General features: G+C 69.7%; 206 protein-coding genes, 4 tRNA genes, 1 other RNA gene, 1 pseudogene and 1 riboswitch (2 of these 213 only partly in view). Of the genes and pseudogenes, 113 read left to right on the top strand and 99 right to left on the bottom strand.

Annotated elements, in window-relative coordinates:
• From ON759_RS02450 to ON759_RS02425, 6 genes are all read left to right on the top strand, one after another.
• On the top strand, positions 1-477 hold the 3' portion of the coding sequence (locus ON759_RS02450; protein WP_271678750.1) for a DUF1249 domain-containing protein. The gene continues 12 nt to the left of window position 1, outside the view; the window shows 477 of its 489 coding nt (coding positions 13-489); its start codon lies off the left edge, out of view; its stop codon occupies positions 475-477.
• A 44-nt stretch (positions 478-521) separates the two neighbouring features.
• Positions 522-597 (top strand) — tRNA-Ala (locus ON759_RS02445).
• 21 nt (positions 598-618) lie between these two features.
• Positions 619-694: transfer RNA gene (locus ON759_RS02440), tRNA-Glu, on the top strand.
• A 231-nt stretch (positions 695-925) separates the two neighbouring features.
• On the top strand, positions 926-1,342 hold the full coding sequence (locus ON759_RS02435; RefSeq protein WP_271678749.1) for a hypothetical protein: 417 nt from the start codon (positions 926-928) through the stop codon (positions 1,340-1,342).
• Positions 1,343-1,463: 121 nt separating this feature from the next.
• Positions 1,464-1,539: riboswitch (Fluoride riboswitch) on the top strand.
• 69 nt (positions 1,540-1,608) lie between these two features.
• On the top strand, positions 1,609-1,986 hold the full coding sequence (gene crcB, locus ON759_RS02430; protein WP_271679018.1) for a fluoride efflux transporter CrcB: 378 nt from the start codon (positions 1,609-1,611) through the stop codon (positions 1,984-1,986).
• Between the two features lie 11 nt (positions 1,987-1,997).
• Positions 1,998-2,318 carry a DUF190 domain-containing protein gene (locus tag ON759_RS02425; protein ID WP_271678748.1) on the top strand — a complete coding sequence of 107 codons (321 nt, stop codon included), beginning with the start codon at positions 1,998-2,000 and terminating at the stop codon, positions 2,316-2,318.
• 9 nt (positions 2,319-2,327) lie between these two features.
• On the opposite strand, the gene ON759_RS02420 is transcribed toward ON759_RS02425, so the two are convergent.
• The 5 genes from ON759_RS02420 to ON759_RS02400 form a co-directional block, all read right to left on the bottom strand.
• Complete coding sequence (locus tag ON759_RS02420) at positions 2,328-3,623, bottom strand: replication-associated recombination protein A (RefSeq protein ID WP_271679017.1); 1,296 nt, start codon at positions 3,621-3,623, stop codon at positions 2,328-2,330.
• Positions 3,624-3,698: 75 nt separating this feature from the next.
• The gene (locus ON759_RS02415; protein WP_271678747.1) at positions 3,699-4,391 is read right to left on the bottom strand and encodes a hypothetical protein; all 693 of its coding nucleotides are present in this window, start codon (positions 4,389-4,391) and stop codon (positions 3,699-3,701) included.
• 100 nt (positions 4,392-4,491) lie between these two features.
• Positions 4,492-5,109, bottom strand: a complete 618-nt coding sequence (gene lolA, locus ON759_RS02410; RefSeq protein WP_271678746.1) for an outer membrane lipoprotein periplasmic chaperone LolA — start codon at positions 5,107-5,109, stop codon at positions 4,492-4,494.
• Between the two features lie 85 nt (positions 5,110-5,194).
• Entirely contained in the window at positions 5,195-7,570 is a 2,376-nt protein-coding gene (locus tag ON759_RS02405; protein WP_271678745.1) for a DNA translocase FtsK 4TM domain-containing protein, read from the bottom strand.
• Positions 7,571-7,616: 46 nt separating this feature from the next.
• Positions 7,617-8,687 carry an alanine dehydrogenase gene (locus tag ON759_RS02400; RefSeq protein ID WP_271678744.1) on the bottom strand — a complete coding sequence of 357 codons (1,071 nt, stop codon included), beginning with the start codon at positions 8,685-8,687 and terminating at the stop codon, positions 7,617-7,619.
• A 143-nt stretch (positions 8,688-8,830) separates the two neighbouring features.
• On the opposite strand from ON759_RS02400, the gene trxB reads away from it, so the two are divergent.
• The 4 genes from trxB (at position 8,831) to infA (ending at position 11,978) form a co-directional block, all read left to right on the top strand.
• Positions 8,831-9,784 carry a thioredoxin-disulfide reductase gene (gene trxB, locus ON759_RS02395; RefSeq protein ID WP_271678743.1) on the top strand — a complete coding sequence of 318 codons (954 nt, stop codon included), beginning with the start codon at positions 8,831-8,833 and terminating at the stop codon, positions 9,782-9,784.
• Positions 9,784-10,929 carry a GNAT family N-acetyltransferase gene (locus ON759_RS02390; RefSeq protein ID WP_425608426.1) on the top strand — a complete coding sequence of 382 codons (1,146 nt, stop codon included), beginning with the start codon at positions 9,784-9,786 and terminating at the stop codon, positions 10,927-10,929. Before trxB ends, ON759_RS02390 begins: the two co-directional genes overlap by 1 nt.
• Positions 10,926-11,672, top strand: coding sequence for a leucyl/phenylalanyl-tRNA--protein transferase (gene aat / locus ON759_RS02385; RefSeq protein ID WP_271678742.1), 747 nt, complete (start codon positions 10,926-10,928; stop codon positions 11,670-11,672). Before ON759_RS02390 ends, aat begins: the two co-directional genes overlap by 4 nt.
• Before the next feature lie 87 nt (positions 11,673-11,759).
• The gene (gene infA, locus ON759_RS02380) at positions 11,760-11,978 is read left to right on the top strand and encodes a translation initiation factor IF-1 (RefSeq protein WP_100311533.1); all 219 of its coding nucleotides are present in this window, start codon (positions 11,760-11,762) and stop codon (positions 11,976-11,978) included.
• A gap of 188 nt (positions 11,979-12,166) precedes the next feature.
• Here infA and clpA read toward each other — a convergent pair whose 3' ends face one another.
• Together clpA and clpS are read right to left on the bottom strand one after the other, a co-directional pair.
• A complete protein-coding gene (clpA, locus tag ON759_RS02375; RefSeq protein WP_271678741.1) occupies positions 12,167-14,446 on the bottom strand; it encodes an ATP-dependent Clp protease ATP-binding subunit ClpA in 2,280 nt (759 codons plus the stop codon).
• 72 nt (positions 14,447-14,518) lie between these two features.
• Positions 14,519-14,848 (bottom strand): ATP-dependent Clp protease adapter ClpS, encoded by a 330-nt coding sequence (gene clpS / locus ON759_RS02370; protein WP_271678740.1) that lies wholly within the window; start codon positions 14,846-14,848, stop codon positions 14,519-14,521.
• A gap of 90 nt (positions 14,849-14,938) precedes the next feature.
• Here clpS and ON759_RS02365 point away from each other — a divergent pair, with 90 nt between their 5' ends.
• The 4 genes from ON759_RS02365 to ON759_RS02350 are packed head-to-tail and all read left to right on the top strand — an operon-like array spanning position 14,939 to position 17,669.
• Positions 14,939-15,421 (top strand): hypothetical protein, encoded by a 483-nt coding sequence (locus ON759_RS02365; protein ID WP_271678739.1) that lies wholly within the window; start codon positions 14,939-14,941, stop codon positions 15,419-15,421.
• Between the two features lie 39 nt (positions 15,422-15,460).
• On the top strand, positions 15,461-15,940 hold the full coding sequence (locus ON759_RS02360; protein WP_271678738.1) for an NUDIX hydrolase: 480 nt from the start codon (positions 15,461-15,463) through the stop codon (positions 15,938-15,940).
• Complete coding sequence (gene mnmA / locus ON759_RS02355; RefSeq protein WP_271678737.1) at positions 15,937-17,064, top strand: tRNA 2-thiouridine(34) synthase MnmA; 1,128 nt, start codon at positions 15,937-15,939, stop codon at positions 17,062-17,064. The genes ON759_RS02360 and mnmA overlap by 4 nt, the downstream gene beginning before the upstream one ends.
• Positions 17,061-17,669 (top strand): lysogenization protein HflD, encoded by a 609-nt coding sequence (locus ON759_RS02350; protein WP_271678736.1) that lies wholly within the window; start codon positions 17,061-17,063, stop codon positions 17,667-17,669. Before mnmA ends, ON759_RS02350 begins: the two co-directional genes overlap by 4 nt.
• Before the next feature lie 69 nt (positions 17,670-17,738).
• Here ON759_RS02350 and ON759_RS02345 read toward each other — a convergent pair whose 3' ends face one another.
• The 3 genes from ON759_RS02345 to ON759_RS02335 are packed head-to-tail and all read right to left on the bottom strand — an operon-like array spanning position 17,739 to position 20,959.
• Positions 17,739-20,330, bottom strand: a complete 2,592-nt coding sequence (locus ON759_RS02345; protein ID WP_271678735.1) for a bifunctional aconitate hydratase 2/2-methylisocitrate dehydratase — start codon at positions 20,328-20,330, stop codon at positions 17,739-17,741.
• 31 nt (positions 20,331-20,361) lie between these two features.
• Complete coding sequence (locus ON759_RS02340) at positions 20,362-20,760, bottom strand: type II toxin-antitoxin system VapC family toxin (RefSeq protein WP_271678734.1); 399 nt, start codon at positions 20,758-20,760, stop codon at positions 20,362-20,364.
• Positions 20,761-20,764: 4 nt separating this feature from the next.
• Positions 20,765-20,959, bottom strand: coding sequence for an AbrB/MazE/SpoVT family DNA-binding domain-containing protein (locus ON759_RS02335; protein ID WP_271678733.1), 195 nt, complete (start codon positions 20,957-20,959; stop codon positions 20,765-20,767).
• On the opposite strand from ON759_RS02335, the gene acnA reads away from it, so the two are divergent.
• Positions 20,958-23,858: an aconitate hydratase AcnA gene (gene acnA, locus ON759_RS02330; RefSeq protein WP_425608425.1), complete on the top strand. Its 2,901-nt coding sequence runs from the start codon at positions 20,958-20,960 to the stop codon at positions 23,856-23,858. The two genes, ON759_RS02335 and acnA, sit on opposite strands and share 2 nt — an antisense overlap.
• A gap of 15 nt (positions 23,859-23,873) precedes the next feature.
• Here the strand turns inward: acnA and ON759_RS02325 are convergent, their stop codons facing one another.
• The 10 genes from ON759_RS02325 to ON759_RS02280 form a co-directional block, all read right to left on the bottom strand.
• Complete coding sequence (locus ON759_RS02325) at positions 23,874-24,365, bottom strand: LuxR family transcriptional regulator (RefSeq protein ID WP_271678731.1); 492 nt, start codon at positions 24,363-24,365, stop codon at positions 23,874-23,876.
• Positions 24,366-24,553: 188 nt separating this feature from the next.
• The gene (locus ON759_RS02320; RefSeq protein ID WP_271678730.1) at positions 24,554-25,057 is read right to left on the bottom strand and encodes a hypothetical protein; all 504 of its coding nucleotides are present in this window, start codon (positions 25,055-25,057) and stop codon (positions 24,554-24,556) included.
• Between the two features lie 416 nt (positions 25,058-25,473).
• Entirely contained in the window at positions 25,474-25,638 is a 165-nt protein-coding gene (locus ON759_RS02315; protein WP_271678729.1) for a hypothetical protein, read from the bottom strand.
• Between the two features lie 38 nt (positions 25,639-25,676).
• Positions 25,677-25,955 carry a hypothetical protein gene (locus ON759_RS02310; protein ID WP_271678728.1) on the bottom strand — a complete coding sequence of 93 codons (279 nt, stop codon included), beginning with the start codon at positions 25,953-25,955 and terminating at the stop codon, positions 25,677-25,679.
• A gap of 34 nt (positions 25,956-25,989) precedes the next feature.
• Complete coding sequence (locus tag ON759_RS02305; RefSeq protein ID WP_271678727.1) at positions 25,990-26,862, bottom strand: restriction endonuclease; 873 nt, start codon at positions 26,860-26,862, stop codon at positions 25,990-25,992.
• Between the two features lie 31 nt (positions 26,863-26,893).
• Entirely contained in the window at positions 26,894-28,558 is a 1,665-nt protein-coding gene (locus ON759_RS02300) for a GmrSD restriction endonuclease domain-containing protein (protein WP_271678726.1), read from the bottom strand.
• Between the two features lie 94 nt (positions 28,559-28,652).
• Positions 28,653-29,660 carry a 5'-nucleotidase gene (locus tag ON759_RS02295; RefSeq protein WP_271678725.1) on the bottom strand — a complete coding sequence of 336 codons (1,008 nt, stop codon included), beginning with the start codon at positions 29,658-29,660 and terminating at the stop codon, positions 28,653-28,655.
• 48 nt (positions 29,661-29,708) lie between these two features.
• Positions 29,709-33,245: a class I SAM-dependent DNA methyltransferase gene (locus ON759_RS02290; protein ID WP_271678724.1), complete on the bottom strand. Its 3,537-nt coding sequence runs from the start codon at positions 33,243-33,245 to the stop codon at positions 29,709-29,711.
• A gap of 88 nt (positions 33,246-33,333) precedes the next feature.
• The gene (locus tag ON759_RS02285; RefSeq protein ID WP_271678723.1) at positions 33,334-33,534 is read right to left on the bottom strand and encodes a hypothetical protein; all 201 of its coding nucleotides are present in this window, start codon (positions 33,532-33,534) and stop codon (positions 33,334-33,336) included.
• A 693-nt stretch (positions 33,535-34,227) separates the two neighbouring features.
• Positions 34,228-34,683, bottom strand: a complete 456-nt coding sequence (locus ON759_RS02280) for a YybH family protein (RefSeq protein WP_271678722.1) — start codon at positions 34,681-34,683, stop codon at positions 34,228-34,230.
• Between the two features lie 120 nt (positions 34,684-34,803).
• Between ON759_RS02280 and ON759_RS02275 the strand changes: the two genes are divergently transcribed.
• Together ON759_RS02275 and ON759_RS02270 are read left to right on the top strand one after the other, a co-directional pair.
• Positions 34,804-36,483, top strand: coding sequence for an AMP-binding protein (locus ON759_RS02275; RefSeq protein WP_271678721.1), 1,680 nt, complete (start codon positions 34,804-34,806; stop codon positions 36,481-36,483).
• Between the two features lie 167 nt (positions 36,484-36,650).
• Positions 36,651-37,541 (top strand): crotonase/enoyl-CoA hydratase family protein, encoded by an 891-nt coding sequence (locus ON759_RS02270; RefSeq protein ID WP_271678720.1) that lies wholly within the window; start codon positions 36,651-36,653, stop codon positions 37,539-37,541.
• A gap of 7 nt (positions 37,542-37,548) precedes the next feature.
• On the opposite strand, the gene ON759_RS02265 is transcribed toward ON759_RS02270, so the two are convergent.
• The 15 genes from ON759_RS02265 to hrcA all read right to left on the bottom strand — a co-directional run bounded on the left by ON759_RS02265 (position 37,549) and on the right by hrcA (position 59,345).
• Positions 37,549-39,732: an ATP-binding protein gene (locus tag ON759_RS02265; protein ID WP_271678719.1), complete on the bottom strand. Its 2,184-nt coding sequence runs from the start codon at positions 39,730-39,732 to the stop codon at positions 37,549-37,551.
• 4 nt (positions 39,733-39,736) lie between these two features.
• Positions 39,737-40,795 carry a response regulator gene (locus ON759_RS02260; protein ID WP_271678718.1) on the bottom strand — a complete coding sequence of 353 codons (1,059 nt, stop codon included), beginning with the start codon at positions 40,793-40,795 and terminating at the stop codon, positions 39,737-39,739.
• 163 nt (positions 40,796-40,958) lie between these two features.
• Complete coding sequence (gene lysS, locus ON759_RS02255) at positions 40,959-42,473, bottom strand: lysine--tRNA ligase (protein ID WP_271678717.1); 1,515 nt, start codon at positions 42,471-42,473, stop codon at positions 40,959-40,961.
• Between the two features lie 94 nt (positions 42,474-42,567).
• Positions 42,568-43,696, bottom strand: a protein-coding gene (prfB, locus tag ON759_RS02250) for a peptide chain release factor 2 (RefSeq protein WP_271678716.1) whose coding sequence is annotated in 2 segments (ribosomal slippage) — positions 42,568-43,620 and positions 43,622-43,696 — 1,128 coding nt in all. Because the reading frame shifts where the segments join, the coding sequence is not laid out codon by codon here.
• A gap of 32 nt (positions 43,697-43,728) precedes the next feature.
• A complete protein-coding gene (gene recJ / locus ON759_RS02245; protein ID WP_425608424.1) occupies positions 43,729-45,474 on the bottom strand; it encodes a single-stranded-DNA-specific exonuclease RecJ in 1,746 nt (581 codons plus the stop codon).
• A complete protein-coding gene (locus ON759_RS02240; RefSeq protein ID WP_271678715.1) occupies positions 45,471-46,421 on the bottom strand; it encodes a phosphoglycerate mutase in 951 nt (316 codons plus the stop codon). The genes recJ and ON759_RS02240 overlap by 4 nt, the downstream gene beginning before the upstream one ends.
• A 3-nt stretch (positions 46,422-46,424) precedes the next feature.
• Positions 46,425-46,904, bottom strand: coding sequence for a transcription elongation factor GreA (greA, locus tag ON759_RS02235; RefSeq protein WP_271678714.1), 480 nt, complete (start codon positions 46,902-46,904; stop codon positions 46,425-46,427).
• The gene (gene carB / locus ON759_RS02230; RefSeq protein WP_271678713.1) at positions 46,901-50,140 is read right to left on the bottom strand and encodes a carbamoyl-phosphate synthase large subunit; all 3,240 of its coding nucleotides are present in this window, start codon (positions 50,138-50,140) and stop codon (positions 46,901-46,903) included. Before carB ends, greA begins: the two co-directional genes overlap by 4 nt.
• Before the next feature lies 1 nt (position 50,141).
• Complete coding sequence (gene carA, locus ON759_RS02225; protein WP_271678712.1) at positions 50,142-51,278, bottom strand: glutamine-hydrolyzing carbamoyl-phosphate synthase small subunit; 1,137 nt, start codon at positions 51,276-51,278, stop codon at positions 50,142-50,144.
• 171 nt (positions 51,279-51,449) lie between these two features.
• Positions 51,450-52,160, bottom strand: coding sequence for a 4-hydroxy-tetrahydrodipicolinate reductase (gene dapB / locus ON759_RS02220; RefSeq protein WP_271678711.1), 711 nt, complete (start codon positions 52,158-52,160; stop codon positions 51,450-51,452).
• A gap of 51 nt (positions 52,161-52,211) precedes the next feature.
• Positions 52,212-54,377, bottom strand: a complete 2,166-nt coding sequence (locus tag ON759_RS02215; protein ID WP_271678710.1) for a DUF1631 family protein — start codon at positions 54,375-54,377, stop codon at positions 52,212-52,214.
• Positions 54,378-54,496: 119 nt separating this feature from the next.
• A complete protein-coding gene (gene dnaJ / locus ON759_RS02210; protein WP_271678709.1) occupies positions 54,497-55,630 on the bottom strand; it encodes a molecular chaperone DnaJ in 1,134 nt (377 codons plus the stop codon).
• Positions 55,631-55,706: 76 nt separating this feature from the next.
• Positions 55,707-57,635, bottom strand: a complete 1,929-nt coding sequence (gene dnaK / locus ON759_RS02205; RefSeq protein WP_271678708.1) for a molecular chaperone DnaK — start codon at positions 57,633-57,635, stop codon at positions 55,707-55,709.
• 113 nt (positions 57,636-57,748) lie between these two features.
• Complete coding sequence (grpE, locus tag ON759_RS02200; RefSeq protein ID WP_271678707.1) at positions 57,749-58,249, bottom strand: nucleotide exchange factor GrpE; 501 nt, start codon at positions 58,247-58,249, stop codon at positions 57,749-57,751.
• Positions 58,250-58,301: 52 nt separating this feature from the next.
• Entirely contained in the window at positions 58,302-59,345 is a 1,044-nt protein-coding gene (hrcA, locus tag ON759_RS02195) for a heat-inducible transcriptional repressor HrcA (RefSeq protein ID WP_271678706.1), read from the bottom strand.
• A gap of 79 nt (positions 59,346-59,424) precedes the next feature.
• Between hrcA and recN the strand changes: the two genes are divergently transcribed.
• The gene (gene recN / locus ON759_RS02190; protein ID WP_271678705.1) at positions 59,425-61,101 is read left to right on the top strand and encodes a DNA repair protein RecN; all 1,677 of its coding nucleotides are present in this window, start codon (positions 59,425-59,427) and stop codon (positions 61,099-61,101) included.
• Here recN and fur read toward each other — a convergent pair.
• A complete protein-coding gene (gene fur / locus ON759_RS02185) occupies positions 61,098-61,499 on the bottom strand; it encodes a ferric iron uptake transcriptional regulator (protein ID WP_271678704.1) in 402 nt (133 codons plus the stop codon). The genes recN and fur overlap by 4 nt on opposite strands.
• Before the next feature lie 138 nt (positions 61,500-61,637).
• On the opposite strand from fur, the gene ON759_RS02180 reads away from it, so the two are divergent.
• Positions 61,638-62,030: an outer membrane protein assembly factor BamE gene (locus tag ON759_RS02180; RefSeq protein ID WP_271678703.1), complete on the top strand. Its 393-nt coding sequence runs from the start codon at positions 61,638-61,640 to the stop codon at positions 62,028-62,030.
• On the opposite strand, the gene ON759_RS02175 is transcribed toward ON759_RS02180, so the two are convergent.
• Together ON759_RS02175 and ON759_RS02170 are read right to left on the bottom strand one after the other, a co-directional pair.
• Positions 62,027-62,293 carry an RnfH family protein gene (locus ON759_RS02175; protein ID WP_271678702.1) on the bottom strand — a complete coding sequence of 89 codons (267 nt, stop codon included), beginning with the start codon at positions 62,291-62,293 and terminating at the stop codon, positions 62,027-62,029. The genes ON759_RS02180 and ON759_RS02175 overlap by 4 nt on opposite strands.
• Positions 62,293-62,721, bottom strand: a complete 429-nt coding sequence (locus tag ON759_RS02170) for a type II toxin-antitoxin system RatA family toxin (RefSeq protein ID WP_271678701.1) — start codon at positions 62,719-62,721, stop codon at positions 62,293-62,295. Before ON759_RS02170 ends, ON759_RS02175 begins: the two co-directional genes overlap by 1 nt.
• Positions 62,722-62,777: 56 nt before the next feature.
• Here ON759_RS02170 and smpB point away from each other — a divergent pair, with 56 nt between their 5' ends.
• Entirely contained in the window at positions 62,778-63,275 is a 498-nt protein-coding gene (gene smpB / locus ON759_RS02165; protein WP_271678700.1) for an SsrA-binding protein SmpB, read from the top strand.
• 20 nt (positions 63,276-63,295) lie between these two features.
• Here smpB and ON759_RS02160 read toward each other — a convergent pair whose 3' ends face one another.
• The gene (locus ON759_RS02160; protein ID WP_271678699.1) at positions 63,296-65,500 is read right to left on the bottom strand and encodes a CHASE domain-containing protein; all 2,205 of its coding nucleotides are present in this window, start codon (positions 65,498-65,500) and stop codon (positions 63,296-63,298) included.
• Positions 65,501-65,596: 96 nt separating this feature from the next.
• Here ON759_RS02160 and ssrA point away from each other — a divergent pair.
• Positions 65,597-65,949: a transfer-messenger RNA gene (gene ssrA / locus ON759_RS02155) on the top strand.
• Between the two features lie 57 nt (positions 65,950-66,006).
• Here ssrA and ON759_RS02150 read toward each other — a convergent pair.
• From ON759_RS02150 to ON759_RS02115, 8 genes are all read right to left on the bottom strand, one after another.
• Positions 66,007-66,684, bottom strand: coding sequence for a YiaD family glycine zipper/OmpA-like lipoprotein (locus tag ON759_RS02150; RefSeq protein ID WP_271678698.1), 678 nt, complete (start codon positions 66,682-66,684; stop codon positions 66,007-66,009).
• A gap of 92 nt (positions 66,685-66,776) precedes the next feature.
• A complete protein-coding gene (locus ON759_RS02145; RefSeq protein WP_271678697.1) occupies positions 66,777-68,282 on the bottom strand; it encodes a WS/DGAT/MGAT family O-acyltransferase in 1,506 nt (501 codons plus the stop codon).
• 66 nt (positions 68,283-68,348) lie between these two features.
• A complete protein-coding gene (alr, locus tag ON759_RS02140; RefSeq protein ID WP_271678696.1) occupies positions 68,349-69,476 on the bottom strand; it encodes an alanine racemase in 1,128 nt (375 codons plus the stop codon).
• Between the two features lie 41 nt (positions 69,477-69,517).
• On the bottom strand, positions 69,518-70,915 hold the full coding sequence (locus ON759_RS02135; protein ID WP_271678695.1) for a replicative DNA helicase: 1,398 nt from the start codon (positions 70,913-70,915) through the stop codon (positions 69,518-69,520).
• 212 nt (positions 70,916-71,127) lie between these two features.
• On the bottom strand, positions 71,128-71,583 hold the full coding sequence (gene rplI, locus ON759_RS02130; RefSeq protein WP_271678694.1) for a 50S ribosomal protein L9: 456 nt from the start codon (positions 71,581-71,583) through the stop codon (positions 71,128-71,130).
• Positions 71,584-71,789: 206 nt separating this feature from the next.
• Positions 71,790-72,020, bottom strand: coding sequence for a 30S ribosomal protein S18 (rpsR, locus tag ON759_RS02125; protein WP_259303581.1), 231 nt, complete (start codon positions 72,018-72,020; stop codon positions 71,790-71,792).
• 12 nt (positions 72,021-72,032) lie between these two features.
• The gene (rpsF, locus tag ON759_RS02120; RefSeq protein WP_271678693.1) at positions 72,033-72,455 is read right to left on the bottom strand and encodes a 30S ribosomal protein S6; all 423 of its coding nucleotides are present in this window, start codon (positions 72,453-72,455) and stop codon (positions 72,033-72,035) included.
• A gap of 152 nt (positions 72,456-72,607) precedes the next feature.
• The gene (locus ON759_RS02115; RefSeq protein WP_271678692.1) at positions 72,608-72,949 is read right to left on the bottom strand and encodes a HesB/IscA family protein; all 342 of its coding nucleotides are present in this window, start codon (positions 72,947-72,949) and stop codon (positions 72,608-72,610) included.
• A gap of 81 nt (positions 72,950-73,030) precedes the next feature.
• Here ON759_RS02115 and asnS point away from each other — a divergent pair, with 81 nt between their 5' ends.
• From asnS to ON759_RS02025, 18 genes are all read left to right on the top strand, one after another.
• Positions 73,031-74,431: an asparagine--tRNA ligase gene (gene asnS / locus ON759_RS02110; RefSeq protein WP_271678691.1), complete on the top strand. Its 1,401-nt coding sequence runs from the start codon at positions 73,031-73,033 to the stop codon at positions 74,429-74,431.
• Positions 74,432-74,447: 16 nt separating this feature from the next.
• Positions 74,448-74,750, top strand: a complete 303-nt coding sequence (locus ON759_RS02105; RefSeq protein WP_271679014.1) for a hypothetical protein — start codon at positions 74,448-74,450, stop codon at positions 74,748-74,750.
• Entirely contained in the window at positions 74,747-75,055 is a 309-nt protein-coding gene (locus tag ON759_RS02100) for a hypothetical protein (RefSeq protein WP_271678690.1), read from the top strand. The genes ON759_RS02105 and ON759_RS02100 overlap by 4 nt, the downstream gene beginning before the upstream one ends.
• A 6-nt stretch (positions 75,056-75,061) precedes the next feature.
• On the top strand, positions 75,062-75,682 hold the full coding sequence (locus ON759_RS02095; protein ID WP_271678689.1) for an FMN-binding negative transcriptional regulator: 621 nt from the start codon (positions 75,062-75,064) through the stop codon (positions 75,680-75,682).
• A gap of 9 nt (positions 75,683-75,691) precedes the next feature.
• Positions 75,692-76,477: an SDR family oxidoreductase gene (locus ON759_RS02090; RefSeq protein WP_271678688.1), complete on the top strand. Its 786-nt coding sequence runs from the start codon at positions 75,692-75,694 to the stop codon at positions 76,475-76,477.
• A gap of 104 nt (positions 76,478-76,581) precedes the next feature.
• Positions 76,582-78,009 (top strand): aldehyde dehydrogenase, encoded by a 1,428-nt coding sequence (locus ON759_RS02085; RefSeq protein WP_271678687.1) that lies wholly within the window; start codon positions 76,582-76,584, stop codon positions 78,007-78,009.
• The gene (locus ON759_RS02080; protein ID WP_271678686.1) at positions 78,006-79,289 is read left to right on the top strand and encodes a hypothetical protein; all 1,284 of its coding nucleotides are present in this window, start codon (positions 78,006-78,008) and stop codon (positions 79,287-79,289) included. The genes ON759_RS02085 and ON759_RS02080 overlap by 4 nt, the downstream gene beginning before the upstream one ends.
• Positions 79,286-79,948 (top strand): carbonate dehydratase, encoded by a 663-nt coding sequence (can, locus tag ON759_RS02075; protein WP_271678685.1) that lies wholly within the window; start codon positions 79,286-79,288, stop codon positions 79,946-79,948. Before ON759_RS02080 ends, can begins: the two co-directional genes overlap by 4 nt.
• On the top strand, positions 79,948-80,373 hold the full coding sequence (locus ON759_RS02070; RefSeq protein WP_271678684.1) for a RidA family protein: 426 nt from the start codon (positions 79,948-79,950) through the stop codon (positions 80,371-80,373). Before can ends, ON759_RS02070 begins: the two co-directional genes overlap by 1 nt.
• Positions 80,374-80,376: 3 nt before the next feature.
• Entirely contained in the window at positions 80,377-80,925 is a 549-nt protein-coding gene (locus ON759_RS02065) for a 3-hydroxyanthranilate 3,4-dioxygenase (protein WP_271678683.1), read from the top strand.
• 2 nt (positions 80,926-80,927) lie between these two features.
• Positions 80,928-81,602, top strand: coding sequence for a nucleotidyltransferase domain-containing protein (locus ON759_RS02060; protein WP_271678682.1), 675 nt, complete (start codon positions 80,928-80,930; stop codon positions 81,600-81,602).
• Entirely contained in the window at positions 81,586-82,008 is a 423-nt protein-coding gene (locus ON759_RS02055; RefSeq protein ID WP_271678681.1) for a hypothetical protein, read from the top strand. The genes ON759_RS02060 and ON759_RS02055 overlap by 17 nt, the downstream gene beginning before the upstream one ends.
• Before the next feature lie 15 nt (positions 82,009-82,023).
• Positions 82,024-85,299, top strand: a complete 3,276-nt coding sequence (locus ON759_RS02050; protein WP_271678680.1) for a type ISP restriction/modification enzyme — start codon at positions 82,024-82,026, stop codon at positions 85,297-85,299.
• A gap of 18 nt (positions 85,300-85,317) precedes the next feature.
• Complete coding sequence (locus ON759_RS02045) at positions 85,318-86,328, top strand: amidohydrolase family protein (RefSeq protein WP_271678679.1); 1,011 nt, start codon at positions 85,318-85,320, stop codon at positions 86,326-86,328.
• On the top strand, positions 86,325-87,614 hold the full coding sequence (gene kynU / locus ON759_RS02040) for a kynureninase (protein ID WP_271678678.1): 1,290 nt from the start codon (positions 86,325-86,327) through the stop codon (positions 87,612-87,614). The genes ON759_RS02045 and kynU overlap by 4 nt, the downstream gene beginning before the upstream one ends.
• Positions 87,604-88,959, top strand: a complete 1,356-nt coding sequence (locus tag ON759_RS02035) for an FAD-dependent oxidoreductase (protein ID WP_271678677.1) — start codon at positions 87,604-87,606, stop codon at positions 88,957-88,959. Before kynU ends, ON759_RS02035 begins: the two co-directional genes overlap by 11 nt.
• A gap of 145 nt (positions 88,960-89,104) precedes the next feature.
• Positions 89,105-90,550, top strand: coding sequence for an exodeoxyribonuclease I (sbcB, locus tag ON759_RS02030; RefSeq protein WP_271678676.1), 1,446 nt, complete (start codon positions 89,105-89,107; stop codon positions 90,548-90,550).
• A 65-nt stretch (positions 90,551-90,615) separates the two neighbouring features.
• Positions 90,616-91,155, top strand: coding sequence for a DUF2939 domain-containing protein (locus ON759_RS02025; RefSeq protein ID WP_271678675.1), 540 nt, complete (start codon positions 90,616-90,618; stop codon positions 91,153-91,155).
• A 1-nt stretch (position 91,156) separates the two neighbouring features.
• Here the strand turns inward: ON759_RS02025 and ON759_RS02020 are convergent, their stop codons facing one another.
• From ON759_RS02020 to ON759_RS02005, 4 genes are all read right to left on the bottom strand, one after another.
• Positions 91,157-92,059, bottom strand: coding sequence for a 5'-nucleotidase (locus ON759_RS02020; protein WP_271678674.1), 903 nt, complete (start codon positions 92,057-92,059; stop codon positions 91,157-91,159).
• A gap of 43 nt (positions 92,060-92,102) precedes the next feature.
• The gene (locus tag ON759_RS02015) at positions 92,103-92,873 is read right to left on the bottom strand and encodes an NAD kinase (protein WP_271678673.1); all 771 of its coding nucleotides are present in this window, start codon (positions 92,871-92,873) and stop codon (positions 92,103-92,105) included.
• A 79-nt stretch (positions 92,874-92,952) separates the two neighbouring features.
• On the bottom strand, positions 92,953-97,887 hold the full coding sequence (locus ON759_RS02010) for an NAD-glutamate dehydrogenase (protein WP_271678672.1): 4,935 nt from the start codon (positions 97,885-97,887) through the stop codon (positions 92,953-92,955).
• 103 nt (positions 97,888-97,990) lie between these two features.
• Positions 97,991-99,172 carry an acyl-CoA dehydrogenase family protein gene (locus ON759_RS02005; RefSeq protein WP_284698475.1) on the bottom strand — a complete coding sequence of 394 codons (1,182 nt, stop codon included), beginning with the start codon at positions 99,170-99,172 and terminating at the stop codon, positions 97,991-97,993.
• Positions 99,173-99,276: 104 nt separating this feature from the next.
• Here ON759_RS02005 and ON759_RS02000 point away from each other — a divergent pair, with 104 nt between their 5' ends.
• Genes ON759_RS02000 through ON759_RS01985 form a run of 4 tightly spaced genes read left to right on the top strand, consistent with a single transcriptional unit; the run spans position 99,277 to position 105,138 of the window.
• The gene (locus tag ON759_RS02000; RefSeq protein ID WP_271679013.1) at positions 99,277-100,206 is read left to right on the top strand and encodes an ArsR/SmtB family transcription factor; all 930 of its coding nucleotides are present in this window, start codon (positions 99,277-99,279) and stop codon (positions 100,204-100,206) included.
• An 11-nt stretch (positions 100,207-100,217) separates the two neighbouring features.
• Complete coding sequence (locus tag ON759_RS01995) at positions 100,218-101,318, top strand: homocysteine S-methyltransferase family protein (protein WP_271678670.1); 1,101 nt, start codon at positions 100,218-100,220, stop codon at positions 101,316-101,318.
• Positions 101,315-104,002: a methionine synthase gene (gene metH, locus ON759_RS01990; protein ID WP_271678669.1), complete on the top strand. Its 2,688-nt coding sequence runs from the start codon at positions 101,315-101,317 to the stop codon at positions 104,000-104,002. The genes ON759_RS01995 and metH overlap by 4 nt, the downstream gene beginning before the upstream one ends.
• Positions 103,999-105,138 (top strand): prephenate dehydrogenase, encoded by a 1,140-nt coding sequence (locus ON759_RS01985; protein ID WP_271678668.1) that lies wholly within the window; start codon positions 103,999-104,001, stop codon positions 105,136-105,138. The genes metH and ON759_RS01985 overlap by 4 nt, the downstream gene beginning before the upstream one ends.
• Positions 105,139-105,141: 3 nt before the next feature.
• Here the strand turns inward: ON759_RS01985 and ON759_RS01980 are convergent, their stop codons facing one another.
• The 5 genes from ON759_RS01980 to ON759_RS01960 all read right to left on the bottom strand — a co-directional run bounded on the left by ON759_RS01980 (position 105,142) and on the right by ON759_RS01960 (position 109,198).
• Positions 105,142-105,753, bottom strand: a complete 612-nt coding sequence (locus ON759_RS01980; RefSeq protein ID WP_271678667.1) for a DUF2058 domain-containing protein — start codon at positions 105,751-105,753, stop codon at positions 105,142-105,144.
• A 6-nt stretch (positions 105,754-105,759) separates the two neighbouring features.
• The gene (locus ON759_RS01975) at positions 105,760-105,987 is read right to left on the bottom strand and encodes a SlyX family protein (RefSeq protein ID WP_271678666.1); all 228 of its coding nucleotides are present in this window, start codon (positions 105,985-105,987) and stop codon (positions 105,760-105,762) included.
• Positions 105,988-105,991: 4 nt separating this feature from the next.
• Positions 105,992-107,338 (bottom strand): UDP-glucose dehydrogenase family protein, encoded by a 1,347-nt coding sequence (locus ON759_RS01970; protein WP_271678665.1) that lies wholly within the window; start codon positions 107,336-107,338, stop codon positions 105,992-105,994.
• A gap of 72 nt (positions 107,339-107,410) precedes the next feature.
• A complete protein-coding gene (locus ON759_RS01965) occupies positions 107,411-108,196 on the bottom strand; it encodes an FKBP-type peptidyl-prolyl cis-trans isomerase (protein ID WP_271678664.1) in 786 nt (261 codons plus the stop codon).
• 84 nt (positions 108,197-108,280) lie between these two features.
• Positions 108,281-109,198, bottom strand: coding sequence for an FKBP-type peptidyl-prolyl cis-trans isomerase (locus ON759_RS01960; RefSeq protein ID WP_271678663.1), 918 nt, complete (start codon positions 109,196-109,198; stop codon positions 108,281-108,283).
• Between the two features lie 208 nt (positions 109,199-109,406).
• On the opposite strand from ON759_RS01960, the gene ON759_RS01955 reads away from it, so the two are divergent.
• The 6 genes from ON759_RS01955 to ON759_RS01930 all read left to right on the top strand — a co-directional run bounded on the left by ON759_RS01955 (position 109,407) and on the right by ON759_RS01930 (position 113,472).
• Positions 109,407-109,670 (top strand): hypothetical protein, encoded by a 264-nt coding sequence (locus ON759_RS01955; protein WP_271678662.1) that lies wholly within the window; start codon positions 109,407-109,409, stop codon positions 109,668-109,670.
• A gap of 3 nt (positions 109,671-109,673) precedes the next feature.
• Positions 109,674-110,045, top strand: coding sequence for a GntR family transcriptional regulator (locus ON759_RS01950; protein WP_271678661.1), 372 nt, complete (start codon positions 109,674-109,676; stop codon positions 110,043-110,045).
• Positions 110,042-110,923, top strand: a complete 882-nt coding sequence (locus tag ON759_RS01945; RefSeq protein ID WP_271678660.1) for an ABC transporter ATP-binding protein — start codon at positions 110,042-110,044, stop codon at positions 110,921-110,923. The genes ON759_RS01950 and ON759_RS01945 overlap by 4 nt, the downstream gene beginning before the upstream one ends.
• A complete protein-coding gene (locus ON759_RS01940; RefSeq protein WP_271678659.1) occupies positions 110,920-111,993 on the top strand; it encodes a hypothetical protein in 1,074 nt (357 codons plus the stop codon). Before ON759_RS01945 ends, ON759_RS01940 begins: the two co-directional genes overlap by 4 nt.
• Positions 111,994-112,097: 104 nt before the next feature.
• Positions 112,098-112,751 carry a hypothetical protein gene (locus ON759_RS01935; protein ID WP_271678658.1) on the top strand — a complete coding sequence of 218 codons (654 nt, stop codon included), beginning with the start codon at positions 112,098-112,100 and terminating at the stop codon, positions 112,749-112,751.
• A 25-nt stretch (positions 112,752-112,776) separates the two neighbouring features.
• Entirely contained in the window at positions 112,777-113,472 is a 696-nt protein-coding gene (locus ON759_RS01930; protein ID WP_271678657.1) for a DUF2884 family protein, read from the top strand.
• A 28-nt stretch (positions 113,473-113,500) separates the two neighbouring features.
• Here the strand turns inward: ON759_RS01930 and ON759_RS01925 are convergent, their stop codons facing one another.
• Positions 113,501-114,925: a class II fumarate hydratase gene (locus ON759_RS01925; RefSeq protein ID WP_271678656.1), complete on the bottom strand. Its 1,425-nt coding sequence runs from the start codon at positions 114,923-114,925 to the stop codon at positions 113,501-113,503.
• A gap of 80 nt (positions 114,926-115,005) precedes the next feature.
• Here ON759_RS01925 and purB point away from each other — a divergent pair, with 80 nt between their 5' ends.
• From purB to pilH, 11 genes are all read left to right on the top strand, one after another.
• On the top strand, positions 115,006-116,364 hold the full coding sequence (gene purB / locus ON759_RS01920) for an adenylosuccinate lyase (RefSeq protein WP_271678655.1): 1,359 nt from the start codon (positions 115,006-115,008) through the stop codon (positions 116,362-116,364).
• Between the two features lie 2 nt (positions 116,365-116,366).
• Entirely contained in the window at positions 116,367-117,287 is a 921-nt protein-coding gene (gene bla / locus ON759_RS01915; RefSeq protein ID WP_271678654.1) for a subclass B3 metallo-beta-lactamase, read from the top strand.
• On the top strand, positions 117,284-118,492 hold the full coding sequence (locus ON759_RS01910; protein WP_271678653.1) for a cupin domain-containing protein: 1,209 nt from the start codon (positions 117,284-117,286) through the stop codon (positions 118,490-118,492). The genes bla and ON759_RS01910 overlap by 4 nt, the downstream gene beginning before the upstream one ends.
• Entirely contained in the window at positions 118,489-119,406 is a 918-nt protein-coding gene (locus tag ON759_RS01905; RefSeq protein ID WP_271678652.1) for a GNAT family N-acetyltransferase, read from the top strand. Before ON759_RS01910 ends, ON759_RS01905 begins: the two co-directional genes overlap by 4 nt.
• 145 nt (positions 119,407-119,551) lie before the next feature.
• Positions 119,552-122,383: a 2-oxoglutarate dehydrogenase E1 component gene (locus ON759_RS01900; protein WP_271678651.1), complete on the top strand. Its 2,832-nt coding sequence runs from the start codon at positions 119,552-119,554 to the stop codon at positions 122,381-122,383.
• A gap of 38 nt (positions 122,384-122,421) precedes the next feature.
• A complete protein-coding gene (gene sucB, locus ON759_RS01895) occupies positions 122,422-123,633 on the top strand; it encodes a dihydrolipoyllysine-residue succinyltransferase (protein WP_271678650.1) in 1,212 nt (403 codons plus the stop codon).
• Between the two features lie 55 nt (positions 123,634-123,688).
• The gene (lpdA, locus tag ON759_RS01890) at positions 123,689-125,119 is read left to right on the top strand and encodes a dihydrolipoyl dehydrogenase (protein ID WP_271678649.1); all 1,431 of its coding nucleotides are present in this window, start codon (positions 123,689-123,691) and stop codon (positions 125,117-125,119) included.
• Between the two features lie 93 nt (positions 125,120-125,212).
• Entirely contained in the window at positions 125,213-126,301 is a 1,089-nt protein-coding gene (locus tag ON759_RS01885) for a calcium:cation antiporter (protein ID WP_271678648.1), read from the top strand.
• Positions 126,298-126,909 (top strand): LOG family protein, encoded by a 612-nt coding sequence (locus ON759_RS01880; protein ID WP_271678647.1) that lies wholly within the window; start codon positions 126,298-126,300, stop codon positions 126,907-126,909. Before ON759_RS01885 ends, ON759_RS01880 begins: the two co-directional genes overlap by 4 nt.
• Positions 126,906-127,910: a YhdH/YhfP family quinone oxidoreductase gene (locus ON759_RS01875; protein ID WP_271678646.1), complete on the top strand. Its 1,005-nt coding sequence runs from the start codon at positions 126,906-126,908 to the stop codon at positions 127,908-127,910. Before ON759_RS01880 ends, ON759_RS01875 begins: the two co-directional genes overlap by 4 nt.
• 71 nt (positions 127,911-127,981) lie before the next feature.
• Complete coding sequence (gene pilH, locus ON759_RS01870; protein WP_271678645.1) at positions 127,982-128,359, top strand: twitching motility response regulator PilH; 378 nt, start codon at positions 127,982-127,984, stop codon at positions 128,357-128,359.
• 42 nt (positions 128,360-128,401) lie between these two features.
• Here the strand turns inward: pilH and ON759_RS01865 are convergent, their stop codons facing one another.
• On the bottom strand, positions 128,402-129,304 hold the full coding sequence (locus tag ON759_RS01865; protein WP_271678644.1) for a DnaJ C-terminal domain-containing protein: 903 nt from the start codon (positions 129,302-129,304) through the stop codon (positions 128,402-128,404).
• Between the two features lie 136 nt (positions 129,305-129,440).
• Here ON759_RS01865 and ON759_RS01860 point away from each other — a divergent pair, with 136 nt between their 5' ends.
• A complete protein-coding gene (locus ON759_RS01860; RefSeq protein ID WP_271678643.1) occupies positions 129,441-129,926 on the top strand; it encodes a peroxiredoxin in 486 nt (161 codons plus the stop codon).
• A 66-nt stretch (positions 129,927-129,992) separates the two neighbouring features.
• Here the strand turns inward: ON759_RS01860 and gyrA are convergent, their stop codons facing one another.
• The 9 genes from gyrA to ON759_RS01815 all read right to left on the bottom strand — a co-directional run bounded on the left by gyrA (position 129,993) and on the right by ON759_RS01815 (position 143,312).
• Positions 129,993-132,599, bottom strand: a complete 2,607-nt coding sequence (gene gyrA / locus ON759_RS01855) for a DNA gyrase subunit A (RefSeq protein ID WP_271678642.1) — start codon at positions 132,597-132,599, stop codon at positions 129,993-129,995.
• 281 nt (positions 132,600-132,880) lie between these two features.
• Positions 132,881-133,948, bottom strand: a complete 1,068-nt coding sequence (gene mtnA / locus ON759_RS01850) for an S-methyl-5-thioribose-1-phosphate isomerase (RefSeq protein WP_271678641.1) — start codon at positions 133,946-133,948, stop codon at positions 132,881-132,883.
• Positions 133,949-134,029: 81 nt separating this feature from the next.
• Positions 134,030-134,812: a DUF3011 domain-containing protein gene (locus ON759_RS01845; RefSeq protein WP_271678640.1), complete on the bottom strand. Its 783-nt coding sequence runs from the start codon at positions 134,810-134,812 to the stop codon at positions 134,030-134,032.
• Positions 134,813-134,933: 121 nt separating this feature from the next.
• Positions 134,934-135,899 carry an EF-P lysine aminoacylase EpmA gene (epmA, locus tag ON759_RS01840; protein ID WP_271678639.1) on the bottom strand — a complete coding sequence of 322 codons (966 nt, stop codon included), beginning with the start codon at positions 135,897-135,899 and terminating at the stop codon, positions 134,934-134,936.
• A gap of 53 nt (positions 135,900-135,952) precedes the next feature.
• Positions 135,953-138,301 carry an NAD-dependent DNA ligase LigA gene (gene ligA / locus ON759_RS01835; protein ID WP_271679012.1) on the bottom strand — a complete coding sequence of 783 codons (2,349 nt, stop codon included), beginning with the start codon at positions 138,299-138,301 and terminating at the stop codon, positions 135,953-135,955.
• Positions 138,302-138,344: 43 nt separating this feature from the next.
• Positions 138,345-139,058, bottom strand: coding sequence for a cell division protein ZipA (zipA, locus tag ON759_RS01830; protein WP_271678638.1), 714 nt, complete (start codon positions 139,056-139,058; stop codon positions 138,345-138,347).
• 16 nt (positions 139,059-139,074) lie between these two features.
• Positions 139,075-142,578, bottom strand: coding sequence for a chromosome segregation protein SMC (gene smc, locus ON759_RS01825; RefSeq protein WP_271678637.1), 3,504 nt, complete (start codon positions 142,576-142,578; stop codon positions 139,075-139,077).
• A gap of 129 nt (positions 142,579-142,707) precedes the next feature.
• A complete protein-coding gene (locus ON759_RS01820; RefSeq protein WP_425608423.1) occupies positions 142,708-143,016 on the bottom strand; it encodes a BolA family protein in 309 nt (102 codons plus the stop codon).
• Positions 143,013-143,312 (bottom strand): YciI family protein, encoded by a 300-nt coding sequence (locus ON759_RS01815; RefSeq protein WP_271678636.1) that lies wholly within the window; start codon positions 143,310-143,312, stop codon positions 143,013-143,015. The genes ON759_RS01820 and ON759_RS01815 overlap by 4 nt, the downstream gene beginning before the upstream one ends.
• A gap of 289 nt (positions 143,313-143,601) precedes the next feature.
• Between ON759_RS01815 and ON759_RS01810 the strand changes: the two genes are divergently transcribed.
• From ON759_RS01810 to ON759_RS01780, 7 genes are all read left to right on the top strand, one after another.
• Positions 143,602-144,522, top strand: a complete 921-nt coding sequence (locus ON759_RS01810; protein ID WP_271678635.1) for a segregation and condensation protein A — start codon at positions 143,602-143,604, stop codon at positions 144,520-144,522.
• 5 nt (positions 144,523-144,527) lie between these two features.
• Positions 144,528-145,274 carry an SMC-Scp complex subunit ScpB gene (gene scpB / locus ON759_RS01805; protein ID WP_271678634.1) on the top strand — a complete coding sequence of 249 codons (747 nt, stop codon included), beginning with the start codon at positions 144,528-144,530 and terminating at the stop codon, positions 145,272-145,274.
• A complete protein-coding gene (locus tag ON759_RS01800) occupies positions 145,264-146,874 on the top strand; it encodes a pseudouridine synthase (RefSeq protein ID WP_271678633.1) in 1,611 nt (536 codons plus the stop codon). The genes scpB and ON759_RS01800 overlap by 11 nt, the downstream gene beginning before the upstream one ends.
• A 5-nt stretch (positions 146,875-146,879) precedes the next feature.
• Complete coding sequence (locus tag ON759_RS01795; RefSeq protein WP_271678632.1) at positions 146,880-147,275, top strand: hypothetical protein; 396 nt, start codon at positions 146,880-146,882, stop codon at positions 147,273-147,275.
• A 140-nt stretch (positions 147,276-147,415) separates the two neighbouring features.
• A complete protein-coding gene (locus tag ON759_RS01790; protein WP_271678631.1) occupies positions 147,416-148,288 on the top strand; it encodes a pirin family protein in 873 nt (290 codons plus the stop codon).
• Positions 148,289-148,336: 48 nt separating this feature from the next.
• A complete protein-coding gene (locus ON759_RS01785) occupies positions 148,337-148,897 on the top strand; it encodes an NADPH-dependent FMN reductase (RefSeq protein ID WP_271678630.1) in 561 nt (186 codons plus the stop codon).
• 77 nt (positions 148,898-148,974) lie between these two features.
• Positions 148,975-150,993 carry a diguanylate cyclase domain-containing protein gene (locus ON759_RS01780; protein ID WP_271678629.1) on the top strand — a complete coding sequence of 673 codons (2,019 nt, stop codon included), beginning with the start codon at positions 148,975-148,977 and terminating at the stop codon, positions 150,991-150,993.
• Between the two features lie 9 nt (positions 150,994-151,002).
• Here the strand turns inward: ON759_RS01780 and ON759_RS01775 are convergent, their stop codons facing one another.
• Both ON759_RS01775 and ON759_RS01770 read right to left on the bottom strand, forming a co-directional pair.
• Positions 151,003-151,803 carry an amidohydrolase gene (locus tag ON759_RS01775; RefSeq protein WP_271679010.1) on the bottom strand — a complete coding sequence of 267 codons (801 nt, stop codon included), beginning with the start codon at positions 151,801-151,803 and terminating at the stop codon, positions 151,003-151,005.
• 8 nt (positions 151,804-151,811) lie between these two features.
• Positions 151,812-152,960 carry a pyridoxal phosphate-dependent aminotransferase gene (locus tag ON759_RS01770; protein ID WP_271678628.1) on the bottom strand — a complete coding sequence of 383 codons (1,149 nt, stop codon included), beginning with the start codon at positions 152,958-152,960 and terminating at the stop codon, positions 151,812-151,814.
• A gap of 89 nt (positions 152,961-153,049) precedes the next feature.
• Between ON759_RS01770 and ccmA the strand changes: the two genes are divergently transcribed.
• The 12 genes from ccmA (at position 153,050) to ON759_RS01715 (ending at position 161,874) form a co-directional block, all read left to right on the top strand.
• Positions 153,050-153,694, top strand: coding sequence for a heme ABC exporter ATP-binding protein CcmA (gene ccmA, locus ON759_RS01765; RefSeq protein ID WP_271678627.1), 645 nt, complete (start codon positions 153,050-153,052; stop codon positions 153,692-153,694).
• Positions 153,694-154,362, top strand: coding sequence for a heme exporter protein CcmB (ccmB, locus tag ON759_RS01760; protein WP_271678626.1), 669 nt, complete (start codon positions 153,694-153,696; stop codon positions 154,360-154,362). Before ccmA ends, ccmB begins: the two co-directional genes overlap by 1 nt.
• A 205-nt stretch (positions 154,363-154,567) precedes the next feature.
• Positions 154,568-155,317: a heme ABC transporter permease gene (locus tag ON759_RS01755; RefSeq protein WP_271678625.1), complete on the top strand. Its 750-nt coding sequence runs from the start codon at positions 154,568-154,570 to the stop codon at positions 155,315-155,317.
• Positions 155,314-155,478 carry a heme exporter protein CcmD gene (ccmD, locus tag ON759_RS13970; protein ID WP_374382118.1) on the top strand — a complete coding sequence of 55 codons (165 nt, stop codon included), beginning with the start codon at positions 155,314-155,316 and terminating at the stop codon, positions 155,476-155,478. Before ON759_RS01755 ends, ccmD begins: the two co-directional genes overlap by 4 nt.
• Complete coding sequence (gene ccmE, locus ON759_RS01750; RefSeq protein WP_271678624.1) at positions 155,475-155,936, top strand: cytochrome c maturation protein CcmE; 462 nt, start codon at positions 155,475-155,477, stop codon at positions 155,934-155,936. The genes ccmD and ccmE overlap by 4 nt, the downstream gene beginning before the upstream one ends.
• A 14-nt stretch (positions 155,937-155,950) precedes the next feature.
• Positions 155,951-157,891, top strand: coding sequence for a heme lyase CcmF/NrfE family subunit (locus ON759_RS01745; protein WP_271679009.1), 1,941 nt, complete (start codon positions 155,951-155,953; stop codon positions 157,889-157,891).
• On the top strand, positions 157,888-158,433 hold the full coding sequence (locus tag ON759_RS01740; protein WP_425608422.1) for a DsbE family thiol:disulfide interchange protein: 546 nt from the start codon (positions 157,888-157,890) through the stop codon (positions 158,431-158,433). Before ON759_RS01745 ends, ON759_RS01740 begins: the two co-directional genes overlap by 4 nt.
• Positions 158,434-158,465: 32 nt before the next feature.
• Positions 158,466-158,891: a cytochrome c-type biogenesis protein gene (locus ON759_RS01735; RefSeq protein WP_374382232.1), complete on the top strand. Its 426-nt coding sequence runs from the start codon at positions 158,466-158,468 to the stop codon at positions 158,889-158,891.
• Entirely contained in the window at positions 158,885-159,898 is a 1,014-nt protein-coding gene (locus ON759_RS01730; RefSeq protein WP_271678623.1) for a tetratricopeptide repeat protein, read from the top strand. Before ON759_RS01735 ends, ON759_RS01730 begins: the two co-directional genes overlap by 7 nt.
• A 76-nt stretch (positions 159,899-159,974) precedes the next feature.
• The gene (gene metX, locus ON759_RS01725; RefSeq protein WP_271678622.1) at positions 159,975-161,126 is read left to right on the top strand and encodes a homoserine O-acetyltransferase MetX; all 1,152 of its coding nucleotides are present in this window, start codon (positions 159,975-159,977) and stop codon (positions 161,124-161,126) included.
• A 27-nt stretch (positions 161,127-161,153) separates the two neighbouring features.
• Complete coding sequence (locus tag ON759_RS01720; RefSeq protein ID WP_271678621.1) at positions 161,154-161,759, top strand: cysteine dioxygenase family protein; 606 nt, start codon at positions 161,154-161,156, stop codon at positions 161,757-161,759.
• Positions 161,760-161,787: 28 nt separating this feature from the next.
• Positions 161,788-161,874, top strand: a tRNA-Leu gene (locus ON759_RS01715).
• Positions 161,875-161,915: 41 nt separating this feature from the next.
• On the opposite strand, the gene ON759_RS01710 is transcribed toward ON759_RS01715, so the two are convergent.
• A complete protein-coding gene (locus tag ON759_RS01710) occupies positions 161,916-163,652 on the bottom strand; it encodes a hypothetical protein (protein WP_271678620.1) in 1,737 nt (578 codons plus the stop codon).
• Positions 163,653-163,667: 15 nt separating this feature from the next.
• Entirely contained in the window at positions 163,668-164,261 is a 594-nt protein-coding gene (locus ON759_RS01705; RefSeq protein WP_271678619.1) for an NfuA family Fe-S biogenesis protein, read from the bottom strand.
• Between the two features lie 83 nt (positions 164,262-164,344).
• Here ON759_RS01705 and ON759_RS01700 point away from each other — a divergent pair, with 83 nt between their 5' ends.
• Positions 164,345-164,686 (top strand): 4a-hydroxytetrahydrobiopterin dehydratase, encoded by a 342-nt coding sequence (locus ON759_RS01700; protein ID WP_271678618.1) that lies wholly within the window; start codon positions 164,345-164,347, stop codon positions 164,684-164,686.
• 6 nt (positions 164,687-164,692) lie between these two features.
• On the opposite strand, the gene ON759_RS01695 is transcribed toward ON759_RS01700, so the two are convergent.
• Positions 164,693-165,664 (bottom strand): RluA family pseudouridine synthase, encoded by a 972-nt coding sequence (locus ON759_RS01695; protein ID WP_271678617.1) that lies wholly within the window; start codon positions 165,662-165,664, stop codon positions 164,693-164,695.
• A 444-nt stretch (positions 165,665-166,108) separates the two neighbouring features.
• Here ON759_RS01695 and ON759_RS01690 point away from each other — a divergent pair, with 444 nt between their 5' ends.
• A complete protein-coding gene (locus tag ON759_RS01690) occupies positions 166,109-169,090 on the top strand; it encodes a ribonuclease E/G (protein ID WP_271679006.1) in 2,982 nt (993 codons plus the stop codon).
• A gap of 21 nt (positions 169,091-169,111) precedes the next feature.
• Here ON759_RS01690 and ON759_RS01685 read toward each other — a convergent pair whose 3' ends face one another.
• The 3 genes and pseudogenes from ON759_RS01685 to ON759_RS01675 all read right to left on the bottom strand — a co-directional run.
• Complete coding sequence (locus ON759_RS01685) at positions 169,112-169,765, bottom strand: response regulator (protein WP_271678616.1); 654 nt, start codon at positions 169,763-169,765, stop codon at positions 169,112-169,114.
• Between the two features lie 99 nt (positions 169,766-169,864).
• A tRNA-Ser gene (locus ON759_RS01680) sits at positions 169,865-169,954 on the bottom strand.
• A 179-nt stretch (positions 169,955-170,133) separates the two neighbouring features.
• Positions 170,134-171,051: pseudogene (locus ON759_RS01675) on the bottom strand (LysR family transcriptional regulator); the annotation flags it as partial.
• A gap of 112 nt (positions 171,052-171,163) precedes the next feature.
• On the opposite strand from ON759_RS01675, the gene ON759_RS01670 reads away from it, so the two are divergent.
• The gene (locus ON759_RS01670) at positions 171,164-171,748 is read left to right on the top strand and encodes an FMN-dependent NADH-azoreductase (RefSeq protein WP_271678615.1); all 585 of its coding nucleotides are present in this window, start codon (positions 171,164-171,166) and stop codon (positions 171,746-171,748) included.
• Between the two features lie 10 nt (positions 171,749-171,758).
• On the opposite strand, the gene serS is transcribed toward ON759_RS01670, so the two are convergent.
• Complete coding sequence (gene serS, locus ON759_RS01665; RefSeq protein ID WP_271678614.1) at positions 171,759-173,039, bottom strand: serine--tRNA ligase; 1,281 nt, start codon at positions 173,037-173,039, stop codon at positions 171,759-171,761.
• Between the two features lie 90 nt (positions 173,040-173,129).
• On the opposite strand from serS, the gene ON759_RS01660 reads away from it, so the two are divergent.
• The 13 genes from ON759_RS01660 (at position 173,130) to ON759_RS01600 (ending at position 184,091) form a co-directional block, all read left to right on the top strand.
• The gene (locus ON759_RS01660; RefSeq protein ID WP_271678613.1) at positions 173,130-173,759 is read left to right on the top strand and encodes an energy transducer TonB; all 630 of its coding nucleotides are present in this window, start codon (positions 173,130-173,132) and stop codon (positions 173,757-173,759) included.
• 124 nt (positions 173,760-173,883) lie between these two features.
• Entirely contained in the window at positions 173,884-174,450 is a 567-nt protein-coding gene (locus ON759_RS01655; protein WP_271678612.1) for a sigma-70 family RNA polymerase sigma factor, read from the top strand.
• Positions 174,447-175,115, top strand: a complete 669-nt coding sequence (locus ON759_RS01650) for a ChrR family anti-sigma-E factor (RefSeq protein WP_271678611.1) — start codon at positions 174,447-174,449, stop codon at positions 175,113-175,115. Before ON759_RS01655 ends, ON759_RS01650 begins: the two co-directional genes overlap by 4 nt.
• A gap of 90 nt (positions 175,116-175,205) precedes the next feature.
• Positions 175,206-175,973: a hypothetical protein gene (locus ON759_RS01645; RefSeq protein ID WP_271678610.1), complete on the top strand. Its 768-nt coding sequence runs from the start codon at positions 175,206-175,208 to the stop codon at positions 175,971-175,973.
• Positions 175,974-176,049: 76 nt separating this feature from the next.
• Complete coding sequence (locus ON759_RS01640) at positions 176,050-176,994, top strand: acyl-CoA desaturase (RefSeq protein WP_271678609.1); 945 nt, start codon at positions 176,050-176,052, stop codon at positions 176,992-176,994.
• A 1-nt stretch (position 176,995) separates the two neighbouring features.
• A complete protein-coding gene (locus ON759_RS01635) occupies positions 176,996-178,285 on the top strand; it encodes an NAD(P)/FAD-dependent oxidoreductase (RefSeq protein ID WP_271678608.1) in 1,290 nt (429 codons plus the stop codon).
• On the top strand, positions 178,282-179,055 hold the full coding sequence (locus tag ON759_RS01630; protein WP_271678607.1) for a DUF1365 domain-containing protein: 774 nt from the start codon (positions 178,282-178,284) through the stop codon (positions 179,053-179,055). The genes ON759_RS01635 and ON759_RS01630 overlap by 4 nt, the downstream gene beginning before the upstream one ends.
• Positions 179,052-180,317, top strand: coding sequence for an SAM-dependent methyltransferase (locus tag ON759_RS01625; RefSeq protein WP_271678606.1), 1,266 nt, complete (start codon positions 179,052-179,054; stop codon positions 180,315-180,317). The genes ON759_RS01630 and ON759_RS01625 overlap by 4 nt, the downstream gene beginning before the upstream one ends.
• A gap of 1 nt (position 180,318) precedes the next feature.
• Positions 180,319-180,858, top strand: coding sequence for a DUF2878 domain-containing protein (locus ON759_RS01620; RefSeq protein WP_271678605.1), 540 nt, complete (start codon positions 180,319-180,321; stop codon positions 180,856-180,858).
• On the top strand, positions 180,855-181,637 hold the full coding sequence (locus ON759_RS01615) for a DUF1295 domain-containing protein (RefSeq protein WP_271678604.1): 783 nt from the start codon (positions 180,855-180,857) through the stop codon (positions 181,635-181,637). Before ON759_RS01620 ends, ON759_RS01615 begins: the two co-directional genes overlap by 4 nt.
• A 17-nt stretch (positions 181,638-181,654) precedes the next feature.
• Positions 181,655-182,716 carry an SAM-dependent methyltransferase gene (locus ON759_RS01610; RefSeq protein WP_271679005.1) on the top strand — a complete coding sequence of 354 codons (1,062 nt, stop codon included), beginning with the start codon at positions 181,655-181,657 and terminating at the stop codon, positions 182,714-182,716.
• The gene (locus ON759_RS01605; RefSeq protein ID WP_271678603.1) at positions 182,716-183,267 is read left to right on the top strand and encodes a lipocalin family protein; all 552 of its coding nucleotides are present in this window, start codon (positions 182,716-182,718) and stop codon (positions 183,265-183,267) included. Before ON759_RS01610 ends, ON759_RS01605 begins: the two co-directional genes overlap by 1 nt.
• Complete coding sequence (locus ON759_RS01600) at positions 183,264-184,091, top strand: alpha/beta hydrolase (protein ID WP_271678602.1); 828 nt, start codon at positions 183,264-183,266, stop codon at positions 184,089-184,091. Before ON759_RS01605 ends, ON759_RS01600 begins: the two co-directional genes overlap by 4 nt.
• Position 184,092: 1 nt before the next feature.
• On the opposite strand, the gene aroA is transcribed toward ON759_RS01600, so the two are convergent.
• Genes aroA through serC form a run of 4 tightly spaced genes read right to left on the bottom strand, consistent with a single transcriptional unit; the run spans position 184,093 to position 188,735 of the window.
• A complete protein-coding gene (gene aroA, locus ON759_RS01595; protein WP_271678601.1) occupies positions 184,093-185,394 on the bottom strand; it encodes a 3-phosphoshikimate 1-carboxyvinyltransferase in 1,302 nt (433 codons plus the stop codon).
• A complete protein-coding gene (hisC, locus tag ON759_RS01590) occupies positions 185,391-186,509 on the bottom strand; it encodes a histidinol-phosphate transaminase (protein ID WP_271678600.1) in 1,119 nt (372 codons plus the stop codon). The genes aroA and hisC overlap by 4 nt, the downstream gene beginning before the upstream one ends.
• Entirely contained in the window at positions 186,509-187,657 is a 1,149-nt protein-coding gene (gene pheA / locus ON759_RS01585) for a prephenate dehydratase (RefSeq protein ID WP_271678599.1), read from the bottom strand. Before pheA ends, hisC begins: the two co-directional genes overlap by 1 nt.
• A complete protein-coding gene (serC, locus tag ON759_RS01580; protein ID WP_271678598.1) occupies positions 187,650-188,735 on the bottom strand; it encodes a 3-phosphoserine/phosphohydroxythreonine transaminase in 1,086 nt (361 codons plus the stop codon). The genes pheA and serC overlap by 8 nt, the downstream gene beginning before the upstream one ends.
• A 171-nt stretch (positions 188,736-188,906) precedes the next feature.
• On the opposite strand from serC, the gene msrP reads away from it, so the two are divergent.
• Positions 188,907-189,872 (top strand): protein-methionine-sulfoxide reductase catalytic subunit MsrP, encoded by a 966-nt coding sequence (gene msrP, locus ON759_RS01575; protein WP_271678597.1) that lies wholly within the window; start codon positions 188,907-188,909, stop codon positions 189,870-189,872.
• Positions 189,873-189,894: 22 nt separating this feature from the next.
• A complete protein-coding gene (gene msrQ, locus ON759_RS01570; protein WP_271678596.1) occupies positions 189,895-190,521 on the top strand; it encodes a protein-methionine-sulfoxide reductase heme-binding subunit MsrQ in 627 nt (208 codons plus the stop codon).
• Here the strand turns inward: msrQ and ON759_RS01565 are convergent.
• Entirely contained in the window at positions 190,493-190,765 is a 273-nt protein-coding gene (locus tag ON759_RS01565) for a polyhydroxyalkanoic acid system family protein (protein ID WP_271678595.1), read from the bottom strand. The genes msrQ and ON759_RS01565 overlap by 29 nt on opposite strands.
• A gap of 95 nt (positions 190,766-190,860) precedes the next feature.
• On the opposite strand from ON759_RS01565, the gene ON759_RS01560 reads away from it, so the two are divergent.
• Entirely contained in the window at positions 190,861-191,655 is a 795-nt protein-coding gene (locus ON759_RS01560) for an FHA domain-containing protein (protein ID WP_271678594.1), read from the top strand.
• On the opposite strand, the gene ON759_RS01555 is transcribed toward ON759_RS01560, so the two are convergent.
• A complete protein-coding gene (locus ON759_RS01555; RefSeq protein ID WP_271678593.1) occupies positions 191,652-192,392 on the bottom strand; it encodes a DUF8198 family protein in 741 nt (246 codons plus the stop codon). The two genes, ON759_RS01560 and ON759_RS01555, sit on opposite strands and share 4 nt — an antisense overlap.
• Before the next feature lie 86 nt (positions 192,393-192,478).
• On the opposite strand from ON759_RS01555, the gene ON759_RS01550 reads away from it, so the two are divergent.
• The 3 genes from ON759_RS01550 (at position 192,479) to ON759_RS01540 (ending at position 195,523) form a co-directional block, all read left to right on the top strand.
• Positions 192,479-193,735: a patatin-like phospholipase family protein gene (locus tag ON759_RS01550; protein WP_271678592.1), complete on the top strand. Its 1,257-nt coding sequence runs from the start codon at positions 192,479-192,481 to the stop codon at positions 193,733-193,735.
• 64 nt (positions 193,736-193,799) lie between these two features.
• A complete protein-coding gene (locus tag ON759_RS01545; protein ID WP_271678591.1) occupies positions 193,800-194,372 on the top strand; it encodes a phasin family protein in 573 nt (190 codons plus the stop codon).
• 155 nt (positions 194,373-194,527) lie between these two features.
• A complete protein-coding gene (locus tag ON759_RS01540; RefSeq protein ID WP_271678590.1) occupies positions 194,528-195,523 on the top strand; it encodes a restriction endonuclease in 996 nt (331 codons plus the stop codon).
• Between the two features lie 19 nt (positions 195,524-195,542).
• Here the strand turns inward: ON759_RS01540 and ON759_RS01535 are convergent, their stop codons facing one another.
• Entirely contained in the window at positions 195,543-197,540 is a 1,998-nt protein-coding gene (locus tag ON759_RS01535) for an SDR family oxidoreductase (RefSeq protein WP_271678589.1), read from the bottom strand.
• A 142-nt stretch (positions 197,541-197,682) separates the two neighbouring features.
• Between ON759_RS01535 and ON759_RS01530 the strand changes: the two genes are divergently transcribed.
• Both ON759_RS01530 and ON759_RS01525 read left to right on the top strand, forming a co-directional pair.
• Complete coding sequence (locus ON759_RS01530) at positions 197,683-197,940, top strand: acyl-CoA-binding protein (protein WP_271678588.1); 258 nt, start codon at positions 197,683-197,685, stop codon at positions 197,938-197,940.
• Between the two features lie 10 nt (positions 197,941-197,950).
• Positions 197,951-198,577 carry a TetR/AcrR family transcriptional regulator gene (locus ON759_RS01525; protein WP_271678587.1) on the top strand — a complete coding sequence of 209 codons (627 nt, stop codon included), beginning with the start codon at positions 197,951-197,953 and terminating at the stop codon, positions 198,575-198,577.
• Positions 198,578-198,827: 250 nt separating this feature from the next.
• Here ON759_RS01525 and ON759_RS01520 read toward each other — a convergent pair whose 3' ends face one another.
• Entirely contained in the window at positions 198,828-199,247 is a 420-nt protein-coding gene (locus ON759_RS01520; protein WP_271678586.1) for a hypothetical protein, read from the bottom strand.
• Between the two features lie 132 nt (positions 199,248-199,379).
• Between ON759_RS01520 and ON759_RS01515 the strand changes: the two genes are divergently transcribed.
• The 8 genes from ON759_RS01515 to ON759_RS01480 all read left to right on the top strand — a co-directional run bounded on the left by ON759_RS01515 (position 199,380) and on the right by ON759_RS01480 (position 208,146).
• Positions 199,380-200,231, top strand: a complete 852-nt coding sequence (locus ON759_RS01515; RefSeq protein WP_271678585.1) for a tetratricopeptide repeat protein — start codon at positions 199,380-199,382, stop codon at positions 200,229-200,231.
• Positions 200,232-200,393: 162 nt separating this feature from the next.
• Positions 200,394-202,712: a hypothetical protein gene (locus ON759_RS01510; RefSeq protein WP_271678584.1), complete on the top strand. Its 2,319-nt coding sequence runs from the start codon at positions 200,394-200,396 to the stop codon at positions 202,710-202,712.
• A gap of 177 nt (positions 202,713-202,889) precedes the next feature.
• A complete protein-coding gene (locus ON759_RS01505) occupies positions 202,890-205,247 on the top strand; it encodes a hypothetical protein (RefSeq protein WP_271678583.1) in 2,358 nt (785 codons plus the stop codon).
• A gap of 35 nt (positions 205,248-205,282) precedes the next feature.
• Positions 205,283-205,450, top strand: a complete 168-nt coding sequence (locus ON759_RS01500) for a hypothetical protein (RefSeq protein ID WP_271678582.1) — start codon at positions 205,283-205,285, stop codon at positions 205,448-205,450.
• Complete coding sequence (locus tag ON759_RS01495; RefSeq protein ID WP_271678581.1) at positions 205,423-205,926, top strand: S24/S26 family peptidase; 504 nt, start codon at positions 205,423-205,425, stop codon at positions 205,924-205,926. Before ON759_RS01500 ends, ON759_RS01495 begins: the two co-directional genes overlap by 28 nt.
• The gene (locus tag ON759_RS01490) at positions 205,923-206,756 is read left to right on the top strand and encodes a hypothetical protein (protein ID WP_271678580.1); all 834 of its coding nucleotides are present in this window, start codon (positions 205,923-205,925) and stop codon (positions 206,754-206,756) included. The genes ON759_RS01495 and ON759_RS01490 overlap by 4 nt, the downstream gene beginning before the upstream one ends.
• A complete protein-coding gene (locus ON759_RS01485) occupies positions 206,753-207,061 on the top strand; it encodes a PqqD family protein (protein ID WP_271678579.1) in 309 nt (102 codons plus the stop codon). Before ON759_RS01490 ends, ON759_RS01485 begins: the two co-directional genes overlap by 4 nt.
• The gene (locus tag ON759_RS01480) at positions 207,058-208,146 is read left to right on the top strand and encodes a radical SAM/SPASM domain-containing protein (protein WP_271678578.1); all 1,089 of its coding nucleotides are present in this window, start codon (positions 207,058-207,060) and stop codon (positions 208,144-208,146) included. Before ON759_RS01485 ends, ON759_RS01480 begins: the two co-directional genes overlap by 4 nt.
• A 6-nt stretch (positions 208,147-208,152) precedes the next feature.
• On the opposite strand, the gene ON759_RS01475 is transcribed toward ON759_RS01480, so the two are convergent.
• The 3 genes from ON759_RS01475 to ON759_RS01465 form a co-directional block, all read right to left on the bottom strand.
• Complete coding sequence (locus tag ON759_RS01475) at positions 208,153-209,187, bottom strand: MraY family glycosyltransferase (RefSeq protein ID WP_271678577.1); 1,035 nt, start codon at positions 209,185-209,187, stop codon at positions 208,153-208,155.
• A 105-nt stretch (positions 209,188-209,292) separates the two neighbouring features.
• Positions 209,293-210,963, bottom strand: a complete 1,671-nt coding sequence (locus tag ON759_RS01470) for an ABC transporter ATP-binding protein (protein WP_271678576.1) — start codon at positions 210,961-210,963, stop codon at positions 209,293-209,295.
• Between the two features lie 42 nt (positions 210,964-211,005).
• Positions 211,006-212,412: a mannose-1-phosphate guanylyltransferase/mannose-6-phosphate isomerase gene (locus ON759_RS01465; RefSeq protein ID WP_271678575.1), complete on the bottom strand. Its 1,407-nt coding sequence runs from the start codon at positions 212,410-212,412 to the stop codon at positions 211,006-211,008.
• A 105-nt stretch (positions 212,413-212,517) separates the two neighbouring features.
• Between ON759_RS01465 and ON759_RS01460 the strand changes: the two genes are divergently transcribed.
• Positions 212,518-213,648, top strand: a complete 1,131-nt coding sequence (locus ON759_RS01460; protein WP_271678574.1) for a nucleotidyltransferase family protein — start codon at positions 212,518-212,520, stop codon at positions 213,646-213,648.
• Here ON759_RS01460 and ON759_RS01455 read toward each other — a convergent pair.
• The 12 genes in view from ON759_RS01455 to ON759_RS01400 are tightly spaced (at most 46 nt apart) and all read right to left on the bottom strand, a layout consistent with a single transcriptional unit that may run on beyond the window.
• Positions 213,636-214,646 (bottom strand): NAD-dependent epimerase, encoded by a 1,011-nt coding sequence (locus ON759_RS01455; RefSeq protein WP_271678573.1) that lies wholly within the window; start codon positions 214,644-214,646, stop codon positions 213,636-213,638. The genes ON759_RS01460 and ON759_RS01455 overlap by 13 nt on opposite strands.
• A gap of 13 nt (positions 214,647-214,659) precedes the next feature.
• Positions 214,660-215,436: an acyltransferase gene (locus ON759_RS01450; protein ID WP_271678572.1), complete on the bottom strand. Its 777-nt coding sequence runs from the start codon at positions 215,434-215,436 to the stop codon at positions 214,660-214,662.
• 10 nt (positions 215,437-215,446) lie between these two features.
• Positions 215,447-216,112, bottom strand: coding sequence for a sugar transferase (locus ON759_RS01445; protein WP_271678571.1), 666 nt, complete (start codon positions 216,110-216,112; stop codon positions 215,447-215,449).
• A gap of 3 nt (positions 216,113-216,115) precedes the next feature.
• Entirely contained in the window at positions 216,116-217,303 is a 1,188-nt protein-coding gene (locus tag ON759_RS01440; protein ID WP_271678570.1) for a UDP-N-acetylglucosamine 4,6-dehydratase, read from the bottom strand.
• Positions 217,300-218,475, bottom strand: a complete 1,176-nt coding sequence (locus ON759_RS01435) for a LegC family aminotransferase (RefSeq protein ID WP_271678569.1) — start codon at positions 218,473-218,475, stop codon at positions 217,300-217,302. The genes ON759_RS01440 and ON759_RS01435 overlap by 4 nt, the downstream gene beginning before the upstream one ends.
• Positions 218,465-219,610, bottom strand: coding sequence for a glycosyltransferase (locus ON759_RS01430; protein WP_139714757.1), 1,146 nt, complete (start codon positions 219,608-219,610; stop codon positions 218,465-218,467). Before ON759_RS01430 ends, ON759_RS01435 begins: the two co-directional genes overlap by 11 nt.
• Entirely contained in the window at positions 219,607-220,782 is a 1,176-nt protein-coding gene (locus ON759_RS01425) for a glycosyltransferase (RefSeq protein ID WP_271678568.1), read from the bottom strand. Before ON759_RS01425 ends, ON759_RS01430 begins: the two co-directional genes overlap by 4 nt.
• 29 nt (positions 220,783-220,811) lie before the next feature.
• Positions 220,812-222,764, bottom strand: coding sequence for an asparagine synthase (glutamine-hydrolyzing) (gene asnB, locus ON759_RS01420; protein ID WP_271678567.1), 1,953 nt, complete (start codon positions 222,762-222,764; stop codon positions 220,812-220,814).
• Positions 222,765-222,810: 46 nt separating this feature from the next.
• A complete protein-coding gene (gene wecB / locus ON759_RS01415) occupies positions 222,811-223,962 on the bottom strand; it encodes a non-hydrolyzing UDP-N-acetylglucosamine 2-epimerase (protein WP_271678566.1) in 1,152 nt (383 codons plus the stop codon).
• Entirely contained in the window at positions 223,959-225,065 is a 1,107-nt protein-coding gene (gene wbjC, locus ON759_RS01410) for a UDP-2-acetamido-2,6-beta-L-arabino-hexul-4-ose reductase (protein WP_271678565.1), read from the bottom strand. Before wbjC ends, wecB begins: the two co-directional genes overlap by 4 nt.
• A 1-nt stretch (position 225,066) precedes the next feature.
• Positions 225,067-226,116, bottom strand: a complete 1,050-nt coding sequence (locus tag ON759_RS01405; RefSeq protein ID WP_271678564.1) for a polysaccharide biosynthesis protein — start codon at positions 226,114-226,116, stop codon at positions 225,067-225,069.
• Positions 226,116-226,644, bottom strand: partial view of a glycosyltransferase gene (locus tag ON759_RS01400; RefSeq protein WP_271678563.1) — the 3' portion only. 488 nt of this gene lie beyond the right edge of the window; 529 of the gene's 1,017 nt are visible here — the last part of the coding sequence; the start codon falls outside the window, past its right edge — the gene reads right to left on this strand; its stop codon occupies positions 226,116-226,118. The genes ON759_RS01405 and ON759_RS01400 overlap by 1 nt, the downstream gene beginning before the upstream one ends.

The following is a 226,644-nucleotide window of genomic DNA, read 5'->3' as shown; positions in this document are numbered from 1 at the left end:
CTCTCGCGACGTGCACCGCTCCCACGCCTGAGCCGCTTCGGCTGGCTGATGGGCCTGTACGCGGAGAACCATGCGCGCCTGCAACGGCTGTTCGAGCCTGCCGACCTCGGCTGCGGCCGCTACCTGTCTGCCATCGGCGACGGACTCGACGTCCATCTCGAAGTCGTCGAGCAACATGCGTACACCTCCGAGTTGCGCATGAGCTATGGGCTGGTCGACCCGCAGACCGGCCTCGCCGATCCTTCCGCCAGCCTGCGCCTGTATCGCGATGCGCGGCAGGTCGAGGCGACGCACTGCTATGCGGGACGTCGCTGGCAGGACGTGATCGGCATGTTCCCGCCACCGGAGCGCATCCTCGACCACCGCCTGCGGATGAACACCTTCCTCGGCAAGTGGCTGCAGTACCTGGCGGAGCAGGGGCACGGCGTCGCGACGCTCCATGCATGCGATGCGGACGCGATCGCAAGAAACGCTTGACGCTTCCGCGAATCACCCGCAAAATGCGCGCCTTTCCAGCCCGTGGGGCCATAGCTCAGCTGGGAGAGCGCCTGCATGGCATGCAGGAGGTCGCCGGTTCGATCCCGGCTGGCTCCACCACGTTTCGCTGGTTTCGGTTTTGTCCCCATCGTCTAGAGGCCTAGGACATTACCCTTTCACGGTAGCGACCGGGGTTCGAATCCCCGTGGGGACGCCACCTCAAGACCGAAGCACGAGAAGCCGCCGCAAGGCGGCTTTTTCGTATGGTGGCCATGCGTTGCGCGCCGGCGGGATGCACGCCGTCAGCGTTCCGCGCTGGAAGCAGGCGCTGCCGGGAATTTCCGACATCCGCTTGCGCCTTCGCCCGACAACGCACGCAATACTTCGCCTAGGGAGTGGGCCGCGCGGATGCGACAGGCTGGTTGCAACCACAGTCCAGGTTGCGCCGATGTCGATCGTCCGACTCCTTGCCATTGCATGCCTCGCTGCCGTCGCGCTGTGCCCGCCGGCGGCGGTTGGTGCGGAACTGCATCGCTGCGTCTCACCGACGAAGGTGGTGGGGTATCACGCGACGGCATGTCCGCATGGACATCGCGAACTCGGTATCGTCCATTACGCGCCCGTGCCAGACAGCATCGCGCGTCCGGCCTTGAGCGAACCAACACCGGTACGCACGCCTAGGGCGACGCGAATCGCGCGGTCGAACGCCACGGGTCGCGGATCGCGAACCCAAACAAGAAATGATCTGTGCCGCATCGCCAAGCAGCAACGCAGGGCCGCGGAGAATCGCATCGGACTGAAACGGACCTATGCGGATCTCGGCAAGCTCGATGCGCCCGTGCGGGCCGCATGCAACGGGTATTAGCCAAGCGGCGGGCGAGCTGGCGAAGATCGGCCCGTGAACATCGGGATCGTTAATGTTCGCATAATGTCTATTATGTTCTGAATGCGGGACCACTTGACCGTGTCCGCGGCCTGGGCATTAATCCGGCTGCGGAGATGGCATTCCTCCGGCCGGTTCGCCGGCGAACCGCCTCCCTGGCTGATGATGCCTGCCGACCCACTCCGGGTGTGCAGGCGTGCTTGGCGTTTGGCGCGCACATCCTCGAACGGAGCGACCGCGTGCCCTGGATGTCCCTGATCGCGATCTTCATTGGCGCCGGCTTCGGCGCAATCTCCCGCTGGGGCTTGGGCTTGGCGCTCAATCCGATGTTCCCGACGCTGCCGCTGGGCACGCTGGCGGCGAACGTGGTCGGCGGCTTCCTCATGGGCGTCGCGCTGGGCCTGTTCGAGCAGTTCCAGGCAATCCCGCCCGCGATGCGCCTGTTGATCGCCACCGGCTTCCTCGGCGGGCTGACCACGTTCTCCACGTTCTCGGCAGAAAGCGTGACTTTGCTGCTGCGCCAGCAGTACGGCTGGGCCGCCGCGCTGGTGGCCGTGCACACCATCGGCTCGATCGTGGCCACGTTCGCCGGCTACGGCGTGTTCCGGATGCTGGCCAAACCCTGAGGATCGACGCGATGGAAGGCACCCACCTGCGCCTGTACACCTACGAGAACCGCAAGGTCCACGGTCGGTTGGTCCACGAATGGCTGCTGGAACAGGCGCGCGGACTCGGCATCGCCGGCGGCTCGGCGTATCGCGCGATCGCGGGCTACGGCCGCGCGGGCGAGTTGCACGAGATGCATTTCTACGAATTGGCCGGCGAACAGCCGGTGCTGGTCGAGTTCTTCGCGCCGTCGGCGGCGATCGACCGCTTGCTGGCGGCCGCCACCGATGCGGGGCTGGCGCTGTTCTGGGTCAGGAACCAGGCCGACTTCGGACAGCTTCCCCGAGCCTGACGCCGCGGGTCAGGTGCCCTCGCCGCGCGCCTGCGCACGCGCTTCGCGCAGGGCGTCCAGCTTTTCCTTCAGCCGTGCTTCCATGCCGCGCGTGGTGGGTTCGTAGTAGACCTGCTCGCCCATTGCGTCGGGGAAGCCGGTCTGGCCAAGCGCGACGCCGCCTTCGACGTCGTGGTCGTACTGGTACGCCTTGCCGTACCCGAGCGACTTCATCAGCCCGGTCGGGGCATTGCGGATGTGCAGCGGCACCGGCTGCGTGCCGTACGCCTCGACATCGGCGCGCGCACGTTTCCACGCAACGTAACCGGCGTTGGACTTGGCAGTGCTGGCCAGGTACAGCGTGAGCTGGGCCAGCGCGAGGTCGCCCTCCGGCGACCCTAGCCGGTCGTGGGCCTGCCAGGCCTCGATCGCCATCTGGAGGGCGCGCGGATCAGCCAGGCCGATGTCCTCCACCGCCATCCGGGTCAGGCGCCGCGCAAGGTAGGCCGGGTCCGCGCCGCCATCCAGCATCCGCGCCAGCCAGTACAGCGCGGCATCCGGATTGGAACTGCGCACGCTCTTGTGCAGCGCCGAGATCTGGTCGTAGAACGCATCGCCGCCCTTGTCGAAGCGCCGGGTGCGGTCGGCCAGTACCTGCTGCAGGGTGTGCTCGCCGACCACCCCGCCCTCGCCTGCCGCCAGGTCGGCGGCGATCTCGAGCAGGGTCAGCGCGCGTCGCACGTCGCCGTCGGCGGCAATGGCGATCTGCCGGAGCAAGACGGGCGCGATCGCGATCCCGCGATCGCCGAGCCCGCGTTCGCGGTCGTCGAGCGCGCGTCGCAAGGCCTGCTCGATGTCCTCCGGCGAGACCGCTTCCAGCACGTGGACGCGGCACCGCGAAAGCAGCGCCGAGTTCAGCTCGAACGACGGGTTTTCGGTGGTGGCGCCGACGAACAGGATCGTCCCGCGTTCGATGTGCGGGAGGAAGGCATCCTGCTGCGTCTTGTTGAAGCGGTGCACCTCGTCGACGAACAGCACGGTGCGGCGGCCGCCCTCGAAGCGCGCCTGCGCCTGGGCCAATACGTCGCGCACCTGCGGCAGCCCGGATAGCACCGCCGAGATCGCGACGAATTCGGCCTCGGCGTAGTGCGCCAGTAACAGCGCGAGCGTGGTCTTGCCGCAACCAGGCGGACCCCACAACACCATCGAATGCAGGCGGCCGGACTCGATCGCGCGACGCAGCGCGGACCCCGGCGCCAACAGCCTGCCCTGCCCGACCATGTCGTCGAGGCCGCGCGGCCGCATGCGCTCGGCGAGCGGACGCATGGCGAGTGCGTCGGCGGGATCGGTCAACAGGTCGCCGCGGGCGGGCGTGGATCGGGAGGCGGCCACCCGCCGATTCTAGCGCGCGGCCACGGCCTCGCCGGTACCGGCCACTACGTCGAAGTCGTAGCTCGGCGCCAGCCAGCGGCCGGCCTCGCGGTCGTACAACGCACGGACGCTGACCGGTACGCGGTCGTGGCCGTCGAAGATCGCGACCGCGTCCGCTGCGACGATGTCGCGACGTCCATCGCTGCCGATCACCTGCGCCTTGCCGAGGCTGACGTCCACCGCGTTCGACTGGAACTCGGCATCCAGCGCGGCATCCAGCGCGCTGACGAGCCCCGGAAGCGGGAGCGCGTCCGCGCGCTTGGCGTACGCGGTGCGCGCGCCGATGACGATGTTCGGACTTTCGACCACCATGCCGGTGGTGTCGTAGAGCGCATCGAAGCGGATCGGCATCCACGCTTGCGCGCCCGCGAAACGGATGCGGGCGTCGCCGTGCAGCGCCAGGTCCCGCAGGCTCACGCGGTCGGCCTTTACTTCGCCGAGACGCAGCTCGACCCGCTCGCCCTCGAAACGGGATTGCAGCGCGCCGATCAGCGCGGCGGCGGTCGCGGCGTCGATGGCGTCGCGCGCGCGCGCGTCGAGCGTCGGGGCCGATGACACCTTCGCATCGGCCCGGCCCTCGACGAACAGGCCCGGCGCATTGCCCGCCGCCACGGTGCCGGCGGCGACGGTGCCGATCAGGGTGGCGAGGAGGATGCGGTGCATGGGTGTGTCCGGTGTCTGGATGCCGCCAGAGTCCGCCATTGCGCGTCGAACGCGCGTGAGCGGCGGGCCAGCAGGCTGAACGCCCGCCGACCCGCGATCATCACCCGCCGATCACATCCACACCCTTGGCCGGCACGAAGACGAAGGTGTTCTTGGCGAAGACGGGATTGCGCTTCCACGGGCCGAAGCCGATGACTGTGCGCTGGCCCAGCGCATCGACGTATTCCATCCGCGACAAGCCACCCTTGGCGAAGCCCAGACGCGCGGTCTTGAACGCCGCCTCGCCGGTGCGCGGGGTCAGCTTCATCCACTCCACGCCATCCCGGGTGCCGTCCTCCTGCACCACGAAATCGCGATCGAGCCTGGCGGGATCGAGCAGGATCGCCAGCGGGCTGCTCGCCTCCTCCGCGCCCTGCGGGCGCTTGCTTGCCTGCTGCAGGTCGGGGTCGTAGACCCACACGGTCTTGCCGTCGGCCACGATCACTTGCGGGTACGGCTTGGCGTATTCCCAGCGGAACAGGCGGGGTGCGGACACCGCCACGCGGCCGGTCGAGCGCTCCTTCTGCTTGCCGCGCGGATCGAACACCTGCTGGGTGAATTGCCCGTCCAGGCCCTTGAGGCCCTTGGTGAAGGCCTGCAACTGGTCTCGAGCGCCCGCTTGTGCGACCTGGGCGGCCAGCAACAAGGCGACGGCGAGCAGGCTGGATCGAATGCGCATGGGAAGTCTCCGTTCAGCGATGCGCGCAGTCTCCGCCAACCAGGCTGAATGCGCGTACACGGGAGCCTGCGTCGTTGGCGTGCGCTCAGGCGCGCGGCGGTGGCGGGGCGATGACCGTGCGGTCGCCGTTGTGTTCGGGTGTGCTGACGATGCCGGCGGCTTCCATCGCTTCGATCAGGCGGGCCGCGCGGTTGTAGCCGATCTTCAGCCGGCGCTGCACGCCGGAAATCGAGGCGCGCCGGGTCTCGGTGACGATCTGCACGGCCTGGTCGTACAGCGGGTCGGCTTCCGGATCATCGCTGTTGCCGGCTTCGGGCAGGCCGGTGGCGCCGACGCTGCTGCCGTCGTACATCGTCTGCGCCTCTTCCAGCACGCCTTCGATGTAATCCGGGCCGCCGGTCTGCTTGAGGTGCTCGACGACGCGGTGCACCTCGTCGTCGGACACGAAGGCGCCGTGGATGCGTTCCGGCATCGCGGTGCCCGGCGGCAGGTAGAGCATGTCGCCGTGGCCCAGCAGGGTCTCCGCGCCGCTCTGGTCGAGGATGGTGCGGGAATCGATCTTGCTGCTGACCTGGAACGCGATGCGGGTCGGGATGTTGGCCTTGATGAGGCCGGTGATGACGTCGACCGACGGCCGCTGGGTGGCCAGGATCAGGTGGATGCCGGCCGCGCGCGCCTTCTGCGCCAGCCGCGCGATCAGCTCCTCCACCTTCTTGCCGACGATCATCATCATGTCGGCGAATTCGTCGATGAAGATGACGATGAACGGTAGCGTCTCCAGCGGGCGCGGGGCCTCGCCGAGCTCCGGGTTGGGCTTGAACAGCGGGTCCATCAACGGCTGCCCGGCGTCGATGGCGTCCTTCACCTTCTTGTTGAAGCCGGCCAGGTTGCGCACGCCGACCGCGCTCATCAGCTTGTAACGGCGCTCCATCTCGGCCACGCACCAGCGCAGGCCGTTGGCGGCCTCCTTCATGTCGGTGACCACCGGCGCCAGCAGGTGCGGGATGCCCTGGTAGACGCTGAGCTCCAGCATCTTGGGATCGATCATCAGCATCCGCAGGTCCTTCGCGGAGGCCTTGTACAGCAGGCTCAGGACCATCGCGTTGACCGCCACCGACTTGCCCGAGCCGGTGGTGCCGGCGACCAGCAGGTGCGGCATGCGCGCAAGGTCGGCCACCGTCGGCCGGCCGGCGATGTCCTTGCCCAAGGCCAGGGTCAGGTGGCTGGCCGACTTGTCGTATTCCTTGGAGCGCAGCAATTCGCTCAGGTAGATCATCTCGCGGTGGGTGTTCGGCGTTTCCAGGCCGATCACCGACTTGCCGGGGATGACGTCGACCACGCGCACCGACTTGACCGACAACCCGCGCGCGATGTCCTTGTCGAGCGAGCTGATCTGGCTGACCTTCACGCCGGGCGCCGGCTGCACCTCGAAGCGGGTGATCACCGGGCCCGGGTAGGCGCCGACCACCTCGGCATCGATGCGGAAGTCCTTGAGCTTGAACTCGATCTGCCGAGACAGGGTTTCCAGCGTCTGTTCGTCGTAGCCCTTCGGCTGCGGCTTGGGATCGTCGAGCAGGGCCAGCGGCGGGATGCCGGAGCCGTCGCCGGCGTTGAACAGCGGGATCTGCTGTTCGCGCTTGGCGCGTTCGCTCTTCTCCACCACCGGTGCCGGCGGCGGCTCGATCTTGACCTTCTCGCGGCGCAGGCGGATCTCGGAATCGACCTTGCGCGCTTCCTCGCGTTCCTCGCGCAGCGCGCGCGCCTCGCTCCATTCGCTGGCCTGCTTCGCGCCCTGGCGGGCACCGCGGCCCAACAGGCCCGGCAGCGCCAGCACGAAACCGCCGATGCGGTCCATCACCGCCAGCCAGGACAGGCCGGTGGCGAGGGTGACCGAAATCAGGAACAGGCTGACCAGGAACAGGTTGGCGCCCAGCGTGCCGAACAGCGACTCCAGCGAGTTGCCGACCAAGCGGCCCAGTACCCCGCCGCTACCGGCCCACAGGTCGTTGGAACCGGCGACCCGCAGCTTCAGCAGGCCGCAACTGGCCACCAGGAAGCCGACCATGCCGACCAGCCGCAACGCCGGGCCGAGGTCGGCCTGGCCATCGCCATCGGTGTCCATGCCGAACAGCGCGATCCAGGCAATCGCGCCCAGCACCAGCGGCAGCAGGAACGCGACATAGCCGGTCAGGCCCAGCAGCACGTCGGCGATCCACGCGCCGACGCGGCCGCCGGCGTTGTGGATCGGCGCGGTGATGGTGCCGGAATGCGACCAGCCGGGATCGGCCGGGGCATAGGTGACCAGCGCGGCCAGCAGGAACAGCAGCAGCGGCGCGATCGCGATCAGGGCGAGGTCGCGCCACAGCTTCTGCCGGCGGGGATTGGCCGCGGGCTTGCCGGCGGCCGCTTTCGCGACCGCCTTGCGGCTGCCCCGGGCTGTGTCGGTTGCCGACTTCGCCACCTTGCGATCGAACCTCAGGAACGTCCCCTAGGTCCTTGAATATACGTCAAACTTGCATGCCCTGCAGCGCCGGATGCACGATCTTGCCGGCCTCCACGTTGATGCCCTTCACCAGCGCCGCGTTCTGGCGCCAGTCGTTGCCCGAGGCCAGCTTGTTGACCCACGGCAGGATCGCCGCGCAGATCGCCTGCGACGAGGTCTGCGGCACCGCGCCCGGCATGTTGGTGACGCAGAAGTGGGTGATGCCCTCCTCCACGTAGGTCGGCTCCTTCCAGGTGGTCGGGCGCGAGGTCTCGAAGCAGCCGCCCTGGTCGATGGCGATGTCGACGACCACCGAGCCGTCCTCCATGTCGCGCAGCATCTCGCGGGTCATCACGTGCGGGGCCTTGGCGCCGGTGATCAGCACCGCGCCGATGACCAGGTCGGCCTCGGCGACCTTGCGCGCGACCATGTCGTGGTACGGGTACAGCGCAGTGACGTTGTTGCCGAGGCGGCGGGCCTCGTCCATGCGGTCCTGGCGCATCTCGAACACGGTGACGTTGGCACCGCCCGCGGCGGCCAGCGCGGCGGAGGCGCTGCCGGCTTGGCCGGCGCCGAACACCACCACGTTGCCGCGCTCGGTCGAGGCCATGCCGCCCAGCAGCTTGCCCTTGCCGGCCATGGGCTGGTGCAGCAGGTGGGTGCCGACCTGCACGCCGATCTTGCCGGCGATCACCGACATCGGGGCCAGCAGCGGCAGGTCGCCGTTCGGCAGCTCCACGGTCTCGAAGGCGACGCCGGTCAGCCCGATGTCGAGCAACTGGCGGGTCAGCATCGGCTCCGCGGCCAGGTGCAGGTAGCAGAACAGCAGGTGGTCGCGGCGCAGGTGCTGCAGGTCGCCGGCGATCGGCTCCTTCACCTTCACGATCAGCTCGCCCTTCTCGTACAGCGCGGCGGCGTCCGGCGCGATCTTCACCCCGAGCTTGGTGTACTGCTCGTCCTTGAAGCCCGACTTCACGCCGGCATCCTGCTCGATCCACACCTCGTGGCCGCGCTTGACGAGGTCGCCGGCCGCGGCCGGCACCAGGGCCACGCGGCCTTCGAGGGTCTTGGTTTCCTTGGGTACACCGATGCGCATCGCGTCGCTCCTGGGCGAAATCCTGGGGATGGGCGACAGCGTTCCGGCGGCCGCGCCTTGTATCGGGACCGCCCCGCCGCCAAGCTATGCGACGGATGCGGATCCGGAATCCGCGGAATTATAGAGCTTCGACTCCAGACACGATGAACCCGACCAAGCACGCAAGCCTCCTGATCCTGGGCTCCGGCCCCGCCGGCTGGACCGCGGCGGTCTACGCCGCCCGCGCCAACCTCAAGCCCGTCGTCGTCACCGGCCTGCAGATGGGCGGCCAGCTGATGACCACCACCGAGGTGGACAACTGGCCGGGCGATGCCCATGGCCTGATGGGCCCGGACCTGATGGCGCGCATGCAGGCCCACGCCGAGCGCTTCGATACCGAGGTCGTGTTCGACCACATCCATACCGCGGAGCTCGGCCAGCGCCCGTTCCGCCTGAGGGGCGATTCGGGCGACTACACCTGCGATGCGCTGGTCATCGCCACCGGCGCGACCGCCAAGTACCTCGGCATCCCGTCCGAAGAGGCCTACAAGGGCCGCGGCGTGTCCGCCTGCGCCACCTGCGACGGCTTCTTCTACAAAGACCAGGACGTGGCGGTGATCGGCGGCGGCAATACCGCGGTCGAGGAAGCCCTGTACCTGTCGAACATCGCCCGCAAGGTCTACCTGGTGCATCGCCGCGACACCCTGCGCGCGGAGAAGATCATGCAGGACAAGCTGTTCGCGAAGATCGAGGCCGGCAAGATCGAGGCGGTCTGGCACCACACGGTCGACGAGGTGTTGGGCAACGACGCCGGCGTCACCGGCATGCGCCTGAAGTCGGTGCTCGACGGCAGCACCCGCGAGATCCCGGTGCACGGGTTCTTCGTCGCCATCGGCCACAGCCCGAACACGCAGCTGTTCGACGGCCAGCTGGAGATGAAGAACGGCTACCTGAAGATCCAGACCGGGCTGGACGGCAACGCCACCCAGACCAGCATCCCCGGCGTGTTCGCGGCGGGCGACGTCGCCGACCAGGTGTATCGCCAGGCGATCACCTCGGCCGGGTTCGGCTGCATGGCCGCGCTGGATGCGGAGAAGTTCCTGGACGCGGGCCACTGATGCCCGCGGCGCGCATCCACCGCGCGCTGTCCGAACTCCCCGCCGCCGACTGGGATGCGCTGCACGACGGGCGCAATCCGTTCATCACGCACGCGTTCCTGTCCGGGCTGGAATCCACCGGCTGCCTGCGCGCCGACTGGGGCTGGACGCCCTGCCACTTGGGGTTGTGGGAGGGCGAGGCGCTGATCGCCGCCGCGCCCGGCTACCTCAAGGCCAACTCGCACGGTGAGTTCGTGTTCGACCATGCCTGGGCGCACGCCTATGCCCGCCACGGCCTGGACTACTACCCGAAGTGGCTGTGCGCGGTGCCCTACTCCCCGGTCACCGGGCCGCGCCTGCTGGCGCGCGATGCCGATGCGCGCCGCCTTCTGCCGGCGGCGATCGCCGGATTCGCCGGGCATGGCGGGCTGTCGTCGGCGCACGTGAACTTCCACGACGAGGTCGACGACGCGGCGTTCGATGCCGACGCCGAGGGCGCGGGATGGCTGCTGCGCGAGGACCTGCAGTACCACTGGCGCAACGAGGCGGGCTGGCGCGACTTCGACGACTTCCTCGCGGCCATGGACCACAAGCATCGCAAGAATATCCGCCAGGAGCGGCGCAAGGTCCGCGAAGCCGGCATCGTCCTGCGCGTCGTGCATGGCGACGAGGCGAGCGCCGACGACCTCACGGCGATGCACGGGTTCTATCTGGCCACCTTCGCCGACTACGGCAATTCGCCGGCGCTGACGCTGGCCTTCCTCCAGCACCTCGCCCGCGCCATGCCGCGGCAGCTCGTGCTGATCCTGGCCGAACGCGATGGCGCGCCGATCGCCGGCGCGCTGTGCCTGCGCGGGGGCGACACGCTGTACGGGCGTTACTGGGGCGCCAGCGAGCGGCATCCTGGCCTGCATTTCGAGGCCTGCTACTACCAAGGCATCGACTACTGCCTGCGCGAGGGCCTGCGGCAGTTCGAGCCCGGGGCGCAGGGCGAGCACAAGATCGCGCGCGGCTTCCTGCCGGTGCGCGTGCGCAGCCGCCACTGGATCGCCGACCCGCGCTTCGCGGACGCCCTGCGCGGCTGGTGCGCCGAAGAGCGCGCCGCGGTCGCGTCGCAGCAGCAGGCATTGCGCCGGCACGCGCCATTCCGCACGGAGGCCGCTTGAACGTGCCGATCCCGGAACTCGGCGCGGATCCGGCGTCGCCGTTCCCGGCGCCCGCCAGCGCCCTGCGCGAGCCCGACGGGCTGCTGGCGTATGGCGGCGACCTCAGCCCGACCCGTTTCCTGAACGCCTATCGCCGCGGCATCTTCCCGTGGTTCACCGAAGGCGACCCGATCCTGTGGTGGAGCCCGTCGCGCCGCGCGGTGTTCCGCACCGATGGCGTGCACCTGGCCTCGCGCCTGCGACGGCAATTGCGCAACAGTGGGTGGACGGTGCGTGCCGACACCGCGTTCGCGGAGGTGGTCGCCGGTTGCGCCGCGCCGCGGGCGGGCCAGTCGCGCGGCACGTGGATCACCGCCGGGATGCAGGCGGCCTACCTCGCGCTCCACCGCCTCGGCCACGCGCACAGCATCGAAGTGTTCGACGGTGGGCGGCTGGTGGGCGGTCTGTTCGGCCTGTCGTTCGGCCACATGGTCTGCGGCGACAGCATGTATTCCGCGGAATCCGGCGCCTCCAGCCTGGCCCTGGCCGCGTTGGCGCTGCGCATGCAGGCGTGGGGGTGGCCGCTGCTGGATGCGCAGGTGCCGAATGCGCACACGCGCCGTCTGGGCGTGGACACCTGGCCGCGCCAGGCCTACCTCGAGGCGCTCGCCAGCCTGCGGGATCGTCCTGCCGAGCCGGGTTCGTGGCGCGATCGGTTCGGCGAGGTCACGGCGGCGGACGCCTGCGCCCCACGCCCCGCTTAACGGGATTTTTGCAAGGCCCCGCCGTGCGTGCGACAATGCGCGGCTTCCGGGCCCTTTGCCCGGCCTCTCGCAACAACGCAGGACCACATGGCGAAAGACGACGTCATCGAATTCGAAGGCACGATCTCCGAGACCCTCCCGAACACCATGTTCCGGGTCAAGCTGGAGAACGGCCACGAGATCATCGCGCACATCTCCGGACGCATGCGCAAGAACTACATCCGCATCCTCACCGGGGACCGGGTCAAGGTCGAAATGACCCCGTACGACCTGAGCAAGGGGCGCATCACCTACCGCCATCGCTGACTGCGATCGCGCGGTGCAAGAAAAAGGCGGCCATGGGCCGCCTTTTTCGTTTCCGTGAATGGGTGGCGGATCGCCGACGGACTGGGCCATTCCGCCGCTGTCCCCCGGCGTCGGGCGCCTGCCCGACGCCTCCTCCTTGATGCCGCGCCATGGCCCAGTCCCCCGTCGATCCGGCGGGAAGCGTCTGGCTACTCCACCACCGCCGGCAGCAGCTTCTCCGGCTCGCGCTGCACGTCGAGGACCAGCTCGCCGTCGCGGGCATCCAGCGACACCCGCCCGCCGTCCACCAGCTTGCCGAACAGCAGCTCGTCCGCAAGCGGGCGCTTCACCTTGTCCTGGATCAGCCGCGCCATCGGACGCGCGCCCATCAGCGGGTCGAAACCGTGCTGGCCCAGCCATTCGCGCGCCGACGGGGTGGCCGACAGCGCCACCTGCTTCTCGTGCAGCTGCACTTCCAGCTCGATCAGGAACTTGTCCACCACGCGCAGGATGTGGTCGAAGCCCAGCGGCTGGAACTGCACGATCGCATCCAGGCGGTTGCGGAACTCCGGGGTGAAGCCGCGGCGGATCACTTCCATCGCGTCGGTGCTGTGGTCCTGCCGGGTGAAGCCGATGCTGCGCCGCGCGGCCTGCGCGGCACCCGCGTTGGTGGTCATGACCAGCACCACGTTGCGGAAATTGGCCTCGCGCCCGTTGGTATCGGTCAGCACCCCGCGGTCCATCACCTGCAGCAGGATGTTGAAGATGTCCGGATGCGCCTTCTCGATTTCGTCGAGCAGCAGCACGCAGTGCGGCGTCTTCACGATCTTTTCGGTGAGCAGGCCGCCCTGGTCGAAGCCGACGTAGCCCGGGGGGGCGCCGATCAGGCGACTCACCGAATGCGGCTCCATGTACTCGGACATGTCGAAGCGGACCAGTTCGATACCCAACTGCATCGCCAGCTGCTTGGTCACCTCGGTCTTGCCCACGCCGGTGGGGCCGGCGAACAAGAAATTGCCGATGGGCTTGTCCGGGTTGCCCAGGCCGCTGCGCGCCAGCTTGATCGCCGAGGTCAGGCTGCCGATCGCCTCGTCCTGGCCGAAGATCACCATCTTCAGGTTGCGCTCGAGGTGCTGCAGCACGTCCTTGTCGGAGGCGCTGACCTGCTTGGCCGGGATCCGCGCCATCTTGGCGACGATGGTCTCGATCTCCTCCACGTCGATCAGGTGCTTGCGGGTTTCCGGCGGCAGCAGGCGCTGGCGCGCGCCGGCCTCGTCGATCACGTCGATCGCCTTGTCGGGCAGCAGGCGGTCGCCGATGTGCTTGACCGACAGGTCCACGGCCGCCTTGATCGCCTCGTCGGCATAGCTGACGCCGTGGTGGGATTCGTACTTCGGCTTGAGGCCCTGCAGGATCTCGATCGCCTCGCCCACGGTCGGCTCGACGATGTCGATCTTCTGGAAGCGCCGGGCCAGCGCGCGATCCTTCTCGAAGATCCCGCGGTATTCCTGGAAGGTGGTCGAACCGATGCAGCGCAGCTCGCCGCTGGCCAGCATCGGCTTGATCAGGTTGGAGGCGTCCATGGTCCCGCCGCTGGCGGAACCGGCACCGATGATCGTGTGGATCTCGTCGATGAACAGGATCGCGTGCGGCAGCTTCTTCAGCGCCGCCAGCACGCCCTTCAGGCGCTTCTCGAAATCGCCGCGGTACTTGGTGCCCGCCACCAGCGCGCCAAGGTCGAGCGAGTAGATCACCGCCTCGGTCAAGACCTCGGGCACGTCGCCCTCGACGATGCGCTTGGCCAGGCCTTCGGCGAGCGCGGTCTTGCCCACGCCGGCCTCACCGACGTAGAGCGGGTTGTTCTTGCGCCGGCGGCACAGGACCTGGATGGTGCGCTCGACTTCCTCCGCGCGCCCGACCAGCGGGTCGATCTTGCCGGCCGCGGCCAACTCGTTGAGGTTGCTGGCGAACTCGGCCAGCGGGTCGGATTTCGACTCGCCTTCGCCGCCCTCGGCCTTGCCTTCGCCTTCCTGCGGCTGCGAGGACGGCTCGTCCTCGGCGCGGGCGATGCCGTGCGAGATGTAGTTGACGACGTCGAGCCGGTGCACGTCCTGCTGGTTGAGGAAGTACACCGCGTGGGAATCCTTCTCGCCGAAGATGGCGACCAGCACGTTGGCGCCGGTCACTTCCTTCTTGCCGGAGGACTGCACGTGGTAGACCGCGCGCTGCAACACCCGCTGGAAGCCCAGCGTCGGCTGGGTGTCGCGGCCATCGTCTTCGGCGAGCTTGTTGACCGAGACCTCGATGGCCTCCTCCAGCTCCTGGCGCAGGCGCGGGAAATCGGCGCCGACCGCCTTGAGCACGGACTCGGCCGAGGGATTGTCGAGCAGCGCGAGCATCAGGTGCTCGACGGTCATGAACTCGTGGCGCGCCTCGCGGGCGCGCTTGTAGCACTGGCCGATGCTGTGCTCGAGGTCCTTGCTGAACATGGGGGCTGTCCTCCGGAACGCTGACCCTCTATGTAGGGTGCCTACGGCCCCGGGGCAAGTGCCGGATGCGGATCAGGCGCGTTCCATCGTGCACAGCAGCGGGTGCTGGTTCATCCGCGCGTATTCGTTCACCTGCGCGACCTTGGATTCGGCGATCTCGCGGGTGAACACCCCGCAGACGCCGCGGCCGCGGGTGTGGACGTGGAGCATGACCTGCGTGGCCCGCTCCAGGTCCAGTGGGAAGAAACGCATCAGGACGTCGACCACGAAGTCCATCGGGGTGTAGTCGTCGTTCAGCAGGAGCACCGAATACAGCGGCGGCCGTGCGGTGTCCGGGCGCGCCGGAGCCACGACGACGCCGTGCTCGTGGTCGTGCTGGGGCTTGTCGGTCGGGGTCGGCATGGCGCGGATTATAGGGAGCCGGGCGTGGATGCGGCATGGACGCGCCCCTGCGTTGGCGCGAGAATCCGGGCTTCGCCCCGGGGATTCGCCATGCACGCGCCGCCGACACCTTTCGCCGCTCTCATCGCCCTCGCCCTGCTCGTGGGTCCGGCCTCGGCGCTGGCCTCCGATGCCTCGGTCAAGGCCCGCCTGGATGCCCGCGGCATCAAGCACACCGTGGACGACGACGGCGACTACAAGGTCACCTACAGCTACGAGAAGGAAGGCCGCACCCAGCTGGTGTTCGTGTCCGGCGGCACCGAGACCGTGGGCGGCTTCAGTATCCGCGAGGTGTTCTCGCCGGCGGCGCGGCTGGAGAAGGACGGCGTGAACGGCGCCAAGGCGCTGGAACTGCTGGCCGAGAGCCGCACGAACAAGCTGGGCAGCTGGGAGACCGACGGCGACGTCCTGCTGTTCGTGATCAAGCTGCCGGACAGCGCGTCGGCGGCCGAACTGGAATCGGCCATGGACATCGCGGCGCAGACCGCCGACGACATGGAACTGGAACTCTCGGGTGCCCGTGACGACCTCTGATCCGCGGCGGCAGTTCGGCCCGGCGCCGGTGGCGCGCGCATGAGCTACCGCGAAGGCCGCTTCTGGCAGCCCGACGTGACCGTCGCCACCATCGTGGTGCGCGACGGCCAGCTGCTGATGGTCGAGGAACGCGCCAACGGCGCGCTGGTGCTGAACCAGCCGGCCGGGCACCTGGAGCCGGACGAGAGCCTGCTCGACGCCGCCCTGCGCGAAACCCGCGAGGAAACCGGCTGGGAGGTGCGCCTGACCGCGTTCGTCGGTGCCTACCAGTGGAAGGCACCGCTGCAGGCGGATGGCAGCGGCGGTCGCCACTACCTGCGTTTTGCCTTCGCCGCCGAGCCGGTGCGGGAGCTGCCGGATGCCCGCCTCGACGAGGGCATCGTGCGCGCCCTGTGGCTGGCCCCGGAGGCGCTGCGCGGGATGGCATCGCGGCATCGCAGCCCGCTGGTCTGGCGCGCGGTCGCCGACTACCTCGGCGGCAGCCGGCATCCGCTGGACCTGGTCCGGCACCTCGCATGAGCGGGCCGCGCATCGTCGTCGGCATGTCGGGCGGCGTCGATTCCTCGGTCGCCGCCCTGCTCCTGCGCGATGCCGGCGCCGAGGTCATCGGCCTGTTCATGCAGAACTGGGCCGAGGACGATGCCGCGGGCGACTGCCGGGCCGAGGACGACCGCCGCGATGCGGTGGCGGTGTGCGGTCGGCTGGGCCTGCCGATCCGCTTCCGCGACTTCTCGCGCGAGTACTGGGACGGCGTGTTCCGCCACTTCATCGACGAATACGCCGCCGGGCGCACCCCCAACCCCGACGTGCTGTGCAACCGCGAGATCAAGTTCAAGCATTTCCTGGGTGCCGCCCGCGAGCTCGGGGCCGAAGCCATCGCCACCGGGCACTACGCGCGGATCGACTGCATCGACGGCCGCCATCGGTTGCTGCGCGCCCGCGACCGCGGCAAGGACCAGAGCTATTTCCTGCACCAGCTCGGGCAGGCGCAACTGGCCGCCACGCGCTTCCCGCTGGGCGAGCTCGACAAGGGCGAGGTGCGCCGGATCGCCGCCGCGGCCGGGCTGCCCACCGCCGCCAAGAAGGATTCCACCGGCATCTGCTTCATCGGCGAGCGCGATTTCCGCAGCTTCCTCGCCCAGTACCTGCCGGCCCGGCCCGGCGAGATGCGCACGCCCGACGGCACCAGCGTCGGCACCCATCCGGGCGTGTTCTATTTCACCCTCGGCCAGCGCGAAGGCCTGCACATCGGCGGCGTGCGCGGGCGCCCGCAGGCGCCATGGTTCGTGGTCGGCAAGGACCTCGCGCGCAACCTGCTCTACGTCGACCAGGGCCATGAGAGCCCCTGGCTGCAATCCACCACCCTGCACAGCGAGGCCGCGCACTGGATCGCCGGCGCGCCCCCGGCCGCCCGCTTCGCCTGCACCGCGCAGACCCGCTACCGCCAGGCCGAGGAGGCCTGCGAGGTCGAGGTGCGCGACGACGGCAGCCTGCAGGTGCGGTTCGCCCGCCCGCAGCGTGCGGTCACGCCCGGTCAATCGGTCGTCCTCTACGATGCCGATGCCTGCCTCGGCGGAGCGGTGATCGCCGCGACCGACGCCCCCGCCATCGCCCCCGACCACGCCTGGAGCCCTGCCGCATGACCCCGTTCGACGACCGCGTCCTCGCCCTCGGCGCCTTGCTGGTGGCGCTCTCGCAGGTGCGGCGGATCGCCGAGACCGGGCAGTCCGACACCGCCACGCTGCAGGTCGCGCTGGACAGCGTGTTCCGCCTCGATGCGGCCGACACCGCCGCTGCCGTCGGCGGCGTGGACGCGGTGCGGCCGGGCCTGCGCCTGCTGCGCGACTACCTGGCCGGGACCAACAAGGACGAGGCCCTCGGCAAGCTGGCGATGGCGGTGATGCAACTGGAGCGCCGCTTCGTCGCCGATGGGGCGATGACCGAGCGCGTGCGCACCGGCCTGCGCGCCCTGCGGGGGCCGGTGGAGCGACTCGGCAGCCCGCACCATGACGTGGTGGCCGGCCTCGCCAGCCTGTATGCCGACACCATCAGCCACCTGCGCCCGCGGGTGATGGTCCAGGGTAACCCGCACTACCTCGGCCAGGCCGGCGTGGTCGCGGAGATCCGCGCCCTGCTGCTGGCGGCGTTGCGCGCCGCCGTGCTGTGGCGGCAGATGGGCGGCAGCCTGTGGGACTTCCTGTTCCGCCGCCGCGACATGGCCGCGGCGATCGACCAGCTGATGCGCTAGGCGCTGCGTGTTCGCACCAACAAAAACGCCCGGCACTGCCGGGCGTTTCGTCGACCGATGCCGCAAGGCTCAGGCGGCGACGGTATCCGCCACCTGCTTGTACGCCTCGATCTGGTCGAAGTTCATGTAGCGGTAGATCTCGGCGCCCTTCTCGTTGATCACGCCGATGTCCGCCATGTACTCCTCGCGGGTCGGGATGCGACCCAGGCGCGAGCAGATCGCCGCCAGTTCCGCCGAGCCCAGGTAGACATCGGTGTTGCGGCCCAGGCGGTTCGGGAAGTTGCGGGTCGAGGTGGACATCGCGGTGCTGCCCTCGCGGATCTGCGCCTGGTTGCCCATGCACAGCGAGCAGCCGGGCATCTCCATGCGCGCGCCGGCGGTGCCGAAGGTGCCGTAATGACCTTCGTTGGTCAGCTCGGCGGCATCCATCTTGGTCGGCGGCGCGATCCACAGGCGCGTGGGGATGTCGCGCTTGCCTTCCAGCAGCTTGGCGGCGGCACGGAAGTGGCCGATGTTGGTCATGCACGAGCCGATGAACACCTCGTCGATCTTCGCGCCGGCGACGTCGGACAGGGTCTTGGCATCGTCCGGGTCGTTCGGGCAGCACACGATCGGCTCGACGATCTGGTCGAGGTCGATCTCGATCACCGCGGCGTACTCGGCGTCGGCGTCGGGCTGCAGCAGCTGCGGGTTGGCCAGCCAGGCCTCCATCTTGGCGATGCGGCGGGCCAGCGAGCGCGCGTCCTGGTAGCCGTTGGCGATCATCCACTTGAGCAGGGTGATGTTGCTCTTGAGGTACTCGACGATCGGCGCCTGATCCAGGCGCACGGTGCAGCCGGCGGCGGAACGCTCGGCGGAGGCATCGGCCAGCTCGAAGGCCTGCTCGATCTTCAGCTCCGGCAGGCCCTCGATCTCCAGGATGCGGCCGGAGAAGATGTTCTTCTTGCCCTTCTTCTCCACCGTGAGCAGGCCCTGCTTGATCGCGTAGAGCGGGATCGCGTGGACCAGGTCGCGCAGGGTCACGCCCGGCTGCATGCGGCCCTTGAAGCGGACCAGCACGGATTCCGGCATATCCAGCGGCATCACCCCGGTGGCCGCGGCGAACGCGACCAGGCCCGAGCCGGCCGGGAACGAGATGCCGATCGGGAAGCGCGTGTGCGAGTCGCCACCGGTGCCCACGGTGTCGGGCAGCAGCATGCGGTTGAGCCAGCTGTGGATGATGCCGTCGCCCGGGCGCAGCGAGATGCCGCCGCGGGTGGAGATGAACTCCGGCAGCGTGTGGTGGGTCTTGACGTCCACCGGCTTCGGGTAGGCCGCGGTGTGGCAGAAGCTCTGCATCACCAGGTCGGCGCTGAAGCCGAGGCAGGCGAGGTCCTTCAGCTCGTCGCGGGTCATCGGGCCGGTGGTGTCCTGGCTGCCCACCGAGGTCATCTTCGGCTCGCAGTAGGTGCCCGGGCGCACGCCCTGCCCTTCAGGCAAGCCGCAGGCGCGGCCGACCATCTTCTGCGCCAGGGTGTAGCCCTTGCCGGTGTCGGCGGGCTGCTGCGGCAGGCGGAACAGGGTCGAGGCCGGCAGGCCCAGTGCCTCGCGCGCCTTGCCGGTCAGGCCGCGGCCCACGATCAGCGGGATGCGGCCACCGGCGCGCACCTCGTCGAACAGCACGTCGGACTTGACTTGGAACTCGGCGATCACCTCGCCGCCCTTGAGCGCCTTGCCCTCGTACGGACGCAGCTCGACGACGTCGCCGTGTTCCATCTTCGACACATCGAGCTCGATCGGCAGCGCGCCGGCATCCTCCATCGTGTTGTAGAAGATCGGCGCGATCTTGCTGCCCAGGCACACGCCGCCGAAGCGCTTGTTCGGGATGTAGGGGATGTCCTCGCCGGTGAACCACAGCACGCTGTTGGTCGCCGACTTGCGGCTGGAGCCGGTGCCGACCACGTCGCCGACGTAGGCGACCAGGTGGCCCTTGTCCTTCAGCGACAGGATCTCGGCGATCGGGCCGCGCTTGCCGTCTTCCTCGGGCACGAAGGGCGCGTCCGGGCGCTTGTTCTTGAGCATCGCCAGCGCGTGCAGCGGGATGTCCGGGCGGGTGGTCGCGTCCGGCGCCGGCGACAGGTCGTCGGTATTGGTCTCGCCCGGCACCTTGAACACGGTGATGGTCAGCGAGGCCGGCACCTCCGGCTTGCTGGTGAACCATTCGGCGTCGGCCCAGCTCTGCAGCACCGCCTTGGCGTTGGGATTGCCGGCCTTGGCCTTCTCTTCCACGTCGTGGAAGGCATCGAACACCAGCAGGGTGTGCTTGAGCGCGTCGGCGGCGACCGCGCCGACCTCGGCGTCGTCCAGCAGCTGCACCAGCGGCGCGACGTTGTAGCCGCCGAGCATGGTGCCCAGCAGTTCGGTGGCGCGCGCGCGCGAAATCAGCGGGTTGACCTCGCTGCCGAACGCCAGTGCGGCCAGGTAGCTGGCCTTGACCTTGGCGGCATCGTCCACGCCGGCCGGCACGCGTTGCACCAGCAGGTCGAGCAGGAAGCCCTCCTCGCCTGCCGGCGGGGCCTTCAGCAGTTCGATGACGTCGGCGGTCTGCTGCGCGGTCAGCGGCAGCGGCGGGATGCCGAGGGCGGCGCGCTCGGCGGCGTGTTGGCGATAGGCGGCAAGCATGGGCGTCTCCTGGGGAAGCGGAAGTCGGGGGTCAGGCCTTGGGCTGGATCAGCTTCAGGCCCTTGAAGTAGTCGCGGTGGAAGGCCGCGTCGAAGGTGATCAGGGCATCGCACTGCAGCAGCGCGTGGGCACCGACCAGGAAGTCGGCGATCGCGCGCGGGTCGCCGGCGCGCTGGCGCTGGCGGCGCTGCATCTCGCCGGCGCGCAGGGCGGACTTGGACTCGACCGGGCTGTAGTGCACGCCCATCTCCTCCAGCGCGGCCAGCGCGTCGGCACCGTTGCGCAGGGTGGCCGAGACCGCGGCCAGCGCGGCATCGCAGACCACCACCCGGCCACCTGCCAGTGCCTGGCGCAGGCAGGTCTCGGCGGCGTCGGCGCGCGGGCCGTCCACCAGCAGCTCGACCAGCACGGGGGCGTCGACGGCGATCATGGACTCAGGCCTTGCCGTCGCCGGCGTCGAGCGCGAACTTGCCGCGCACCCGCGAGATCGCGTCGTCCACGTGCTTGCTCAGCACGATGCGGCTGCCGTCCAGCTCGACCTTGAGCACGCTGCCCTTGGTCAGGCCCAGCGCGTCGCGCACGGCCTTGGGCAGGGTGATCTGCCCGCGTTCCGCCACGGTGGCTTCCATGCGGCACCTCCACGCACGAAAAAGTATGCATGGATTATACATACTTTCGGGCGCGTACCGCACACGGCCGATGCCGCACCCGCCACGAAGCCGACACCGGCCCGGGCGTACACTCGGGCGCTCCCCCGCCGCGGAGCCCCTCATGGCCGACAGCTTCTCCACCCGCGACCAGCTGCACGTCGACGGCAACACCTACACCTATGCGAGCCTGGCCAAGCTGGGCCGGCAGTTCGACATCGCCCGCCTGCCCTACTCGCTGAAGATCCTGCTGGAGAACCTGCTGCGCCACGAGGACGGCGGCATCACCGTCGGCCCCGAGCACATCCGCGCGGTCGCGACCTGGGACCCGGCCGCCGAGCCCGCCACCGAGATCGCCTTCATGCCGGCGCGGGTGGTGCTGCAGGACTTCACCGGCGTGCCCTGCGTGGTCGACCTCGCGGCGATGCGCGATGCGGTGGTCGCCCTGGGCGGGGAGCCCGGGCAGATCAACCCGCAGATCCCGTCGGAACTGGTGATCGACCATTCGGTGCAGGTGGACGTGTTCGGACGGCCCGACGCACTGGACCTCAACGGCCGCATCGAATTCCAGCGCAACGCCGAGCGCTACGCCTTCCTGCGCTGGGGCCAGCAGGCCTTCGACAACTTCAAGGTGGTCCCGCCGAACACCGGCATCGTCCACCAGGTGAACCTGGAGCACCTGGCGCGGGTGGTGGTCGATCGTGAGGTCGACGGCGAGCGCTGGGCCTTCCCCGACACCGTGTTCGGCACCGACAGCCACACCACGATGATCAACGGCATCGGCGTGCTGGGCTGGGGCGTGGGCGGGATCGAGGCCGAGGCGGCGATGCTGGGCCAGCCCAGTTCGATGCTGATCCCGCAGGTGGTCGGCTTCGAGCTGACCGGCAAGCTGCCCGAGGGCAGCACCGCCACCGACCTGGTGCTGACCGTGACCCAGCTGCTGCGCCAGCACGGCGTGGTCGGCAAGTTCGTGGAGTTCTTCGGCGACGGCCTGCAGCACCTGCCGCTGGCCGACCGCGCGACCATCGGCAACATGGCGCCGGAATACGGCGCGACCTGCGGCATCTTCCCGATCGACGCGGAATCGCTGGCCTACCTGCGCCTGTCCGGGCGCAGCGAGGCGCAGATCGCGCTGGTCGAGGCGTATGCCAAGGCGCAGGGCCTGTGGCACGTACCGGGCAGCCCGGTCGCCGCCTACAGCAGCACCCTGCACCTGGACATGGGCAGCGTGCGGCCGTCGCTGGCCGGCCCCAAGCGCCCGCAGGACCGGGTGTTGCTGGAGGACGTGCAGCACAACTTCCTGCAGGCGCTCGGCACCCTGGCCGCGCACCGCAAGCCGCGCACCCACGCGGCAGTGGAGGAGCTCAAGGCCGAAGGCGGCGCGCAGCCGCAGGCCGAGCACCTCGCAGCGCGGCCGGTGTCGCGCATCCGCATCCGCGACGTCGATGCCGAACTCACCGACGGCTCGGTGGTGATCGCCGCGATCACCTCCTGCACCAACACTTCCAACCCGGCGGTGATGCTCGGTGCCGGCCTGCTGGCGCGCAACGCAGTGGCCAAGGGCCTCAAGGCAGCGCCGTGGGTCAAGACTTCGCTGGGGCCGGGCTCGCGCGTGGTCACCGACTACCTGCGCGATGCCGGCGTGCTCGACGACCTTGAGGCGCTGGGCTTCTACGTGGTCGGCTACGGCTGCACGACCTGCATCGGTAATTCCGGGCCGCTGCCCGACGAAGTCAGCGCCGGCATCGCCGAGAACGACCTGGTGGTGGCCTCGGTGCTGTCCGGCAACCGCAACTTCGAGGGCCGCGTGCATCCCGAGGTGAAGGCCAATTACCTCGCCTCGCCGCCGCTGGTGGTGGCCTACGCCATCGCCGGCACGGTCGACATCGACCTCACCCGCGACCCGCTGGGCCAGGCGCCCGACGGCAGCCCGGTGTACCTGCGCGACATCTGGCCGAGCAGCAAGGAGATCGGCGACGCGATCGCCGCCACCGTCGGCCCGACCCTGTTCGCGCAGGCCTATGCCGACGTGTTCGCCGGCGACAGCCGCTGGGCCGCGATGGCCGCGCCCGGCGGGCAGGCCTACGCCTGGGATGCCGCCTCGACCTACATCAAGCACCCGCCCTACTTCGCCGGCATGACCATGGCCGTGGGCCGCATCGACGATATTTCCGGCGCGCGCGTGCTGGGCCTGTTCGGCGATTCCATCACCACCGACCACATCAGCCCCGCGGGCAACATCAAGGCCGACTCGCCGGCCGGACGCTACCTGCAGGCACGGGGCGTGCAGCCGGCCGACTTCAACAGCTACGGCAGCCGCCGCGGCAACGACGACGTCATGGTCCGCGGCACCTTCGCCAACATCCGCATCAAGAACCGGATGCTGGACGGCGAGGAAGGCGGCAACACCCTGTACCTCGGCAGCGAGCCGCCGGAAAAGCTGGCGATCTACGACGCCGCGATGCGCTACCAGGCCGACGGCACGCCGCTGGTGGTGATCGCCGGCAAGGAATACGGCACCGGCTCCAGCCGCGACTGGGCGGCCAAGGGCACCCTGCTGCTTGGGGTGAAGGCGGTGATCGCGGAGAGCTTCGAGCGCATCCACCGCGCAAACCTGGTGGGCATGGGCGTGCTGCCCTTGCGCTTCCGCGAGGGCCAGGGCGCGGCCGCGCTGGGCTTGGACGGCCGCGAGACCTACGCCATCTCTGGCCTGGCCGATGGCGAGGCCAAGACCGCGACCGTCACCGCCACCCGCGCGGATGGCAGCACGTGCACGTTCGAGGTCGATGTCCTGCTGCTCACGCCGAAGGAAGTGGCGTACATGCGCCACGGCGGCCTGTTGCAGTATGTGCTGCGCCAGCTCGCCGGCAAGCCCGCGTAGGACGCGGGCGTCGCTTCAGTCCGAGGCGCGCGGGACCACCCGCGCGAAGTGGTTGATCCGCGTGACCGGCCGGCCGTCGTCGCAGTAGTTGGCCCCGGTTTCGGTCATGGTGTCGCCGGAGGCATCCAGCGTGTAGATGCGAGTGGAACCCGGCACCCCGGCGCGCGAGAGCTGCATCACCAGCACGTCGGGGCGCGGCATCGTGGTGGAGGCGGTGTCCGCCTCCAGGTTGCCCTGCACCGCCACCGGCACACCATCCAGTCCGCTGGTGCTGGCCGCGGACATCCGCATGCCATCGGGACCGACCACCTCGACCAGGGTGGACAGGCGCCCGTCCGGCGCCGGTGCGAAGCGGATCTGCACGCTGCGCGGGCGCGCCTCGGGCGGCATCGGCAGGCGCGCGATATCGACTGCCCAGGTGCCATGCAGCGGCGAGGCCACCGGCTCGCCCGACCACGCGCTGCCCGCCATCGCCCACAACGCCACCGCGCCGATCCATCTGCTCATCCGCATTGCCGTTCCTCGCCTGTTCGCGTCTGCCAGCGAGTGAAGCGCATGCCGCGCGCGCTGTCGATGCGGCGGGCGATTGGTCACGCTAAAGAGATGTTCGTCCCCAAAGAAATCGGGCCCCGCAGGGCCCGATCACTGTCACGCACCCCCTGGTGTCGCCGCTCCCCTGACGGCGCAGCCCGGGATCAGGCGACCTTGCCGCTACCGCCGTCCGCGTCATTGGCGGCGCGCAGCCGCTTCACGCTGGACTTGCCCTTGTTGAAGCGGGCGGACAAGCCCGCGCGCAACGCGCTCAGGCCCTGGCTCTTGCCGGAGACCTTCAGCAGTCCGTAGGCCTCCAGTGCCGCGGCCATCACGTCGCTGCCCAGCAGGGTTTCCGTGTCCTGCATGCGTTCCAGCAAGGCCTGCATGCGCTGGCGGCGGGGCCGCAACACGTCCAGTGCCGCCAGATCCGCCTGCGCGGCCGGCAGGCCCAGGCTGGGGTTCACGATCTGCGGGTTCTGGGCCATCACCGTCAGGGTCTGGCGGCAGAACGCCTCGGACTTGTCGCCCATCTTCGGCAGGCGCTTGCGGTCCTCCGGTTCCAGGGCGACCAATTCGGTCAGGGCGGTTTCCAGGGCGACCAGCGCGTTGTCGATGGCGGTCAGCTTGGCGGTGGGCAGGGTCAGGGTGATTCGATCGAGTGCCATTGCGGAGTTACCTCGCTGTTTAGGGGATGAACGTCATACCGACAACAAGATGTAGTGGTGTCGGCGTATTCACCGTAGGTCCCTAAAAATGCAGTGTCAACGCTGAAATGTGACCGATGCAGCTTGCGCACGATGTTCCACGGATGCTAGGCCTTTGCAGCCCGCATGGCGTCGCGTTTTCCGGGAGACGGTCACTTGCACTGCGTTCTCGTGGAACATCCTCATGCGCGCTTGTCGACGTCTCAGAGGCTGAGACCACGCGCGGAAGCAGCGCGACGCATGGCGCGCAAACAACCGAATCCTGTCCTACACGCCGGCAGAGCGTGCGCAGGCGCGCGCGCCAACAACCTGCACGTTTAGCAAGGCCGCTGGACCGAAATGGGTTACCGCGCCGGAGTCACCCGGCCCCACTCGCGCTACTTAGCGGCAGTCGCTTTGCGGATGAGGCGGTTCTGGCGCTCGGTTGCCTTGCGGAGGACTTCGCCATACACGCGCTTCTTCTCCTGCGACGAGGCGTTGCGGATGAACTCCGAAAACGCGCTCGAGCCGGTGGCTTTGGGCTTGAAGAGGAAGCGGATCATGCGGGCAATCTAGATCATCACCGGCGAGAGCATGAAGCTTATCCCTTCCCTCGCAGCCACCGCCGCAAGTCATCCGCCGTGGCGATCACGCGCGGATTAGTGCGCAAGGCGGGATCTTTCTCGTGATCCGCGTAGCCCGTCGGCTCACCGGTCGCGGCGCTGACCACCCAGGAATTGCGCGGCGTGCGCGGGTGTCGCCCCATCACCGACCGGGCCACGCCGCCGACCAGGCCAGCCAGCGCACCGTAGGTCGCGCGCTGCCGGTGGCGGGCCAGGTGCTCGATGATCGCGTCGATGTCGGGTGGCGGGGTGGTCATGGTGTGCTTTTCCGTGGCGATGCGTCCCCTTGGCTCACATCTCCGGCGTACCGTGTTCGATCACCCGGATCGCCTCGTCGGCCCGCCGCTGCGATTCGCGGATTTCCTCGGGTGTTGGCTCGCGGCCCACCGGCGCAGCCGTCGTGGTGGCCTGTGTCGATGGCATCGGCCTCGGGCTGCCGACCGTGACCACGCCCACGGATTGCGGGCTGGCCGGCCGATGCGCCGCATCGCGCAGGCGCGAACTCGCAAACTGGATCGCGGCCAGCAGCAGCAAAAAGCCGATCAGCACGAACACCACCTTCGCCAGGATGATCCCCACCCCGGTGCCGATGGCCTGCGCCACCACCCCGCCGCCGCGACGCCCTGCCCGCCCGCGGCCACCCGCGCCATGGCGGATGCGGTCCTCGGCGGCGGACAGCAGGCGTTCGCCGACATGGGTGGCAACGTGGCGGATCGGCGCCGACACCTCCGGCAAGCGCGCCGGCGGCGGCGATACCTCCGGCAACGGCCCGAGCAACGTCCGCAGGTCGTCGCCATCCACCAACTGCAGTTGCGGCTGCTTGGCCGCCGCCTCGATGGCCGCGCGGGTGAACTCGCCGCTGGTGACCAGGACCGCCCCGGTCGCGCGCTCGGTGACCATCAGGCCGATCAGCTGGTGCACCTCGTTGTGCGGTACCTGCTTGGCGTTCCAGTGCTTGCACTGCACCAGCACATACGCTTCGTCCTTGCGCAGCTTCAGGTCGATGCCGCCGTCGAACCGGGCGCGACTGGCGCCGGTGCCGCAGTGCTCCACCCGGTAACCCTGGCCGGCGTAGTAGGCAGCCAGCATCGATTCCAGGCGATCCCAGCCGACCTGGGTCAGCGCATCGCTGCGGCGGTGGCGGACATTCTTGAGTCCTTTCATGGGGCTGGTGTTGGTGTGTGGGTGCGGCCGCTCAGGCCGCAGGCAACGCGCCGATGTATGCGTTCAAGCGGTCTGCGATCTGCCGACGTCGCACCCTGAGGAATTCTGGGTATGCGTGAGTCCCAAGCAAATCGCCGGTCGTCGGGATGCATTGCGCGTCCATCGCAGACTCGCCGGCGCTGTCGAGGTAGGCAGGGAAATACTCCGCCGGCGTCTTGTCGCTGATCTGCCGGTTGGTCTTGCCGGAAATGAACGACAAGTTGGCGATGTCGTCGGCATCGCGGCTGCTGTAGCCGGCGGCACGCAGGACGGCCTTCGGGAAGATGTGATGGAACTGCAATTGATGCTGTGAGCCGTGGTGGTCCAGTGCGATCCGCAGGTGCGACCGCCAATCCTTGGCGCCAGCTTGGTGGAAGGCCAGGAACATGGTCTTGAACAACGCGCTCCGGCTATTGCGTCCTTCCAATTCTTCCGGCGCGATATCCAGCCGACCGAACTGAAGGCGAAGGCGATCGATCAACTCCGTGGCACCACCCTTGTTCTTGAGTGTCGCCAAGTCCTGGTCGAGGATTGTTTCGCTGGAACCGCGGGAGAACCGTCCCTTCGCATTCGCGAGCAATGCCCAATAGCGGAGCTGCGCGGCTTCATTCGGCGTGAGTGCGTAGCCGCGCACATGGCCGAAGTAGCCAAGCACGATCAGCAGGAACGGAGAAGAGAGCAGCGCCGGGCTACTGATGCCAAGGTTGCTCCGGACGAAATTCAGGGCAAAGTGCATGCCCTCTCTCGCTTCCTTCCAAGCCTGCTGGAGGGTGATCAGATCGATGCTGCCCACGCGCAGGAAGCGGGATTGCGCAGTGGCAAAGGCCATTAGGTTCTTGAGATGGATGCCCATCTCCAGCTCGAATCCTTGTCCTGCGCATTCCTGCTGGAACGCCATGAATTCGGCAAGCGAGTTGCGCCACTTGGCGGTGATCTGGGCAAGTGCCAGATCGGAGCTCCGAAGCTTTGCGCCCAGGGAGTTCACACGCACGAAGATCTCGGTCACTTCGTTGTAGCTCATCCCGCTTTCCAGCACGTCCATGCGGTACACGTAGCGCCGCACGTTGCGTAGGCGGGCAAGGCGCTGTGCGTACCTTTCCGCGCGTGGGTCGTCCAGGCTGGTGACGCCGGCCTTACGGAGAAACTCGCGGTCACTGTCGGTCTTGAAGACCTCCGACACCCGAACCCATTGCGGGAGCGCCTCCAACTTCCGCGTGGACACAACGAATGCCATCTTGTTGAGCCGTTGCATCAGCTCGTCGGCGCTGGAGTCCTCGGCGTCCCCCGCTTCCTCGTCGGCGTTCTCGTCCACTTCGGTGACGATGGACAGCTCGTCCGGGTGTTCCAGATTGAACAGGATGTCGATTGGGCGCTGGCGGCCAAGCACTTTGACCGGCTCGCCCCGAATCACGGCCGATAGCGAGGTCAGGCGCTGCTGCCCATCCAGCAGCAACTGGGTGGATTGGTAGGGGTTGGCCTGTTGCGAGACGGCCATGTCCTGCAGAGGGACATGCTCGGTGGTCTCCCACAAGAGGATCGCGCCGGAGGGATAGCCCCGATAGAGGGAATCCAGCAGGTCGCGCACGCGGGGCGAGCGCCAGACGTAGCGCCGTTGCATTTCCGGCAGCCGAAGCCGGCCGCGCTCGATCATCGACACCAATTCTTCTACGGTTGCCTCAGCGCGTGCCATGTGCGTTCCAGGGGATTCTTCGAGTCGCTGTTGGGAAGTCGCAAGATTCGATATCTAAGGCTCAGTCGGGAGAATTCCCCGACTCGACGGCTGGAGTCGCGGCCGCTGAAACCAGATTCGGGAGGTTTAGCGGTGACGCAGAGTGATAGGGCACTCTGCCTGAAGGAACATGCTTTGCCGCAGGATCTAAGTGGAGATCCTGATCGTCGAAGAAAATGTGCGGCCTGAACGCGCGAAGAATTTTGGTCTTATCCACCCCACCCAGAAAAAAGATTTCGTTCACGTAAATTCCCCAATGCCGGAGCGTTTTGATCACGCGCATCTCTGCGGGCGCATTCCGCGCCGTCACGATTGCAATGCGAACGGGAGAGAATTCGACGCTAAACGGGAGGCGATCCTGCAGCCGGGAAAGCTTCCTCAGAAGGGTTGCGTATGGCCCTTCGCCCATCGGGTCGTCCTGCCTCTCGTTCTCCGCACTGTGGAAGGCCGCCATCCCCTCGGTCTTGTAGACAATCTCGCTGAAGTCATCGAAGAGAACCGCGTCGCCGTCGAATGCGATGCGAACCTGATCTTCCCTGAGCTTCACACCTTCGCTGGGAGGCGCTTTTACGACGGCGGCAGCGCAGCCGCGTCCGTCGATGACCTTCTGCGCATCGCCGATATTGGTTGTAAGAAACAGGTCCACATCGTAGGCCTCAAGGTAGTCGACGACCGACTCCCCGCCAGTGAAGGCGTGACGGGAAACCGATAGACCACGAGCCCGGATGTTGTTGAAGACCCGCACGCCAGTTTCAGGGCTGTTGCGCGACATCACCACCACTTCGACGAGCGGCGACTCCCCTTCCTTGCGGTGTTTATTCAGTCCGAGGAGTGCGCGAACCAGCGGCATCCCCGTTCCGTCCTCCAGCGGCTCGTCCTCCCTTTCAAGCATGTACTGCCGATACTCAGCCACTGCCGTGTCGGGATCGTCAGCAAAGTTCTTGCGGAAAACGGAGTCGGCCTCTTTGAGATCGAACAACGCGGTCGCGGAGATGCCAATCACAAGAGTGTCTGATAGGTCTAGTGCCATATATGTCTTGGCCTCTCGATACGTTGTGCAGTCAGCTCAAGGCGCGCCTCACCGCCCCACCCCATACACCCCGCCCTCGCGGGGTTCGGCGCGCCCCAGCGCCACCAGCATGTCCAGCAGTTGCGGCAGGCGCTTCTTCCACGGGCCGCGGGCGGTGAAGCGCGCGGCGATGTCGTCCAAAGACAGCGGCGCGGGGCTGGCGGCCAACACGTCGGCGACGGCACGGACCTGCGCCACGGTGTCCTTGGGCCAGGGGATGGGCCTGTCGGGCGTTCCCCGCTCCCGGCGCTGCGCGCCACTCTCTCCCGCAAGGGGAGAGGGGTTGTCGTCGTCGGTGTCCGCGTCGGCGTGGGCGAAGGCATCGCCCTGCTCCGGCACGGCGTCTGCCGGCGCCTCGGGGCGGGCGTGTTGCGGGTTCTGGAACTCGGGGCGCAGCCAGCGGATGTGGCCGCGGGCTTCTTCGGCGGCGCGTTCGGCGTTCAGGGCCACCAGGCGTTCGAGGATGGCCTCGTCGAAGGCGCGCTTCGCGTCGTCGCGGGTCTGGCCGTCGGCGGGGGCATCGTTTCCGTGGGCCATGCGCAGCAGCGGCAGCAGGTCGGACCAGCCGTAGGCGTCGAGCACGGCGGCGTCGAGGTCGTCGTGCAGTTGGCGCAGCACCGAGACCAGGCCTTGTTCGTGGAGCGTGCGCTCCTTGGCGGTGAGCGGCTCGCCGCTGCGGAGCTTGTCCAGCACGTTGTACATGCCGGTCAGGGTGAGATCGGGGTGGGCGGCCTGTTGGCGTTTGCGGTGGGCGTCGAGGTGTTCGGCTACAGGTGCAATACGCGCATTAACTGGCTCTTTGGGAAATGGGAACGGCTCGAAAATAGTTGAGTTCGTGTAGTGCGGCCGGTCTTCTAGAGTTCCACCTGCGCGGGCTGCCCAGCGGATATGAACTGAAGACGAGAGAACGCCAAGAAGTGTCGAATCTTCCGTAGCAATCGTTACAACATTGCTTTCAGCAAGACTGCCAGCTCCGATAAAACTGAAACAGCGATGCTTCCCAGTTCTATGTGTGGCTATGAAGCGCGGTAGTCCATCAATCGCCCTACGCATTTCGGGTGCATCAGATGCAAATATCCACCATTTCTGCGCCCGCTTCCCCATCCTGTTTTGCAATCTGCCGGGCCTAACGCGATCTAGCACCCATTGGTAGGCTGCTGGACATGCAAGGCTAGCTTCTTCCTCAGTCCGTCCAGTGAAGTCGACGACGTAGCGTCCCCTCTGCGCTTTCGCTAGATCCGTACCTGAAACATATCGACTTGCAACGTTTGCATTGATCGCCGCGACTGTTGTTGCATCGGCATCGTCTTCAGGCAAGAAGAAACCATGACCACCCAGGATCACGCCCATTGCTGAAATGCCACGATTGGCCTTAAGTGGCTCGACCTTGGTGATGTCCGTGCCAACAGAGAGGTTCGAATGAATTCGATTCCTCATCCATTTGATAGTGACCTCGGCACTCCCATCAGTCGCTGCATCTCCCTCCTCAGCAATAACTCCAAGTCGGCCTTGATCATCGCCCATCCTGCCAACCGTCATAGCTATTCGGACAGCAGCTCCATCCGTGGCCTCCACCCACGGGTGGTCTGGGATCGCGAATGAAATCGAAATCCCTCTTTGCATTTGCTGCTCGACTACTGCCCGGTTTTGAACTTGTGTTATCGAATTTGTTGTAATTAGGCCGAAAGACCCCAATTGACCTGACAGAACAAAGGACGCAGCGCGATGCCACCAGAGCATCACGAAGTCTACGTTTCCGGAGATATCTTCCCAGGCCGCACGTAGTGCCTCGACATACCCATCGCCCAGCGCAGTCCGCATCCGCTTGTTGCCGATGAACGGCGGATTCCCCACCACGAAATCCGCCTGCGGCCACGCGGCCTTGCGCGGGTTGACGTAGCGCTCCAGCGGCTTGCGCGCGGTCTCGTCCGGAATCTTCTCGCCGGTGACCGGCGAGAGCTTCATCGTCTCCCCGTCCCAGCGGGTCACCGGCACGCCGGCCGCGTCGGTGACGTATTCCACCCGGTCGTACGCCAGCACCGCGTCGCGGTTCTCGATGTTGCGGAAATCGCGGATCACCGGGACCGGCGGGTTGACGTCGCCGCGGGTGCGGAAGTGCCATTGCAGGTAGCCGATCCACAGCACCACTTCGGCGATGGCGGCGGCGCGCGGGTTGAGCTCGATGCCCAGCAGGTTGTGCGGGTCCACGGTTTCGCCGGCAGCGGCGTCCGCACGCTCGCCGCCCAGGGCCAGGCCGGTCTGGCGGTGGCCCAGGTCGTCCAGCGCGCCCAGCACTTCGCCTTCCAGGCGCTTGAGGTGCTCCAGGGTGACGTAGAGGAAGTTGCCGGAGCCGCAGGCCGGGTCCAGCACGCGGACGGTGCACAGGCGATGGTGGAAGCGGAGCAGTTCGGCCACCGCCTCGTCCTGCTTGGCTTCCGCCACCAGGGTGAACGCCGCGGCCTGGGCATCGCTCCATTCGGCGCGCAGCGGCTCGATCACGGTGGGCAGGACCAGCCGCTCCACGTAGGCGCGCGGCGTGTAGTGGGCGCCCAGCTTGTGCCGGTCCTGCGGGCTGAGCGCGCGCTCCAGCAGGGTGCCGAAGATGGCCGGCTCCACATGCTTCCAGTCGGCGCGGGCGGCCTCGATCAGCAGGTCCACCTGCGCGATGTCCAGCGGCAGGGTGTCGGGTTGCTTGAACAGCTTGCCGTTGAAGCGCAGCACGTCTTCCGCCAGCACCGCGGAAAAGCCGCCGCCGTCCATGTCCTGCCACAACTGCGCCAGCATGCGCATGGCCACGTCGGGGCGCTCGCGGTGGGTGGCCAGCAGGGTGCGGAAGCTGTCGGCCGGCAGCAGGCGCACGTCTTCCGCAAACATGGTGAACAGGCAGCGCATCAGGAACTGCGCCACCGCTTCCGGGGCGTGGCCGGCCTGCTCCAGCGACTTCGCCAGCTCGGCCAGGCGGGCGGCGATCTGGCGGGTGACGCGGGCGGATTCGCGGCTGGGGTCCAGCGCCAGCGGGTCCAGCCAGATGCTGCGCAGGCGCTGGCGGACCGCGGGGTCGCGCAGGTCGTCCAGGGCGATGCGGTGGCTGCGCGGATCGGGGAACGGGACGTAGTTGCCGCCGCTGCGGCTGAACTCGGAAAACACCTCGATGCGGTGGCCCACGTCCACCACCAGCAGGAACGGCGGGCGGCCCTCCACGGCCGGCAGGGCGCGGGCGTAGGCCTGGGCCTGCGAATGCGCGCGCAGCATGGTTTCGTCGAAGCCGCGGGTATGCGCGCCGGCCTTGATCTTCTTGCTTTCCAGCACGAAGGCGCCACGCCGGTACAGGTCCACGCGGCCGGGGCTGGTGCTGCCGTCGGCATGCTGGAAGGTCAGCGGGCGCTCGAACATGTAGTCCTGTTCGGGCGTGGGATGCGGGCGGTCCACGCCCAGCAGCTCGCACAGGTCGATCAGGAAGCTCTGCGAGGTGGACAGCTCGCTGGCCGCCACCCCTTTCCATTTGTCGATGAAGGCCTGCGCGGCCGCCACGTCCGTGTCCGTCATGTCCCCTCCCCCCTCGGAGGCTAACGCACGGGGCCGGATGGCGCATCCGCGTTGCGCCGCCGTGTGACAAATTCCCGCATCGGCGCGCTCACAGCAGCACGGCGACCAGCGCGACCAGGAACAGCAGGCCCACGCCAAGCCCCAGCAGCAGGAGGCAGGCATAGGCGAGGCCCAGGATCACGGACAGGCATCCGGGGGTGTCGTCCAGCACCGGTGCGCCACAGGCGGGACAGGCGGTGGCCAGCGTGGAGACCGGGCGTTCGCAGGACAGGCAGGGCACCAGGGACATGCAGCCCTCGGCGGCGTGGACGGGGCCGCGAGTGGAACGCACGCCCATCGCAGCGGCTGCGACGCACGCGGGGACTCCGTGCATGCCGCTGGTTGCGGCGTGCACGGCACGTTTTCGGGCGTGCACGGCACTTCGAGCGAGGTGCATGCCACTTTTTGGTCCGTGCACGGCACTTTTTCGGGCATGCACGGCACTTGCAGCGAGGTGCATGCGGCAGGCGGCGGGCGTGGATGGCGCTTGCAGCGAGGTGCACGCCGCTTTTTGGGGCGTGCACGGCATTCAAAGCGAGGCGCATGCCGCTTGTTGGGGCGTGGACGGCGCTTGCGGCGAGGTGCGTGGCGGAAATGGAGTCAGCGTGGAGTTTTTCGATGGGGTCTGCGAGCGGCCGTGGCGCACGGGCGAAAAATCCACTCCGACACCATTTCCCGGGCCCTCACCCGCGCCTGCGGCGCGACCTCTCCCGCAGGCGGGAGAGGTGAAAAGCGGCGCGACCTCTCCCGCAGGCGTGATCGCCCCCTCTCCCGCTTGCGGGAGAGGGTTGGGGTGAGGGCGTCGTTTGGCATGTCGCGATGCCCTCACCCGCGCCTGCGGCGCGACCTCTCCCGCAAGCGGGAGAGGTGAAAAGCGGCGCGACCTCGCCCGCAGGCGTGATCGCCCCCTCTCCCGCTTGCGGGAGAGGGCTGGGGTGAGGGCTCACACGCCCGACGGCGTCCAGCTTGCGTTGAGCAGCTTCCAGTCGCCGTCCTGCAGGCGCCAGCCGGTCTGCAGCTGGTAGACCTGCCCCTGCTCCGGCAGCAGGCCGCCGGAGCCGCCGGTGGCGAGCACGCTGAAGCGGGCGATGGCCTCGCCCTCGCCGCGCAGTTCCACCGTCACCGGGCCGAGCCGCGCATCGATCTCGCGATGGCGCAGGAACACGCCGGCCGCAAGTTGCTTCGCGCCGCGCCGGTCCATGCCCTCGTTGCCGATGAAGTCCTCGGCCAGGAGATCCTCCACCGCGCCGGCGTCGCGGGCATCGATGGCCTGTTGCAACGCATCCACTTGCGCACGCACGGCCTGTTCCGGATCGCTGCGCGAACAGGCGGACACCACGAGCAACAGGCCCATGCAGGCCAGCCTGCCGATCACCTGGAACCCGCGGAATTGCTGCATTGCGGCATGCCTCGACGACGCGGCGGATCGCCTTGTCAGTCATTGGAGCCTATGCTCAAATCGGGTGCAATCCATACGCCGCCGCATTCGCGCGGCGCCACGCACGCAGGGGAAATGCGCATGAGTTCCGAACGTCCTTGGTTGGCCCACTACCCCGCCGGCGTGCCTGCCGAGATCGACCTGAACGAGTTCTCCGCGATCCCCGACGTGTTCGAGGCCGCGCTGGCGAAGTTCGCCGGCAAGACCGCGTTCTCGAACATGGGCAAGTCGATCACCTACAGCGACCTGGACCGGATGAGCCGCGACTTCGCCGGCTACCTGCTGGGCGAGCTCAAGCTCAAGAAGGGCGATCGCGTCGCGATCATGATGCCCAACTGCCTGCAGTACCCGATCGCGATCCTGGGCGTGCTGCGCGCCGGCCTGACCGTGGTCAACACCAACCCGATGTACACCGCCCGCGAGCTCAAGCACCAGCTGGCCGACTCCGGCGCCAGCGTGCTGCTGGTGATGGACAATTTCGGCAACGTGGCGCAGGACGTGCTGGCGCAGATGCCGGGCGTGCGCGCCATCACCACCGGCCTCGGCGACCTGCTGGGCTTCCCCAAAGGGGCGATCGTCAACTTCGTGCTGAAGCACGTGAAGAAGATGGTGCCCGACTACGACATCCCGGGCGCGGTGCGCTTCCGCGACACCCTGACCCTCGGCCGCATGCACACCCTGCCAAAGGTCGCCATCGGCCCCGAGGACCTGGCCTTCCTGCAATACACCGGCGGCACCACCGGCGTGTCCAAGGGCGCGATGCTGACCCACCGCAACCTGATCGCCAACATGCAGCAGGCCGCGGCCTGGGTGGGCGGCAACGCGAAGATGGGCGAGGAAGTCATCATCACCGCGTTGCCGCTGTACCACATCTTCGCGCTCACCGCGAACTGCCTGGTGTTCATGAAGTTCGGCGCGCACAACCACCTGATCACCAACCCGCGCGACATGCCGGGCTTCGTGAAGGAACTGAAGTCGGTGCCGTTCACCGCGATCACCGGCGTCAACACGCTGTTCAACGGCCTGCTCAACACGCCCGGCTTCGACCAGGTGGATTTCTCCCGGCTGCACCTCACCCTGGGCGGCGGCATGGCGGTGCAACGCGCCGTGGCCGACAAGTGGAAGCAGGTCACCGGCTGCACCTTGGCCGAGGCCTACGGCCTGACCGAGACCTCGCCCGCGGTCTGCATCAATCCGCTGGACCTGCGCGAGTACAACGGCTCGATCGGCCTGCCGGTGCCGTCCACCGAGGTCTGCATCAAGGACGACGACGGCCACCTGGTCGCGGGCGGCGAGGTCGGCGAGTTGTGCGTGCGCGGCCCGCAGGTGATGCGCGGCTACTGGCAGCGCCCGGAGGAGACCGCCAAGGTCATCGATGCCGATGGCTGGCTGCATACCGGCGACATGGCGCGGGTCGATGCGCAGGGTTACTTCTACATCGTCGACCGCAAGAAGGACATGATCCTGGTGTCCGGCTTCAACGTGTACCCGAACGAGGTCGAGGACGTGATCGCGATGATGCCGGGCGTGCTGGAAGTCGCCGCGATCGGCGTGCCCGACGACAAGTCCGGCGAGGCGGTGAAGGTGTTCGTGGTCAAGAAGGACCCGGCGCTGTCCGCGGATGCGATCAAGGCCTTCTGCCGCGAGAACATGACCGGCTACAAGCAGCCCAAGCACGTCGAGTTCCGCGAGGAACTGCCGAAGAGCAACGTCGGCAAGATCCTGCGCAAGGAACTGCGGGACCCGCCCAAGGCGGCGTGATCGCGGCGTGAGGGCCGCGTGACCCAAGGCGCCGGGCGCGGGATGGACCGCTCCCGGCGCCTTGCGCTTTGGGCGTTTTGGGCGCATACAGGCCCGCACGGGTCCTTGTCCCCTGTCCTATGACCGCCGGCAGGCCCGGGCCGGCGGCTATCGCCCGGAGCGCTGCCATGGTCACCATCGAGAAACTGTCCCCCGTCCCCCGCTACACCACCCTGCGTGTCACCGAGAACGCCGACGCCAGCGTGCACTGGTGTCACATGCACGCCGACCTGGCGCGTGCGCCGGGGCGTGCCTGCTTCAAGCCGGCGCTGGTCAACGAAATCCTGCAGTACCAGTGGAGCCTGGCCGACCGCCTGCGCCGCGAACGCAGCAACGGCGACGATCCCCTGCGCCACGTGGTGCTGGCCTCCGACTGCGATGCCTTCAACCTGGGCGGCGACCTCGAATACTTCTGCGATGCGATCCGCCGCCAGGACCGCCACGCGCTGCTGACCTACGCGCGCCAGTGCGTGCGCGGCGTGCATGCCTTCCACACCGGGCTGGATGCCGGCGCGCACAGCATCGCGCTGGTCCAGGGCGACGCGCTGGGCGGCGGCTTCGAGGCCGCGCTGAGCTGCCACACCATCGTGGCCGAGGAAGGCGTTGGCATGGGCCTGCCCGAAGTGCTGTTCGACCTGTTCCCGGGCATGGGCGCCTACTCTTTCCTGTGCAAGCGCATCCCGCCGCACCAGGCCGAGAAGATGATGCTCAGCGGCGACGTCTATGCCAGCGAAGACCTCTACAAGATGGGCCTGGTGGACGTGCTCGCCCCGCGCGGCCAGGGCCAGCAGGCGGTCGACGAGGTGATCCGCGCCAACCGCCGCATTCCGCATGCACGCGCGGCCATGCACCGCGTGCGCGCGATGTCGCAGCCGGTGACCCTGGAGGAGATGATGGGGATCACCGAGGTCTGGGTGGACACCGCGATGCAGCTGGGCGAGAAGCCGCTGCGCACGATGGAACGCCTGGTCCGCGCGCAGTACAAGCGCCACGCCGAGCCGAACGCCGCGACCGCCTGATCGCGGCTCAGTTGCGCTCCTCGCGCGCGGGCTGCCAGCGGCCGCGCGCAGCGAGCGCCTGCTCGCCGGCGCGCAGGCGCTCGGCCAGCGTATCCGCGTGGCGGGCCCAGTCCCGCCCGAGTTCCAGCCCGGTCATCTTCATCAGCATGCCGCTGTGCGCGGCCAGCTGGACCAGGCCCATGTTGCCGGCGATGCCCTTGAGCGCATGCGCCTGCTCGCGCAGTTGCTCCCAGTCGGACGCGCCTGCCGCGATCCGCAACCGCTGGACCGCGACCCGTGCATCGGCCACGCACTGGCCGACGAACTCGGCTTCGAACTCGGCCCCCATGCCCAGCGAGGCGAATTCGTCCAGCACCGCGGGATCCAGGATCTCGCTGGTGGGCGGGATGGCGGCATGCGCGCGCGCATCCTCCACCATCGGCAAGGTGCTGGTGCCGGCGGCGATGTCGGCGATGACGTCGAGCAGGCGCGCCACCACGAACGGCTTGGTGAGGAAGGCACGCGCGCCGGCGCTGGTGCAGGCCTGGACCGCCTCGGGCGTGGCATCGGCGCTGAGCACCACCACCGGGGTGCGGCGCGGGCTGCCTGCCTCCATCACCCGCAACTGCCGGATCAGGTCGACGCCGCTGAGCCCGGGCATGTGCAGGTCGACCAGCGCCAGGTCGAACTCGCTGGCGGCCAGGGCGTCGAGCGCGGCCTCGCCGTCGTCGGCGACGAACACGCGGTGCCCGGCCTTCTGCAGCACGCCCTGCAACACCATCCGGTTGGCCGCGTGGTCGTCGGCGACCAGGGTGCGCAACGGGCGGACCCGTGCGCGATGGCGCAGGAACGGATCGCTGAAGGCGATGACATTGCGCGCGGCCTCGCTTGGCGGCATCGGCTCGAGCCGGGACGCGCCCTGCTCCGCGGGCACGCTGGCCGAGACCTCGGCGGCCACGAGCTCGAACGGCAGCTCCACCCAGAACCGGCTGCCCGCGTGTTCCCGGCTTTCGAATCCGATCGAGCCGCCCATCGCCTCGGTCAGGCCCTTGGCGATGGTCGTCCCCAGGCCGCTGCCCGCGTGCTTGCGCGACAGGCTATTGTCGGCCTGCTCGAAGGCCTCGAACAACTTCGCCCGCGCCGAGGCCGGGATGCCGACGCCGGTATCGGTCACGGTGAAGCGCAACCGCTGGCTGCCCCCTTGCGGGCTGCCGTTGGCGGCGATCTCCAGCCGCACTTCGCCGGTCGGGGTGAACTTGATCGCATTGCTCAGCAGGTTCACCAGCACCTGCCGCAAATGGCCGGCGTCGCCGCGCAGCCGGTCCGGGACCGCGGCATCGACCTCGACCACGTAGTCGAGCTGCTTGGCCCGCGCCTGCGGGCGCATCACCAGGTCGATCTCGGCCAGCAGGTCGCGCAGCGCGAATGCCTCCTGCTTGAGCTTGAGCTTGCCGGCCTCGATCGCGGAGATGTCCAGCACGTCCTCGACCAGCGACAGCAGCGAACGCGATGCCGCCTGCAGGGTCTCGACGTAACCGCGCTGTTCGGGATCCAGGCGCGTGCTGGCGAGGAGCTCCGACATGCCGGACAGGCCGTTGAGCGGCGTGCGGAATTCGTGGCTCATGTTGGCGAGGAACCGGCTCTTGGCCAGGTTCGCGCGGCGTGCGTCCTCGATCGCGTGGGTCAAGGCCTTCAGCAGCGAGGCGAAGTACAACGGCACCGCGATGAGCCCCAGCAGCAGGCCCCAGGACAGGTAGGGGTTCTGCAGCCAGTACGGCGTGGTCCGCATCATCAGCGCGAACGACAGCGCCGCCAACGCGGTGCCGCTGTACAGGTAGCGCGGCCCGTAGCGCATGCCGTTGCCGATGGTCACCCAGAGGTAAACCGCGTACAGCGGCGAGGCGGATTCGCCCTGCAGGTACATCACCCCGCCCATGGCGCTGTAGTCGAGCAGCATGCCGATCCAGCGACGGACGTCGGACGGTGCCGGCGATGCCAGGATCGCGCCCAGCAGGCCGAGCGCGCCCGCCAACTCGCCGATCAGGATCAGCCAGGTCGCGAACAGCGCCGGGTTGCGGTTGCCGTCGCTGACCTCCCACCCGAGGTAGGCCGAGAACAGCGCGGTGATCGCGATGCGGACGAAGACCTGCGCGTGTTCGCTGTCCGCGCGGCCGCGCAGGCGCGAACGAAGCCAATGCAGCCCCCGCATCACCGGCTCAACGCCACTCGGGGTGCGCGGCCACGTGCGAGTAGCGGTCGCAGATGTCGTAGACGCGCGGCAGGTTGTCCATCAGCGCGGCCACGCAGCGCGGGTCCAGCATCCGCCCGCTCTGCTCGCCGATGTATTCGACCGCGCGACCGATGCTCCAGGCTTCCTTGTACGGACGCGGCGAAATCAACGCATCGAAGATGTCGGCGACGGTGACGATCCGCGCCTCCAGCGGGATGTCCTCGCCGGCCAGGCCATCCGGGTAACCCAGGCCGTCGTAGCGTTCATGGTGGCGCAGCGCGATCTGCGCGCCGACCTGGATGAAGCGGTTCTGGCTGTCCTGCAGCAGCTGGTAGCCGATCCGCGGGTGCTGCTTCATCCGTTCGCGTTCCTGCTCGTCCAGTGGGCCGGGCTTCATCAGCAACGAGTCGGGGATGGCGATCTTGCCGATGTCGTGGAGCGGCGCGGCCAGTTCGATGGTGCGGACCTGGTCCTCGGGCAGGCCCATCGCCTCGGCGATGAGGCCGGCGATGTGCGACATGCGCTCGAGGTAGGCGCTGGTGCCGGCGTCGCGGAACTCGATCGCCCGCGCCAGCCGCGACAGGGTCTCGCGCTCGCGCTCCTCGACCTCGTGCATGCTGGCCAGCAGGCGTTGCTCCAGCGACAGCGCCCGCTGCTTGACCGACTCCGACTGCTGGCGCAGCTGCAGCAGGTTGCGGCAACGCGCGCGCAGTTCGCGCGGGCGGATCGGCTTGACCAGGAAATCGATGACGCCGGCATCCAGCGCGGCCTGCCGCACCGGCTCATCGCCGACGACGGTGACCAGCACGATCGGCACGTCGCGGTTGCGCAACGGCTGGCGGAAGGCCTTGGCGAGCTCCAGCCCGTCCATGCCCGGCATCCGGTAATCGAGCAGCAGCAGGTCGGGCCGGTTGTCGTTGCACCAATCCAGCGCGACGCCCGGGTCGCCGAAGTCGTGCACGTCCAGTTGCGGTCCGATGTCCTGCACGATGTGCCGCAGCATCGTGCGCGCGGATGCCTGGTCGTCGACGATCACGATATCCATGCGTCGTTCCCCCTGTCCGACCCTCTGAGCAGGCCACCTGTCGGGGCATCCTGTGCGCAAAGCGCCATCATGGCAAGTACCGTCGGCATGGCGAGCGTCGCATGCCGCACGTCATGCCGTTCATCCCCGGAACGCAGGCCAGCGCAAGAAGAGGCCACCCGCCTCAGCCCGCGTGCGCGGGCCGCATGTACGGGAACAGCAAGACGTCGCGGATCGACGACGACCCGGTCAGCAGCATCACCAACCGGTCGATGCCGACGCCGAGCCCGCCGGTCGGCGGCAGCCCGACCTCGAGCGCGCGGATGTAGTCGGCGTCGAAGTGCATGGCCTCGTCGTCGCCGCCCTCCTTCGCCTCGACCTGGGCGCGGAAGCGCGCGGCCTGGTCCTCGGGGTCGTTGAGCTCGGAGAAGCCGTTGGCTAGCTCCTTGCCGCCGATGAACAGCTCGAAGCGGTCGGTGATGCCGGGCTCGCTGTCGGACTCGCGCGCCAGCGGGCTGACTTCCACCGGGTAATGCGTGATGAAGGTCGGCTGGATGAGCCCGGTCTCGACGGTCTTCTCGAAGATTTCCAGCAGCAGCTTGCCCCAGCCGTAGCCCGGCTTCACCGGGACCTTCAGGCGCGCGCAATGCGCGGCCAGCGCGTCGCGGTCGCGGCAGTCGGCCACCGAGATCTCCGGGTTCAGCGCACGCACCGCTTCCTCCAGCTTCCAGCGGCGGAACGCGGGCGCCAGGTCGATCGCCTCGCCGTCCCATTCGAAGCGGGTGCGGCCCATCGCGGCGAGGGCGACGTCGCGGATCAGCCCCTCGGTCAGGTCCATGACGTCGGTGTACGTGGCGTAGGCCTCGTACAGCTCGAGCATGGTGAATTCGGGGTTGTGGCGGGTGGAGACGCCTTCGTTGCGGAAGTTGCGGTTGATCTCGTAGACGCGCTCCATGCCGCCGACCACCAGCCGCTTGAGGTACAGCTCGGGCGCGACGCGCAGGAACAGGTCGAGGTCCAGTGCGTTGTGGTGGGTGGTGAACGGGCGCGCGGTGGCGCCGCCGGCGATGTAATGCATCATCGGCGTCTCCACTTCCAGGAAACGGCGGCCGTCCAGCCAGCTGCGGATCGCCGAAACGATGCGCGAGCGCGCGATGAACACCTCGCGCGCCTCGGGGGTGACGATCAGGTCGACGTAGCGCTGGCGGTAGCGCTGCTCGACGTCGGCCAGGCCGTGGAACTTGTCCGGCAAGGGCCGCAGCGACTTCACCAGCAGGCGCAGCGAGGCCACCTTGACCGACAGCTCGCCGGTGCGGGTGCGCATCAGCGTACCCTGCGCGGCCACGATGTCGCCGACGTCCCAGCCCTTGAAGGCCTCGTAGGTGTCGCCCAGCGCGTTCGACTGCAGGAACAGCTGGATGCGCCCGCTCATGTCCTGCACCGTGGCGAACGCGGCCTTGCCCATCACCCGCTTGGCGAGCAGGCGGCCGGCGATGGCGACGCTGCGGCCGGAGGCTTCCAGCGCCTCGCCGGTCCACGCGTCGGCGTCGGCGTATTCGTCCTGCAGGTCGCCGGCGTAGTCGCTGCGGCGCGCGTCGTTCGGGAAGGCGATGCCCTCCGCGCGCAGGGCCGCAAGCTTCGCGCGGCGCTCGGCGACCAGGAAGTTCTCGTCGGGCGGCAGGAGGGTGTCGTCGCTCATGGGATTTGCTCGTCGTTCCGGCGAACGCCGGGATCCAGGTGTGTGTCGGACGGATCGGGAAGGCTGGACCCCGGCTTCCGCCGGGATCGCAGCATCAGGCCGCGTCGCTGCGTTTCGCGCCCGCCTCCAGCCCCGACTTCAGGCTGGCTTCCACGAACTCGTCGAGGTCGCCGTCCAGCACTTTCTGGGTGTCGGAGCGCTCGATCCCGGTGCGCAGGTCCTTGATCCGCGACTGGTCGAGCACGTAGTTGCGGATCTGGCTGCCCCAGCCGATGTCGGACTTGGTGGCTTCCAGCGCGTCGCGCTCGGCGTTGCGCTTCTGGATCTCCATCTCGTACAGCTTGGCCTTCAGCATCTTCATCGCGGTGTCGCGGTTCTGGTGCTGGCTGCGGCCGTTCTGGCAGGCCACCACGATCCCGCTGGGCACGTGGGTGATGCGCACCGCCGATTCGGTCTTGTTGACGTGCTGGCCGCCCGCGCCCGAGGACCGGTAGACGTCGGTCTTGAGGTCTGCCGGGTTGATTTCGATGTCGATGTCGTCCTCGACTTCCGGCGACACGAACACGCTGGTGAAGCTGGTGTGGCGGCGGTTGTCGGAGTCGAACGGCGACTTGCGCACCAGCCGGTGCACGCCGATCTCGGTCTTCAACCAGCCGTAGGCGTAGTCGCCCTCCACCCGGAACGTGGCCGACTTGATGCCGGCGACGTCGCCGCCGCTGACTTCCATCAGCTCGGTCTTCCACCCGCGCGATTCCGCCCAGCGCAGGTACATGCGCAGCAGCATCTCGGCCCAGTCCTGCGCCTCGGTGCCGCCGGCGCCGGCCTGGATGTCGACGAAGGCGTTGGCGCCGTCCATCTTGCCGGAGAACATCCGCTGGAACTCGATCTGGCCGACGCCCTTGTCGAAGCGGTCGACGTCGGCGACCACCGCCAGCGCGGTCTCCTCGTCGTCCTCCATTTCGGCGAGTTCCAGCAGTTCCAGCGCGCCGGACAGGCCGTCCTTCAGGTCGCGGATGCCGTTGACGGTCTTGTCCAGCATCGACCGTTCGCGCCCCAGCGCCTGCGCGCGCTCGGGGTTGTTCCAGACATCGGGGTGTTCCAGTTCTCGTTCGACTTCTTCCAGGCGCTCGCGCTTGGCGTCGTAGTCAAAGAAACCCCCGGAGCGCATCGAGCCGGCCGGTCAGGTCGGCGATGCGGGCTCGGATGGGATTGAGCTCGATCATGAGGGAAAGTGCGGCGGAAAAGGCCGTGGAGTTTAGCAGTTGCCGCCATCCACGGCCGATTCCAGGTGCACGATCACCAGCTGGATAGCGTCGCCGCCGCGGTAGTCGTCCGGCGCCAGCCGATACGCGATGCGCACGCGGGACGGTGGCGCCGCGCCGGCCCAACCGCTGAAGTGGATCGCATCGAGGCGCATCTTGCCGACGTCCGGGGCCGACGGGGCAAGTTCCAGCTTGAGGTGGCGCTCGCCGATCTTGCGCCAGCGCAGCACGTCGAACACGCCGTCGAACACGGGCTCCGGATAGGCCTGGCCCCAGTGGCCGCCATCGCGCAGGGCGATCGCGGTGCCGATGGCGAACTCGTGGGCCTGCAGCGCGCCGTCGCTGAGCAGCTCCTGTTGTAGCAGGGCCGGGTCCAGCATGGCTTCGGTCGCGGCGCGCACGGCGATGTCGAACGCGGGCAGGCGCTCGCGGGCCAGGGTGAGCCCGGCCGCCATTGCGTGCCCGCCGAAGCGCAGGACAAGCCCCGGATGCGCGGCATCGACCCGCGCGATGAGGTCGCGGATGTGCAGGCCGGGGATCGAGCGTGCGGAGCCGCGCAGCTCGCCGCTGCCGGGTTGCGCCGGGGCGAACACGAAGGCCGGGCGATGCACGCGTTGCGCAATGCGCGAGGCCACCAGGCCGACCACGCCGGCATGCCAGGTAGGGTCATGGAGGACCAGCACCGGCGGCAGGATCTCCGGCGAGGGCAGACGGGCGAGCACGGCTTCCGCGTCGTCGGTGGTCTGTTGCTGCAGCTCGCGACGTTCGCGGTTGATCGCGTCCAGCGTCGCGGCGAGCACGCGGGCGCGGCTGATGTCGTCCTCCAGCAGGCAGGCGATGCCCAGCGCCATGTCTTCCAGCCGCCCGGCTGCATTGATCCGCGGGCCGATGCCGAAGCCGATGTCGCTGGTGGTCAGCGTCGCCTCGTGGCGACCGGCGACCTCGACCAGCGCGCGCAGGCCGGCGCAGCCCTGCCCCGCGCGCAGGCGGCGCAGGCCGGCACCGACCAGTGCGCGGTTGGCGGCGTCCAGCGGCACCAGGTCGGCCACGGTGCCCACCGCGACCAGATCGAGCAGTTGGCCGAGGTCCGGGATGCCATCGCCGAAGTGGCCTGCCTCGCGCAGGTGCCGACGCAGCGCCAGCAGGAGGTAAAAGACCACGCCGACGCCAGCCAGCGCGCGGCTGCCGAACGCATGCCCGGGCAGGTTCGGGTTCACGATGGCATCGGCATCCGGCAGGGTGTCGCCGGGCAGGTGGTGGTCGGTGACCAGGACCTGCCAGCCGCGCGCCTTCGCTGCGGCGATCCCGGCGTGGCAGGCGATGCCGTGGTCGACGGTGACCAGCACCTCCGGTCGAAGCGCGTCGAGTTCCTCGACCAGCCCCGGGGTCAGGCCGTAGCCATGCACCGCGCGATTCGGCACCGCGTGCGCCACGTCCGCTGCACCGAGCATGCGCAGCCCGCGCACGCCCACCGCGCAGGCGGTGGCGCCATCGCAATCGAAGTCGGCGACCACCACGATCCGGCGGCCTTCGGCGATCGCAGCAGCGAGGATGGACACGCCCGCTTCGATGCCCGGCATCGCGTCGGGCGCAGGCAGGTCGGCCAGGCGCGGTAGCGCCTCCGCCGGGCCGGTCGCGCCGCGTGCCGCATGCAGGCGCCGCAGCAAGGGGGGATAGTCGGCCGGCCACGCGCCCTCGGGCCCCGGCGCGCGCTGGCGGATGCGCAGCGCAGCGTTCACGCCGGCAAGGCGGCCAGCGGGCGACGCCACACACGCCAGCGCTGTGCGAGGCGCAGGTGGATCACGAGCCCATCGGCGAAATCGAGGACGAGGTCGCAGACGGGCACGCGCGCGACCGCCGACGCAAGCCACGTGCCGACCAGGCGCGCGGGATCGCGCTCGCCACGCAGGTCGACCAGCGCATCGGTGGCAGTGGCGGGATCGCAGCGGGACAGGGCCATGGCCTCCACCTTGGCGATCCGCGCGATGCCGTGCAGCAGGACATCGTCGGAATACAGGGTCGGGGATGCGCTGGCGATGGCCTCGGGCAACACCGCGGCGGCATCGGTGCCCCCGCCCCAGAACCACAGTGCGTTGATCGCCGGCAGGCCCGCGGCGATGCGCGCGGCATTTCGCGGATGGTTGTGCAGGGTCACCTGCGCTTCGCTGGCCAGCAGCCGCCAGCGGCGGGCCTCTGCCCCGCCCGGGATGTGCTCGAACAGGTCGTCGCCCAGCGCGTCGTCCGGTGCGGCGAAGGCCGGCACCACGATCCCGGGGGGCAATCGCAGGTACCAACGCGCCGGATGCGGTGCGTCCAGGTGCAGGCCGTGCTCGGCGAACAGCGGTTGCAACGCGGGCAACAGCGCATCGACGTCGGCCTGCCTTGGCTGCAGCTGTCCGCCGATCCCGAGCAGGCGGGCGCCATTGATGTCGGGACGCACATGTGCGGGGTCGGCGCGCAGCCAGGCGCCATCGCGTGCGTCCGCCGGATCGGTGTCGGCGGCGCGGGTCAGCGCGGCCTCCGCCAGCGGCCCGGGCGACGCATCGAAATGACGGGCGAGTTGCGCGGCATGCCCGGCTTCCGCCCGGCCCAGGTCGCCACGCCCGAGTGCGCGGGCGACGCCGGGTGGCAACGCCTGCCTCCCCAGGCGCGCGGCGGGCGGCAGCAGCAGCGTTAGCCGCGGCACGGCTCAGCCCTGGTACTTCACCGAGACGATGTCGTACTCGCGGGTGCCGCCGGGGGCTTCGATGGTGATCGCATCGCCTTCGTGCTTGCCGATCATGGCGCGCGCCACCGGCGAGGAGATCGCGATCAGGCCCTGCTTGATGTCGGCTTCGAGGTCGCCAACGATCTGGTACGTCTTCTCTTCGTCGGTCTCGCTGTCGGCCAGCACCACGGTGGCGCCGAACACGATCTTGTCGCCGGCATCGAGGGTGGCCACGTCGATCACCTGCGCATGCGAGAGCTCGGCCTCGAGGTGCTTGATGCGTCCCTCGATGAAGCCCTGCTGCTCGCGCGCGGCGTGGTACTCCGCGTTTTCCTTGAGGTCGCCATGCGCGCGGGCCTCGGCGATCGCATTGATCACCGCCGGGCGCTTGACCGACTTCAGTTCCTCGAGTTCCAGGCGCAGGCGGGCGGCGCCCTTCGCGGTGATGGGGGCTCGGCTCATGCAAGTTCCTTGTGCAGTTCCTGCAGCGAGAGCACGTCGCCCGCGCCGCGGTGGTCCAGCGAATGCAGCAATGCGTTCGCGCCGGACACGGTGGTCGAATAGGTGACGCGCTGCTGCAGGGCCTCGCGCCGGATCGAGAAGGAGTCGGCGATCGCCTGCCGTCCCTCGGTGGTGTTGACGATGTAGCTGATCTCGCCGTTCTTGATCAGGTCGACCACGTGCGGTCGGCCCTCGATCACCTTGTTGACGCGCTCGCAGGCGATGCCCTGCGCGCTCAGGTAGTCGGCCGTGCCGCTGGTAGCGACGATCGAGAAGCCGCGCTCGATCATGTAGCGGGCCACCGGCAGCACGCGCGCCTTGTCGGGATCGCGCACCGAGATGAACGCCTTGCCCGGGTTGGGCGCGCGGATGTTCGCGGCTTCCTCGGCGCGCGCGAACGCAGCCTCGAAGCTGCGGCCCACGCCCATTACTTCGCCGGTGGAGCGCATTTCCGGGCCGAGGATCGGGTCCACGCCCTGGAACTTGGCGAACGGGAACACCGCCTCCTTCACCGAGTAGTAGCCCGGCACGATTTCCCTGGTTGCGCCCTGCTCCGCCAGCGTCTTGCCGGCCATGCAGCGCGCGGCGATCTTCGCCAGCGGCTGGCCGATCGCCTTGGACACGAACGGCACCGTGCGGCTCGCGCGCGGGTTGACTTCCAGCAGGTAGATCACGTCCTCGCCATCGTCGCTGGTCTGCACCGCGAACTGGGTGTTCATCAGGCCGACCACGTCCAGCGCCTTGGCCAGCGCGACCACCTGCTCGCGCAGCCGGTCCTGGGTGCGCGCGGACAGCGAGTATGGCGGCAGCGAGCAGGAGGAATCGCCGGAATGCACGCCGGCTTCCTCGATGTGCTGCATCACCCCGCCGACCAGCACGCGGCCCTCGCGGTCGGCGATGACGTCGATGTCGACCTCGACCGCGTTGTCGAGGAAGCGATCGAGCAGGACCGGCGAGTCGTGGCTGACCTTGACCGCCTCGCGCATGTAGCGCGCCAGGTCGGCGTCGGCATGCACCACTTCCATCGCCCGGCCGCCCAGCACGTAGCTCGGCCGCACCACCAGCGGGTAGCCGATCTCGCGCGCCAGGTTCAGCGCCTCCTCGGGGCTGCGCGCGGTGCGGTTCGGCGGCTGCAGCAGGCCGAGGTCGTCGACCAGTTTCTGGAAGCGCTCGCGGTCCTCGGCAAGGTCGATCGACTCCGGCGAGGTGCCGATGATCGGCACGCCGTTGGCCTCCAGGGCCTTCGCCAGCTTCAGCGGCGTCTGCCCGCCGTACTGCACGATCACGCCCTGCGGCTTCTCCAGCTCGACGATCTCCAGCACGTCCTCCAGCGTCAGCGGCTCGAAGTACAGGCGGTCGGAGGTGTCGTAGTCGGTGGACACGGTTTCCGGGTTGCAGTTGACCATGATGGTCTCGAACCCGTCCTCGCGCAGCGCCAGCGCGGCGTGCACGCAGCAGTAGTCGAACTCGATGCCCTGCCCGATCCGGTTGGGGCCCCCGCCGAGCACGATGATCTTGCGGCGGTCGCTGGGCGCGGCCTCGCACTCGTCCTCGTAGGTCGAGTACAGGTAGGCGGTGCCGGTGGCGAATTCGGCCGCGCAGCTGTCCACCCGCTTGTACACCGGGCGCACGCCGAAGGCCTTGCGCAGGGCGCGCACCGCGCCCTCGTCGGTGCCGGCCAGCGCGGCGATCCGCGCGTCCGAGAAGCCCTTGCGCTTGAGCGCGCGCAGGCGGCGCGCGTCGAGGCCCTCGAGCCCGCGATAGGACACGTCGACCTCGGCCTCGATCAGCTCCTCGATCTGGTCGAGGAACCACGGGTCCACGAACGACAGCGCATGCACCTCCTCCACCGACATGCCGGCGCGGAACGCGTCGGCGAGGTGGAAGATGCGCTCCGGGCCGGGTTCCTTCACCTCGCGGCGCAGGCGCACCAGGTCGTCCTCGGCGGCGAGGTCGAGGCCGGTGGGGTCGAGCCCGGTCTTGCCGGTCTCCAGCCCGCGCAGCGCCTTCTGCAACGATTCCTGGAAGCAGCGGCCGATCGCCATCACCTCGCCCACCGACTTCATCTGGGTGGTCAGGCGCGCGTCGGCGGCCGGGAACTTCTCGAAGGCGAAGCGCGGGATCTTGGTCACCACGTAGTCGATCGCCGGTTCGAAGCTGGCCGGGGTAAGACCGCCGGTGATCTCGTTCTTCAATTCGTCGAGCGTGTAGCCGACCGCCAGCTTGGCCGCGACCTTGGCGATCGGGAAGCCGGTCGCCTTCGAGGCCAGCGCCGAGGACCGCGACACCCGCGGGTTCATCTCGATCACCACGACGCGCCCGTCCTGGGCATTGATGCCGAACTGCACGTTGCTGCCGCCGGTGTCGACGCCGATCTTGCGCAGCACCGCGATGCTGGCGTCGCGCAGGCGCTGGTATTCCTTGTCGGTCAGGGTCTGCGCCGGGGCGACGGTGATGCTGTCGCCGGTGTGCACGCCCATCGGGTCGAGGTTCTCGATGCTGCAGACGATGATGCAGTTGTCCGCGGTGTCGCGGACCACCTCCATCTCGAACTCCTTCCAGCCGAGCACCGATTCCTCGACCAGCACCTCGCCCACCGGCGACAGGTCGAGGCCGCGCTTGACGATCTCCTCGAACTCTTCCTTGTTGTAGGCGATGCCGCCGCCGCTGCCGCCCAGGGTGAAGCTCGGGCGGATGATGGTCGGGTAGCCGACCCTGGCCTGGATCTCCACCGCCTGCTCGAAGCTGCGCGCCACTTCCGCGCGCGGGCACTCCAGGCCGATATCGGCCATGGCTTGCTTGAACAGCTCGCGGTCCTCGGCCATGCGGATCGCCTCGCGCGAGGCGCCGATCAGCTCCACGCCGTGCTTCTCCAGCACGCCGTGGTCGGCCAGGTCCAGCGCGCAGTTCAGCGCGGTCTGCCCGCCCATCGTCGGCAGCAGCGCGTCGGGCTTTTCCTTGGCGATGATCTTCTCGACCGTATGCCAATTGATCGGCTCGATGTAGACGGCGTCGGCCATCTCCGGGTCGGTCATGATCGTGGCCGGGTTCGAATTCACCAGGACCACCCGGTAGCCCTCGTCGCGCAGGGCCTTGCAGGCCTGCGCGCCGGAATAGTCGAACTCGCAGGCCTGGCCGATCACGATCGGGCCGGCGCCGATGATCAGGACGCTCTTGATGTCGGTGCGCTTCGGCATCTCAGTGGTCCTCCATCAAGGCGACGAACTTGTCGAACAGGGGCGCCACGTCGTGCGGGCCGGGCGAGGCTTCCGGATGCCCCTGGAAGCTGAAGGCCGGTGCGTCGGTCAGTTCGATGCCCTGGTTGGTGCCATCGAACAGCGAGCGATGGGTCACGCGCACGTTCGCGGGCAGCGTGGCTTCGTCGATGCAGAAGCCATGGTTCTGCGAGGTGATCATCACCCGCCCCGAATCGAGGTCCTGCACCGGGTGGTTGGCGCCGTGGTGGCCGTGCGGCATCTTCAGCGTGCGCGCACCGACCGCGAGGCCCAGCAACTGGTGCCCGAGGCAGATGCCGTAGGTCGGGATCTTCGCCGCCACGAATTCGCGGATCGCGGCGATGGCGTAGTCGCAGGGCGCCGGGTCGCCCGGGCCATTGGACAGGAAGATGCCGTCGGGTTGCATCGCCAACACTTCGGCGGCAGGGGTCTGCGCCGGCACCACGTGCACGTCGCAGCCGCGCTCGGCCAGCATCCGCAGGATGTTGCGCTTGGCGCCGAAGTCGTAGGCGACGACCTTGAACCTGGGCGCTGCGCGGACGAATGCGTTGCGGTCGAGGTCGAGCTGGCCTTCCTCCCAGCGGTAGGCGGATGCGGTGCTCACCACCTTGGCCAGGTCCATGCCCTTCAGGCCCGGGAACTTGCGGGCGGCCTCGATGGCATGGTCGACGTCCAGCGCCTCACCATGCGCCTTGGCGGCCAGCAAGGCGCCGTTCTGCGAGCCGCGGTCGCGCAGGATGCGGGTCAGCTTGCGGGTGTCGATGCCGGCGATGGCGACGATGCCGCGGGCGCGCAGCCAGTCCGGCAGCGCGACCTGGCTGCGCCAGTTGCTCGGCCGGCGCGGCACGTCGCGCACGATCAGGCCGGCGGCCCAGGCTTGCGCGGCTTCGTCGTCCTGGTCAGTGCACCCGGTATTGCCGATGTGCGGATAGGTCAGCGTGACCAGCTGCCGTGCGTACGAGGGATCGGTCAGGATCTCCTGGTAGCCGGTCATGGCGGTGTTGAACACCACCTCGCCTACGGAGAGGCCGGTCGCGCCCACGGAAATGCCCTCGAAGACGGTGCCGTCTTCAAGGGCGAGGATGGCGGGTATGTCCAAGTGCGTCGCCCTGCAGGAAGGTCGCTGGAAAGCGGGTTGCAAGAAAGCGCCGAAGCGGCGTGAACCGATCCGGAGCTGGGGTGTGTAGGCGAGCGGGAATTGTACCGGCAAGCGCCGCCCGCGGCCAGCCTTGGCGCGCGGCCGCCGCCGCTTTGGTTCACGTATCCGGGATCAGAGCAGGTCGGCGATCCGGTAGCGTCCCGGGGGGCGTCCTGCCAGTCGCCGGGCCACGTGGAGAGCGCCGCGCGCAAAAATGTCGCGGTTGGTCGCGCGATGCACAAGTTCGAGGCGTTCCCCCGGCCCGGCGAACTGCACGAGGTGCTCGCCGACGATGTCCCCGGCCCGCAGCGAGGCGTAGCGCGGGCTGGCGCCGCCCGACTCGGCCGCGGCACCGAGGGTCAGCGCGGTGCCCGAGGGCGCGTCCAGCTTGCGTGCGTGGTGTGCCTCGACGATGTCGCAGTCCCACCCGGGCAAGGCGTGCGCCGCGCGCTCGACGAGCGCCTGCAGCACCGCCACGCCGAGGCTGAAGTTGCTCGCCCAGGCGAGCGGGATGCCTGCGGCAGCCGCGTCCATCGCCGCCTGCTGGTCAGCGGACAGGCCGGTGGTCCCGGACACCAGCGCCGCCCCGCGCGCGCGGCACAAGGCCAGCACGGCGTCGAAGCCCTCGGGCAGGCTGAAGTCGACCGCGACGTCGAACGCCGGCACGCCCGCCAATTCGGAGGCGAGGAAATGCGGCACGCCCTTGACGATCCGGCCATCGAGCGTGCGGGCCACGGCACCGACCACGACGACCCCGGGGTCGACGGCAGCAAGCCGGAGCAAGGCCTGGCCCATGCGTCCGCGGGCGCCATGGACGATCAATTTCACCGGGGAAGCGCTCATCCCGGGCAGGCTAGCGACGCATGCCTTCGTGGGCAAGCGCCGCGCCGCCCATCACCCGGCGCTTGCTGCCTTGAGGCGATCCACCACCTGGTGCATGGCGTCGTCGAACATGGTGTCGCCCTCGCGCAGCGTCACCTTGCCCAGCTTGGCCATCGCGGCCAGTTCCTCGGGCGCTGCGACCAGCACCCGGATGCCACGGCGGTTCACCAGCAGCAGGCGGCCGGAGATCGGGCTGATCCATGAGACCTTCGCCGGTTCGATGCGGTCGACGGCGGTCTGCAGCTGGATCCACCCCCCGACCTTGAGCTTGCGCATGCGCTCGAGCACGCTGGCGTCGAAATCCAGGGTGTCGGTTCCCGCCACCAGTTGCAGGGCGACCGGCTCGGGCTCGGGCGGCGCCGGGGGCTCCGGGGCGATGACCTGCTCGGGGAGCCGGGTTGCGATGTCCGCGGCGCGTTCGCCACCTGCCAGGCGGACGAGGGCGTCCTGCATCGAGGCCAACGCACCCTCCGCCGGTTCCCCGGTGCACCCGGAACTCGACAGGATCTCCAGCAATTGCTTGCGCGGGAGCGCGGGCAGCTCCGCCGCCGGGGTCCGCAATTCGGCATGGTCGAAGGCCAACAACACGTCTTCGACCGCCAGCATCGCTTCCTCGAACCGCGGCGAGCCGTGGCCGTCTCGCAGCATCACCTGGATCAAGTGGTGCGCCGCATAGCGGTTGATGAAACCATCGATCACACCGGGAAGCTGGCGCTCCCCGCGGTGCTGGGCGAGCGCTGCATTGACGGCGCTACGGGCATGGTCCAGGCGTTCGCGTCCGCGCTGCGCCTCGGCCGCGCGTTTCTCGGCCAGCTCCACGCGCTTGCGATGCTGCGCCATGTAGGCGCGCAATTCCTGCTCCAGCGCCTCGAAGATCGCGACGTCTTCGTTGAACTCGGCGACGAGGCGATCGATGGTGTGGTCGACGCGATTGAGCAATTCGCGCTCCTGCGGCGCCTCGCCACGATTGCCCTCGCAGGCCTCGGCGACCGTGTTCAGCAGGCGGCGCGCGGGATGCTCCTTGAACAGGAACATCCGCCGATCCTTCACTGCCACCTTGACGTACGGCACCAGCATCCGGCCGATCATGCGGCGGATGTCGGGATCGAACTGCGGCCCGTCCAGAAGGACGTCGAACAGCAGTGCCACCAGGTCCACCGCGTCCTCATCCAGGCCATCGAGGTGCAGGTTGTCGCTGGCGACCCCCAGCTTCTTCGCGCCCTGGGCCACCTCGCGGCGCAACTGGCTGGCGAACGAGTGTTCGCGTCGGTCCTGTTGCAGCTGCCCGGGCAGGTCGCTCTGCAGCAGGCTGAGGATGGTCATCAATTCGCCGGAGCTCAGGGTCTGCATCGGCCCCGCGCCGGGTTGCCCCGCCAGCCCGGGCCCGGCCGCGGTTCGCCAGCCTTGCAGGAGGTTGAGCATGGTTGCGAACGTGGCCTGGTCGGCGGGGCTGGGCTGGGTCATCGCGGGACTGCCCGACGCGCCGCCGGCCTGCTCCGCTTCCCTTCCTGCGCCCGTGGTGCTGCCGTCCATCCGCTGGCCGGTCCGCAGGTGCGGGAGAATCCCCGCGCCGCCCAACAACGCGTTCGCGCGGTCGTAGACCTGCCCGAGCGTCGGCCCGAGTTCGCGCTCCAGGAACTTGAACAGCACGATGCGCACGCCGGCGCCGAGTTCGAGCGCCTCCACCGACCTGCGCAGGGCGCCCGCCAGGAAGGTCGGTGCCAGCGGATCTTCGGCCGGCGGCAGGCTGTCGCGGTCCAGCAGGCAGGCCATGCGCTTGCCGAGGACTTCGAGTGCGCCCGCATGCGCGCGGGCAAGGCTTTCGGCCAGTTGCTCGATGGCCAGCTGTTCCTCGAGGCCATCCTCCGACAGCAGGCTCATGTTGGCGTGGTCGAGCGAGGCGGCCGGTGCCATCGGGTCGCGCAGGGCGCGGAATCCCGAAAGCAGCGCTTGCTCGAGGCGCCGCGAGATCTGCCCGCGCGCCTGGCGCAGGTCGCGCAGCACGTTGAGGCCCAGGGTCTCGTCCCCGGACTGGCTACGATCGAACAGGTAGTCGTCGACGCGAGCCAGCGCACGGTCCAGGCTCGGCGGGACACGTTCCAACAGCAGGCGCTGGAGGGCATCGAGGAGCGGGCCGGGATCCGGCCGCGGCTCGGCTTGCAGGGGGTCGTACGACATCGGGGGCTGCCTGTACAGGGATTTTTACCCCATGCAGCCTACCCCTCTCCACGTCACGCTTGGGTGATCTACGTCAAGAAGCGACGCTTTGCGCGACGCATTCCGCGCGATCGAGGGCGTCACGACACCATGCGGTCCCAGAATCCCTTGACCCCATCGAGGAACGTGGCCGACTTCGGCGAATGCTTGCGTGCGTCCTCGCCGACGAAGGTGGCCTCGAATTTCTCCAGCAGCTCGCGCTGCTCGGGGGTGAGGTTGACCGGCGTCTCGACCTCCACCTTGCAGTACAGGTCGCCGGGGTGCCGGCTGCGCACCGACTTCACCCCGCGATCGCGCAGGCGGAACACCTTGCCCGACTGGGTTTCCGCCGGGATGCGCAGCTCCAGCTCGCCATCCAGGCTGGGGACGCGGACCACGTCGCCGAGCGCCGCCTGCGAGATGCGGATCGGCACCTCGCAGTGCAGGTCGTCGCCGTCGCGCTGGAAGATCGCATGCGGGCGCACGCGGACCTCGACGTACAGGTCCCCGGGCGGCGTGCCGGCCGGGCCAGCCTCGCCCTCGCCGGCCAGGCGGATGCGGTCGCCGCTGTCCACGCCTGCCGGGATCTTCACCGACAGCGTCTTCTCTTCCTCGACGCGTCCGTTGCCGTCGCAGTGCGGGCACGGGTTGGGGATGGTCTTGCCGCTGCCGCCGCAATGCGGGCACGGCGCCTGCATCGCGAACGGCCCGCGCTGCATGCGCACCTGCCCGCGGCCGTGGCAGGTCGTGCAGGTCTGCACCTTGCCGTCGGCGGAACCGCTGCCGTTGCAGGGTTCGCAGCTGGCCAGGGTGGGGATCTCGATGCGCTTCTCCACCCCGGCCACCGCCTCCTCGAGGTCCAGCTCGAGGATGTAACCGACGTCCGCGCCACGGCGCGGCCCCTGCTGGCGTCCGCCGCCGCCGAAGATGTTGCCGAAGATGTCGCCGAAGATGTCGCCCATGTCGGCGCCACCGAAGCCCGGCCCGGCGTTGCCGCCGCCCATGCCGTGCTCGAACGCGGCATGGCCGTGCTGGTCGTACATGCGGCGCTTGCCGCCGTCGCTCAGCACCTCGTAGGCCTCCTTGCACTCCTTGAACGCGGCCTCGGCGCTGGCGTCGCCGGGGTTGCGGTCGGGATGGTGCTTCATCGCGCAGCGGCGATACGCCTTCTTCAGGTCTTCATCGCTGGCGTTGCGGGCCACGCCCAGGACGTCGTAGTAGTCGCGCTTGCTCATCGTCGTTGCCGGGTCCTTTCACCGAGACGGGCAGGCCACTGGCCTGCCCGTCGGAGTTGTCGCTTCAGGCGGGCGCTCAGGCCTGCTTGTTGCCGTCGTCCTTGACCTCGGTGAACTCGGCATCGACCACGTCGTCGCCACCGCCCGTTGCCGGGCCGGCCTGTTCGCCGCCCGCCTGCTGGCCCGCCGCGGCCGCAGCCGCGAACAGCGCCTGGCCGGCCTCTTCCAGCGCCTTCGACTTGGCCTCGATCTGGCCCTTGTCGTCGCCCTTCATCGCGGTCTCGAGTTCGGCGATGGCGCCTTCCGCGCGGCCGATGGCATCGCCCGGCAGCTTGTCGCCATTGTCCTTGATCGCGGTGCGGGTGGCGTGGATCAGGCCATCGGCATGGTTGCGCGCGGTCACCAGCTCGTGGAAGCGCTTGTCTTCCTCGCGGTTGGCCTCGGCGTCCTGCACCATCCGCTGGATCTCGTCGTCCGACAGGCCCGAGCCGGCCTTGATCTCGACCTTCTGCTCCTTGCCGGTCTTCTTGTCCTTGGCCGACACGTGCAGGATGCCGTTGGCGTCGATGTCGAAGCTCACCTCGACCTGCGGCATGCCGCGCGGCGCGGCGTCGATGCCGGTGAGGTCGAACTTGGCCAGCGACTTGTTGTAGCGGGCCTGCTCGCGCTCGCCCTGCAGCACATGCACGGTGACCGCGGTCTGGTTGTCCTCGGCGGTGCTGAACACCTGCGACGCCTTGGTCGGGATGGTGGTGTTCTTCTCGATGATCTTGGTCATCACCCCGCCCAGGGTCTCGATGCCCAGGCTCAGCGGGGTGACGTCGAGCAGCAGCACGTCCTTGACGTCGCCCGCGAGCACGCCGCCCTGGATCGCCGCGCCGATGGCGACGGCCTCGTCCGGGTTGACATCCTTGCGCGGCTCCTTGCCGAAGAACTCGGCCACCGCCGCCTGCACCTTGGGCATGCGGGTCTGGCCGCCGACCAGGATCACCTCGGTGATGTCGGACGCGCGCAGGCCGGCATCATTGAGGGCGATGCGGCAGGGCTCGATGGTCTTCTTGACCAGGTCGTCGACCAAGGCTTCCAGCTTGGCGCGGGTCAGCTTGATGTTGAGGTGCTTCGGGCCGGAGGCGTCGGCGGTGACGTAGGGCAGGTTGACCTCGGTCTGCTGCGCGCTGGACAGCTCGATCTTGGCGCGTTCGGCGGCGTCCTTCAGGCGCTGCAGGGCCAGCGGGTCCTTGCGCAGGTCGATGCCCTGCTCCTTCTGGAACTCCTCGACGAGGTAATCGATGACGCGCTTGTCGAAATCCTCGCCACCGAGGAAGGTGTCGCCGTTGGTGGCCAGCACTTCGAACTGCTTCTCGCCGTCGATGTTGGCGATCTCGATGATCGACACGTCGAAGGTGCCGCCGCCGAGGTCGTACACCGCGATCTTGCGATCCTTGTTGTCGCCCTTGTCCAAACCATAGGCCAGCGCGGCCGCGGTCGGCTCGTTGATGATGCGCTTGACCTCGAGGCCTGCGATGCGGCCGGCGTCCTTGGTCGCCTGGCGCTGGCTGTCGTTGAAGTAGGCCGGCACGGTGATCACCGCCTCGGTGACCGCCTCGCCCAGGTAGGCCTCGGCGGTCTTCTTCATCTTCTCCAGCACCTTCGCCGAGACTTCCTGCGGGGCCAGCTTCTTGCCGTCGGTCAGCGCGACCCAGGCATCGCCGTTGTCGTGCTGGGTGATCGCGTACGGCACCAGGCCCAGGTCCTTCTGCACCTCGGCGTCGGTGAACTTGCGGCCGATCAGGCGCTTCACCGCGTAGAAGGTGTTCTTCGGGTTGGTGACCGCCTGCCGCTTGGCCGAGGCGCCGACCAGGACTTCGCCATCCTTGGTCCACGCGACGATCGACGGCGTGGTGCGGTCGCCCTCGCTGTTCTCGATGACCTTGGCCTTGCCGCCTTCCATGATCGCGACGCAGGAATTGGTGGTGCCCAGGTCGATGCCGATGATCTTGCCCATGTCTTGGTTCCTCTGGATGCGTTGTATTCGGGGGCGCCGTGCGCCGATGCCGCCTATCTGGGGGCCGCGGCGGGCGCTTCAAGGGGCGCGCCGCGGCGGGGTTGCGGACCGCGTCAGTCCTCGCGCGCGACCACGACCATCGCCGGCCGCAGCAGCCGGCCGTTGAGCAGGTAGCCCTTCTGGAACACCTGCACCACGCTGCCCGGCGCGGCGTCGCCTGCATCGACCTGGCTGATCGCCTGGTGGTGCTCGGGGTTGAACGCGGCGCCGGTCGGGTCGACCACGCTGAGGCCGTTGTCGCCGGCCACCTTCAGCAACTGCCGGTAGGTCAGCTCCAGGCCATCGCGCAGCGCGCCGGCGTCGGCGCCCGCGGCAGCAAGGCCGGCATCGAGGCTGTCGAACACCGGCAGCAGGTCGGCGAGCAGGCGTTCATTGGCGAACTTGCGCGCGGTCTCGATCTCGCGGGCGATGCGCTTGCGCTGGTTCTCCAGGTCGGCGCGCTCGACCAGCGACTGCGCCTTGAGTTGCTCGAGTTCGGCGCGCAGCGCCTCCAGTTCGTCCGTCGCCGCGGCGTCGCTGGCTTCGGGGGCATCGTGCATCGGGTCGTGGGTCATGGCCTGCGGTCGGGACGCGGCTTCGCGCCGCACTGACCGCGGCAATGGGGCCTCAACGCTCCGGATTCAAGGCCGCGCCCAGTGCCGCCGCGGCGGCCTCGACCACCGGGATCACCCGGTCGTAGGCCATCCGGCTGGGGCCGATCACCCCCAGCACGCCCAGCGTGCGACCCTCGTGGCCGTAGGGCGCGGTCACCAGCGACATCCCTTCCAGCGGCGCCAGGCCGGTTTCCTCTCCGATGAACACCCGCATGCCCGGCGCCTTCGCGGTGCGCTCGAGCAACTGCAACAGCTCGCGCTTCTCCGCGAAGGCCTCGAACAGCGCACGCAGGCGGTCGAGGTCGGCCAGCTCCTGCAAGCCCATCAGCCGGGTCTGCCCGGCCAGCAGCATGTCGTCGCGGCTGGGGGCGAAGGCCTGCTCGGCCAGTTCCACCGAGCTCGCCAGCAACCGTTCCATCTCGCTGCGGGCATCGCGCAGGTCGCGCAGCAGGCTGGCGCGGATGGTCGCCAGCGGTTGCCCGGCGAAATGCGCGTTGAGGTAACGCGCGGCCTGCTCCAGTTCGGCGGGGTCGAAGGCCCGGCGCACCTGCACGACGCGGTTCTGCACCTCGCCGTCGGCGAACACCAGGATCGCGAGCACGCGGTGCGGATCCAGGGCGACGAATTCGATCTGCCGGAAGGCGAAGGTCTCGCGCTTGGGCACGCTGACCATGCCGACGAAATGGGTCATCGCCGACAGCAACTCCGAGGTGCTGCCGAGCAGCGCCTGGGTTCCCGCGCCGGCTGGCAGTTCGCTGCGCAGGCGGGCGACTTCCTCGTCCGGCAGCGGCCGCACCTGCAGCAGCGAATCGACGAACAGGCGGTAGCCCTGCGCGGTCGGCACCCGGCCCGCCGAGGTGTGCGGCGCCGCGAGCAGGCCGGCATCCTCCAGCGAGGCCAGGATGTTGCGGATGGTGGCCGGGCTGACGTCGAGGCCCGAATGCCGGGCCAGGGTCTGCGAGCCGACCGGTTCGCCATCGCGGATGTGGCGCGACACCAGCGTGCGCAGCAGCTGGCGCGCGCGCGGGTCGTGGGCGATGTCGGCGGGACGGGCCATGGCCCTGCGTTGTAAGCGGCGGACCCGGCGCGCGCAAGCGCTATCGGCCCGCCCCCGGGAACGGGCACAATGCGCGGCCATGCTGAGCCGCCTGTCCATCCGCGATTTCGCCGTGGTCGCGCACGCTGAACTGGCGTTCGCCGACGGGCTGACCGTCATTTCCGGCGAGACCGGCGCGGGCAAGTCGCTGCTGGTGGACGCGCTGGGGTTCCTGTGCGGCGCGCGCGCCGACGCCGGCGCGGTCCGGCATGGCGCGCAACGCGCCGAGCTCGAAGCCGAGTTCCAGCTCGCCGACTGCCCGCCCGCGGCCACCTGGCTGCGCGACAACGACCTCGACGAAGGCGAGGCCTGCCAGCTTCGCCGCACCCTGCGCGCCGATGGCGGCTCGCGGGCATGGATCAACGGCCGCGCGGCCAGCCTCTCGCAGTTGGGCGAGCTCGCGGCGCTGCTGGTCGGCATCCACGGCCAGCACGAACAACAGGCCCTGCTCTCGCGCGCCACACAGACCACCCTGCTGGACGCCTACGCGCGGCATCCCGAGCTGCTCGACGCAGTGCGCGCGGCCGCCCGCCGCTGGCAGTCGCTGGCCGCGGAGCGCGATGCCCTGCTCGCCCGTGGCGACGTCGCCGACCGGCGCGCATGGTTGCGCCACCAGCTCGACGAACTCGAAGCCGAGTCGCTGGAACCCGCAGCGCTGGCCGAACTCGATGCCGCGCATCGTCGGCAGGCGCACGCCGCGACCCTCGTGGCCGCCTGCGATCAGGCGCTGGACGGCCTGGGCGGCGACGACGCCCTGCCGCAACGTGCACGCAAGCTGCAGGCCATCCTGCAACGCGAAGCCACGCACGAACCGCGTCTGGGCGAGGTCGACGCGCTGCTCGACTCCGCCGCGATCCAGCTGGACGAGGCCCTTGCGGCGCTGGAACGCATCCGCGGCGACCTCGACCTCGACCCCGACAGCCTGGCCACGCTCGAGCGACGCCTGGGCCGGGTCCACGATCTCGCCCGCAAGCACCGCGTCGCGCCGGCTGCATTGGCGGCACATCGCGATGCGCTGGCGGCGGAGTGGGTCTCGCTGGAGGATGCGGGACAGCGCCTGCTCGACCTCGATCGCGCGATCACGATCGCCCATGCCGCGTGGCAAGAGGCCGCCGCCGTCCTCGGCGCCTCGCGCCGACGCGCGGGCGACGCGCTGGCCGGCACGGTCGCGGACCTGATCGCTGGCCTCGGCATGCAGGGCGCCCACTTCGAGGTGGCGCTCCCCGCGAACGACGTCGACGCCCCCGATCCGCTCGGCGCGGAACGCGCGGAATTCCTGGTCACGGCCAACCCCGGGCAACCGCCACGGCCGCTGCGCAAGGTCGCCTCCGGCGGCGAACTGTCGCGCATCTCGCTGGCGATCGAAGTCGCCACGCTCGGCCTGGACGCGGTGCCGACGATGGTCTTCGACGAAGTGGATGCCGGCATCGGCGGTGCGGTCGCGGCCGCGGTCGGGGCCCGGCTGCGCGCGCTGGGCGGCAATCGCCAGGTGCTGTGCGTGACCCACCAGCCGCAGGTCGCGGCCGCCGGGCATGCGCATTACCGGGTGAGCAAGGCCGCGCGGGACGGCATCACCCAGTCCGCCGTGGTGCTGCTGGATGCGCCGGCGCGGATCGAGGAAGTCGCGCGGATGCTCGGCGGCAGCCGCCTGACCGACGAGGCGCGGGCGGCCGCGCGGCAACTGTTGCTGGACGCGGCGGGAGCGCCTGCGGGCTAGCGCTGCTTGCGGACGTATAGGACCAGCGCGTGGTCCTCGATGTCGTAGCCGTGCTGGGCGGCGATCTTGCGCTGCAGGGCCTCGATTTCGTCGCTGTGGAACTCGATGACCTTGCCGGTATCGACATCGACCATGTGGTCGTGGTGCTCGCCGCGGTCGAGTTCGTAGATCGCGTGGCCGCCCTCGAAGTTGTGCTTGAGCACCAGGCCGGCCGACTCGAACTGGGTCAGCACGCGATAGATCGTGGCCAGCCCGATCTCCTCGCCGACGGCCATCAGGTGCCGGTAGATGTCCTCGGCGGTCATGTGCCGGGGCTTGCTCTGCTCCAGCAGTTCCAGGATCCGCATCCGCGGGTGGGTGACCTTGAGTCCGACCTTGCGTAGATCCTGCGATTCCATGCCTGCTCCGCGGAAGCGATGCCGCCGGCAACGCGGCGTGAACGCCTGCCGCCGGGGGTGCCCCGCGCAGCCCTTGCGGGCTGTCGCGGGCCGTGTTGAGTGTATCATCGGTGCATTCGTGACTCGCCCGTGACCTCGATGCGCAAGCTGCTCCCGCTCCTCCTCGCCGTGACGTTCGCCAGTGGTTGCGGGCTGATGTACCGCCAGCCGATCTACCAGGGCAACCTGCTCGAGAAGTCCGCGGTCGACCAGTTGCAGGCAGGCATGGACCAGCGCCAGGTGATGACCCTGCTGGGCACGCCGTCGATCCGCGATCCCTTCCACCAGGATCGCTGGGACTACGCCGCCAGCGAGCGCCTCGGCCGCACCGGCAAGCCGGAAGTGAAGACGCTGACCGTGTTCTTCCAGGAAGGCGTGGTCACCACCTGGGAAGGCGAGTACTTCCCCGAGCAGGACTCCGAACTCGCGGTGCAGGTGATCAGGCAGTTCGGCCCGAACCTGGCCAAGGACAAGAAGAAGGGCGGTCGCTAGGCCGTGCGCTTGCGGGCCTCGGCGCGTCGGCGCCGGGCCTCCTTGGGATCCAGCTGCAACGGCCGCAACAACTCCACCCGGTCGCCGTCTTGCAGGCGCGTTGAGGCGTCGGCCAGCTGGCCGAAGATCGCCAAGCCGACGAACGGGGGCTCGCATCGCCAGCCGGTGGCCCGCAACGCATCCCCGACGCAGGCACCCTCGGGCACCTCCACCTCGGTGGTCTCGCACCGCCCGGGCCACGCGCGCACCAGCTGCACCCGCATCAGCCGCCCCGGTCCGCTTCGCGCACGAAGTCATCGACCATGCGGTCGGCCAGGCCTTGCATGCCCAGCGACATCGCCGGCGCCAGCAGCTTCGACTGCGGCTCGAAATCGAGCTTCAGCGTGACCTTGCAGGCGCACTCGTCGAGCGCATGGAACTCCCAGCGCCCCTGCAGGCGCGCGAACGGCCCGTCGCGCAGGGCCATGTCGACATGGTGCGGCGGCGACAGCAGGTTCTCCGTCGTGAACCAGGTGTGGAAGCCGCCAATGCCCAATTCCAGCCGCGCCAGCACCCTGCCCGCGTCCTGCTCGAGGACCCTGGCATCGCGGCACCACTCGAACCGGCGCGGATAGGCCGCGATGTCGTTGACCAGCGCGAACATGCGCGATGCGGAATGTTCGACCAAGGCACTGCGAGTGATGACCGGCATCGCGGCTCCAGCGCGCCGACGCGGCGCAAGGCGGCGGGATCGGCGAGAATGACGGGATGAGCAACAAGAAGACCGGCAAGGATAAGCCAAACGGCGGCGGCACCATCGCCCTCAACAAGCGCGCGCGCCATGAATACCACCTGGAGCACAAGCTCGAGGCCGGCCTTGCCCTGCAGGGCTGGGAGCTGAAGGCGATCCGCGCCGGGCGCGCCAACATCGGCGATGCCTACGCGGTGGTGCTGTCGGGCGAGCTGTTCCTGGTCGGGGCGCAGATCACGCCGCTGATCCAGGCCTCCACCCACGTGGTCGCAAACGATCGCCGCACCCGCAAGCTGCTGCTGCACCGGCGCGAGATCGACGAGCTCATCGGGCGCGTGCAGCGCGACGGCTACACCCTGATCCCCATGGCCCTGTACTGGAAAGGCAACAAGGTCAAGGCGGAAATCGCGCTGGCGCGCGGCAAGCAGCAGCACGACAAGCGCGAGGCCAGCAAGGAGCGCGACTGGAACCGCGAGAAGCAGCGCCTGCTGCGACGGCACAACAAGGACGCCTGAGCGTCACGCCGTGACCGGTTTCAACCGGCGTCGGGCGCGTCCTCGAAAGCGTCGCCGAGAGTGAAGACGAACGTCGCACCCTGCCCCGGCCGCCCTTCGGCACGGATGCTGCCGCCATGCCGCTCCACGATGCGCTTCACCGATGCCAGGCCGATGCCATGCCCGGCGAAGGCCTCCTGGCTGTGCAGGCGCTGGAACGGCTGGAACAGCTTGTCGGCATAGGCCTGGTCGAAGCCGGCGCCGTTGTCGCGGACCACGTACGCCACCCGCCCGGAGGCATCGCGCGCACTGCTGAATTCCACCCGCGCGCCCGGCGTGCCGCGGGTGAACTTGAACGCATTCCCGAGCAGGTTCTCGAGCAAGGTGCGCAGCAGCGCACGGTCCCCTTCGACGCGCAGGCCGGGTGCGATCCGCACCTCGGGCGCATGCTCGGCTTGCTCGGCCAGGGCTGCCGCCACTTCGGAGGCCATCGCCGACAGGTCGACCCGCTCGCGCGTGAGCGATCCGCGGCCCACCCGCGACAGCTTCAGCAGGGCATCGATCAGGCTGGCCATGCGCCCGGTCGCATTGCGCACGCGTTGCAGGTAGTCCAGCCCATTCGCATCGAGCTGGCCGGCATGGCGCTCGCCGAGGATGCGGCTGAAACCCTCGATGGAGCGCAGCGGCGCGCGCAGGTCGTGCGAGACGCTGTAGGCGAAGGACTCGAGTTCGCGGTTGGCCTCGCGCAACTCCCGCGTACGGGCGGCCACGCGCGCCTCCAGCGTGCGGTTAAGCGAGAGCACTTCGCGCTCGGCGCGCACGCGCTCGGTGACGTCCTCGACCTGCACCAGGCGGGCGATGTCGCGTCCGGGATCGCCGGGGACCGGGGCGAAGGTGAGCTGCACCTGGCGTTGCTCGCCATCGCGGCGATGCAGGGTCCGGGTGCCGCGCACCACCCCGCCCGCCTCGCCGATGGCCTGCAATTGCTGGCTGGTGCCGATGCCGTCGGCGGCCGCATCGTCCAGCAGGTCGGCCAGCGGCAGGCCCACCAGCTCCCCCGATTGCCGCCCCACGATGCCCGCGAACGACGGATTGCTCTCGACGATCCGGCCTTCGGTATCAAGCAGGGCCTTGCCGATCGCCGAGTACTGCATCGCGCTGCGGAAGCGTTCCTCGCTGCGTCGGTACGAGGCGGTCATCGCATTGGCCAGGCGTCGCGCGCGCGATTCGGTGGACGCCAGCACCCAGGTCGTGGCGAACAGCAGCAACGCAACCGCGATGCCGGAGAGCAACAGCCAATCGAGCCGGGCCAGGTTCGGCGCGGCGGTCGCGACCGGGCCCGAGTAGAAGTCGAAGCGCCAGCGCCGCCCATGGAGGTCCATCGGCAGGCTGTAGGCGAAGGCATCGCCGCCCTCGATGCCGGCTTCCTCATAGAACACGACCTGGCGCTGCCCGGTCACATCCACGATCCGCATTTTCTCGCTGCCGCGCGCCGACGCCGTCACCGACTGGATCATCGGCACCACCCGGAACGGCAGGTAGACCCAGCCCTTCATCGCGGTGCGGCGCGCCGGCGCCGACTGCGGCTCCTGACCCTGGTAGACCGGCGTGTACATCAGCATGCCGGCGATCGGCCGCGCCCCATCCTGCACCAGCCTGACCGGTGCGGTCAGGCGACTCTGGCCGCTGTCCATCGCGGACTTCATCGCCGCCTGCCGCGTCGGCTCGGCATACATGTCGTACCCGATCGCCAGCAGGTTCTCGGGCGTGTGTGGCTCCAGGAGCACGATCGGGCCGTAGTGCGCGCGCCGTCCGCGCGGACGCACCTCGAAGCGACCGCTACCGGCGTCGCGCATCAGCAATTGCAGGGACGTCAATCGCCCGGAATCCGCGTAGGCGGCAAAGCCCAACCCGATGACGGCGGGGAATCGAAGCGGCAGGTCCATCCCGGCCGCGTAGCTGCGCCAGTGCGCGGGCGCCGGCCACTGCACGGCGGACACCAGCGATGCGCCGCCCTTCAGGGTGAGCTCGTAGTTGTCCAGGCGTTCGGCGACCAGGTTGGCGATCCGCCCCACCCGCGCGCGGAACTGGGTCTCCGCCAGTTGCAGCTCGCGCTGGCGCGCATCGCGCCAGATGCCGATGACCAGGGCCAGCGAAAACACGAGGACCAGCAGGGCGGCGGGATGGCCCAGGCGGAAGCGGCGGGATACGGCGGCTTCAGCCCCGGGATCGGTGCGTTCGGACATGAGCCAAGGATAACCATGCGCAGGCGAAGGCTGTTTCACCCTTGTGGTCGCGCCACGCGGACCTATACTGACCATGTCGGCGACATCGACATTCCCGGGGGTGCACTGGCTTCGACGGGGGTTGCGAAATCGCACGGCGCATGCCGAGGGGGCAGCTTTCCTCGTTAATCCAGCGGCAAACAATCAGACGCCAACGACGACGTCTACGCTCTGGCCGCTTAAGGCCTAGCCCCGAACCCACTTGTGCCTGTGCTCGTGGATGTAGGGTCATGATCACAGGATCGGCTGCGGCGGCGACCCGCCAACCGTGGCCTAGATCAAGCGGGTGTGTCCTGCGGTGTGCTTCGCACGCCGTGTTGCCGCAGGGCGAGACCAAACGGTGAGCTAAGCATGTAGTGCCGGGCCTGGAGTACCTTCGGACGGCGGTTCGATTCCGCCCACCTCCACCAATGCAAACGGGCCGCCCCAGGGCGGCCCGTTTTTTTGATGCGACGCGCTGCGAGGGATCAGCCCTGCAGCGGCAGCAGGCGGATCTCGACCCGGCGGTTGAGCGCACGGCCCGAGTCGGTGTCGTTGCTGGCGACCGGATAACGCTCGCCCATGCCGACGATCTCGAAGCGTTCGCGCTGCACGCCCTGGCCCATCAGGTAGCCCGCGACCGCATTGGCGCGGCGCTCGGACAGGGTCTGGTTGGCGGCATCAGAGCCGATGCTGTCGGTGTGGCCGCTGACCTCGACGATGGTCTGGTTGTACTCCTTCAGGGTCGCGGCCACGGTGTTGAGCGCCGGGTAGAACTGCGGCTTCAGGTCGTACTTGGCGAAATCGAAGGTGACGCCGTCTGGCAGGTTCAGCTTGATCACGTCGCCGTCGCGGCTGACATCGATGCCGGTGCCCGCGGTCTGGCGACGCAGCTCGGCTTCCTGGCGATCCTGGTACGCACCGATGCCGCCACCGGCCAGGGCGCCGATACCGGCACCGACCATCGCGCGCTGGCGACGCTCGACGGCATCGCCGCCGCTGAGCAGGCCGGCCACCGCGCCGATGCCGGCACCGATCAGCGCGCCGCGCTTGGTACGGTTGGGATCGTTCGGATCGTTGGTCTGCCCGGTGTAGCTGGCACAACCGGCAGTGAAGGCAGCAAGGGTGGCGCCCAGCAGGGCGAGCTTCAGCGTCTGGGAATTCATCGTCGGTCCTCGTGTGGATTCAGGCCTGCCCTGAATGACGTGGCTACGCTAGGCGTCGCCACGTGGCCGCCACGTGAACGCGTGAAGAGCCATTAAGCTGGCGTTTCGGCGTGCATCATCGCGTGCGCGGCGGCCGCGTTGAGCGGAGCATCCCAACTGCCCATGAGCGCCAGGTACAGGAGCTTCTCGAACTCCTCGCCGAACCGCCGGATCACGGCATCGGGGTCGGGTATCAATCGCGCATCCGCGATCAGCCCGAAGTGGACCTGCCCGCGGTAGCTCAGGATCGACAGGCCGATGCCGATCGAGCCGGTTTGCGGCACCCAGAACATCATGTCCCGCAGGGTGCAACCGGCGAGATACAGCGGCTGCTGGGGCCCCGGGACATTGGTGGCGACCGCGCTGGCCTTGCGGCTGAACATCTCCAAGGCAAGCTCCTGCACCGGCGGCGGGGCCACCCCAAGCGCGGCAAGAAGTCCATAAGCAACAATTGCTTGCCGAGATGTCTTCAACTGATTCATGCACTCGGCGACGCGTTCCAGCCGGCGCAACGGGTTGTCCTCCCCGACCGGGAGCTCGAGGAATACCAGTCCGAAGTGGTTGCCGAGCTTCTTGGCATGCTCCAGCGGGCGCAGGTTGACCGGGACGGTGGCGCGCAGGGTCATGCCCTCGAGGTGCTCGCCGCGTTCCAGCATGTAGCCGCGCAGGGCGCCCGCCGCGGCGGCCATCAGCACGTCGTTGACCGTGCAGTCGCAGGCGCGACCGACGGCTTTCACTTCCTCCAGCGACAGCGGCTCGGCCCAGGCCACCCGCTTGCTGACCCCCAGCCGGCCGCGCAGCAGCGATGGCGGATCGTCCGGGAGCGCCAGCGCATGCACCAGCTCGCGGGCGATCTCGCCGCCCTCCTTCGCCAGCAGGCCCGCCAGCGTGGGATCGCGGTACATCGCCATCCCCTGCTCCAGCATCTTGCCGCCCAGCTTCATGTAGCGGTCGACCGCGCCGACACGCTGGGCGACCCGGGCGCCTTCATGCTTGAGCCAGGCCCGGTCGAGGCGTGTCTCGCGGGAGGAGTCGCGGTCGGTGTCGGTCAGCGACAGCAGCACCTGGACCAGCGCGATGCCGTCGGCATAGCAGTGGTGGATGCGCGCCACCAGCGCCGAACCGCCCTGGTAGCGCTCGACCAGGTGGAACTGCCACAGCGGCTTGGTCGGGTCCAGCGGGCTGGAGGCCAGCTGGCTGGCGAAGCGCTCCAGCGCCTTCTTCTCGGCGGCGGGACCGTGCTTGCCCGGCAGGCCGGACAGGCGCACATGCCAGTCGAGGTCGAAGGTTTCGTCCTCCACCCACGAGGCGCCGGCGGCGCCCTCGACCGGCTTCTGCAGGAAACGGCGGTAGGCCAGGAATCGCTTCTGGATCACCCGCTTGAGCTGCGCCAGCGACATCGGCTCGGCGAACATCAGCACGCCGGTGATCATCATCGGGTTGGTCGGGCGCTCCATCCGCAGCCACGCGGTGTCCACGCGCGACATCGGTTCACGCTTCGGGCGTCGCCCGGCGGCGGGAGCTTCGGCGGGCTTGCGGCGCGGTTTCGGCGTGGCCATCGGTTCCTCCCCGGGGTGCGCCGAGTGAATCACGCCCACCCGAAAACGGTCAACGCAGGGGCGCGGTCACCCGCCGACGTAAGCGCGCGGGATGCGTTCGTTGAGCCCGGTCAGGATCTCGTAGGGGATGGTCCCCGCCTGCCGCGCGATGTCCTCCACGCGGATGGCCTGCCCGTCCTGTCGGCCGACCAGCACCACCTCGTCCTCGTTGTAGGCCGTGCCGTCCGGACCGAGGTCCACCATGAACTGGTCCATGCACACACGGCCGGCGATCGGCCGGCGATGCTCCCGCAGCAACACCTCGCCGCGCGAGGACAGCGCCCGCGGGTAACCGTCGCCGTAGCCCACCGGGATGGTGGCGATGCGGGTGTCGGTGGCCGCGGTCCAGGTCGCGCCGTAGCTCACCGTGCCGCCGGCGCGGACGACCTTGAAGTACACCACGCGCGACACCAGCGACAACGCGGGCCGCAACGCGAGGGTCGCCTGCGAGGCCGGATCCGGGAGCACGCCGTAGAGGATGATCCCGGGCCGCACGAGGTCCAGCCAGGTGCCGGGCGCATGCAGCACGCCGCCGGAATTGGCGAGGTGGCGCAGCGGCATCGGCGCGCCGATCCGCGTGAAGTGCGCGCAGGCCTCGGCGAAGCGCTCCACCTGGCGGTCGGTCATCGGCGATCCCGGGTCGTCGGCGCAGGCGAGGTGCGAGTACACGCCGACGATGTCGCACCAGCGCGAAGCCGCCGCCGCCTCGATGAAGCCGGCGCAGGAATAACTGTGGACGCCGATCCGCTCCATCCCGGTATCGATCTTCAGGTGCACGCGGGCGCGCTGCCCCAGCGCCTCGGCCACCGACTCGACCTGGCGCAGCTTGTCCAGCGAGGAGACGGTGATCTCCAGCTCGTGGCGGAGGTAGTCGGCGACCTGCGGCCCGAAGATCCCGCCCAGCACCAGGATCGGCAGGCGGATGCCGGCGCGGCGCAGGGCGATGCCCTCCTCCACGAAGGCGACGCCGAGGCGGTCGACGCCGCAGGCCTCCAGGTGGCGCGCCACCGGCACCAGCCCGTGGCCGTACGCATTCGCCTTGACGATGCCCATCACCGGCACGCCGACATGGGCGCGGATCGCCCGCAGGTTGTCGCCGACCGCGGACAGGTCGACCACGATGCGGCTGGGACGCTGGGTAACGGGATCGCTCATCGCGCTATTCGACCACGCGCGCGGCGCGGTGCCTACCGGGCTTACTCGAAGCTGCCGACCGAATCGTGGGCCAGGTTGTCGAAGCGGGTGTACTCGCCGAAAAACTTCAGCTTGAAGCTGCCGGTCGGGCCGTTTCGCTGCTTGCCGATGATGATCTCGGCCAGCCCCTTGTCCGGCGAATTTTCCTTGTTGTAGTACTCGTCGCGGTAGATGAAGACGATCATGTCCGCGTCCTGCTCGATCGCGCCGGATTCGCGCAGGTCGGCCATCACCGGGCGCTTGTCGGTGCGGGTTTCCAGCGAGCGGTTGAGCTGCGACAGCGCGATCACCGGCACGTTCAGCTCCTTGGCCAGCGCCTTCAGCGAACGGCTGATCTCGGAGATCTCGGTCGCGCGGTTCTCGCTGTTGCCCGGCACCTGCATCAGCTGCAGGTAGTCGATCACGATCAGGCCGAGGTCGTGCTCGCGCTTCAGGCGGCGCGATTTGGCGCGCAGCACGTCCGGCGATAGCGCCGGGGTGTCGTCGATGAAGACCTTGATCTCGCGCATCAGCTGGATCGCGCTGGACACCCGGCTCCAGTCCTCGTCCTCGAGCGCGCCGGTGCGAAGGCGCGTCGCGTTGACCCGTCCCACCGACGAGATCATGCGCAGCGCGAGCTGGCTGGCCGACATTTCCATCGAGAACACCGCCACCGCCTTCTTCGACTTCAGCGCGGCGTATTCGGCGATGTTGATTGCCAGCGTGGTCTTGCCCATCGACGGGCGCGCCGCGAGGATCACCAGGTCGGTCGGCTGCAGGCCTGCGGTCATCTCGTCGAATTCGGTGTAGCCGCTGGACAGGCCGGTGACGCCACCGCCCTGCTCCGCCCGCGTCTGCAGGACGTCGAACGCCTCCAGCAGTGCCTTGCGCACCGGGGTGAAGTCCTGCTTGCCCTTCGAGCCGGCCTCGGCGATCGCGAACACCTCCTGCTCGGCCTTGGCCAGCAGTTCGCTGGAATCGCGTCCCTCGGGCTGGAAGCCATCGTTGACGATGCCGGTGCCGACCTCGATCAGCTGGCGCAGGATCGCCTTGTCGCGGACGATCTCCGCGTAGGCCTTGATGTTCGCGGCGCTCGGCGTGCTGCTGGCCAGCTCGACCAGGTAGGCGCCGCCGGCGACCTGCTCCGACAACCCTTGGGAATCGAACCACTCGCCGAGGGTGACCGCGTCGAACGGGCGGTTCTTCTCCGCCAGCTCGCGGATCGCGCGGAAGATCAGCTGGTGGTCGCGCCGGTAGAAGTCGGCATCCGAAAGCTGGTCGGCGACGCGGTCGAAGGCGTTCGGGTCCAGCATCAGGCCGCCGAGCACGGCCTGCTCGGCATCCACCGACTGCGGGGGCACCCGCAACTGCTCGATCCTGGTGTCGTACTGGTCGCGACGCTGCTGCGGTCGTGCGCTCATCGGCAAAACGGATCCCCGGTGCGATCCGTCGTCGCGGATCGGTTGTTGTTCTTGTGCGTAGGGAAGCATCGTAGTCGCGCCAGCCGGCGAGCGTTGCAGATAACGCTGTGGATAACCGGTGGGAATCTCACCAGCTGCGACGAGCGCAGGATGCCGCCAAAGAAAACGGGCGCCTCTCGGCGCCCGTTGCGATCGTGCGATGGCGACGCGGCTTACGCGGCGTCCGGCACCACGACCACCTTGACGGTGGATTCGACATCGGCGTGCAGGTGCACGATGACCTCGGTCTCGCCGGTGTGGCGGATCGGGCCTTCGCCCATCACCACTTCCGACTTGCCCACTTCCACGCCCAGCTGGCGGGTGATCGCTTCGGCGATCTCACGCGGGCCGACCGAGCCGTACAGCTTGCCTTCGGTCGAGGCGTTGGCGGAGATGGTCACGCTGGCGTCGGCCAGCTTGGCCTGGCGGCCATTGGCGGCGTCGAGCGCGGCCTGGGCCTTGGCTTCGTAGTCGGCGCGCTTGGCCTCGAACTCGGCCAGGTTGGCGGCGGTGGCCGGCACGGCCTTGCCCTGCGGGACCAGGAAGTTGCGGCCGTAGCCCGGCTTCACGTCGACCTTGTCGCCGAGGTTGCCGAGGTTCACGACCTTCTGCAGGAGGATCAGTTGCATGGTGTTGCTCCTATTCGTTAGCGACGCGGCGCGCCGCAACTGGTGCTGTCCGAATGGACGGGATTTCAGATCGACGAACGATCAGCGACGCACAGCATGCGAAGGCGTGGCAAGGAGCGGGAGGACGCGCGCACCGCAGTTGACTGGGCGTCAATGAGGATGCGCGCGGCCGACCAGCGACACCGCCACGCCGAGCAGGCGAAGCGTCAGACGTTGTGGTTGTCCGTGTAGGGGATCAGCGCCAGGAACCGCGCGCGCTTCACGGCGGCCTGCAGCTGGCGCTGGTACTTGGACTTGGTGCCGGTGATGCGGCTGGGCACGATCTTGCCGGTCTCGGTCAGGTACTGGCGGAGGGTGTTGAGATCCTTGTAGTCGATCTCGGTCACGCCCTCGGCGGTGAACTTGCAGAACTTGCGGCGGCGGAAGAACTTGGACATGGACGTGGCTCCTTAGGCGGCTTCGGCGGATTCGGAATCGCCAGTGCCGACGGCACTGTCGCTCTCGTCGTCGCGGCGGCGGCGCTCGCCACGCTCGGGCTTGTCGCCCTTCTCGTCCTTGTTCTTCATGATCAGGGACTGCTCGGTCACCGCGTCGTCGCGGCGCATGACCAGGTGGCGCAGCACCGCGTCGTTGAAGCGGAAGCCGTCGACCAGCTCGTCGAGCACGGCCTGCGGGGCTTCCACGTTCATCAGCACGTAGTGGGCCTTGACCAGGTTCTGGATCGGGTAGGCCAGCTGGCGGCGGCCCCAGTCCTCGAGGCGGTGGACCTTGCCCTCGCCGGCTTCGATCGCGCCCTTGTAGCGCTCGATCATCGCCGGGACCTGCTCGCTCTGGTCCGGATGGACCAGGAACACGATTTCGTAATGACGCATGGTGGTTTCCTTGTGGATGCCGGCGGCGGGATGCCGCCCGGTGAGCCCTCGGCCACCGCAGGCGCGGCGCGTTCGGGCAAGGCCTCCCGCGAACGGGAGCCGCCGATTATGGCAGATTCAAGGACTTACGCGCAAACCGCGGGCGCAGCGCCTCAGGCGGCGCGGTCGGCGTCGGTGGTGAAGCTCTCTCCGCAGCCGCATTCGCCGGCCACGTTGGGGTTGCGGAACACGAACTGCTCGTTCAGCCCCTGCTTGAGGAAGTCGATCTCGGTGCCGTCGACCAGCGGCAGGCTGGCGGCGTCCACGTAGATCCGCACGCCCTGGTCCTCGAACACCCGGTCGTCGTCGCCGGCGGCACGGGCCATGTCCACCTTGTAGCCCCAGCCGGAACAGCCGGTGCGCGAGACCCCGAAGCGCAGCCCGAGGGCGGCGGGGTCGGCGTCGAGATAGCCGCGGATGCGGAGGCGGGCGGATTCGCTGAGGGTGACGGCCATGGCGGGATTCTAATTGGAAGCGATGCCGCTCCGGTAAACTCTGCACCCTATTTCGATGCCGACACGCAGGATTTCAAGCGCATGAGCATGTTTTCGGTGGCCCAGGCGCTCGCCGGGCACGCGCCCGAGGGCGGGCAGGTGACCGTGAAGGGCTGGGTCCGCACCCGCCGCGACTCCAAGGCCGGGCTGAGCTTCGTCAACGTCAGCGATGGCTCCTGCTTCGCGCCGATCCAGGTGGTCGCGCCGGACACCCTGCCCAACTACGAGTCCGAGGTGAAGCACCTGACCACCGGCTGCGCGGTCATCGCCACCGGCACGTTGGTGAAGTCGCAGGGCCAGGGCCAGAGCTTCGAGGTGCAGGCATCCGGCATCGAAGTCGTCGGCTGGGTCGAGGACCCGCTCACCTACCCGATGCAGCCCAAGCAGCATTCGCTGGAATACCTGCGCGAGTTCGCCCACCTGCGCCCGCGCACCAACCTGTTCGGCGCGGTGACCCGCATCCGCCACTGCCTGGCGCAGGCCGTGCACCGATTCTTCCACGAGCGCCAGTTCTACTGGATCAGCACGCCGATCATCACCACCTCCGACGCCGAGGGCGCCGGGCAGATGTTCCGGGTGTCGACGCTGGACATGGCCAACCTGCCGCGCGACGGCAAGGGCAACGTGGATTTCAGCCGCGACTTCTTCGGCAAGGAAACCTTCCTGACCGTGTCCGGCCAGCTCAACGTCGAGGCCTATTGCCTGTCGTTGAGCAAGGTGTACACCTTCGGCCCCACGTTCCGCGCCGAGAACAGCCACACCACGCGCCACTTGGCCGAATTCTGGATGATCGAGCCGGAGATCGCGTTCGCCGACCTCAACGACGACGCCAACCTCGCAGAGGACTTCCTCAAGTACCTGTTCCGCGCGGTGCTCGAGGAACGCGGCGACGACATGGCGTTCATCGCCGAGCGCGTGCAGAAAGATGCGATCAGCCGCCTGGAGGGCTTCATCAACGCGCCGTTCGAGCGCATCGACTACACCGATGCGATCGCGTTGCTGCAGAAGTCCGGCAAGAAGTTCGAGTTCCCGGTGGAATGGGGCCTGGACCTGCAGACCGAGCACGAGCGCTGGCTGACCGAGGAACACGTCGGCCGCCCGGTGGTGGTGATGAACTACCCGGAACAGATCAAGGCGTTCTACATGCGCCTGAACGACGACGGCCGCACGGTCGCCGCGATGGACGTGCTGGCCCCCGGCATCGGCGAGATCATCGGCGGCAGCCAGCGCGAGGAACGCCTGGACATGCTGGACGCGCGCATGGCGCAGTTCGGCCTGGACCCAGCGCACTACGGCTGGTATCGCGACTTCCGCCGCTACGGCACGGTGCCGCACGCCGGCTTCGGGCTGGGGTTCGAGCGCCTGGTGGTGTACGTCTGCGGCCTGGCCAACATCCGCGACGCCATCGCCTACCCGCGCGCGCCGGGCAGCGCGGAGTTCTGAGCCGATGGATGCCGACCTGGTCCTGTTCTTCGCGCTCACCGCGTTCGCGATCGCGATCGCCGGCGCGACCGCGTTCGTGATCTTCTGGCCGCTGGCGCTGGTCCACATCCGCGACCGCCATCCGCAGATCACCGCGGAACTGGGCGAAGGCGCCTTCCTGAAGCCGAAGGCACTGTGGTGGCTGCTGCGCGGCGACTACCGGGGCACGCCGGACCGCGGCCTGTCGGGGCTGGCGACGCCTTCGCGCATCTCCCTGCTGGTGATCCTCGGCGGCATCGCCGGCGGTGGCCTGCTCTGGCTCGTGGGCAACGCGCTGTGAGCGCCGGCGACCGCGAGGGCTGGTGGCTGGCGAGCCTGGGCCGAACCATCGTCTGGGCCCGCCTGCGCGAGCGCGAGGCCGGCACCGCCGAAGTCTTCGACTGCGACGGCAACACCCTGCCCTACGACAGCCCGGACACCGCGCGGGCGTCGCTGATGGACGCCGAATTCGTGGAGTTCGACGGCCTCGACGAGGACGACGCGCTGGCCCGCGGCTTCTCGCTGACCGAGCTGGCACCGCCGCGCGGCGAGGACGACGAAGCGCTGCGCCCGCGGATGGTGCAGCAGCTCGGTGGCCGCGCCTGAGCCGCGATGTACCTGCCGCGCGCCTTCGCCGAGCCTGACCTCGCGCAACTGGATGCGCTGTTCGCCGCCGACCCGTTCATCACCCTGGTGACCCCCGATGCCGCCGGCGTGCCGTTCGTGTCGCACCTGCCGGTGCTCTACCGGCGCGACGGCGACCGGGTGCGGCTGGAGGGCCACTGGGCGCGCCCCAATCCGCAGGCCGCGCATGGCGGCGAGGCCCTCGCCATCGTCCACGGTCCGCACGCCTACGTGTCGCCGGGCTGCTATCCCGACAAGCACGAGGCCGGCCGCGTGCCGACCTGGAACTACGTGGTCGCGCACCTGCACGGCACGCTGGCCACCTTCGAGGATGAGGCGGGCCTGGCCGACCTGGTGGCGCGCCTGAGTCGGCATTTCGAGGCGACCGTCGGCAGCGACTGGGAATTCGACCCCGTGGACGCGCGACAACTCGCCATGCTGAGCGGCATCGTCGGCTTCCGCTTCGAACCCACGCGGATCGAGATCAAGGCCAAGCTGAGCCAGAACCACCCCGAGGCCAACCGGCGCGCGGTCTCCGCCGCACTGGCCGCCCGCGACGATGCCGACGCCCGCGCGATCGCCGCGCGCATGCAGGCCGCCCTGCCCTGAGGAACGACCATGGACCTGGACCTGCGCGGGAAACATGCCCTGGTGTGCGGCGCCTCCGAAGGCATTGGGCGCGCGACCGCGGGCGAGCTCGCGTCGCTCGGCGCCCGCGTCACCCTGCTCGCGCGTCGCGAGGAGGCGCTGCGCGCGGCGCTGGCCGACCTGCCGACCCCGCACGGCCAGGCGCACGGGATCGTGGCCGCCGATGTCGCGCAGGGCGACGCGCTCGGACGCGCCGTCGCCGCACTGGCGGCCGACGCGCCGGTGCACATCCTGGTCAACAACACCGGCGGACCGCCCGGCGGTCCGGCGCACGCGGCCGGCATCGATGCCTACCTGGATGCCTTCAACAAGCACCTCGTCGCCAACCAGCGGCTGTTGCAGGCGGTGCTGCCCGGGATGCAAGCGGCCGGCTGGGGCCGCATCGTCAACGTGATTTCGACCTCGGTGTACGAGCCGATCCCCAACCTCGGTGTGTCCAACACCATCCGTGGCGCCGTGGCCGGCTGGGCCAAGACGCTGTCGCGCGAACTCGCCGGCGACGGCATCACGGTGAACAACGTGCTGCCCGGCTACACCCGCACCCAGCGGCTGGAGCAGATCCTGGCCGACCGCAGCGCGGCGTCGGGCAAGCCTCGCGAGGAGATCGCCAGGGCGATGCTGGCCAGCGTGCCGGTGGGACGCTTCGCCGAGGCCGCCGAGATCGCCGGCATGATCGCCTTCCTGTGCACGCCGGCCGCGGCCTACGTCGATGGCCAGTCGATCGCGGTGGATGGCGGCCGCATGCAGTCGATCTGAGCCGCCCGCGCGACATCGATCCCGCCGGGACGGACGCCACCGGCGCGCGCCTCCACGCCGCAGGGCGGCATGACCGTCCAGCACGCGCCGGGTAAGCTGCGCGCATGCAGCGATTCGGACATGTCATCGGCCCCGCAAGCGGTGCGCCCACCAGTCGCCAGTGGCGCCCGGTCTTCGATCCCGACACCGCCGAGGCGTACGCCGAGGTCGCCGATGGCGATGCCGCCAGCGTGGCCGACGCCGTCGACGCCGCCCGGCAGGCCGCCCCCGGCTGGGCCGGGCTGCGCAACAGCGAACGTGCCCGCCACCTGGAGCGCCTCGCGGATGCGCTGGAGGCGCGCATCGAGGCCTTCGCCCGCGCCGAGGCAGTCGACGCCGGCAAGCCGCTCGCGCTGGCCCGCGACATCGAGATCCCGCGCGCGGTCAGCAACCTGCGCTTCTTCGCCCACGCGGCCACCCAGTTCGCCAGCGAGTCGCACCACGGCGAAGCCGGCCTGAATTACACGCTGCGCAGCCCGCTCGGCGTGGTCGGCTGCATCAGCCCGTGGAACCTGCCGCTGTACCTGTTCACCTGGAAGATCGCGCCGGCGCTGGCCGCGGGCAATGCGGTGGTCGCGAAGCCCTCGGAGGTGACCCCGGCCAGCGCGACTCTGCTCGGCGAATTGGCGCTGGAGGTCGGGCTGCCCCCGGGCGTGCTGAACATCGTGCATGGCCTCGGGCCGGCGGTCGGCGAAGCCCTGGTCGCGCATCCGCGGGTCAAGGCGATCTCGTTCACCGGCAGCACCGCGGTCGGCCGGCGCATCGCCGGCATCGCCTCGCCTATGCTCAAGAAGCTGTCACTGGAGCTGGGCGGCAAGAACGCGACCCTCGTGTTCGCCGACAGCGACTGGCGCGCGCAACTGGACACGCTGGTGCGCAGCGCCTTCCAGAACAGCGGGCAGATCTGCTTGTGCGGCTCGCGCCTGCTGGTCGAACGCGCCGTGTACGACGAGTTCCGCGAGGCCTTCGTGGCCCGCGTCCGCGCCTTGCAGGTCGGCGCACCGCTCGCACCCGGCACCCAGGTGGGGCCGGTGGTCTCGCAGGCGCACTTCGACAAGATCCTCGCGGCGCTGGAGCGCGCCCGTGCCGAGGGCGGCCGCGTGCTGTGCGGCGGCGACGCGCTGGATCGGCCGGGGTGGTACCTCGCGCCCACGGTGATCGACGGCCTCGACGCGACCTGCGCCACCAACCGCGAGGAGATCTTCGGCCCGGTGGCCACGCTGCAAGCGTTCGACGACGAAGCGCAGGCGCTGGCATGGGCCAATGCCGGCGACTACGGGCTGTCCGCCAGCGTGTGGACGCGCGACCTCGCGCGGGCGCACCGGCTCGCGGCCGCCCTCGACGTCGGCATCGTGTGGATCAACACCTGGCTGATGCGCGACCTGCGCACGCCATTCGGCGGCACCGGCGCCTCCGGCCTGGGCCGCGAGGGCGGCATGGAAGCGATGCGCTTCTTCACCGACCCCAAGAACGTCTGCATCGCCCTGCCATGAGTGCGATCCGTTCGACGCGCACCATGCTGGCCGCATGCCTGCTAGCGTCCGCCGCCCCCGCCCTCGCGGGCGACGATCCGGCGGATGCGATGGCGGCGTTCTTCAAGCGCATGCAGGCCACCACGACGCCGTTCGAGGAATTCCGGTTCATGAGCGGCCCCGAGGTCGAGGCGAATCCGGTCTGGAAGCAACTCGCGGCGCAGACCCTGGCGGCCAGCCTGGCCAACCTCGGCCGCCCCAACGAGGCCTACCGCACCTTCCCCTACCGCGATCGCTCGCCCGCGCCTTCGGGCCTGCCGACGCCGGCCAGCCATCGCGCGCTGCCGGCGGCCGACTGGGTCGCGGCGCAGGCGCGCCACCTGCGCGTGGTGATGGTCAACGAATCGCACCACCAGCCGCGCACGCGCCTGCTGACCCTGGCCTTGCTGGCGCCGTTGCGCGCGCAGGGGTACACCCATCTCGCGGTCGAGACGCTGGCGCCCAACCCGTTGCCGAAGGGCTATCCCACCCTCGACAGCGGCTACTACACGCGCGACCCGGTGTTCGCCGCACTCATCCGCGAGGCGATCCGCCTGGGCTACGTGCTGGTCCCCTACGAGCCCGAGTCCGGCCCCGGGCAGACCCAGCAGCAGCGCGAAACCGGGATGGCACAGGTCCTCGCCGACCTCGTGCGCACGCAGCCCGACGCCAAGCTGCTGGTCCACGCCGGCTACGGCCACATCGGCAAGGAAGCCGCCAGCCAACCGGCCCAGGCCGACCCGATGGCGCGCGAGTTCATGCGCCTGTCGGGCCTGCCGGTGCTCGCGCTGGACCAGACCAAGCTGGGCTGGGAGGACGGCGAGGCGCAGGCGCGCCTGGCCCGCGCGTTCGCGATCCGGGCGCCCAGCGTGCTGCTGGCGCGCGAAGGCGCAACCGCCTGGAGCGCCTTGCCGGCGCGGTACGACGCCAGCGTGGTGCTGCCGGACGACGACCGCGAGGCCTTGCGGCCCGCCTGGCTCAGCCTCGACGGGCGCCGGCAGCCGGTCGCCATCGACCTCACGCCGTGCCTGGGCCACCTGCCCTGCCTCGCCGAGGCGCGCCATGCCGCGGAAGGCGACGACGCGATCCCGGCCGACCAGTTCGTGATGCTGGCCGAGCGCGACGCCGGCACGCCGCTCTACCTCGCGCCCGGCGGATACCGCCTGCGCTACACCGGCGGCGACGGCAACACGCTGGGCGAACGGCGCTTGCAGGTACCATCCGCGCCCGACGCCACCACAACGAGCGCCGCCGCCCCATGAACCGACTCGACCACCTGCTCGCCAAGAACCGCGAATGGGCCGAGCGCATCTCGCGCGAGGACCCGACCTTCTTCCAGCGCCTCTCGCGCCAGCAAGCCCCGAAATACCTGTGGATCGGCTGCTCCGATTCGCGCGTGCCCGCCAACCAGGTCGTCGACCTCGCGCCGGGCGAGGTCTTCGTCCACCGCAACATCGCCAACGTGGTCGTGCACACCGACCTCAACTGCCTCTCGGTGATCCAGTTCGCGGTCGACGTGCTGCAGGTCGAGCACATCCTGGTCGTCGGCCACTACGGCTGCGGCGGCGTCCACGCGGCGCTGACCCGGGCGCGCGTGGGCCTGGCCGACAACTGGATCCGCCACGTCGGCGACGTCGCCGAGAAGCATGCCGGGCTGCTGGCCGGCGCAGGCGAGGAACCGCTGCAGCACGACCGCCTGTGCGAGCTGAACGCGCTGGAGCAGGTCGCCAATGTCTGCCAGACGACCATCGTGCGGGATGCCTGGGCGCGTGGCCAGGTGCTCGCGGTGCATGGCTGGGTGTACACCCTGCGCGACGGCCGCGTGCACGACCTCGGCCTCGACGTGGCCGGCATCGATCAATTGGAACCGCAGTACGTCGCCGCGCTGGCGCGCATCCGCGACGACCGGGAAGACCGCTGATGTCGGGCGCGATCCATGCCACTGGTGCCCCGCGCGCGGTCGGCCACTACCCGCACGCCCGGCGCGTGGGCCGCACGCTGTACCTGTCCGGGATCGGCCCGCGCGACCCGGCGAGCAACGGCATCCCCGGCAACGTCCACGATGCCGACGGCCACCTCATCGCCTACGACATCGACGCGCAGGCGCGCGCGGTGTTCGCCAACGTGCGCACCGTGCTGGAGGCCAGCGGCGCGCGCTGGGAGGACCTGGTCGACGTCACCGTCTACCTGACCGACATGGCGCGCGACTTCGCGGCCTACAACGCGGTCTGGGCCGAGCATTTCCCCGATGCCGCCACCGCCCCCTGCCGCACCACCCTGGGCATCACCGCGCTGCCGACGCCGATCGCGATCGAACTCAAGTGCGTCGCCCACCTGGAGGACTGAGCCATGCCGCTGCCCGGACCGATCAACCTGCAGGCCTGGATCGACGACCACCGGCACCTGCTGAAGCCGCCGGTCGGCAACAAGTGCATCGTCGACGACGAGTACATCGTGATGATCGTCGGCGGCCCGAACGCGCGCACCGACTACCACTTCGAGGACGGGCCCGAGTGGTTCTTCCAGCTGGAAGGCGAGATGGTCCTGCGCATCCAGGAGGACGGGGCCGCGCGCGACATCCCGATCCGCGCCGGCGAAACCTTCTACCTGCCGCCGCGAGTACCGCACTCGCCGCAGCGCATGCCGGGCAGCGTCGGCCTGGTCATCGAGCGCAAGCGGCTGCCGCACGAGGACGATGCGCTGATGTGGTTCTGCGTGTCCTGCAACCACAAGCTGTACGAGGAATCCTTCCACCTGGTCGACATCGAGCAGGACTTCTTCCGCGTGTTCGAGCGCTTCTACCGCGACGACCACCTGCGCACCTGCGCGCGATGCGGCACGCTCAACCCGCGCCCGCAGCGCTACGAGATGCAGGGGACGCAGGCGGACATCACCTGAGCTTGCGTTTGCCCAATTCGGGCAATATCCTGCCCGATATGGGCATCGACACAAAACCCCGTGTCAGTGAAGCGGCCGCGCTGTATGCCAGTGCCAACCTGTCCGATGCCCTGTTCACCGCCACCCAGCAGCGCGTGCTGGGCTGCCTGTTCGGCCAGCCCGGGCGGAGCTTCTCGATCAGCGAACTGATCCAGACCACCGGCGCCGGCAGCGGTGCGGTGCAGCGCGAGCTGGCCCGGCTTTCCGGGAGCGGGCTGCTCAGCGTGGAGCAGTTGGGCAAGCAGAAGCTGTACCGCGCCAACCCCGGCAGCCCGATCCACGACGAGATCGTCGCCATCGTGCGCAAGACCTTCGGCCTGGCCATGCCGTTACGCGACGCGTTGATGCCGCTGGCCGACCGCCTGCACGCGGCCTTCGTGTTCGGATCGGTGGCCAAAGGCAGCGACACCGCCAGCAGCGATATCGACCTGATGCTGGTCTCGGACGCACTGACCTATGCCGATGCGATGGCCGCCCTGCACCCGCTCATGGAGCGACTGGGGCGCGAGATCAACCCCACGCTCTACACCCGTGCCGAACTGCGCAAGCGCATCGCCGACGGCAACAGCTTCGTCACCCGCGTGCTTGCGCAACCCCGCCTGTGGCTGATCGGAAACGACGATGCCCTCGCCGCTTGAGAACCTAGCGGGCACGGGCAAGCCGCTGCTCGCCGAAGCGCCGGATGCCGTGGAATTCGCCGGCTTGCTGCGCTCGGGCCGCGCACGCCTGACCGATGCCCGCAATGCCGCGTTGTCGCTGGAAAGCCGCTTCGACCTGGCCTACAACGCCGCGCACGCGCTGTGCCTGGCTGCGTTGCGCCGCCACGGCTTCCGCGCCCGTCACCGCTACATCGTGTTCCAGGTGCTGCCGCACACCCTGGGCCTGGGGCCCGAGGTCTGGCGCGTACTGGCCAAAGCACACGACCTGCGCAACCTGGCCGAGTACGAAGGCCATGTGGACGTCGATGCGCGGCTGGTGACGGATGTGATTGCGGCGTGTGAGGCGGTGGCGGGCAATATTGATGCTACGAACAAAGGTGTTTGAATGGCCGACCTAGCAATGCTCGCCAAGCGCTACCACACGGATGTACATGCCGCCGACGCCGCGCCTGTTCCGGGTGAACCAGAAGCGCAACTCACCACGCCGGTCAGCAATCTATTCACCGCATTGGTGGAACAGGCAGGCCTAGGCCACCTTCGCCTGATCCGCGAGAGCCGACTAGGCGGCAGCCGCCCCGACTTCGCAGCCTTGCACGAGCGCGCGGGCAAGACCCACCAGATCGGCTACATCGAGTTGAAGGCCCCGGAGGTGGCGACCGATCCGTCCACGTGGTTGGGCCGCAATGCGTCGCAGTGGCAGAAGATGAGTGTCGATGCGGAAATCCTGCTGCTGTGCAACGGACGCAGCGCACGGCTGTATCGGGATGGCGAAGCCGTTGGAGATGCCGCCGAACTGCCTTTTGACGATCCCCACGCGTGGGATGCGCAGCCGCTGCTGAGACTGCTGCGTCGGTTCATCGATTCCCGGCCGACGCCGGTGACCAGCGTTGGCGACCTGTCACGCCGTCTGGCTGTTCGCACCGCGGACCTTCGTGATCGCCTGCTGTGGTTGATGGAGCAGGCAGGCGAAGCAGGCGATACCGCCCGCGGGGGATTCGAGGCTTGGAAGCAGCACGTGCATCCGCACGCCTCGGAGCGCGATTTCGCCGACGGGGTGTCGCAGGTCGTGGCTTACGGTATGGTGTTGGCCGCGTTGTCGGTGACCGGCGCCGATGCCGATGCGGACGGCTACATCAGCGTGGCCGAGGCGCGCGCGGCGATCCGCGGGATCAGCCCGGTCATGGCCGCGGCGTTCGCGCCGCTGGTGGACAAGCCCGTGCTGTTTGCGGCGGTCGAAGCCGAACTCGGCGCTCTGGAAACCCTGATTGGCGCCATCGACGCCAAACGCGTCAATCGCAGCGCGGATCGGCGCGGCGAACCTTGGCTTTATTTCTATGAGGACTTCCTCAGCGTTTACGACCCGGAGGAACGGAAGCAGGCCGGCGTTTATTACACCCCGACGGCGATCGTGCAGGCGATGGTGCGCATCGTCGATCACCTGCTGGTCGAGCGTTTCGGCATCCGGCTCGGCTTTGCCGACAAGCAAGTGGTGACGCTGGACCCGGCCACCGGCACCGGCACGTTCCCGCTTGCGGTCATCGACCGTGCGGCGGAGCGCGCGGCAGCCGAACGCGGGCCGGGTGGCCGCGCGCAAGCAGCCACCAGCTTGTCCCACAACCTGTTTGCGTTCGAGTTGTTGCCAGGGCCGTACGCGGTGGCCCAACTGCGGATCAACCAGCGCCTGGGTGAGCTGCAGTCCACCAGCGCGTTGTCCGGCCATGTGGTGCTGACCGATACGCTGGAATCCCCACTGGACCCGAAACCGTCGATGCCGCTGTTCGGCGATGCGGAAGTACTGGCAGCGGAGCAGAACCGCGCCAAGCGCATCAAGCTGGAGCAGAAGGTCACGGTGGTGATCGGCAACCCGCCCTACCGGCGGGTGGAGCGCGAGATCGAAGGCCGCGGTTCCGGTGGCTGGGTGGTGGAGGGCAAGGTGCCGGGCCGCCGTGGCAAGCGGGAAAACAGGAGCCTGTTCGACGACATCCTGGACGTGGCCAAGCGCGAAACGATCTTCAGCCACCACGCCAGCCTGTACAACCTGTACGTGTACTTCTGGCGCTGGGCGATCTGGAAGGCGTTCGAGGCGCACGGCGACGGCCCGGGCGTGGTGGCCTTCATCACCGGCAGCAGCTGGCTGCGCGGGCCCGGCTTCGTCGGCCTGCGCCAACTGGCGCGGGAAGTCTGCGACGAGGCCTGGGTGCTCGACCTGGGCGGCGACAACAAGGGCGCCAACCCGGAGGAGAACGTGTTCGCGATCGAAACGCCGGTCGCCGTGGTGGTGCTGGCGCGCAAGGACAAACAGGAGCGCACGCGGCCGGCGCGCATCCATTACCGCCGCATCCATGGCAGTGCGGCCGACAAGCTCGCAGCGATGCAGGCCATCGCCGACCGCAACGATCCGCTGGCAGGCGACTGGCAGGACGGCCCGACCGATTGGCTCGCGCCGCTGGCGCCATCCACTGGCGATGCGGCCTGGAACGACTTGCCTGCCCTGGCGGACCTGTTCCCCTGGCAGCAGCCAGGCTGCAAGTACGGACGCACTTGGCCCATCGCGACTACAGCCGAGACCCTGCAACAACGCTGGGCGCGTTTCGTGTCCGCGCCGCTGGAGGAAAAATCCGCACTCTTCGTCACCGCCAAGACCGGGCGCAACATCAGCACCAAGGTCCCGGGCTATGCGGTGCTCAATACCTTGGCTGCTGGTGCAACGTCGGAGCCCATCGTCCGTTATGGGTATCGCAGCTTCGACCGGCAGTGGGCTATCAAGGACCCGCGCCTGGCTGCGCTGGAACGGCCCGCGCTCTGGGATTCATTCTCGGAGTCACAGTTGTACTTCGCGGCGCCTATGACCGCGACCTCATCCGCAGGCGCGATCCTGACGGTAACGGGCCATGTCCCGGATCTTCATTACTACAACGGCCGCGGTGGCAAGGACATCTTGCCGCTATACCGCGACGCCGCCGCGCAGCAGCCCAATCTGGCGCAAGGACTGCAAGCTGCGCTGGGCCAGCGGCTGGGGATCGGCGAGCCCTCGCCGGAAGACATCGCCGCCTACGTGTACGCGCTGCTGTCCGCCTCGCGCTACCAGCAGCGCTTCGCGGAGGCGCTGAAAACACCGGGGCCGCGTGTGCCGATGACCGCCGATCCTGAACTGTGGGCGGAAGCGGTGGCGCTAGGACGCGAATTGCTGTGGCTGCATACCTGGGCCGAGCGTTTCAATGACCCGGAGGCAGGCCGGGGCAGCCGCCTGCCGCACATCGAAGGCATCGGCTGGGAGTCGCATATCACGAAGATGCCGCAAACCAATTCGGACATCGCCTACGACAAGAAGACCCAACAGTTGCGGGTCGGCGACGGCGTCGTCACCGGCGTTCGACCGGATGTCTGGGGCTACAGCGTCAGCGGCATGGAGGTCGTAAAGAAGTGGCTCGGCTACCGCACCGCGAAGGGCACGGGCCGCGCCGCATCTTCCAACAATCCGCTGGATAAGATTCGCCCGGCCGCCTGGCCGGACGCATGGAACGACGAATTGCTGGACCTGCTGCGCCTGCTGACCCGCACACTCGATCTGCAGCCGATGCAGTCTGACCTGCTGGATCGCATCTGCGCAGGCTCGCTCGTCGGGGCGTCGGAACTGCCCATGCCAACCGTTCTTCAACGCAAGCCTCCGAAGTAAGGTGCCTACAATTCACCGATGCTCAAGATCGACACTCACGCCCACTACCTGCCGCGCGACTGGCCCGACCTGGCCAGCAAATACGGCGATGCCCGCTTCCCGGTGATCCACCACGGCGACGACGGCCGCCACCGCATCTACAAGGACGGCAAGTTCTTCCGCGAGATCTGGCCCAAGACCTGGGACCCGCAGATCCGCATCGACGACTACGCCGGCTTCGGCGTGCAGGTGCAGGTGCTGAGCACGGTGCCGGTGATGTTCAGCGAGTGGGCCAAGGCCAGCCATGCGCTGGAGCTGCATCGCGCGCTCAACGACCACATGGCGCAGACCTGCCGCGACTATCCGCGCCACTACGCCGGCATCGGCACGGTGCCGCTGCAGAGCCCGCAGCTCGCCATCCGCGAGCTGGAACGCTGCATGGATGAACTCGGCCTGCAGGGCGTGCAGGTCGGCAGCCACGTCGGCGACTGGAACCTGGACGCGCCGGAATTGTTCGAGTTCTTCCAGGCGGCAAGCGACCTGGGCGCGGCGATCCTGGTGCACCCGTGGGACATGATGGGCACCGACACCATGCCCAAGTACTGGCTGCCCTGGCTGGTCGGGATGCCCGCCGAGCAGTCGCGCGCCGCCTGCTGCCTGATCTTCGGCGGCGTGCTGGAACGCCTGCCCCGGCTGCGGGTCTGCCTGGCCCACGGCGGCGGCAGCTTCCCGTACACCATCGGCCGCATCGAACACGGCTTCAACATGCGCCCGGACCTGGTGGCCACCGACAACTTCCGCAACCCGCGAGAGTACCTCAAGCGTCTGTACTTCGACTCCTGGGTGGCCGATGACGCCGCCCTGCGCTACCTGCTGGAGACCTGCGGCAGCGAGCGGGTCATGCTGGGCACCGACTATCCCTTCCCGCTCGGCGAGCAGGTCCCCGGCGAAGGCATCGAACGCCTCGGCCTGGACGATGCGCAACGCGCGCGGCTCTACCACGGCACCGCGCTGGAATGGCTCGGGCTGCCCGCCTCGAGGTTCGCATGACCCCGCTTCACGACAACGCGCTGTCCTCCGACGCGCACGCTCAGGCGCGCGACGCCGCCGATCCGCTCCGCGGCTTCCGCGACGAATTCCACCTGCCGCTGCACGACGGCGCGCCGCAGGCGTACTTCGTCGGCAACTCGCTGGGCCTGCAGCCGAAGGGCGCACGCGCGCACGTCGAGGAAGTGCTGGACAAGTGGGCGACCGAGGCCGTCGAGGGCCATTTCACCGGGCAGGCGCAGTGGATGCCCTACCACGAACTGGTGCGCGACCCGCTGGCCCGCGTGGTCGGCGCATTGCCGCAGGAAGTGGTGGCGATGAACTCGCTGACCGCCAACCTGCACCTGATGCTGGTCAGCTTCTACCGGCCCACGCGCGAACGGCCGGTCCTGCTGATGGAAGCCGGCGCCTTCCCGTCGGACCGCTATGCGCTGGAATCCCAGCTGCGCTTCCACGGCTTCGACCCGGCCGAGGCGCTGGTGGAGGTGGAACCGGACAACGCCGACGGCACGTTCTCGATGGCCGCGATCGAGCGCGCCATCGCGACGCATGGCCCGCGGCTCGCGGCGATCGTGTGGCCCGGCGTGCAATACCGCACCGGCCAGGCCTTCGACCTCAAGGAGATCGCGCGGCTCGGCCACGCCGCCGGCGCGGTGGTCGGCTTCGACCTCGCGCATGCGGTCGGCAACCTGCCGCTGCGACTGCACGACAGCGGCGCCGACTTCGCGGTGTGGTGCCACTACAAGTACATGAACTCCGGCCCGGGCGCGGTCGCGGGCTGCTTCGTGCACGAGCGCCACGCGCGCACCGACCGCCCGCGCTTCGCCGGCTGGTGGGGCAACGACGCGTCCGTCCGCTTCAAGATGGGCCCGCAGTTCTCGCCCACGCTGGGCGCCGACGGTTGGCAGCTGTCCAATCCGCCGATCCTCGGCCTGGCGCCGCTGCGCGCGTCGCTGGACCAGTTCGACCGCGCGACGATGCCGGCCCTGCGCGCCAAGTCCGAGTCGCTCACCGGCTACCTCGAGCAGCTCATCGATGCCGACCTGCGCGACGTGCTTCAGGTGGTCACCCCGCGCGACGTGGCGCAGCGTGGTTGCCAACTGTCGATCCGGGTCATCGGGGGCCGCGAACGCGGCCGCGCGCTGTTCGGCTTCCTGGCCGCGCGCGGCGTACTCGGCGACTGGCGCGAACCGGACGTGATCCGCATCTCGCCGGCGCCGCTGTACAACACGCATGCCGACGTCCTGCGCTTCGCGCGGACCACGCGGGAGTGGCGCGATGCGCACTGAATCCAGGGCGATCACCATCGTCGGCGGCGGGCTCGCCGGCGCCTTGCTGGCGATCCTGCTGGCCCGCCGCGGCTGGTCGGTGGATGTGTTCGAACGGCGTGGCGACCCGCGCGTGGAAGGCTATGCCGGCGGGCGCTCGATCAATCTGGCGCTGGCCGAGCGCGGCCTGCACGCATTGCGCCAGGCCGGCGCCGACGAGGCGGTGATGCGCCAGGCGGTGATGATGCGCGGCCGCTTCGTGCATCCGCTGCAGGGCACGCCCGGCCTGCAGCGCTATGGCCGCGACGATTCCGAGGTGATCTGGTCGATCAACCGCGGCGAGCTGAACATCGTGCTGCTGCAGATCGCGGAGTCGCACGGCGCGCGTCTGCATTTCGACCATCGCCTGGAGCGCGTCGACTTCGTCGACCACGTCGCCCACTTCCGCCGCCACGATGACGACGTCGCGCATCCGTTCGAGTCGCTGGTCGGCGCCGATGGCGCAGGCTCCACCCTGCGCGCGGAGATGGCGCGGGTGCTGCCGCTGGGCGAGCGCACCGAATGGCTGGACCATGGCTACAAGGAGCTGGAGATCCCGCCGGACGCGCATGGCGGTTTCCGGATCGAACCGAACGCGCTGCACATCTGGCCGCGCGGGCATTACATGTGCATCGCCCTGCCGAACGACGAGCGCACCTTCACGGTCACCCTGTTCCTGCCGCATGCCGGACCCTGGCCCTCGTTCGAGACGGTGCCCGATGCCGATGCCGCGCAGGCGCTGTTCGAACGTGACTTCCCGGACGCGCTGCCGCTGATCCCGGACCTGCGCAAGGATTACCAGGCCAATCCGGTGGGCAACCTCGCCACCCTGTACCTCGACCGCTGGCACATCGCCGGCAAGGCGGTGCTGCTCGGCGATGCCGCGCATGCGATGGTGCCGTTCCACGGCCAGGGCATGAACTGCGCGTTCGAGGATTGCGTGGCGCTGGCCGCGCACCTCGAGCGTGCGTCCAGCCGCAGCGCCGCGTACGCCGGATTCGAGGCCCAGCGGAAGCCGGATGCCGAGGCGATCCAGCGCATGGCGCTGGAGAACTACATCGAGATGCGCGACAAGGTCGACGATGAGGCCTACCTGCTGCAACGCGAGCTGGAACTGGCCCTGCAGGCGCGCCACCCGGACCGCTTCGTGCCGCATTACGCGATGGTCAGCTTCATGCGCATCCCGTACTCGCAGGCGCTGCATCGCAGCGAAGTGCAACGAGTGATCCTGGAGGACGCCACCCGCGGGCTGGATTCTCTCGACGGCATCGATTGGGCCGCAGCCGACGCCGCCGTGCTGGCGAAGCTGGAGCCGCTGGCCGCATGACCACGACCGCAGGCGGCGGCCGGGCACGGCATCGATGCAGAGGCGGCCACGGATGGCCGCCGTCGGCGAATCCAAGCCGGATGCGCAGCCTGAGCCGCTGCACGATGGGGGCCCGGCCAGCCTGCCTGCGACGACGGGAACAGGGATGAGCGCCAGTTTCCTGTTCTACGACCTCGAAACCTTTGGCGCCGATCCGCGCCGGACCCGCATCGCGCAGTTCGCGGCGATCCGCACCAACGAGGCGCTCGAGGAGATCGACGATCCGATCTCCTTCTTCGTGCAGCCGGCGAACGACCTGCTGCCCTCCCCGTACGCGACCATGGTCACCGGCATCGCGCCGCAGGATGCCTTGCGCGACGGCGTCAACGAGGCCGCGGCCTTCGCCCGCATCGTCGACGAGATGGGCCGCCCCGGCACCTGCAGCGCCGGCTACAACTCGCTGCGCTTCGACGACGAATTCGTGCGCCACGGGCTGTACCGCAATTTCCACGACCCCTACGAGCGCGAATGGCGCGGCGGCAACTCGCGTTGGGACCTGCTCGATGCGCTCCGCCTGATGCACGCGCTGCGCCCGGACGGCATCGCCTGGCGCCAACGCGAGGACGGCGGCGGCACTAGCTTCAAGCTGGAGCACCTGGCCGCGGACAACGGCCTGCGCATCGGCGAGGCGCACGAGGCGCTGAGCGACGTGCGGGCGCTGATCGGGGTCGCCCGCCTGTTCCGCCGCCACCAGCCGAAACTGTGGGACTACGCGCTGCGCCTGCGCGACAAGCGCCATGCGTCCTCGCTGCTCGATGTCGCGGCGATGACGCCGGTGCTCCACGTGTCGCAGCGGTTCCCCGCCTCGCGTCTGTGCGCGGCGCCGGTGTTGCCGCTGGCGCGGCATCCGCAGATCGACTCGCAGGTGATCGTGTTCGACCTCGGCGACGAACCCGAGGCCCTGCTCGACCTCGATGCCGAGGCGATCGCCGAACGCCTCTACATCCGCCAGGCCGACCTGCCCGAAGGCGAGGCGCGCGTCCCGCTCAAGCTCGTGCACACCAACAAATGCCCGGCCCTGGTCGCCTGGGACCACCTGCGCGCACCCGACTTCGACCGGCTCGGCATCGACCCGGACGTCGTGCTGCGGCGCGTGGACCGCGTGCGTGACGCCGGACCGGCGATCGCCGAGAAGGCGCGCCGGGTGTTCGCTCGCACGCGCCCGCCGGACCCGGTGGACGTGGACGCCGCGCTCTACGACGGCTTCCTCGGCGATGGCGACAAGCGCCTGCTCGCGCAGGTGCGCGGCACCCCGCCGCACCTGCTGGCCAAGGCACGGTACGCCTTCCGCGATGCGCGCCTGCCGGAGCTGCTGTTCCGCTACCGCGCGCGCAACTGGCCGGACAGCCTGCTGCCCGACGAGCGCCGGCGCTGGGACGACTACCGCCGGCACCGGCTGCAGGCCGACAACGGCCTGTCAGAGGTGACCTTCGACGCCTTCCACGCGCAGGTCGCGGAGTTGCGTGCGACGCATGCAGGCGATGGCGCGCGCCAGGTCCTGCTGGACCGGCTGCAAGCCTGGGGCCGGCAAATCGGGGATGCGATCGGGTGAACACGCTTGCCGGGCGTCCCCGCATTGCGCAGGATGGCCGGGCGCGGCGGAACGAGGACAGGACGATGGGCAGGAAGGCGAAATGGACGCTGGCGGGCACGTGCGCCGTGCTGCTGGCATTGCTGGCATTCGTGGCCGCCGGCCCCTACCTGGCGATGAACGGGATCCGCAACGTGGTCGCTTCCGGCGAGTATGGGGAGTTGTGGCGTTTCGTGGACTTCGAGCAGTTGCGCGACAGCGTGCGCCCGCAGGTGCAGGACCGGATCGTGCGCGGACTGATGGAGCGCCTCGGGCCCGGCGGCACCGCACAGGCCGTCGGGGGCGTCACTTCGGTGATCGCCGAACCGGCGATCGACGCCATCGTCTCGCCGACCGGCATCGCGCTGCTCATGCATGGCACGGCCCTGGCCCGCAAGGTCTCCGGGGGGCACGGCGCAGGCGTCGATGCCGCCCCACAGGATCCCCTGCGCAACGCCCGCACACGCTGGGTCTCGCCCTCGCTGTTCACCGCCACGGTATTGAACGCCGAGGGCAAGCCGGTGGTGTTCGAGTTCCGCCGCAGCGGCATCAGCTGGAAGCTCGCGGGCCTGCGCCTGCCCGATTGAGTCAGTCGTTGGCGACGCCGTGCGGCACGTGGCCGGCGGCGACGTGGCGCCGTGCCGAATCGATGTTGTGCGGCGAGTCGTCGAAGAAGATGTCGGCGCCGAAGGCCTCCAGGAACGGTCCCTTCTCGCGGCCGCCGAGGAACAGCGCCTCGTCCAGGCGCACGCCCCACTCGCGCAGGGTGCGGATCACCCGTTCGTGCGCCGGCGCCGAACGCGCAGTCACCAGCGCGGTCCGGATCGGGGCATCGTCGCCGGGCGGATACGCGGCCTGCAGGTCGTGCAAGGCCGACAGGAAGCCGCGGAACGGCCCACCGGACAGTGGCTCGCGTGCCCGCGCGCGTTCGTGGGCGCCGAAGGCCTCGACGCCCTGTTCGCGCGAGACACGTTCGCTCTCGTCGCCGAAGATCACCGCATCGCCGTCGAAGGCGATCCGCAGTTGCGGGTGGCGCGGTTCGCCGGCCTGCGCCGGCAGGATGGTCGCCGCGGCGACCCCGGCCTCCAGCGCCGCGCGCACCGATTCCGGGTTGGCCGACAGGAACAGCTGCGCGCCGAACGGCTTGATGTAGGGCCAGACCGGCGCGCCCGAGGTGAAGGTGGCGCGGCGGATGTCCAGGCCGTGGTGCTGGATCGAGTTGAACACCCGCAGGCCGGTGTCGGCGGAATTGCGCGACAGCAGGATCACCTCGACCCGCGGCGCGCCAGCGGCGGCGCCGGCATTCAGCGCCAGCAGCTTGCGCACCAGCGGGAAGGCGATGCCCGGCGCGAGCACGTCGTCCTCGTGGCGGCGCTGGTGGTCTGCGAAGGCGGCGATGCCCTCGCGCTCGAACAGCGCGTGGCTGTCCTCGAGGTGGAACAGCGCACGCGTCGTGATTGCGACGACCAGCGGTGGCGGCGGGGAATCCATGGCGCGAGGATGCGGCATCGGCGTCGCAGCGGCTGCGACGCGCTCAGCTCATGAACTGTTCGCTGAGGATCCGTTCTTCGAGGTTGTGCTCGGGATCGAACAGCAGCGTGACCTTGCGGTCGCGCGACTCGCGCACCAGCACCTCGGTCACGTCGCGCACCTCGTGCGAGTCGGCGGTGGCGCTGACCGGGCGCTTGAGCGGATCCAGCACGCGGAAGCGCACCTCGGTCCCGGACTTGAGCACCGCGCCACGCCAGCGCCGAGGGCGGAACGGCGCGATCGGGGTCAGCGCCATCACGTTGGCGCCGAGCGGCAGGATCGGCCCGCTGGCGGAGAAGTTGTAGGCGGTGCTGCCCGCCGGCGTGGCCACCATCACCCCGTCGCAGATCAGTTCGTCGAGGCGGACCTGGCCGTTCAACTCGATGCCGACGTGCGCAGCCTGCCGCGTCTGCCGCAACAGGGAGACCTCGTTGTAGGCGAGCGAACCGACGCTGGCCCCGGATTCGGTCTGCGCGAGCATCTCCAACGGATGCAGCACGGCGGGTTCGGCGGCGGCCAGCCGCGCGAGCAGGTCGTCGCCCTCGCGGAACTGGTTCATCAGGAAACCGACGGTACCCAGCTTCATGCCGTACACCGGTTTGCAGAGGCCGCCATGCCGGTGCAGCGTCTGCAGCATGAAGCCGTCGCCGCCGAGCGCGACCAGCACGTCGGCCTCCTGCGGCGGATGCGTGCCGTGGCGCGCCGAGAGCGCGGAGAACGCGGCCTGGGCGTCGTCGGTGGGGCTGGCCAGCAGGGCGAGGCGCGGCGTGCTCATGCCGCGAGCTTACCCGCAGCGGGCATCCGATGGCAGGGACCCGGCCGACGACGCAGGCGCATCGGCCGGGTCCGGGCACTCAGCCGCGGCTGGCCAGCTGCGCGAGGCGCTGCACCGCGACGGAGGCCGTCGGGTAGTCCAGCGACTTCTGCGCGGCGAGCTCGCCGAGCATGGCCAGGGTGAAGCGCAGGCTCTGGTCGTCGCGCGCCATCCACGCGCCGACCTTGGCATCCGCATCCTTGCCCGGCATCGCCAGCACCTGGTTCGTGAGCGCGCGCATCTGCGCGGCGAGTTCGTCGCGCAGCACGCCGCGGGCGACCGCATGCCAGCGCCCCTCGACCTTCAGCGCCTCGATCTGCTCGCGCAGCCAAGGTTCGCGCAGGGCATCGCCGAGGCGGAAGTAGACCTTGGCCACTTCGATCGGGCGCAGCTTGCGCTCGCGTGCGAGTTCGATGATGTCCGGGCTGGCCTCCAGGTACGGCAACGCCGCCAACTGGTCGGCGAGCGCGGCGGGCAGGCCCTTCGCGCGCCAGTCCTTGCGGCTGGCCTCGTACGCCGGTCGCTGCGATGGCGGCAGGATACCCTCGCCCGCGCGGATGTCGCGGAACCCGTCGTGGTAGCGCGCGACCGCGGTGGTGATGTCCGGGATCGCGCCGGGGCGCGACAGCAGCCAGCGGGTGAAGCCGCGCTGCAGTTCCCAGATCACCTGCAGGGCGTCGATCTGCGCGGACTCGGCGACCTTGCCGTCGAGCGCGTCGATCTGCGCCCACAGCTCGCGGGCATCCAGCGTCTCGCGGGTGATGGTGAACGCCTTGGCCACCTCGCCCGGGCTGCGGCCGCTGTCTTCCTGCATGCGCAGCAGGAAGGTGGCGCCCATCCGGTTGATGGTGGAGTTGGTCACCGCAGTGGCGATGATCTCGCGCTTCAGGCGGTGCTGCTGCATGCCCTTGGCGTACTTGGCCTGCAGCGGGGCCGGGAAGTAGCGCTCGAGTTCCTTCGAGAGGTACGCATCCTCGGGCACGTCGGAGTCCAGCAGTTGCTGGAACGCCACCAGCTTCGAGTACGAGAGGAGCACGGACAGCTCCGGCCGGGTCAGGCCCTGGCCGCGCGCCTTGCGTTCCGCGATCTCGGCGTCGGACGGCAGGAACTCGATCTGGCGATCGAGCAGGCCCTGCGCCTCCAGCGTGCGGATGAAGTGCTGCTTGGAACCCAGCCGGGACAGGCTCATCCGCTCCATCAGGCTCAGCGCCTGGTTCTGCCGGTAGTTGTCGTTGAGCACCAGCTGCGCGACCTCGTCGGTCATCGAGGCCAGCAGCGCATTGCGCTCGCCGAGCTTGAGCTTCTTCCGGCGCACCTCCGCGTTGAGCAGGATCTTGATGTTCACCTCGTGGTCGGAGGTGTCCACGCCGGCGGAGTTGTCGATGAAGTCGGTGTTGAGCAGCACGCCGTGCAGCGCCGCCTCGATGCGCCCGAGCTGGGTCAGGCCGAGGTTGCCGCCCTCGCCCACCACCTTGCAGCGCAACTGGTTGCCGTCCACGCGCAGCGCGTTGTTGGCGCGGTCGCCGACGTCGGCGTTGTTCTCGCGGCTCGACTTCACGTAGGTGCCGATGCCGCCGTTCCACAGCAGGTCCACCGGCGCGCGCAGGATCGCGTTCATCAGCTCGTTCGGGCTCATCGCGGTGGCGTCGGACTCGATGCCCAGCGCCGCCTTCGCCTCCGCCGACAGCGGGATGGACTTGGCGCTGCGCGGCCACACGCCGCCGCCCTTGCTGATCAGCGCCTTGTCGTAGTCCTCCCAGCTCGAACGCGGCAGCTTGAACATGCGCGCGCGTTCCTTGAACGTCGCCGCCGCGTCCGGGGTCGGGTCGAGGAAGATGTGGCGGTGGTCGAACGCGGCCACCAGGCGGATGTGCTTGCTCAACAGCATGCCGTTGCCGAACACGTCGCCGGACATGTCGCCGATGCCCACGCAGGTGAAGTCCTGCTTCTGGCTGTCGCGGCCGAGCGCGCGGAAGTGGCGCTTCACCGACTCCCACGCGCCGCGCGCGGTGATGCCCATGCCCTTGTGGTCGTAGCCCACCGAACCGCCGGATGCGAAGGCGTCGTCGAGCCAGAAGCCGTGCGCCTGGGCGATGCCGTTGGCGATGTCGGAGAAGGTCGCGGTGCCCTTGTCGGCGGCGACCACCAGGTACGGGTCGTCGCCATCGTGGCGGACCACGCCGGCCGGCGGCAGCACCTTGCCGTCCGCGGACAGGTTGTCGGTGACGTCAAGCAGGCCGTTGATGAAGCGCTTGTAGCAGGCCACGCCCTCGTTGAACCAGGCGTCGCGGTCCTGCGCCGGGTCCGGCGACTGCTTGCAGAAGAAACCGCCCTTGCTGCCCACCGGCACGATCACGGTGTTCTTCACCATCTGCGCCTTGACCAGGCCCAGCACCTCGGTGCGGAAGTCCTCGCGGCGGTCGGACCAGCGCAGGCCGCCGCGCGCGACCGGCCCGAAGCGCAGGTGGATGCCTTCAACGCGCGGACCGCAGACCCAGATCTCGCGGTACGGCCGCGGCTTCGGCAGGTCCGGCACCTTCGACGAATCCAGCTTGTAGCTGACGTAGTCCGCCGGGCCGCCGTCCTTGCGCACGCCACCGGCGTAGTCGATGTAGTAGCTGGTGCGCAGGGTGGCGTCGATCACCCCGATGAAGCTGCGCAGGATGCGGTCCTCGTCGAGGCTGGCGACGCGGTCGAGCAGGCCGAGCAGCGCCGAACGCGCCGCTTCCGTCTGTTCGGCGCGGCCCTTGGCGCGCGCGGCGACCAGCGACTTCAAGGCGGACATCGCGGCCTCGTCGCCGGCGGCGAGCGCCTTCAGCTGCGCGCCGAAGCGGCTCATGCCCTGCTTGATCTCGGCATCGCTCTCGTGGCCGGTGCGCGGGTCGAAGCGGGCCTCGAACAGCTCCACCAGCAAGCGCGCCAGCAGCGGGTAGCGCGCGAGGGTGGCCTCCATGTAGCTCTGCGAGAACGGCACCCCGACCTGCAGCAGGTACTTGCAGTAGGCGCGCAGCATCGCGACCTGCCGCCAGGACAGGCCGGCGGCCAGCACCAGGCGGTTGAAGCCGTCGTTCTCGGCGTCGCCGCGCCAGATCCGCGCGAACGCGTCCTCGAAGTTCTGGTCGATCGCGTCGATGTCGAAGCCGCCGGCCAGCAGCGGTTCGACCTCGAAGTCCTGGATGAAGCTGACGTCGCCGTCGGCGTCGACCCGGTACGGATGCTCCGAGATCACACGCAGGCCCATGTTCTCCATCATCGGCAGCGCGTCCGACAGCGGGATGTCGTCGAGCTGGCGGTACAGCTTGAAGCGCAGGCCGGCATCCTTGCGGCGGTACAGCGACAGGCGCAGGTCGTCCGGGCCGGCGAGCGCGGCAAGGCAGTCGACGTCGGTCGCCGCGACCTCGGGGCTCACTTCCTCGATGTAGCCCGCCGGCAGGGCGCGGCCGTAGCGCTCCAGCAGCTTCAGCCCGGCTTCCTCGCCGTGGCGGGCCACCAGCTGCTCGCGCAGGCCGTCGCGCCAGTCGCGCACGATCTCGGCCAGACCGGCTTCCAGCGCCGGCAGGTCGACCTCGGCGGCGCTGCCTTCGACCGGGCGCACGATCATGTGCAGCTGCGCCAGCGGCGACTGCCCGATCTGCACGGTGGTGTCGACCTGCTCGCCGCCCAGCGCGTCCTTCAGCATCGCCTCGATGCGATGGCGGACCTGGGTGCTCATGCGGTCGCGCGGGATGTAGGCCAGCGCGGAGAAGTAGCGGCCGTAGCGGTCGCGGCGCACGAACAGCTTGCTGCGCACGCGTTCCTGCAGGCCGAGGATGCCCATCGCGGTCTGCGCGAGTTCCTCCTCGCCGGACTGGAACAGCTCGTCGCGCGGCAGGGTCTCGAGGATGTGGCGCAGCGCCTTGCCGCTGTGGCTGGCCGGATCCAGGCCCGACGCGCGCATCACGTGGTCATGGCGCTGGCGCACCAGCGGGATGTCCCACGGGCGGCGGTTGTAGGCGCCCGAGGTGTACAGGCCCAGGAAGCGCTGCTCGCTGACCGGCTTGCCCTTGGCGTCGAAGCCGAGGACGCCGATGTAGTCCATGTAGCCGCGGCGGTGCACGGTGGCGCGCGCATTGGTCTTGGTGAGGATCAGCGCCTCCACCGAGCCCGACTGCGGCATGTAGTGCGCGGCCAGCGACTTCAGCGCGCGCGGCGCGCTCGCGTCCTTGCCGCGCAGCAGGCCCAGCCCGCTGCCGTCGACCGCGGCGAGGACCTCGTCCTTGCCCTGCTTCTCCACCCGGTACTCGCGGTAGCCGAGGAAGGTGAAATGCTCGTCGGCGGCCCAACGCAGGAATTCCTGCGCCTCGCGGCGGCCCTCGTCGGAGACCGGCAGGCGCCGGCTGGCGAGTTCGTCGGCCACCGCCAGCATGCGGTCGCGCATCGGCTCCCAGTCGGCCACGATCGCGCGCACGTCCGCCAGCACCTGCTCGAGCGCGGCCTTCACCGCCGCCATCGAGGCCTGCGGCATGCGGTCGACCTCGAGGTGCATCAGCGATTCGGCCTCGCCCTCGCCCACCGCCTTCAGCTTGCCGGCCTTGTCGCGCAGCAGGCGCAGCACCGGGTGGCCCAGCACGTGCACGCCGATGCCGCGCTCGGCCAGCGCGATGGTCACCGAATCCACCAGGAACGGCATGTCGTCGTTGGCCAGCTGGACCACCGTGTGCGGCGACTCCCAGCCATGGGTGGCGAGGGTCGGGTTGAACAGCCGCACGCGCGCGGTGCCGCGTTTGCGGGTACGCACGAAATCCAGCATGTCGGCGGCCAGCGCCGCCCAGCCCTCGGCGCCGTGCTGGCCGAACTCGTCGCCGTCCATGCGGCGGTAGAAGCCGCGGGCGAAGGCCTGGGCCTCGGCGAGGCCGGACTTCGGGACGCGCTTGGCGAGGGCGGCGAGGATCGCCTGGGTCGGGGCGGAGTCGCCCTGGTCGTTCTGTCGGGTCATCGCGGAGTGTGCCTTGGATGGACGAACGCCGCGCAAGCGCGGCAACGGGGTCTGTTCGGCGAGGGCCGCGGGGACGCGGCCTTGCGGGGTCGGGAGGTGCGGCTCAGCGCAGGCCGGTCTCGTGGCGGGCGATCACCAGCCGCTGGATCTCGCTGGTGCCTTCGTAGATCTCGGTGATCTTGGCGTCGCGGAAGTAGCGCTCGATCGGCATCTCCTTCGAGTAGCCCATGCCGCCGTGGATCTGCAGCGCCTGGTGGGTGATCCACATCGCCGCCTCGGAGGCGGTCAGCTTGGCCACCGACGCCTCGGTGGTGAAGCGCTGGCCCTGCCCCTTCAGCCACGCCGCGCGCAGCGTCAGCAGCAGCGCCGCGTCCAGCTTGCACTTCATGTCGGCGATCTTGGCCTGGGTCATCTGGAACGCACCGATCGGCTGGCCGAAGGCCTTGCGCTCGCGCACGTAGGCCAGCGTCGCCTCGTAGGCGGCGCGGGCGAGGCCGATGGCCTGGCTGGCGATGCCGATGCGGCCGGCGTCCAGCACGCCCATCGCGATCTTGAAGCCGTGGCCCTCCTCGCCCAGCACCTCGTCGGCCTGGACCACGTAGTCGGTGAACTCGATCTCGCAGGTGGCGGAGGCGCGGATGCCCAGCTTCGGCTCGGTCTTGCCGCGATGGAAGCCGGGGCGGTCGGTGTCGATCATGAACGCGGTGATCCCGCGCGCGCCCTTGTCGGGGTCGGTCATCGCGAACAGCACGATGTACTTGGCCACCGGACCGGAGGTGATCCAGCTCTTCTTGCCGTTGACCACGTAGCTGCCGTCGGCCTGCTTCACGGCCTTGCAGCGCATCGCGGTGGCATCGGAACCCGACTGCGGCTCGGTCAGCGCGAACGCGCCGATCTCGCGGCCTTCCGCGATCGCGCGCACGTACAACTGCTTCTGCGCCTCGGTGCCGAAGGTCAGGATGCCGTTGCAGAACAGCGAGTTGTTCACCGAGACGATGGTGCTGTGCGCGGCGTCGGCCGCCGCGATCTCGACCATCGCCAGCACGTAGCTGACCGGGTCCATCCCGGCGCCGCCGTACTCGGCCGGCACCTCGATGCCCATCAGGCCGTTCTCGCCCAGGGTGCGGATGTTCTCCAGCGGGAATTCGCCGGTCCGGTCGTGGTGTTCCGCGCTGGGCGCGATCTTCTCCTGCGCGATGCGCCGGGCCACGTCCTGCAGCATCAACTGTTCTTCGGTGAAGCCAAAATCCACGGCACGCTCCGCGTTCGTTGCAAACGAAATCATTGTACCGCCGGCCCCTGCCAAACCCCACCCCGTCGCCCGCCTTCGCTTGACCGCGGGCGCCCGGCGGACGACACTTATCTTTGGATCGCGATGGAAAGATGAAGATGGATCTCGAAGGCTGGTCGAGCCGGCTCAAGGTCTTCGCCGACGCCACCCGCGTGCGGCTGCTGGCCCTGCTGGCGCGCGAGGAGCTGACCGTGGCCGAACTCTCCGCGATCACCCAGCTCGCGCAACCACGGGTCTCCACCCACCTCGCCAAGCTCAAGGAAGCCGGCCTGGTCCGCGACCGTCGCGCCGGGGTGTCGGCCTACTACCGCTACGAGGAAGACGCCCTCGATCCCGCGCAGCGTGCGTTGTGGGCCTCGATCAGCGCCGGCAGCGACGATCCCCTGCTGCGCCAGGACGCCGAGCGCGTCCCGGGCGTGCTGGCGATGCGCGCCGCCGACCAGAACTGGGCGGACAGCGTCGCCGGCGACATGGAGCGGCACTACTCGCCCGGCCGCACCTGGGAAGCGCTGGCGCGCAGCGCGCTGCCCCTGCTGGAGCCCGGCGACGTGCTCGACATCGCCTCCGGCGACGGCGTGCTGGCCGAACTGCTGGCGCCGCACGCGGGCCGCTACGTCTGCATCGATGCCAGCCAGCGCGTGGTCGCCGCGGCCAGCGAACGCCTGCGCCGCTACCCCAACGTGGAGGTGCGCGAGGGCGACATGCACGCCCTGCCGTTCGCCGCCGCCAGCTTCGACCTGGTGGTGCTGATGCACGCGCTGACCTATGCCGACAAGCCGGCGCAGGCGGTGGCCGAAGCCGCGCGCGTGCTGCGACCGGGCGGCCGCCTGCTGCTATCCAGCCTCGCCCGCCACGAACACCGCAGCGCGGTGCAGGCCTTCGGGCACGTCAACCTCGGCTTCAGCGCGCGCGAGCTGCGCAAGTTCGCCGAGAAAGCCGGCCTTGCGGTGGGCAACGTGGAGTCGGTCACCCGCGAGCGGCGCCCGCCGCACTTCGAAGTGATCTCGCTGATCGCGACCCGGCCCTGAAGGACGCCCGCATGGACACCCTGCCCTGGCGCGACCCGGCGCGCGTGGCCCGCCTCGAGGCCGCCCTGCGCGAACGCATCCTGGTCATCGACGGTGCCATGGGCACCATGATCCAGCGCCATGGCCTGCAGGAAGCCGACTACCGCGGCGCACGCTTCGCCGAAGGTTTCGACGCCCTGTGGTCGGCAGACGGCCATGCGCACGACGGTGGTTGCGCCTGCGCCAGCCACGACCAGCGCGGCAACAACGACCTGCTCAGCCTGACCCGGCCCGACCTGATCCTCGGCATCCACCGCGACTACCTCGCGGCCGGCGCCGACCTGGTCGAGACCAACACCTTCAACTCGACCTCGATCTCGCTGGCCGATTACGGCCTGCAGCACCTGGCGCGCGAGCTGAACCGCGAGGGCGCCCGCCTCGCGCGCGCCGCCTGCGACGAGGCCGAGGCCCGCGATCCGTCGCAGCCGCGCTTCGCGATCGGCGTGCTCGGGCCGACCAGCCGCACCGCCTCGCTGTCGCCCGACGTCAACCGCCCGGGCTTCCGCGCGATCGATTTCGACACCCTGGCCGAGGCCTACCGCGAGGCCGCGCGCGGCCTGGTCGAGGGCGGCGCCGACGTGCTGATGGTCGAAACCGTGTTCGACACCCTCAACGCCAAGGCGGCGCTGTTCGCGATCGACGATGTCTTCGCGGAACTCGGCGCGCGCCTGCCGGTGCTGGTCTCCGGCACCATCACCGACGCCTCCGGACGCACGCTGTCCGGGCAGACCGCGGAGGCCTTCTGGTATTCGCTGCGGCATGCGCGGCCGCTTGCGATCGGGCTCAACTGCGCGCTCGGCGCGAAGGACCTGCGCCAGCACGTGGACGTGCTCGCCCAGGTCGCCGATACCCATGTGAGCGCGCATCCCAACGCCGGTCTGCCGAACGCCTTCGGCGGCTACGACGAAACCCCCGAGGACATGGCCGCGGTGCTGCGCGAATTCGCCGACAGCGGCCTGTTGAACCTCGTCGGCGGTTGCTGCGGGACCACCCCGGCGCACATCGCGGCGATCGCGGCGGCGGTGCGCGGCCTGCCCCCGCGGCAGGTGCCGGCGCTGGCGGACGCGGCATGAGCGCGCTGCCCCGCCATACCCGCCTGGCCGGGCTGGAACCGCTGCTGATCACCCCGCAGACCAACTTCGTCAACGTCGGCGAGCGCACCAACGTCACCGGTAGCGCGCAGTTCAAGAAACTGATCCTGGAAGGCCGCTACGACGAAGCCGTCGCAGTGGCCCGCCAGCAGGTCGAGAACGGCGCGCAGGTCATCGACGTCAACATGGACGAGGGCCTGCTCGACAGCGAGCAGGCGATGGTCGCGTTCCTCAACCTGATCGCCGCCGAGCCCGACATCGCCCGCGTGCCGGTGATGGTCGACAGCTCGAAGTGGTCGGTGATCGAGGCCGGGCTGAAATGCCTGCAGGGCAAGGGCATCGTCAATTCGATCTCGCTGAAGGAAGGCGAAGCCGAGTTCCTGCGCCAGGCGCGGCTGGTGCGCCGCTACGGCGCGGCCGTCGTGGTGATGGCCTTCGACGAACAGGGCCAGGCCGACACCGTCGCACGCAAGGTCGAGATCTGTTCGCGCGCCTTCCGGCTGCTGACCGAAGCAGTCGGCTTCCCGCCCGAGGACATCGTCTTCGATCCCAATGTGTTCGCGATCGCCACCGGCATCGAGGAGCACGATGGCTACGCGGTGGCCTTCATCGAGGCCACCCGCGAGCTGAAGCGCCGCTTCCCGGCCTGCCATGTCTCCGGCGGCGTGTCGAACGTCAGCTTCAGCTTCCGCGGCAACGAGGCGGTGCGGCAGGCGATCCACGTGGTGTTCCTGTACCACGCGATCCGCGCCGGCATGGACATGGGCATCGTCAACGCCGGCGCGCTGCCGCTGTACGACGACCTGGACCCCGACCTGCGCGAGCGCGTCGAGGACGTGGTCCTCAACCGCCGCAGCGACGGCACCGAGCGCCTGCTGGAGATCGCCGACCGTTTCAAGGGCAGGAAGGGCGAGAAGAAGGCCGAGGACCTGCGCTGGCGCGGGCTGCCGGTGCGCGAACGCCTGGGCCACGCGCTGGTGCACGGCCTGGATGCGTGGATCGAGGCCGACACCGAGGAAGCGCGGGTGTTGGCCGCGCGCCCGCTGGACGTGATCGAAGGCCCGCTGATGGACGGCATGAACGTGGTCGGCGACCTGTTCGGCGCCGGGAAGATGTTCCTGCCGCAGGTGGTGAAGTCGGCGCGGGTGATGAAGAAGGCGGTCGCCCACCTGCTGCCCTACATCGAGGAGGAAAAGCGCCGGACCGGAGACGTCGGCAAGTCGAATGGCCGGATCGTGATGGCCACGGTCAAGGGCGACGTCCACGACATCGGCAAGAACATCGTCGGCGTGGTCCTGGCCTGCAACAACTTCGACGTCGTCGACCTTGGCGTGATGGTGCCGGCGCAGAAGATCCTGGACACCGCGCGCGAAGTCGGCGCCGACCTCATCGGCCTGTCCGGGCTGATCACGCCGTCGCTGGAGGAGATGAGCCACGTCGCCCGCGAGATGCAGCGCCAGGGTTTCACCCTGCCCTTGATGATCGGCGGGGCGACGACCTCGCGCGCGCATACCGCGCTCAAGATCGACCCGCATTACCAGGCGCCCACGGTGTGGGTGAAGGATGCGTCGCGCGCGGTCGGCGTGGCCCAGTCGCTGGTGTCGGCCGACCTGCGCGCGCCCTTCATCGCCGCCAACGACGCCGACTTCGCCGAGATCCGCCAGCGCCACCGCGACCGCGGCGATGCGCGGCGCCTGGTGTCGTTGGAGAAGGCGCGCGCGCAGGCCTTCGATGGCGGCTGGGACACCTACGTCCCGCCCGCGCCGCGGCAGCCGGGCCTGCACGTGTTCGACGACTATCCGCTGTCCGAACTGGTCGCCTGCATCGACTGGACGCCGTTCTTCCAGGCCTGGGAACTCGCCGGCAAGTACCCGGCGATCCTCGCCGACCCGGTGGTGGGCGCGCAGGCCAGCGCCCTGCATCGCGACGCGCTGGCGATGCTCGATCGCATCGTGGCAGAACGGTGGCTGACCGCGAGGGCGGTGTTCGGCCTGTGGCCGGCGCAGCGCATCGGCGACGACGTGCGCGTCGATGCCGGTGGCGGGTCCACCCTCCTGCATTTCCTGCGCCAGCAGGTGGACAAGCCGGTGGAACGCCCGGACGTCTGCCTCGCCGACTTCATCGCCCCCGAGGGCCGCGGCATCCAGGACTGGATCGGCGCGTTCGCGGTGACCGCGGGCATCGGCATCGAGCCGCACGTGGCCCGCTTCGAGGCCGACCACGACGACTACAACGCCATCCTGCTGAAGGCGCTGGCCGACCGCCTGGCCGAAGCCCTGGCCGAGCGCCTGCACCAGCGCGTGCGCACCGAGTTCTGGGGCTATGCCGCCGACGAAGCGCTGGACAACGAGGCGCTGATCGCCGAGGCCTACCGTGGCATCCGCCCCGCGCCCGGCTATCCGGCCTGCCCCGACCACAGCGAGAAGGCCACCCTGTTCCGCCTGCTGGATGCACCGGGCAACGCCGGCATGCAGCTCACCGAAAGCTTCGCGATGCTGCCCACCGCGGCGGTGTCCGGCTATTACTTCAGCCATCCGCAAAGCCGCTACTTCGTGGTCGGGCGGGTGTCGAAGGAGCAGGTCGAGGACTATGCGCGGCGCAAGGGCGTGTCGCTGCGGCAGGCCGAGCGCTGGCTCGCCGCAAACCTGGACTACGACCCCGAATGAACGCCCTGCCCGGCCCGGACGGCAAGCCGCCGCTGGTCGGCATCGTCGGCCACGCCGGTGCCTACGGACGCTGGCTGGCGCGCTTCCTGGAACGGCGGATGGGCCTACAGGTGCGCGGCAGCGACATCGCCGACCCCGGTTCGCCGACGCCGGCGGAACTGGCACGCCAGGTCGACGTGCTGGTCTTCAGCGTGCCGATCCGGCGCACGGTGGCGGTGATCGAGTCCTGCATCGCGCACGCCGACGGCGGCGAGGCCGGCGCGCTGTGGCTCGACCTCACTTCGATCAAGCAGGCGCCGGTCGCGGCCATGCTCGGCTCGCGCGCCGACGTCGCCGGCCTGCACCCAATGGCCGCGCCGCCGAAGATCGGCACCCTGGAGGGCCGCACGCTCGCGGTCTGCCGCGCCCGCGTGGCGCGCTGGGCACCGTGGCTGGATGCACTGCTGGCCGCGCTGCGCGCCGACTGCGTGGAGATCGCGCCGGCCGCGCACGACCGCGCGATGGCGCTGGTGCAGGGCCTGGTCCACGCCAGCCACCTCGCGCAAGCCGACGTGCTGCGCCGCTGCGCCGCCGAGGCCGGCGGCATGCCCGCGCTGCATGCCTTGCGCACGGTCGGCCACGAACTCGACCTCACCGTGACCGGCCGCATCCTCGCCGGCAACCCGGCGATCTACGAGGACATCCAGTTCGGCAACCCGGACGTCCTCCCGGTGCTGGAGCGGCTGGCGGACGCAACAGCGGCACTGCGCGATGCGGTCGCCCGCGGCGACGAGGCGGCGCGCACCACGCTGCGCCAGCGCTTCCTGGCGGAACCGGCGGCCTGGTTCGGCGCGGACGCGCTGGCCGCGCGCAGCCATGGCTTCGAACGCATGGGCTACCTGCAGGCCGACCTCGATGCCGCCCGCTTCCTCAGCGTCTACCTGCCGGAGGACCGCCCGGGCTCACTGCGCGCCTTGCTCGCGGTGTTCGAACGGCTCGGGGTGAACCTGGCGTCGATCCATTCCTCGCGAACGCCCGAGGGCGAGCTGCATTTCCGGATCGGGCTGGACCGGTTGCCGGTCTCGCTGGCGCTGCTGCGCGCCGAAGTCGAGGATGCCGGCATCGGCCGCGTGCTGGAGGCGCGCGACGACGCCTGAGCTTCACCAGACCAGGTCGTCGGGCACCTGGTAGCGCGGATCGGCATACGGATCCTGCTCGGCGGGCGCATCCGGATCGACCTTGAGCGCGATCGCCGGGGCGAAGATCGCCTCGGCCTGCGCGAGCGTGCCGGCATCGACCAGCACGTAGCGGCCATCCAGCTGCACCACGCCCAACTCGCCGGCATTCAAGGCCTTCAGCTGGTCGGCGGTGACGTGGATGCGCTTGATCTTGCCGCCGTATTCGAAATGGCGGACATGCTCCGCATCGGCGGCATTGAGGCCCTTGCCGGCGACGAACGCGGCCAGCGAGGCCTTGGCCTCGCGGCGCTTGCGCGCCTCTTCCTGCTTCAGCCGCTCGGCCTCGATGCGCTCGTCCTTCTCGCGTTGCGCGCGGATGGCGTAGGCCTTGGCGAGGTCGATGTCCTCGCGCGTGCGCGGCGGCTTGCGCGCGTGGTCCTTGCGCGGCGCGTCCTTGCGGGCGTGGTGCGGCGGCGCCTGCCGTGGCGGCGCGGGGCGCCCCGCGGCATTCGGCTTCGGCTTCTGCGGGCGCGGCTCCGGCTTCGGGGCGCTGAAGCCCAGGCCGAGCAGCTGGTCCTTGAGGGAATTGCTCATGGCGGATCAGTAATGCGGGGGCGGGGGTTCGCTGGCGGCATCGCCGACCACCGGGCTGGCGGCCAGCATGCTGCGCAACTGCCGCAGTTCGTCGAGGGCACGATGCAGGCGCAGCGCATTGCCGGCCTCCTCCGCGCGCGCGGCGGCGACGGCGTCGCTGAGTTCCTGCAGGGCGTGCTCCTGGAACGCGAGGCGCGTCTCCAGGTCGACCAGGCGTTGCTCAAGGCGGTCCATGGCGTCAGCGCACCACCAGCGAGCGCCCGCGGCCGATGCCGTAGTACGCCAGCCCAGCGGCTTCGACCTCGGCGGGCTCGTACAGGTTGCGGCCGTCGAACACCACCGCGTCCGCCAGCGCCGCCTGCAGGCGCGCGAAATCCGGGCTGCGGAACTGCTTCCACTCGGTGATCACGACCAGCGCGTCGGCGCCCTGCAGCGCCTCGCCCGCCGAACCGCACAGGCACAGGTCGGCGCGCTCGCCGAAGATCCGACGCGCCTCGTCCATCGCTTCGGGATCGTAGGCCTGCACGCGCGCGCCGGCGTCCCACAGCAGCTGCAGCAGGCGCCGGCTGGAGGCCTCGCGCATGTCGTCTGTATTCGGCTTGAACGCCAGGCCCCACAGCGCCACGGTCTTGCCGCGCAACGCGGCCTCGCCGCCGTAGTGGCGCACCATCAGTTCGAAGAGGTGCGCCTTCTGCGCTTCGTTGACGCCCTCCACCGCCGCCAGCAGGCGCGGCTCGACGCCATGCTGCTGCGCGGTGCGCGCCAGGGCCTGCACGTCCTTGGGGAAGCAGGAACCGCCGTAGCCCGCGCCCGGGTAGATGAAGTGCCAACCGATGCGCGGATCCGAGCCGATCCCCTTGCGCACCATCTCGACGTCCGCCCCGACCTGCTCGGCGATGTTGGCGATCTCGTTCATGAAGCTGATCTTGGTCGCCAGCATCGCGTTGGCCGCGTACTTGGTCAGTTCGGCCGAGCGCACGTCCATCGCCACGATGCGGTCGTGGTTGCGGTTGAACGGTGCGTACAGGCGCTTGAGCTTCTCGATCGCGGCAGGGTTGTCGGCGCCGAGCACGATGCGGTCCGGGCGCATGCAGTCCTCGACCGCCGCGCCCTCCTTCAGGAACTCGGGGTTGGACACCACGTCGAAGGCGATCGCCGCCCCGCGTTGCGCCAGTTCGTCCGCGATCGCCGCGCGCACCTTGTCCGCAGTGCCGACCGGGACCGTGCTCTTGTCGACCACCACCGCGGGCCGCGCCAGGTGGCGGCCGATCGTGCGCGCCACCGCCAGCACGTACTGCAGGTCGGCGCTGCCATCCTCGTCGGGCGGCGTGCCGACCGCGATGAACAGCACGTCGCCATGCGCGATGCCGCTGCCGGCGTCGGTGGTGAAGCGCAGGCGGCCGGCGGCATGGTTCGCCTTGACCATCGGCTCCAGGCCAGGCTCGTAGATGGGGATGATGCCGCGGTTCAGGCCGTCGACCTTGGCCTGGTCGATGTCCACGCAGACCACGTCATGGCCTACCTCGGCGAGGCAGGTCCCGGTGACGAGCCCGACGTAGCCGGTGCCGAAGATGCAGACGCGCATGCGCTGGGATCCGTGCGTTGGAATGGAAAAGGGGACGCATCCGAGGATACGTCCCCTTGCCGGACGACGCGATTACTTGGTGGCCGGCTTGACGATGTCCAGCAGCTCGACTTCGAACACCAGCACCTGGTTGGGGCCGATCATCGGTGGTGCCTGCTCGCCGTACGCGAGCTTGGCCGGGATCCAGAACTTGGTCTTGCCGCCGACCTTCATCAGCTGCAGGCCCTCGCTCCAGCCCGGGATCACGCCTTCCAACGGCATCACCGCCGGCTGGCCGCGGTCGTAGGAGCTGTCGAAGGTCTTGCCGTCCAGCAAGGTACCCTTGTAATGCACCTTCACCCCGTCCTTCGGGCCCGGCTTCGCGCCGGTGCCCTCTGTCAGGACCTGGTACTCCAGCCCGGAGGCGGTGGTCACCACGCCCGGCTTCTTGCCGTTCTCGGCGAGGAACTTGTCGCCCTTCTCCTGGTTGGCCTTGGCGTCGGCCATCATCTTGGCGATCTGCTTGGCCTGCATCTTCTGGCCGAAGGACTCGAAGATCGCCTTCGCCTGGTCCTCGGTGAGCAGGACCTTCTCGCCGGCGAGCTGGGCGCGCATCGCCTTGACCACGGTATCGACGTTGATCTCGTCCTTGATCTCGGTGAGCTGCTTGCCCATCGCCAAGCCGATCGTGTAGCTGATCTGCTCCTTCTCGGTGGGCAGGCCCGGGTACTGGCTCTTGCCCGCGGCATCCTTGCCCGAGGCATCGGTGCCCTTGGCGGCCTCGGAGGTCGCCGCCGGCTTGTCGGCGGGCTTCTGGCATGCGGCAAGTGCCAGAACGCTGGCAACGGCGACGGCGGTGGCGCGGGCAACGGGCTTCATCGGACTTCCTACTCCTGGGTCTGGGGGCAAGCGGGCTGCGGCGCGGCCTGCTTGCCGGGGGCGTGGCGAGCCACGCGCATGCGGTTACTTGACGCCGAGCAGCTCGACGTCGAATTGAAGCGTGGCATTGGGACCGATGGAACCGTCGGGAGTTCCCCGCTCGCCATAGCCGAGCTTGCCGGGAATCCAGAAGCGGTACTTGCCGCCGACCGGCATGAGGCCCACGCCCTCGGTCCAGCCCGGGATCACCTGGTCGAGCGAGAACTCGGCAGGCTGGCCGCGCTCGTAGGAGCTGTCGAACACCTTGCCGTCCAGCAACTTGCCCTCGTAGTTGACGCGCACCCGCTGACCCGGCTTCGGCCGCGGCCCGTTGCCCTGTCGCAGCACCATGTACTGCAAGCCGCTCGGGGTCGTGAAGACGCCCTTGACCGACTTGTTCTTGGCCAGGAAGGCCTCGCCATCCTTGAGGTTCGCGCCCGCCGCGGCGGTCGCCGCCGCCTGCTGGGCCGCCTGCAGGCGCGCGGAAAAGACGGTCCGCAGCGCGTTGGCATCGGCCTCGGAGAGCACCGGCTTGCCGTTCGGGTCCGACGCCGCGCGGAAGCCCTGCAGGAAACGCGGCATGTCGAACTCGCCCTTGATCTTCGCCAGCGAGCGGCCGATGTCGCCACCCACCAACAGGCCCACCTTGGTGCGATCGGGTGCGGCGGCCGGCTTGCCGCCGCCCTTGCGCGCGTTGATGCTGGCCATCAACGACTCGGAGGTCGCGCGCGCCTCGGCCGCGTCGAGCAACGGCTTGCCTGCGGCGAGCGCATTCTCGACCCCGCGCTGGAACGCGGCGATGTCCATGTCGGGGACCGCCGGCGCGACCGAGCGCGCCACGTCCATCCCGATCATGTAACCGATCTTGTCGCGCTCGGTCGGCAGCGTGGCGTCCTGGGCAATGGCGGCCTGGCCAGCCAGGGCAAGGAACAGCGCGCAGGCGGCGCGCAGCGGGAAGCGCATCGGGGGACTCCTGTAGTGACCGGACGCGGCGGCCGATGCCGACGCAGCCCGGCATTGTCGTCCGCGGGCGCCGGCGCGGCAATCCCGGGCCGCCCGGGCGCCCCCCCCTGGGAACCATGACTTCAGTTGGGTCACGCGATGCTTGACCGGGGATTTCTTAGTGTTATAGTTGCCTACAACACCGAACACCCAGAGCAGGACGGCTGCCATGATCCGCAAGCTCCACAACACCCTGATCGGCCTGGTCACTTGCAGCTGCCTGCTGCTGGTCGGCCTCCTGATGGCGGTACCGGCCACGCCGGATATCGCCCCCGCCGGCATCACCCCGTCCCTCGCGGACCTCGACGCCGCCGAGCCCACGCTCGCCGACGCCGGCCCGCAGGCCGACGAGGCCACCCCGCCCGCCCGCCGCACGCGGCATGGCCGGCAGACGGTGGCGATGCCCTTCTTCTCCTTCGCACCCCGGGGCTGAGCCATGACCGCAGTCGAATGGAACGATGGCGCGCCCATCTACCGCCAACTCAAGGAACGCGTCGTCGCGATGATGCTCGACGGCGTGCTCCGCCCGGGCGATGCGCTGCCCTCGGTGCGCCAGGTGGCCGCCGAGTACCAGCTGAACCCGATCACCGTCTCGCGCGCCTACCAGGAGCTCGCGGACGACCAACTTGTCGAAAAACGCAGGGGACTGGGCATGTATGTGACGGAAGGGGCCACGGCGCGGCTGATGGCCAGTGAACGCGAACGCTTCCTGCGCGAGGAATGGCCGATGGTGCTGGAGCGCATCCAGCGCCTGGGCCTGGACCCGAAGGAACTGCTCGACCCGAAGTCGAAGTGGGGGCAGGCATGAACACCGAGATCCGCAACGGCAGCCCGGTCGTGGTCGCCCGCGGCCTGCGCAAGGCCTACAAGAACAAGCTGGCGCTCGACGACACCCGCTTCGAGGTCCCGCTGGGCCGCATCGTCGGCCTGATCGGCCCGAACGGCGCCGGCAAGACCACCGCGCTGAAGGCGATCCTGGGCCTGGTGCCCTTCGAGGGCGACCTCAAGGTGCTGGGCAAGGACCCGCGCACCCAGCGCGACGAACTGATGAACGACATCTGCTTCATCGCCGACGTGGCGGTGCTGCCGCGCTGGATGAAGGTCAAGGAGGCGATCGCCTTCGTCGCCGGCGTCCACCCGCGCTTCGACGAGGCCAAGTGCCGCCGCTTCCTCGAGGGCACCCAGCTCAAGCCGGACCTGCGCGTGCGGGAGATGTCCAAGGGCATGATCGTGCAGCTGCACCTGGCGCTGGTGATGGCGATCGACGCCCGCCTGCTGGTGCTGGACGAGCCTACGCTGGGCCTCGACATCCTCTACCGCAAGCAGTTCTACCAGCGCCTGCTGGAGGACTACTTCGACGAGGAGAAGACCATCCTGGTCACCACCCACCAGGTCGAGGAGATCGAGCACATCCTCACCGACGTGATGTTCATCCGCGACGGCAAGATCGTCCTCGACGCGCCGATGGACACACTGGGCGAGCGCTACACCGAAGTGCTGGTCAACGCCGACCGCGTCGAAGCGGCGCGCGCGCTCAAGCCGGTCGACGAGCGCGCCCTGCCCTTCGGCAAGACCGTGATGCTGTTCGACGGCGCCGATGCCGCCCGCCTGGGCGAACTGGGCGAGACCCGCACGCCGGGCCTGGCCGACCTGTTCGTCGCCACCATGAAGGGAACTTACGCATGAACACCTCTGTCGACGCGATGGCGATGGACGCCGAACGCCCGCGCACCCCGCGCGTGGCCCCGCACGCCACCCACAAGCTGAAGCTGCTGCTGCGGCGCGAGTTCTGGGAACACAAGGGCGGCTTCTTCTGGGCGCCGATCTGGGCCGGCGGGATTTCGCTGGTGATGCTGTTGATGGCGATGGTGGTCGCCGAAGTCGCCGGCCGGCGTGCGGTTTCCGAGGGCCGGATGCAAATCGACGGCGACATCCACGTCAACGGACTCGACCTGAGCGCCCTCACCTCGCACATGGATGCCGAGGCGATGCGCAACTGGGCGGGTGGCCTGGACATCGCCATGTTCTCCTGGGCGATGTGGCCCATGGTGGTATTGGGATTCGTCGTGTTCTTCTACTGCCTTGGCAGCCTGTACGACGAGCGCAAGGACCGCAGCGTGCTGTTCTGGAAGTCGCTGCCGGTCTCCGACCGCGACACGGTGCTGTCTAAGCTCGCCAGCGCCGTGCTCGTCGCGCCCGTCCTGGCCGTGGCCGCCGCGATCGTCACTATGTTTTGCTTCTTGGTCATGATTAGCGCCTTCGCGCTGCTCCACGGGGCCAATCCCTTGACATTGGTGTGGGGTCTGGGCAGCCCGCTGAAGATCGCTGCCTGCCTGATCGCGCTGATACCGGTGTATGCCGTGTGGTCGCTGCCGACCGTCGGCTGGCTGATGCTGTGCTCGGCCTGGTCGAAGAGCAAGCCGTTCCTGTGGGCGCTGCTCGTCCCCGTGTTCTCCGGCATCGTGGTCAGCTGGTTCGGACTGATGAACGTGTTCAACCTCGATACCGGCTGGTTCTGGCGCAACATCGTCGCCCGCGGGCTGGTCAGCGTATTCCCGGGCAGCTGGTACATGAACGACAGCGTGCGCGAGCACGCATCCTCCCATATCAACAACCCGGGCGACTTCGTCAACGCCATCCAGATCGGCAAGAGCTGGGCGATCTTCGGCACTGCGGAACTGTGGATCGGCGCGGCCGTCGGAGCGGCGATGATCTACGCCGCGATCCGCCTGCGCCGCTGGCGCGACGAAGGCTGACGCCACTGGCCGATGCGCCGTCCGACCGACGGCGCATCGATGCCGGGTCCAGCCCACCCCACACGCACACAGCCCCGCCAGACCACCTTCCGCAAGGGACCGCCATGAAGACGCCCGTGATCCTCGCCACCGCCGCCTGCCTGCTGCTGCCGACCGCCGCCCAGGCGGGGGACACCAGGGACGGCGGCATCACCACCGAGATCCGCCAGGAGCTCGCCGATGCGCGCCGCGAAGTGCGCACCGAACTGGCACAGGCCAGCCGCGACCTGGAGACCGACAACCTGCGCGTCGACAACAGCCTGCGCTTCGGCGACGACGGCCGCGCCAGCAAGGACTTGCCGCGCGCCGAGATCACCCCGGCGGGCGACTTCCTCGTCGGCGGCCAGCGCGTGGCGATCGACGTCCCCCAGCGCCGGCAACTGCTCGACTACCGCGCGCGCGTCATCGAAGTCGCCAAGTACGGGATCGAGATCGGCCAGCGCAGCGCGGATGCGGCGCTGGATGCGGTCGGCAACGGTTCCATGCTCGGCCTGGTCTGGGGCGGCCTGACCGGCAGACTGGAGCGTCGCGTCGAACAGATGGTCAAGCGGGAAATCGAACCCGCGGTGCGCGGCATCTGCCGGCAGTTGCCGGGCCTGCGCGACTCGCAGCAGCGGCTCGCCGCCAGCCTGCCGCAATTCAAGCCTTACGCCACGCTGGACGCCGACGACATCGCCGACTGCGAATCCGACGTACGCCAGGAATTCGCCGTACGCTGACCCGACCGAGACCAGGATCGACGCCATGACCCGCTTGACCACGCTTGCCCTCGCAGCCTCGCTCGCCACCCTCGCCGCCTGCAGCGAACCCCCGGCGCCGCCGGCCCCGCCCGCACCACCCGCGCCGCCGGTGGCCTCCGCCGACGGCCCGAAGAGCTTCATCGGCCGCCACGTCGACAAGGCGCTCGACGAGGCGCGCAAGGAGCTGGCGACGCAGAACATCAGCATCAGCGACGGCATCGACATCAACATCAACGGTCGCCGCATCCACAACGACGCGACCGGGCTGCCGAAGGCCGAGATCACGCCGCAGGGCGACCTCCTGATCGAAGGCAAGGCGGTCGCCATCGATGCTGCACAGCGCCAGCAGTTGCTCGCCTACCGCGGGCAGATCCTGGGCATCGCCGAGTCCGGGATGGCGATCGGCGGCAAGGGCGCGGACCTCGCCGGCGAGGCCATCGGCGGCGTGGTCGGCGTGATCTTCGGCGGCAAGGAAGGCGAGGAGGCGTTCCGGCAGAAGATGGAGACGCAGGGCAAGCAGCTGGAAGCCGAGGCGATGAAGCTGTGCAAGCAGCTGCCCGGCCTGATGGCGAGCCAGCAGGCGCTGGCGGCCTCGCTGCCGGCCTTCAAGCCCTACGCGCGGATGACCCAGGCCGACATCGACGACTGCGGCAAGCACGGCAAGGACAACGGCGTCGCCGTCACCAGCGGCGAGGCCTGACGTCCCGGGACCATTGCGGCGGGTGGCCTCAGCCCCCGCCGCCCGCGCCGTCGCGGATGCCGCCCCGGATGAGCGCGGCGGGATCCAGCAAACGGCGCAACTGCTTTTCCGGCAGGCCGCTGTCTTCCAGCGCGACATCCAACACCGGGCGCTGCTCGGCGTACGCACGCTTGGCGATTTTCGCCGCGGCCTCGTAGCCGATCACCGGGTTCAGCGCGGTGACCAGGATCGGATTGCGATCCAGCGCCTGGGCCACGCGGTCCGAGCGCACCCGCAAGCCGGCGATGGCCTGGTCGGCGAGCGCGCGCATCGCATTGGCGAGCAGCCCGCTGCCCTCGTCGAGGTCGCAGGCGATCAACGGCAGCATCACGTTGAGCTGGAAGTTGCCGCTCTGGCCGGCGATCGAAATCACCTGGTGCAGGCCCATCACCTGCGCGCAGGCCATGCACAGCGCCTCCGGGATCACCGGGTTGACCTTGCCGGGCATGATCGACGAGCCCGGCTGCAGCGCCGGCAGCTCGACCTCGCCCAGCCCGGCCAGCGGTCCGGAATTCATCCAGCGCAGGTCGTTGCCGATCTTCATCAGCGCCACCGCCAGCGCGTTGAATTGCCCGGACAGTTCCACCAGGTCGTCCTGCGCCGCGAGCCCTTCGAACAGGTTGCCGGCCTGCTCGAACTTCGCGCCGGTCGCCGCCGACAGCGCCTTCGCCACGCCCTTGCCGAACTTCGGGTGCGCGTTGATGCCGGTGCCGATCGCGGTACCGCCGATCGGCAAGCGCCGCACGCGTTTAAGGGTGTCCTCGATGCGCGCCTGCGCGGAGGACAGCTGCGCCGACCACCCGCCCAATTCCTGCGCGAAGCTCAGCGGCATCGCGTCCATCAGGTGGGTGCGCCCGGTCTTGACCGATTTGCCCAGCGCCCTGGCGCGCTTGTCGATCGCCTTGCGCAGGTGCGCCAGGGCCGGCAGCAGCGAGCGCCGGGCTTCCACCACCGCCATCACCCGGATCGCGGTCGGCACCACGTCGTTGCTGCTCTGCCCGAGGTTGACGTGGTCGTTCGGGTGGATCGGCAGCCCCGCGTCGCGGGCAGCGAGGTGGGCGATCACCTCGTTGGCGTTCATGTTGCTGGAGGTGCCCGAGCCGGTCTGGTAACGGTCGATCGGGAACTGCTCGGCATGCGCGCCGCCGGCCACCGCGGTGGCCGCTTCCATGATGGCGTCGGCGCGGGTGCGGTCGAGCAGGCCGAGGTGCCCATTGACCACTGCCGCCGAGGCCTTGACCAGCGCCAGGGCGCGCACGAAGGCCTCCGGCATCGGCCGGCCGGAGATGCGGAAATTGTCGCGGGCGCGTTGGGTCTGCGCACCCCACAGGGCGCTGGCCGGAACCTGCAGCGTGCCCATGCTGTCGTGCTCGAGGCGGAAGCCCCGCGGGGCGGCGTGGGTGCGACGGGCCATGGCCTGCTCCGGTGGTCGATCCGCCGAGGATAGCGTCGCCGGGGTTTAGAATCGTGCATTCCCCGCACGCCCTTGCCCCCATGCCTGACGCCCTCACCGCCCTGTCCCCGCTCGATGGCCGCTATGCCGGCAAGGTCGACGCCCTGCGCCCGATCTTCTCCGAGTACGGCCTGATCCGCGCGCGGGTGAAGGTCGAGGTCGAGTGGCTGCTGGCGCTGGCGAACGAGCCCGGCATCGTCGAACTCAAGCCCTTTGCCGCGGTGGCGCGGCTGCGCGCCCTGGCCGACGGCTTCTCGGTCGCGGACGCGGCGCGGGTGAAGGCGATCGAAGCCACCACCAACCATGATGTCAAGGCGGTGGAGTACCTGATCAAGGAACGCCTGCAGGACGACCCCGAGCTGGGCCCGGCGCTGGAATTCGTGCATTTCGCCTGCACCAGCGAGGACATCAACAACCTGTCGTATGCGTTGATGCTCAGCCAGGCCCGCCAGGACGTGCTGCTGCCGAAGCTCGACGCGCTGATCGAACGGCTGCGGGCGATGGCGCACGAGCATGCGGCGCTGCCGATGCTTTCGCGCACCCATGGCCAGACTGCCTCGCCGACCACCGTCGGCAAGGAACTGGCGAACGTGGTCGCGCGCCTGCAGCGCCAGGGCGAGGTGCTGGCCGGGCTGCCGATGCCGGGCAAGATCAACGGCGCGGTCGGCAACTACAACGCGCATGTCGCGGCCTATCCGGACATCGACTGGCCGGCCTTCTCCCGGCATTTCGTCGAATCGCTGGGCCTGGACTGGCAGCCCTACACCACCCAGATCGAACCGCACGACGGCGTGGCCGAACTGTGCGACGTCGCCAAGCGCATCGACACCATCGCCATCGACCTCTGCCGCGACACTTGGGGCTACATCTCGCAGGGCTACTTCAAGCAGGCGGTCAAGGCCGGCGAAGTCGGCAGCAGCACCATGCCGCACAAGGTCAACCCGATCGACTTCGAGAACGCCGAGGGCAACTTCGGCATCGCCAGCGCGCTGTTCGAGCACTTCGCCGCCAAGCTGCCGATCAGCCGCTGGCAGCGCGACCTCACCGATTCCACCGTGCTGCGCGCGCTCGGCACCGCCTTCGGCCACATGCTGATCGGCTTCGATGCGCTGCAGCGCGGCCTGGGCAAGCTCAGCGCCAACCCGGAGCGGCTGGCCGCCGACCTCGACGCCAGCTGGGAAGTGCTGGCCGAGGCCGTGCAGACGGTGATGCGCCGCCACGGCCTGCCCAATCCCTACGAGCAACTGAAGGCGCTGACCCGTGGCCAGGGCATCACCGAGGCCTCGATGCGCGCGTTCATCGAAGGCCTCGACCTGCCCGCCGACGCGAAGCAGCGCCTGCTCGCGATGACGCCCGGCAGCTACACCGGCCTCGCCGAGCAGCTCGCGCGGGCGGTATGAGCATGCGGCGCGGGTTCGCCGCGATGATCGCGGCCGCGCTGCTCGCGGCCTGCGCGGCGCAGTCGGAACGCACCGCGCCTGCACCCACCGCCGCCGCGGAGCCCGCCGGCGTGCCGGCCTGTCCGCTCGACGCCAGCCCAATGCAGGGCTGGAGCGACCGTGCACCGCCGCGCCGGATCTTCGGCAACACGTACTACGTCGGCACCTGCGGCATCGCCGCCGTGCTGGTGGTGGGCGATGCCGGCGCGATCCTGGTCGACGGCGCCACCGAGCAGGCGCCTGCCGCGATCCTCGCGAACATCCGCGCGCTCGGCTTCGATCCGCGCCAGGTCAAGCGGCTGCTGAACACCCACGAGCACATGGACCACGCCGGCGGACTGGCCGGGCTGCAACAAGCGACCGGCGCGCCGCTGCTCGCGCGTGCGCCGGCCGTCGCCACCCTGCGGCGTGGCCGGTCCGATCGCGAGGATCCGCAGTTCGGCGAGCTGACCGGCTTCCCGCCCGTGGCCGACGTACGCACCCTGGCCGATGGCGAAGTGGTGCGCCTCGGCGGGCTCGCGCTGGCCTCGCACGCTACCCCCGGCCACGCGCCGGGCGGCACCAGCTGGACCTGGCGCTCCTGCGAGGGGACGCGCTGCCTCGACATCGCCTACGTCGACAGCCATAGCGCGCTGACCGACGACCATTACCGCTTCAGCGACCACCCCGCCTACGTCGCCGCCTTCGAACACAGCCTCGACATCGTCGCCGGCCTGCCCTGCGACCTGCTCATCACCCCGCACCCCGCCGCCAGCAACCTGCTGGCCCGTTTCAATGGCGATGCGCCGCTGGTCGACCCTGGCGCCTGCCAGGCGTTCGCCGTGAACGCCCGCGCCAACCTCGCCGCGCGCCTGTCCGAGGAACGCAAGGAACCCGCGCCATGACCCCCAAGCGCCGCACGCCCCCGCTGCCGTTCGAGATCGACGCCGCCGCCGGCCCGCACCCCCTGGGCATGACGCCCGCCGCGTTCCTGCGCGATTACTGGCAGAAGCGCCCGCTGCTGATCCGCAACGCCTTCCCCGGCTACGTCTCGCCGCTGCAGCCCGAGGACCTCGCCGGGCTGGCCTGCGAAGACGGCGTGCTGGCGCGGCTGATCGAGCACGACCGCGCGACGGACGGCTGGCGCGTGCGCAGCGCGCCGATCCCGGAAGACGTGTTCCCCGCCCTGCCCGACCGCGACTGGACCCTGCTGGTGCAGGACATGGACAAGTGGGACGCCGACCTGCGCGCCCTGCTCGACCGCTTCGATTTCCTGCCGCGCTGGCGGATCGACGACGTGATGGTGAGCTTCGCCGCCACCGGCGGTTCGGTCGGCGCGCACATCGACCAGTACGACGTGTTCCTGCTGCAGGCGCAGGGCCACCGGCGCTGGATGATCGACGCCGGCCCCAACCCGCCGCTGGGCTTCCGGCCCGACGTCGAACTCAAGCTGCTGCGCGAGTTTCATGCCACCCACGACTGGGTGCTCGGGCCCGGCGACCTGCTTTACCTGCCGCCCGGCGTGCCCCACCACGGGGTCGCCGAGGATCCCTGCCTGACCTTCTCGGTGGGCATGCGCGCACCGAGCGCTGCGGAGCTGCTCGGCGATTTCGTCGATACCCTGGCCGCGGACGCGCCGGACGCGTTGCGCTACCTCGATCCGGACCTGCAACCCGCCAGCGATCCGTACGAGATCGACGGCGAGGCGATGCGACGCGTGGTCGAGGCGCTGAACGCCCTGCGCATGCGCGACCCCGACAAGCTCGGCGACTGGTTCGGCAGCTTCATCACCCAGTACCGCAGCGCGGTGGAACCGGCCGCCGACGAGGCCGCGCGCCCGCGCATCGAGGTCGAATGGGACCTGGCCCACGGCGCCACGCTGGCGCGGCATCCGTGGTCGCGCATGGCCTGGCGTCGCGCCGCCAAGGGCGCCCGCCTGTACGCCGGTGGGCAGGTGCATGTGCTGCCGGCGCGGGATGCCGCCCGCCTCGCCGCCGCGGACGCTGTGGGTGGCGGCCTCTACGAGGGGCTGTCGCAGGCCGGCCGCGATGCGGTGATCGCCTTGCTGGAATCCGGCCACTACCAGCTGCAGCTCGACGACGGCGAATGAACGCCGGGGTCGCACCGTTCCGGGTCGAGGTGGTCGCGCATGCCGCGGCCCTGCCCGACCTGCGGCGGGTGCGCGACGAGGTGTTCGTCGCCGAACAGGGCGTGCCCGCCGAACTGGAACGCGACGCCGCGCGCGACCCGTCCTGCGTGCATGTGCTGGCCAGGCTGGAGGATGGCACGCCGATCGGCACCGGGCGCCTCACCCCGGACCGCCACATCGGCCGCATGGCGGTGCGCAAGCCGTGGCGCGGCCACGGCGTCGGCGATGCCCTGCTGCGCGCCTTGCTCGACGCCGCCTGGCTGCAGGGCACGCAGGCGGTCCATCTCAATGCGCAGGTCGACGCGATCGGGTTCTACGCCCGCCACGGGTTCGTGCCCGTCGGCGAGCGCTTCATGGAAGCCGGCATCGCGCACCAGGCCATGGCTCGCACCCTCGATGGCCCGCACCCGGTCCATGCGCGCACGCTGGCGATCGAGGCGACCCAGCGGATCATCGTCGGCGCCCGCCGCTGGCTGTGGATCCGCAGCCATGCGCTGGACCCCGGCCTGCTGGATGCGCCGCCGGTGCTCGACGCCCTGCGCGCCTTCGCCACCGCCGGGCGCGGCAACCAGGTGCGGATCCTGTTGCGCGACGCCGCGGCGCCGCAGCGCGGCCACGCACCGCTGCTGACGCTCGCGCAACGCCTGCCCAGCATCTTCGGCTTCCGCGAACTCGTCGATCCGGTCGACCGCGAGGATCCCGCGGCCTTCATCGCCAGCGACGGCGGCGGCTACTACGTCCGTCGCCTGGGCGATCCGGTCGAAGGCGAGGCCGGCTTCGACGCCGCGCCGCGCTGCCGGCAGTTGCGGGCCGCCCACGACGAGGCCTGGGAGCGCGCACGGCCGGTGACCGAATACCGCGCACTGGGGCTGTGAGCCGTGTTCGACCAAAGCACATGATGCAGTGCGGAAGAGCGAAGGCGTATAATTCCGCGCCCTTGCGGCTCCCTTCCGTGCGGTCGTGCCCCTGCGGGCCAGCCGTTCCGGATCAACCACTTACGGAACAAGTGCAGCCCCGGCCATGGCGGATAGCCTCCTGAAGCAGTTTGCCCAGTCCTCGCAGCTCGGTGCCAACGGCGCCTACATCGAGGACTTGTATGAACAGTACCTGGTGGCCCCGGACAGCGTCGGGCCGAAGTGGAAGCAGTACTTCGATGCCCTGAAGGGCCACGAAGCCGGCGACGTCCCGCACTCCGCGGTCATCGAGCACATCGCCGAAGCCGGCCGCCAAGCCGCGCGCGGCGTGGTGGCCACCGGCAGCGGCGACGAACGCGAGCGCGCAGTCGGCAAGCTGATCACCGCCTACCGTTCGCGCGGCCACCTCGCCGCCGTCCTCGACCCGCTGGGCATGGCGCCGAAGCCGGAGGCCCCGGACCTCGGGCTGGCCTTCCACCGCCTGTCCGACGCCGACCTCGGCACCGAATTCAGCACCGGCGGCGTTGGCGGCCGGGAGCGGATGAAGCTGGGCGACCTGCTGGCCCTGCTGAAGGCGACCTACGCCGGCAGCGTCGGCGCCGAATTCATGCACATCACCGACGCCGAGCAGCGGCGCTGGATGTACGAACGCCTGGAAACCGCCGCCGGCCACTACGGTCGCGGCAAGGAGCAGAAGGCGCGCATCCTGGAGCGGCTGACCGCCGCCGAGGGCCTGGAGCGCTACCTGCACACCAAGTACGTCGGCCAGAAGCGCTTCTCGCTGGAAGGCGGCGAAAGCCTGATCCCGATGATGGACGTGGTGATCCGCCGCGCCGGCGAGGACGGGGTCAAGGACGTGGTGCTGGGCATGGCCCACCGTGGCCGCCTCAACGTGCTGGTCAACACCCTGGGCAAGCCGCCGCGCAAGCTGTTCGACGAATTCGAGGGCAAGTTCGAGCATGCCCGCGCCGGCGACCACGCGCATACCGGCGACGTGAAGTACCACATGGGCTTCTCCAGCGACATCGCCACCCCGGGCGGCCCGGTCCACCTGGCGCTGGCGTTCAACCCGTCGCACCTGGAGATCGTCGACCCAGTGGTCGCCGGCAGCGTGCGCTCGCGCCAGCAGCGCCGCGGCGACAAGGCGCGTAAGCAGGTGTTGCCGGTGCTGATGCACGGCGACGCCGCCTTCGCCGGCCAGGGCGTGGTGATGGAACTGTTCCAGATGTCGCAGGCGCGCGGCTTCGCGGTCGGCGGCACCCTGCACATCGTGATCAACAACCAGGTCGGCTTCACCACCAGCGCGGCAGAGGACGCACGCTCGACCCTGTACTGCACCGATGTCGCCAAGATGGTCGGCGCGCCGGTGCTGCATGTGAACGGCGACGACCCCGAAGCCGTGGCCTTCGTCGCCGAGCTCGCCTTCGACTTCCGCCAGCGCTTCGCCAAGGACGTGGTGATCGACCTCGTTTGCTACCGCCGCCACGGCCACAACGAAGCCGACGAGCCCGCGGCCACGCAGCCGGTGATGTACAAGAAGATCCGCGCGATGAAGACCACGCGCGAGCTGTACGCCGCGCGCCTGGCCGCCGAAGGCACCCTGGCCGAGGCCGATGCGCAGGCGTTGGTCGATGGCTACCGCGCCAAGCTGGATGCCGGCGAAGTCACCACCGAACTCGCCCCGGCCAAGGCTGATGCGTTCTCGGTCGACTGGTCGCCCTACCTCGCCGCCAAGCTGTCCGACCCGGTCGACACCCGCGTCGACCGCGGCATGCTGGACGGCCTGGCCTCGCGCATCAACGCGATCCCGGGCAGCGTGACCCTGCACCCGCGCGTCGCCAAGATCTACGAGGACCGCCGCAAGATGGCCGCCGGCGAGCTGCCGGGCGACTGGGGCTTCGCCGAGAACCTCGCCTACGCGACGCTGGTCAGCGAGGGCTACCGGCTGCGCCTGGTCGGCCAGGACTGCGGCCGCGGCACCTTCTTCCACCGCCACGCGATCCTCCACGACCAGGCCACCGACGACTACTACCTGCCGTTGCGCGAGCTGGTGTCGAACAAGGAAGACGTGACCATCATCGACTCGCTGCTCAGCGAGGAAGCGGTGATGGCGTTCGAATACGGCTACACCACCGCCGACCCGATGACCCTCGACATCTGGGAAGCCCAGTTCGGCGACTTCGCCAACGGCGCCCAGGTGGTGATCGACCAGTTCCTCGCCGCCGGCGAGGCCAAGTGGGACCGCCTCTGCGGCCTCGCGCTGTTCCTGCCCCACGGCTACGAAGGCCAGGGCCCCGAGCACAGCTCGGCGCGCCTCGAGCGCTTCCTGCAGCTGTGCGCGCTGGAGAACATGATCGTGTGCGCGCCGACCACCCCGGCGCAGGATTTCCACATGATCCGCCGGCAGATGAAGATGGGCACGCGCAAGCCGCTGGTGGTGATGACGCCGAAGTCGCTGCTGCGCCACAAGCTCGCGGTGTCCACGCTGGACGAGTTGGCGAACGGCGAGTTCCAGCGCCTGATCCCCGACACCACCGCCACCGCGAAGAAGGTCCGGCGCGTGGTGCTGTGCTCGGGCAAGGTCTACTACGACCTGCTGGAAGAGGCGCAGAAGCGCGGCCTGGCCGACGTCGCCCTGGTCCGCATCGAACAGCTGTATCCGTTCCCGCGCCCGGAACTCACCGCCGAACTGCAACGCTTCGGCACCGCGACCGAAGTCGTGTGGTGCCAGGAAGAGCCGCAGAACCAGGGCGCGTGGTACCAGATCCAGCACCACCTGCGCAGCTGCCTGCAGCCGAAGCAGTCGCTCAGCTATGCCGGGCGCGCCCGCTCGCCCTCGCCCGCCGCCGGCCACCTGGCCGAACACGTGGCCGAGCAGGTGCAATTGGTCGCCGACGCGCTGGTCAACCCCGCCGGCGCGCAAGCGGCCGCCGAATAACCCCGACACTCCTCCAAGTTCCCGACAGGACGCCCTCCATGGCCACCGAAGTCAAAGTCCCGGTCCTCCCCGAATCCGTCTCCGACGCGGTCATCGCCAGCTGGCACAAGAAGGCCGGCGACGCGGTCAAGCGCGACGAGAACCTGCTCGACCTGGAAACCGACAAGGTGGTGCTGGAAGTGCCGTCGCCGGTCGATGGCGTGCTGAAGGAAATCAAGTTCGACGCCGGCGCCACGGTGACCAGCGCGCAAGTGATCGCGGTGATCGAGGAAGGCGCCGTCGCAGCCGCCGCATCGGCCGCTGCCGCCCCCGCCGCCGGCCCCGAGCAGGTCCAGCCGAAGGCCGAGGCCGCCAAGGCGCAGGCCGCTGCGCCCGCCAGCACCACGCCCGCCCCCGTGGGTGGCGAACTGCCGCCGGGCGCGCGCTTCGCCGCCGCGACCAGCGGCGTGAATCCGGCCGAGGTCGCCGGCACCGGCCGCCGCGGGATGGTCACCAAGGAAGACATCGTCAACTACGCGAGCGGCAAGACCGCCGGCGTGGGCGCCGGCGCCCGCCCGGAGGAGCGCGTGCCGATGACCCGCATGCGCACCCGCATCGCCGAGCGCCTGATGCAGTCCAAGAACAGCATCGCCATGCTGACCTCGTTCAACGAGGTCAACCTGGGCAAGGTGATGGCCATGCGCAAGGAGCTGGGCGAGTCCTTCGAGAAGGCCAACGGGATCAAGCTCGGCTTCATGAGCTTCTTCGCCAAGGCCGCGGCCAACGCGCTGCAGCGCCACCCGATCATCAACGCCTCGGTGGACGGCAACGACATCATCTACCACGGCTACGCCGACATCAGCGTCGCGGTGTCCACCGACAAGGGCCTGGTCACCCCGGTGCTGCGCAACGTCGAGCGCATGTCGTTCGCCGACATCGAGGGCGGCATCGCCGGCTTCGCCAAGGCGGCGCGCGAGGGCGGGCTGAAGCTCGAGGACCTGCAGGGCGGCACCTTCACCATCACCAATGGCGGCACCTTCGGCTCGCTGATGAGCACGCCGATCGTCAACCCGCCGCAGAGCGCGATCCTGGGCATGCACGCCATCAAGGAGCGCGCCATCGTCGAGAACGGGCAGGTCGTCGCCGCGCCGATGATGTACATCGCGCTGAGCTACGACCACCGCATCATCGACGGCAAGGACGCGGTGCTGTTCCTGGTCGACATCAAGAACCAGCTCGAGAACCCGCACCGCATGCTGCTCGGCATGTGATCGCGCGAAGCCCCGCCCAGCGGGGCTTCCTGTTCGCAACGAAGGGACATCCGCAATGAGCGAAGCACAGAAGTTCGACGTCGTCGTGATCGGCGCCGGCCCGGCCGGCTACCATGCGGCGATCCGCGCCGCGCAGCTCGGGCTGAAGACCGCCTGCATCGACGCCGCCCTCGGCAAGGACGGCAAGCCGGCGCTGGGCGGCACCTGCCTGCGCGTGGGCTGCATCCCGTCCAAGGCGCTGCTGGATTCCAGCCGCCAGTTCTGGAACATGGGCCACCTCTTCGACCAGCACGGCATCAGCTTCGACAAGCCGGCGATCGACGTGAAGAAGATGGTCGCCCGCAAGGACGGCATCGTGAAGCAGTTCACCGGCGGCATCGCGGCGCTGTTCAAGGCCAACAAGGTCGCGGCGTTCTACGGCTACGGCCAGCTGCAGCCGGGCAACGTGGTCAAGGTGAAGCAGCACGATGGTTCCGAGGTCGAACTGCACGGCACCAACGTGATCATCGCGGCGGGTTCGGATTCGATCGAACTGCCGTTCGCCAGGTTCGGCGAGCACATCATCGACAACGTCGGCGCGCTGGACCTGGACGCGGTGCCGAAGCGCCTGGGCGTCATCGGCGCCGGCGTGATCGGCCTGGAGCTGGGCAGCGTGTGGAAGCGCCTCGGCGCCGAGGTCACCATCCTCGAGGGCATGCCGACCTTCCTCGCCGCCGCCGACGCCGAAGTCGGCAAGGTCGCCGCCCGCGAGTTCAAGAAGCAGGGCCTGGACATCAAGCTGGGCTGCAAGGTCAGCAACACCGAGGTCAAGAAGGACGGCGTGCACGTTGGCTACACCGACGACAAGGGCGCCGAACAGTCGCTGGTGGTCGACAAGCTGCTGGTGGCCGTCGGCCGCCGCGCCGCCACCAAGGGCCTGCTGGCCGAAGGGACGGGCGTGAAGCTCAACGAACGCGGCCAGGTCGTGGTCGACGAGCACTGCCATACCGGCGTGGACGGCGTGTGGGCGATCGGCGATTGCGTGCGCGGCCCGATGCTGGCGCACAAGGGCTTCGAGGAAGGCATCGCGGTGGCCGAGCTGATCGCGGGCCTGCCGGGCCACGTCAACTTCGACACCATCCCGTGGGTGATCTACACCGAGCCGGAAATCGCCTGGGTCGGCAAGACCGAGGAACAGCTGAAGGCCGAAGGCGTTCCGTACAAGGCCGGCAGCTTCCCGTTCGCCGCGGTCGGCCGCGCGGTGGCGATGGCCGAGCCGGCGGGCTTCGTGAAGGTGCTGGCGCACGCCGAGACCGACACCATCCTCGGCATGCACCTGGTCGGCGCCAACGTGTCCGAGCTGGTCCACGAGGGCGTGCTGGCGATGGAGTTCAAGGGCAGCGCCGACGACCTGGCGCGCATCTGCCATGCGCACCCGTCGCTGAGCGAAGCCGTGCACGACGCCGCGATGGCGGTGCACAAGCGGGCGATCCACAAGGCGAACTGAACGCCACGCGGTCGGTCGCGAAGCGGCGCCTGCGGGCGCCGTTTTGCGTTCCGGAAGCGGCCGGTCACGCCGGAAACCGACCATAATCGGACGATGCCACCCGCCATCCGCCACAACCCCGCCTGGACCGCGATCGTTCCCGCGGCCGGCCTGCTCGCCCTCGCCGTCTCCACCGCGATGCCGGGCCTGGCCATATTGCAGGCGTTGCTGGTGGCGGGCCTGTTCGGCAGCGTGATCGCTGCGGTCCACCACGCGGAAGTGATCGCGCACAAGGTCGGGGAGCCCTACGGCACGCTGGTGCTCGCGCTGGCGGTGACCGCGATCGAAGTCGCGCTGATCGTGTCGATGATGCTGAGCGGCGGCGAGGACACCGCCGGGCTCGCGCGCGACACGGTGTTCGCCGCGGTGATGCTCATCCTCAACGGCATCGTGGGCCTGAGCCTGCTCGCCGGCAGTCGCCGCCACCTCATCCAGCACTACCAGGTGGACGGGGTGACCGCCGCGCTCGCGACCCTGAGCGCGATCGTGATCCTCGCCCTGGTCCTCCCCAACTACACCACGACCACCGCCGGCCCCACCTACACGCCGGCGCAGCTCGGGTTCATCGCGGTCGCCACCCTGGTGCTGTTCGCCGCCTTCACCCTGTTCCAGGCGGTTCGCCACCGCGACTACTTCCTGCCCGTGGACGACACCGATGCCGCGGACGAACACGCCGCACCGCCCACCCGCGGCGAAACATCCGCCAGCATCATCCTGCTGTTGGTCGCGCTGGTCGTCGTCGTGTTCAGCGCAAAGCTGCTGGCACCGGTGATGGAATCCGCGCTCGACCGTGCCGGCGCGCCGCGCGGCGTCGTGGGCATCCTCATCGCCGCCCTGGTGCTGTTGCCGGAAGGCGTCGCCGCGATGCGTGCCGCCATCGCCAACCGCGTGCAGACCAGCCTCAACCTCGCAATGGGGTCGGCCATCGCCAGCATCGGCCTGACCATCCCCACGGTCGCCATCGTGGCGCTCGCGATGGGCTGGCCACTGGCACTGGGGCTGGACCACAAGTCCACGGTCCTGCTCGCGCTGACCCTGTTCGTGTCCTCGATCTCGTTGCGGACGGGGCGCACCAACCTGCAACTCGGGATCGTGCATGTGGTCCTGCTCGTCGCCTACCTCTTCATGAGTTTCCTTCCGTGAAAACCCTGTGCGTGTACTGCGGCTCCAACGCCGGCAACGACCCTGCCTACGCCGACATGGCGCGCGCCCTCGGCGCACGGATGGCGAAGGACGGGATCGCGCTGGTCTATGGCGGCGGCAACGTCGGCCTGATGGGCATCGTCGCCGATGCCGTGCTCGCGCATGGCGGCGAGGCGATCGGCGTGATCCCGCAGCAACTGGTGGACTGGGAGGTCGCGCATCGCGGCCTGACGCGCCTGGAGGTGGTCGATTCCATGCATGCGCGCAAGGCGCGGATGTTCGACCTGGCCGACGGGTTCGTCGCCCTGCCCGGCGGCTTCGGCACGCTCGACGAGATGTTCGAGATGCTCACCTGGCGCCAGCTCGGCCTCGGCAAGAAGCCTTGCGCCTTCCTTGACGTGAACGACTTCTGGCAGCCGCTGATGGCGATGCTGGATCGCATGGTGGCCGCCCGCTTCCTGCATCCCGAGCAACGCCAGGACATGTGGCACGGCGACGACATGGACGCCCTGCTCGCGTGGATGCGCGGCTACCTGCCGGCGCAGGCGGACAAGTGGCTGGACGAGAAGCGGCGCTCGCAACTGGCCTTGACGACGGAGGATGTATGACCATCCTGGCGGCCTTCCGCGCATTCCGCATCCACAACGACGGCGACGGCTATCGCAGCGGCATCGAGGCCGTCTCCATCGACGACCTCAACCCCGGCGAGGTCGTCATCAAGACCGCGTACTCCTCGGTCAACTACAAGGACGCGCTGGCCGGCACCGGCCAGGGCAAGATCCTGCGCCGCTTCCCGCTGGTCGGCGGGATCGACGTCGCCGGCCACGTGGTGGCGTCCACGGACCCGGCGTTCAAGGAAGGCGACCCGATCCTGGTCACCGGCAGCGGCCTGTCGGAGACGCGCGATGGCGGCTACGCGGAATACGCGCGGCTCGAATCGCGCTGGGTGATCCCCTTGCCCACCGGGCTGAGCCTGCGCGAATCGATGATCCTCGGCACCGCCGGCTTCACCGCCGCGCTGGCCCTGCTGCGCATGACCGAGAACCGGCAATCCCCCGCACTCGGCCCGCTGGCGGTTACCGGCGCCACCGGCGGGGTCGGCTCGCTGGCGATCGCGATCTTCGCCAAGGCAGGCTACGAGGTGCACGCGATCAGCGGCAAGGCCGACCAGGCTGGCTATCTCACGTCGCTGGGTGCGCACGCCGTGCTCGGTCGCGAGGTACTGGAGACGGCCGCGCCGATGGCGTCGGCGCGCTTCGGCGGCGGCCTCGACAATGTCGGCGGCGCCATGCTGGCCGGCCTGCTGGCGCAGACCGCGCCCTACGGCAACGTCGCCAGCGCCGGGCTCGCGGCGACCCACGAGCTGCACGCCACGGTCATGCCCTTCATCATCCGGGGCGTCTCCCTGCTCGGCGTGGCCTCCGCCGGCACCGCGCGCGACATCCGCGACGAGGTCTGGCGCCGGCTGGCCGGCGACTGGAAGCCGGCCAACCTCGATGCCGTGTGCACCCGCGAAACCGACCTCGACGGCCTCCCGGCGGTGTTCGAGACCATGCTGGCAGGCGGTTCGCTGGGACGGACCGTGGTCCGCGTCGCAGACACGCCCTGAAGCACGGCCGGCGCATTTGCGCGCGCGCGCGCGCCCGCTACAATCGAGCGGCATCCCCGGGGACCACCTGCATGGCACGCATCCTGATCGTCGACGACTCCCCTTCCCAGTTGATGGGCATCCGCCGCATCGTCGAGAAACTGGGCCATGAGGCGCTGACCGCCGAGGATGGCGCGGCCGGGGTGGAGGCCGCCAAGCGCGACCTGCCCGACCTGATCCTGATGGACGTGGTGATGCCGAACCTCAACGGCTTCCAGGCCACGCGCTCGATCACCCGCGATGCGACGACCAAGCACATCCCGGTGGTGCTGGTGACCACCAAGGACCAGGACACCGACCGCGTATGGGGCATGCGCCAGGGTGCGAAGGCCTACATCACCAAGCCGTTCAGCGAGACCGAATTGTCCGAGCTGATCGTCCAGCAGCTCGGCGGCGCGCCCGCAGCCTGATCGCGCGACGCGTGCGGCGATGCCGCGCGCGTGCCCTGCCTGTCACCCGCGTCGCCAGTCGTCCCCGAACGCATCGCGCATGCGTGCATAGGCCTCGCGCTGCGCATCGTTGTGCGCCCGCGGCGCCAGCACTTCCAATTCGACGATCTGGTCGCCGTCCGCGGCACCTCCCGTCCCCGGCAGGCCACGCCCGCGCAGGCGCAACTTGCGGCCGGATTCGGAATCGGCCGGGATCTTGAGCTCGACCGGCCCGCCGAGGGTCGGCACGCTGATCGTGGCGCCGAGCGCGGCTTCCCATGGCGCGACCGGGAGCACGTGGATCACGTTGCGCCCGTCGACCTCGAACTGCGGGTCGGCGGCGTATTCGACCTCCAGCAGCAAGTCGCCACCGCCATTGCCCAGCCTGGACAGGCGGATCGCCTGTCCCGGCCGGATGCCCCTGGGCACGCGCACGTCGAGGGTGCGCCCGCCCACCGAAATGCGCACGCTGCTGCCGGCATGCACCGCCGACAGCGGCACCGCGAGCTTGGCCCGGCTCTCGCCCGGCGCCTGCGGCCCGCGCGGACCCGCGCCGGCACGCCCGCGCCCGAACAGGCTCTCGAAGAAATCCGAGAACCCACCACCCGCCCCGCCACCGGCGAAGATCTCGTCGAAGTCCACGTCGGGCTGCCCGCCCGGGCCGCGGTGGAAGCCACCCGGCGGTGGCCGCACCTGGTCGCCTGGCCGGTAGCCGCCGGCGCGCAACTGGTCGTAGGCCTTGCGCCGGGCGGGATCGCGCAGCGCCTCGTACGCCTCGTTCACCGCCTTGAACTTGTCCTCGGCCCCGGCTTCCTTGCTGACGTCGGGGTGGTACTTGCGCGCCAGGCGCCGGTAGGCGGTCTTAATCTCGGCATCGCCCGCGCTGGGCTCGACGCCGAGGATCCCGTAGTAATCCTTGAATTCCATGCTTGCTACGTCCTGCTGGCCCGTGGGTGCCGCAGGCCGTAGTCTAATCGCCGCGACGTGGCGCGCGACCGGGTGTTGACGTGCAACGAATGCGCGTCAGGTTACAACACCTTCCAACCCCACCGAGGCAAGCACGATGACCATCCAGATCGGCGACCGCATCCCCGAGGCCGTGCTCCAGCACATCGACGAGGGGGTCAAGAAGATCGACACGCCCACCCTGTTCGAGGGACGCAAGATGGTCCTGTTCGCCGTCCCCGGCGCCTTCACCCCCACCTGCTCCGAACGCCACCTTCCCGGCTTCGTCGAACACTTCGATGCGTTCCGCGAGCGCGGCATCGAAGTCGCCTGCATGGCGGTCAACGATCCGTTCGTGATGCAGGCCTGGGGCGAGAGCCAGCACGTGCCGCCGGGCCTGCGCATGCTGGCCGACGGCAACGGCGACTTCACCCGCGCGCTCGGCCTGCAGATGGATGCCAGCGGCTACGGCATGGGCCTGCGCAGCAAGCGCTTCGCCCTGTATGCCGAGAACGGCGTGGTCCGGCAGTTGTTCGTCGAGGCCCCGGGCGAGTTCCGGGTGTCGTCGGCGGAACACGTGCTCGAGGCCCTGCCGGCCGACTGACATCTTGGCCCGCAAAACGAAACGCCCGGCTTGCGCCGGGCGTTTTCGCTGATAGCGATCGGCAACTCAGGCCTGCGGCGGGCTGGCAGCCACGTCGCCTTCGACCGCCACCGCCGCATCGGCGCCGGCGTCTTCCGCCTCGCGATCCAGGGTGGCATCCAGCCGCTCGATCGCCTGCAGGGTTTCATCCGCAGCCAGGCGCATCAGGGTCACGCCCTGCGTGTTGCGGCCGACCTGGGCGATGTCCGCCGCCGGCGTGCGCACCAGCGTGCCGCCGTCGGAGATCAGCAGCACGTCGTGGTGGTCGGACAGCTGGATCGCGCCGACCAGCTGGCCGTTGCGCTCGGTGGTCTTCAACGCGATGACGCCCTGCGTGCCGCGGCCCTTCTTCGGGAACTCGGCCACCTCGGTGCGCTTGCCGAAGCCGCGCTCGCTGGCGGTGAGGATGTCGCCCTGGCCGTCGATCACGATCAGGCTGCGCACCTCCTCGCCCGGCGCCAGGCGCATGCCGCGCACGCCGGTAGCGGTGCGGCCCATGGCGCGCACGCTGCCCTCGTCGAAGCGCACCGCCTTGCCGTTGCTGGCGAACAGCATGATGTCGCACTCGCCGTCGGTGAGCGCGGCGCCGACCAGCGCATCGCCTTCGTCCAGGTTGATCGCGATCTTGCCGCGCGACAGTCGGAACGCGAACTCGGTCAACGCGGTCTTCTTCACCGTGCCGTGGGCGGTGGCGAAGAACACGAACTTGCCCTCGTCGTAGGCGCGCACCGGCAGCACCGCCTGCACCTTCTCGCCCTCGGTCAGCGGGATCCAGTTGATGATCGGGCGGCCGCGCGCGTTCGGGCCGGCGTCGGGCAGCTGGTGCACCGGCAACCAGAACACGCGCCCGGCGCTGGTGAAGGTCAGCAGGGTGTCGTGGGTGTTGACCAGCCACAGCTGGTCGATGAAATCCTCGTCCTTGGTCGCGGCCGCATTGCGGCCCTTGCCGCCACGGCGCTGCGCGCGGTAGGTCGTCGCCGGCTGCCGCTTGGCATAACCGGCGTGCGACAGCGTGACGACCACGTCTTCCGGCGCGATCAGGTCGAGGATGTCGAGGTCTTCCTCGCTGGCGCGGATCTCCGAACGCCTGGCGTCGCCGAATTCTTCCTTGAGGTTGCGCAGCTCGGTGCGGATCACGTCGAGCAGGACGTCCGGCTCCTCCAGGATGCGGATCAGGCCGCGGATCTCCTCCAGCAGCTGGCGGTATTCCTCGGTCAGCTTCTCCTGCTCCAGGCCGGTCAGGCGGTGCAGGCGCATCTCCAGGATCTGCTGGGCCTGCACCTCGGTCAGCTGGTAGCCGCCCTCGACCAGGCCCACGCCCGCCGGCAGGTCCTCGGGGCGCGAGGCCTCCGCGCCCGCCGCGGCGAGCAGGCTGCCGACCAGGCCCGGCTCCCAGGTCCGCGCCAGCATGCGCTCGCGCGCCTCGTTCGGGTTGGCCGAGGTCTTGATCAGCTCGATCATCGCGTCGATGTTGGCCAGCGCGACGGTCAGGCCCTCGAGGATGTGGGCGCGGTTGCGGGCCTTGCGCAGTTCGAAGATCGTGCGGCGGGTCACCACCTCGCGGCGGTGGCGGACGAAGGCCTCCAGGATCTGCTTGAGGTTCAGCAACTGCGGGCGGCCATCGACCAGCGCCACCATGTTGATGCCGAACACCGACTCCATCTGCGTCTGCGCGTACAGGTTGTTGAGCACGACCTCGGCCGACTCCCCGCGCTTGACCTCGATGTAGATGCGCATGCCGTCCTTGTCGGACTCGTCGCGCAGCTCGCTGATCCCCTCGAGCTTCTTCTCCTTGACCAGCTCGGCGATCTTCTCGATCAGCCGCGCCTTGTTGACCTGGTACGGGATCTCGGTGACGACGATCGCCTCGCGGCCGTTGTCGGCCACCTCGACGTCCGCCTTCGCGCGCATGCGCACGCGGCCGCGCCCGGTCCGGTAGGCCAGCTGGATGCCGCCCACGCCATTGATGATGCCGGCGGTGGGGAAATCCGGGCCCGGGATGTGCTCCATCAGGCCGTCGATGTCGATCTGCGGGTCGTCGATCAGCGCCAGCAGCGCCTCGACCACCTCGTTGAGGTTGTGCGGCGGGATGTTGGTGGCCATGCCCACCGCGATGCCGGCCGAGCCGTTCACCAGCAGGTTCGGGACCCGGGTCGGCATGACCGTGGGCTCGAGTTCCTTCTCGTCGTAATTCGGTTGGAAGTCGACCGTGTCCTTGTCGATGTCGGCCATCAGCTCGTGGCTGATGCGCGACATGCGCGCCTCGGTGTAACGCATCGCCGCGGCATTGTCGCCGTCGATCGAACCGAAGTTGCCCTGCCCGTCCACCAGCAGGTAGCGCAGCGAGAACGGCTGCGCCATGCGCACCAGGGTGTCGTACACCGCGTTGTCGCCGTGCGGGTGGTACTTGCCGATCACGTCGCCGACGATGCGCGCCGACTTGTAGTAAGGCTTGTTGCTGTGCGCGCCAAGCTCGTTCATCGCGAACAGGACGCGCCGATGGACCGGCTTGAGGCCGTCGCGGACATCCGGGAGCGCGCGTCCCACGATCACGCTCATCGCGTAATCGAGGTAGCTCCGCCGCATCTCGTCTTCCAGGTTGACGGGGATGATTTCCTTGGCGAGGTCGGCCATCAGGTGTCCATGTCGATGCGGTGTTCGATGCCCGCGCAGGCCGCGCGGACGGGCGTCCGCGACGGCATTTACGGGGGAGTTTCAGCAACATGAAATTGTAGCATCCGGCACACCTTCCCGCACCCCGGATTCCGACCAAGAAACAACGGGTTACGTGGCTTTTCCGGGGCCTTCGCCGGCGCGCTTCCGCGATCCGTCCGCAGGCGGGAACCGAGCGCCCGGAATTTCGTCCCCGAGCACGCGTCATCGAGGCCTCGATGACGCGGTGGACGAGCGCCGCGTCAGCGGCCGAACACCGCCCGCATGCGGTCCACGTCCGGGCGCTCGACCACGCCCCGCTCGGTGACGATCGCGTCGATCAGCGCGTGCGGGGTGACGTCGAACACCGGGTTCCAGGCGTCGACGCCTTCGGCCACCGTGCGCGTGCCGCGGAAGGCCAGCAGCTCGGCGGGATCACGCTCCTCGATCTCGATCAGCTCGCCGCTGGCGGTGTCCATGTCCACCGTGGACGAGGGCGCGACCACCATGAATTTCACGCCGTGGTGGCGCGCGGCGATCGCCAGCTGGTAGGTGCCGATCTTGTTGGCGGTGTCACCGTTCGCGCAGATGCGGTCGGCGCCGACCACCACCCATTGCACGCGGCCGGTCTTCATCAGGTGCGCCGCGGCGGAGTCGGCGATCAGGGTGGCCTCGATGCCGTCCTGGTGCAGCTCCCACACCGTCAGGCGCGCGCCCTGGTTCCACGGCCGCGTCTCGCCGGCGAAGACCCGCGCGATCCTGCCCTGCGCCACGCCGGCGCGGATCACCCCGAGCGCGGTCCCGAAGCCCGCCGTCGCCAGCGAGCCGGTGTTGCAGTGGGTCAGCACGCCGCTGCCGGGCGCGATCAGCGCGGCGCCCGCCGCACCCATGCGCCGGTTGGCCGCGAGGTCCTCCGCCTCGATCGCGCGCGCCTCGCGTTCGAGCGCGTCGCGCCAGCCCGTGCCCGCGCCGGCCAGGACGCGCCGCATGCGCGCCAGCGCCCAGGCGAGGTTTACCGCAGTGGGACGAGCGGCGTTCAGCCGCTCGAGCGCCGGCTGCAGGGCATGGAGCGCCGCGGCGCCATCGCCGGCCTCGATCGTGCGTGCCGCGAGCACCACGCCCCAAGCCGCGGCGATGCCGATCGCAGGTGCGCCACGCACGGTCAGCGCATGGATGGCCGCGGCGACCTCATCGCTGTCGCGGCAGGCCGCGTACCCGACCTCGAACGGCAGGTGGCGCTGGTCCAGCAGTTCCAGCGCATCGCCGGTCCAGCGGATCGGGCGCACGTGGTCGTAGCGGTCGAAATCGAAAGCGTCGTCGAGGATGTCCATGCCTGCATTATCGGCCATCGCAACGGCCGCAAATACGACCGGCGCCCTCAGGCGCCGGTCGGTGACACAGGGGTTCGGACGTCAGTAGCTGCGGAATTCGGCGCGGCAGCCGTTCGACACCCAGATGCCGTTGCGGCCATAGCCCCAACTGCGGCCCTGGATGCACGGCGAATCGGACAGCTGGCGCACCAGCTGCACCCCCGCACGGGTGTTCACGGCGCACTCGCGCACGCGGTCGTCGTGCGATTCGCAACGGAACACGCGGCCGCCGTAGCCGTAGCGGGAGTCGTTCCAGCCGCCGTAGCCGCGACGCACCGCGAACTCGGCGCGACAGCCCTGCGAGACCCACACGCTGCCGTAGTCGGAACCCCAGCTGCGCCCCTCGATGCACATCGAGCGCGACAGCTGGCGAACCAGCTCCGCACGCCCCTGCCCGTTCAGGCTGCAGCGGCGCAGGCGGCCATCGTTGGACTCGCAGCGCACGGTGTTGCCATACCCGTAGCCGCCGCCATAGCCCTGGTTCCCGTAGCCGTAGCCGTAGCCATTGCCGTAACGGTCGTCGCCGTAGCCGCCGTCGATCACGCGGAAGTCGGCGCGGCAACCCTGCGCGACCCACACGCCGCTGCGTGCGTAGCCCCACGAACGTCCCTCGATGCAGGGCGATTGCGAGTGCTGGCGCTCCAGCACCACCCGCCCGCCGCCGGTGGCGCACTCGCGCACGCGGCCATCATTGGACTCGCAGCGGACGATGCGCCCGCCGTAGCCGTCGTAGCCCTGGCCGCCGTAATACTGCGCGGCCGCCGGCATCGCCCACGCGGCCACCGCCAACGCGGCGGCCCCCATCACCCAACTGCGCTTGCGCATCGTCGTTCTCCCTCGGCCCGGGCGGGCCGTCCTCGCCCCTGCACTCTAGGCATCGCCGATGAACTCCGGGCGAAGATCGCCGCCCGGGCTCCCGGCGGATGCCGCGGGTTCAGCATGCCATTCAGGCGCGGGAAAAGTCGAACGCGGTGATGTCGCGGATCCGTGGGGCGGCGAGCATCGCCATCAGCAGGCGATCGATGCCCATCGCCACGCCGGCGCAGGCCGGCATCCCCGCCGCAAGCGCCGCCAGCAGGCGTGCGTCGTGGGGCGGCACGTCATCACCGCGCATGCGCCGCACATCGGCGTCGCGGGCGAACCGGTCAGTCTGTTCGCCCGCATCCAGCAGCTCGTGATAACCGTTGGCGAGTTCGATCGGTCCGAGGTAGGCCTCGAAGCGTTCGGCGACGGCATGCCCATCGCCGGTCGGGCGCAGCCGCGCAAGGGCGCATTGCGAGGCCGGGTAGTCCACGACCGCCAACAACTCCCCGGGATCGAAGCCCGGCTGCAGGCGATGGGTCATCAGCAGGTCCAGCCAGTCGTCGCGCCCCAGCCCCGCCGGATCCACCTGCACCTCGCCGAGCGCCGCGCGCAGGCTGTCGATGCCGGCGGTGAACGGATCCACGCCCAGGGCGTCCCGGTAAAGCTGGCGATAGCCGACCACGCGCAGCCGCACCGTGCGCCCGACCAGCGCCAACGCGGCTTGCACGAGCTCCGCGACCTCGCCGATCAGGCGCTGGTGGTCCCACCCGACGCGGTACCACTCCAGCATCGTGAACTCCGGGTTGTGGCGACCACCGGCCTCGCCATCGCGGAACACCCGCCCGAGTTCGTAGCAATCGCCCACGCCCGCCGCGAGCAGGCGCTTCAGCGCGAACTCCGGCGAGGTGCGCAGCCAGCGCGTGCGCGGTGCGCCGTCGGTGCGTCCGGAGAATTCCAGCGAGAACGAGGCAATGTTCGGGTCGGTGTTGCCGGCCACCGACAGCACCGGCGTCTCCACCTCGAGCACGTCGCGCGCGTGGAAGAATTCGCGCACCAGCCGGTTCACCCAAGCGCGCAGGCGCAGCGCGTCGCGCGGTGCGGACGGCATCCAGTCCGCATCGGCCGCCACATCCCCCCGCCATCCCGGACCCGGGGCGAACTTCATGCGTGTTCGGCCAGGAAAGCCAGCAGGCGCGCCTCGTCCCAGACCTCGATGCCGAGCTCCTCGGCCTTCGCCAGCTTGGAGCCCGCGGCCTCGCCGGCGACCACGAACGAGGTCTTCTTCGACACGCTGCCGGCGGCCTTCGCGCCCAGGGCTTCCAGCCTGTCCTTCGCCTCGTCGCGACCCATCGAGGACAGCGTTCCGGTCAGCACCACGGTCTTGCCCTCCAACGGTCCCGCGGGGCGCTCCGCCGCTGCCGGCAGGCGCTCGCGCAGGTCGGCCTGTGCCTGCGCGCTGCGCACCAGGAGGCCGGCGTTGGCCTCGACCTCCAGCCACGCCACCAGGGCATTGGCGCTGTCCGCAGGCAAGCCGGCGGCGACCAGGGCGTGCCCGGGCGCGTCCAGCAACGCCTGTGCATCGACGAAGGCCGCGCCGAGCTGCGCCGCACGGATCGCGGTGACCTTCGGGATCTCGAGGTCGACCAGCAACGTTGCCAGGTCCAGGCCTTCGCGCAACGCGGGGTTGGGCGCATGCGCATCGCCGATGCGCACGCCACGCGCGAGCAGGCGGTCGACCACCTGCTGGTTGCCGGGCTGGTCAAGGAAGTGCCCGATCGCGCGGGCGACCTCGCCGCCGATGTCGGGCACGCGCTTGAACAGCGGCCACGGCAGGTGGCGGATGAGCGCCAGGTCGCCGAACCAATTCGCCAGCGCTTTCGCCGTGCTTTCGCCGACATGCTCGATGCCCAGCGCGAACAGGAAGCGCGCCAGCGTGGTGTCGCGGCTGCGGTCGATCGCCTCGAGCAGGTTGTCCGCCCACCTGGTCGCCACCTTGCCGGCCTTCACGGTCTCCGGCACGGTGCCATCGCGCTCGTCCGCGCGGCGCTTCATGTCCAGCAGGTCGTCGAGGGTCAGCCGGTACAGGTCGGATACGTCGCGCAGGTAGCCGAAGTCCACCAGCGATTCGATGTAGCGCTCGCCGAGGCCGTCGATGTCCATCGCCCGCCGCGAGGCGAAATGGAACACCGCCTGCACGCGCTGCGCCGGGCAACTCAGGCCACCGGAGCAACGCCAGACCGCGGCGCCCTCTTCGCGCACCAGCTCCGCGCCGCACACCGGGCAGGCGGCGGGCATCGCCCACGGCTGGGTGCCGGGCGGGCGGCGGTCCAGCACCACCTGCACGACTTCGGGGATGACATCGCCGGCGCGGCGGACGATCACGGTATCGCCGGCGCGCACGTCGAGCCGGGCCACGTGGTCGGCGTTGTGCAGCGTCGCGCGGGTGACGGTGACGCCGCCGACCTGCACCGGCCGCATCAGCGCCCACGGCGTGACCGCGCCGGTGCGGCCGACGTTGACTTCGATCGATTCCAGCAGCGTCGCCTGCTCCTGCGCCGGGAACTTGTGCGCGATGGCCCAGCGCGGCGCGCGCGAGACGAAGCCCATCTCGCGCTGGCCGGCGAGGTCGTCGAGCTTGTAGACCACGCCGTCGATGTCGAAGGCCAGTCCATCGCGGGCCGCGCCGATCCGTCGGTAGTAGCCGAGCAGGCCATCGAAGCCATGCACGACGGTGGCCAGGTCGCTGACCGGCAGGCCCCAGCCGCGCAGCTGCGCCAGCATGGCCGAATGCGTATCGGGCAGCGTGCCGTCCTCGACCAGCCCGATCCCGTAGGCGAAGAAACTGAGCGGGCGCTGTGCGGTCACCGCAGGATCCTGCTGGCGCAGCGAACCGGCGGCGCCGTTGCGCGGATTCGCCAGCACCTTGCCGCCGTGCAGGCGCGCGTGCTCGTTCCAGCGCTCGAAGTCGGCGCGCGCCATGTAGACCTCGCCGCGCACCTCTAGTACCGCCGGCCAGCCTTCGCCTTCGAGCCTGTGCGGGATGACCGGGATCGTGCGCAGGTTGGCGGTCACGTCCTCGCCGGTGGCGCCATCGCCGCGGGTCGCGCCCTGCACGAACACGCCGTCCTCGTAGCGCAGGCTGATCGCCAACCCGTCCAGCTTGGGCTCGGCGGAGAACACCAGGTCGTCGCGATCCAGGCGTTCGCCGATGCGGCGGACGAAATCGGCCACCTCCTCGTCGCTGAAGGCGTTGCCCAGCGACAGCATCGGCACCGCATGGGCGACCTGCGCGAAGCGGCCGGAAGGCGCCGCGCCCACCTTGGTGGTCGGCGAGGCCGCGTCGGCGAGTTCGGGATGCGCGCGTTCCAGCGCCTCGAGTTCGCGTACCAGCGCGTCGTAGTCGGCGTCGGTCAGGTCCGGATCGTCGAGCTCGTGGTAACGCCGGTTGGCATCCTCGATGCGGCGGCGGAGTTCGGCGATGCGCGCGGCGGTATCGGTCATGGCGCGGATTGTCGCCTGCGTGGCCCCCTGCCCCCAAGCCGCGCGCGGCGTATCACCAGCGCGTCGGCTTGCTCAGCGGCGGCGCGGCGTTCTGGCGGTCGTAGTGCCGCAGTTCCTCGCGGATGTGCTGGATGCGCTGGCGCCCGAGCGCGTTGCGCTCCTGGTCCAGCACCACCCCGTCGAGCAGGTCGGCCATGCGCTGCGCCGCGGGTTCCATGGTTTCCCACGCGTCCAGGGCCGGCACGGGCGCCGGCAGGGTCAGGAAGAACGCGATCGCCGGGGTCTCGACCTCGGCGATGCGCGCCATGTCGAAGCTGCCGGGCTTGATGATGTTGGCGACGCTGAAGATCGGGCCGAGTTCCGGCTTGCCGTCCACCAGCCGGTGGAACACGTCCATATGCCCGAAGGTCAGGCCCGCCTTCTCGGCGGCGACCACGATGTCCTGCCCGCGCAGCTTGCTGCCGGCCTTGGCGGCGACGTACAGCGAGACGATGCGGTCGAAGTCGTCCGACACCCGCTTGCCGAGTTCGGCGTGCGGGCGCGCATCCAGCGCCAGCTCTTCCTGCTGCGCCGGGGCCTGCCCCCAGCTGTCCGCCAGTTGTTCGCCGAGGCTCGGCTCGACCCGGCCTGAGGCCGGTTCCTCGCGCCCGCGGGCGACGCGCCGGCCCTGCCCGCCCTTGCGGCCGCGGCCGAAGTAGATGATCGCGCCGAACAAGAGCGACAGCGCCACCGCGATGCCGATGCGCAGCAACAGGGTGTCGGACATCAGGCTTCCTCCGGGTTCAGGCGGCACCGGCGAGGCGCGCGGCCTCCGCCAGGTCCACCGAGACGAGCCGGCTCACGCCGGGTTCGCGCATGGTCACGCCCGACAACTGCTGGGCCGCTTCCATCGTCGCCTTGTTGTGGGTCACGAACAGGAACTGTACCGCCTCGCTCATCTCGCTGACCATCGCGGTGAACCGGCCCACATTGGCCTCGTCCAGCGGTGCGTCCACCTCGTCGAGCAGGCAGAACGGCGCGGGGTTGAGGCGGAAGATCGCGAACACCAGCGCCACCGCGGTCATCGCCTTCTCGCCGCCGGACAGCAGCGAGATGTTCGACACCCGCTTGCCGGGCGGGCGCGCCATGATCGACACGCCGGTATCCAGCAGGTCCTCGCCGGTGAGCTCGAGGTAGGCGTGGCCGCCGCCGAACAGGCGCGGGTACAGTTCCTGCACGCCGGCGTTGACGCGGTCGAAGGTGTCCTTGAAGCGGCCGCGGGTCTCGCGGTCGATCTTGCGGATCGCCTCTTCCAGCGTCTCCAGCGCAGCGGTCAGGTCGGCATCCTGCGCGTCCAGGTATTCCTTGCGCTGCGCGGCCTCGGCGTGTTCGGCGATGGCCGCCAGGTTGACCGGCTCCAGCCGCCGCATGCGCCCATCCAGTTCGGCCACCGTGCGCTCCCAGGCCGCCGCATCGGCGTCCTCGGGCAGGCTGTTGACCACGTCGTCCATGACGAAGCCCGCCTCGACCACCGCCGCGGCGAACTGCTCCGCCTTCAGGGCCAGGGCCTGCAGGTCCAGCCGGCGCTGGCCGATCGCCTCGCGCTGCTCCAGTGACTGCGCATCGCGCTGTTGGCGCACCTGTTCGTGCTGGCGCAAATCGTTGTCGATGCCTTCCAGCAGCGATCGCGCCTCGGCCAACGCGCGATCGGTCCGCACGCGTTCCGACAACGCCGCCTGCCGCTCTTGCTCCAGCGCCTGCACCGGCGCATCGCCCTCGGACAACTGCGCGGCGAGTTCACCCAGGCGCGAATCCAGTTGCCCGCGTTGCCCGCCCATGCGCTCCAGCGCCTGCGACAGCGCCACCACCTGCACCCGCTGCGACTCGAGCGTGAGCGCCAGCGCATGCGCAGCGTCGCGGGATTCGCGCGCGGCATTGCGGGCGGCCTCGCGGGCATCCGCGAGTTGCCGGCGTTCGCCATCCAGTCCCTGGCGCGCGGCTTCCAGCTCGGCCATCCGCGCGACCGCGTCCTCGACCCGCTGGCGTGCCTCGCGTGCCTGCCCGCGGGCGGCGTCCAGCGCGCCGGCCAACTGGCCCAGCTCGGCGTCGATGCGCTCGATGCGTACCCGCGCCGACTCCAGCTTGCCGCGCTGTCCCTGCAACTGCCCCGCCAGTTCGGACACGCCGCGGTGGCCCATGTACATCTGCCGCTGCGCATCCTCGCGCTGCTGCTCGGCGACCAGGGCCTGGTCGCGCAGCTGCACCAGCAAGGCGTCGAGCGCGCGCTCGCGCTCGGCATGCGCCTCGATGTCGGCGCGCAGCGACTGGATTTCCTTCTCGCGCAGCAACGCGCCCTGCTTGGCGGCACCGGAGCGGCTGACCCGCACCCAGCCGTCGCCCAGGCGCTCGCCGGCGCGGGTGACGACCGACTCGCCCTCGCCCAGCCGCGCCTGCAACGCGCGGGCTTCTGCAAGGTCCTCGGCCGCGTGCAGGCGGGCCAACAGGCGGCGGATCGCGCGCGGGCCGCGCACGCGGGCGGCCAGCGACGTCGCCGGATAATCGGCATCGTCCTCGCCCGCCGCCACCAGCGCCAGGCGCCCGTCGCCGAGCTCGCCCAGCGCCTCGACCAAGTGTCCCGGGGCCTCGACGATCACCGCTTCGATCAACTGGCCCAAGGCGCCTTCGACCGCGTTCTCCCAGCCGGCGTCGACCTGCAGGCGCTCGCCGACGCGGGCCGCGTCGTCCAGGCCACGCGCCCGCAGCCAGTCGGCCGCGGCCCCCTGTTCCTGCCCGAGCGCGGCGTGCTGCAAGGCCTCCAGCGACGACAGGCGGCCGCGGGCGGCCTGCGCCTGCTTGCGCAGTTCGGCCAGCTCGGACTGGGTTGCCCGCTGCCGCTCCTGCACGTCGGCGCTGGCCTGCTTGCGGGCCTCGACCTGCTCCGCCAGCGTCTCCAGCGTCTCCTTCTGGGTGTCGTGCTGGACCTGCAACTGCTCGAACGCATCCGCCAGCGTGTCGAGGTCCAGCCCCGCGCGCTCGGCCTGCAACTGTTCGCGGCGGCGATCGGCGTCCAGCACCTGGCGATCCAGGTGTTCGATGCGGGTGCGCTCCACGTCGCCCGCGCGCGCCGCCTCGGCCTGCTCGCGGCTGTGCGCGTCCCAGCGCTGCTGCCAGTCGGCCAGCGCCGCCTCGGCCTCGCGCCATGCGTCCTGGCGCAGCAGGTCCTGCTCCTGCAGCAGTTCCAGCCGCGGCTCGGCCTCGTCCAGCGCCTCGCGCAACACCGTCAGCTTCTGCTGGTCGTCGCTGATGTGCGAGCCCAGCTCGGCCAGCGCCGACTGCGCTTCGTCGCGGGCCCGCTGCAGGCGCACCGCGAGCTCGCGCTGGTGGGCGATCTGCTGCTCGACCCGGGCCAGCGTGCTGCCGACCTGGTACACCGCCGCCTGCGCGGCATTCAACGACTCGCTGGCGGTCTCGCGGCGCGCGCGGCCGGTCTCCAGCTCGCGCTCGGCTTCGCGTTGCTCGGCGACCAGCTGCTCGAGCCGGGTCTCCTCGCGCGCCAATCGCTCGCGCAGCGCCTGCAGGCGGGCGTCCAGCGCGCGGAACTCCAGCGCCTTCCACTCGGCATCCTTGACCCGGCGCTCGGCCTGGATCGCGCTGTACTGCTCGGCCTGGCGGGCCTGGCGGGCCAGGTGCTGCAACTGCTTGCCGACTTCCTCGCGGAGGTCGTTGAGGCGGTCCAGGTTCTCGCGGGTATGGCGGATCCGGGTCTCCGTCTCCTTGCGCCGCTCCTTGTACTTGGAGATGCCGGCGGCCTCCTCCAGGTACACCCGCAGTTCCTCCGGGCGCGCCTCGATGACCTGGCTGATCATGCCCTGCTCGATGATCGAGTAGCTGCGCGGGCCCAGGCCGGTGCCGAGGAACAGGTCCGTGATGTCGCGACGCCGGCATTTGCCGCCGTTGAGGTAGTAGCTGCTCTGGCCGTCGCGGCCGACGGTACGCTTGACCGAAATTTCGTTGAACGCGGCGTACTCACCGGTGATCGCGTGGTCGCTGTTGTCGAACACCAGCTCCACCGAAGCCTGCGACACCGGCTTGCGCGCCGAGCTCCCGGAGAAGATCACGTCGGTCAGCGAATCGCCGCGCAGGCGGCTGGCCGCGCTCTCGCCCATCACCCAGCGGATCGCGTCGATGATGTTGGACTTGCCGCAGCCGTTGGGACCGACGATGCCGGTCATGTTGGTCGGCAGGTGCAGCGTGGTCGGATCGACGAAGGACTTGAAGCCGGACAGCTTGATGGTGGACAGGCGCATGCGCGTCGACGGACCCCGGCGGCGCCACGGCGCCACTTCACGAACAAGATGGATTACATCCCCTAAATATCTGATTTTTATAGAGGGGAACGCCTCGACATCGGATGTCGATCCCGGAGTATATCCGGGCTATACCAGTTCGTCGGGCGTCCGCGCCCGGATCGCCAGCGCATGGATGTCGTCCTCCATCATGCTGCCCAGCGCGGCGTACACCATCCGGTGCCGGGCCAGCGGCAACTTGCCGGCGAAGGCCGTGCTCACGATGTCCACGCTGAAGTGCCCTTGCCCGCCCCGCGCGCCCGCATGTCCGGCGTGCTTGTGGCTGTCGTCGGCGACTTCCAGCCGCTGCGGTTGCAGCGCCTCGCCGAGCAGGGCACGAATGCGCGCGACCCGCTGCGGGTTCAGCCGCGGGATGTCGGCCTCGGTCGCGCCGCTCACGGCAAGACCTTGCGGAAGGGCCTGACCTCGACCCGCGCATACACCCCGGCTTCCACGTAGGGGTCGGCATCCGCCCACGCCCGCGCCTCCTCGAGCGAGGCGAACTCGGCGATGACCAGGCTGCCGCTGAAGCCGGCCGGTCCCGGATCCTCGGCATCAATCGCCGGGCATGGCCCCGCCACCAACAGGCGGCCCGCGTCGCGCAGGGCCTGTAGCCGGGCCAGGTGGGCAGGCCGCGCCGCCATCCGCTTGGGCAGCACGTCGCTGCCGTCGTAGCCTTCGATCGCGTACCACATGGCGCACTCCCGTCTGAACCGTCGCCGCGCATTGTAGGCCGCGCAGTGGACAGCCCCGCCGCGAGGCCGTACCCTTCGCGCATCGCTTCGGGCCCGGTCCCGCGGCCCCGCGCAACGCCGGCACCCCACGCCCCGCCGCGCCCGCCGACCCGGCCTTCCTCGCCACCCGCCTCCACGCACCCCTCGGGGCGCACCCGGCCGGCATGGCGTGGGCAATCCGCCTCACCGATGTGCCCCCGGCCGCATGCGGCCCCTGCGACATGCTGTGGCCCGGAGGGGGCCGCAACCGATGACATCCGAAACCGGCATCGCCCCCGCGGCCGATGCACCCGCCCAAAACGCGAATGCCCGTCCGCAGCAGCAGGAAATGCCGCTGGCGACGGTGCTCGGCCAGCCGGTGCTGGAGATCCCGAAGGACCTCTACATCCCGCCGGATGCGCTCGAGGTCATCCTCGACGCGTTCGAGGGACCGCTGGACCTGCTGCTGTACCTGATCCGCCGGCAGAACCTGGACATCCTCGACATCCCCGTCGCCGAGATCACCCGGCAGTACGTGGACTACATCCAGGCCATGCACGAGATGCGCTTCGAGCTGGCCGCGGAGTACCTGGTCATGGCCGCGATCCTGGCCGAGATCAAGTCGCGCATGCTGTTGCCGCGCCCGCCCAGCGAGGAAGGCCTGGAGGAGGATCCGCGCGCCGACCTGGTGCGCCGCCTGCAGGAGTACGAGCGCTACAAGAAGGCCGCCGAGGACCTGGACACCCTGCCACGGCAGGAGCGCGACACCACGGTGGTCGCCGCCTACGTGCCCGACCGCGCTGCGGTGCGCTTGCCGCCGCCGGTCGACATGAAGGAGATGCTGCTGGCCCTGCACGACGTGCTCAAGCGCGCCGAGCTGTTCACCCAGCATGCGATCAAGCGCGATGCGCTCAGCGTCCGCCAGCGCATGGGCGAGTTGCTGGAGCGCATGGCCGATGGCGCGTTCCACCGCTTCGAATCGCTGTTCACGGTCGAGGAAGGCCGGCTCGGCGTGGTGGTGACCTTCCTCGGCCTGCTGACCCTGGCCAAGGAGCAGCTGGTCGACATCGTGCAGGAAGCGCCGCTGGCACCGATCTACGTCAAATCCCTGGCCTCGGCCGAGGGCACCCCGGCCGTCGTCGCGCTCCCGAGCGAATTCGACGACGACGCCGCCAACGACTCCAACGACTGAGCCGCATGGATCAACCACTCGTCACCCGCATCGTCGAAGCCGCCCTGCTCGCGGCACACCAGCCGCTGACGCTGGTCCAGCTCAAGGGCCTGTTCCCGCTGGACGAACCGGCGCCGGACGACAGCATCGAAACCGCGCTGGCGGACCTGCAGGCGGCCTGCGCCGAGCGCGGCGTCGAGCTCGTCGAAGTGGCCAGCGGCTGGCGCTTCCAGGTCAAGGCCGACGTCCACCCGTGGGTGGCGCGCCTGTGGACCGAACGCCAGACCAAGTACACCCGCGCCACCCTGGAGACCCTGGCGCTGATCGCCTACCGGCAGCCGATCACCCGCGGCGAGATCGAGCAGATCCGCGGCGTCGCGGTGAACAGCAGCATCATCAAGGCGCTCGAGGAACGCGACTGGATCCGCGTCGTCGGGCATCGCGACGTCCCCGGCAAGCCGGAGCTGCTGGCGACCACCCGGGCCTTCCTCGACTACTTCGGGCTGAAGCGCCTCGACGAACTGCCGCCGCTGTCGGAACTCAAGGACATCGGCGAGCTGGAACCGCAACTGCCGTTCGCGCCGGCGATCCCGGTGGGCGCGGCAAGCGCGGCCGCCGAGCCGGAACTGGGATCAGAGTCGACGTCTGGCCCTGATCACGCCGAACACGACGAATCCACTGCAGAAGTCGACCCTGACCCCACTTCTGTCAACCAAGACACCACCGGAGACGACGCGGACGCCGCATCGTCGGAGCACAAAAATGAGCAATAACGAATCGACCCGCCGCCCGTTGAGCCTGAAGGCCAAGGGCACGCCAGAAGCCGAGGCCCCGCGCATCGAGGAGCGCCTGCACAAGGTGCTCGCGCAGGCCGGGCTGGGCTCGCGCCGCGCGCTCGAGCAGCGCATCGCCGAAGGCCTGGTCAAGGTCAATGGCGAGACCGCGCGCACCGGCATGAGCGTGACCGGCGGCGACAAGATCGAACTGGATGGCAAGACCTTCGTCGCCAGCGCGCTGACCGACCCGGCGCGCGTGCTGATGTACAACAAGCCCGAGGGCGAGGTCACCACCCGCGAGGATCCCGAGGGCCGCCCGACGATCTTCGAGGCCCTGCCCGTGCTGAAGGGCGCGCGCTGGATCGCGATCGGCCGCCTCGACATCAACACCACCGGCCTGCTGCTGCTCACCACCGACGGCGAGCTGGCCAACGCGATGATGCACCCGAGCTTCGAGGTCGCGCGCGAATACGTCTGCCGCGTGCGCGCCCCGGAGGGCGAGGACGTGGTCAGCGACAAGATCGTCGACCGGCTGGCGCGCGGCGTGGCCCTCGACGACGGCCCGGCCAAGTTCGACGAGATCGAGCGCATCGGCGGCACCGACTCCCACGACTGGTTCCGCGTGCTGCTCAAGGAGGGCCGCAACCGCGAGGTGCGCCGCCTGTGGGAGTCGCAGGGCTGCCAGGTCAGTCGCCTCAAGCGCATCCGCTACGGCGAGGTGCGCCTGCCGCAGCCGCTGCTGCGCGGTCAGGCGCAGGAGTTGCCCCAAGCCGAGGTCGACGCGCTGCGCAAGGCGGTCGGGCTGGAGGATGGCGCGCCGTCCGCGCTGACGCTGATGCCGGTGCTGGGCCAGCGCAAGGCCGGCAAGACCGTGGTCGCCGGCAATGCCCGCGGGCATGGCTACGTGGGCGGGCACAGCACCGCCGACGAAGGCCGCGAACTGCGCCGCTTCGACCACGTCCGCGAGGACCGCAACCGCCGCGGCGGGCCGCGCAAGCCGCATGGCGGCCTGACGGTCAGCGGCGAGGCCGCGGCCAAGCAGGCGCACAAGACGTTCAAGCCAAAAGGTCCGCGCGCGCAGGGGCAGCGAATGAAGCCCGGCGAACAGCGCGGCGACAATCCCGCCGCGATGCGCACCTGGTACGTGCCGGACGGGGTGGACACCGGCCCCAGCGGGCATCGCAACCCCGATGGTGCGCGCGGCCCGCGCAAGCCGTATGGCAATGCGCCCGGTGCCGGCCGACCCGCCGGTGGTCGCGGTCCCGGCGGTCCGCGTCCCTACGGCGACAACCGCGGCCCGCGCCCGCAGGGCGAACGCGGTCCCCGCCGTGAGGGCGGTTTCGGCGGCACCGCCGGCGATGCCCGCCCGCAACGCCAGGCCAAGCCCTACGGCCATCCGGGGAATGCCCCCCACTTCCCGTCCGACCACGCCCATGGCGGCGGTTTCAACCCCTACGGCCAGCACGGCAGCCCGGGCGATCGCCCGCGTGGCCCGCGCCCGGGCGGCAACCGTCCGAACCCCGGACCGCGTGGTCCGCGTCCGGGCGGGAATGGCCCGGGCCGTGGCCGTGGCCCGCGCGGCAACGGGCCGCGCTGATCGCGATGACGGCGACGCTCGCCCTCGCGCTTGGCCTGCTGGCGGCGCCGCAAGCCTCGCCGGCCGTGGCCGTGCCGGTCGTGGAGTACGTGGACGCCAAGCGCCTGGCCGACGCCGACGAGAAGACCCTGGTCGGCCCGGCGCACGAGGCGATGCGCGCCGCGCAGGCGCGCCTGCTCAATGCGGGCGTCGTCGAGTGCTCGCTCGGCAAGCCGCAGAAGGACTTCACCGCCTTCACCATCGTCATGCGCCTCGATGCCGCGGGCCAGGTCCGCGACACCTGGCGCCAGGGCAGCTCGCCGCTGGCGATCTGCCTGCAGCGCTACGTGCGCGGCAAGACCGTGTTCACGCCGCCCCGCGACGGCTTCCACATGTCGCTGGAGATCAGCTTCACCAAGTAATCCTCGCGCGGCGTCGATCTGCCCGATCGTTCTGCATGTGGAACGATTCGTGACTTTCAGATGGACTAGCATCACGGATGCATCGAATCCATGATGCAGGCCATGACCCCGGCGCACCGCCGGTCGAATGGAGCGATCCCATGCGCATGAAGACCGTCCTCGAAGTGACCAGCGCCCCCGGGCGCCACTGGGTGGGCAACGGCTTCCCGGTCCACGGCATGTTCGGCTACAGCGGGCGCGGCGTCGCCGAGCGCAGTCCGTTCCTGATGCTCGACTACGCCGCACCGACCCGCTTCGAGCCCACCACCGAGCGGCGCGGCGTCGGCCAGCATCCGCATCGCGGCTTCGAAACCGTCACCATCGTCTACGCGGGCGAGGTCGAGCACCGCGATTCCGCCGGCAATGGCGGGGTGATCGGCCCCGGCGACGTACAGTGGATGACCGCCGCGGGCGGCATCCTGCACGAGGAATTCCACTCGACCGCCTACGCGCGCCAGGGCGGCCCGTTCGAGATGGTCCAGCTGTGGGTCAACCTGCCGCGCAAGGACAAGCTGGGACCCGCCGGTTACCAGGGCATCACCGACGCGCAGATCCCGAAGGTCGCGCTGGGTGACGACGCCGGCAGCCTGCGGGTGATCGCCGGCGAGTACGAGGGCCACGCGGGTCCGGCGCGCACCTTCACCCCGATCCACGTCTGGGACCTGCAGCTGCGCGCGGGCAAGACGGCCTCGATGCCGCAGCCGGAGGGCTGGACCACGCTGGTGGTGGTGCTCGACGGCACCGTGCAGGTCAACGGCGAGGCGGTGCTGCGCCCGGCACAAATGGCCACGCTGTCGACCGCGGGCAGCGGCCTCACGATCGAAGCCAATGGCGATGCCAAGGTCCTGCTGCTGGCGGGCGAACCGATCGACGAGCCGGTGGTCGGCTACGGTCCGTTCGTGATGACCTCGCAGCAGGAGATCATGCAGGCCATCGCCGACTTCAACGGCGGCAAGTTCGGCCGCATGGCCTGATCCTCACCCACAGCGGCCCGGCCACGCGCCGGGCCATCGGAGCCGCCCATGGTCCACCTGCTCGGCATTTCCGGCAGCCTGCGCGCAGGCTCCTACAACACCGCGCTCCTGCGCGCCGCGAGCGCACTGTCCGGTGACGACGTCACCGTTGAAGTCGCCACCCTGCACGGCATCCCGCTGTACGACGCCGACCTCGAGGCCCGCGAGGGCCTGCCCCCGGCGGTGGCCGACCTGAAGGCGCGCCTGGTCGCCAGCGACGGCGTCCTGCTGGTCACGCCCGAATACAACAACGGCATCCCCGGCGTGTTCAAGAACGCGATCGACTGGCTGTCGCGCCCCGCGGACGACATCCCGCGGGTGTTCGGCGGGCGCCCGTTCGCGCTGGCCGGGGCATCGCCGGGCGGCTTCGGCACGGTGCTCTCGCAGGCGCACTGGCTGCCCGTGTTGAAGACGCTGGGCGTGGACCTGTGGGCCGGCGGCAGGCTGCTCGCGTCGCGCAGCGGCAGCCTGTTCGACGCCGAGGGCGCGCTGGTGGACGACAAGCTGCGCACGCAGCTGGCCGCCTTCGTGCAGGGTTTCGCCGGCTACGTCGCCGGCAAGCGGGGCTGAGCCCCGCCCCGCTTCGCCCGGGGCACCCGCTCTGGCATGCTGGGCGACATCTCCCGGACCCCGACAGGCCGACGCGCGTGAACCGCTTGCTGCAAGCCCTCGTCCGGCGCGGCGTCGCGGTCCTCGTGCTGGGCGTGCTGCTGCCGTTCGCGGCACCGGCGGCCAACCCCAGCGAACCGGCGGCGATCGCCGCGCTGCGCGCCGACCAGACCCGCACCGCCGCGCAACTCGAAGCGCAGGCCGCACGCCTGCGCGCGACCGCACCCACGCCCGCGTACCGTGCCTGGGCGACATTGGCCGAAGCCGAATTCGCCAACGACCAGGAGCATGCAGACGCGGCCCTCGCCGGGATCGACCAGGCGATCGCCCAGTCCGACGCGCTGGACCTCCCCGACCTGCGCTTCGAGGCCCTGCTCCGGCTGTCCACCATCCTGGTCAACCGCGGGCGCTCGAAGGACACCGAGGCGGTGCTCGCGCGGATGCAGGCGCTGGTCGCGTCCGCCGACAACCCGCGCTGGCGGGCGCTGTGGCTGCACGAACGCGGCGTGCTGGCGCGCAAGCTCGGGCAGTTCGAGGCGTCGCGCACGCTGTTCCTGCAGGCGCGGGCGCTGTTCCACGACCTCGGCGACCGGTCGATGGAGGCGCGCGAGCTGAACTCGATCGGCAACCTCGACGGGCGCACCGGGCGCTTCTCGGATGCGGTCGCCATGCACACCGAGGCGCTGGCGATGTCGCGCAAGGCCGGCGACAAGGCCGAGACCGCGCGCAGCCTGCGCATGCTCGGCGTGCTCTACCGCAACCTCGACGACGAGGAACTGGCGAGCCGCTACCTCCTCGAGGCGCTGGACTACGTGGAGGAGCGCAACCGCCGCGAGGCCATCGCGCTGCATGGCGAGCTGATCGGCGCGTTCACCAAACTCGAGGACCTGAAGCAGGCCGACTACCACGGCGAGCAGGCGGTGCGCCTGGCCGAGGCCTCCGGCAGTCCGCCCAATCGGGTCAACGCCTTCACCCGGATGGCCGAACTGCGCCTGCTGCAGGGGCGGATCGACGAGGCCGAGGCCTGGGTCGGCAAGGCGATGGCCTCCTACGACGACGTCGCCGTGCGCGACCGCACCCTGGTCGACCTCGCGCGGCTGCGCGTGCTGGCCGCACGCAACCGCACCCGCGAAGCGCTGGCGGACGCCGGCACCGTGCTGGCGAACGTGCGCGACCTCGGCGACCGCATCCTCGAGCGCGCGATGCTCGACCTGCTGTCGGAACTGCAGCTGCGCGCCGGCGACGCGGCCAGCGCCTTCGAAACGCGCAAGGCCCACCAGAAACTCGACAAGGAACTGGCGATCGACGTGTCGGCGCGGCGCATCGCCCTGCTCGAATCCAGCCTCGAACGCCAGCGCGCCGATGCCGAGCGGCAGCTCCTGCAGCGCGACAACGCGATCCAGGCGCTGCGCCTGAACCGGCAGCGGCTGATCTTCATCGTCCTGCTGGCCGGGTTGGCCACGGTGCTGGTGATCGCCGCGCTGCTGTACGCGCGCTATCGCAGCACCCTGCGCCACCGCAACGAACTGCGCGAGAGCCGCGACGAACTGCAGCGCGTCGCCAACACCGATGCGCTGACCGGACTGGCCAACCGCCACGCGGCGACGCGCGCGCTCGACGAGCGGCTGGGGCGCATCCCCGATCCGCTGACGGTCATGCTGCTGGACCTCGACGAGTTCAAGCGGATCAACGACAGCCATGGCCACCAAGCCGGCGACGCGGTCCTGTGCGAGGCGGCGCGACGCATGCGCGAGGCGTTGCCGGCCGGCGCCCTGCTCGGCCGCTGGGGCGGCGAGGAGTTCATCGTCGTGCTGGATGGCGCCCCGGGGCGCGAGCCTGCCGCCATCGCGGAAGCCCTGCGCGCCACGCTGGCCGCGGCGCCGGTGGTGTTCGAGGGCGCGGCGATCCCGGTGACGGTCAGCATCGGCCTGGCGACCGCCTTCGCCGGCGACGGCCTGGACGCCTTGCTCGCGGACGCGGACGCGGCGCTGTACCGGGCCAAGCACGCGGGTCGCAATCGCGTGGTCTACGGCGGCAAGGCCGGCGCCCCGGCCTGACGCGCCGACTCAGCGCGCCAGGTCGAAGGCGTCGGCGTCCAGCAAGGCGGGGAAGCGCGCGCGATGCTCGAGCAGCGGCGCGGCCTGCAACAGCATCGTGGAGGTCACCTCTTCGTCGCTGGCCTCGCTCAACGGATGGCCGAGGAAGTCGATCACCGCGCTGTCGCCGCTGTAGTGCAGGCCGTTGCCGTCGGTGCCGACGCGGTTCACGCCGACCACGTAGCACAGGTTCTCGATCGCCCGCGCGCGCAGCAGGGTCTTCCACGGATACGCGCGCGCCGACGGCCAGTTCGCGACATACAGGGCGAGGTCGTAGTCGGCCTGCCCTGCCTGCGTGGCGTCGTGGCGATTGCGCGAGAACACCGGGAAGCGCAGGTCGTAGCAGACCTGCAGCAGGATCCGCCATCCCTTCCACGCCACCACCACCCGCTGCTCGCCGGCGGCATAGCGTTCGTGCTCCTTCGCGAAGGAGAACAGGTGACGCTTGTCGTAATGCGCGAGGCCGCCGTCCGGGGTGGCGAACAGCATGCGGTTGAACACGCCTTCCGGCGTGCGCAGCTGCACGCTGCCGGTGACGGCGGCATCGAGCCTGGCGGCCTGTTCGCGCAGCCATGCCACGGTCGGGCCATCCATGGTTTCGGCGTTGCCGATGGCCTTGTTGGAGAAGCCGCTGGTGAAGGTCTCCGGCAGCACGACGAGGTCGGTGGTGCCATGCAGCGGCGCCATCAGCCTGCCGTAGTGGTCGCGGTTGCCGGCGGGGTCGTGCCAGCGGGTTTCGCCCTGCACGATCGAGACGCGCAGGTTGTGCAGCGAGGCGCTCACAGCCGCTGCAGCCGTTCGATGGCCGCGTCCAGGGTGGCGTCGTTCTTGGCGAAGCACAGCCGGGCGAGGCGCTGGCCGGCCGGCGGATCCGCGTAGAACGGCGACAGCGGGATCGCGGCGACGCCGTGCTCGATGGTCAGCCAGCGGCAGAACGCGAGGTCGTCGAGGTCGCTGACCGCGCTGTAGTCGACCAGCTGGAAATAACCGCCCGGCACCGGCAGCGGCGTCAGGCGGGTGGTCAGCAATTGGTCGCGGAAGCGGTCGCGCTTGGCCTGGTAGAACGCACCGAGCCCTTCGTAGTGCCCGGGTTCCTGCTCGATCATCTCCGCGAAGGCGTGCTGCGCCGGGGCGAAGGTGCAGAACACGTTGTACTGGTGGACCTTGCGGAATTCCGCGCCCAGCGCCGCCGGCGCGATGCAGTAACCGACCTTCCAGCCGGTGCAGTGGTAGGTCTTGCCGAAGCTGGAGACCACGAAGGCGCGCGCGCGCAAGGCCGGGTGTCCCAGCACGGAGGCGTGGCGCGCGCCGTCGAACACGATGTGTTCGTAAACCTCGTCGCTGAGCAGGACGATGTCGGTGCCGTCGAGGATGGCGGCGACCTCGTCGAGGTCGGCGGCGGACAGCATCGCCCCCGACGGGTTGTGCGGGCTGTTGATCATCAGCATCCGCGTGCGCGGGGTGATCGCCGCGCGCACCGCGTCCCAGTCGGGCGCGAACGTGGCCGGGTCCAGCGGCACGTGCACCGCGGTGGCGCCGGCCAGCTCGATCGCAGGTTCGTAGCAGTCGTAGCAGGGATCCAGCACCACGACTTCCTCGCCCGCGCGGACCACCGCGTGGATCGCATCGAAGATCGCCTCGGTGGCGCCGCTGGTGACGGTGACCTCGGTGTCGGCATCCGGCGCCCAGCCGTAGCAGCGCAAGGTCTTGGCGGCGATCGCCCGGCGCAGTGCGGGGATGCCGGTCATCATCGCGTACTGGTTGTGCCCGGCCTGCATCGCCCGGCCCAGCGCGTCGACCAGTCGTTCGGGCACCGGGAAGTCGGGGAAGCCCTGGCCGAGGTTGACCGCGCCGTGCTCGGCGGCGAGCTGCGACATCACGGTGAAGATGGTGGTGCCGACCTTCGGCAGCTTGGTGTCGATGCGCATCGGGAATGGCGTGCGGGAAAGCCACGAGTGTACGGAATCGACGGCGGCGGCGAAGCGGGCGCGCGTCATGCCGGTAGAATCGCGCCCCGATGCCCGACCTCCAGACCCACGCCAGTCCGTTGCTTGCCGTCGACGGGCTGGCGTTCTCGCGCAACGACACCCCGGTGTTCGGGCCGTTGTCGTTCGCGGTCGAGGCCAATGAGGCGCTGCTGGTGCAAGGCGGCAACGGCGCCGGCAAGACCACCCTGCTGCGCGTGCTGGCCGGCCTGCTGCGGCCGGATGCCGGGCACATGGAGATCGATGGCCTGCCCGCGCGGCCGGAGCTGCGCGCGCGCTTCGTCGCCTACCTCGGCCACCTGCCGGGTCTGAAGGCCGACCTCTCGGCCCTGCACAACCTCGAGTTCCTGTGCGGCCTGCATGGCCGGCGCCCGCGCCAGACCGCGGAAGCGGCGATGGCGATCGTCGGCCTGGCCGGCTACGAGGACGCGCCCCTGCGCACGCTGTCAGCCGGGCAGAAGAAGCGCCTCGGCCTGGCCCGGCTGTGGCTGTCGCCGGCCCCGCTGTGGCTGCTCGACGAGCCCTACGCCAACCTCGACCTGGAAGGCATCACCCTGGTCAACCGGATGGTGCAGGCGCACCTGCGCGAAGGCGGCGCGGCGCTGATCACCACCCACGGCGCGTACGCGGCCCCGCCGGTGCGGACCCGACTGCTGGAACTCGGGGGGACGGCGTGATGTTGCGCGCGGCCCGGGCGCTGGTGGTGCGCGACCTGCGCCTGGTATGGGCGCGTCGCGGCGACGCGCTGCAGCCGGCGTTGTTCGCCCTGCTCACCGTGGTGCTGTTCGCGCTGGGCCTCGGCGGCGATGCCCGCTCGCTGGCGCCGGTGGCCTCCGCGGTGCTGTGGCTGGCGGTGCTGCTGGCGGGCCTGCTGGCGCTGGACAGCCTGTTCCGCGGCGATGCCGAGGACGGCTCGCTCGAGCAGTGGATGCTGGCGCCGGTCCCGCTATGGTGGCTGGTACTGGTGCGCACCGCGATGCACTGGGCGACCACCGCCCTGCCGGTGATCGTCGCCGTGCCGCTGCTCGGCGAATTGCTGCACCTGCCGCGCGCGCAGTTGCCGGTGCTGATGGCCTCGCTGCTGCTGGGTACGCCCATCCTCAGCCTGCTCGGCGCGGTGGTGGCCGCGCTCACGGTCGGCATGCGGCGTGCCGGCATCCTGGTGGCCCTGCTGGCCCTGCCGCTGTACGTGCCGGTGCTGGTGTTCGGCGCCGGCGCGGTCGCGGCCAGCGCGCAGGGGCTCGATGCGGTCGGCGCGCTGCTGCTGCTGGGCGCCGGCCTGGTGCTGTCGCTGGTGCTGGGCCCGCCGGTCGCCGCCGCCGCGCTCCGGATCGCCCACGCTTGAGTTGGATCAAGGCGCCCGTCGCCCGCCCTGGCCGAGAATCGTCCCGTCGGCCGCCATGGCAGTCGATGCCGGCATCCGGGCGGGTCGCGGGGGGACGGTACCAGACCGTCCGCGACCCGGCCGGTCGGCATACCCCGGGGCGTGGACTGGTATCCTTCGCACGTTCTCCCGCGGCCGCAGGCGTGCCGCCCCGCAGCAGGCCCCGATGTCGCCCCTGATCCGCTGGTTCCACCAACTCGGTTCCCCGCCGTACTTCGACCGCTTCGCGGCCCGCTGGGCGCCGTGGGGGTACGGGCTCGGCCTGCTGGCGATGCTGGCGGGCTTGTACGGCGCGTTGTTCCAGGTGCCGGCCGACTACCAGCAGGGCGACAGTTTCCGCATCCTCTACATCCACGTGCCGGCGGCGTGGATGAGCATGGCCGTGTTCGCGCTGATGGCGCTGTACGCCGCCATCGCCCTGGTCTGGCGGATCAAGCTGTGCGAGATCCTGGCGATGGCCTGCGCCCCGATCGGCGCGGGTTTCACCGTGGTGACCCTGGCGACCGGTTCGATCTGGGGCAAGCCGATGTGGGGCACCTGGTGGGACTGGGACCCGCGCCTGACCACCGAATTGATCCTGCTGTTCCTCTACCTCGGCGTGATGGGGCTGTACGCCGCGATCGACGACAGCCGCAACGCCGCCCGCGCGGCGGGCCTGCTGGCGATCGTCGGGGTCGCCCTGCTGCCGGTGATCCGCTGGTCGGTGGTGTGGTGGAACTCGCTGCACCAGGGCCAGACCATCCGCATGTTCGGCGAGTCCAGCATGGACCCGAGCATGCTGCCGCCGCTGTGGTGGATGGTGGTCGGCACCCACGTCTGGTTCGTCGGCGCCCTGCTCGCCCGCGCCCGGGCCGACAACCTGCGGCGCGAGGCCGGCAAGGACTGGGTCGCGCGCCTCGCCGGGGAGTCGCGATGAGCTACCGCGATTACGTGGTCGCCGCTTACGCGGTGTTCGCCGCCTTCCTGCTCTGGGACTGGCTGGCCCCCAAACTGCAGCTGCGCGCCGCCCTGCGCGCGGTGCGCCAGCGCGCCGCCCGCCTCGCCGCGCGCGGCGCCCCGAAGGACCTCGAACGATGAACCCGACCCGCAAGCGCCGCCTCTGGATCCTGCTGGCCATCGTGCTCGCCGCCGGGCTCGCCACCGCCCTGGTCGCGATGGCCCTGCAGCGCAACGTCGCCTACCTCTACACGCCGAGCGAAGTGCTGCGCGGCGATGCCGGCGAACACGCGCGCTTCCGCCTCGGCGGGATGGTCGCGGGTGGATCGTTCAAGCGCGCACCCGGCTCGATGGAGGCGCATTTCGCGGTCGACGACGGCGACGCCACCCTGCCCGTCGTGTACACCGGCATCCTCCCCGACCTGTTCCGCGAGAAGCAGGCCGTGGTCGCCACCGGGCGCATGCAGGATGGCGTGTTCGTCGCCGAGGAAGTGCTGGCCAAGCACGACGAGACCTACATGCCGAAGGAAGTCGCCGACAAGATGGGCGTCGCGCACAAGAAGCACGACGTCCCCGACGCCGCGGCGGCCGCACCCTGATGCCGCTCGCAGGACTGCTTCCCGAACTCGGCCAGGTCGCGCTGGCGCTGGCCCTGCTGGTCGCGCTGGTGCAGGCGTTCCTGCCGTTGCTGGGGGCGCAGCGCGGGCTGGCCCCGCTGATGGCGGTCGCGCGGCCCGCGGCCTACCTGCAGCTGGCGCTGGTCGGCCTCGCCTTCGCCATCCTCAGCCGCGCGTTCGCGGCGGGCGACTTCTCGCTGCGCTACGTCGCCGAGAACAGCAATTCGCTGCTGCCGATGGTGTATCGCTACACCGCGGTCTGGGGCGCGCACGAAGGCTCGCTGCTGCTGTGGGCGCTGGTGTTGGCGCTGTGGACCGCGGCGGTGGCGGCGTTCTCGCGAGCCCTGCCGCTGCCGGTGGTCGCCCGCGTGCTGGGGGTGATGGGCGTGGTCGCGGTCGGCTTCCTCGCGTTCCTCATCTTCACCAGCAACCCGTTCGAGCGCCTGCTGCCGGCGGCCGCGGAAGGGCGCGACCTCAACCCGCTGCTGCAGGACCCGGGCCTGATCGTGCATCCGCCGATGCTGTACGCCGGCTACGTCGGCTTCGCGGTGCCGTTCGCGTTCGCGATCGCCGCATTGCTGGAGGGCCGCATCGACGCGCAATGGCTGCGCTGGACGCGGCCCTGGACCAACGTGGCCTGGGCGTTCCTGACCATCGGCATCGCCCTGGGCAGCTGGTGGGCGTACTACGAACTCGGCTGGGGCGGCTGGTGGTTCTGGGACCCTGTGGAGAATGCGAGCTTCATGCCGTGGCTGGCCGGCGCGGCCCTGCTGCATTCGCAGGCGGTGACCGAAAAACGCGGCAGCTTCGGCGGCTGGACCCTGCTGCTGGCCATCGCCGCGTTCTCACTGTCGCTGCTGGGCACCTTCCTGGTGCGTTCCGGGGTGCTGACCTCGGTGCACGCGTTCGCCGCCGACCCCACCCGCGGCCTGTTCGTGCTGGTCTTCCTCGGCATCGTGATCGGCGGTTCACTGCTGCTCTACGCGCTGCGCGCACCGGATGCCGATGCCAACGCGAAGCCGTTCGCCGCGGCCTCGCGCGAGACCCTGCTGTTGGTCAACAACCTGCTGCTGGCGACCGCCTGCGCGATGGTGCTGCTCGGCACCCTCTACCCGATGCTGGCCGACGCCCTCGACCTCGGCAAGATCTCGGTCGGCCCGCCCTACTTCGCGATGATGTTCCTGCTGCTGATGGCACCGCTGGTGGCGCTGGTGCCGTTCGGGCCGTTGACCCGCTGGCAGCGCGAGGACATCGGCACGCCCCTGCGCATGCTGGCGCCGTGGGCACTGCTGGCGGTGGTGGCCGGGATCGCCGCCTTCGTGCTGGCCCCGCAGGGTGGCTGGAAGACCGCCGCCGGCGTGCTCGGCGCCGCGTGGGTCGGCTTCGGCACCCTGCGCTTCCTGGTGACGCGATGGACGCAGCCCGGCGCGCGGCTGACCCGCGAGATGCTGGGCATGAGCCTGGCCCACTTCGGCATCGCGGTGTTCCTGGTCGGCGCCCTGCTGGTCGAGGGCCTGAACCAGCAACGCGAGACCGCGGTCAAGCCGGGCGGCCAGGTGGCGATCGGCGGCGACTGCTTCGTGCTGCGCGGCATCGAGCACCATGAAGGCCCCAACTACACCAGCGACCGCGCCACCGTGGACGTGCTCGCCGGCTGCCGCGACAAGGTCGCGACCCTGCATCCCGAGAAACGTCGTTACGCCGCGGGCGGCCAGGTGATGACCGAAGTCGGGCTGCTGCCCGGCGTCACCCGCGACCTCTACGTCGCGCTCGGCGAGCCGCTCGGCGACGATGCCTGGGCGTTGCGCGTCCACGTCAAGCCGTTCGTGCGCTGGATCTGGGCCGGCGCCCTGCTGATGGCGCTGGGCGGCCTGGTCACCGCGACCGACCGCCGGTTCCGCCAGCCTCCGCGCGCGCCTCGCCCGGAGGCCGCATGAAGACCTCGCGCTGGCTGCCGCTGGCGATGTTCGCCGCGCTCGCCGTGCTGCTCGCCGCCGGCGTGTGGATGAGCCGCAAGCCGGATCGCGACGCCCTGCCGTCGCCGCTGATCGGCAAGCCGGCTCCCGCGTTCGCGTTGCCGGTGTTGCACGAACCCTCGCGCACCGTGCGCTTGCAGGACCTGCGCGGGCAGCCGTTCCTGCTCAACGTCTGGGGCAGCTGGTGCGTGGAATGCCGGGTCGAGCACCCGGTGCTGACCCGCTTCGCCGAGACCCGGCGCGTGCGCGTGGTCGGCTACAACTGGAAGGACGAACCCGCCGACGCCCTGCGCTGGCTGGCGCAGTTCGGCAACCCGTACTGGGTCGTGCTCAGCGACGTCGAGGGCCGCGCGGCGATCGACTGGGGCATCTACGGCGCGCCGGAAACCTTTTTGGTCGATGCCGACGGGATCATCCGCTGGAAGCACGTGGGCCCGCTCGACGACGGGGTGATCGCCGACGAACTGGAACCGCTGCTGCGCGGGATGCGGGGCGTGCCGTGAGCGCGCGGCTGGCCGCCGGCCTCCTGTCCGCCGTGCTCGCGCTGGGCGCGGCGACGGAGGTACATGCACAGGCCAACCAGCAGGCCGATGCCGCGCCGCTGCGCTTCAGCGACCCGGCGGAGGAGGCGCGCTTCCACGCGCTGGCCGCCGAGTTGCGCTGCGTGATGTGCCAGAACCAGTCGCTGGCCGATTCCAATGCGCTGATCGCGCTGAACCTGCGCCGCGAAGTGCTGGCGCTGATGCGCCAGGGCCGCAGCGACGCCGAGATCAAGGATTTCCTGGTCGCGCGTTACGGCGAATTCGTGCTGTACAAGCCGCGCATGGAAGGCCGCACCTGGCTGCTATGGGCTGGCCCCGCCCTGCTCCTGCTGGCGGGTGCCGGCGCGGTGGCCGTGGTCGTGCGCCGGCGCAAGCCCGCCGATCGCGTGGTGGCGCCCGACGAGGAGCAGGAATGGTGAACATCGGCTTCCTCGCGGTCGCGCTGGCGCTGGCATTCGCCGTGCTCGCGGTACTGCTGCGTCCGCTCTGGCGCGAGGCGCGCGGCGTCGCCCTCGCCATCGGCGCCCTGGTGCTGGTGTCCACCGGCTTGCTCTACCGCATCGTCGGCACGCCCGACGCGCTCGATCCCGCCGCGCTCCGCGCGCCGGAGACCATCGGCGAAGCGATCGCCCAGCTCGAGCGATCGCTGGCGCGCGATCCCGGCCAAAAAGAAGGCTGGATGCTGCTGGGCATGGCCTACCAGCGCCAGGGTGAGCTCGCCAAGTCGCGCGATGCCTACGCACGCGCGGCGCGCCTCGCGCCGGCCGATCCCGACGCGCTCTCCGAGGCCGCGCAGTCGCGTGCCCTCGCCGCGCCGGATCGCCGCTTCGACGCCGAGGCGGTGGCGATGCTGCAGGCCGCGCTGAAGGCCAGCCCAGAGCACCAGCGCGCACGCTGGTTCCTCGGCGTCGCGCAGCGCCAGGCCGGCGACAATGCCGCCGCGGCCGCCACATGGGAACCCCTGCTCGGCGCGCTGCAGGGCGGCACCGCCGACACCCTGCGCAGCGAAGTCAATGCCGCCCGCGCCGCAGCCGGGCTCGCACCGCTGGCGCCATCCGCGCCCGCCGCCACCGCGGACACCGGCGCATTGCAGGTCAAGGTCGCGCTCGACCCGGGCTTCGCCGCGCGCGTGCGCCTGGATGGCAATGCGCAGGTATTCGTGATCGCGCGCCAGCCTGGCGGCCCGCCGATGCCGGTGGCGGTCGAACGCCATGGCGTCGCCGACTTGCCGTTCACCGCCACGCTGGACGACGCCGACAGCCCGATGCCCACGCTGAAGCTGTCGCAGCTGCGCGAGGTCGAGCTGGTGGCGCGACTGTCGGCCAGCGGCAATGCGATGAAGCAGGACGGCGATGTCGAATCGGCGCCGGTACGCGTCGTGCTGCCGGCGAAGGATCCGGTGACCCTGCGGATCGGCGCGCCCTGAGTCGAGCACTGCGCGGCATGTGCGCATGCCATGCGGTCATCGCGGCGCGCATGCAAGGCCCCGCTACACTGGGCGGATGACCGAATTCATCCCGCCCGGCACGCGCTGGTTCGCACTACCCTCGCCGTTCCCGTTCAAGCGCGGTGGCACGCTGCTCGGCGCACGCGTCGCCTACGAGACCTGGGGCGCGCTCTCGGCGGCGCGCGACAACGCGATCCTGGTGCTCACCGGCCTGTCGCCCGACGCGCATGCGGCGTCGAACGCCGACAACCCCGCGCCGGGGTGGTGGGAATGGATGATCGGACCCGGCAAACCGATCGACACCGAACGCTGGTTCGTGGTCTGCGTGAACCCGCTGGGCAGTTGCAAGGGCAGCACCGGCGCGGCCTCGCCGGACCCCGCCACCGGGCAGCCGTACCGGCTCGACTTCCCCGACCTGTCGATCGAGGACATCGCCGATGCCGCCGCGGCGACCGTGCGCGGGCTCGGCATCGAGCGCCTCGCCTGCGTGGTCGGCAACTCAATGGGCGGGATGACCGGCCTGTCGTTGCTGGCGCGACACCCGGGCATCGCGCGCGACCACGTCAACATCTGCGGCGCCGCCCGCGCATTGCCGTTCTCGATCGCGGTGCGCTCGCTGCAGCGCGAGGCGATCCGCCTCGATCCGGCCTGGGACAACGGCCAGTACGACGACGCCCACTACCCCGAGTCCGGCATGCGCATCGCGCGCAAGCTCGGCGTGATCACCTATCGCTCGGCGCTGGAATGGCATGGGCGCTTCGGCCGCGTGCGCCTGGACTCCGACCGCCGCGACGACGACGACCCCTTCGGCCTCGAATTCGAGGTCGAGAGTTACCTTGAGGGCCACGCGCGCCGCTTCGTCCGCCGCTACGACCCGAACTGCTACCTCTACCTCAGCCGCTCGATGGACTGGTTCGACATCGGCGAGAGCTGCGGCCATGCCGGCGACACCCATCGTGGCCTCGCCGCGATCCGCGGACTGTCGCGGGCACTGGTGATCGGGGTGAACACCGACATCCTGTTCCCGATCGAGCAGCAGGAGGAGATCGCCGAAGGCCTGCGCGCGGCGGGCTGCGCGGTGGAGTTCCAGCCGATGCCGTCGCCGCAGGGCCATGACGCGTTCCTGGTCGATGCCGAACGGTTCGGCCCGGCCCTGCGCGTGTTCCTCTCAAGCGCTGGATCATTCCCGGATGGAATGACGCCATAACCAAAAGCGGTAGTAGACTCGGGGACCATGGCCACGACCTGTCCCCGCCTCGAGCACGCCCTTTCCGACTTCCCGGGCCGCCAGGCCCTGATCGACGCGATCGACGCGGCGGTGGCGCACGACGGCCACGAGGCCATCGGCCACGCGCTGGCGCAGTCTCTTGAGGCGCTGATCCGCTCGCGCACGCTGCAGTTGCCGGCGGTGGTGCTGGAGCCGGTCGGCGACCACTACGCGCGCCGCCTGCTCTACCGCAGCCCGACCCATGGCTACGTGGTCATCGCGATGACCTGGGGCGCAGGCCAGGGCACGCCGATCCACGACCACGACGGCATGTGGGGCGTGGAAGGCGTCTGCCACGGGCACATCGAGGTCATCCCGCACCGCGTGGCGTCCCGCGCCGGCGACCGCTGGCGCTTCGAACCGCAGGCCCCGATCCTGGCCGGCCTCGGCGAGACCGCCTGCGTGTTCCCGCCTGCAGACCACCACGTGATCCGCAACGCCGGCATCGACGATGTCGCGGTGTCGCTGCACATCTACGAACACGACATGACCTGCTGCGGCATCTACGTCGAACAGTCCGACGGCAGCCACCTGCTGATCCGCAAGCAGCTCAGCCTGGACGCGGTGGCCTGAGCCGGCGTCGGCTATACTGCGCGCCCGCGCCGGAATGGCGGAATCGGTAGACGCAGCGGACTCAAAATCCGCCGCCCTTAAAAGCGTGTGGGTTCGAGTCCCACTTCCGGCACCAACGACGAGCCGCGCATCGCGCGGCTTTTTCGTGCCTGGCCTTCAGCCACCCGCGGCCGGCGGCACGGCGGGCGTCGGCGGGGGCGGCGGCAAGCTGCCGTTGTCTTCCTGCAGGCCGGGCTTGAACGGGACCGGCGGCGGCGGGCGCGCCGTGGCCGGTTGCTCGTTGACGTCCGGATTGACCGGATAGCAGCCGGCGCCCAATTGCAGCAGCGACACCACGCACTCCAGGCGCGTGCGCGTCCCGGGGATCGGGATCGCGACCTTCTTCAGCCCGCGCCGGACCCATTCCTGCAGCAGCGTTCCCTGCGGAACCCAGTACTGGTCGAAACGGGTCCCGCGGTATTCCAGCCCCGGGCGCTTCAGCCACGTGCCCGCACGGTCGACGTCGATGCCGGTCTGCTGGCTCCATTCGTCCGGCAATCGGACACTGCCGTCCTTGTTGAACAGGCCGTCGCCCTGGCGACCATCGCCGTTGCCGGTCCCGGCCACGTTGCGGTTCGACGCGCCCCAGTCGTCGCTCTTGGCGGCGCCCGGCCAGCCGCCCGGCGCGGGCTTCAGGGCCGGCCCCGCGCCCGTGCCGGTGGCGGCGACGCCACGGCCACCTTGGGTGCCCGGACGCTCGCCCGCACCACTGCCCGAAGTCGACTGGCCCGCGACCGGCGCATTCCCGCGTGCGCCGCCGGCGCCATCCGCGCGCGCGGCGGCAGCAGGCGCACTGCCGGTGCCGGCTTGCGCCGCCGGCGTGGGCGAGCCCCCGGGCGGCATCGGGATGTCGCGCAGCTCGCCGCGGAATTCCGGCACCCGCACCTGCGCCTGGCGACTGGCCACGTCCGGCGTCGCGCGCGCCGCGATCTCGCGCATGCGTTGGGCCTGCGGGACGTCCAGCGCGGTCGGTTGCGCCTGTAATTCCGGGACCCGCACCTGCGCCTGCGCCTCGCGTGCCTGCAACGTGCGGACCTGCTGCACGGGCGCGGTCGGGATGTCCTCCACCTGCTGGGTCGGGCGGACCTCGCGCAACACCGCCTGCGGCAGCGTCACCGTGCGCTCGCGCGGCGGCGGCAGGCGGAACGTGGCCTCGGGTTGCGGCGTCGGCACCTCGGTGACCTGCAAGGGCTGCACGGCCTCCGCCGCGACCGGCGGGGCGATCTCGCGCACGCGCGGCGGGACCGGGGTGTCGGCGACCACCTGCGCCGGCGGCGGGGTCGCCACCGCGTCGATCGCGGCGGCGTCGGGGCGCCCGCTGGTCGGCGTGGGCGTCGGTGCACGACGGGCCGGCGCCGCGGAGGCTTCGGCCGAGGGCGCACCGGCGGTGGCCAGCGCGCCCCCGCCTTCGGCCACGTTGCCGCGACCGATGAATTCGACCTGGACCGCCTCGTCCTCTTCCGGCACCTGGGACAACGCCATGAATCGCAGGTACATCAGCCACAGCAACAGCCCGACCAACACGGTGTGGAGCACGATGTCGGCCACCGACACGCCGATCCTCAGCCGCCGTTCCTCGCGCAGGTCGGGCGTCCATTCCTGCCGCAGCAGGCTGCCCAAGGCAGCCCAGCGGCCGAGCATCGCCGGGCTGCGGGGAATGGCACGCAAGGGACGCTGCGCCAGTGCGTCGACCAGCGCGGGTGCGGGCGCACCGGCGGCATGGCCGTCGATGCGGGGCTGCGCGTCGAGCCAGCCCTGCCAGCCCGGCGGCAACTGCCCGGGCACCTCGGGTCGCAGGCTCTTGCGCTGGCGCCGCTGGTTGAGCGCGGCGATGACGTCAGCGGCTGTCGTCACGCACCGGCCCCGGAATCAGGCCGCGTCGCGCGGCAGGTAGGGGGCGTCGCCGCTGGCGTGATCAGTGGCGTCGCGGACCGCGGTGACCCCGGCCACCTTCTCCAGCAGCGTCTTCTCGATGCCTTCCTTGAGGGTGACATTGGCCATGCCGCAGCCATGGCAGCCGCCGCCGAAGCGCAGCACGACCACGCCCTCGGCGGTGACTTCCTGCAGGCTCACGTGGCCGCGGTGCTGGGCGAGCTGCGGATTGACCTCGTGTTCCAGCGTCCAGCGCACGCGCTCGACCAGCGATGCCTCGGCATCCGGGGTCGTGCCCTTGATCCGCGGCGCGCGGATCTGCAGTTGCCCGCCGGTCTGCAGCGTCTGGTAATCGATGCGGGCGCCTTCCAGGAAGGGCACGCTGGGCGCGTCCAGCCACAGGGTGAAGCCCTCGCAATCGACCGCCCATTCGTCGCCGCCCAGGTCGGCGGGTTCGGCGAACTCCAGGCGCACGTCGGCGCGCGGCGTGCCTGGGTCGCGCGCGGACAGGCGCACGCCCAGGCCCGGCAGGCCCTCGCGTTCGATCAGCTTGCGGAAATGCGATTGCGCGGCTTCGGTGATCTCGATCATGCCGCTATTCTAGGCATAGCCGCAGGCGCCGGTCCGGCGCGATGCGCGGCCCGCCCCTCCCCGTTCAGCCGTCGAGCCCCGCCATGACCGACCTCGTCCCGCTCGCCCACGCCCGTTGCGCCCCGCGCCGCGGCCAGGAGCACCGCCTCACCGAGGCCAGCATCCGCGAGTTGATGCCGCAGCTGCCGGGCTGGTCGCTGGTGGAGGGCGGGCATGCGCTGGCCAAGACCTTCCGGTTCGCCGATTACTACCGGACGATCGCCTTCGTCAACGCGCTCGCGCACGTCGCCAACCGCGAGGACCACCATCCCGACCTGTCGGTGCACTACGACCGCTGCGAGGTGCGCTGGTCGACGCACGACGTCGGCGGCCTCAGCGAGAACGACTTCATCTGCGCGGCGAAGACCGACGCGCTGGCCGCCTGAGCCGGCTCAGCCCAGCCGATCCAGCACGTCCAGCAGTTCCGGCGCGAGCGGCGCGCTGAGCGAGTACGGGGCCTTGCCGCCCTCCAGCGCGAAGTCGAGGGTCGAGGCGTGCAGGAACAGCCGCTTCAACCCGACCTGTTCGCGCAGGCGCTTGTTCGCCGCGGCATCGCCATACTTGTCGTCGCCGGCCACCGGGTGCCCGATGTGCTGCGCATGCACGCGGATCTGGTGGGTGCGGCCGGTCTCGATGCGGACCTCGCAGTAGCTCTGGCCGCCGCGCCGTTCCAACACGCGGAAATGGCTGAGCGAGGGCTTGCCGGCGGGGTTGACCTGCACGTGCCGCTCGCCGCCCTGGCGCAGGCCGACGTGCAGGGGCGCGTCGACCGACATGACCCCGTCCGGCATGCGCCCGGCTAGCAGGGCCAGGTAGCGCTTCTCGATGCCGGCCCCGTGGTCCTCGCGCAGCAGCGCCTGCAATTCCACCAGCGCCGCGCGCTTCTTGGCGATGACCATCAACCCGGAGGTGTCGCGGTCCAGCCGGTGGACCAGCTCGAAGGACTCGTTCGGGCGCAGCGCACGCAGGGTTTCGATCACCCCGAAGGACACCCCACTGCCCCCGTGGCTCGCCATCCCCGACGGCTTGCTGATCGCCAGCAGCCGCGCGTCCTCGAACACGATGGCCGCGTCCAGCGCCGACAGCAGCCCCTTTGGTGGCGGCGATTTGCCGTCTTCGTCCGGCATCTGCAGCCGAACGGGCGGGATCCTGACTTCATCGCCGGCATCCAGCTTGCGCTCGGCCTTGGCCCGCCCCCCGTTCACCCGGACCTGCCCGCTGCGCACCAGCTTGTAGACCAGCGAGCGCGGCGCGCCCTTGAGCTGCCCCAGCAGGAAATTGTCGAGGCGCTGGCCGGCCCGGTCCGCGGGGACGGTGACGGTGCGCGCGCCGGTCGCCGGCGCCGATGTGTCCGGCTGTCTCATGGGGATGTGATCTGGTACACTCGGCGGGCGATGTAAGGGTTTGATTTCGCTGGGAAGTCGATCGGCCGAAAGCCTGTCTTCCGCGCGATCCCGCTGCAGTGTCGTGGCCACCGCCCCCGGGGCGGACATGTTAACGGCTGCGCGGCAGGCCCGCGCATCGCCGGACCCCAGGTCCGGTGGACGCTGAACATGTCCCGTGCGATGCCCCGGGTGCCCAGGCACCGGATGCGTCGCCGGCCCGCAACAACACAATGGAAGAGCGCTCCCGCGGCCCGCCGTGGTGTCGTAGCGCTGGAACACTCGGGGCGACGCGGCGCGCGATGCGCGGCTGCGGCGCCTGCGGTATCCAGAGGCGAAACGCCCCAGGCGTTCCGCGCAATGCGCGCAGCGGCGACCCATCGCCCATGCGCGCGGTAGCGCGCGAGGAACGCAACAATGAAGCGAATGCTTATCAATGCCACGCAGGCGGAAGAACTGCGCGTGGCCATCGTCGACGGCCAGACCTTGTACGACGTCGACATCGAACAGCCGGCCAAGGACAACAAGAAGTCCAACATCTACAAGGGCCGCATCACCCGCCTGGAGCCCTCGCTCGAGGCCGCCTTCGTCGAATACGGCGCCGAACGCCACGGCTTCCTGCCGATGAAGGAGATCTCCCGCGACTACTTCCAGGCCGGCGTCGACCCGAACAAGGGCACGATCCGCGAACTGCTCCGCGAAGGCCAGGAAGTGGTGGTCCAGGTCGACAAGGAAGAGCGCGGCAACAAGGGCGCCGCCCTGACCACGTTCATCTCGCTGGCCGGCCGCTACATGGTGCTGATGCCCAACTCGCCCACCGCCGGCGGCGTCTCGCGCCGGATCGAGGGCGACGACCGCGCCGAGCTGAAGAAGGCGATGGACGCGCTGAGCATCCCCGACGACATGGGCGTGATCATCCGCACCGCCGGCGTCGGCCGGGACGCCGAAGAGCTGCAGTGGGACCTCGACTACCTGCTCAGCATCTGGCGCGCGATCGCCGAGGCCGCGCTGAGCAAGCCGGCTCCGTTCCTGATCTACCAGGAGTCGCGCCTGATCGTGCGTGCACTGCGCGACTACATGCGCAGCGACATCGGCGAGATCCTCGTCGACACGCCGGAGATGTATGCCGAGGCGCTGGAGTTCGTCGAGCAGGTGATGCCGCACAACAAGCGCAAGCTGAAGCACTACACCGACGACACCCCGCTGTTCAACCGCTTCCAGATCGAGTCGCAGATCGAGAACGCCTACGAGCGCACCATCCGCCTGCCGTCCGGCGGCGCGCTGGTGATCGACCAGACCGAGGCGCTGACCGCAGTCGACGTGAACTCGGCGCGCGCCACCAAGGGCGGCGACATCGAGGAGACCGCGTTCAACACCAACCTCGAGGCGGCGGAGGAAGTGGCCCGCCAGCTGCGCCTGCGCGACCTCGGCGGCCTGGTGGTGATCGACTTCATCGACATGTCGTCGAACAAGCACCAGCGCGAAGTCGAGAACCGCCTGCAGAACGCGCTCAAGTACGACCGCGCGCGCGTGCAGCTGGGCCGCATCTCGCGCTTCGGCCTGCTCGAGATGAGCCGCCAGCGCCTGCGCCCGTCGCTCGGCGAGGCCAGCCAGATCGTCTGCCCGACCTGCGAAGGCCATGGCCGCATGCGCAGCGTCGAGTCGCTGTCGCTGTCGATCATCCGCGTCGCCGAGGAGCATGCGATGAAGGACAACACCGGCCAGGTGCTGGTGCAGGCGCCGGTCGAGATCGCCAACTTCCTGCTCAACGAGAAGCGCAGTGCGTTGCGCGAGATCGAGCAGCGGCACGACGCGCCGATCGTGATCGTCGCCGACGAGCAGCTGCACACCCCGCACTATGAAGTGACCCGCATCCGCGAGAACGAGCTCGGCGAGGAGACCAGCAAGCCCAGCTACCAGCGCGGCACGCCGCGCAAGCTGGCGACGATCTCGCTGACCAAGGCCCAGCTCAACATCCCGCCGGCGCCGGCGGTGACCAAGGTCAAGCCGGCCCAGCCCGCGCCGCTGCGCGAACCCAAGCCGATGCCGGTCGAGGCCCCTGCGCCGCAGCCGGCGGCCCAGGTCCCCGCGCCGCAGCCGGCCCCCGCGGCTGGTGGCGTGATCGGCTGGCTGCGCGGCCTGTTCGCGGGGGCCCCGGCCGCACCCGCGCCGGCCCCGCAACCGACGCGCAAGGACGGCGATGGCCGCCGCGATGAGCGTGGCGGGCGGCGCAACGACCGCAACGATCGCGACAACCGCGGCCGTCGCGACGAGCAGCGCCGCAATCCGCAGGGCGAACAGCGCGGCAAGGGCGGCGACGGCCAGCAGAAGCAGGCGCAGGACAATCGCCAGCAGAAGCAGCCCCGCGGCGACAAGCCGCAGCAACAGCAGCAACCGCGCCAGGACAAGCCGCAGCAGGAGCGCGCAGCCCCGCAGGACAAGCCGCAAAAACAGGCCCAGCAAGCGCAGGCGCAGAAGCCGCGGCAGGACAAGCCGCAGCCGGAAAAGGTGGAGAAGCCGGACGAGTTGCAGGCGACGGCCGCCCTCGCGGTGGCCACGCTCGAGGCCGGCGCGCCGGTCGCGGCTGCCGATGCTCCTCCGGTCCGCGAGCCCGCGGTCCAGGTCGACGCCACGGCCGATGGCGACGAGCTGGCCGGCGACGATGCACAGGGTGACGGCGGCAGCAAGCGCCGTCGCGGGCGTCGTGGTGGCCGCCGTCGTCGTCGCGGGGGTGCCGAGGGTGGTGCGCTCGCGGGCGAGGCGATCGACGGCCAGGAGGCCGGCGATGATGCACCGCTGGCAGCGGATGGTTCGCAGCCCGAGTTCGATTTCGACGACATCGCACCCGCCGCACCGGTCGCGGCCGAGGCGATCACGCCGACCCTGGCCGCCATTCCGCCGGCAGACGCGATCGAGAGCGCAGACCCGATCATCGACGAGGTGCAGGCGCCCGCCGCGGACGCAGCGATGCCCCAGGCTCACACTGCAGTGGCCGTCGACCAACCCGACCTGATCCAGGAAGCGTCGGCCAGCGCGCCGGAGGCAGCGGAACAGGTCGTCGTCGCCGTCGAGGCTGCGACCCCGATGGTCGAGGCCACGCAGGCGCCGACCAGCGAGCCCGAAGCTCCCGCCGTTGCCGTGATCTCGGACGAGGCGGCCGCTCCGTCAGCGCCGGTCGAAGCGGTGGGCGAGACGGTCGTCGATGTCGAAGACGTCCCCGCGACTGCGGCTGCGGTGGAGGCGTCTGCGGCGCCCGCCACCGAGGTCGACCGCGCGGAACGCCTGCGCAGCCTGTTCGACCAGGCGCGCGAGAGCGAGCCCGACGTCGCGACCACGACCAACGCCGCCCCGCCTGCGCCGTCCGCCGGCGACGAGGCAGGCGACGACCAGGCGCCACGCAACGCCTGACGTCGCGTGGCCAGCGCGCCGTCAGCCGACGGCGCGCGCGGGGTCGGCCAGGCCGTAGTGCCCGACCATCCGCGCCAGCGCGATGCTGTCGCGGATGCCGAGTTTCTCGAACAGCCGCGACTTGTGGGTGTTCACCGTCTTCGCCGACAGGCTGAGCCGGCGCGCGATCGCCTCCTGGCGCATGCCCTGGTTCAGCAGCAGCGCGACCTCGAGCTCGCGCGGGGTCAGCGCATCGAACGGCGATGCGGCATCGCCACGCAAGGTCGACAACGCCAGTCCCTGTGCGATCGCGCTGGCCAGGTATTTCTTGCCACGGGCGACATCGCGCACCGCACGCAGGAGTTCGGTCGCCTCGCAGGCCTTGCCGACGTATCCCGATGCGCCCGCTTCCAGCGCGCGCTTGGGCATCGGCCCGTCCTCCAGCACGGTGACCGCGATCACCCGGGTGCCGAAGTCGGCGCGGGCGACCCGCTCGATCACCTCCAACCCGCTGATCCCCGGCAGGTTGAGGTCGCACAGCACCACGTCGGGCTTGAGCCGGCGGATCTGCTGCAGGGCGTCCTCGCCGGTCTCGGCCTCGCCCACCACCTCGATGTCCACCTCGCGCCCCAGGATCATGCGGAACCCGGTGCGCACCAGCGCATGGTCGTCGACCAGGAAAACCTTGATGCTCATGGCAGCTCCCCTCTGCTCGATGGGGGAACGCTACGCCCGCCGCGGGCGGCCGCCAACGCGGGAATTCCACATCGTCGGGTAGGAAAAGTCCTACACATGTGGCGGAAGCGGTGAGATTCGAACTCACGGATGGTTTAACCCATCGCCGGTTTTCAAGACCGGTGCCTTAAACCACTCGGCCACGCTTCCGTGCCGGGGATTGTCGCATGGGCGTGGAGTTCGACAAATCGGCAGGAATGCCGATTTGGACAGCCGCAGGCTGCCCGCGGAGCGGGTGAGGGCCATGGATGGCCCGAATCCATCTCACCGCTTCCGCCACCTCAGCCCTTCTTCGGCTTCTTGCCCGTCCCGTCGCAACCGGTCTCGCTGCATTGCAGGCGTGCCGCCTCCAGCAACGGCGGCAGCTTCTCCGCGAGGAAGTCGATGAACACCCGCACGGCCGGCAGCATGCCGCGGCGCGAGGCGAACACCGCATGCGCGATGCCCTGCGGGAGCCGCCATTGCGGCAGCACCACCTCCAGCTCGCCGCGACGCACTGCGTCGGCGCACACGGTTTCCGGCAGCAGGGTGATGCCGATGCCGTCGCGGGCCATCGCCTGCATCATCGGGAAGTCGAAACCGGTCACCCGGGGCTGCAGGTCGATGCGCCGCACTTCACCATCGGGGCCGTGCAGCTCCCAGCGCTGGCGCGCCTCGTCCTCGCTGATGCTCAGGGTCACGTGCTCGGCCAGCTGTTCGGGCGTCGTCGGCCGCCCGGCACGATCGAGGTAGGCCGGGCTGGCGACCAGCAACTCCTGGATCTGGCCGAAGCTGCGCATCACGAGGCTGCCATCGTCGTCCAGCTTGCTGCGCACCCGGAGGGCCACGTCCACGCCCTCGTTGATCACGTCGATCCGGCGATTGCTGACCACCAGCTGGATTCGCACCTTCGGGTACAGCGCCATGAACTCGGGCAGCAGCTTCGGGAACTGCTGCTGCGCCATCGACACCGGGACGCTGACCCGCACCGCGCCGCGCGGCTCGGCGCTCAGGCGCTCCACCACTTCGCGCGCGGCCTGCGCCTCGGCGAGCATCGACTGGGTGTGGCGGTGCACGCTCATGCCGACGTCGGTGACCGCGAAACGCCGGGTCGAGCGTTGCAGCAGGCGCACGCCGAGCTCGTCCTCGAGCGCGCTGATCCGCCGGCTGAGGCGCGACTTGGGGATGCCGAGCGCGCGTTCCGCGGCCGCGAACCCGCCGTGGTCGACGACTGCGGCGAAGTAGTACAGGTCATTCAGGTCGTTCACGTCGATAATTCCATGTTTGGAACGATTCGTGATATTCGACTACGTTTATTCCAAAATGGCAACACCCCACCCTGTCTCGGCCGCGGCATCGCCGCATCCTCCGGGACACCCCATGAAACTCCTGCACCTCGACACCAGCATCCTCGGCGAGCGCTCCGCCAGCCGCGCCCTCTCCGCCGCCATCGTCGCGCGCTGGCAGCGCGATGTCCCCGGCCTGGAGGTGATCCACCGCGACCTCGCCGGCCTGCATGCGCTGCCGCATCTGGATGCCCCGTCGCTGGCCAAGGCGGATCCTGCCGAGGCCGCGCGCTCGGCGCGCGCGCTCGCCGACTTCCTCGCCGCCGACGTCGTGGTGATCGGCGCGCCGATGTACAACTTCGGCATCCCCAGCCAGCTCAAGGCGTGGATCGACCGCATCGCGGTGGCAGGCACGACCTTCCGCTACACCGCCAACGGCCCGGAAGGCCTGGTCCGCGGCAAGCGGGTGATCGTCGCCGCGACCTACGGCGGACGGCATCCGGTGGAGAGCGGGCGCAATTTCGTCGAGCCCTACCTGCGCCAGGTGTTCGGCTTCCTCGGCATCGACGCGGTCGAGTTCGTCAGCGCCGAGGCCCTGAACGTCTCGCCGGAGCAGCGCACGCAGGCGCTGGAAAGCGCGCAGGCGGCGATCGACGCCCTGCCCGCGCGCGCGGCCTGAGCGCGCGGGCTCAGGCGATGCGTTCGGCACCGCCCATGTAGGGACGCAGCGCCGCCGGCACCTCGATGCTGCCGTCGGCCTGCTGGTAGTTCTCCATCACCGCGATCAGCGCGCGACCGACCGCGACGCCCGAACCGTTGAGGGTGTGCACCAGTTCCGGCTTGCCGGTGACCGGGTTGCGCCACCGCGCCTGCATGCGCCGGGCCTGGAAGTCGCCACAGTTCGAGCAGGACGAAATCTCGCGGTAGGTCCCCTGCGAGGGCAGCCAGACCTCCAGGTCGAAGGTCTTGGTGGCCCCGAACCCCATGTCGCCGGCGCACAGGAGCATCCGGCGGTACGGCAGGCCCAGCGTCTCCAGCACCGCCTCGGCGCAGCGGGTCATGCGCTCGTGCTCGGCGTCGGAGCCATCGGGCCTGGCGATGCTGACCAGCTCGACCTTCTCGAACTGGTGCTGGCGGATCATGCCGCGGGTGTCGCGGCCGGCGGCGCCGGCCTCGGCGCGGAAGCACATGGAATGCGCGGTCATGCGCAGCGGCAGGCGCTCGGCATCCAAGATCTCGTCGCGCACGATGTTGGTGAGCGGGACTTCCGAGGTCGGGATGAGGTAGCGCGTGTGCTCGCCCAGGCGGGTGGAGAACAGGTCTTCCTCGAACTTGGGCAATTGCCCGGTGCCGCGCATCGAGTCGGCGTTGACGATCACCGGGACGTTGGTTTCCTCGTAGCCGTGCTCGCCGGCGTGCAGGTCGAGCATGAACTGCGCCAGCGCCCGGTGCAGGCGCGCCAGCTGGCCGCGCAGCACGGTGAACCGCGAGCCCGACAGCTTGGCCGCGGTCTCGCCATCCAGCCAGCCGTGGCGCTCGCCGAGGGCGACGTGGTCCTTCACCTCGAAATCGAACGCACGCGGCGTGCCCCAGCGATGCTGCTCGACATTGCCGGACTCGTCGCTGCCCGCCGGGACCGAGGCGTCCGGCAGGTTGGGGATGCCGGCGGCGATCGCCTCGATCTCCGCGCGGATCTCGTCTAGGCGGAGCTCGGAGGCCTTCAGCTCATCGCCGAAACCGGCCACTTCGGCCATCACCGCGGCCACGTCCTCGCCCCTGGCCTTGAGCATGCCGATCTGCTTGCTGCGCGTGTTGCGCAGGTTCTGCAGCTCCTGCGTGCGCACCTGCAACTGCTTGCGGTCGGCTTCCAGCGCCTCCAGGCGGGCCACGTCGAGGTCGAAGCCGCGGCTGTCGCGCAGACGGGCGGCAAGGTCGGCGGCATGGTTGCGGAGCAGGACGGGATCGAGCATGGAAGCGGCATCGCGTGGGCGTGAACGCGCATTATCGCCCGTCCGGGCACGGCTGCGGGATCGCGGCGACGCTGTGCCAGAATGCGGCGCATGCCTGCCCCCGACACGCCGCACCGGTTCCCGCTGCCGCCCCGCGTCCTGAAGCTGATCGGCATCGCCTTCGCCGGCGGCCTGCTGCTGTTCCTGCTGGTCTGGTGGGACCAGCGCAACGACACCGACTTCTTCACCGCCCGCCAGGCCACGCCCGACGGCGGCGAGCCGGCTGGCCTGCCAGTCCCGTTGCCTGCCGACGTGGCCACCGGCGACGACACGGCCAGCGGCCTGCGCGTGTTGCAGGCACCGGACGGAAGCGCGCCCGCGCCGGCGCCGCGCCCGGTCCAGATCGAAGCGCCGCCGCCCCCGCCACCGCCTGCCGCCGAGGCCGCCCCCAAGCCGCCCGCCGGCGATCGCGTGGATCCCAGCCCGCTCAGCACGCCGGCGCCTAAATACCCGTCCAGCGCGCTGCGTCGCGGGGTGGGCGGGACCGTGCAGGTGCGGGTGACCGTGGCCACGGATGGCAGCGTGGAACGCCTGGAACTGGCCCAGACCAGCGGCAACCGCGACCTCGACCGCGCCGCGCTGGAGGCCATGCGCCGCTGGCGCTTCAAGCCAGCCACCCAGGGTGGCCAGCCGGTCGTGGCCGACGTGATCGTGCCGCTGGACTTCGCCCCCCAGCGCTGAGCCCCCCCCCCCTGCATCCATCCGTGGCCGCGGCGCGTACAGGCGCGCGACACACAGGGCGGGATGTAGGATGCAGGCGCATATCGCAACGGAGACACCGTCGCCTTTCGAGGCGGCCAGACGCATGTCGACGGCAGGGACGCCCGCACGTGAGCCCGGCGAATGGGCACGGGAACTGGTCGCGGTGGCGGTCCGCCAGGACCGCGACTGCTTCATGCGCATCTACGACCACTTCATGCCGCGGCTGTGCCTCTACCTGCGCGGGATCGGCGCGCCGGAGGCGATCGCCGAGGAACTCTCGCAGGAGGCGATGCTGCGGCTGTGGCAACACGCCGCCGGCTACGACCCGGCCCGCAGCGCGGTCAGCACCTGGCTGTTCCGGATCGCGCGCAACCTGCACATCGATCGCCTGCGCCGCGAGGCCAACCGCCCGCAGGTGGCGGCCGAACCGATCGAAGCCGACATCGCCTCGGAACCCCACACCACCGAAGAGTACGCAGACCACGTCCAGTTGCAGCGCCGCATCGACACCCTCTCGTCGATCCAGGCAAGGTTGATCCGCATGTCCTATTTCGAAGCCAAGAGCCACCAGGAAATCGCCACCGAGCTGGGCATGCCGCTCGGCACCGTCAAGTCCCACCTGCGCCGCGCCTTCCTGCGGCTGCAGGGCGAGATCGGGGAGGTCGCATGAACCCGCGCCACCACCTCGACCCCGCGACCATCGTCAGCCATGCCGCCGGCGCGCTGTCGCCGGAGATGGCGGCCGTCGTCGCCACCCACCTCGAAGGCTGCGGCCATTGCCGGCAGGCGGTGGCGCAGGCCGACGGCATCGGCGGCGCGTTGATGGCGCAACGCCAGGGCGCCGAATTGCCGGAGGATCGGCAGGCACGCCTGCGGCGCGCGATGCTCGAGCGCCTCGACAGCGCGGGCGCACCCGGTCGCGCCCCCGACGCCCCGAAGCCCTCGTCGGATCCCGACCGCCTTCCGGCACCGCTGCATCCGTATTTCGGCACCTCGTACCGCGCGTTGAAATGGCGCTGGATGGGACCCGGCATGCACTTCATCCGCACCGTGGGGCCCAGCGGCGGCACCCTGCTGATGTTGCGCATCGGCCCCGGCAAGCGCATGCCGGTGCATGGCCACCAGGGCAGCGAGCTGACCCAGATCCTGCGCGGCGCCTACGACGACGTACTCGGCCATTTCTCCGCCGGCGACATCGCCGACCTCGATGCCGAGGTGGAACACCAGCCGGTGACCACCCAGGGCACGGCCTGCATCTGCGTGGCGGCGCTGGATGGCCCTTTGCGCTTCCCGGGCTGGTTGGCGCGCACCCTGCAACCGGTGTTCCGGGTCTGACGACCCCCGGCTGAACGCCATCGCCGCGGGCGCATCCAGTTTCGGCTGCATCGCGTAAGGCCTCCCACGCAAGCACGTGGGAGCGCAACGATGACGAGGATGTCGGTGGCTGCAGGGATGGTGTTCGCGGCGGCCGTTGGAATCGTCTCACCCGCGCAGGCCAACGCCCGACGCGAGCAGGCCGATGTGTACGCGGCCGGCAGCCAGCGCCTGTTGTACCGCGAGGAGCACCTGGTGCAGCCAGGCGCCAGCCCCGAGCGCTGGGTGGTGTACCGCTGCCCGGACGGCAAGCCGTTCGCGCGCAAGCGGGTGGCCGCGGGCGGCGCACGCCCGGATTTCGCGCTTGAGGATGCGCGCGATGGCTATCGCGAAGGGGTGCGTGGCGCCGGCGATGCGCGACAGGTGTACGTCGGCCTGGCCGGCAAGGAAACCAGTCGCCGCGTGCCGGTGCCCGCCGATGGCGTGATCGATGCCGGCTTCGATGCCGCGGTCCGCACCCACTGGGCGCAGCTCATGCGCGGCGAGTCTGTCCAACTGCGCTTCCTCGTACCCAGCCGCAAGCAATTCTTCCCGGTGCAGCTTCGGCGCATGGGCAGCGCGGAGTGGAACGGCATCCGCGCCGAGCGCCTGCGCATGAAACTCGACACCTGGTTCGGCTTCGCGGTGCCGGAGGTCACCCTCGTCTATGCGCGCGACGGTCGTCGCCTGCTCGAGTTCAACGGCACCGGCAACCTCCGCGATGGACGCGGGCGCAATCCGCAGGTGCGCATCGCGTTCCAGCCGCAGGCGCAGCTGGCCAGCGCCAGCGACCTGGCGGGCGTCGCACGCCTGCCGCTGGATGGACGCTGCAGCTTCTGACGCATCGGTGACGCTGCATCCGTTTCACGCGACGCCACGTAACGTTTCCCAGACTTGGAGCTTGTGCATGGCGCGAATGGATGCAACGCGAGACCCCCGCCATGCCGGCAGTCGCCTTGGCGCGCTGCGTCGCTGGTTCGATACCAGTGCGGATGCCGGCTTGCCGGACGCGAACGACGACCGCATCGACTGGCTGCGCGCGCTGCCGTTCATCGCCATGCACCTGGCCTGCCTCGGCGTGTTCTGGGTCGGGGTGTCGCCGACCGCGGCGTGGATCGCGTTGGCGCTCTATGCCGCGCGGATGTTCGCGATCACCGGCTTCTACCACCGCTACTTCTCGCATCGCACGTTCCGGACGTCGCGCGCGGTGCAGTTCGCCTTCGCCCTGCTGGGCGCGGCGTCGGTGCAACGCGGTCCCTTGTGGTGGGCGGCGCACCATCGGCACCACCACGTGCATGCCGATACCGCCGCCGATCCGCACACCCCGCGCAAGGGCTTCTGGCGCAGCCATGCCGGCTGGTTCCTGACCCGCGCCGGCTTCCGCACCGATCCGTCGCGGATCGGCGATCTGCTGCGCTACCCCGAGCTGCGCTGGCTGGACCGTTACGACACCGTCGTCCCGGTGGTCCTCGCCGCCATGCTGTACGCGCTCGGCGCGGCGCTGGAACGCTGGGCGCCAGGCTTGGGCACCGATGGCCCGCAGCTGCTGGTCTGGGGATTCTTCGTGTCCACCGTGGTCCTGTTCCACGCGACGGTGACCATCAATTCGCTGGCGCACCGCTGGGGGCGCCGTCGCTACGCGACCCGCGACGACAGCCGCAACAACCTGTGGCTGGCGCTGCTCACCTTCGGCGAGGGCTGGCACAACAACCACCATTTCTTCCCGGGCAGCGCACGCCAGGGCTTCCGCTGGTGGGAGGTCGACCTCACCTGGTACGGCCTGCGCACGCTGCAGCTGTTCGGGCTGGTGCGCGACCTCAAGCCGGTGCCGGCCTGGGTGCTGGCGAAGGCGGAGCACTGACATGCGCATCGCGGTGGTGGGCAGCGGGATCAGCGGCCTGTCCGCGGCGTGGCTGCTGTCGCGCCAGCACGACGTCGTGCTGTACGAGGCGAACGAGCGCCTGGGCGGGCACACCGACACCCACGACGTCCACGTCGATGGCCAGGCCTTGCGCGTCGATACCGGCTTCATCGTCCACAACCCGATCCACTACCCGCTGCTGACGCGGCTGTTCGCCGAACTCGGCGTGGCCTCGCAGGAGACCACGATGAGCTTCTCGGTGCAGGACGCGGGTACCGGGCTGGAATACAACGCGACCACCCTCGACACCCTGTTCTGCCAGCGCCGCAACCTGGTCTCGCCGCGCTTCTGGGGGATGCTGCTCGACCTCGCCCGGTTCTATCGCGAGGCGCCTTCCCTGCTCGACCTGCCGGGCGCCGGCCCGACCCTCGGCGACTACCTGCGCGAGCGCGGCCACGGCGCCGCGTTCCGCGACCAGCACCTGGTGCCGATGGCCAGCGCGCTGTGGTCCTCGCCTGCCGCCGGCATCCTCGAGTTCCCGGCGAAGTACCTGGTCCAGTTCATGGCCAACCACCACATGCTGCAACTCACCGGCCGGCCACCGTGGCGGGTGGTGCGTGGCGGCTCGCGCACTTACGTCGAAGCGATGGCGGCGCGCTGGGACGTGCGCGTGCGCCTGCGCACGCCGGTGCGCGGCATCGCCCGCGATGCGCATGGCGCGGTGGTCCGTTGCGATACCGGCAGCGAACGCTTCGACCACGTGGTGCTGGCCTGCCACAGCGACCAGGCACTGGCCCTGCTCGACGACGCCCATCCCGACGAACGCGACATCCTCGGCGCGATCCCCTACCAGGCCAACGAAACCGTCCTGCACACCGATGCCCGCCTGTTGCCGCGCCATCGCAAGGCATGGGCGGCGTGGAACGCCTACCTGCCCGCGGATCCGGCGCAGGCCTGCACGGTCAGCTACTGCATGAACCTGCTGCAGGGCCTCGCGGTGGACACGCCGCTGGTGGTCAGCCTCAACCGCAGCCACGACATCGATCCGGCCAAGGTCCTCGTGCGCCGCCATTACCACCATCCGGTCTACACCCCGGCGTCGGTCGCGGCGCAAGGGCGCAAGGACCGGATCCAGGGCGTGCGCCGGACCTGGTTCGCCGGCGCCTACTGGGGCTGGGGCTTCCACGAGGACGGCATCCGCAGCGGCGTCGAGGTGGCGCGCGCATTGGGGGTGGCGTGGCCTGGAACCGAAGACGGCATCGTGCCGAAGCACTTCGAGGCGGCCGCGTGAGCACGGCGATCGCCAGCGCGATCTACGAGGGGCGGGTACGGCATCGCCGGCATGCGCCGCGCGCGCATGCCTTCGCCTACCGGATGGCGCAGCTGTACCTCGACCTCGATGAAGTCGATGCGCTGTTCCGCGACCGCTGGTTGTGGTCCATCGATCGCCCGAACCTCGCCGAGTTCCGCCGCAGCGACTTCCTCGGCGACCCGGCGCAACCGCTGGCCGACGCCGTGCGCGAGCGCGTCGCCATCGCCACCGGCGAACGCCCGGCCGGCCCGGTGCGGCTGCTCAGCCACCTGCGCTACGCCGGCTATTCCTTCAATCCCGTGAGTTTCTACTACTGCCACGCCGCGGATGGCGCGCTGCACAGCATCGTCGCCGAGATCACCAACACGCCCTGGAAGGAGCGCCACGCGTACGTGCTGCCGGTGGCCACCGCCGACGTGCGCGGGCGTGCCCTGCACTGGGCCTTCGACAAGGCCTTCCACGTCTCGCCGTTCCTGCCGATGGCACGGCGCTACGCGTGGTCGTTCACCCCGCCGGCGAAGGACCTGCACGTGCACATGGACGTGTGCGATGGCGAGCGCCGCGAATTCGACGCCGACCTCGCCCTCGAGCGCCGCCCGCTGGATGGCCGCCAGCTCGCGCGCGTGCTGTGGCGCTACCCGCTGATGACCGCGCAGGTGGTCGCCGGCATCCATTGGCAGGCATTGCGCCTGTGGCTGAAGCGCACCCCCGTCCACGACCACCCCGCCAAGCTGGAGACCCCCGCATGAACAGCGTCGTCCGCACCACCCCCGATGGCGCGTTCGATGCGCTCGACCGCTTCCTGCGCGGCCGCCTGCTGCGCCAGCTGGACGCGCTGCGCGGCGGCCAGGTCGCGCTGGTCGACGCGCTCGGCAGCACGCTGGTCGGCGAGGCCGGGCATGGGCCCGCGATCCGCCTGCACGTCCACGATGCCGGCTTCTATCGCGCGCTCGCGGGCCAGGGCAGCGTGGGTGCGGCGGAAGCCTTCATGGATCGGCACTGGGACTGCAGCGACCTGGTCGGGCTGGTGCGCCTGCTGGTGCGCAACCGGGACCTGCTGGACGGCATGGAAGGCGGGCCGGCACGCATCGGCGGCTGGGCCCTGAAGGCCTGGCATGCGCTGCGCCGGAATACCCGCGATGGCGCGCGCCGCAACATCGCCGCGCACTACGACCTCGGCAATCCGTTCTTCCGCCTGTTCCTGTCCGACGATCTGATGTACTCGTCGGCGCTGTACGCGGGCGAGGACGACAGCTTGGAGGCCGCGTCCACCCGCAAGCTGGATCGCATCTGCGACAAGCTGCGGCTGTCGCCGGATGACCACGTGGTCGAGATCGGCACCGGCTGGGGCGGTTTCGCCGTGCACGCGGCGCGCACCCGCGGCTGCCGGGTGACCACCACCACGATCTCGCGCGAACAGCATGCGCTGGCCTGCCAGCGCGTCGCCGAAGCCGGCCTGCAGGACCGCGTGCAGGTGCTGCTGTCGGACTACCGCGACCTGCAGGGGCAGTACGACAAGCTGGTGTCGATCGAGATGATCGAAGCCATCGGCCCGCAGTACCTCGACACCTATTTCGCGACCCTCGGCCGCCTGCTGAAGCCTGACGGATTGGGCCTGGTGCAGGCCATCACCATCGAGGACCACCGCTACGACCAGGCGGTGCGCTCGGTCGATTTCATCAAGCGCCACATCTTCCCGGGCTCGTTCATCCCGTCAATCGCCGCGATGCTGGCCGCCAAGACCCGCAGCACCGACCTGGCGCTGGTGCACCTGGAGGATTTCGGGCCGTCGTACGCGCGCACCCTGCACGACTGGCGCCTGCGTTTCCTCGCCAACCGCGAGGCGGTGCGCGCGCAGGGCTTCGACGAACGCTTCCTGCGCATGTGGGAGTTCTACCTCGCCTACTGCGAAGGCGGCTTCATCGAGCGCTCGATCGGCGTGGCCCACCTGCTGCTGGCCAAGCCGGGCTATCGCGGCGCGTCCTACCTGCCCGGACTGCTGGAGGCCTGAGGTGGCGTTCTGGGCCAACCTGCTCGGCTACCAGGCGACCTGGTTCGCGGTGGTGTGGAGCGCCGGGCGCGGCACGCCATGGATCGGGATGCTGGCCTGCGTGGCGTTCATCGCGCTGCAGTGGTGGGCCTCGCGCACGCGGGACGGCGATGGCCGGGTCCTGCTGGCCGCGCTGGCCTGCGGCCTTGTGGTCGATGGCGTGGCGGCCGCCAGCGGACTGCTGGCGTATGCGGCCCCGTTCCCGTCACTCCCCGCACCGTCCTGGATCGTGCTGCTGTGGGGCGCGTTCGCGCTCACCCTGAACCACTCGATGGCCTGGTTCGCGCAGCGCCCCCTGGTCGCCTCGGTCTTCGCCGCGATCGGCGGACCGCTGGCCTACCTCGGTGCTGCCCGCGGCTTCGACGCCGTCGCCTTCCCCGCACCCGCGTGGCCGGCGCTGGCGTGGCTCGCCGCATGCTGGGCGGTCGCCCTCCCGCTGCTGCTGCGCATCGCCAGCCACCACCGCCCTGCCCGCACGACATCGATGGAGGCCCGCGCATGACTACCTGGCACCAACTGCTGCTGGTCTGGGCGTTCGCGGTGGTCCTGCAGGGACTCGCCTGGGCGCGCCAGCAACACACCCGCAACGCGGGCATCGTCGATGTCGCCTGGTCGTTCGGGGTCGGCGCCGCCGCCGTGCTGGTCGCCGCGACCGGCAGCGGCGCACCCTTGCCGCGGCTGCTGCTCGCCGTGCTTGGCGGCGCCTGGGGCCTGCGCCTGGGCCTGCACCTGTGGCACCGCGTCAGCGGCGAGGCCGAGGACGGACGCTACGCGCAACTGCGCAAGCGCTGGGGCAACGCGCCGGCGAAGTGGCTGGCGATGTTCCAGTTCCAGGCCGTGCTGATCGCCCTGTTCGCCTTGCCGTTCCTGGCGGTCGCCGCGAATCCGGTGGCCGGCTGGAACGCCTGGTTCATCGGCGGCATCGCGACCTGGCTGCTGTGCGTCGGCGGGGAGGCCATGGCCGACCGCCAACTGGCGCGCTTCCGCGCCAATCCCGCCAACCGCGGCAAGACTTGCCGCGACGGGCTGTGGCGCTACTCGCGCCACCCGAACTACTTCTTCGAATGGCTGCACTGGTTCGCCTACGTGCTGCTGGCGGTGGGCTCACCGCTGCACTGGCTGGCCTGGTCCGGACCGGTGGTCATGTACGTCTTCCTGCGCTGGGTCAGCGGCATCCCGTGGACCGAACAGCAGGCGCTGCGCACGCGCGGCGAGGACTACGCCCGCTACCAGCGCACCACCCCGATGCTGATCCCGTGGTTCCCCAAGGAGGACCGATGAACGCCACCGCCCAGGCCATGGAACTGGCCAACGACCGCCCTGCCGACGGCCTGCTCGGGCTGGCCGAGCGCGGCCTGCTGCCGGATGCGCTGCTGCGCCTCGGCATCCGCCGCCTGTGCACGCAACGCCTGCGCGACGAAGCCGCGGCCGATCCCGACGCGGCCGCACGCCGCAATGCGGCCCTGGTCGACGAACTGCGCCGCAGCCCGGTGGCGATCCACACCGATGCCGCCAACCGCCAGCATTACGAATTGCCGCCGGCGTTCTTCCTGCGCTGCCTCGGCCCGCGCCTGAAGTATTCGGGCTGCTACTACCCGACCGGCCGCGAAACTCTGGGCGAGGCGGAAGACGCGATGCTCGCGCTGTACGGCGAGCGCGCCGAGCTCGCCGATGGCCAGGACATCCTCGAACTCGGCTGCGGCTGGGGCTCGCTGACCTTGTGGATGGCCGAGCGCTACCCGAACGCGCGGATCACCGCGGTGTCCAACTCCGCACCGCAACGCCGCTACATCGAAGCGCAATGCCTGCAACGCGGCTTCACAAACGTCCGCGTGCTCACCTGCGACGTCAATCGCCTCGAGCTGCCGGAGGGCGCCTTCGACCGCTGCGTCTCGGTCGAGATGTTCGAGCACATGCGCAACTACCAGGCCTTGCTGGGACGGATCGGCGGCTGGCTGCGCGACGACGGCAAGCTGTTCGTGCACATCTTCTGCCATCGCACCCTGCTCTATCCGTTCGAGACCGCGGGCGAGGACAACTGGATGGGCCGGCACTTCTTCACCGGCGGGCTGATGCCGGCTGCCGATACCCTGCTGTGGTTCCAGGACGCGCTGCGCATCGAGGACCGCTGGCTGGTGGACGGGACCCACTACGAGCGCACCGCCAACCACTGGCTGGCCAACCAGGACGCGCGCCGCGATGACGTGATGGCGATCCTGCGCCAGGCCTATGGCGACGCCGCGCCGTTGTGGTTCCAGCGCTGGCGGATGTTCTGGATGGCCTGCGCCGAGCTGTTCGGCTACGACGGCGGCCGCGAATGGATGGTCGCGCACTACCGCTTCGCCAAGGGGGTGCCGTGATGGTCCGCCTCGCACTCGCCACCCTCGCGGTGGCCGCGGTCGCCGCCTGCGCGACCAGCAAGCCCACGATGCCCGCGGTGCCGCAGGTGGACCTGCCGCGCTTCATGGGCGACTGGTACGTGATCGCGCACATCCCCTCGTTCCCGGAACGCGAGGCCTACAACGCGATCGAGTCCTACCGGCTCGACGGCGAGGGCAAGATCCGCACCACGTTCCAGTTCCGCAAGGGCAGCTTCGACGCGCCGCTCGACACCATGGAACCGGTGGGCACGGTGGAACCCGGCACCGGCAACGCGGTGTGGGGAATGCAATTCGTCTGGCCGATCCAGGCCGAATACATCATCGCCGACCTCGACCCGGAATACCGCTGGACCCTGATCGGCCGCAGCAAGCGCGACTACCTGTGGATCATGGCGCGCACCCCGACCCTGCCCGCGGCGGACTACGACGCACTGGTCGCCAAGGCCAAGGCACTGGGCTACGACACCAGCAAGCTGCGCAAGGTACCGCAGCAGTGGCCGGAAACCGGCCCGGATCCGCGCACCCGATGAAGCGCCGCGGGATGGCCGCGCTTGCGGCCTCGGTGGCGTTGCTGGCGGGCGGCTGCACCCGGGTAGCGCTCGGCATCGCCAATGGTGGCGTCGCGCCGCCGGATGCCGCCGCGACGTACGCGCCCGGGCTCGCGCTGGACATCTACCGCCCGCGGGATGCGGACAAGGCGCCGGTCGTGGTGTTCTTCTACGGCGGCGGCTGGACGTCCGGCGCGCGCGCGGACTATCGCTTCGTCGGGCGCCGGCTCGCCGATGCCGGGATGCTCGCGATCGTCGCGGACTACCGCCTGTTCCCGGAGGCGACCTTCCCCGGCTTCGTCGAGGATGGCGCGACGGCGGTTGCCTGGGCGCGCCGGCACGCCGCCGAACATGGCGGCGACCCCGCGCGCGTCTACGTGGCCGGGCACTCGGCCGGCGCGCAGATCGCGGCGCTGCTAGGCACGGACGCGCGCTACCTGCGCGCACAAGGCCTGCAACCCCGCGACCTCGCCGGCGTGATCGGCCTCTCGGGTCCCTACGACTTCGTGATCGACGAGGCGCTGGCGCCGATCTTCGGCCCCAGGACCCGCTGGCCCGACGCGCAGCCGCTGGCCTTCGTGGACGGCGACGAGCCGCCGTTCCTGTTGATCCACGGCGATGCCGACCGCCGGGTCGAGGCGCGCGACAGCAGGCAACTGGCGGAGGCACTGCAGGCACGCGGCGAGCAGGCCCGCCTGTTGATGCTGGAGGGCGCGGGCCACACCGCGCCGCTGGTCGCCCTGTACGCGCCGGGCCGCGAACCGCGCGTGCTGGACGCGATTCGCGCCTTCACCGGCGCCCGCTGAATCAGGCCGCGCGCAAGCCGAAACCGGCGCCGCGCGCCAGGTCGTCGAAACCCGGGAACGACGTCGCGACATTGTCGACGTCGGTGATGCGCACCGCGCCGGCGGCCACCTGCGCGGCCACGCACAGGCTCATCGCGATGCGGTGGTCGCCGTGCGCATCGACTTCGCCGCCCTGCAGCGGTCCACCGGCGATGGTGGCCACGTCGGGCGCTTCGTCGACGCGGATCCCGAGCACGCGCAGGCCGGCGGCCATCGTGGCGATGCGGTCGGATTCCTTGACCCGCAGCTCGCCGGCCCCGCGCACCACGGTCTCGCCCTCGGCACAGGCCGCGGCGACGAACAGCGCCGGGAACTCGTCGATCATGTCCGGCACGTGCTGCTCCGGCACCTCGATGCCGCGCAGCGGCGCATGCCGTACGCGCAGGTCGGCGACCGGCTCGCCACCCTGCTCGCCCGGGCGCAGCGCGACGATGTCGGCGCCCATCGCGCGCAACACGTGCAGCAAGCCGGTGCGGCGCGGATTCATGCCCACCCGCCTGAGCAGCAGCTCGGAGCCCGGCACGACGCTGGCGGCGACGATGAAGAACGCCGCCGAGGAGAAATCCGCGGGCACCTGGACGTCGCGCGCCTGCAGCGGGAAGCCGCCGAGGATCGCGGCCTCGCCCGGGACGAAGGCACAGGACGCACCGAACGCCGCCAGCATGCGCTCGCTGTAGTCGCGGGTGGGATGCGGCTCGCGCACGTGCGTCTCGCCATCTGCGTACAGGCCCGCAAGCAGCAACGCCGACTTCACCTGCGCGCTGGCCACCGGCAAGGTGTAGTCGATGCCGCGCAGCGGCTGGCCGCCACGGATGCGCAGCGGCGCGCGGCCATCATCGGCCTCGATCACCGCGCCCATCGCCGCCAGCGGCTCGATCACCCGGCGCATCGGCCGCGCCGACAGCGACGCATCGCCGACCAGCACGCTGTCGAAGCGCTGGCCCGCCAGCAGGCCGGCGAGCAGTCGCATCGCGGTGCCCGCATTGCCGCAGTCCAGCGGCCCGTCCGCGGGCTGCAGGCCATGCAGGCCCACCCCGTGGACGATGCGGACGCCGTCCGAAGGCGCCTCGATGCGCACGCCGAGCCGGCGGAAGATCGCCGCGGTCGCGCGCGTGTCCTCGCCCTCGAGGAAGCCCTCGATGCGGGTCGTGCCCTCAGCGATCGCGCCCAGCATGATCGCGCGGTGGCTGATCGACTTGTCGCCGGGCACCGCCAGTTCGCCGCGCAGGGGCGCACCCGGCGAGGCGATCCAGGCACGGCTCACGCCATCACCTCGTCCAGGGTCGCCAGCAGGCGCGCGTTCTCGGCGGCGGTGCCGATGGTGATGCGCAGGCATTCGCCGAGCCCGTAGCCGCCCATCGGCCGCAGCACGATGCCGCGCGAGACCAGCGCGGCCTCGATGCGGCTGGCGGCATCGCCGAACTCGACCAGCAGGAAGTTGGTCTGCGACGGCGACACGCGCAGGCCACGCGCGCGGAAGGCGTCGGCGAGCGCGAGGCGTTGCGCGGCGTTGCCCGCCACCGACGCGGCCAGGTGCGCGGTGTCGGCCAGCGCGGCTTCCGCCGCGGCCAGGCCCAGGGCGTTGACGTTGAAGCTCTCGCGCACGCGCTCCATCACCGCGATCAGGCCGGGATCGGCGACCGCGAAACCGACCCGCAGGCCCGCCAGCGCATACGCCTTGCTGAAGGTGCGGGTGACCACCAGGTTCGGATACCGGGCGACCAGCGGCAACGCCGAAGCGTAGTCCGGTGCATCGACGAATTCGGCATAGGCCTCGTCGACGACGACCAGCACCTGCGACGGCAACGAGGCGAGGAAGGCCTCGAATTCCGCCGCGCCGAACCAGGTGCCGGTCGGGTTGTTGGGATTGGCGAGGTAGACCAGCTTGGTGCGCGGGCCGACCGCCGCGCGCAGCGCGGGCAGGTCGTGGCCGCGCGGCATCGTGGTGGCATCGCGCGGCAACGCCGCGGCCGCCTGCAGGGTCGCGCCGGCCGCCTGCGCCGCCAGCGCATACACCGCGAAGCCGAACTTCGACGCCACCACCTCGTCGCCGGGCCCGGCGAAGACCTGCGCGAACTGCATCAGCAGCTCGTGCGACCCATTGCCCAGCAGCAGACGGGCCGGCTCCACGCCATGGTGCGCGGCGAGCGCGCGCTTGAGGTCGCCGCCCAGCGGGTCGGGATAGATGTGGATGCCGTCCAGCGCGGCCTCGATCGCCGCGCGGGCGCGCGGGCTGGCGCCATACGGATTCTCGTTGGAACCGAGCTCCACCAGCTGCGCCTCGGCGAAGCGCCTGCGCAACGCGACCAGGTCGTGGCCGGGGTCGTAGGCGCGCAGGCTGCGGATGCCGGGGCGTGCAAGGGCCTCGAAGTCGACCATCAGAGGATCGCCACCGGGTAGGAACCCAACACCCGCACCTCGTCGCCCTGCCCCGCGATCTCGTCCAGCGCGTCCTTCAGCGGCGCCTCGTCGCGGTGCCCGGCGACGTCGATGAAGAACGCGTACTGCCACAGGTGGCCGTGCGCCGGCCGCGATTCGATCCGGTTCATGCTGATGCCGCGCCGCGCCAGCGGCTCCAGCACGCCGTACAGCGCGCCGGGCCGGTCGCGGATGAACACCAGCAGCGAGGTGCGGTCGTGGCCGGACGGCGGGAACGACTCGCGACCGAGCACCAGGAAGCGCGTGGTGTTGTCGCTGCGGTCCTCGATCGGGCCGGCGACCCGCTTCAGCCCGTACACCAGGCCCGCGGACTCGCCGGCGATCGCCGCTGCGTCGTCGGCGTTGCGTGCGCGGCGCGCGCCTTCCGCATTGCTCGAGACCGGCACCTTCTCCGCCCGCGGCAGGTGCGTGCGCAGCCAGCCGGCGGCCTGCGCGAAGGCCTGCGGGTGGGCGTAGATGCGCTCGATGTCCTCGATCCGGCCGCTGCGCGACAACAGGTGCTGGTGCACGCGCAGTTCGACTTCACCGCAGATCTTCAGCGGCGAGGTGAGGAACAGGTCGAGGGTGACCTGGATCGTGCCCTGCCCGGAGTTCTCGACCGGGACCACGCCGAAGTCGGCGTTGCCGGCCGCGACTTCCTGGAACACCTCCTCGATGCTGGCCATCGGCAGGCCATGCGCCGAATGCCCGAAATGCTTGTGCACCGCTTGCTGGCTGAAGGTGCCCTCGGGCCCGAGGTAGCCGATCTTCAGCGGCTCCTGCTGGGCGAGGCAGGCCGACATCACCTCGCGGAACACGCGCACCAGCACCTCGTCGGAGAGCGGACCGTCGTTGCGGTCCACCACCCGGCGCAACACCTGCGCCTCGCGCTCCGGGCGGTAGTAATCGACCGCCGCGGCGAGCTTGCCCTTGGCCTTGCCGACCTGGTGCGCCCAGCGCGCGCGCTCGGCGATCAGCGCCTGGATCTGCTGGTCGATGCCGTCGATCTGCGCGCGGACTTCGCCCAGGTCGGGCTTGGCGGCGGGCTTGGCCTCGGTCGCCGGCTTGGCGGCCTTGGCGGGCTTCGTGGTCGGGGTCTTCCTAGCCATGGCGTCCCTGGAAATCGCGCATGAAATCGGCCAGCGCCTGCACCCCGGCCTCCGGCATGGCGTTGTAGATCGAGGCGCGCATGCCGCCCAGCACGCGATGCCCCTTGAGCGAGACCAGCCCGGCGGCGCGCGCATCCGCCAGGAACGCCTCGTTCAAGGCTTCATCGTGCAGGAAGAACGGCACGTTCATCCGCGAGCGCGCGGCCGGGGCCACGTCGTTGCGGTAGAAACCGCCGGATTCATCGATCGCGGCGTACAGCAACGCGGCCTTGCGCGCATTGCGTTCGGCGAAGGCGGCCACCCCGCCCTGGCCGAGCATCCACCTCACGGTCAGCCCGAGCATGTACCAGTTCCAGCTCGGCGGGGTGTTGAGCATCGACTCCGCCTCGAGCTGCGCGCGGTAGTCGAAGATCGGCGCCCGTGGCTGCCCGCTGCGCGCCAGCAGGTCGCGGCGCACGATCAGCACCGCGATGCCGACCGGCCCGAGGTTCTTCTGCGCGCCGGCGTAGATCGCGCCGAAGCGCGAGATGTCGAGCGGCTCTGAGGCGATGGAGCTGCTGAAGTCGGCGATCAGCGGCACGTCGCCCACGTCCGGGATGTCGCGGAACTCCACGCCGTGGATGGTTTCGTTGGCGGTGACGTGGACATAGGCGGCGTCCGGGGACAGCGTCCACTCGGCGCGCGGGGGCAGGTCGCGGAAACCACCGGCTTCGCTGGTGGCGGCGATGCGCGCATCGGCCACCGGCCGCGCCTGCTTCCAGGCGGTCTTGCCCCAGTGCCCGGTGAGGACGTAATCGACGGCCTGCCCCGGCGCGGCGAAGTTCAGCGGCAGCAGGGCCTGAATGGTGGTCGCGCCGCCCGCGGTGAACACCACGGCGTAGTCGTCGGGGATCGCCAGCAGGGTGCGCAGGTCGGCCTCGGTCTGCCGCGCGACCTCGAGGAACTCCGGGCCGCGGTGGCTGAGTTCGACGATCGAGGCGCCGGCATCGCCGAATTCCAGCATCTCCGCCTGCGCCTGCCGCAGCACGGCCTCGGGCAATGCGGCGGGACCGGGGCTGAAGTTGTAGGCGCGCGCCATGACGGGGTTCCAGGGAGTGTGGCCGCAGTATGCCGCAGCGCAGCAGACTTGGCGCAGCGGTTGCGGGCGTAACCTTCGGGAGCCGCGCGGCGTATCCCCATCGTGCATCCGCGCCATTCACGCGGGCGTACGTAGCCTGAGCCCGCCGTCGACGCCCAAGGAGCGACCCGCATGCGTCTCCATCCCACCCCGCCGATCCCCGCTGGCGAGATCACCCCCGAAGCGGTGTACCGGGACCGCCGCCGGCTGCTGGCGGCGCTCGGGGCGCTGCCCGCGCTCGGGCTCTCCGGTTGCGGGGAGGCCGCCCCACCGCCGTCGCGGGTGGTCGTCACCCCCGAGCAGGCGCGCAGCGGCTTCCGCACCAGCGAGGAACTGACCCGCGAGGCGGACGCCACCAGCTACAACAATTTCTACGAATTCGGCACCGCCAAGGACGATCCTGCGACTGCGGCCAAGACGCTGCGCACCACGCCGTGGACGGTCGCAGTAGGCGGGCATTGCGCGAAGCCGGGCAAGGTGTCGCTCGAGGACCTGCTGAAGGGCCTGCCGCCGCAGGAACGCATCTACCGCATGCGCTGCGTGGAAGGCTGGTCGATGGTCATCCCCTGGCTGGGCGTGCCGCTGGCCGTCGTGCTCAAGCGCTTCCAGCCGACCTCGAAGGCGAAGTACGTCGCGTTCACCTCGCTGGCCGATCCGCGGCAGATGCCGGGCGTGCGCGTGCCGACGCTGGACTGGCCCTACCGCGAGGGCCTGCGCATCGACGAGGCCATGCATCCGCTGACGTTGCTGGCCACCGGCCTCTACGGCAAGCCGCTGCCACAGCAGAATGGCGCGCCGCTGCGGCTGGTCGTGCCGTGGAAGTACGGCTTCAAGGGGATCAAGTCGATCGTCGCGATCACCTTCGTCGAATCCATGCCGAAGACCGCCTGGAACATGGCGCAACCGTCGGAATACGGCTTCTACTCGAACGTGAACCCGGCGGTGGACCACCCGCGCTGGAGCCAGAAGACCGAACGCCGGATCGCCGGCAGCGCCAGCAAGCTGTTCGCGGAGCGCATCCCGACCCTGCCCTTCAATGGGTATGCCGGGCAGGTGGCATCGCTGTACGCCGGCATGGACCTGAAGAAGTGGTTCTGATGCCTGCCCGCGGACTGGCGGCATGACGCCGCGCAAGCTGCAGGTCGCCAAGACGGTCGTCCACCTCGCGGCACTCGCGCCACTGGCCCTCTTGCTGTGGCAGATGTGGGCGGTGGCGAGAACGGGCAGCAATGCGCTCGGCGCCGACCCGGTCGCCGAGATCGAACACCGCCTCGGGCTGTGGGCATTACGCTTCCTCGTGCTGGCGCTGGCGGTCACGCCCCTGCGGCAACTGACCGGCTGGGCCGTGCTGGTCCGCTTCCGGCGCATGCTCGGGCTGTACGCCTTCGCCTATGCGACCCTGCACCTGGCGGCCTACGTCGGCCTCGATCTGCGCGGCTACTGGACCCAGTTGTTCGAGGACATCGCCAAGCGGCCTTACATCACCGTCGGCTTCCTCGCCTGGCTGCTGCTGGTGCCGCTCGCGGTGACCTCGACCACCGGCTGGATCCGGCGGCTGGGGCGCAACTGGGCGCGCCTGCACACACTGGTCTATGCGATCGGCGTGCTCGCCGTGCTGCACTTCTGGTGGCTGGTGAAATCCGACATCCGCGAGCCCGCGCTGTACGCCGGGCTGGTCGCCCTGTTGCTGGGCTGGCGGATATGGAAGCGATGGCAGCCTAGAACTTTTCCTTCAGCACGCGCTTGATCTCGCCCTCGATCGGCTCCTTGAACATCGCGGTCAGGAAGCCGAGCTTGGCGTGCACGTGCAGGTCGTCCGGGCCCAGCGCGATGTGGCCGTCCACGCCCGAGCGCGAGAAATTCAGGGTATCGCCCTCCCAGCCGTAGTCCATGTCGAACTTCTCGGCGAGCTTCCTGGCCACGTCCTCGATCGCCTTGCGCGCCTTGGCCTTGCTGAGCGAATGCGGGTGGCGGATATCGATGCGGGACATGGACGGGCCTGCTGGCGGGACTGACGGGCATTGTGCCCGCAGGCCGCGCCGCCGACCAGCCGGACGCACTTGCGCCGCATGCTAGATTCCCGCCGATGAAAGACCTGCGCATGCGCTTCTGCGATGGCGACCAACCCGACCTGGTGCTCGACACCGGCATCCACGCGCTGGGCCGCCTTCCCACCGGCCTCGGCCCGGTTGCCGCGGATGCACCCTGGCTGCTGCAGGTCTGCAACGATCGCCGCGGCATCTGGATGACGGTCGCGGACAGCCTGCGTGGCGTGCACGTCAACGGCCGGCCGGTTCGCCACGTCGCCCTGTTGCGAGCCGGCGACAGCATCCACGTGGACGGCAGCGAACTCGTGCTGATCGCGACCAATGCCGAGCGCACGCCGAGCTCCCGCTCCGGTGCACCGCGCGATCCCGTGTCCAACCTGCGGCATACCCTGCGTGGCGTGGGCGGCATCCACCACGGGCGCGCAACCAGCCTGGAGTCGGCGCGCACCATCGGGCACGCGCGCACGGCCGACATCCGCATCGACGGACCCGGCATCGCGGAGGTGCATGCCACCATCGAGGCGATCGGCGACCGCGTGATGCTGCATGCGCAGGGCGGCACGGTCCTGCTGAACGGACAGGCCGTCCGCGAGGCCTTGCTGCGCGCGGGCGACCAACTCGCCTTCGGGGTGCAGCACCGCTTCGTGCTGGAGGGCCCGCCGGCGCTGCCCACCAGCCTCGCGGGCCATTCAGCGCAACGGTATCCGGAGGATGTCGATGCGCCGCCGGTGCCGGCCGCCCGAGGGTGGGCGCCGCGCGTGCCCTGGCTCCTGGTGGCGGCGATCCTGCTGGCGGCCGCGCTCTCGGGCCTGCTCCTGTTCGGCGCGCGCTAGCCCGCTCGCCCGCGCAACACCGGGGTGAACGGGGCTGCATCCCCTGCGAACAGGCGCCGCATGACCTCCGCCTCGCTGTGGCGGATATCCGCGAGGAAGGCGGCGGCATCGCCCAGGCCTGCGAATGCCTCGAAACCGCGTTCCAGGAAGCCCTGCAACTCGCCGAGGCCCGCCGCCCGCGCCGGCAGCCGCGACAACCGCAACAGCGCGCCGATGCCGGGCATCCGCAGCGCCGCCGCCAGCCCGTTGCCGACATCGTCGATCAACGCGATCTGGCGCGCCCGCAACCGCGGCAGGCCGACCTCGCGATAGGCGCGCGCGTACAGGGCCGCATCCAGCACGTGCCGTCGCGGCGACAGTCGCTCCAGCGCCCCCGCCATGCGCAGGTCGAAGGCGTGGGTCAATGCGCCCAGCGCGATGCCGTCCGCGACCGTCGCCAGCAGCGCCTCGGGCAAAAGGCGCTGCATCTTCGGCAACACGCGCGCGATGTCGGCGTCGCGACGCGCGAAATCGTGGTCGCCATACACGTCGGTGAGGAAGAAGCGGGCAGCCGGTCGTCGCGCGGGGTCCTGCAGGAAGCCGGCGAAGCTGCGTTCCAGGCGTGCGGCCTGCCACGCCTGCAACGGCTTCAGCCAGCCCGAGCCGTTGCCCGGGCTGAGTTGCGGGTCGTGCAGGGCCTGGTGGCAGGCGAGCCGACGACCCAAGCAGGCGGCGGTGTCGCGGGGCGTGGCGCTCATCGCGGCAGTCTCGACAGCCGCACGCGCCGACGCAAGCCTCGGGGCCGGCGCGCTACACTCGCGGGATCGCGTCCATACCGATCCGCATGCTGTCACTCCACGCCGCCCGCACGCCCCGCACCCACACCGCCGACGCGCCCCGCATCGGCCTGGCGATCGCCGGCGGCGGCCCGGTCGGCGCGATGTACGAGCTCGGCGCGTTGCGGGCGCTCGACGAGGCCTGCGACGGCCTCGACATGACCCGCCTCGACTGCTACGTCGGGGTCAGCTCCGGCGCCTTCTTCGCCGCCGGGCTCGCCAACCGGATGGATACCGCGGAGTTGTGCCGGATCTTCATCACCGGCGACAGCCGCGACGTGCGCTTCACCCCGGAAACCTTCCTGCGCCCGGCGCTCGGCGAATACGCGCGCCGCGCCACCGCGCTGCCGCGCCTGGCCGGCCGGCTGGCGCGCGACCTCGTCACCGGCCGCGGCGATTCGCGCTGGTCCGACCTGGTGACCCGGGTCGGCGGGCTGGTGCCCACCGGCCTGTTCGACAACCAGCAGGTCGAGCACTTCCTGCGCGACGTGTTCAGCCGGCATGGCCGCAGCAACGATTTCCGCACCCTCGAGCGCCCGCTGTACGTGATCGGGGTGGACCTCGACAGCGGCGAGGCGGTGCGTTTCGGCGACACGGGCTGGGACGACGTGCCGATCTCGCAGGCGGTGCAGGCCAGCGCCGCCCTGCCGGGCCTGTACCCGCCGGTCGAACTGCGCGGGCGCCACATCGTCGATGGCGCGCTGCGCCGGACCATGCACGCCTCGGTGGTGCTCGACCGCGACGTCGACCTGATGCTCGGCATCAACCCGCTGGTGCCGTTCAATCCCGCCGACGATGCCGACACCGTCGCCCAGGCGCATCGCTTCAGCGACCGCCGCATCGCCGATGGCGGGCTGCCGGGCGTGCTGTCGCAGACCCTGCGCACCATGCTGCAGTCGCGCATGCAGGTCGGGCTGGCGCGATATGCGCAGCAGTACCCGGACATCGACCAGCTGGTGTTCGAGCCGAACGCCGCCGACCGCGAACTGTTCTACACCAACGTCTTCAGTTTCTCGGCCCGGCGCCGCATCTCGCAGCTGGCCTACCGCAATACCCTCGCCGACCTGCGCAAGCGCCGCGCCACGCTGGAGCCGGTGCTCGCGCGCCACGGCATCCGCCTGCGCGAGGACGTGATCGCCGACCGCCCGCGTTCGATCCTCGCCCACCTGCCGCCGGCGGTGCATCGCACCGAGGCCACGGCCCGCCTCGACCGCGCGCTGGACGACGTGGCGCATGCCCTCGCGCGTCGTCGCGGCATGGTGTGAATGCTCTAGACGCGGGCGCGATCCTGCGTCGCACTCCAACCACCTCGCGCCCGCTGGAGGGCACATGGCCAAGCTGAAGAAGTCGTCCACCAAGGGCGGCGCCCGCAAGACCACCGCCAACGCGAGCGGCGCGCAGGCCGAGCGCCTGGGCAAGTCCATCACCGAATCCGCGCAGCAGATCTGGCTGGCCGGCATGGGCGCGTTCAACCGCGCGCAGGCCGAGGGCGGCAAGCTGTTCGAAAGCCTGGTCCGCGACGGCTTGTCGCTGGAGCAGACCGCCCGCAAGTTCACCGGTGCACGCGCCGACATGGTGCGCGATGCGGTCGAAGGCACCGTGGGCCAGGCCCGCGAGCGCGCCGCCGACACCTGGGACAAGCTCGAGAAGGTGTTCGAGGATCGGGTTCAGCGCGCGCTGGTCAAGCTCGGCGTGCCTGGCCGCGACGACCTCAATGCGCTGACCGAGCGCGTCGAACGCCTGACCGCCGAACTGCGCAAGGCCAATGCGACCCCGGGCGCCGCGGCGCCCGCCAAGGCTGCGCGCAAGCCGGCGGCGAAGAAGCCCGTCGTCCGCAAGGCGCCGGCGAAGAAGGCCGCCAAGCGCGCCACCAAGGCCGCACCGGCCCCCACTGCCGAATAAGCACCCTCAAGTCCCGCCAGTCCGACGCTTCGCGCGCTCCCCTCCCCCTGCGATTCCGGACTGGCGGGCGTTTTCGCCACGACATGGCACCTCGTCCGGCGCCGTCGTTCGGACTATAGTCCCGGGCACCGCATACCCAGCCACCGGATGGCGCCATGCTTTCCCTGTCGATCGCACTGATCGTCTTCATCGCGGCCGGCTTCGGTGGCCGCTGGCTGCTGCCTCGCCTTCCGCGCACGCGCGACCCGCGCCAAGCCGGGCTCGCCTACCTCGGTTCGCTGCGCTGGCGCGACTTCACCCGGCTCGTCGTGCAGGCCATGAAGGCGCGCGGCTATGCATTGGTGCAGGATCCGCGCGGCCCCGCCGACGGCGTTCCCACCGACGGTGCCGACATCCTGCTGCAACGCGATGGCCAACTCACCCTGCTCAGCTGCAAGTACGGCAGCGGGTCGGTGGTCGGCACCCAGGCCATCATGGGGCTCGGCAAGGCCGCCGAACTGCGGGGTGCCGATGCGGCGATCGTCGTCAGCCCCGGTCGTTTCGACGACGAGGCGCGCCGACTGGCAGGCCGCCAGCAGGTCGAGTTGATCGATGGCGCCCAGCTTTGGCCTGAGGTCGAACCGTTCGTGGATCCCGCGCAGCTGCCGAACGACCCACAGGTTGGCGCGGCGACCGGCCACCCCGGCCTGCCGTGGCTCGCGGCGCTCGTATTGGCGGCCATCGCCTGGATGCTGGTGCCGCGCGGCGGCACCGATGCGCCCCGCACGGACATCGACCCGTCCACCCCCGCGCCGATCACGGCCAATGATGCAGAACGCCAGCCCGCTCCGGAGCCGGCGACGCGGGAGGCCACCGTGCCTGAGGCCGCTGCACCCCCCTCGACCCTGCCAGCGGCGGAAGGGCCCGGCGCCCGGGAACGCCGCCGCAAGGAGGCCGCCGACGCCATTTCGACCTTGCCCGGCGTGGATCGCGCGATCTGGTCCACGCAATCCACCCTGGTCGTGTACCTGGCGACGGCGGATGCGGACCCGTTGGGGTCGCTCTGCCCGCTGCTGGTGCGCTACGAGGAGCTCGCGCCCTCCCGGCTGCAGTTGCAGCCACCGGCGGGAAGCGACAAACCCGTACGCTTCCGCCAGTGCCGGAGCTACTGAGGGCGGTTCCGCCCCTTCGTCACCAATGCACGCCGCGCATCAGCGAGGCGAACGCGATCTGCTCGTTGCTCGGCTGCGCCTCGCCCTTCAACGCCGCCTTGTCGCCCTTGGCCGCGGCCGAATCCGGGAACAGTTCGAACGCGGTGTTCATCACCACTTCGTAGGCCTTGGGCGCCAGCGCATTGATCACCGCGGCGAAGATCCCGAGGCGGGTAGCGATCCGGCTAGGCTTCTCGATGATCCCCTTGACGACCAGGTCGCCGGCCTCCTCGGGGGTCAGCGTCGGCACGCTGTCGTACATCTTGGTCGGCGCGATCATCGGCGTCTTCACCAGCGGCATGTTGATCGTGGTGAAGCTGATGCCCTTGCCGGAGAGCTCGCCCTGGGCGCAGCGGCTGAAGGCGTCCAGCGCGGCCTTCGAGGCCACGTAGGCGGAGAAGCGCGGGGAGTTGGCCAGCACGCCGATCGAACTGATGTTGATGATGTGGCCCTTCCGGCGCTGCACCATGGTGGGCATGAAGCCCATGATCAGGCGCAGGCTGCCGAAGTAATTCAGCTGCATGGTCCGCTCGAAGTCGTGGAAGCGGTCGTAGCTGAGTTCGATCGAACGGCGGATCGAACGGCCGGCGTTGTTGACCAGAATGTCGACGTGGCCGTGTTCGGCCAGGATGGTGCTGACCAGGCGGTCGCAATCGGCCATGTCGGCGAGGTCGGCGGTATAGGCGAACACCTTGCCGCCGGCCGCCTTCATCGCGTCGCGCGCCTTGAACAGTTCCTCCTCGCCGCGCGCCACGATGACCGTGACCGCGCCCGCCGCCGCCACCTTCTCGGCGGTCGCCAGGCCGATGCCGGAGGAGCCGCCGGTGATCACGACCACCTTGTTGCGGACCTTGCCACGCAGGCTGCGGTCGACGAACAGGTCGGGGTCGAGGTGGCGCTCCCAGTAGTCCCACAGGCGCCAGGCGTAGTCCTCCAGGCGCGGCACCGCGATCCCGCTGCCCTTCAGCGCGCGCTCGGTCTCGCGGTTGTCGAAGCGGGTCGGATAGGTGATGAACTTCAGGGTCTCCCTGGGGATCTTGAAGTCGCGCAGCAGCATGCCGACGAAGCGGCGCACCGGCGGCAGGTTGCCCACCGCCATGCGCACCCCGCCCGGCACGAACGCGAACATCCGCGCGTCGATGCGCATGGTCATTTCCGGCGCATGGCCGGCGCGGGCGAAGGTATTGAGGACCTCGCCGACCCGCATCGGCTCCGGGTCGGTCAGGTGGAAGCAATGTCCGTCCAGCTTCGGCTTGTGCGCGATGTGGTCCATCGCGTCGACCACGAAGTCGACCGGCACCACGTTGATGCGCCCGCCCTCGATGCCCAGCGTCGGCATCCACGGCGGCAGCATCTCGCGCAGCTTCTTGAGGAAGGTGAAGAAGTAGTAAGGCCCGTCGATCTTGTCCATCTCGCCGGTCTGCGAGTGGCCGACGACCATGCCGGGGCGGTAGATCCGCCACTTGATCCGCTTCTCAACGCGCACCAGGCCTTCGGAGTCGTGCTTGGTGCGCAGGTAGGGATCGTCGAGGCCCTCGGCTTCCTCGAACATGTCCTCGCGGAACACGCCGGGGTACAGGCCTGCCGCCGCGATCGAGCTGGTGTGGTGGAAGCAGCCCGCCTTCAGCGCCACGGCCAGGTCAAGCGCGTGCCGGGTACCGTCGATGTTGGCCGCGCGCTGGCTCTCGGCGCTGGCGGTCAGGTCGTAGATGGCAGCGAGATGGAAGAAGTGCGCGATCTTCTTCGCCGCCAGGGCGCGCGCCTGCGCGGGGGTGACGCCGCAGTTCGGCTTGGTCATGTCGCCGGCGACCGCGAGTACCCGCTTCGGGTCCCAGCCCATCTTCCTGGCCAGCGCGTCGAACTTCTTCTGCGAGTCCTTGCGCACCAGCGCATGGACCACGCTGCCCTTGCGCTTGAGCAGGTTGGAGATCAGGAAGCGTCCGAGGAACCCGGTCCCGCCGGTCACGAAGTAATGCATGCGCCCCCTCCAGGCATCCGGGCGCGTGGCGCGCCCCACGCGCCTACGTTGCCAGACGCCGACGGCGCCGACAATTCCCCGGCGTATTGATTCCACCGCCCGGGGATGCTCTGATGCCGGCTCCAACGAGGGGAGCATCGCCATGTCCGACCTGCAGTCCAGGTTCGAGCAAGCCGCCAAGGACGTGCATTCGCTGGCCGAACGCCCGGACAACGACACCCTGCTGCGCCTGTACGCGCTCTACAAGCAGGGCGCCGAGGGCGACGTGAGCGGGCCGAAGCCGGGGTTCTTCGACTTCGTCGGCACCGCCAAGTACGAGGCCTGGGCCAAGCTGGCCGGCACCGCGCAGGACGAGGCCAAGCAGAAGTACATCGACCTGGTGAAGAAGCTCACCGCCTGATCCCGCCGACATGGCCCGCCAGACCCGCCAGCGCATCCTCGATGCGTCGCTCGCGATGTTCAACGCGCAGGGCGAGCCCAACGTCACCACCAACCACATCGCCGACGAGCTGGAGATCAGCCCGGGCAACCTGTACTACCACTTCCGCAACAAGGACGACATCATCGAGCAGCTGTTCGCGGTCTACGAACAGCGCATGGATGCCGCCCTGAGTTCGCCCAGCGGACGCCTGCCCGGTCTGGAGGACGTCTGGCTGCAGCTGCACCTCGTGTTCGAGTGCATCTGGGACTACCGCTTCCTGTACCGCGACCTGGTCGACATCCTCAGCCGCAACCGGCGCCTGCGGCTGCGCTTCGCACGGATCCTCAAGCGCGCCGACGAGCAGGCCCACCAGGTCATGCGCGGGCTGGTCCAGGCCGGGGTGATGCGCGCGTCCGCGGACGAGGTCGATGCCGCCGCGACCAACATCCTGGTGATCGCCACGTTCTGGATGAACTACGCCGCGGCGCGCGGCGACAAGGACGAACGCGCCTCGATCCGCGACGGCATCGTGCAGGTGATGATGCTGATCGCGCCGTTCCTGCGCGACGCCGAGCGCGTGCACCTCAATACGCTGACCCGCGCCTACCTCGACTGATCGTCGATCCGCTCCCATGGCGGGAGGGGAATCGCTTCCCGGCGAGGCTCCGCATCCGGCTCCGATCGCCGCCGCCTGCCCTCCATGGCCGGCGATTCGCAATCCCCCTGCAGCCATGGCGCGCGCGGCGACGCCTGTGCGGCGCACGCATCCCCCGGCCGATGGCACCGCCCAGCCTGTCTGTCGCGCAAAAGACAACGCCCCGCTTGCGCGGGGCGTCCGGATCCGACAGGAGATCGGAGTTGGCAGGTCAGCGTGCGGTCTTGCGCGCGACGCGCTTGGCGGGCTTGCGCGCCATCCGGCGCACCGCCTTGGCCGGCGCCTTGCGTGCCTTGCGCGCTGCGCGCTTGCCCGCCGGCTTCAGGCCCAGCTTGGCAACGATCGGCGCGAGCCGCGCCTCGACCTCGGCACCGAGGCTCTGCACCTTCGGTTCCACCTGCTGGCGGACCGTGCCCAGGCTGCCACGCAAGCCGGCTTCGGCTTGGCGGACGGCCTTGCGCGCGTCATCGGCGGCGGTGGCCGCCTTCGCCTGCGCCTGCTGCAGCAGGTGACGCCCCTCGCGACGGCCCGCGACCAGCAGGCCCAGCGAGGCCAGCCACAGGTGGCGGGGCGTCGCATCCAGCGACGGGCTGCGGGCAGCGGTCTTGCGGACGGGCTTCTTGCGGGTCATGGGCATGGCTCCATGTGGGAATTCGATGCACCTAGCCTGCCGCCCGCGCGTCGAGCAATCACACTACCCCGCCCCTTGCCAGCACGGCGCGGCAGCGGGATGCTGCGCGTTCATCCAGACCGGGGACCCTGCATGGCCGCGAAATCCGCTTGGGCCGCTTTTCCGCACGATGCCAAGGGCTACGCCTACACCGGCGACGCGCTCAAGAAGGCCTGGCCGAAACTGCATGCCGGCGATTGCGAGCCGTTCCCCGATGCCAAGCGTGCCGCCGCGCTGGTGAAGGCCGCCGGCAAGGCGGCGCCCAAGCTGGACGCCGAGGCGCTGGCCGAAGCCCTGCAGGAGGCCTGGCGCGCGTTTCATCGCGGCGACTTCAAGGCGGCCCACGATGCCGGCATCGCGCTCGGCCCCATCGGCGCCTCGGTCGCGGTGAAGGCGCTGGGCATCCACGCGACCTACCTCGTCGACGACGAGGGCGAACGCCTCAAGCGCTACGAACAAGCTGCCGCCCTGGCGGAAGCCGCGGTCAAGGCACTCCCGGACGAGGCCAACAGCCACTACCGCCATGCCTTCGCCCTGGGCCGGTACAGCCAGGGCCTGTCGATCGCCAAGGCGCTGAAGATGGGCATCGCCGGCAAGGTCCGCGCCGCGCTGGAAACGACGCTCGAGCTGGCCCCCAAGCACGCCGAGGCGCACACCGCGCTGGCGCTCTACCACGCCGAGATCATCAACAAGATCGGCGCGATGATCGGCGGCTTGACCTACGGCGCGAAGGCGGCCGAGGCGGAGAAGCACATCCGCGAGGCGGTCAAGCTCACCCCGGCCTCGCCGATCGCCCATATCGAGCATGGCAACGTGCTCCTGCTGCTGGACGAGGCGCGCAACGAGGACGCCGCCGCCGAGGCCTACGAGCGCGCCGCCCAATGCAAGCCGCTGGACGCGATGGAAGCGCTGGACGCGGTCTGGGCCTCGGACCAGTTGGCCTGAGCGGGCGATTGCGAAGGATCGCTGCGGTGGCGGCCGCCGTGCTCGGATCGTCGGTTCGATCCAGCCGACGAGAGGTGGATGCGCGACACACTCCTTAACGGGGCCCTGCGATAAATTCCGGGTTATCCCCCGTTCACCCGCCCCCGCGGGAAAGGCGTCGCCATGTCGTCCAACGTCCGCCCCGTGGCCGTTGCCACGCTTGCGTTCGCAGTGTTCTCGGGCAGCCAGATACAAGCGGCGGAGCCGAACACTGGCGGGCGCGCCGGGGTCCCGCAGGACTGGAGCCAGCGCGCCCTGGTGTATACCAATCCGTCGATCCCGGATGACGCCGGACTGGTGGCGGGCGCGCAACCCTGGCAACTCCGCTATCGCGACCCGCGCTACTTCCTCTCCAGCGTGAACCGCCTGCAGGCCCTCGCGCCCGCAGGCAACCCGCCAGTCGGCAGCACCCGCCGCGCCATGGGCGACGCGGTCACGCTGCGCGACACCCGTCGCGGCCATGGAAGCGTTCCGGCCACTGCGGATGCATCCTTCGTGCGCGACTGGAGCCAGGTGCTGGGCGGCGGCAACCGCGCGCGCGGCGGACGCGGTGGACACGGCGTGTATCCCGCCAAGTACACCTTCGACGTCTTCGCCCCGCCGAGCTGCAGCGACGATTTCGTGGTCTATCCCACCTTCGCGCCGGGCGCCACCGCGTCGGGGAACCCCGAGATCCGCGTCTACACGATGACCGGCGGCGCCCCTGCCGGCACCATCACCATCGGCGCACGGCCGCCCCGGCAGGTCGTGCTCACCGCCGCCGCCGACGATATCGGGTTCAATTTCGACGCGACCGGCGGCAGCGATGACGCGGAGGCGGCCAGCCTGGCCGCCGCGGTGAACCGCTGGAGCCACCAGACCGGGATCCGCGCGACCAGCAGCGGCGCGGACATCAACCTCGAAATCAACACCAGCGGGCAAGGCAGCGGCAGCGCCCCGGTCAGCGCCGCGCTCAGCAACCTCAGCCTGCCGGCCATCCTCAGTGGCGACGGCGACGCCGGCCAGCCCACGATCATCGCCTTCAACCAGCTTTACCAGGACAGCACGACCGGCTGCAATGGTCCCTGGAACCAGAACGGGGCGACCAAGGCACCCAACACGATGTGGGCCTACAACACCGGGATCGGCTACACGGCCGAAACCTCGCCGGTCCTGTCGTTCCACGACGATGGCCGGCAGGTCGCCTTCGTCCAGCGCTTCGACAGCTCCCTGCAACTGATCCTGCTCAAGTGGCAGGCCGGGAGCGGCACGCCGGGGGAGCCGGTGAGTCCGACCATCGCCTCCAGCCCGAGCGAGTACCGCAGCTGCAGCGGCGACTGCATGCTGCGGATCCCGTTCGAAGCGTCGTTGCCCAACAACAACGATGCCACGCCCACGGTGTCCTCGCCGTTCGTCGACTACGCGGCGGACGTGCTCTGGGTCGGCGACGGCAATGGCCGCCTGCACAAGTTCACCGGGGTGTTCCAGGGCAACCCGCAGGAAGTGGTGGGCGGCGGCTTCCCGGCCACGGTCGAGCCGGGCATGAAGCTGTCCTCGCCGGTCGCGTTCGCGGGGGACGTGTACGTGGGCAGCCAGAGCGGCGGCCCCGGCATCGGCGGCAAGCTGCACCGGGTGGATGCCCAGACCGGCGCGGTCACCAGCAGTGCGAAGCTGGCGGCCGACAACACGCCGGGGCTGCGTGAATCGCCGATCGTCGCCGTGTCCGGCAATACCGCGAACGTTTTGGCCTTCGTGTTCAATGACGGCACCGCCCGCAGCACGCTCAACTGCCGGGCGCGCAGCAGCACTGGCAACCGGGGATGCCGCCTCGTCGCGCGCTTCGTGACCAACTTCGTGCAGGGACGCGGACCCAACGGTGTCGCCTACGTCGGCCGTGGCAACAACGATGCCAGCACGCTGTACGCCGGGGCCTTCGACGAGGCGTTCTACGCCAGTGCCAACGGCGATGGTGCGCTCTACATCGTGGGCGGGGCACGCGACAACGCCTATCTCCCGACCCTGTGGCGCATCCCGCTCAACGGCGGCGTGTTGGGCACACCCGCGCCAGGTGCCGTGGTCGGCACCGATGGCTGCGCGGTGGCCGCCAACAATTGCGAAGCCACGGCTTGGGACTGGTCGCCGGTGACGCTGTTCCAGCAAGGCGGCCACGAGCGGCTCTACTTCAGCATCGGCAGGAGCGCGGCCAATCTCGCCGGATGCAGCACCGGCGACTGCCTGTTCATGTTCGACCTGGGCGACCTGGACGCGGATGGCGGCGGCGCCGATGCCTGGGGCAACGGGAACCGCCCGTTGTCCGGCCTGGCGACCTACGGTGGCACCGGCGGGATCATCGTCGACAACGCCGGCGGGGCCGCGGGCACGGCGCAGGTCTACTCGGCGCACGGCGGCAACAGCGACGGCAGCGGCAACGCAGTCCAGGCCAGCCAGTCGGCGCTGGACTGATCCCCAACCCACAGGCTGCAAGCGCGGCGGCGGAGTCACCCTCACAACCCACTTCACACCCCAGGCGTGCAAGAGTCCACTCCCGAAATGCGGTAAAGTTCACGGAAGTGCCCTACAGGGGGGCATGGTTCTGGCCTTTCGGGAGACACCATGAGTCAGGGAATTCGTAACGGCGCGTTGGCCGTCGCGGTGCTGGTTGGCATGTGCGGCATCGGTTCGGCCCAGGCGCAATCCGCGGTCGCCAAGGGCGACGGCGGGGACAAGATTCCGGTCGTACGCGATTGGAGCAGTCGCTCCGTCATCCACCGCAACCCGCGGACGCCCGAGGAATTCGAGCGCGCCGGCCGCACTGCCGACATGCGGGCCCGCTATCGCGACCCGCGCTACGTCGCCTCGCTCATGCGCCGTATCGACGCGGAAGCACCAAACCAGCCCCAGGCGCTGCTGGCGGGCAATGCCCGCGCGGGCGGCGTGGCGACCGCCACCAATGATCGCCGACGTGGCCATGGCTCGCCCGGCAGCGCCGGCGAGACCACCGATTCCGCCATCGTGCGCGACTGGAGCAACGTGCTCGGCGGTGGCAATGGTGGCAATGGGGCGCCCGGCACCTTCCCCGCCAAGTACAACTTCGACATCACGGCCACCCCGAGTTGCGCCGATGATTTCGTGGTGTACGGGACCAACGCGCGCGGCGCCAACGACACGGTCAATACGCGCGAGCAGTGGATCGGCACCTTCACCAACACGGCCGACACCACGGGGACCATCACACTGGGCTATGGCGGTGGGCGCAGCATCACCCTGATTGCCGACACCTCGCTGAATACCGGGAACTATTTCCTGGTCACCAATGGCACGAACAGCACTGCCCGCAACAACAAGGCCAATAATCTGGTGGCGGCGATCAATCGCTGGACCAGCACCACCGGCATCGTGGCGGACCGGCCCACTGGGGGCGGCACCACCGGCCAGGTGCGCTTGACATCGCTCGCATCGGGTCCACAGGACTTCACCGTCAGCCAGACCAACAACGGCGCCGGCTTCACCCTGTTCACCCAAAGCACCAACGGGACCGGCACGCCGGGCCAGCCGACCATCATCGCCTACAACCAGTTGTACCAGGGCAGCTGCAACGGCAGCTGGAACCAGAACGGCGCGACCAGGGCCCCCAACGTGATGTGGGCCTACAACACCGGCACCGGCTACGTGGTGGAAACCTCGCCAGTGCTGTCCTACGAGGACGGCGGCAAGCAGGTCGCCTTCATCCAGCGCAGTGGCAATACCCTGCAGTTGGTCCTGCTGAAGGGTCGCGCGACCGAGGGACTACCCCATCTACCGTACACGCCCACCATCATTGCCGCGAACGGGGCCGGCTATGCCGCCCAGCGCGCCAACTCGGACAGCGTCATGTACGTCATGACCCTGAACGGCACCAGCAATGTCGGCAACACGCCCACCTATTCGTCGCCGTTCGTCGACTACGGCGACGACGTGCTGTGGGTGGGCGACGGCAATGGCCGCCTGCACAAGTTCACCGGGGTGTTCAAGGGCACGCCGACCGAAGTGGTGGGCGGCGGATTCCCGGCGACGCTGGAAGCGGGGCTGAAGCTCTCGCCGCCGGTCTCGAACAACGGACAGGTTTACATCGGCAGTTCGGCCGGCACCGGCACGGTCGGCGGCAAGCTGTACCGGGTGAACGCCGCCACCGGCGTGGTGAACGCGACCAGCGCGAAGCTGACCCGCGACGACACCCCGGGCGTGCGGGAGTCGCCGATCATCGATGCCGCCACCGGGCGGATCTACACCTTCGTCTACAACGACAACACCTCGGTGTACTCCGATACCGGCCGCTGCGCCGCGTTCACCGGCGAGATCGACGGCTGCCGTGCGGTGATCCAGTTCACCGAGTTCTTCGCCAACGGGAGCGTTGGCAGCCGGCAGTTCGTCGGCCGCGGCAACGGCACTAGCCGGGTGCTGTACGCCGGTGCGTTCGATGACGCGTTCTACAGCAGCAACAACGGCACCGGTGCCCTTTACATCGTCGGTGGCCGACCCGACAACACGTTCTACGCCACCCTGTGGAAGATCCCGATCGTCAACGGCGTCATGCAGACCCCAATCCAGGGCGCCGAATTCGGCGCTCGTGATCGCTACGAAGAGGGGGCTGGTGCGAACAGCGGCACCGACAATCTGCAGCAGATCGCTCCTGTCACCGTGCAGAAGAACGGGACGAACGAATATGTCTTCGTCAGCACTGCGACCTATGCCAACGCGACGGGTTGCGGAGCCGGCACGTTCGACAATTCGGCCTGCATCTACATGTACAACCTGTCCGACCTGAACGGGTCCGGCGCGGGGACTGGCGCGGCATGGGGCACCAGCAACGTGCCCTCGGCCGGGCTTGCGGCACCGGGCGGCACCGGGGGGATCGTCGTCGACAACACCAGCGCGTCGACTGGCAGTTCACAGATCTACTACACCCAGCTGCAGGCGGGCGGCAATGCCATCCAGGCCAGCCAGTCCGGTTTGCAGTAAGCTGTCCACCGTCACTCCGCCACGAGAGCGCCCGCATGCAGCCCACCCAAGCGCCTGAAGCCCCCCGCACCGACGCCGGCGAGCGCAAGGCTTACGTGAAGCCGGAATTCCGCCATGAGTCGGTCTTCGAGACCATGGCCCTGGCCTGCGGCAAGGTGAACACCACCCAGGGCGCATGCCGCAGCCGCAGGAACGCGTCCTGACGGTGTGCCCCGAGCGCCAGGCGGACCTCCGCCTGGCGCTCGCCCGCCAAGCCCTGCAGACCGCCGGGCATCTCCGGATCCGCGCGTTCGGCAGCAGCATGCTTCCGACGATCCTGCCCGGCGACCTGCTCACCTTCCGCGCCGCCACGCTCGCCGATGCATTACCGGGCCACATCGTGCTCACGGCGACTGACGACAACGCCTGGCGCGTCCATCGCATCGCGGCCGTCGACGGCGACTGGGTGGTGACCCGCGGCGACGCCCTGCGCCACCGCGACCCGCCGCTGCCCCGTGCCAGCCTGCTCGGCGTGCTGGAAGCGCAGCAGCGCGGCGAGCGCATCCTCGCGATCGATCGATCGCCCAACCGCCTCCTCCCGAGCACCACGCGCTGGCTGTTGCACCACCTGCCGCTCGCCCACCGCCTCGCGCGCATCACCGCCCGCCGCTGGCCCCGACTGATCGAACTCGCCGCATGAGCAGTCCCGCCCCCCCGCACCACCTCGACATCGGCATCGGCGGCATCCAGGTCCGCCTGCAGACAACGTCGCCCGAGTTCATCGGCCTGATGCAGGCGCGGTTCCGTGGATTCACCGGCCACGTGGACGCGCCCGACCACGTGTTCGACGTCGAGATCGTGCCGGTGGACTACGCCGAGGACGAAGCCCTGGACGGCATCAGCACCGAGGTCCGGGTGCTCCGCGACGGCCCACGGTGGCGCCTGCTGTGCGGCGACTTCGATGCGACATGGACGCCCGGCAGCGGCCGCGGCACGGTGCGCCTGCATCCCAGCCCCTACTCCCTGGATTCGGTGCTGCGCATCCTGCACACCGTGCTGCTGGCGGGACAGGGCGGCATGCTGATGCATGCCTCCAGCGTGGTGCTCGACGGGCGGGCCTACCTGTTCACCGGCGTCTCCGAATCCGGCAAGACCACGATCTCCCGGCTGGCGCCGCCGCACGCCCACGTGCTGACCGACGAGATGTCGTTCATCCGCCTGGAGGACGGTGCGTACTACGCCTACGGCACGCCGTTCGCCGGCGAACTGGCGACGCCGGGGGAGAACCTGCGCGCGCCGCTCGCCGCGATCCACCTGCTGGCCAAGGGCCCGGACAACCGCATCGAGCCGATGGGGCCGGCGGAGGCGGTGCGCACGGTGATGGCGAACGTGCTTTACTTCGCCCGCGACGACGCGCTCACGGCCCGGGTGTTCGACAATGCGATCGCCCTGGCCGCGGCCGTCCCTGTCCGCCGCCTGACCTTCTTCCCGGACGCGCGCGTCTGGGACCTGTTCGGAACCACGCCATGAGCGCGCCCCTGTTCCTGCTCCGCTCCGACAACGTCGCCGCCCGCCGCATCGGCGACGAGCTGATGATCATGTTCGCGCGCGACTCCTCGCTGTTCAGCCTGAACGAGACCGCGGCGTTGCTGTGGGATGCCGCGGACGGGCGCACGCCGCTGGCGGAGATCGTCGCGCGCGAGCTCTGCCCGCGCTACGACGTGGATCCGGCCACCGCCCTGCGCGATGCCACGGAACTGGCGCACGGGCTGGCGGAGCGCGGCATCCTCCAGGTCGGCGACCGCCCGTTCGCCGGGGGGAGCGACGCCGCATGAGCGTGATGCAGGACATGGGCGCGCGGGCGATGGCGCTGGGCATCCCGCTCAGCGTGCAGCTGGACCTGACCTACCGCTGCAACGAACGCTGCATCCACTGCTACCTCGACCATGAAGACCATGGCGAGATGACCACTGCGGAGATCCTCGGCCTGCTCGACCAACTGGCCGCGGCCGGGGTGTTCTTCCTCAACGTCAGCGGCGGCGAGATCTTCATGCGCCCCGACCTGTTCGCCATCATCGAGCATGCGCGCAAGCTGCAGTTCTCGGTGAAGCTCAAGACCAACGGCGTGATGATCCGCGAGGCCAAGGCCCGCAGGATCGCCGCGCTGGGCGTGGAAGCAGTGCAGATCAGCCTGTATTCGCACGATGCCGCCACCCACGACGAGATCACCAAGCTGCCGGGCTCGTTCAAGCGGACCATCGAAGGCGCGCGCCTGCTCCGCGATGCCGGGGTCAAGGTGATCTTCGCCAACGTGCTGATGCAGCAGAACGCCGACCACTACAAGCAGGTGCAGGCGCTGGCCGCCGAAATGGGCATCCGCTACGAGGTCGACGCCACCATCACCCCGATGATGGATGGCGACCGCGGCATCGTCGCGCTGAACATGGATGGCGGGCGGCTGGCCGAGATCATGCACGACACCAGCCTGCTCGGCGACCAGGCCGAGCGCCTGCTGGCCGCGCCGAGCGGCCCGACCCCGCTGGACGAAGCCTACGAGACGCTGCCCTGCAGCGCCGGCCACACCGCTTGCTACGTCTCGCCGTATGGCGACGTGTTCCCCTGCGTGCAGTTCCCCTACAAGGTGGGCAACGTGCGCGAGCAGGCCTTCATCGACATCTGGAAGCACTCGCCGCAACTCAACGACGTGCGCGCGATCCGGGTCAGCGACCTCGAGGGCTGCTCCAGCTGCGTGCACGGCAGCAGCTGCACCCGCTGCCCGGGGCTGGCCTACCTGGAAGGCAACATGCGCGGACCGTCGATCCAGGACTGCGAGAAATCCTTCGCCCGCACCGGGGTGCCGTCGAAGAACCTGCAACGCAAGCAGGGCCGCGAGATCCCGCTGCAGGTGCTGGTGGCCTGACCGCGGTCAGGGCCGGCGCAAGCGCCGGAAGAACGCGACCGCGCGCGCCCGGTCGCGGGTCAGCAGGTACCAGCCCACGCACAAGGCGATGTAGGCGGCCAGCAGCAGCGGGTTCGGCACGTCCAGGCGCATCGCCTGCCCCACCACCAGGCCGCAGGCCAGGCTGAAGACCGTGAGCCAGAAGGCCGCACGCGTGGGCCCGAAGCCGGCGTCCTGCATCATGTGGTGGATGTGGTCGCGGCCCGCGGCGAACGGCGAACGCCCCTCCTGCAGGCGACGCACGATCAGCACCAGGGTGTCCATCACCGGGATCGGCAGCAGCCACAGCGCCAGCACCGGGTTCACCGGGTGGCCATCGTTCTGGGTCAGCCGGAACGCGACCCAGGCGATCACCAAGCCCAGGAAACCGCTGCCGGCATTGCCCATGAACACCCGCGCGCGCGGACGCCAGGGGAAACGCAGGTTCCACACCAGGAATCCGGCGAGGGCGCCGCACAGCACCGCCACGCGCTCGGCCAGCACCAGGTTGCCGGCATAGACCGAGGCCGCGCAGAGCATCGCCAGCGCCGCCAGCCCGAGCATCCCGGCCAGGCCGTCCGCGCCGTCGATCATGTTCATCGCATTGATGATGCCGACCGTCGCGAACACCGTGAACGGCACCGACAGGAACCCGAGCGAGGTCTGCCCGAGGCCGAACAACGGCCCCAGCTGCTCCACCCGCACGCCGCCCCAGAAGATCACCACCAGCGCCGCGACGACCTGCGCCAGGACCCGCCAGTACCAGCGCAGGTCGTGCTTGTCGTCCCACAGGCCGACCGCCACCAACAGCACGGCGGCGATGCAGAACGCCTGGATCGATGGCGTCAGGTTGGGCGCGGCCCAGTAGGCCAGGACACTGGCGATCGCCATCGCCAGCCCGCCGGTGACCGGGGTCGGGCGCTCATGGTCCTTGCGCCCCTTGGGATAGTCCATCAGGTCCAGGCGACGCGCCGCTGGCTCCAGCCACCACGGCAACAGGGCGGCCAACACGAAGGCGGCCACGGCGCTGGTCGGATCGAAGCCCCGGAACACTGGCACTCCCGCAGGAAAACGTAGGAATTCCGCAGGCCATGACACGCCGCGGATGGCGTGTCGCCACGATACGGATCAGACCGCCTCGCGCAAGCCCCCGCGCTCGAGCAGGAGCACGCGATCGGCCAGCGCGAGGCTGGCCGGCCGATGGGTCACCAGCAGGACCGTGCGATGGCGCAGCCCTTCGCGGCAGGCGGCGACGAATTCCGCCTCGCCGGCCGGGTCGAACATCGCGGTGGCCTCGTCGAGCACCAGCACCGGCGGATCCAGGAGCAGCGCGCGCGCCAACGCGATCCGCTGGCGCTGGCCGCCGGAGAGGCGCACCCCATCGTCGCCGACCGCCGTCGCATACCCCGCCGGCAATGCCGCGATGAAGCCATCGGCGCGCGCCAGGCGGGCCGCCGCCTCGATCTCGGCCTGGCTGGCCCCCGGGCGCCCGTAGGCGATGTTCTCGCCGATGCTTGCATTCGCCAGCAGCACCTGCTGCGACACCCAGCCGACCTGCGACCGCAGCCAGTCCAGCGGCAACGCGCGCAGGTCGGTTCCGTCGAACAGGATGCGGCCCGCGTCCGGATCCGCGAACCGCAGCAGCAGGTGCAGCAAGGTGCTCTTGCCCGCGCCGTTGGCGCCGGTCACCGCCACCGTCTCGCCGGCGCGGATGCGCAAGTCCAGGCGCTGCAACACCGGCTCGCCCCCCGGGTAGGCGAACGACACCGCCTCGAAGGCGATCTCGCCGCGCGCCGCGGATGGGAGGCGCATCCCGCCCGGGGGCTCGGGCGCCGTGGCCAGCGCGCGCGCGATGCGCTCGGCGGCACCGCGGGCCGATTGCCACTGGCCCCACACGCCCGCGAGCTCGCCGACCGGTTGCGCCAGCAGCAAGCCGTACAACATCAGGCTGACCAGGTCCGCCACCGCCAGGGTCCCTGCCGCGACCCGCCCCGCCGCCATCCACAACAGGCCCAGGACCAATGCGGAGGCGAGCAGCCGAACCAGCGGCGGGATCGCCGCTTCCCAGCGCCCGAGCCGACGCTCGAGGGCACGCACCTGCGCGAGCTGCGCGCGGAAGCGCTGCACCGCGCGCGGTGTGGCGCCGAAGGCCTTCGCCAGCGGCAGCAGCGCCAGCGCCTCCTCCGCCTGCGCCGCGCGCTGTGCGTAGGCATCGGCCAAGTGCCGGCCAAGCGGGCGCAGGCGACGCCCCAGCAGCTTGAACCCCAGCCATCCCAGCGGCACCAGCACCGCGACCGGCAACGCGAGCGCCGGGGCGATCCACAGCATCATGCCCAGCGCGCCGATGCAGGTGAACAGCAACGGCAGCACCGACGCCAGGGTACTGCCGAGGAACCAACCCAGGCGTTCGATGTCCTCCGTCAGCAGCGCCAGGATGTCGCCACGACGGCGCGCCTGGTGCCAGGGCAGCGGCAACGCCTGCAGATGCGCGAACAGGCGACCGCTGCCGTCGGCCACCATGCCGGTCGCGGTGTCCTGCATCCGCACCGCCACCCACCACGACAAGCCCGCCTGCAAGGCGACCAGCCCGAACACCGCCCACAGCCATGGCGCCACGCCTTGCGCCGACACCAGGGCCGCGGAAACGCGCCCCGCGGCCCAAGGCAACCCGAGCATCGCCAGGCTTTGCGCAAGCAGCAGGCACGCGGTGAGGGCCAGCGTCGTCGCCTGCGGCCGCAACAGGCTGGCGAAGATCCCGCGCACGTCGGCGTCGGGCGGCGGGAGGTCATCGGTGCGCATCCGGCGAGTATCGCCGATCGCACCACACCCGCAGGCGTGCGCCTACCCGGGCGCGTCGCGACCGTAAACGTCCTCGAAACGGACGATGTCGTCCTCGCCGAGGTAGCTGCCCGACTGCACTTCGACCAGTTCCAGCGGGACCACGCCGGGGTTCTCCAGCCGGTGCTTCACGCCCAGCGGGATGTAGGTACTCTGGTTTTCGCCGAGCAGGATGACCTCCTCGCCGCGGGTCACCTTCGCGGTCCCGCTGACCACGATCCAGTGCTCCGCGCGGTGGTGGTGCATCTGCAGGCTCAGCGCCGCACCCGGCTTGACCGTGATCCGCTTGACCTGGAACCGCTCGCCGACGTCGACCGAATCGTAATGGCCCCAGGGCCGGTAGACCTTGCGATGCAGGCCGGTTTCAGGGCGCGCGCGGTGCTTCAACTCGGCGACGATGCCCTTGACGTCCTGCACGCGGTCCTTGTGCGCCACCAGCACGGCGTCGGCGGTGTCCACCACCACCACGTCGCGCAGGCCCAGCAGCGCCAGCAGGCGGCCATCGCCCCATGCCAGGGTGTCCCGGCAGTCCTGCGCGACCACGTCGCCGTGGTGCGCATTGCCCTGCCCGTCCTGCTCGGCGACCTGCCACAGCGCGGCCCAGCTGCCGACGTCGTTCCAGCCGGCATCGATCGCGAGCACCGCGGCATGCGCGGTCTTCTCCATCACCGCGTAGTCGATCGAATCCGACGGCGAAGCGGCGAACGCCGCCTGGTCCAGGCGCACGAAATCGACATCGCGCCGCGCACGCGCCAGCGCCTCGCGGCAGGCCGCGAGCATCGCCGGCTGGTGGCGCTCGAGCTCCGCCAGGTAGGCGGAGGCGCGGAACAGGAACATGCCGCTGTTCCACGCATAGTCGCCGCTGGCGACATAGGCCGCCGCGGTGGCGGCATCGGGCTTCTCCACGAAGCGCTCGACCGCGCGCACGCCCTCGCCCGCCGCCGCCTTGATGTAGCCGTAGCCGGTCTCGGGCCCGGTGGGCACGATGCCGAAGGTCACCAGCGCCCCCGCTTCGGCGGCGGCGCTTGCGGCGAGCACCGCGGCGCGGAACGCCGCGGCGTCGACGATCACGTGGTCGGAGGGCAGCACCAGCAGCAGCGGGTCGGCGCCGTTCCACGTCGCCTCCAGCGCGGCCGCCGCGATCGCCGGGGCGGTATTGCGCGCGAGCGGTTCCAGCAGGATCGTGGCGTCGGCGCAGCCGGCCTCGCGCAACTGCTCGGCGACCATGAAGCGATGCGTCTCCCCCGCCACCACGATCGGCGCGCCGCTGGCCAATGGCGCGACCCGGTGCCAGGTCGCCTGCAGCATCGAATCGCTGCCGACCAGGGCGAGGAACTGCTTCGGGAAGGCTTCGCGCGACAGCGGCCACAGCCGCGTGCCGGAACCACCGGAGAGGATGACGGGGATCATCGGCGGATTATGCCAGCGACGACCGCCGCACCCCCGGAGCTAACCCGCCAAGGGCGTCCGCAACTCGACCCCGTATCATCGCGGCATGCCGCCAACCGCCCACGCATGACACGCACTCCCTCCCCGATCGTTGCGGCCAGTGCAGACGATGATGGCGTGCGCCGGCTGGCAGGCGCCTGCTACCTGGCGATGGCCAGCGGGGATCCCACCTGGCTGCATGCGCTGCCCTCCGTGGACAGCATGCAGCGCAGCGGGCTCGGGGCGACCTGGGCCAACCTGCGCGCGCGCCATGGGATGCAGGCACCGCGCGAGGCCGCCATGGCCGGCATGCATCTTTCGGCCGGGATCGCGCGGCGCTGGGAGCGCCTGCGCGAAACGCTCGCCTCGGCACGTACGGCGGGATTCTCGCCTGTGCTGTTCAAGGGCGGCGCCATCCATGCCCGCTGGCCAGAGACCCGTGAGACGCGTCCCCTGTCCGACTACGACCTCATCGTGCCGCAAGCGGAGGCCGACGCATTCCGCGCGTTCCTCGCCCGCCGCGGATTCCGGTCGCCGCCCATGGGTTCGCGCCTGACCCGGTGGCTCAGCAAAGGCTGGATGGTGTGGCGCGGCGAAGGCCCCACCTACGAGAACCTCGACATCCATGCCCGGGTCACCGAACCCCCGATGTGCACCTCGCTGACCCGCTCGATCCTCGGCAGCCGCGAGAGCCGCGACGGCCTCCGCATCCCGGATGCCCACGACAGCGCCTGCATGATCGCCCTGCACGTCGCACGCAGCGGCATGCACCGGCCATTGCACGAGTACCTCGATCTCCTGCGCTTCGTCGACGGGATGGCGGATGCCGACTGGCTCGCGCTGCAGGAACGCGCACGCAGGCACCACCTGCGACCTGCCTTGTTCGCCGCGCTGCGGCAGGCGCTGCACTGCCTGGCGTTGCGCGAGCTGGATCCTGCCCGTGCTGCCGCGCTCGAGGCGCGCATCGACGCCCTCGGCCGCCGCATCGGCGCACTGCGACGGCACGCACTCGACCGTATCGCTGCGCCCGACCATCCCTTGCACCCGGCCCCTGCGCAGGATCGCCCGCTGGTCCGCCGCAGCCTCGTCTTCTGGGCCGGCACCGAGTCGAGCGGGCGGGTCATGGCCGCCTTCGTCCTGTACGGAGGCGCGCGCCTGCTGGACCGCTTCCCGGGCGCCAGTACCCCCGCAGGCGAGGGCGGCGATCAGGCGCCGTAATAACCCCGGTACCACTCCACGAAACGCGCCACCCCGGTCTCCACCGGCACCACCGGGCGGTAGCCCACGTCGGCGATCAGGTCGGAGACGTCGGCTTCGGTGTCGGGCACGTCGCCCGCCTGCAGCGGTAGCAATTCCATCTGCGCCTTGCGGCCCAGGCAGTCCTCGAGCACCTCGATGTAGCGCAGCAATTCCACCGGCTGCTCGTTGCCGATGTTGTACAGCCGGTACGGGGCGACCCCGCTGGTCGCGGGGTCGGGCTTCGCGCTGTCCCAACCCGCATCTTTCACGGGCACGCGGTCCAGCGTGCGCAGCACGCCTTCGACGATGTCGTCGACGTAGGTGAAGCTGCGCTTGTGCCGGCCATGGTTGAACACGCGGATCGGCTTGCCATCGAGGATCGCGCGGGTGAACAGGAACAGCGCCATGTCCGGGCGACCCCAAGGGCCATACACCGTGAAGAAGCGCAGTCCGGTAGTGGGGATGCCATACAGGTGGCTGTAGCTGTGGGCCATCTGCTCATTGGCCTTCTTGCTCGCCGCGTACAGCGTCAGCGGGTGCTCCGCAGAGGCGTGCTCGCTGAAGGGCATCGCGGTGTTGGCGCCATAGACCGACGAGGTGGAGGCATACACCAGGTGCTCGACGCCGTGGTGGCGGCAACCTTCGAGGACGTGCAGGAAGCCGACCACGTTGCTCTGCACGTACACGTGCGGGTTCTCCGCCGCGTAGCGCACCCCGGCCTGCGCGGCGAGGTTGACCACGCGCTGCGGCTTGTGGGCGGCGAAGGCGGCTTCGACGGCGGCACGGTCCGCGAGGTCGCCGGCCACGTGGGTGTAACCGGCGCGCGCCTGCAGCCGCGCCAGCCGTGCCTGCTTCAGGGTGACGTCGTAGTAGTCGTTGAGGTTGTCGAAACCGACGACCTCGTCGCCGCGGTCGAGCAGGCGATGGGCCAGGTGGGAACCGATGAACCCGGCGGTGCCGGTGACCAGGACCTTCATTTCATTTCCTCGATCAATTGTCCGGCCACTTGACCGGCTGACGCTCACCCAGTTGCTGCGTTTTCGCTCCCACATAGATTCCCCAGGGAGCTGTGTCCTTGGTCACTGTGACGCCAGCACCAACAACGCTACCAGGCTTGACGGTTACACCAGGCAATAGGGTCGCGTTTGCACCAATGAACGCATCCTTCCGAATGAACACCTTTCCTCGTAATACATTCCGTTGGTCTGCGCTAACCATGGGGCCGGAGCACCGCGCACCGTCCTTCAGCACCTCAGTGGAAGTAATGATGTTGGAGTTGGTTGCGATACATGCGTAATCCTCAATCTCGAAATCACCACCACCGCTGACGAACACACGCGGTGCTATGTGCACGCGTCGCCCGACCTTCGCTGTGCGGCTCATGATGATCACGTTCTTGTCAATGTAGCTGAACTCCTTCAGCTCGATATTCTGGGGATACGCGAAGAAGACCCCCTGATCGATAAAGACATTAGGTTCCATACGGCCAAGCTTCCGGCGGTAATAGAGTGCCCTGAGATACATTCCAGAAAAATGCGGGAGTCCGCGCGCGGAGGTCACGATTGCGTAGATAACGCCGCTGTAGATCGGAACCGGCAATGCAAGCACGAATCCAACAACGTGCTCGACAACCGACAAGGGCAGCGCGACCGCTGGGTTTTGCAGCAATCTTTCCGCCAGCAACATCGCACAGGAAGCTTTCCCACGCTCCTTGATGGCCGACTCGTTGATGTGCCGGAACATCCGATGATTAAACACGAGCTCCATGCGCGTCTCCTCAGATCGAACCCGCCAGTTCCGCCGGAGGCGCTGGCAGGCCCCGGAACAACCGCCAGACCAGTTGCGAATTCGGGAACAGCACCACCCATGCGGTCACGAAGATCGCGGCGAGGTAAGTCCTGGGCCCCTGGTGCGCCACGTACCACTCTTCCAGCCGGCCCTTGTACGGCATGATCACCTCGTCATAGAACCGCTCCGGTTCCTGGCGGGCATGCATCAGTTCTTCCTCGTCGCGAAAGACGATGGAGCCGATGCCGGACAGGCCGGGGCGCACCCTGATGATCTGCGCCTGCGATTCCGGCGGGAACGCATCGAAGCAGCGCTGGGTTTGCGGGCGCGGACCGATGATGCTCATGTCGCCCTTCAGGATGTTCAGCATCTGCGGCAATTCGTTCAGCTTGGTCTTGCGCAGGAAGCGGCCCAATGGCAGGACACGCGGATCGCCCTTCACCGTCACCGTTCCGGTGCCGATGTTGGGACTGTCCTTGAGCATGGTGGCGAACTTGTAGAGTCCGAATGGGCGGCCGCCGCGCCCCACGCGCTGCTGGATGAAAAATACCTCGCCCTCCCCGGTCAGGCGCAGAATCAGCATGACGGGAAGCAGCAGCGGTGACAGCACCAGCAGGGCCAAGCCAGAGAGCAGGATGTCGAGGAAGCGCTGCATGGCCTACATCCGCCCGTCGAGGTACTTGCCGGTGTCCTTGTGCCGGAACTCCGGGATCATGTGGTTGAACAGCTCCACCAATTCCGGCTTGTCCCAGGTGGGCTGGGCGCGCAGGCGCTCGATGGTGGCCAGGAAGTAGTCCAGCTTTTCCCCGTCGTACACCGCTTCGTTCCGGATCACGCCGATGGCTTCGAAGCGGTCCAATTCCAGCGCCTCGGCCCCGGTGTAGAACTCTTCGAAATCCTTCTCGCCGGTGGTGTCGCTGGCGAAGAAATACACCGGCCATTGCTTGCGCGCGATCAACTCCGCGGCACGGTCCCGCGCCTCGCCTTCGCTGGCGCATTCGAAGGGCTCGAAGCCCAGGGACTGCAGGTAGCGCACGGCGATGTCGGAAAAGCGGGTCAGGTCCAGTTGCGCACTCAGCTGGGGGAAGAAGATATCGCGGTTGTCGCCCAACAGGCAGGAGCTCAGGCACAGTTCGCCGGACTCCTGCGGGGTGACGAAGTAACGGCGCACGTCGTTGGGCGCGGAGATCGGCTGGCGCTTGGCGAAGCGCTGGTTGAAGCCGTGCAGCAGCGACCCGTCGGAGAAGGCCACATTGGCGAAGCGCGCGGTGGAGATGGGCAGCGACTCGCTTGCGCGCATCAGGAACATCTCCATGATCCGCTTGCTGGCGCCCATCATGTTGACCGGGTTGGCCGCCTTGTCGGTGGACACGCAGAAATACTTGCGCGCCCCGCCCGCCTGCGCTTGGGCAACGGTCGAGATCGTGTTGAGCACGTTGACCTCGATCATCCGCATCAGGGTGAACGGATCCTTCTCGCTGCGGACGTGCTTGAGTGCGGACAGGTTCAGCACATAGTCGTAGCCTTGCCCGGCCGCCATCAACGCGGCGAACCCGCGGGAACCGCAGTCGATGGCGAAAGTGCGGAAGTCGCCTTCGATGTAGCCCAGCGTGCTGCGGATGTCCCGCACCAGCTCGACCATGTTGTTCTCGCTGATGTCCACCACGTGCAGCGCACGCGGCTTGCGCTTGAAGATCTCGCGAGTCACCGCCTGGCCGATCGAACCCGCGCCGCCGATGACCAGGAAGCGGCCTCCACTCACCATCGCGGAGAGTTCCACCTCGTGGGCCTGGATATCGTCCTCGAACAACGGACGCTCGCGCCCGATCAGCTGCAACACGTTCATCCCTGGAATTTCCGCATGGCGCCATCCGGAACGCTGGATGGCAAATTCACCACCCGCGCCTCCAGCCACTGCGAGTTCTCCAGCCCGTCGTGCTGGCAATGCTTGAACATGTCGAGGCGCGACATCAGCCGCCAGATCGGTCGGGTCATCACGCCCTGCGCATTCGTGTATTCCAGAAGTGCATCACGCTGCGCCTGGTCGTGCAGCACGATGGCATTGAGCCACCGATTGGCTGTCGCTCCCTCGATGGGCTGCACGAAGCGGACACCGCTGGCTTCGAAGAACCCGGCGTAGCGGCGTGCCACCTCAGCCTTGGCGGCCAACATCTCCGGCAACCGTTCCATCTGCGCGCACCCAAGCGCGGCGTTGAGGTTGGGCAGGCGATAGTTGTAGCCCACCTCGTCGTGCACGAACTCGTACGGATGCGGGATCTTGGCGGTGGTGGTGATGTGCTTGGCGCGCCTTGCCAGTGCCTCATCATCGGTGACGATCATGCCGCCGCCACCGGTGGTGATGGTCTTGTTCCCGTTGAAACTGAGCGTGGCTAGCTTGCCGAAGGTGGCGGTGTGGCGACCACCGACGTAGCTGCCGAGCGATTCGGCCGCGTCCTCCACGACGGGAATGCCGTATTCATCGCAAACGGCGACCACCTCCGCGATCCGCAGCGGGAACCCGAAGGTGTGCATCGGCACGCAGGCGGCGATGCGGCGGCCGGTCGTGCGGTTGAATGCCCGTCCTTCGCGCACCTCCGCATTGGCCGACAGCCAGCGGCGCAGCGCCAGCGGGCTCAGCCCCAAGGTATCCAGATCCACGTCGATGAAGACCGCATCGGCACCGGCATAGCGCAGCGCATTGCAGGTGGCGACGAAAGTCAGCGCCTGGCTGATCACCTCGTCGCCACGCTGCACCCCGGCCAACTGCAGCGCCACGTGCAGCGCTGCGGTCCCGTTGACGGTGGCGATCGCGTATTTCGCGCCGGTGAAGGCGGCAACCTGCTGCTCGAACTCGGCGACCTTCGCTCCCACCGACGACACGAAGTTGGAGTCGATGCAGTCGACCAGGTACCGACGCTCGTTGCCCTCGAAGACGGGGCGATGGAGGGGGATGTAGCCCTCCCCGTAGAGCGCCCTGACGTGCGCAACCAGCGCAGGGAACGAATCGTCAGCCTGCATGAGGCGCACCACTCTGCGGTGGGGCAATGCCCATCTCACGCAGCATCACGGCGTTGACCTTGTGCACGTCGTACTTCTCCTCCGCGATTCCCCGCGAGCGTTCACCCATTCGCGGGGCGAGCGCCGGGTCTCCGATGAATTTCACCATGGACTCGACCAGCGCGTCGACGGAACCGACCGGCACCAGGAAGCCGTTCTCCCCGTCGATCACGGTTTCCCGGCAGCCAGGCGCATCCGTGGTGATGATGGGGCGGCCCATGGCCATCGCCTCCAGCACCGTGCGCGGGGTTCCCTCGCGATAGGACGGGAGCACGTACGCCGTGGCTGCGGCGATGGCGGGCCGGACATCTTCCAGCCTGCCCAGGAACTCGATGGTGCCGTCCGCGACCCAGGCGTCCAGTTCTTCCGGTGCGATCGCATCCGGGTTGGCGTCGATCCAGCCCGCCAACCGGAAGCGCGCGGCGGGAAACCGCAGCTTGACGCACCGGGCGGCCTCCGCGTATTCGCGGACGCCCTTGTCGCCGATCAGGCGACCGATCATCAGGAAGACCGGGGACCCGGTCGGCAGCGGGGTGGCAGCGTAGGAAGCGACGTCGACGCCCGAGCCATCCACCACCACCGACGGCGTCGAGGAGAGGAGCAGGCCCCGCGCTCGGAACAGGCGTTGGTCATCCGGATTCTGGAAGAACACCAAGCGTGCCCGCACCAGTGCGATCCGGTACAGGAAAGCGACCACCTGCGTGAGCATCCCGCGGCGACCGGCGGTGAAGGCGAACCCGAGCCCAGTGACCAGGGCGTAGCGGTACGGCACGCCGGCAACCCAGGCCGCCAAGGTCCCGTAGATGACGGGCTTGGCGGTATACGCCAGCGTGGCCGCGGGCCTGACCCGCCGCATCAGGCGCCAACTGCGGAACAAGTAGGCGAGGTCCGCAGGGATGCTGGTCCCGGTCCGCCCGAGGGGTGTGTCGTGCATGCGCACGCCCATGCGCGACAACGCTTCGGCGACCTCGCGGCAGGCGGACAACCCCGGGGCCGCCACGTGCACCTCGCAGCCGCATGCCTGCATCGCGCGAATCAGGTCGCCGCGGAAACGCACCACCGACGCCGCGAACCCGGCCAGCAACAGGACCCTCACCGCCGCGACCCGTCCGCAGCGCGTGGCGTCTCGACCAAGGCCAACAGCGCGTCGATCTTTGCGCCATCGTCCATCAGCGCCTCGGGATACCCTCCCGCCGCCAGGCGCGACCGCAGCGCCGGATCCAGGAGCAGGCGACGCATCCCCGACACGATGGCATCCGTCTCCTGCTCCACGATCAGGCCGTTGACCCCGCTTTCGATCTGTTCCTCGACGCCCGCGAAGCCGGTCGCGATGACCGGGCGCTCCAGCACGCGCGCCTCGTTGACGACCCCACTCAGTCCTTCGATATAGGACAACACCGCCACCAGGTCGGCGTGCGCATACCAGGGGAATGGATTGGCCACGGCCCCATGCAGGATGAAGGTGCCTGAGGCGCCGCGCTCCGCGATTGCGCGTTCCAGCAGGAAGCGGTCCGGACCATCGCCCAGCACATGCCATTCGTGCCGAATGCCGGCATCCAGCAACCGCTGGTGCACCTCGACCATGCGCAGCAAGGCCTTCTGCGATTCCTGCAGGCGGCAGACGCTGAGGACCCGCGGGCCAACTTGATCACCGGCGACGCCGAACGGATCCGGTGCCTCCGCGGCGCGCGCGCGCATGCCTTCGGGCTGGATCAGGTTGTAGATGCGGACGGCCTTCGGCGCCAGGTGCGGGAAACGCGCCAGCAGCGACGCCTGTACCGCGCCAGAGACGCAGACGTACGCGTCGATGGCGTCGGCGAAGCGCGCGATATTGCGGCGCAGGCGGCCCCGCGGGTCATCGGCTGCGTCGCTCCTGACCATGACCAGCCGCGTGGTGGCGCGAACATGCCGGCATACGAACGCAGGCGAGGTCCCGTGCAGACCGACGATGGCGGCATCGAACGCCATCGCGTGGAAGCGCCGCGACCGCCATGCTTGCTGGACCCTGCCACGGCACCAGGCCGCGATCCCGCGCAGGTAGCGGAACGCATCGGCGATGCCCGCCAGGCGGTTCGGCAGCTCGGCCGCCCCGTCGCGCAGGTGGTGCACGACCACCCGCGGATCGACCTGTGGCTCAAGCGTCCCTCCTCGCGTGGTCAGTACCAGGTGCACTTCGCACCCCCGCTCGACCAGCGCCGAAAGCAGGCGCAGCGTGGAATGCTCCGCTCCGCCGGTATTGAGGACGGGATAGTGCAGGAGGAGCTTCACCGTGCCCCGACCGGAGGACCCGGCATCCATCACTGCCCCCCGGGGCTGGGTACGCGTGCGCGCATCGACCTGAACCATTGTTCCAGCACCAGCGTTTGGTACGCGATCTGGTCGCGCAGGCCCCGGTCGAACCGGCCAGAGGGACGCGAGAGCCGCCTGGCGCCCTCCCTGGATAACAATCCGGTCCCGACGAGATCGCCGGACGCCAGTTCGGCGCCGCGCTCCCGTACCAGCGAGGCAACCCAATCCCGCGTTGGCGGCGAGAATCCACGCTTCGGTCGATTCAGCACCCACTCGGGGATGTCCTGCGCCACGGCGGCACGCAACCATCGCTTTCCGGGCGCCACGGCGTCCGCACAGGCATCGTTGAGTCCGACCGCGTGCTCCACCAGCACATGGTCGACGAACGGCAAACGCGCCTCCACCCCCGTCGCCATGCTGTAACGATCCGCCTGGGAGATGCCGTTCTCGAGGAGATAGGTCGCCAGGATCGCGCGCACCAGCGAGCGTCGCCACGATTCGCCCCGCCCCCGACGCGGGAACGAGGCCAGCAGCCCGTCAAGGCGGGCTTCCGGAGCGAGGCGAGGACCCGCGATGCCGGCAACCGCATCGGCGATGCGACCCGCTGGCCGCGCCACGTCCCAGAAGGCCCCCGCTGCCTCCGGGCCGCGGCGCAGCCGTCCCGCCTGCGCGAGGGCATCGGCGAACCCGCCGCCTTGCACCAGCCACTGCGCCAAGCCACGCGGCGACCCCAGCGGCGGCCCGCGCATGCGGTCGCGCAGGCTGGCTGCCAACGCCTGCAGGTAGCCGGGCTGGCCATCCCGGAGCTCGTTCTCGCGCAGGGCCTGGCGCATCCATCCGTAACTCCAGAACAGCTCGTCCGCGCCCTGCCCCTGGAACATCACCTTGATGCCCTCGCGACTCGCCGCGCGCATCACCGCGCGGTAACTGGAGCCTGCGACATCCGCGATCGGCTCGGCCATGTCCGCGACGAGCCCATCGAACCCGGCGACCACGTCGGAGGCATCCAGTTCGACCTCGATGCAGTCGATCCCCAGGTGGCGGGCGAATGCGGATGCGTCGGCCCGCTCGTCGCAGGGCGGCCGCCCTGGGTAGCCGACACTGAACGCCTTCACCGGTCCGGCTGCGTGACGCACCGCCAGGCTGGCGACGATGCTGGAATCGAGGCCGCCGCTCAGGGCGACGCCGACTGGGACGTCGGAACGCACGATGATCCTGCCGACATCCTCGAGGTCCCCGCGGATGACCTCGACCGGGTCCCGGTCCAGGCGCGGGGCATGCGCTACGTCCCAATAGGGGGTGGGGACGGGTTGCGGCGATTCGGGCGACAACAGCAGCCGGTGGCCGGCCGGAAGCTTGCGAACCGCCGCAAGCGGCGTGGCCGGCTCCGGCACGAATCGGAAATGGAAATAGCGATTGATCGCGACCGGATCGGGATCCAGGGGCACCATCCCGGATGCCACCAGCGCCCCGATCTCGGACGCGAAATAGAACGTACCGTCGCCCCCCGTTGCATAGGCCAGCGGCTTCTCGCCCAGGCGATCGCGGACCAGCATGAGTTGCTGGCGGGCCTCGTCCCACAGGGCGAACGCATAGGCGCCGCGCAGCGCCTCGACGAACCGCTCGCCGTCGCGCTCGTACAACCAGGGCACGACCTCGCTATCGCCGACGGTACGCAGGCGCGCACCGCGCGCCAGCAGCGCCTGGCGGAGCTCGACGTAGTTGTAGACCTCGCCGTTCACTACCGCGACCACGCCCTCGTGCTCGCCGCGAACGGGCTGTCGCCCGCCGTCGAGGTCGATGATGCTCAGCCGGCGATGCGCCAACGCCACCCGCCGGGACTGGAACAGGCCTTCGCCGTCGGGGCCGCGATGGGCGAGGGCCGCCTGCATCCTGCGCACCGCCGCCACGGCGGTCGGCGAGAGCGCGTCAGGATGGAAGGCGCCCGCGATGCCGCACATCAGCCCACCTCCCCGCGCCGGCGAGGCAACCGGGAACCTGACCGGATCATTGCTTGTTCCAGACGACCTGGTTCACGTAATCCACGTAGCTGTGGAGGATCCGTACCACCTTGTCGGACACGTTCGGCATCGCGTAGTCCGCCACCTGGCGCAGCACCCGCTCGTCGCCGACGGGCTGCGACTCCAGGACCGCCAGCCCCTGCATCACCCGCTCGGCGTTCATGCCGACCATCATCACTGCGCCCTCCTCCATCGCTTCCGGCCGCTCGTGCGCCTCGCGCAGGTTGAGCGCGCGGAAGTTCAAGATCGAGGCTTCCTCGCTGATCGTCCCGCTGTCGGACAACACCGCCTTGGCATCCATCTGCAGGCGCACGTAGTCGCTGAAGCCAAGCGGCTTGAGCAGTTGCACGCGGGCGTCGAGGCTGATGGCCAGCGCGTCGATGCGCTTGCGGGTGCGCGGGTGCGTGGAGACCACCACCGGCAGGTCGTAGGCGGCGGCCACCGCGTTGAGCGCCTCAACGAGGCCCCCGAAGTTGCGGTCGGACTCGATGTTCTCCTCGCGGTGCGCGCTGACCAGGAAGTAGCCGCCAGGCCGCAGGCCCAGGCGGTCGAGCGCATCGGATGCCGCAATCCTGGGCGCGTAGTGCGCCAGCACCTCGCACATCGGGCTGCCTGTCTTGATGATCCTGTCGGGCGGCAGGCCTTCGGCCAGCAGGTATTCGCGGGCGATGTCGCTGTAGGTCAGGTTGATGTCGGCGGTGTGGTCGACGATCCGCCGGTTGATCTCCTCTGGCACCCGCATGTCGAAGCAGCGGTTGCCGGCTTCCATGTGGAAGATCGGGATCTTGCGGCGCTTGGCCGGGATCACCGCCAGGCAGCTGTTGGTGTCGCCCAGCACCAGCACCGCATCCGGCTGGATGTCGGCCAGCGCCCGGTCGGCGGCGATGATGACCTTGCCGATGGTCTCCGCACCGGTGGCGCCGGCCGCCTCCAGGAACACATCGGGCCGACGGATGCCGAGGTCGTCGAAGAAGATCCCGTTGAGTTCGTAGTCGTAGTTCTGGCCGGTGTGCACCAGGACGTGGTCGCAATGGGCATCCAGCGCTGCGATCACCCGCGACAGCCGGATGATCTCCGGGCGGGTGCCGACGATGGTGGCGACCTTCAGCTTGCGCCGGGCCATGACGTGTTCGTTCATACCTTGCTCGCCACCGTGTCGGGTCGTTGCCGGTCGAAGATCTCGTTCGCCCACAGCATCACCACCAGTTCGTCGTCGCCGATGTTGGTGATGTCGTGCGCCCAGCCGGGGATGGTCTCGACCACCAGCGCGGTGCCACCGTCGCTCTCGACCTCGAAGGTCTGGTCGGTGAGCAGTTCGCGGAAGCGATAGCGCGCGCGACCCTTGATCACCAGGAACTTCTCGGTCTTGGTGTGGTGGTAATGGCCGCCGCGGGTGACGCCGGGATGCGCGGTGAAGAACGAGAACTGCCCGCAGTCCGGCGTCTTCAGCATTTCCACGAACACGCCGCGCGCGTCGCCGTGCATCGGCACGGGATAGCTGAACGACCCGGGCGGGAGGAAGCTCACATAGGTCGCGTACAGCGCCCGCACCAGCCCGGCGCCCACGCGCTCGCTGACCAGGGTGCTGCGCACGTCCCGAAAGGCCTCGACCTGCCGTGCCAGTTCGCCCACGGTCGTGGCATGCACCGGACCGGGCTCGGGGAAGCGCACGCCCTGCCCCGGATCGGCGAGGAATCGCAGCAGCTCGGCCACCACGTCGTCGATGTAGATCAGCCGCAACGGCGCCGATGGATCGTCGATGCGGATCGGCAGGCCGCGGGCGATGTTGTGGCAGAAGGTGGCCACCGCGGAGTTGTAATCGGGTCGGCTCCACTTGCCGAACACGTTGGCGAAGCGGTACAGCGCGACGCTTGCCCCGGTGGCCTCGCCGTACGCCGCGAGATGCGCTTCCGCGGCGCGCTTGCTGGCGCCGTAGGCGTTGTCGCGCGCCGCCTGGATCGACGAGGCGAACGCGACCGGGATGGCGCGCCCGGTGGCCGACAGCAATGCGCACAGGCGCGCAGTGAAGTCGGCATTGCCGGTCGCGAACTCGACGGGATCCGCCGGCCGGTTGACGCCTGCCAGGTGGATGACGGCGTCCGCGCCCGCGGCAGCCGCGGCCAGGTCGGCCTCGCTGCTGGCGCGCGTGACCGGCAATACCTCGAAGCCTTCGCGTTCGCCCAGGGCGACGCGCAGGTTCCTGCCGATGAAGCCGTCGGCACCGGTGACCAGGACCTTCATGTCAATCCACCGGCACGGCCGGACGGCCGGCGACCAGGTCGCGGATGAAGTCGAGCCGCATCAGCAGCGCCTTCATGCCATCGAGGTCGAGGCGCTCCGTGTTGGCGGATGTGTAATCCTCCGCCTCGCTGATGCGCTTCTCGCCCTGCTCCACGTACTTGCCGTAGTTCAGGTCGCGCAGGTCCGGCGGGACGCGGAAATAGCCGGGGAGGTCTTCGGCATGCGCCATCTCCTCGCGGCTCATCAACGCCTCGTGCTTCTTCTCGCCGTGGCGGGTGCCGATGATGCGGATGGGATGGTCCGGCTTGCCCAGCAATTCGGTGAGCGCGCGCGCCAGGGTGTCCATGGTCGCGGCCGGCGCCTTCTGCACGAAGATGTCGCCGCTGTTGCCGTGCTCGAAGGCGTACAGCACTAGGTCCACCGCGTCGTCCAGGGTCATCATGAACCGGGTCATTCCCGGGTCGGTGATGGTGATCGGCGTGCCGGCGTTGATCTGGTTGACGAACAACGGGATCACCGACCCGCGCGAGGCCATGACGTTGCCGTAGCGGGTGCCGCAGATGGTCGTCTTCGCCGGGTCCACGTTGCGCGACTTGGCCACGAAGACCTTCTCCATCATCGCCTTGGAGATGCCCATGGCGTTGATCGGGTACACCGCCTTGTCGGTGCTCAGGCAGATCATCCGCCGGACCCCGCACTGCACGGCCGCCTCCGCGGCGTTCTCGGTGCCGATGACGTTGGTCTTCACCGCTTCCATCGGATGGAATTCGCACGACGGCACCTGCTTCAACGCCGCGGCATGGAACACGTAATCCACCCCACGCATCGCGTTCATCACGCTGGCCGGGTCGCGCACGTCGCCGATGTAGAACTTCAGCTTTCCCGACGCATGGCGCTTGCGCATGTCGTCCTGCTTCTTCTCGTCGCGGCTGAGGATGCGGACCTCGCCGATCCCGGTCTGCAGGAAGCGGCGCAGCACCGCATTCCCGAACGATCCCGTGCCGCCGGTGATCAGGAGTACCCGATCGTCGAATATCGAATGTTCGCCCATCAAGCTTGCTCCTTTTTGCCACTGCGATGCCGAAGACGCTTGTAGCTCCGGAACCAGTCTGGCATCAGGAACAGTATGGCGACTTTCATCATCTTCCTATTCAGCCCACCCGAGGCGAACAAAGCCGGCAGCTTCGATAGCGTCGGCGCCTCGATGAATTGCAAGACACGCGCCACGGAGGCGGCCATCTTGTCGATCTTTCTCCTAAGTGCCGGCGTTACGCGCCCCGCCAAGACTGGACTGGCGACATCCAACTGGAACTGCTTCAAGAGTGAAAGACGCCACGCAACGGTGGTCCGCACATACCTCGCCTCCCGCTCGGGATCATCCCGTCCATGCATCAGCTCACCCTGCAGAGTCGAATTCCCTACTCCGGACCTGTAGATCATCAGTGGTGTTTCGACATAGATCGCACCGCCGAAAAATGCGCACCTGAAGGCGATGACCTTGTCTTCGTTGACGACGTCGGTGCGAAGTTTCGGGAAGTCCGCATACAGCCCGCGCCTGACTGTCAGCACGCTGCCGGTG

The organism is Thermomonas mangrovi (genome assembly GCF_028201335.1).
In the GTDB taxonomy this organism is placed as follows: domain Bacteria; phylum Pseudomonadota; class Gammaproteobacteria; order Xanthomonadales; family Xanthomonadaceae; genus Thermomonas; species Thermomonas mangrovi.
Note: the sequence above shows the minus strand (reverse complement) of the source record. Positions and strands in the feature narration are given on the sequence as shown.

What these genes read in the sequence shown, in the direction of transcription:
- ON759_RS02260 (WP_271678718.1), bottom strand. Translation starts at nt 40,795, where the DNA reads ATGGATATCGTGATCGTCGACGACCAGGCATCCGCGCGCACGATGCTG.
- ON759_RS01885 (WP_271678648.1), top strand. Translation starts at nt 125,213, where the DNA reads ATGCCACCCGCCATCCGCCACAACCCCGCCTGGACCGCGATCGTTCCC.
- pilH (WP_271678645.1), top strand. Translation starts at nt 127,982, where the DNA reads ATGGCACGCATCCTGATCGTCGACGACTCCCCTTCCCAGTTGATGGGC.
- ccmE (WP_271678624.1), top strand. Translation starts at nt 155,475, where the DNA reads ATGAACCCGACCCGCAAGCGCCGCCTCTGGATCCTGCTGGCCATCGTG.
- ON759_RS02065 (WP_271678683.1), top strand. Translation starts at nt 80,377, where the DNA reads ATGCCGCTGCCCGGACCGATCAACCTGCAGGCCTGGATCGACGACCAC.
- ON759_RS01795 (WP_271678632.1), top strand. Translation starts at nt 146,880, where the DNA reads ATGACGGCGACGCTCGCCCTCGCGCTTGGCCTGCTGGCGGCGCCGCAA.
- ON759_RS02390 (WP_425608426.1), top strand. Translation starts at nt 9,784, where the DNA reads ATGCCCGCGGCGCGCATCCACCGCGCGCTGTCCGAACTCCCCGCCGCC.
- ON759_RS01875 (WP_271678646.1), top strand. Translation starts at nt 126,906, where the DNA reads ATGACCATCCTGGCGGCCTTCCGCGCATTCCGCATCCACAACGACGGC.
- ON759_RS02350 (WP_271678736.1), top strand. Translation starts at nt 17,061, where the DNA reads ATGACCCCGTTCGACGACCGCGTCCTCGCCCTCGGCGCCTTGCTGGTG.
- acnA (WP_425608425.1), top strand. Translation starts at nt 20,958, where the DNA reads ATGCGGCACCTCCACGCACGAAAAAGTATGCATGGATTATACATACTT.
- ON759_RS02010 (WP_271678672.1), bottom strand. Translation starts at nt 97,887, where the DNA reads ATGACCCGACAGAACGACCAGGGCGACTCCGCCCCGACCCAGGCGATC.
- asnS (WP_271678691.1), top strand. Translation starts at nt 73,031, where the DNA reads ATGAGCATGTTTTCGGTGGCCCAGGCGCTCGCCGGGCACGCGCCCGAG.
- dapB (WP_271678711.1), bottom strand. Translation starts at nt 52,160, where the DNA reads ATGAGCGCTTCCCCGGTGAAATTGATCGTCCATGGCGCCCGCGGACGC.
- ON759_RS02090 (WP_271678688.1), top strand. Translation starts at nt 75,692, where the DNA reads ATGGACCTGGACCTGCGCGGGAAACATGCCCTGGTGTGCGGCGCCTCC.
- ON759_RS01605 (WP_271678603.1), top strand. Translation starts at nt 182,716, where the DNA reads ATGGTCCGCCTCGCACTCGCCACCCTCGCGGTGGCCGCGGTCGCCGCC.
- ON759_RS02045 (WP_271678679.1), top strand. Translation starts at nt 85,318, where the DNA reads ATGCTCAAGATCGACACTCACGCCCACTACCTGCCGCGCGACTGGCCC.
- ON759_RS01635 (WP_271678608.1), top strand. Translation starts at nt 176,996, where the DNA reads ATGCGCATCGCGGTGGTGGGCAGCGGGATCAGCGGCCTGTCCGCGGCG.
- metX (WP_271678622.1), top strand. Translation starts at nt 159,975, where the DNA reads ATGACCGAATTCATCCCGCCCGGCACGCGCTGGTTCGCACTACCCTCG.
- ON759_RS01490 (WP_271678580.1), top strand. Translation starts at nt 205,923, where the DNA reads ATGAGCAGTCCCGCCCCCCCGCACCACCTCGACATCGGCATCGGCGGC.
- ON759_RS01495 (WP_271678581.1), top strand. Translation starts at nt 205,423, where the DNA reads ATGCCGCAGCCGCAGGAACGCGTCCTGACGGTGTGCCCCGAGCGCCAG.
- hisC (WP_271678600.1), bottom strand. Translation starts at nt 186,509, where the DNA reads ATGGTCGACTTCGAGGCCCTTGCACGCCCCGGCATCCGCAGCCTGCGC.
- ON759_RS02055 (WP_271678681.1), top strand. Translation starts at nt 81,586, where the DNA reads ATGCCCTCGCCGCTTGAGAACCTAGCGGGCACGGGCAAGCCGCTGCTC.
- ON759_RS01900 (WP_271678651.1), top strand. Translation starts at nt 119,552, where the DNA reads ATGGCGGATAGCCTCCTGAAGCAGTTTGCCCAGTCCTCGCAGCTCGGT.
- ON759_RS01520 (WP_271678586.1), bottom strand. Translation starts at nt 199,247, where the DNA reads ATGACCCGCAAGAAGCCCGTCCGCAAGACCGCTGCCCGCAGCCCGTCG.
- ON759_RS02420 (WP_271679017.1), bottom strand. Translation starts at nt 3,623, where the DNA reads ATGCGTCCGCTCGCCGAGCGCATGCGGCCGCGCGGCCTCGACGACATG.
- ON759_RS02360 (WP_271678738.1), top strand. Translation starts at nt 15,461, where the DNA reads ATGAGCTACCGCGAAGGCCGCTTCTGGCAGCCCGACGTGACCGTCGCC.
- dnaJ (WP_271678709.1), bottom strand. Translation starts at nt 55,630, where the DNA reads ATGAGCAAGCGCGACTACTACGACGTCCTGGGCGTGGCCCGCAACGCC.
- ON759_RS02315 (WP_271678729.1), bottom strand. Translation starts at nt 25,638, where the DNA reads ATGATCCGCTTCCTCTTCAAGCCCAAAGCCACCGGCTCGAGCGCGTTT.
- ON759_RS02015 (WP_271678673.1), bottom strand. Translation starts at nt 92,873, where the DNA reads ATGAGCACGCCGCGCCTCGCCCTGCTGGCCAGCCCCACCGACGACGCC.
- sucB (WP_271678650.1), top strand. Translation starts at nt 122,422, where the DNA reads ATGGCCACCGAAGTCAAAGTCCCGGTCCTCCCCGAATCCGTCTCCGAC.
- dnaK (WP_271678708.1), bottom strand. Translation starts at nt 57,635, where the DNA reads ATGGGCAAGATCATCGGCATCGACCTGGGCACCACCAATTCCTGCGTC.
- ON759_RS01925 (WP_271678656.1), bottom strand. Translation starts at nt 114,925, where the DNA reads ATGGCCCGTCGCACCCACGCCGCCCCGCGGGGCTTCCGCCTCGAGCAC.
- ON759_RS02180 (WP_271678703.1), top strand. Translation starts at nt 61,638, where the DNA reads ATGCGCAAGCTGCTCCCGCTCCTCCTCGCCGTGACGTTCGCCAGTGGT.
- ON759_RS02170 (WP_271678701.1), bottom strand. Translation starts at nt 62,721, where the DNA reads ATGCCGGTCATCACTCGCAGTGCCTTGGTCGAACATTCCGCATCGCGC.
- ON759_RS01700 (WP_271678618.1), top strand. Translation starts at nt 164,345, where the DNA reads ATGACCGACCTCGTCCCGCTCGCCCACGCCCGTTGCGCCCCGCGCCGC.
- ON759_RS02295 (WP_271678725.1), bottom strand. Translation starts at nt 29,660, where the DNA reads ATGGCACTAGACCTATCAGACACTCTTGTGATTGGCATCTCCGCGACC.
- ON759_RS01950 (WP_271678661.1), top strand. Translation starts at nt 109,674, where the DNA reads ATGACCGCAGTCGAATGGAACGATGGCGCGCCCATCTACCGCCAACTC.
- ON759_RS01645 (WP_271678610.1), top strand. Translation starts at nt 175,206, where the DNA reads ATGACGAGGATGTCGGTGGCTGCAGGGATGGTGTTCGCGGCGGCCGTT.
- ON759_RS01655 (WP_271678612.1), top strand. Translation starts at nt 173,884, where the DNA reads ATGTCGACGGCAGGGACGCCCGCACGTGAGCCCGGCGAATGGGCACGG.
- ON759_RS02325 (WP_271678731.1), bottom strand. Translation starts at nt 24,365, where the DNA reads ATGAGCAGATGGATCGGCGCGGTGGCGTTGTGGGCGATGGCGGGCAGC.
- ON759_RS02020 (WP_271678674.1), bottom strand. Translation starts at nt 92,059, where the DNA reads ATGGATTCCCCGCCGCCACCGCTGGTCGTCGCAATCACGACGCGTGCG.
- ON759_RS01535 (WP_271678589.1), bottom strand. Translation starts at nt 197,540, where the DNA reads ATGCATTACTTCGTGACCGGCGGGACCGGGTTCCTCGGACGCTTCCTG.
- ON759_RS02025 (WP_271678675.1), top strand. Translation starts at nt 90,616, where the DNA reads ATGGGCAGGAAGGCGAAATGGACGCTGGCGGGCACGTGCGCCGTGCTG.
- ON759_RS02335 (WP_271678733.1), bottom strand. Translation starts at nt 20,959, where the DNA reads ATGGAAGCCACCGTGGCGGAACGCGGGCAGATCACCCTGCCCAAGGCC.
- ON759_RS01510 (WP_271678584.1), top strand. Translation starts at nt 200,394, where the DNA reads ATGTCGTCCAACGTCCGCCCCGTGGCCGTTGCCACGCTTGCGTTCGCA.
- ON759_RS01465 (WP_271678575.1), bottom strand. Translation starts at nt 212,412, where the DNA reads ATGATCCCCGTCATCCTCTCCGGTGGTTCCGGCACGCGGCTGTGGCCG.
- grpE (WP_271678707.1), bottom strand. Translation starts at nt 58,249, where the DNA reads ATGACCCACGACCCGATGCACGATGCCCCCGAAGCCAGCGACGCCGCG.
- ON759_RS01695 (WP_271678617.1), bottom strand. Translation starts at nt 165,664, where the DNA reads ATGAGACAGCCGGACACATCGGCGCCGGCGACCGGCGCGCGCACCGTC.
- ON759_RS02290 (WP_271678724.1), bottom strand. Translation starts at nt 33,245, where the DNA reads ATGACGGACACGGACGTGGCGGCCGCGCAGGCCTTCATCGACAAATGG.
- trxB (WP_271678743.1), top strand. Translation starts at nt 8,831, where the DNA reads ATGAACCCGACCAAGCACGCAAGCCTCCTGATCCTGGGCTCCGGCCCC.
- ON759_RS02285 (WP_271678723.1), bottom strand. Translation starts at nt 33,534, where the DNA reads ATGTCCCTGGTGCCCTGCCTGTCCTGCGAACGCCCGGTCTCCACGCTG.
- ON759_RS01540 (WP_271678590.1), top strand. Translation starts at nt 194,528, where the DNA reads ATGCTTTCCCTGTCGATCGCACTGATCGTCTTCATCGCGGCCGGCTTC.
- crcB (WP_271679018.1), top strand. Translation starts at nt 1,609, where the DNA reads ATGTCCCTGATCGCGATCTTCATTGGCGCCGGCTTCGGCGCAATCTCC.
- ON759_RS01810 (WP_271678635.1), top strand. Translation starts at nt 143,602, where the DNA reads ATGACATCCGAAACCGGCATCGCCCCCGCGGCCGATGCACCCGCCCAA.
- ON759_RS01865 (WP_271678644.1), bottom strand. Translation starts at nt 129,304, where the DNA reads ATGGAATTCAAGGATTACTACGGGATCCTCGGCGTCGAGCCCAGCGCG.
- ON759_RS01785 (WP_271678630.1), top strand. Translation starts at nt 148,337, where the DNA reads ATGGTCCACCTGCTCGGCATTTCCGGCAGCCTGCGCGCAGGCTCCTAC.
- ON759_RS01685 (WP_271678616.1), bottom strand. Translation starts at nt 169,765, where the DNA reads ATGAGCATCAAGGTTTTCCTGGTCGACGACCATGCGCTGGTGCGCACC.
- ON759_RS02275 (WP_271678721.1), top strand. Translation starts at nt 34,804, where the DNA reads ATGAGTTCCGAACGTCCTTGGTTGGCCCACTACCCCGCCGGCGTGCCT.
- ON759_RS01690 (WP_271679006.1), top strand. Translation starts at nt 166,109, where the DNA reads ATGCTTATCAATGCCACGCAGGCGGAAGAACTGCGCGTGGCCATCGTC.
- ON759_RS02080 (WP_271678686.1), top strand. Translation starts at nt 78,006, where the DNA reads ATGAGTGCGATCCGTTCGACGCGCACCATGCTGGCCGCATGCCTGCTA.
- ON759_RS02070 (WP_271678684.1), top strand. Translation starts at nt 79,948, where the DNA reads ATGTCGGGCGCGATCCATGCCACTGGTGCCCCGCGCGCGGTCGGCCAC.
- smc (WP_271678637.1), bottom strand. Translation starts at nt 142,578, where the DNA reads ATGCGCCTGTCCACCATCAAGCTGTCCGGCTTCAAGTCCTTCGTCGAT.
- lysS (WP_271678717.1), bottom strand. Translation starts at nt 42,473, where the DNA reads ATGAGCGACGACACCCTCCTGCCGCCCGACGAGAACTTCCTGGTCGCC.
- ON759_RS02365 (WP_271678739.1), top strand. Translation starts at nt 14,939, where the DNA reads ATGCACGCGCCGCCGACACCTTTCGCCGCTCTCATCGCCCTCGCCCTG.
- ON759_RS01610 (WP_271679005.1), top strand. Translation starts at nt 181,655, where the DNA reads ATGGAACTGGCCAACGACCGCCCTGCCGACGGCCTGCTCGGGCTGGCC.
- ON759_RS01670 (WP_271678615.1), top strand. Translation starts at nt 171,164, where the DNA reads ATGAAACTCCTGCACCTCGACACCAGCATCCTCGGCGAGCGCTCCGCC.
- wbjC (WP_271678565.1), bottom strand. Translation starts at nt 225,065, where the DNA reads ATGAAGGTCCTGGTCACCGGTGCCGACGGCTTCATCGGCAGGAACCTG.
- ON759_RS01460 (WP_271678574.1), top strand. Translation starts at nt 212,518, where the DNA reads ATGACACGCACTCCCTCCCCGATCGTTGCGGCCAGTGCAGACGATGAT.
- ON759_RS01565 (WP_271678595.1), bottom strand. Translation starts at nt 190,765, where the DNA reads ATGTCCCGCATCGATATCCGCCACCCGCATTCGCTCAGCAAGGCCAAG.
- bla (WP_271678654.1), top strand. Translation starts at nt 116,367, where the DNA reads ATGCGGCGCGGGTTCGCCGCGATGATCGCGGCCGCGCTGCTCGCGGCC.
- ON759_RS01435 (WP_271678569.1), bottom strand. Translation starts at nt 218,475, where the DNA reads ATGCAGGCTGACGATTCGTTCCCTGCGCTGGTTGCGCACGTCAGGGCG.
- ON759_RS01500 (WP_271678582.1), top strand. Translation starts at nt 205,283, where the DNA reads ATGCAGCCCACCCAAGCGCCTGAAGCCCCCCGCACCGACGCCGGCGAG.
- ON759_RS02270 (WP_271678720.1), top strand. Translation starts at nt 36,651, where the DNA reads ATGGTCACCATCGAGAAACTGTCCCCCGTCCCCCGCTACACCACCCTG.
- ON759_RS02150 (WP_271678698.1), bottom strand. Translation starts at nt 66,684, where the DNA reads ATGAATTCCCAGACGCTGAAGCTCGCCCTGCTGGGCGCCACCCTTGCT.
- ON759_RS01815 (WP_271678636.1), bottom strand. Translation starts at nt 143,312, where the DNA reads ATGTGGTACGCGATCGAAGGCTACGACGGCAGCGACGTGCTGCCCAAG.
- ON759_RS01525 (WP_271678587.1), top strand. Translation starts at nt 197,951, where the DNA reads ATGGCCCGCCAGACCCGCCAGCGCATCCTCGATGCGTCGCTCGCGATG.
- smpB (WP_271678700.1), top strand. Translation starts at nt 62,778, where the DNA reads ATGAGCAACAAGAAGACCGGCAAGGATAAGCCAAACGGCGGCGGCACC.
- recN (WP_271678705.1), top strand. Translation starts at nt 59,425, where the DNA reads ATGCTGAGCCGCCTGTCCATCCGCGATTTCGCCGTGGTCGCGCACGCT.
- lpdA (WP_271678649.1), top strand. Translation starts at nt 123,689, where the DNA reads ATGAGCGAAGCACAGAAGTTCGACGTCGTCGTGATCGGCGCCGGCCCG.
- ON759_RS01560 (WP_271678594.1), top strand. Translation starts at nt 190,861, where the DNA reads ATGAAAGACCTGCGCATGCGCTTCTGCGATGGCGACCAACCCGACCTG.
- hrcA (WP_271678706.1), bottom strand. Translation starts at nt 59,345, where the DNA reads ATGGCCCGTCCCGCCGACATCGCCCACGACCCGCGCGCGCGCCAGCTG.
- ON759_RS02135 (WP_271678695.1), bottom strand. Translation starts at nt 70,915, where the DNA reads ATGAGCGCACGACCGCAGCAGCGTCGCGACCAGTACGACACCAGGATC.
- ON759_RS01600 (WP_271678602.1), top strand. Translation starts at nt 183,264, where the DNA reads ATGAAGCGCCGCGGGATGGCCGCGCTTGCGGCCTCGGTGGCGTTGCTG.
- ON759_RS01550 (WP_271678592.1), top strand. Translation starts at nt 192,479, where the DNA reads ATGCTGTCACTCCACGCCGCCCGCACGCCCCGCACCCACACCGCCGAC.
- ON759_RS01455 (WP_271678573.1), bottom strand. Translation starts at nt 214,646, where the DNA reads ATGAAGGTCCTGGTCACCGGCACCGCCGGGTTCATCGGTTCCCACCTG.
- ccmD (WP_374382118.1), top strand. Translation starts at nt 155,314, where the DNA reads ATGAGCTACCGCGATTACGTGGTCGCCGCTTACGCGGTGTTCGCCGCC.
- ON759_RS02415 (WP_271678747.1), bottom strand. Translation starts at nt 4,391, where the DNA reads ATGCACCGCATCCTCCTCGCCACCCTGATCGGCACCGTCGCCGCCGGC.
- ON759_RS01800 (WP_271678633.1), top strand. Translation starts at nt 145,264, where the DNA reads ATGAGCAATAACGAATCGACCCGCCGCCCGTTGAGCCTGAAGGCCAAG.
- ON759_RS01440 (WP_271678570.1), bottom strand. Translation starts at nt 217,303, where the DNA reads ATGAACGTGTTGCAGCTGATCGGGCGCGAGCGTCCGTTGTTCGAGGAC.
- ON759_RS02425 (WP_271678748.1), top strand. Translation starts at nt 1,998, where the DNA reads ATGGAAGGCACCCACCTGCGCCTGTACACCTACGAGAACCGCAAGGTC.
- ON759_RS01995 (WP_271678670.1), top strand. Translation starts at nt 100,218, where the DNA reads ATGGACACCCTGCCCTGGCGCGACCCGGCGCGCGTGGCCCGCCTCGAG.
- pheA (WP_271678599.1), bottom strand. Translation starts at nt 187,657, where the DNA reads ATGGCTAGGAAGACCCCGACCACGAAGCCCGCCAAGGCCGCCAAGCCG.
- alr (WP_271678696.1), bottom strand. Translation starts at nt 69,476, where the DNA reads ATGAGCGATCCCGTTACCCAGCGTCCCAGCCGCATCGTGGTCGACCTG.
- ON759_RS02320 (WP_271678730.1), bottom strand. Translation starts at nt 25,057, where the DNA reads ATGGCACTCGATCGAATCACCCTGACCCTGCCCACCGCCAAGCTGACC.
- zipA (WP_271678638.1), bottom strand. Translation starts at nt 139,058, where the DNA reads ATGTCCGACACCCTGTTGCTGCGCATCGGCATCGCGGTGGCGCTGTCG.
- ON759_RS02175 (WP_271678702.1), bottom strand. Translation starts at nt 62,293, where the DNA reads ATGCGGGTGCAGCTGGTGCGCGCGTGGCCCGGGCGGTGCGAGACCACC.
- epmA (WP_271678639.1), bottom strand. Translation starts at nt 135,899, where the DNA reads ATGCCGTCCGCACCGCGCGACGCGCTGCGCCTGCGCGCTTGGGTGAAC.
- ON759_RS02145 (WP_271678697.1), bottom strand. Translation starts at nt 68,282, where the DNA reads ATGGCCACGCCGAAACCGCGCCGCAAGCCCGCCGAAGCTCCCGCCGCC.
- kynU (WP_271678678.1), top strand. Translation starts at nt 86,325, where the DNA reads ATGACCCCGCTTCACGACAACGCGCTGTCCTCCGACGCGCACGCTCAG.
- mtnA (WP_271678641.1), bottom strand. Translation starts at nt 133,948, where the DNA reads ATGGACATCCTCGACGACGCTTTCGATTTCGACCGCTACGACCACGTG.
- ON759_RS01555 (WP_271678593.1), bottom strand. Translation starts at nt 192,392, where the DNA reads ATGAGCGCCACGCCCCGCGACACCGCCGCCTGCTTGGGTCGTCGGCTC.
- ON759_RS02305 (WP_271678727.1), bottom strand. Translation starts at nt 26,862, where the DNA reads ATGAAAGGACTCAAGAATGTCCGCCACCGCCGCAGCGATGCGCTGACC.
- ON759_RS02435 (WP_271678749.1), top strand. Translation starts at nt 926, where the DNA reads ATGTCGATCGTCCGACTCCTTGCCATTGCATGCCTCGCTGCCGTCGCG.
- ON759_RS01985 (WP_271678668.1), top strand. Translation starts at nt 103,999, where the DNA reads ATGAACGCCCTGCCCGGCCCGGACGGCAAGCCGCCGCTGGTCGGCATC.
- ON759_RS01615 (WP_271678604.1), top strand. Translation starts at nt 180,855, where the DNA reads ATGACTACCTGGCACCAACTGCTGCTGGTCTGGGCGTTCGCGGTGGTC.
- ON759_RS01975 (WP_271678666.1), bottom strand. Translation starts at nt 105,987, where the DNA reads ATGGACCGCCTTGAGCAACGCCTGGTCGACCTGGAGACGCGCCTCGCG.
- rpsF (WP_271678693.1), bottom strand. Translation starts at nt 72,455, where the DNA reads ATGCGTCATTACGAAATCGTGTTCCTGGTCCATCCGGACCAGAGCGAG.
- ON759_RS01790 (WP_271678631.1), top strand. Translation starts at nt 147,416, where the DNA reads ATGCGCATGAAGACCGTCCTCGAAGTGACCAGCGCCCCCGGGCGCCAC.
- ON759_RS01515 (WP_271678585.1), top strand. Translation starts at nt 199,380, where the DNA reads ATGGCCGCGAAATCCGCTTGGGCCGCTTTTCCGCACGATGCCAAGGGC.
- ON759_RS01860 (WP_271678643.1), top strand. Translation starts at nt 129,441, where the DNA reads ATGACCATCCAGATCGGCGACCGCATCCCCGAGGCCGTGCTCCAGCAC.
- ON759_RS02050 (WP_271678680.1), top strand. Translation starts at nt 82,024, where the DNA reads ATGCTCGCCAAGCGCTACCACACGGATGTACATGCCGCCGACGCCGCG.
- ON759_RS01530 (WP_271678588.1), top strand. Translation starts at nt 197,683, where the DNA reads ATGTCCGACCTGCAGTCCAGGTTCGAGCAAGCCGCCAAGGACGTGCAT.
- ON759_RS02280 (WP_271678722.1), bottom strand. Translation starts at nt 34,683, where the DNA reads ATGCAGCAATTCCGCGGGTTCCAGGTGATCGGCAGGCTGGCCTGCATG.
- ON759_RS02345 (WP_271678735.1), bottom strand. Translation starts at nt 20,330, where the DNA reads ATGCTTGCCGCCTATCGCCAACACGCCGCCGAGCGCGCCGCCCTCGGC.
- ON759_RS01450 (WP_271678572.1), bottom strand. Translation starts at nt 215,436, where the DNA reads ATGGAGCTCGTGTTTAATCATCGGATGTTCCGGCACATCAACGAGTCG.
- serS (WP_271678614.1), bottom strand. Translation starts at nt 173,039, where the DNA reads ATGCTCGATCCCGTCCTGCTCCGCAACCATGCCGCCGACCTTGCCGCC.
- infA (WP_100311533.1), top strand. Translation starts at nt 11,760, where the DNA reads ATGGCGAAAGACGACGTCATCGAATTCGAAGGCACGATCTCCGAGACC.
- ON759_RS02115 (WP_271678692.1), bottom strand. Translation starts at nt 72,949, where the DNA reads ATGGCCGTCACCCTCAGCGAATCCGCCCGCCTCCGCATCCGCGGCTAT.
- ON759_RS01730 (WP_271678623.1), top strand. Translation starts at nt 158,885, where the DNA reads ATGGTGAACATCGGCTTCCTCGCGGTCGCGCTGGCGCTGGCATTCGCC.
- wecB (WP_271678566.1), bottom strand. Translation starts at nt 223,962, where the DNA reads ATGAACGAACACGTCATGGCCCGGCGCAAGCTGAAGGTCGCCACCATC.
- ON759_RS02310 (WP_271678728.1), bottom strand. Translation starts at nt 25,955, where the DNA reads ATGACCACCCCGCCACCCGACATCGACGCGATCATCGAGCACCTGGCC.
- ON759_RS02400 (WP_271678744.1), bottom strand. Translation starts at nt 8,687, where the DNA reads ATGCGCATCGGTGTACCCAAGGAAACCAAGACCCTCGAAGGCCGCGTG.
- ON759_RS01955 (WP_271678662.1), top strand. Translation starts at nt 109,407, where the DNA reads ATGATCCGCAAGCTCCACAACACCCTGATCGGCCTGGTCACTTGCAGC.
- msrQ (WP_271678596.1), top strand. Translation starts at nt 189,895, where the DNA reads ATGACGCCGCGCAAGCTGCAGGTCGCCAAGACGGTCGTCCACCTCGCG.
- ON759_RS02340 (WP_271678734.1), bottom strand. Translation starts at nt 20,760, where the DNA reads ATGATCGCCGTCGACGCCCCCGTGCTGGTCGAGCTGCTGGTGGACGGC.
- lolA (WP_271678746.1), bottom strand. Translation starts at nt 5,109, where the DNA reads ATGCGCATTCGATCCAGCCTGCTCGCCGTCGCCTTGTTGCTGGCCGCC.
- clpS (WP_271678740.1), bottom strand. Translation starts at nt 14,848, where the DNA reads ATGCCGACCCCGACCGACAAGCCCCAGCACGACCACGAGCACGGCGTC.
- ON759_RS01470 (WP_271678576.1), bottom strand. Translation starts at nt 210,963, where the DNA reads ATGCGCACCGATGACCTCCCGCCGCCCGACGCCGACGTGCGCGGGATC.
- ON759_RS01970 (WP_271678665.1), bottom strand. Translation starts at nt 107,338, where the DNA reads ATGCGCGTCTGCATCTTCGGCACCGGCTACGTCGGGCTCGTCACCGGG.
- rplI (WP_271678694.1), bottom strand. Translation starts at nt 71,583, where the DNA reads ATGCAACTGATCCTCCTGCAGAAGGTCGTGAACCTCGGCAACCTCGGC.
- ON759_RS01940 (WP_271678659.1), top strand. Translation starts at nt 110,920, where the DNA reads ATGAACACCTCTGTCGACGCGATGGCGATGGACGCCGAACGCCCGCGC.
- ON759_RS01770 (WP_271678628.1), bottom strand. Translation starts at nt 152,960, where the DNA reads ATGCGCATCGACACCAAGCTGCCGAAGGTCGGCACCACCATCTTCACC.
- purB (WP_271678655.1), top strand. Translation starts at nt 115,006, where the DNA reads ATGCCTGACGCCCTCACCGCCCTGTCCCCGCTCGATGGCCGCTATGCC.
- carB (WP_271678713.1), bottom strand. Translation starts at nt 50,140, where the DNA reads ATGCCGAAGCGCACCGACATCAAGAGCGTCCTGATCATCGGCGCCGGC.
- fur (WP_271678704.1), bottom strand. Translation starts at nt 61,499, where the DNA reads ATGGAATCGCAGGATCTACGCAAGGTCGGACTCAAGGTCACCCACCCG.
- scpB (WP_271678634.1), top strand. Translation starts at nt 144,528, where the DNA reads ATGGATCAACCACTCGTCACCCGCATCGTCGAAGCCGCCCTGCTCGCG.
- ON759_RS01445 (WP_271678571.1), bottom strand. Translation starts at nt 216,112, where the DNA reads ATGCAGCGCTTCCTCGACATCCTGCTCTCTGGCTTGGCCCTGCTGGTG.
- ccmB (WP_271678626.1), top strand. Translation starts at nt 153,694, where the DNA reads ATGTTGCGCGCGGCCCGGGCGCTGGTGGTGCGCGACCTGCGCCTGGTA.
- ON759_RS01720 (WP_271678621.1), top strand. Translation starts at nt 161,154, where the DNA reads ATGGCCACGACCTGTCCCCGCCTCGAGCACGCCCTTTCCGACTTCCCG.
- ON759_RS01930 (WP_271678657.1), top strand. Translation starts at nt 112,777, where the DNA reads ATGACCCGCTTGACCACGCTTGCCCTCGCAGCCTCGCTCGCCACCCTC.
- ON759_RS01705 (WP_271678619.1), bottom strand. Translation starts at nt 164,261, where the DNA reads ATGATCGAGATCACCGAAGCCGCGCAATCGCATTTCCGCAAGCTGATC.
- ON759_RS02035 (WP_271678677.1), top strand. Translation starts at nt 87,604, where the DNA reads ATGCGCACTGAATCCAGGGCGATCACCATCGTCGGCGGCGGGCTCGCC.
- rpsR (WP_259303581.1), bottom strand. Translation starts at nt 72,020, where the DNA reads ATGTCCAAGTTCTTCCGCCGCCGCAAGTTCTGCAAGTTCACCGCCGAG.
- sbcB (WP_271678676.1), top strand. Translation starts at nt 89,105, where the DNA reads ATGAGCGCCAGTTTCCTGTTCTACGACCTCGAAACCTTTGGCGCCGAT.
- ON759_RS02085 (WP_271678687.1), top strand. Translation starts at nt 76,582, where the DNA reads ATGCAGCGATTCGGACATGTCATCGGCCCCGCAAGCGGTGCGCCCACC.
- ON759_RS02095 (WP_271678689.1), top strand. Translation starts at nt 75,062, where the DNA reads ATGTACCTGCCGCGCGCCTTCGCCGAGCCTGACCTCGCGCAACTGGAT.
- ON759_RS01945 (WP_271678660.1), top strand. Translation starts at nt 110,042, where the DNA reads ATGAACACCGAGATCCGCAACGGCAGCCCGGTCGTGGTCGCCCGCGGC.
- can (WP_271678685.1), top strand. Translation starts at nt 79,286, where the DNA reads ATGAACCGACTCGACCACCTGCTCGCCAAGAACCGCGAATGGGCCGAG.
- serC (WP_271678598.1), bottom strand. Translation starts at nt 188,735, where the DNA reads ATGGCGCGCGCCTACAACTTCAGCCCCGGTCCCGCCGCATTGCCCGAG.
- ON759_RS02160 (WP_271678699.1), bottom strand. Translation starts at nt 65,500, where the DNA reads ATGTCCGAACGCACCGATCCCGGGGCTGAAGCCGCCGTATCCCGCCGC.
- ON759_RS01660 (WP_271678613.1), top strand. Translation starts at nt 173,130, where the DNA reads ATGCCTGCCCCCGACACGCCGCACCGGTTCCCGCTGCCGCCCCGCGTC.
- ON759_RS01965 (WP_271678664.1), bottom strand. Translation starts at nt 108,196, where the DNA reads ATGAAGCCCGTTGCCCGCGCCACCGCCGTCGCCGTTGCCAGCGTTCTG.
- clpA (WP_271678741.1), bottom strand. Translation starts at nt 14,446, where the DNA reads ATGTTCAGCAAGGACCTCGAGCACAGCATCGGCCAGTGCTACAAGCGC.
- ccmA (WP_271678627.1), top strand. Translation starts at nt 153,050, where the DNA reads ATGCCCGACCTCCAGACCCACGCCAGTCCGTTGCTTGCCGTCGACGGG.
- metH (WP_271678669.1), top strand. Translation starts at nt 101,315, where the DNA reads ATGAGCGCGCTGCCCCGCCATACCCGCCTGGCCGGGCTGGAACCGCTG.
- ON759_RS02000 (WP_271679013.1), top strand. Translation starts at nt 99,277, where the DNA reads ATGGATCTCGAAGGCTGGTCGAGCCGGCTCAAGGTCTTCGCCGACGCC.
- ON759_RS01545 (WP_271678591.1), top strand. Translation starts at nt 193,800, where the DNA reads ATGGCCAAGCTGAAGAAGTCGTCCACCAAGGGCGGCGCCCGCAAGACC.
- ON759_RS01755 (WP_271678625.1), top strand. Translation starts at nt 154,568, where the DNA reads ATGTCGCCCCTGATCCGCTGGTTCCACCAACTCGGTTCCCCGCCGTAC.
- mnmA (WP_271678737.1), top strand. Translation starts at nt 15,937, where the DNA reads ATGAGCGGGCCGCGCATCGTCGTCGGCATGTCGGGCGGCGTCGATTCC.
- ON759_RS01650 (WP_271678611.1), top strand. Translation starts at nt 174,447, where the DNA reads ATGAACCCGCGCCACCACCTCGACCCCGCGACCATCGTCAGCCATGCC.
- ON759_RS01935 (WP_271678658.1), top strand. Translation starts at nt 112,098, where the DNA reads ATGAAGACGCCCGTGATCCTCGCCACCGCCGCCTGCCTGCTGCTGCCG.
- ON759_RS02215 (WP_271678710.1), bottom strand. Translation starts at nt 54,377, where the DNA reads ATGTCGTACGACCCCCTGCAAGCCGAGCCGCGGCCGGATCCCGGCCCG.
- ON759_RS01910 (WP_271678653.1), top strand. Translation starts at nt 117,284, where the DNA reads ATGACCCCCAAGCGCCGCACGCCCCCGCTGCCGTTCGAGATCGACGCC.
- asnB (WP_271678567.1), bottom strand. Translation starts at nt 222,764, where the DNA reads ATGTGCGGCATCGCGGGCGCCTTCCATCCTGACGCGCTCTCGCCGACC.
- ON759_RS01960 (WP_271678663.1), bottom strand. Translation starts at nt 109,198, where the DNA reads ATGCGCTTCCCGCTGCGCGCCGCCTGCGCGCTGTTCCTTGCCCTGGCT.
- ON759_RS02005 (WP_284698475.1), bottom strand. Translation starts at nt 99,172, where the DNA reads ATGATTTCGTTTGCAACGAACGCGGAGCGTGCCGTGGATTTTGGCTTC.
- ON759_RS01640 (WP_271678609.1), top strand. Translation starts at nt 176,050, where the DNA reads ATGGATGCAACGCGAGACCCCCGCCATGCCGGCAGTCGCCTTGGCGCG.
- ON759_RS01625 (WP_271678606.1), top strand. Translation starts at nt 179,052, where the DNA reads ATGAACAGCGTCGTCCGCACCACCCCCGATGGCGCGTTCGATGCGCTC.
- ON759_RS01905 (WP_271678652.1), top strand. Translation starts at nt 118,489, where the DNA reads ATGAACGCCGGGGTCGCACCGTTCCGGGTCGAGGTGGTCGCGCATGCC.
- greA (WP_271678714.1), bottom strand. Translation starts at nt 46,904, where the DNA reads ATGAGCCGAGCCCCCATCACCGCGAAGGGCGCCGCCCGCCTGCGCCTG.
- ON759_RS01980 (WP_271678667.1), bottom strand. Translation starts at nt 105,753, where the DNA reads ATGAGCAATTCCCTCAAGGACCAGCTGCTCGGCCTGGGCTTCAGCGCC.
- ON759_RS01740 (WP_425608422.1), top strand. Translation starts at nt 157,888, where the DNA reads ATGAAGACCTCGCGCTGGCTGCCGCTGGCGATGTTCGCCGCGCTCGCC.
- ON759_RS01485 (WP_271678579.1), top strand. Translation starts at nt 206,753, where the DNA reads ATGAGCGCGCCCCTGTTCCTGCTCCGCTCCGACAACGTCGCCGCCCGC.
- ON759_RS01845 (WP_271678640.1), bottom strand. Translation starts at nt 134,812, where the DNA reads ATGCGCAAGCGCAGTTGGGTGATGGGGGCCGCCGCGTTGGCGGTGGCC.
- ON759_RS01405 (WP_271678564.1), bottom strand. Translation starts at nt 226,116, where the DNA reads ATGGGCGAACATTCGATATTCGACGATCGGGTACTCCTGATCACCGGC.
- msrP (WP_271678597.1), top strand. Translation starts at nt 188,907, where the DNA reads ATGCGTCTCCATCCCACCCCGCCGATCCCCGCTGGCGAGATCACCCCC.
- gyrA (WP_271678642.1), bottom strand. Translation starts at nt 132,599, where the DNA reads ATGGCCGACCTCGCCAAGGAAATCATCCCCGTCAACCTGGAAGACGAG.
- ON759_RS01480 (WP_271678578.1), top strand. Translation starts at nt 207,058, where the DNA reads ATGAGCGTGATGCAGGACATGGGCGCGCGGGCGATGGCGCTGGGCATC.